This window comes from Flammeovirga pacifica, assembly GCF_000807855.2.
Classification (GTDB): domain Bacteria; phylum Bacteroidota; class Bacteroidia; order Cytophagales; family Flammeovirgaceae; genus Flammeovirga; species Flammeovirga pacifica.
The window spans coordinates 4,350,730-4,528,301 of record NZ_JRYR02000001.1; the positions used below are offsets into that span (position 1 = coordinate 4,350,730).

134 protein-coding genes, 1 tRNA gene, 2 pseudogenes and 1 riboswitch (1 of these 138 running past the window's edge) are annotated in these 177,572 nt (G+C 32.8%); of the genes and pseudogenes, 72 read left to right on the forward strand and 65 right to left on the reverse strand.

Annotation, left to right across the window (positions count from 1 at the left end):
- The 5 genes from NH26_RS17260 to NH26_RS17280 all read right to left on the reverse strand — a co-directional run.
- Positions 1-927, reverse strand: partial view of a PSP1 domain-containing protein gene (locus tag NH26_RS17260; RefSeq protein ID WP_084812218.1) — the 5' portion only. Its footprint begins 444 nt before the window's first position; only the first 927 of its 1,371 coding nucleotides appear in the window; it begins with the start codon at positions 925-927; its stop codon lies beyond the left edge, outside the window.
- Positions 928-1,130: 203 nt separating this feature from the next.
- Positions 1,131-1,592: a pantetheine-phosphate adenylyltransferase gene (gene coaD, locus NH26_RS17265; RefSeq protein WP_044219981.1), complete on the reverse strand. Its 462-nt coding sequence runs from the start codon at positions 1,590-1,592 to the stop codon at positions 1,131-1,133.
- Complete coding sequence (locus NH26_RS17270; protein WP_158021956.1) at positions 1,592-2,464, reverse strand: DUF3822 family protein; 873 nt, start codon at positions 2,462-2,464, stop codon at positions 1,592-1,594. The genes coaD and NH26_RS17270 overlap by 1 nt, the downstream gene beginning before the upstream one ends.
- 2 nt (positions 2,465-2,466) lie before the next feature.
- Positions 2,467-3,069, reverse strand: a complete 603-nt coding sequence (locus tag NH26_RS17275) for a hypothetical protein (RefSeq protein ID WP_044219987.1) — start codon at positions 3,067-3,069, stop codon at positions 2,467-2,469.
- A 205-nt stretch (positions 3,070-3,274) separates the two neighbouring features.
- Positions 3,275-3,913, reverse strand: coding sequence for a peptidylprolyl isomerase (locus tag NH26_RS17280; protein WP_052431847.1), 639 nt, complete (start codon positions 3,911-3,913; stop codon positions 3,275-3,277).
- 28 nt (positions 3,914-3,941) lie between these two features.
- On the opposite strand from NH26_RS17280, the gene NH26_RS17285 reads away from it, so the two are divergent.
- Entirely contained in the window at positions 3,942-4,406 is a 465-nt protein-coding gene (locus tag NH26_RS17285) for a VanZ family protein (RefSeq protein WP_044219990.1), read from the forward strand.
- 40 nt (positions 4,407-4,446) lie between these two features.
- Here NH26_RS17285 and NH26_RS17290 read toward each other — a convergent pair whose 3' ends face one another.
- Complete coding sequence (locus NH26_RS17290; protein ID WP_052431848.1) at positions 4,447-6,450, reverse strand: glycyl radical enzyme family protein; 2,004 nt, start codon at positions 6,448-6,450, stop codon at positions 4,447-4,449.
- A 444-nt stretch (positions 6,451-6,894) separates the two neighbouring features.
- On the opposite strand from NH26_RS17290, the gene NH26_RS17295 reads away from it, so the two are divergent.
- Complete coding sequence (locus tag NH26_RS17295) at positions 6,895-10,098, forward strand: SpoIIE family protein phosphatase (RefSeq protein WP_158021957.1); 3,204 nt, start codon at positions 6,895-6,897, stop codon at positions 10,096-10,098.
- A gap of 19 nt (positions 10,099-10,117) precedes the next feature.
- Here NH26_RS17295 and NH26_RS17300 read toward each other — a convergent pair whose 3' ends face one another.
- From NH26_RS17300 to NH26_RS17315, 4 genes are all read right to left on the reverse strand, one after another.
- Complete coding sequence (locus NH26_RS17300; RefSeq protein ID WP_044219994.1) at positions 10,118-10,408, reverse strand: KTSC domain-containing protein; 291 nt, start codon at positions 10,406-10,408, stop codon at positions 10,118-10,120.
- Between the two features lie 90 nt (positions 10,409-10,498).
- Positions 10,499-11,482, reverse strand: a complete 984-nt coding sequence (gene rsgA, locus NH26_RS17305; protein ID WP_044219995.1) for a ribosome small subunit-dependent GTPase A — start codon at positions 11,480-11,482, stop codon at positions 10,499-10,501.
- A 75-nt stretch (positions 11,483-11,557) separates the two neighbouring features.
- Positions 11,558-12,814 carry a 3-deoxy-D-manno-octulosonic acid transferase gene (locus tag NH26_RS17310; protein WP_044219997.1) on the reverse strand — a complete coding sequence of 419 codons (1,257 nt, stop codon included), beginning with the start codon at positions 12,812-12,814 and terminating at the stop codon, positions 11,558-11,560.
- A 47-nt stretch (positions 12,815-12,861) separates the two neighbouring features.
- Positions 12,862-13,374, reverse strand: coding sequence for a sigma-70 family RNA polymerase sigma factor (locus NH26_RS17315; RefSeq protein WP_044219999.1), 513 nt, complete (start codon positions 13,372-13,374; stop codon positions 12,862-12,864).
- 478 nt (positions 13,375-13,852) lie between these two features.
- Between NH26_RS17315 and NH26_RS17320 the strand changes: the two genes are divergently transcribed.
- From NH26_RS17320 to NH26_RS17350, 7 genes are all read left to right on the forward strand, one after another.
- Positions 13,853-14,698 carry a zinc dependent phospholipase C family protein gene (locus NH26_RS17320; protein ID WP_044220001.1) on the forward strand — a complete coding sequence of 282 codons (846 nt, stop codon included), beginning with the start codon at positions 13,853-13,855 and terminating at the stop codon, positions 14,696-14,698.
- Between the two features lie 103 nt (positions 14,699-14,801).
- Entirely contained in the window at positions 14,802-16,805 is a 2,004-nt protein-coding gene (locus NH26_RS17325; protein ID WP_052431849.1) for an LruC domain-containing protein, read from the forward strand.
- Positions 16,806-16,937: 132 nt separating this feature from the next.
- Positions 16,938-18,530 carry an NFACT RNA binding domain-containing protein gene (locus NH26_RS17330; RefSeq protein WP_084812220.1) on the forward strand — a complete coding sequence of 531 codons (1,593 nt, stop codon included), beginning with the start codon at positions 16,938-16,940 and terminating at the stop codon, positions 18,528-18,530.
- Between the two features lie 72 nt (positions 18,531-18,602).
- A complete protein-coding gene (locus tag NH26_RS17335; protein WP_044220005.1) occupies positions 18,603-18,827 on the forward strand; it encodes a DUF3098 domain-containing protein in 225 nt (74 codons plus the stop codon).
- A gap of 34 nt (positions 18,828-18,861) precedes the next feature.
- The gene (locus NH26_RS17340; RefSeq protein WP_044220006.1) at positions 18,862-19,680 is read left to right on the forward strand and encodes an undecaprenyl-diphosphate phosphatase; all 819 of its coding nucleotides are present in this window, start codon (positions 18,862-18,864) and stop codon (positions 19,678-19,680) included.
- Positions 19,681-19,690: 10 nt separating this feature from the next.
- A complete protein-coding gene (gene truB, locus NH26_RS17345) occupies positions 19,691-20,395 on the forward strand; it encodes a tRNA pseudouridine(55) synthase TruB (RefSeq protein WP_044220008.1) in 705 nt (234 codons plus the stop codon).
- Positions 20,396-20,409: 14 nt separating this feature from the next.
- Positions 20,410-21,357 carry a bifunctional riboflavin kinase/FAD synthetase gene (locus tag NH26_RS17350; RefSeq protein WP_044220010.1) on the forward strand — a complete coding sequence of 316 codons (948 nt, stop codon included), beginning with the start codon at positions 20,410-20,412 and terminating at the stop codon, positions 21,355-21,357.
- Here the strand turns inward: NH26_RS17350 and NH26_RS17355 are convergent.
- The 3 genes from NH26_RS17355 to NH26_RS17365 all read right to left on the reverse strand — a co-directional run bounded on the left by NH26_RS17355 (position 21,354) and on the right by NH26_RS17365 (position 24,846).
- A complete protein-coding gene (locus tag NH26_RS17355; protein ID WP_044220011.1) occupies positions 21,354-22,733 on the reverse strand; it encodes an alpha/beta hydrolase family protein in 1,380 nt (459 codons plus the stop codon). The genes NH26_RS17350 and NH26_RS17355 overlap by 4 nt on opposite strands.
- A 466-nt stretch (positions 22,734-23,199) precedes the next feature.
- On the reverse strand, positions 23,200-24,294 hold the full coding sequence (dinB, locus tag NH26_RS17360; RefSeq protein ID WP_084812221.1) for a DNA polymerase IV: 1,095 nt from the start codon (positions 24,292-24,294) through the stop codon (positions 23,200-23,202).
- A gap of 24 nt (positions 24,295-24,318) precedes the next feature.
- Complete coding sequence (locus NH26_RS17365) at positions 24,319-24,846, reverse strand: hypothetical protein (RefSeq protein ID WP_044220014.1); 528 nt, start codon at positions 24,844-24,846, stop codon at positions 24,319-24,321.
- Between the two features lie 222 nt (positions 24,847-25,068).
- Here NH26_RS17365 and NH26_RS17370 point away from each other — a divergent pair, with 222 nt between their 5' ends.
- On the forward strand, positions 25,069-25,422 hold the full coding sequence (locus NH26_RS17370; protein WP_044220015.1) for a hypothetical protein: 354 nt from the start codon (positions 25,069-25,071) through the stop codon (positions 25,420-25,422).
- A 1-nt stretch (position 25,423) separates the two neighbouring features.
- Here NH26_RS17370 and porZ read toward each other — a convergent pair whose 3' ends face one another.
- A complete protein-coding gene (gene porZ / locus NH26_RS17375; protein ID WP_044220017.1) occupies positions 25,424-27,631 on the reverse strand; it encodes a type IX secretion system anionic LPS delivery protein PorZ in 2,208 nt (735 codons plus the stop codon).
- A gap of 177 nt (positions 27,632-27,808) precedes the next feature.
- Between porZ and NH26_RS17380 the strand changes: the two genes are divergently transcribed.
- Entirely contained in the window at positions 27,809-29,674 is a 1,866-nt protein-coding gene (locus NH26_RS17380) for a glycoside hydrolase family 13 protein (protein ID WP_052431851.1), read from the forward strand.
- A gap of 227 nt (positions 29,675-29,901) precedes the next feature.
- Here the strand turns inward: NH26_RS17380 and NH26_RS17385 are convergent, their stop codons facing one another.
- The 3 genes from NH26_RS17385 to NH26_RS17395 all read right to left on the reverse strand — a co-directional run bounded on the left by NH26_RS17385 (position 29,902) and on the right by NH26_RS17395 (position 33,985).
- Positions 29,902-31,299 carry a DUF1214 domain-containing protein gene (locus NH26_RS17385; RefSeq protein ID WP_044220018.1) on the reverse strand — a complete coding sequence of 466 codons (1,398 nt, stop codon included), beginning with the start codon at positions 31,297-31,299 and terminating at the stop codon, positions 29,902-29,904.
- Positions 31,300-31,348: 49 nt separating this feature from the next.
- Positions 31,349-32,926, reverse strand: a complete 1,578-nt coding sequence (locus NH26_RS17390; RefSeq protein ID WP_199880247.1) for a DUF1254 domain-containing protein — start codon at positions 32,924-32,926, stop codon at positions 31,349-31,351.
- Positions 32,927-33,028: 102 nt separating this feature from the next.
- Entirely contained in the window at positions 33,029-33,985 is a 957-nt protein-coding gene (locus NH26_RS17395) for a helix-turn-helix domain-containing protein (protein WP_044220019.1), read from the reverse strand.
- A gap of 207 nt (positions 33,986-34,192) precedes the next feature.
- On the opposite strand from NH26_RS17395, the gene NH26_RS17400 reads away from it, so the two are divergent.
- The 3 genes from NH26_RS17400 (at position 34,193) to NH26_RS17410 (ending at position 36,802) form a co-directional block, all read left to right on the forward strand.
- Positions 34,193-34,840, forward strand: a complete 648-nt coding sequence (locus NH26_RS17400; protein WP_044220021.1) for an NUDIX hydrolase — start codon at positions 34,193-34,195, stop codon at positions 34,838-34,840.
- Positions 34,841-35,001: 161 nt separating this feature from the next.
- Positions 35,002-35,988, forward strand: a complete 987-nt coding sequence (locus NH26_RS17405) for an SDR family NAD(P)-dependent oxidoreductase (RefSeq protein ID WP_044220023.1) — start codon at positions 35,002-35,004, stop codon at positions 35,986-35,988.
- 169 nt (positions 35,989-36,157) lie between these two features.
- Positions 36,158-36,802: a hypothetical protein gene (locus tag NH26_RS17410; RefSeq protein ID WP_044220025.1), complete on the forward strand. Its 645-nt coding sequence runs from the start codon at positions 36,158-36,160 to the stop codon at positions 36,800-36,802.
- Positions 36,803-36,900: 98 nt separating this feature from the next.
- Here the strand turns inward: NH26_RS17410 and hemN are convergent, their stop codons facing one another.
- Both hemN and NH26_RS17420 read right to left on the reverse strand, forming a co-directional pair.
- Positions 36,901-38,265 (reverse strand): oxygen-independent coproporphyrinogen III oxidase, encoded by a 1,365-nt coding sequence (gene hemN / locus NH26_RS17415; RefSeq protein WP_044220027.1) that lies wholly within the window; start codon positions 38,263-38,265, stop codon positions 36,901-36,903.
- Between the two features lie 78 nt (positions 38,266-38,343).
- Positions 38,344-39,135 carry a PhzF family phenazine biosynthesis protein gene (locus NH26_RS17420; RefSeq protein WP_044220030.1) on the reverse strand — a complete coding sequence of 264 codons (792 nt, stop codon included), beginning with the start codon at positions 39,133-39,135 and terminating at the stop codon, positions 38,344-38,346.
- 80 nt (positions 39,136-39,215) lie between these two features.
- Between NH26_RS17420 and NH26_RS17425 the strand changes: the two genes are divergently transcribed.
- Positions 39,216-39,659, forward strand: a complete 444-nt coding sequence (locus NH26_RS17425; protein ID WP_052431852.1) for a DM13 domain-containing protein — start codon at positions 39,216-39,218, stop codon at positions 39,657-39,659.
- Between the two features lie 86 nt (positions 39,660-39,745).
- Here the strand turns inward: NH26_RS17425 and NH26_RS17430 are convergent, their stop codons facing one another.
- From NH26_RS17430 to NH26_RS17450, 5 genes are all read right to left on the reverse strand, one after another.
- Positions 39,746-42,472, reverse strand: coding sequence for a two-component regulator propeller domain-containing protein (locus NH26_RS17430; protein ID WP_158021958.1), 2,727 nt, complete (start codon positions 42,470-42,472; stop codon positions 39,746-39,748).
- Positions 42,473-42,725: 253 nt separating this feature from the next.
- On the reverse strand, positions 42,726-44,342 hold the full coding sequence (locus NH26_RS17435; protein WP_044220035.1) for a RagB/SusD family nutrient uptake outer membrane protein: 1,617 nt from the start codon (positions 44,340-44,342) through the stop codon (positions 42,726-42,728).
- Between the two features lie 30 nt (positions 44,343-44,372).
- The gene (locus NH26_RS17440) at positions 44,373-47,417 is read right to left on the reverse strand and encodes a SusC/RagA family TonB-linked outer membrane protein (protein WP_044220038.1); all 3,045 of its coding nucleotides are present in this window, start codon (positions 47,415-47,417) and stop codon (positions 44,373-44,375) included.
- A 349-nt stretch (positions 47,418-47,766) separates the two neighbouring features.
- Positions 47,767-49,890 carry a ferrous iron transport protein B gene (gene feoB, locus NH26_RS17445; protein ID WP_044220041.1) on the reverse strand — a complete coding sequence of 708 codons (2,124 nt, stop codon included), beginning with the start codon at positions 49,888-49,890 and terminating at the stop codon, positions 47,767-47,769.
- Between the two features lie 5 nt (positions 49,891-49,895).
- Complete coding sequence (locus NH26_RS17450; RefSeq protein ID WP_071397202.1) at positions 49,896-50,120, reverse strand: FeoA family protein; 225 nt, start codon at positions 50,118-50,120, stop codon at positions 49,896-49,898.
- Positions 50,121-50,283: 163 nt separating this feature from the next.
- Here NH26_RS17450 and NH26_RS17455 point away from each other — a divergent pair, with 163 nt between their 5' ends.
- Complete coding sequence (locus tag NH26_RS17455) at positions 50,284-51,219, forward strand: alpha/beta fold hydrolase (RefSeq protein WP_044220046.1); 936 nt, start codon at positions 50,284-50,286, stop codon at positions 51,217-51,219.
- 66 nt (positions 51,220-51,285) lie between these two features.
- On the opposite strand, the gene NH26_RS17460 is transcribed toward NH26_RS17455, so the two are convergent.
- From NH26_RS17460 to NH26_RS17480, 5 genes are all read right to left on the reverse strand, one after another.
- Positions 51,286-51,359 (reverse strand) — tRNA-His (locus tag NH26_RS17460).
- 167 nt (positions 51,360-51,526) lie between these two features.
- A complete protein-coding gene (locus tag NH26_RS17465) occupies positions 51,527-53,677 on the reverse strand; it encodes a glutamine synthetase III family protein (RefSeq protein WP_044220050.1) in 2,151 nt (716 codons plus the stop codon).
- Between the two features lie 374 nt (positions 53,678-54,051).
- Positions 54,052-55,173, reverse strand: a complete 1,122-nt coding sequence (locus NH26_RS17470) for an outer membrane beta-barrel protein (protein ID WP_044220052.1) — start codon at positions 55,171-55,173, stop codon at positions 54,052-54,054.
- Positions 55,174-55,363: 190 nt separating this feature from the next.
- Positions 55,364-56,662, reverse strand: a complete 1,299-nt coding sequence (locus NH26_RS17475) for an ammonium transporter (RefSeq protein WP_044220054.1) — start codon at positions 56,660-56,662, stop codon at positions 55,364-55,366.
- Between the two features lie 326 nt (positions 56,663-56,988).
- Positions 56,989-59,379: a type IA DNA topoisomerase gene (locus NH26_RS17480; protein ID WP_044220056.1), complete on the reverse strand. Its 2,391-nt coding sequence runs from the start codon at positions 59,377-59,379 to the stop codon at positions 56,989-56,991.
- 312 nt (positions 59,380-59,691) lie between these two features.
- Between NH26_RS17480 and NH26_RS17485 the strand changes: the two genes are divergently transcribed.
- On the forward strand, positions 59,692-60,501 hold the full coding sequence (locus NH26_RS17485; RefSeq protein WP_044220059.1) for a hypothetical protein: 810 nt from the start codon (positions 59,692-59,694) through the stop codon (positions 60,499-60,501).
- A gap of 41 nt (positions 60,502-60,542) precedes the next feature.
- Here NH26_RS17485 and NH26_RS17490 read toward each other — a convergent pair whose 3' ends face one another.
- Positions 60,543-60,779, reverse strand: coding sequence for a hypothetical protein (locus NH26_RS17490; protein WP_044220062.1), 237 nt, complete (start codon positions 60,777-60,779; stop codon positions 60,543-60,545).
- A gap of 247 nt (positions 60,780-61,026) precedes the next feature.
- Between NH26_RS17490 and NH26_RS17495 the strand changes: the two genes are divergently transcribed.
- From NH26_RS17495 to NH26_RS17505, 3 genes are all read left to right on the forward strand, one after another.
- Positions 61,027-61,722 carry an ABC transporter ATP-binding protein gene (locus tag NH26_RS17495; RefSeq protein ID WP_044220064.1) on the forward strand — a complete coding sequence of 232 codons (696 nt, stop codon included), beginning with the start codon at positions 61,027-61,029 and terminating at the stop codon, positions 61,720-61,722.
- 52 nt (positions 61,723-61,774) lie between these two features.
- Complete coding sequence (locus tag NH26_RS17500) at positions 61,775-64,156, forward strand: ABC transporter permease (RefSeq protein WP_139263149.1); 2,382 nt, start codon at positions 61,775-61,777, stop codon at positions 64,154-64,156.
- Positions 64,157-64,278: 122 nt separating this feature from the next.
- Entirely contained in the window at positions 64,279-65,634 is a 1,356-nt protein-coding gene (locus NH26_RS17505; RefSeq protein WP_044220068.1) for a hypothetical protein, read from the forward strand.
- An 83-nt stretch (positions 65,635-65,717) separates the two neighbouring features.
- On the opposite strand, the gene NH26_RS17510 is transcribed toward NH26_RS17505, so the two are convergent.
- Both NH26_RS17510 and NH26_RS17515 read right to left on the reverse strand, forming a co-directional pair.
- Positions 65,718-67,019, reverse strand: a complete 1,302-nt coding sequence (locus NH26_RS17510) for a transglycosylase SLT domain-containing protein (RefSeq protein ID WP_044220071.1) — start codon at positions 67,017-67,019, stop codon at positions 65,718-65,720.
- A gap of 180 nt (positions 67,020-67,199) precedes the next feature.
- On the reverse strand, positions 67,200-70,151 hold the full coding sequence (locus NH26_RS17515; protein WP_052431853.1) for a M16 family metallopeptidase: 2,952 nt from the start codon (positions 70,149-70,151) through the stop codon (positions 67,200-67,202).
- A 309-nt stretch (positions 70,152-70,460) separates the two neighbouring features.
- Here NH26_RS17515 and NH26_RS17520 point away from each other — a divergent pair, with 309 nt between their 5' ends.
- The 3 genes from NH26_RS17520 to NH26_RS17530 all read left to right on the forward strand — a co-directional run bounded on the left by NH26_RS17520 (position 70,461) and on the right by NH26_RS17530 (position 72,389).
- Entirely contained in the window at positions 70,461-71,015 is a 555-nt protein-coding gene (locus NH26_RS17520; protein WP_044220073.1) for a chromate transporter, read from the forward strand.
- Positions 71,015-71,608, forward strand: coding sequence for a chromate transporter (locus tag NH26_RS17525; protein ID WP_044220076.1), 594 nt, complete (start codon positions 71,015-71,017; stop codon positions 71,606-71,608). The genes NH26_RS17520 and NH26_RS17525 overlap by 1 nt, the downstream gene beginning before the upstream one ends.
- Positions 71,609-71,681: 73 nt before the next feature.
- Positions 71,682-72,389 carry a class I SAM-dependent methyltransferase gene (locus NH26_RS17530; protein WP_044220327.1) on the forward strand — a complete coding sequence of 236 codons (708 nt, stop codon included), beginning with the start codon at positions 71,682-71,684 and terminating at the stop codon, positions 72,387-72,389.
- A gap of 448 nt (positions 72,390-72,837) precedes the next feature.
- On the opposite strand, the gene NH26_RS17535 is transcribed toward NH26_RS17530, so the two are convergent.
- The 12 genes from NH26_RS17535 to NH26_RS17590 form a co-directional block, all read right to left on the reverse strand.
- On the reverse strand, positions 72,838-73,410 hold the full coding sequence (locus NH26_RS17535; protein ID WP_158021959.1) for an outer membrane beta-barrel protein: 573 nt from the start codon (positions 73,408-73,410) through the stop codon (positions 72,838-72,840).
- A 103-nt stretch (positions 73,411-73,513) separates the two neighbouring features.
- On the reverse strand, positions 73,514-74,257 hold the full coding sequence (locus NH26_RS17540; RefSeq protein WP_044220078.1) for a LytR/AlgR family response regulator transcription factor: 744 nt from the start codon (positions 74,255-74,257) through the stop codon (positions 73,514-73,516).
- Complete coding sequence (locus tag NH26_RS17545) at positions 74,238-75,284, reverse strand: sensor histidine kinase (RefSeq protein WP_052431856.1); 1,047 nt, start codon at positions 75,282-75,284, stop codon at positions 74,238-74,240. The genes NH26_RS17540 and NH26_RS17545 overlap by 20 nt, the downstream gene beginning before the upstream one ends.
- Positions 75,285-75,462: 178 nt before the next feature.
- Positions 75,463-76,647 carry a hypothetical protein gene (locus NH26_RS17550; RefSeq protein ID WP_052431857.1) on the reverse strand — a complete coding sequence of 395 codons (1,185 nt, stop codon included), beginning with the start codon at positions 76,645-76,647 and terminating at the stop codon, positions 75,463-75,465.
- 2 nt (positions 76,648-76,649) lie between these two features.
- Positions 76,650-77,321 carry an ABC transporter ATP-binding protein gene (locus NH26_RS17555; RefSeq protein WP_044220081.1) on the reverse strand — a complete coding sequence of 224 codons (672 nt, stop codon included), beginning with the start codon at positions 77,319-77,321 and terminating at the stop codon, positions 76,650-76,652.
- Positions 77,322-77,365: 44 nt separating this feature from the next.
- Positions 77,366-78,577: an ABC transporter permease gene (locus NH26_RS17560; protein ID WP_206780203.1), complete on the reverse strand. Its 1,212-nt coding sequence runs from the start codon at positions 78,575-78,577 to the stop codon at positions 77,366-77,368.
- Positions 78,578-78,584: 7 nt separating this feature from the next.
- Entirely contained in the window at positions 78,585-79,799 is a 1,215-nt protein-coding gene (locus tag NH26_RS17565) for an ABC transporter permease (protein ID WP_044220083.1), read from the reverse strand.
- A gap of 10 nt (positions 79,800-79,809) precedes the next feature.
- Positions 79,810-80,562, reverse strand: coding sequence for an outer membrane lipoprotein-sorting protein (locus NH26_RS17570; RefSeq protein WP_044220085.1), 753 nt, complete (start codon positions 80,560-80,562; stop codon positions 79,810-79,812).
- A gap of 1 nt (position 80,563) precedes the next feature.
- Positions 80,564-81,154, reverse strand: a complete 591-nt coding sequence (locus tag NH26_RS17575; protein ID WP_044220087.1) for a TetR/AcrR family transcriptional regulator — start codon at positions 81,152-81,154, stop codon at positions 80,564-80,566.
- Between the two features lie 152 nt (positions 81,155-81,306).
- Positions 81,307-82,416, reverse strand: a complete 1,110-nt coding sequence (locus NH26_RS17580; protein ID WP_044220090.1) for a hypothetical protein — start codon at positions 82,414-82,416, stop codon at positions 81,307-81,309.
- Between the two features lie 136 nt (positions 82,417-82,552).
- On the reverse strand, positions 82,553-83,743 hold the full coding sequence (locus NH26_RS17585; RefSeq protein WP_044220092.1) for a hypothetical protein: 1,191 nt from the start codon (positions 83,741-83,743) through the stop codon (positions 82,553-82,555).
- Positions 83,744-83,962: 219 nt separating this feature from the next.
- The gene (locus NH26_RS17590) at positions 83,963-84,790 is read right to left on the reverse strand and encodes a lysophospholipid acyltransferase family protein (protein WP_084812223.1); all 828 of its coding nucleotides are present in this window, start codon (positions 84,788-84,790) and stop codon (positions 83,963-83,965) included.
- A gap of 408 nt (positions 84,791-85,198) precedes the next feature.
- Here NH26_RS17590 and rplU point away from each other — a divergent pair, with 408 nt between their 5' ends.
- From rplU to NH26_RS17650, 13 genes and pseudogenes are all read left to right on the forward strand, one after another.
- Entirely contained in the window at positions 85,199-85,510 is a 312-nt protein-coding gene (rplU, locus tag NH26_RS17595) for a 50S ribosomal protein L21 (protein WP_044220094.1), read from the forward strand.
- Positions 85,511-85,546: 36 nt separating this feature from the next.
- On the forward strand, positions 85,547-85,807 hold the full coding sequence (rpmA, locus tag NH26_RS17600) for a 50S ribosomal protein L27 (RefSeq protein WP_044220097.1): 261 nt from the start codon (positions 85,547-85,549) through the stop codon (positions 85,805-85,807).
- A gap of 233 nt (positions 85,808-86,040) precedes the next feature.
- Positions 86,041-86,184 (forward strand): annotated as a pseudogene (locus tag NH26_RS25765) (DnaA N-terminal domain-containing protein); the annotation flags it as partial.
- An 819-nt stretch (positions 86,185-87,003) separates the two neighbouring features.
- Positions 87,004-88,140 (forward strand): annotated as a pseudogene (dnaA, locus tag NH26_RS25140) (chromosomal replication initiator protein DnaA); the annotation flags it as partial.
- A 14-nt stretch (positions 88,141-88,154) separates the two neighbouring features.
- Positions 88,155-90,941 carry a hypothetical protein gene (locus tag NH26_RS17610; protein WP_044220100.1) on the forward strand — a complete coding sequence of 929 codons (2,787 nt, stop codon included), beginning with the start codon at positions 88,155-88,157 and terminating at the stop codon, positions 90,939-90,941.
- 97 nt (positions 90,942-91,038) lie between these two features.
- A complete protein-coding gene (gene lptC, locus NH26_RS17615) occupies positions 91,039-91,584 on the forward strand; it encodes an LPS export ABC transporter periplasmic protein LptC (RefSeq protein WP_044220104.1) in 546 nt (181 codons plus the stop codon).
- Between the two features lie 10 nt (positions 91,585-91,594).
- Positions 91,595-91,813, forward strand: a complete 219-nt coding sequence (locus NH26_RS17620) for a hypothetical protein (RefSeq protein WP_044220107.1) — start codon at positions 91,595-91,597, stop codon at positions 91,811-91,813.
- Positions 91,810-92,007 (forward strand): hypothetical protein, encoded by a 198-nt coding sequence (locus tag NH26_RS17625; RefSeq protein WP_044220110.1) that lies wholly within the window; start codon positions 91,810-91,812, stop codon positions 92,005-92,007. Before NH26_RS17620 ends, NH26_RS17625 begins: the two co-directional genes overlap by 4 nt.
- Positions 92,007-92,771, forward strand: a complete 765-nt coding sequence (locus NH26_RS17630) for a hypothetical protein (protein ID WP_044220113.1) — start codon at positions 92,007-92,009, stop codon at positions 92,769-92,771. Before NH26_RS17625 ends, NH26_RS17630 begins: the two co-directional genes overlap by 1 nt.
- Positions 92,772-92,902: 131 nt before the next feature.
- Entirely contained in the window at positions 92,903-94,999 is a 2,097-nt protein-coding gene (locus NH26_RS17635) for a hypothetical protein (RefSeq protein WP_044220115.1), read from the forward strand.
- Between the two features lie 336 nt (positions 95,000-95,335).
- Complete coding sequence (locus NH26_RS17640; protein WP_044220118.1) at positions 95,336-96,871, forward strand: hypothetical protein; 1,536 nt, start codon at positions 95,336-95,338, stop codon at positions 96,869-96,871.
- Between the two features lie 223 nt (positions 96,872-97,094).
- Complete coding sequence (locus NH26_RS17645; protein ID WP_084812225.1) at positions 97,095-97,673, forward strand: RNA polymerase sigma factor; 579 nt, start codon at positions 97,095-97,097, stop codon at positions 97,671-97,673.
- Between the two features lies 1 nt (position 97,674).
- Positions 97,675-98,526, forward strand: coding sequence for a hypothetical protein (locus tag NH26_RS17650; RefSeq protein ID WP_139263151.1), 852 nt, complete (start codon positions 97,675-97,677; stop codon positions 98,524-98,526).
- Here NH26_RS17650 and NH26_RS17655 read toward each other — a convergent pair whose 3' ends face one another.
- On the reverse strand, positions 98,527-100,056 hold the full coding sequence (locus NH26_RS17655; RefSeq protein WP_044220124.1) for a hypothetical protein: 1,530 nt from the start codon (positions 100,054-100,056) through the stop codon (positions 98,527-98,529). It abuts the gene before it with no gap.
- Between the two features lie 481 nt (positions 100,057-100,537).
- On the opposite strand from NH26_RS17655, the gene NH26_RS17660 reads away from it, so the two are divergent.
- Positions 100,538-101,152, forward strand: coding sequence for a DUF3244 domain-containing protein (locus NH26_RS17660; protein ID WP_044220126.1), 615 nt, complete (start codon positions 100,538-100,540; stop codon positions 101,150-101,152).
- 353 nt (positions 101,153-101,505) lie between these two features.
- On the opposite strand, the gene typA is transcribed toward NH26_RS17660, so the two are convergent.
- Entirely contained in the window at positions 101,506-103,275 is a 1,770-nt protein-coding gene (gene typA / locus NH26_RS17665; protein WP_044220129.1) for a translational GTPase TypA, read from the reverse strand.
- A gap of 307 nt (positions 103,276-103,582) precedes the next feature.
- Between typA and NH26_RS17670 the strand changes: the two genes are divergently transcribed.
- Both NH26_RS17670 and NH26_RS17675 read left to right on the forward strand, forming a co-directional pair.
- Positions 103,583-103,828: a hypothetical protein gene (locus tag NH26_RS17670; protein WP_044220131.1), complete on the forward strand. Its 246-nt coding sequence runs from the start codon at positions 103,583-103,585 to the stop codon at positions 103,826-103,828.
- Positions 103,829-103,908: 80 nt separating this feature from the next.
- A complete protein-coding gene (locus NH26_RS17675; RefSeq protein WP_044220134.1) occupies positions 103,909-104,154 on the forward strand; it encodes a hypothetical protein in 246 nt (81 codons plus the stop codon).
- Positions 104,155-104,196: 42 nt separating this feature from the next.
- Here the strand turns inward: NH26_RS17675 and NH26_RS17680 are convergent, their stop codons facing one another.
- The 3 genes from NH26_RS17680 to purD all read right to left on the reverse strand — a co-directional run bounded on the left by NH26_RS17680 (position 104,197) and on the right by purD (position 110,157).
- Positions 104,197-107,451, reverse strand: coding sequence for a WG repeat-containing protein (locus NH26_RS17680; RefSeq protein ID WP_044220135.1), 3,255 nt, complete (start codon positions 107,449-107,451; stop codon positions 104,197-104,199).
- 251 nt (positions 107,452-107,702) lie between these two features.
- Positions 107,703-108,821 carry a 5-(carboxyamino)imidazole ribonucleotide synthase gene (locus NH26_RS17685; RefSeq protein WP_044220342.1) on the reverse strand — a complete coding sequence of 373 codons (1,119 nt, stop codon included), beginning with the start codon at positions 108,819-108,821 and terminating at the stop codon, positions 107,703-107,705.
- Between the two features lie 64 nt (positions 108,822-108,885).
- Positions 108,886-110,157 (reverse strand): phosphoribosylamine--glycine ligase, encoded by a 1,272-nt coding sequence (gene purD / locus NH26_RS17690; RefSeq protein WP_044220139.1) that lies wholly within the window; start codon positions 110,155-110,157, stop codon positions 108,886-108,888.
- 148 nt (positions 110,158-110,305) lie between these two features.
- Between purD and NH26_RS17695 the strand changes: the two genes are divergently transcribed.
- The 6 genes from NH26_RS17695 to NH26_RS17720 all read left to right on the forward strand — a co-directional run bounded on the left by NH26_RS17695 (position 110,306) and on the right by NH26_RS17720 (position 115,161).
- A complete protein-coding gene (locus NH26_RS17695) occupies positions 110,306-111,196 on the forward strand; it encodes a DUF5675 family protein (protein WP_052431859.1) in 891 nt (296 codons plus the stop codon).
- 332 nt (positions 111,197-111,528) lie between these two features.
- Positions 111,529-111,789 carry a hypothetical protein gene (locus NH26_RS17700; RefSeq protein ID WP_044220141.1) on the forward strand — a complete coding sequence of 87 codons (261 nt, stop codon included), beginning with the start codon at positions 111,529-111,531 and terminating at the stop codon, positions 111,787-111,789.
- Positions 111,790-112,083: 294 nt separating this feature from the next.
- Positions 112,084-112,437 carry a hypothetical protein gene (locus NH26_RS17705; protein WP_044220144.1) on the forward strand — a complete coding sequence of 118 codons (354 nt, stop codon included), beginning with the start codon at positions 112,084-112,086 and terminating at the stop codon, positions 112,435-112,437.
- Between the two features lie 371 nt (positions 112,438-112,808).
- Complete coding sequence (locus NH26_RS17710) at positions 112,809-113,138, forward strand: hypothetical protein (RefSeq protein ID WP_044220147.1); 330 nt, start codon at positions 112,809-112,811, stop codon at positions 113,136-113,138.
- A gap of 283 nt (positions 113,139-113,421) precedes the next feature.
- Positions 113,422-114,363: an autotransporter outer membrane beta-barrel domain-containing protein gene (locus tag NH26_RS17715; RefSeq protein ID WP_044220149.1), complete on the forward strand. Its 942-nt coding sequence runs from the start codon at positions 113,422-113,424 to the stop codon at positions 114,361-114,363.
- Positions 114,364-114,504: 141 nt separating this feature from the next.
- On the forward strand, positions 114,505-115,161 hold the full coding sequence (locus tag NH26_RS17720; RefSeq protein ID WP_044220153.1) for a phosphatidylserine decarboxylase family protein: 657 nt from the start codon (positions 114,505-114,507) through the stop codon (positions 115,159-115,161).
- Between the two features lie 58 nt (positions 115,162-115,219).
- Here the strand turns inward: NH26_RS17720 and NH26_RS17725 are convergent, their stop codons facing one another.
- The 3 genes from NH26_RS17725 to NH26_RS17735 form a co-directional block, all read right to left on the reverse strand.
- The gene (locus tag NH26_RS17725) at positions 115,220-115,990 is read right to left on the reverse strand and encodes an MBL fold metallo-hydrolase (RefSeq protein WP_044220156.1); all 771 of its coding nucleotides are present in this window, start codon (positions 115,988-115,990) and stop codon (positions 115,220-115,222) included.
- A gap of 4 nt (positions 115,991-115,994) precedes the next feature.
- Positions 115,995-116,285 carry a hypothetical protein gene (locus NH26_RS17730; protein WP_044220159.1) on the reverse strand — a complete coding sequence of 97 codons (291 nt, stop codon included), beginning with the start codon at positions 116,283-116,285 and terminating at the stop codon, positions 115,995-115,997.
- Positions 116,286-116,353: 68 nt separating this feature from the next.
- Complete coding sequence (locus tag NH26_RS17735; protein WP_044220162.1) at positions 116,354-116,728, reverse strand: response regulator; 375 nt, start codon at positions 116,726-116,728, stop codon at positions 116,354-116,356.
- A 217-nt stretch (positions 116,729-116,945) separates the two neighbouring features.
- Here NH26_RS17735 and NH26_RS17740 point away from each other — a divergent pair, with 217 nt between their 5' ends.
- The 7 genes from NH26_RS17740 (at position 116,946) to ftsZ (ending at position 127,144) form a co-directional block, all read left to right on the forward strand.
- Positions 116,946-117,458 (forward strand): DUF6702 family protein, encoded by a 513-nt coding sequence (locus NH26_RS17740; protein ID WP_044220165.1) that lies wholly within the window; start codon positions 116,946-116,948, stop codon positions 117,456-117,458.
- An 85-nt stretch (positions 117,459-117,543) separates the two neighbouring features.
- On the forward strand, positions 117,544-120,483 hold the full coding sequence (locus NH26_RS17745; RefSeq protein ID WP_044220167.1) for a T9SS type B sorting domain-containing protein: 2,940 nt from the start codon (positions 117,544-117,546) through the stop codon (positions 120,481-120,483).
- Positions 120,484-120,778: 295 nt separating this feature from the next.
- Positions 120,779-121,897 carry an undecaprenyldiphospho-muramoylpentapeptide beta-N-acetylglucosaminyltransferase gene (murG, locus tag NH26_RS17750; protein ID WP_044220169.1) on the forward strand — a complete coding sequence of 373 codons (1,119 nt, stop codon included), beginning with the start codon at positions 120,779-120,781 and terminating at the stop codon, positions 121,895-121,897.
- 1 nt (position 121,898) lies between these two features.
- A complete protein-coding gene (gene murC / locus NH26_RS17755) occupies positions 121,899-123,272 on the forward strand; it encodes a UDP-N-acetylmuramate--L-alanine ligase (RefSeq protein ID WP_044220171.1) in 1,374 nt (457 codons plus the stop codon).
- Between the two features lie 3 nt (positions 123,273-123,275).
- Positions 123,276-124,052, forward strand: coding sequence for a cell division protein FtsQ/DivIB (locus NH26_RS17760; protein ID WP_044220174.1), 777 nt, complete (start codon positions 123,276-123,278; stop codon positions 124,050-124,052).
- A gap of 134 nt (positions 124,053-124,186) precedes the next feature.
- On the forward strand, positions 124,187-125,539 hold the full coding sequence (ftsA, locus tag NH26_RS17765; protein ID WP_044220177.1) for a cell division protein FtsA: 1,353 nt from the start codon (positions 124,187-124,189) through the stop codon (positions 125,537-125,539).
- A gap of 189 nt (positions 125,540-125,728) precedes the next feature.
- Complete coding sequence (ftsZ, locus tag NH26_RS17770; protein WP_071397204.1) at positions 125,729-127,144, forward strand: cell division protein FtsZ; 1,416 nt, start codon at positions 125,729-125,731, stop codon at positions 127,142-127,144.
- Between the two features lie 114 nt (positions 127,145-127,258).
- Here the strand turns inward: ftsZ and NH26_RS17775 are convergent, their stop codons facing one another.
- Positions 127,259-128,137 (reverse strand): DMT family transporter, encoded by an 879-nt coding sequence (locus NH26_RS17775; RefSeq protein WP_052431860.1) that lies wholly within the window; start codon positions 128,135-128,137, stop codon positions 127,259-127,261.
- A 139-nt stretch (positions 128,138-128,276) separates the two neighbouring features.
- Between NH26_RS17775 and NH26_RS17780 the strand changes: the two genes are divergently transcribed.
- From NH26_RS17780 to NH26_RS17790, 3 genes are all read left to right on the forward strand, one after another.
- A complete protein-coding gene (locus NH26_RS17780; RefSeq protein WP_044220181.1) occupies positions 128,277-130,709 on the forward strand; it encodes a heavy metal translocating P-type ATPase in 2,433 nt (810 codons plus the stop codon).
- 266 nt (positions 130,710-130,975) lie between these two features.
- Positions 130,976-135,745 (forward strand): glycosyl hydrolase family 18 protein, encoded by a 4,770-nt coding sequence (locus NH26_RS17785; protein WP_052431861.1) that lies wholly within the window; start codon positions 130,976-130,978, stop codon positions 135,743-135,745.
- A gap of 213 nt (positions 135,746-135,958) precedes the next feature.
- Positions 135,959-138,883 carry a ligand-binding sensor domain-containing protein gene (locus NH26_RS17790; RefSeq protein ID WP_044220182.1) on the forward strand — a complete coding sequence of 975 codons (2,925 nt, stop codon included), beginning with the start codon at positions 135,959-135,961 and terminating at the stop codon, positions 138,881-138,883.
- 80 nt (positions 138,884-138,963) lie between these two features.
- Here NH26_RS17790 and NH26_RS17795 read toward each other — a convergent pair whose 3' ends face one another.
- Positions 138,964-139,650 (reverse strand): head GIN domain-containing protein, encoded by a 687-nt coding sequence (locus tag NH26_RS17795; RefSeq protein ID WP_052431862.1) that lies wholly within the window; start codon positions 139,648-139,650, stop codon positions 138,964-138,966.
- A 241-nt stretch (positions 139,651-139,891) separates the two neighbouring features.
- On the opposite strand from NH26_RS17795, the gene NH26_RS17800 reads away from it, so the two are divergent.
- From NH26_RS17800 to NH26_RS17815, 4 genes are all read left to right on the forward strand, one after another.
- Entirely contained in the window at positions 139,892-141,226 is a 1,335-nt protein-coding gene (locus NH26_RS17800; RefSeq protein ID WP_044220185.1) for an ATP-dependent 6-phosphofructokinase, read from the forward strand.
- A gap of 129 nt (positions 141,227-141,355) precedes the next feature.
- A complete protein-coding gene (locus tag NH26_RS17805; RefSeq protein WP_139263153.1) occupies positions 141,356-142,528 on the forward strand; it encodes a BamA/TamA family outer membrane protein in 1,173 nt (390 codons plus the stop codon).
- Positions 142,529-142,811: 283 nt separating this feature from the next.
- On the forward strand, positions 142,812-150,041 hold the full coding sequence (locus tag NH26_RS17810) for a type I polyketide synthase (protein WP_044220190.1): 7,230 nt from the start codon (positions 142,812-142,814) through the stop codon (positions 150,039-150,041).
- A 39-nt stretch (positions 150,042-150,080) separates the two neighbouring features.
- On the forward strand, positions 150,081-150,788 hold the full coding sequence (locus tag NH26_RS17815) for a 4'-phosphopantetheinyl transferase family protein (RefSeq protein WP_044220193.1): 708 nt from the start codon (positions 150,081-150,083) through the stop codon (positions 150,786-150,788).
- Between the two features lie 17 nt (positions 150,789-150,805).
- Here the strand turns inward: NH26_RS17815 and NH26_RS17820 are convergent, their stop codons facing one another.
- Positions 150,806-151,876, reverse strand: a complete 1,071-nt coding sequence (locus tag NH26_RS17820) for a cytochrome-c peroxidase (protein WP_139263155.1) — start codon at positions 151,874-151,876, stop codon at positions 150,806-150,808.
- A 191-nt stretch (positions 151,877-152,067) separates the two neighbouring features.
- Between NH26_RS17820 and NH26_RS17825 the strand changes: the two genes are divergently transcribed.
- From NH26_RS17825 to NH26_RS17835, 3 genes are read left to right on the forward strand one after another with little or no spacing between them, the layout of a single operon-like run.
- Positions 152,068-153,078 (forward strand): sugar phosphate nucleotidyltransferase, encoded by a 1,011-nt coding sequence (locus NH26_RS17825; RefSeq protein WP_044220198.1) that lies wholly within the window; start codon positions 152,068-152,070, stop codon positions 153,076-153,078.
- Complete coding sequence (locus NH26_RS17830; protein WP_044220200.1) at positions 153,068-153,640, forward strand: class I SAM-dependent methyltransferase; 573 nt, start codon at positions 153,068-153,070, stop codon at positions 153,638-153,640. The genes NH26_RS17825 and NH26_RS17830 overlap by 11 nt, the downstream gene beginning before the upstream one ends.
- Before the next feature lie 5 nt (positions 153,641-153,645).
- Complete coding sequence (locus NH26_RS17835; RefSeq protein WP_044220203.1) at positions 153,646-154,401, forward strand: SDR family NAD(P)-dependent oxidoreductase; 756 nt, start codon at positions 153,646-153,648, stop codon at positions 154,399-154,401.
- Positions 154,402-154,478: 77 nt separating this feature from the next.
- On the opposite strand, the gene NH26_RS17840 is transcribed toward NH26_RS17835, so the two are convergent.
- From NH26_RS17840 to NH26_RS17850, 3 genes are all read right to left on the reverse strand, one after another.
- Positions 154,479-154,688, reverse strand: a complete 210-nt coding sequence (locus tag NH26_RS17840) for a hypothetical protein (protein WP_044220205.1) — start codon at positions 154,686-154,688, stop codon at positions 154,479-154,481.
- A 131-nt stretch (positions 154,689-154,819) separates the two neighbouring features.
- Positions 154,820-156,085, reverse strand: coding sequence for an adenylosuccinate synthase (locus tag NH26_RS17845; RefSeq protein WP_044220208.1), 1,266 nt, complete (start codon positions 156,083-156,085; stop codon positions 154,820-154,822).
- A 51-nt stretch (positions 156,086-156,136) separates the two neighbouring features.
- Positions 156,137-156,481, reverse strand: coding sequence for an STAS domain-containing protein (locus NH26_RS17850; protein ID WP_044220211.1), 345 nt, complete (start codon positions 156,479-156,481; stop codon positions 156,137-156,139).
- A 320-nt stretch (positions 156,482-156,801) separates the two neighbouring features.
- On the opposite strand from NH26_RS17850, the gene aroC reads away from it, so the two are divergent.
- Positions 156,802-157,893 carry a chorismate synthase gene (gene aroC, locus NH26_RS17855; RefSeq protein ID WP_044220214.1) on the forward strand — a complete coding sequence of 364 codons (1,092 nt, stop codon included), beginning with the start codon at positions 156,802-156,804 and terminating at the stop codon, positions 157,891-157,893.
- Between the two features lie 37 nt (positions 157,894-157,930).
- On the opposite strand, the gene NH26_RS17860 is transcribed toward aroC, so the two are convergent.
- A complete protein-coding gene (locus NH26_RS17860; protein WP_242427336.1) occupies positions 157,931-158,836 on the reverse strand; it encodes a glycosyltransferase family 2 protein in 906 nt (301 codons plus the stop codon).
- A gap of 167 nt (positions 158,837-159,003) precedes the next feature.
- Between NH26_RS17860 and NH26_RS17865 the strand changes: the two genes are divergently transcribed.
- Positions 159,004-159,576, forward strand: a complete 573-nt coding sequence (locus NH26_RS17865; protein WP_044220217.1) for a cytochrome b/b6 domain-containing protein — start codon at positions 159,004-159,006, stop codon at positions 159,574-159,576.
- Positions 159,577-159,639: 63 nt separating this feature from the next.
- Here the strand turns inward: NH26_RS17865 and fbaA are convergent, their stop codons facing one another.
- On the reverse strand, positions 159,640-160,725 hold the full coding sequence (gene fbaA, locus NH26_RS17870) for a class II fructose-bisphosphate aldolase (RefSeq protein WP_044220220.1): 1,086 nt from the start codon (positions 160,723-160,725) through the stop codon (positions 159,640-159,642).
- Between the two features lie 387 nt (positions 160,726-161,112).
- Between fbaA and accD the strand changes: the two genes are divergently transcribed.
- Positions 161,113-161,955, forward strand: coding sequence for an acetyl-CoA carboxylase, carboxyltransferase subunit beta (gene accD / locus NH26_RS17875; protein WP_044220223.1), 843 nt, complete (start codon positions 161,113-161,115; stop codon positions 161,953-161,955).
- Between the two features lie 135 nt (positions 161,956-162,090).
- Positions 162,091-163,368 (forward strand): rod shape-determining protein RodA, encoded by a 1,278-nt coding sequence (rodA, locus tag NH26_RS17880; protein ID WP_044220224.1) that lies wholly within the window; start codon positions 162,091-162,093, stop codon positions 163,366-163,368.
- A 141-nt stretch (positions 163,369-163,509) separates the two neighbouring features.
- On the opposite strand, the gene NH26_RS17885 is transcribed toward rodA, so the two are convergent.
- The 3 genes from NH26_RS17885 to NH26_RS17895 all read right to left on the reverse strand — a co-directional run bounded on the left by NH26_RS17885 (position 163,510) and on the right by NH26_RS17895 (position 168,014).
- Positions 163,510-165,906, reverse strand: a complete 2,397-nt coding sequence (locus tag NH26_RS17885) for a patatin-like phospholipase family protein (RefSeq protein ID WP_044220227.1) — start codon at positions 165,904-165,906, stop codon at positions 163,510-163,512.
- Positions 165,907-165,975: 69 nt separating this feature from the next.
- A complete protein-coding gene (gene metK / locus NH26_RS17890; protein WP_044220229.1) occupies positions 165,976-167,259 on the reverse strand; it encodes a methionine adenosyltransferase in 1,284 nt (427 codons plus the stop codon).
- A 23-nt stretch (positions 167,260-167,282) separates the two neighbouring features.
- Complete coding sequence (locus tag NH26_RS17895; RefSeq protein WP_139263157.1) at positions 167,283-168,014, reverse strand: hypothetical protein; 732 nt, start codon at positions 168,012-168,014, stop codon at positions 167,283-167,285.
- A gap of 25 nt (positions 168,015-168,039) precedes the next feature.
- A riboswitch (SAM riboswitch) is annotated at positions 168,040-168,149 on the reverse strand.
- A gap of 328 nt (positions 168,150-168,477) precedes the next feature.
- Here NH26_RS17895 and NH26_RS17900 point away from each other — a divergent pair.
- The 6 genes from NH26_RS17900 to NH26_RS17925 all read left to right on the forward strand — a co-directional run bounded on the left by NH26_RS17900 (position 168,478) and on the right by NH26_RS17925 (position 175,710).
- Positions 168,478-170,928, forward strand: coding sequence for an outer membrane beta-barrel protein (locus tag NH26_RS17900; protein WP_044220233.1), 2,451 nt, complete (start codon positions 168,478-168,480; stop codon positions 170,926-170,928).
- An 87-nt stretch (positions 170,929-171,015) separates the two neighbouring features.
- The gene (locus NH26_RS17905; RefSeq protein WP_044220235.1) at positions 171,016-171,693 is read left to right on the forward strand and encodes a response regulator transcription factor; all 678 of its coding nucleotides are present in this window, start codon (positions 171,016-171,018) and stop codon (positions 171,691-171,693) included.
- A 3-nt stretch (positions 171,694-171,696) separates the two neighbouring features.
- Positions 171,697-172,974 carry a sensor histidine kinase gene (locus NH26_RS17910; protein WP_044220238.1) on the forward strand — a complete coding sequence of 426 codons (1,278 nt, stop codon included), beginning with the start codon at positions 171,697-171,699 and terminating at the stop codon, positions 172,972-172,974.
- Positions 172,975-173,212: 238 nt separating this feature from the next.
- Entirely contained in the window at positions 173,213-174,163 is a 951-nt protein-coding gene (locus tag NH26_RS17915; protein WP_044220240.1) for an SDR family oxidoreductase, read from the forward strand.
- Between the two features lie 76 nt (positions 174,164-174,239).
- Entirely contained in the window at positions 174,240-174,749 is a 510-nt protein-coding gene (locus tag NH26_RS17920) for a hypothetical protein (protein ID WP_044220244.1), read from the forward strand.
- 37 nt (positions 174,750-174,786) lie between these two features.
- On the forward strand, positions 174,787-175,710 hold the full coding sequence (locus NH26_RS17925) for a helix-turn-helix domain-containing protein (RefSeq protein ID WP_044220246.1): 924 nt from the start codon (positions 174,787-174,789) through the stop codon (positions 175,708-175,710).
- A 67-nt stretch (positions 175,711-175,777) separates the two neighbouring features.
- Here NH26_RS17925 and NH26_RS17930 read toward each other — a convergent pair whose 3' ends face one another.
- On the reverse strand, positions 175,778-176,287 hold the full coding sequence (locus tag NH26_RS17930; protein ID WP_139263159.1) for a hypothetical protein: 510 nt from the start codon (positions 176,285-176,287) through the stop codon (positions 175,778-175,780).
- Positions 176,288-176,412: 125 nt separating this feature from the next.
- On the reverse strand, positions 176,413-177,572 hold a 1,160-nt coding region (tnpC, locus tag NH26_RS17935; RefSeq protein WP_084812133.1), incomplete at its 5' end, for an IS66 family transposase.

A 177,572-nucleotide genomic window follows, 5' to 3' on the forward strand; every position in this document is an offset into this window, starting at 1 on the left:
AGCATGCCATGTAGTTTCTCCTTGGAAACTAAACCACATACGTTTTCTAAAAATATCTACTTTTTGTAATTGAGCTTCTCCTTTTTGAGTACGAAGGTTCTTATCAATCATTGGAATATCTACCAATGCATCAATATAAGTTTCTAACTCATAGTTTAAGCAACATTTTAAACGCCCACATTGGCCAGAAAGCTTAGAAGGGTTTAACGATAAGTTTTGATATCTAGCAGCAGAAGTAGAAACACTTTTAAATTCTGTCAGCCATGTAGAACAACATAATTCTCTACCACAAGAGCCAATCCCGCCTAAACGACTTGCTTCTTGACGTAATGAAATTTGACGCATTTCTACACGAATTTTAAACTCACTTGCTAAAACCTTAATCAGTTGACGGAAATCGACTCTGTCATCTGCAGAATAATAGAAAGTAGCTTTAGAATTATCTGCTTGGAAATCTACATCAGAGAGCTTCATCTCCAAGCCTATATCTTGAATGATTTCTCTCGTTTTGTATAGGGTAGGAATCTCTCTATTTTTTACCATAGCTAACTTTTCCAAATCTTTTGGTGTAGCATGGCGCAGAATAGAAAGAATACTTTCGTCGTCTTCTATGTTCTTTTTGATCATTTGTAGGCGAACTAAATCACCCTGAAGACTAACGTGACCTATATGATGACCATTACCTGTATCAACTACAAGTGGGTCTCCTATATAAGTCTCTAGATGGTGAGTATTTTTGAAATACCCTTTACGTCCACCTTTAAATTTTATTTCAATTATATTGAAGCGTTGTGAGGATGGCAGATCCATGTCACCTAGCCAATCGAAAGCATTTAATTTATTGCAACCACCTGTTTGGCAATCACCATTACTTCCGCAACCTGTAGGAACACCACATGCCATCGTCGAACACGATTGACATCCCATGATATATATATTTAGACTATCTATTAAGATAGGTTCGGCAAACTGGCCGTTAGATAAAAAAATATTTATCCAAAAATTTAGATTTCCTTTTTGGAAAATCCTGTATAGTGCAATTTAGCATTAAAAACTTTAAGTTTATCTAAGTGAACTTAAAGTTTTTGATGCTAGTAATATTATTCGATAAAACTCCCAAATAGGAGGGGTTATTCTGGTACTTCTAGAGAAAAAGGAACAAATTCACCAACATCGTGACCAAATTTGTGTAATTCTCTGATAATAGAAGAGCTAAGGTGAGAGAATTCTGGTGATGTATAAATAAAAACAGTATCTAAACCATTAATATGTCTATTGGCTTGGGCTATACTATTCTCATATTCAAAATCGGTAGTATTTCTTAGTCCTCTCAGGAGAACACAAGCTCCTAACTCTTTAGCCACTTTTGCCGTAAGATCTTGATAAAGTAGCACCTTAATCTGTGGGTTATCTTTAAAGTGGTCATCAATGAGATCTCTCATTGCTTCAGCAGGAAAAAACCTTTTCTTTTTAGAGTTGTGTCCTATGCCGATGATGACTTCATCAAATAGATTCGTACCTCTCAAAGCGATATCTTCATGTCCTCTTGTGAAAGGATCAAAAGTGCCAGGGAAAAAAGCTATTCTTTTCATTACTTTAATTTCATATTTCCAATAACATCAATGGCCGTTTGTTCTTGCGGTTCTTGATCAAATTGGTAAGCAAAACGAATTTCAGATGGTCGTTTTCCTGCAGATACCTTTCTTATAAATTTCTTTAATGTTTTAATGCTTTCGCCATTAAAATCTACTTCTCCCCATATCACAACTTCTGCTTCTTGTTGGTCTATGTTAAGTTCTTCTAGAACGAATAAGACAAAATAAAGTAAGTCTTGAGAAGTTTTATACTTAAAGGTATTAGCGAAACGAATTGTATTGTTTTCTGATTTAGTGATCAGAATAGTATCAATATCTATGTAGCAATGTAATACATTACCGAACATAGCATTGGCTTCTTCTATAAAACTTTCTGTACAATGCGTAAAGCTTACTTCAGAATTACTATACATATCTGCAAGCCATTCTTCTAATTCATGAGGAATAGCAAAACATAATTCTGTTTCTTCTGCTTTAGGGTGAACATGAACATTATCTTTTTTCTTATGGAATTTAGAAATTAAAGATAAAATATTCTGTTTACTCTCTTCATCGTGGATTCCTTGTGGAATATACGCATAAGATGGAAGAGCAGAAATGATATGCACATTCTTCCAGAAAGCGGCATTTAAGAAAGAGTGTTTTTGCACAATATTATGCAAATTCACTATAAGAGCAGTAGTGTTTTGTGCTGTGTCGTAATTGTAAGATTCAAGAACGAGGCACTCGTTGTTTTCGGTATCATATACTCCTATAGTCAAACAGCTTTGATGTATCCTCAAATGCAAACTGTAATTAGCAAGTTGAGCAACATCAAAGCTGTCTGAATGTACGGAGTATCTGACTGATTCAAATAGCAGATCTTCCAATATTATTCCCAGTTACCTGCAGTTGTAGCTTCACTTAAAGAACCAAATTTAAGTAATCTCTTTGTAGGAGATACGTTAGATTCTTTACGATGTGGATCACGAGGATATTGGTCAATAACTTCAACCACTGCTACAGTAGCATTACCCTTTTTGATCTTATCTGCAGAAAGTTTAAATTCTTTTCCTTTCTTTCCAGGTATTCTTTTCAATTTGTTAGCATCGAATTCGATACCATTGAAAACCTGATCTCTTACTTGTACAGCATTGATTGTATCGTATTCGATACGAACTGAGTCAGTACGAGTAAAGTAAAGAGGATCATTTTTCTTACGAGGTTGAATAATCTCTCTTTTTTGTACGTTGTACATAGAATCGTTGTCGATGAACATAGCTAATGTATCCCACGATCCAGTATATTCTTTATAACGTTGGAAGTAAGCTGTTTCAGCTTCACGAATCAATTTTAATCTAAGGATCACATTTTTTTCAGAAATACGGATCTCTTCTGATTCCTTAATGGTGTCAAAAACACTATGGTATAATGAATATCCCAATATTGCTACAACGGGAATCATTAAAATTGTAAGTATTGTTGTTTTTGTCATTTCTCTAAGAGTTTCTTATAATCTTGCTGCGAACTAAATACTGTAAAAACAAAATGTTTGATCTGAGAACCTAAAGGTAATCAGTGATTAATATCCTACATTTTGAACAAGGCAAATTTAATTAGAAAACTGATAAAAAATAATTTCGATTCCCTAAAACTTGTTACTGAATGTTGATAATCACCTTTTTTTTCTCCATTTCGAACTAAAAATTATCTAATTCAAAGGTTTTAACAATATTCTTGCGCTTAAGTTTAACAACTTTTATATTTATTTCATGTCTTTTGATGGGAATTGCATCAGAATCTATCTCTAAAAGTGATATTTTTTCTACAATATCCATCCCTTTAATTACTCTACCAAAGACCGTATATTCACCATCCAAATGATGTGCTCCTTCTTTATTTAGAACAATATAAAATTGAGATCCACTTGAGGATTTACTCGGATTGATCTCATCATCTTGACGAGCCATACCAACCGTTCCATAATCGTGTTTTAATTCATCTGTAAACTCGCTGTTAAGTGTGTAACCAGGGTTGCCTATACCCAAACGAGTTGAATCCCCACCAGCTCTTGTATTAGGGTCTCCACCTTGAATTATAAAATCTTTTAATACTCTATGAAATGTAGTTCCATCATAAAAGCCGTCTTTAGCTAATTTGATGAAATTCTTTTTATGTTCGGGTGTCTTATCAGACAATAATAAAACAATATCACCTAAGTCTGTTGTGATAAAAATAACTTCATCTTTACCTTTTAGTTTTTTCGAATTTTGGGCTGTTGATGCCGTAAAAATAAGAAATGTAAGGAGGAAGGTTATATAAAATGAGGTAGAACGCATACTTTTGTATCTTAATTAAATCAATGATATGACGAAAATAGAAAACAAGAATGGAATTGGAAAAGATATTTTATGGTTACTACCTTCTTTTTTGTGGTTTTTGATTACCATCAAACTATTATTAACAGTACAGCCCGTAGAACCTGATAATTTTTTCTCTAAAATTCCACATTTTGATAAAGTAGCTCACTTTGGCATATTTGGTATTTTTACCGCTTGCCTTATGTTTTCTTTTTGTGGTGCTCAATTCTTTAAAAATAATAAGCAAAAGATCATCAGTGGAGTTCTCTTTCTTGTTTTATCTTGGGGAGGCATTACTGAAATTTTACAAGGCCTACTTCTAGATGCTAGAGAAGGTGATTTTTTAGATTTCATAGCTGATGCCACCGGAGGTTTTTTAGGTGTATACTGTTACGGTGTACTCTACCGAATTTTACCAATTATTCCTATTTATGATATAAAAAAGAAAGAGCTGGAAATAAATGAAGTATAAACTTCTATTTCCAACTCTTTATTATTGATGTAACTATAGATTATAGTTGGCAGTGATCGCCATCACAGAATTTTTCTGCTTCTACATCTTGACCTTGTCCCAATTCATCAAAGTTCAAAGGCTTAATATGTTTTGCCAATTCATCGTATTTGTCTTTCGAAATTTCTTCGTAAGGCATTTGAGGATAAACGGTGTTACCTAATTCTAATTTTGGTAAGAAACTGATCGACTTCAAATGGTATTGGAAGTAATTCAAGATAGGCTCAATTTGATTGGCTTCATCTTTCTTGAATGTAACCGTAACAGAAACTTGGTTATCTGCCCAATAGCGTTGTAAGAATGCTGCCAAGTGAACTTGTTCCCAAATACCAACTTGATTTACAGTTCTTACTCCTGGAATTTCTACAGGAATAGAAACTACCATTGTGTCTGATTCAGATACAGAAGGTTCTACATGATAATTAGCAGCAATACATTTTTCGATTAATGGAGATTTTTTCGATAAACGAATACGTCTAATGTAATTATTACTTTCTGGGTAGTGCATACCAGGTGTAACACCAGGAAGTAAAGATACAGTACCAGAAGGCTTAACTGAAGTAGTTTTTACTGATGGAGTAACACATAACCATTCTGCATAAATTGTATCCCAATTTTGAATAGTTTTGTAACCATCATCACACCAATCTCTGAATGTATCGAGACCATGTTTCTCAACAAATTGAGCAATACCAGACATTGAAGTACCAATACGTCTGTTTCTTAACAACACACGGTTAGTTTCAGGCCAGTGCGTATTTGTTAAAGTAACAGTTTTAGCATATAAGTAAGCAAACTTCAATGTTCTTAAGTAATCATCTTTAGAAGTAGCACGAGTAGGGAAAGTTTCCACTAAACAGCACAATTCGTAAGATTCAAGAGTTTGTTCAGCACAAGGGTTTGTACCCATTGCACGGTTATCTTTATTGTCTGGAGCGTCACCCATACGTCCAAACTTTTTCATGTTATCTAACCAAATGTAACCTGGCTCACCATTTACAGCAGTTTGACCAGCAACTTTGTTGTAGTCCATGCCTACATGAGAGAATACTGAATTGTTCGAAGACCATCCATACTCAGAACGATGCGCTGAAGATCCCTCCATCTGCTGCGTTTCTGAATTCCAACGGTAGTCTTTTAATTTTAAGTATTCATCATCATTTGGATCACCAAAAACAATTTCAGCAGAACGTCTAACGTTACCTGCAACCACACAACAGCCGATCATGTTCATGATATCAACAATGTCGGTTACTGTAATAGTAGCACTATCAGGTCTCCCTGTAAACATTGTTCTTATTTGGTCGTGTAATTTCATTAATGGACCAGGGCCAGATGACATACCGCCGAATCCTTTAATAGGTAAACCTGCTTCTCTAATTTTTGAATAATCAAATTCAACATTCACTCTTCCTGCATGGAAAAATGAATCTAATAACATACCAGTACTATTTACCCACCCTTCACGTGAGTCAGGAATAACATAGGTAACTTTATCCACTGTAGATGGTTGGTAAATAGTTACAGTATCTGCACCTTTTGTGTCAAAACCAACACCTACACCTAACATCGACATATCCATAAGGAATTCGAAAGGTTTTGTAGGGTCGCTAGCCATTGTTTCTGTACTTACAAAAGAACAGTTATTAAGTGCAGCGAATAAGTTTCTTTTAGTTGTTAGTTCAGATCCCATTGCCCAAAGTCCTCTACCTGGAGGTAAGAACTTCATATTGAACATTCGGTCGAACATTTCTTGTGCAGATAATTGCGCTTTATTATCGTCCCATCCTAATTGGTATTTAAGGATATGATTTTTTTGAATGGTATAAGTTCCTTCAACAACTCTTTGTACAGTCTCCCACCAAACTTCGTTAGTGCCGTCATCTTTTAAACGAGAATAAGTACGCATGTATACTAACTCTCCAAGTCCATTAAAACCAAAAGGAGGTTTAACAGCCTTGTATTTGTCAAGAAAACTGTTTTCGAGGGTGAATTTATATGTCATCATTATTTTAGAAAAGTTTGAACCGTTTACCTAAAGATAAACAGATGTATGGTATGTCTTCTTTTTTCTTTTATTACTACTTGTATGTCGCCTTAAAAGTTAGTAGAAAAAAACAACTTATGAAAGCGTATCCGTTTGAAAATGAATAAAATATGTTGAATTAACTGCAATATTATTCGATTTTTGTTAATGAGTTTTTCATTAACAATTGAAGTATAGGTTATTAAAATATAGAGGCCATTTCCGCACGAATCTTTTACAAATTAAAGTAGGTATTTCTTTAAAATCAATATTGCTTTTTAGCTAATTTTTTCATCTAAATTATATGTATTAGAATTAAACTGATAATGTTCGTTTTTAATTATGAAAAGAGGGTTTCATTCACTAAATTTTTTATTGACTTTTTTTCTGTTATTTGAAAACGTGACCCAAAGTTTTATTGATTTGAATATTTTTACTAAAAAAAAATATATAATTCTGATATTTATCCTTCATTGTTTTGTTAACACAGAGCATGCTGTTTATGCACAATGGAACATTTCAACTTACAATGAATTAAAGGGGTTACAAAATCCTTTAGTAAAATCTATTGCCAAAGATAGTTTAGGTTTTGTATGGGCAGCCACGGATGAAGGACTCATTCGTTTTGATGGAAAAAGTTTTTTTCAAATAAAGGAAGGATTACCTAGTCCTTATGTGAAAAATATTTTTACTACTTCGAAAGGTGTTACATTAGCCTCAACTGATATGGGGTTAGTAAAATTAAATGCTTCTGCTTCCAATCCAACTATAGATTTATTAATTGAAGGTGATGCTTATGCATCAGATACTTTATTATGGTTTCCTAAGCAAATATTTGAATCCAACGATCATCAAATATGGATTGCAGACAATCATTCCATCACATTGCTTGATGATGAGTTTCAGATTAAAAAAAGATTTCAATTTTCTGAAAAAGATATTCCTACCAATTTTCAGAGGTCATTTTCTCTTATTGAAGACAGGAGGTTAGGGATTTATGCTTTTTCTGAGGCAGGTTATTTTTATCAGTACCATCCATCAGACAGTTCATTTAAAGAAATTCCTTTATTAACTCAATTAGATAGAGTAAATCATGCTTTTTTTAAGGATGGAGTTATTTATGTCAGCACAGATTCTGGATTATCTTCTCTTTGGTTAAATAAATCGGGAACAGAGGTATTATCACAGCCTTTATTGCTAAATGACTTTTCTCCTTCTTGGGTAGAAGCCGTAACTGAAGACCTTTGGTTGGCATCTTCTTGGAATAATGGTTTTTTTATTTTGGATACATCAGAAAAACAATTCAAAGTAAAGAAATTAAATGGAGTAAATTCAAAAGTGATTTCCTCTATATATGTAGAAGATATAAGCGAAATTTGGCTGTCTACAGATGATGGTATAACTCTTTTAAAAGAGCAGTATTTTGATAAGCCTTTCGAGGAGGTAATGAATGGTTATATCCAGGATATTATAGATGATGGTAATACGATTATTTTTACTGATGGTAGGAATATCTACTTCTCAAATCAGTCACATCAAATAATTAAAAATGTATGGAAAATACCTTCTGAGTTTGGGATTGCTCTACGATTATTGAAACGAGGGCGAGAATTTTGGGTGTCTACGAATATTGGTTTTTTATTGGTGTACGATGAGAATGGTAATTTCATAAAAAAAGTAGACTGTTCGGAGGGAGGAGGTGCTATATATAACATTGTAGAAAGAAAAGGAGAGTTATGGTTTACGCAAGACCATGGTGGAGTTTATAGATTGAAAAATGATAAAGTAGCAATTAGTTATGGTAGAGAAAAAGGGCTTGGAAGTAAAATAAATGTATTAAAAGTAGATAAAGGAGTACTGTATGCCGGAGGGAACGGGAATGATACTTATTTATTTAGCTACCGTAAAAGGTTAGATAGGTTTGTCAACTTATCCATGCCGTTAAACTTTAAAAATACCATTCATCTTAATGTAAATGACTTAACCTTAGATAATGGAAACTGTATTTTAGCTACTAATCTTGGTTTGTCAATCTTAACTAAAGATTCTCTATTATTGAAAAATATAGATGATATTGATTTAGGCGAGGTAAAGACCATCAAGAATGACCCTAGATACGAAGAGGTGTATTGGATATCCAACAACAGAGGGGTCATGCGGATTCAAAATTGGAAGAAGTTTTTAATTTTTGATGAACTATCAGGATTACCAAGTAAGACTTTGGGATTTAGATCTATGCTAATAAGTAATGATGATGAGGTGTGGGCAGGAACAACTACGGGTATCGGTGTTTCTAGTGGTGAAATGCATCTCAAGAAAACACCAAAACCTATTTTTACTAAAATAAATAATGCCACATTCGATTTTATCACTTCTCCAGAAACGGAAATTTCATCATCATCTTATATAAATTTTGGTTTCAGTAGTTTATCCTATCCTGGAGCGATGGTAGAATTTAAATACAGGTATAATGATGGGGAATGGAAATCTTTAGGTTGGAAAAATAACTTTATTGCTTCAGGACTAGAAACAGGACACTATACTTTTCAAGTAAAAGCAAAACAAATTGGTGAATATGATTGGAGTGCCCCAGCAGAGTTTGAATTTAATGTAGTCGAAAAATGGTATAAATCATTGTATGGAGTTGTTGGGATAATTCTATTTTTAGGGGGGCTAGGGTATGTATCATTTAAATTATATGATGAAAAAGTACAGTATGATAAAGAAGTTTTAGAAAGATTGATCAAAGAAAGAACCAATCAGGTCGAAAGTCAAAATAAAGTACTATCCAATAGAGAAGAAGTTTTACATAAACAGATTAATAGGTTCAAGGCCGTAAATGATAAATTAAATTATCAACAGAAAGAAATGACACAAAGGTTATACTATGCTCGATCATTACAGGAAATAGTATTGCCATCAGATGAAAAGATGAAGTCTTTTTTTGAGGACTATTTTGTATTATTTAAAGCAAAAGAAAAGGTATCAGGTGACTTTTATTGGATGAAAACCTTTAAAGACCAAGGAAAAGAAATTTGTTATATCATCCTTTCAGATTGTATAGGTCATGGTACCGCTGGAGGAATTCAATCGTTATTCGGTATGCAACTTTTAGAGCAAATTGTGATCGATGAATCTATTTCTACATCCAATATTTTAGAGAAAATGGATGAGCTGTTAAGAGAAAAATCGGCAAAAGACCCAACATTAGTAGGAATGGATATGTTGGCATTGAGATTAGAAAAGTCAACAAAAGCATTCAATGTTACTTTTTCAGGAGCTAAAAGACCCCTTTTCTATTTTGAGAAAAATGAATTCCATGAAATAAAAGGTACAAGAAGAGCTATAGGTAATGAGCCAGAACATGTACGTCAAAAAGGTTTTATAGAACACCAGATTAATTTAGAAAAGGGGGCATTGATATATCTTACTTCTAATGGCTTTTATGATCAGTTTAATACTGAAAAGAAAAGACTTGGTATAGCCAAGTTTAGAAAAATTTTACACGAAATTGCTCAAGACCAATCTTTATCAGAACAAAAAGTGTGGCTTGAAAATTACCTGTATATGTGGAAAGCCTCTGCAGAACAGATAGATGATGTTACAATAGTAGGCTTGCAAGTTTAAAAAGTACTAAATGTAGTATTTAGTAGGGTATTTTATTATTCTTAGTAAATAGATTAATGAAAAACTTAAAGAAAGAGTCTTTTTCTTTCTTATATCTCTTTAATTCTCTTAATAATGTTCTTCCTTGTGACTCTGAAGTAATTATCATATCAAATGAGTCTGCAGGGAAATTATTGTAAGTGATTACTTTTCCTGTATGTTTTCCTCTTTTATACGATACTTGAAGAATATTATCTTGCTTATTGTAGATCAAAAACTCAATTAAAGAGGATTTTTTAGGTATTACTTTCTCTACAAGAACTTCTCTCATATTATTGAATATTTGTAATCAATGTGATAAAAATGATAGATTATTTGGTTTCTAAACTGATTATAAAATAATAACGAAAAAAAATAAAATTTATTTTCTATTGTCGTCACCTTCTATCATACTTAAATAACTTAAATAACGGGATGTTGCAATAATTCCACTATCAACCAATTCTCTAACGGCACACTGTGGTTCATGAACATGGGTACAATTATTATATTTGCAGTCATTCATTACTTCACGGATTTCAGGGAAAAAGTGTCCAATTTCATTTTCTTCGATACCCATTATTCCAAGTTCTTTAATACCAGGAGTGTCAATCAAATGTCCGTTGTGTTCGTTTAAAGTAAACATTTCGGCAAAGGTTGTGGTATGTTTACCCTTCATGGCATATAAAGAGACTTCATCAGTACGTTGATACATTTTTGATGCCAATTTATTCAATAGAGTAGATTTTCCCACACCAGAATGACCAACAAGTAAAGAAGTTTTATCAGATATGATACTTTTTAGTGGGTTTAAGTTCTGATTTTCGATAGCAGAAACGCGTAGACACTTATAACCTAATGGCTCATAAATACTTTTTAAATGATCTAAGTATTCACGGTCTTCATCCTCCAATAAATCATCTTTATTAAAAATAATATAGGTAGGGACACCGTAAGATTCTGCTGCAACTAAAAAACGATCTATAAAACCTAAAGATGTTTTAGGAAGAGCTAGTGTAGCAATCAAAATAGCTTGGTCAATATTAGAGGCTATAATATGTCCGTGCCACTTTTTACGGGTAGATTGTCTTAAAATGATATTTTTTCTCTCAAGAATGTCGTGGATGATGACTGTGTTTTCCACTTCATCTTCTAAGGAATAGTTGACAAAGTCGCCAACCGCAATTGGGTTAGTTACTTTCATGCCTTTTAATTTCAACTTACCTCTAAGTCTTCCTTTAAAAAACTGTCGTGTTTCTTTGTCTTCAACTTCATACCAAAGCCCAGTAGATTTAGTAATAATACCTACTTTAAGGTCTCCAATAACCTCTTTAACTAGCTTTTTCTTCTTCCCTTTTTTTGCCATTCTTGTGAAATATAAAACATCATATTAGTATAAAATGATGTTCTGATAGAGTGATTTTTGTAAACTTAAATCGAATTATTCGTTTTCTGAAATTATTGTTTTACAATAACTGATAATTTTTTCTGTACTACCAAGGTTTTCTGCAACGTAATTTTTAGTAACATTACCTGTAGTACTTCTAAAGTTATCATTTTCAATTAATCTAATGATAATTGATAGACATTCATCACCATTTTTTATACTAAAAACACCTTTTCTTTCAACTAAAGAAATTGCTTCATTAAATTTAGAATATTCTGCACCTATTACTATAGGGATACCGAATGTTGCTGGCTCTAAAATATTATGTAAACCTTCTTTGAAAGCACCTCCAACATAGGCTATTGTTGCAAACTGATATAGTGATGATAACATTCCAACATTATCAATGATAAGAATATCAAAATCTTGAATATTATCTAAAGATGCAGTAGAAAACGTTATCGCTTTCTTGTCTGAAAATGTATTTTTTATGAGGTTGATTTTGGATTCTGAAATTTCATGAGGTGCAATAATCCATTTTATATTGTTAGTGGTATTGACACATTTTTTTAATGCATCGATATCTAAAGGCCATGAACTACCCACAACAATTACTTTTTGTTGTTCACTAAACTTTGCTGCTAATGGAATATCCTTTGGTTTGGCACAAATTTCAGCTACTCGATCAAAACGGGTATCCCCTGCAATTTCTTTGCAATTGATATTGATGCTACTTAGTAAATCAAATGATCTTTGATCTTGAGTGAAAAAGTAATCAAATTGTTTCAACATATTCTGTTGAAACCCTCCATTTTCTTTAAAGAAGGCTTGATTTGGTCGGAATATGGTGGAGAAAGAAACTATCTTTGCAGATGTTTTCTTTAATGCATTTAGATAATTGTGCCAAAACTCATATTTAACAAAGAAGGCTATTTTAGGTTGAATAGCTTCTACAAACTTTGATGCATTTTTTTTTGTGTCTATTGGTAAATAATACACAAAATCAGCTTTATCGTAATTTTTTTGTACTTCAAATCCGCTGGGCGAATAGAAAGTAACAACAATTTTATAATGGTTAAAAATCTCTTTGAAAGCCTCTATTACGGGACGTCCTTGTTCGAATTCACCAAGAGAAGCACAGTGAAACCATGCCACTGGACTTGTGTTATTTTTAAAATCGGTAGTAATATTAGAGAGTAACCCTCTTCTGCCCTCAACAAACTGTTTTGCTTTTGGGTGTAAAAAGGAGGCTAGTTTCATTGCCCCACTAAAAGCATAATTGCCTAAATCATAAAGCTGTTCTTGTATCATTTTACAAATTTAACAGCATTATTGGTTAGTAGAACCTAATTGTGTTATTAATATCTATCAGCATAAGGAGCTAACGATTGTTTTAACTCTTTTCTAGCTAAAAATATTCTGTTTTTTACAGTACCGATTGGAATAGATAATCTATCAGAAATTTCATGATACTTGAATCCTCTGAAATACATCATGAAAGGCTCTGAGTACGTGTCATCAAGATTTTGAATAGCTTCTTGAATGTCTTCCATTGCAAATTGGCTAAAAGCGTTATTTTCTTGCTTAGTAGAAGTGCTGTTGATAAAGTGTAAGTTATCAGAAGTATCAATGAAAGTCTTTTGACGTGCTGATTTTTGGTAGTTCGTCAAGAAAGTGTTTCTCATGATAGTAAATACCCAAGCTTTCATGTTAGTACCTGCCATAAACTTATCCTTATTAGAAAAAGCTTTCAACATTGTTTCTTGAATTAGGTCTTTCGCATTTGCATTGTCTTTAGTCAATTTGAAAGCGAAAGGCTCTAATGCTGGGATTAAATACTGCAATTTGTGATTGAAATCTATAGCTGTCATAATGGTAAGTGTTATAAGTGTTTTGTTTAACTTTTCTCATTGTTGTTGAAACAAATGTATAGGTTATTTTTTATCAATCCAAATTTTGTTTAATAAATTTTAATTATAGTTAAACAGAAAAAATTTATAATGTTGGACTGATATTTCTGTTTTATTCCATTGAATAGTATAAGCTATATGCCTAAAAATCAATAAATAACTACTTTTATGCATCTGTGGGGCTATTTTGACCCAAATGGCTTTCTATATTATTGGTCGATAGTTTTTTGCAATTATGACAATTTCCCTAGTTTTATTTTGTTTATTATTTTTTTTCATTGATTAAACAAAATGCGAATATTGAATTCTTTCGATTTTAGCCTTTATCTAATTTTAAATAGGAGGGTCTCGACATGGAGGCATTATTCCTTATTGTTCTATCATTTTTGATTAATTGAAAATAGTTTTATACTTGTGAGGTATTAACTATTAACGATTCATGTACAATCTATTTCTAACTATTACTTTTTGGGGATTCTTCGCTCATCAAGAAATCAACCTACAAGCATCTTTACTTTTACCAGATGAGATGTTCTATTTTTTTAAGTCCAATATTACTGATATTAAAAAAGGGGCCATTCGGCCAGATCAGCGAAAAGGGTTATTGGACCAAGAGGGAAGTAAACATTATATCGATTTAGAATATTATGATTCTCTACTTATTACACCATTACGTTTTGATGATGCTTTACTTAAATATTCTGAAGATTCTTTAATGTCTAATGGAGTTGTTCCTTGGGAAGTAATCAAACACTATTATTTATTAAGGAAGGCTTTTGAAGAAAGGAATGCCAAATTGATTATTAAATATGCTGGAGAGGTGGGGCATTATTTATCTGATTTACATGTGCCTTTACATACCACTAAAAATTATAATGGACAGTTAACTAATCAAGTGGGAATTCATGCTTTTTGGGAATCTACTTTGCCCGAAACATACTATGATCAATATGTTATTGATTTGCATCGAGCAGAATATATAGATGATATACCACTTACAGTATGGTCGACTTTGGAAGAATCTCATTCATTAGTTAAACAAGTATTAGATGATGAGATAAAAATCAGTAAACAACTAGGAGATAAAGGTAAATACGTTGTGAAAAGGAGAGGAGCTACTTTACAGTTACAACCCACAAAACTATATACAAAATTATATAATGATGCTGTTGGAGATATGGTTAGTGAAAGAATGAAAATGTCAATACAAAGAATCGCTGACTTTTGGTTTACTTGTTGGGTGGATGCAGGACAACCTGATTTAAAGGAATTACAATTTGAATAGTACAATGTGAAGGAAATGATAGGAAGAAAAGAATAATCAAACAAATTCTCGAACTCATGAACTTACATTAGGGTTGAAATGTTATCACCTAATATTTATTTACATGAGATATTTTTCAACTCTACTACTCTTTTTAATCTTTATTATTTCATCTTGTAATAAGGATAAAAATGAAGATAATATAGAAAGTAACAACAGCTTCGAAACATTAAATGTTGATGCTTCTTTTGATTATTCAACTACTCAAACTTATAGTTTAAGTATAAAGCAAGAATATTCTTTGTCTAATGTTCCCATAGAAATATATTCTACCAATACATTTAACGAAGAATCTTTGCTTGGAAATGCTGTTTTGAAAGGTAGTACTACTTTTACTTCAACGTTTAGTTTAGAAAGAGGTACATCAAAAGTATATATAAAAGCTTTAAAAGTAGGAGTACCACAGTATTTTGAATATAATGTTTCAACAGGGCAAAATTATTTGTCACTTAGAGATAATTTTATTTATGACGATATCGAAGAAGTAAACAACTCTTCTTCTAGGGTAGCTTATTCAGGATCTTTGCATAACGTTTATGGTAGTTGGAATAACCAAGGAACACCTGACTACTTGATTAACCCAGATACAGTTTCGCAAGATCTAATGGAGGATATCGATGCTTCATTACCAGAACGTAGACCTGTTCCAACTTACAATCCTGATTATTTAAAGGATATAAATTACGATACCAAAATTACTCAAAATGCAGATATTTGGATCACTTTTGTTCATGAAGGGGCAGGTTATAGAAATACCTTAGCCTATTATACATACACTACAGGCAATCCTCCACAAACAACAAATGATATAGACAGTATTAAAGTGGTATTTCCAAATGTTTCTTATAAATACGCAGGAGGAGAGTTAGAAACTGGGGACAAAGTGTATTTAGGTAGATTTGATGCTAATACTTCTATTGGTTGGGTTTTAATTCCTAATGGTTGGAACACTAGTATAGAGGCTCCACAATATAGAAATCAGGTGAAGTATAGTAACTACCTATTAAATAACAATTCCCCTGATGGATACAAACAGCACATTGTAGCTTTAAAGGATGATGTAAGGAATTTAGTGGTTCTAGGTTTTGAAGATATTAGTAGACCTGGTGGAGACAATGATTTCAACGATTGTATGTTTTATTTAACTGGTAACCCTTTCGCATTTGATACTGATGATTTTGAAGATATATCTGACGCTGTAGATTCTGATGGTGATGGTTTATATGATCATGAAGAGGATTATCCTAACGATAGTGAAAGAGCGTTCAATATTTATATCAATAATAAATCTAATTTTTCTACCTACGGCTTTGAAGATTTATGGCCAGCGAAAGGAGATTATGATTTTAACGATCTCGTGATAGGTGTCAAATATAAAAAGGTGGTAGATGCTAATTATTACATTAGAGATATCGTAATGGATACAAAAATCTTTGCAATAGGAGGTTACTATCATAATGGATTTGGAATAGAATTTCCTTTTAATGCTTCTGTGGTCAATACCACATCTGGACAAGTTTTAGATCAGGGTGTAGTGACCACTGCTTCTAATGGCACAGAGAATGGGAGTACGAAAGCATCCATTATTTTCTTTGAAGACGCTTATTCTTTGATGTCATCAAGTGATATTCTTGTTAATGTGAAACCATCAAGTAATTATGTGACTCCACATGAATTCACAGTAACATTAGGTATCAATCCAAATCAGTTATCGAATTCGTCTTTTACAGCCTATCCAAATCCGTTTATATTCATTGATCAAGAAAGAGGAAGAGAAGTACATTTACCAAATTATGAACCTACCGCTCTGGCTGATGACTCTTATTTTAAATCAAGTGACGATAATACAGACATGGATCAAAATATATTCTATAAAACAAGTTTAAATCATCCATGGGCTATTAATGTAGTGGCAAATGAGTTTAACTACCCTTATGAGAATGTAGAAATCACTAATGCTTATAATCATTTTAAAACTTGGGCAGAAGCTAGTGGTGATAATTATACGGATTGGTATAAAACTAAATCAGGTTATAAAAATGATGATAATATTTATCGACGACCATAATCGTTAAAAATGATATATAAGCCTCAAGCCTTGCTCTTGGGGCTTTTTTTATACCATATATATGTGTTTTTTTGTATTCTATTAAAGATTGATTTTACATTATTAAAAATATATACTCTTTATCGGAAATAAATGATTCTTATAAAGAGTGCTAAGAAGATGTTCAATAATTATTATTTCCTCAGACAATTAAGTCAGGCCTTAAAAGAGAGGTTGATAGGAATGACTTTAGGCGCATGCTTTAGTCAAAGTAAAGACGAGTTGATGATCGGGTTCTATAAAGGAGCAAGAGAGCAATGGATTCGTGCTTCACTTATTCCTAATTTTAATCTTTTGACTTTTCCTCTGGATTACCAAAGAAAGAAGGTCAATAGTATCGATTTATTTAAAGAGGCTATCGATCAAGAGGTGGAAGATGTGATACAGTACCACAACGAAAGGGCTTTTTTAATAAAAATGACAAATGATTGGGGTTTACTGTTTAAAATGTACGGTAATCGATCAAATATACTTTTGATCCACGAGGGTGAAGTAAATACTGTTTTTCAAAAAAGACATATTGAGGATCAAAATATGGATGTCAGCACATTGGACAGAGAAATTGATCAATCTCAAGAAGCTTTTTTAGAAGGAGGTATTAAGGCAACCTATCCCACTTTAGGAAGAGAAGCCAATGCTTATCTCGAATCGAATGGTTTAAATGATGTCTCACCTGTTGAGCAATGGACCAGAGTATCTGATTTAGTCAAAAAGCTAGAATCACCGAGATATTATGTTGAAGAATTAGAGGGGCAAGTTCAATTTCTATTATTCCAGCTTGATGGAGCAACCACTTTATTAGAATCTGATGATCCTATTGAAGCAGCCAATGAATTTTATTATCGTTTCTCAAAAAGATACTTTGTCGAGAGAGAAAAAGGTCCTTTAATTAAAGAAATCGATAAGCGTTTAAAGCAATCGAAGAGCTATTTGAAAAAGCATTATGCTCGTTATGAAGAATTGACAGAAAATGCTCGTTTTGAGGAAATAGCGAATATTATTATGGCCAACCTTCATAATATTCCTCCTAGAACGAAGAAGATTACACTATTTGATTTTTATAATGAGGAAGATATAAAGATCAATCTCAATGAGGTATTGACACCGCAGAAAAATGCTGAGACGTATTATCGAAAGGCTAAAAATCAGAAGTTAGAGGTCAAAAACTTAGAGGTTAATATTCAGCAAAAAGAGGATGAGATGGAAGAATTGAAAAAACACCGTGAGGCGTTGGATCAATTTGAAATGGTAAGAGAAATTCGGAAATACATTAAGACTAATGGATTGCAGAAACTTCAAAAAAATGAACCTATTTTTCCGTTTAGAAAATTTGAATACAAAGGTTTTGAAATTTGGGTTGGTAAAAATGCTGTCAATAATGATTTACTAACTCAACGTTTTGCACATAAAAGAGATTTATGGTTACATGCAAGAGATGTGGCAGGGTCTCATGTAGTTGTAAAATGGAAGTCAAAACAACCTAATTTCCCTGTAGATGTTATTGAGAAGGCAGCATCAATTGCCGCTTATTATTCTCAGAGAAAAACAGATACGCTTTGTCCTGTAATTTACACACCAAAGAAATTTGTTAGAAAAAGAAAAGGAGATCCTGCAGGATTAGTAGTCGTAGATAAAGAAAAAGTGGTTTTAATAGAACCTGCACCTTTTTCAGAGACTTTAACGTAATATCTTCTCATATTTTTTCTTATACTACATAACCTTTTAACTTTGTATTTCTAAAATTATAAATTTTGAATAATGAGCAATAAAAAAGATCATTTGGCTTTCGGTAAGAAAAACTTTGTTTGGATGTTAATAGGCATCTTTACGATTGCATTAGGTTTTATCATTATGTCTATGGAATCAGCTCCAATGGGATTTGGTGCTTTAGGCCTTACTGTAGGCCCAATTATAGTTGTAGCAGGCTTTGGTATTAACTTTTATGCTATACTGTTAAAATCAGAAAGCACTCCACAAGAATAAAAACGACCAATTATATATAATATCAATTAATTAAATGAGTATTTTCGAGGCAATTGTCTTGGGTATTATCCAAGGATTGACAGAGTTTCTGCCAGTAAGTAGTAGTGGACATTTAGAGTTAGCGAAAGCGATTTTTAATAATCCGGAGTTGGATGCCGAAGGCAGTATGATGATGACGGTATTACTACATTTTGCTACAGCATTATCTACTGTTGTGATTTTTAGAAAAGATATTCTAGAAATATTAAAAGGGTTATTCCAATTTAAATGGAATGAAGAAACTCAGTTCTCTCTAAAAATTATTATTTCTATGATACCAGCTGCTTTGGTAGGGGTATTTTTAAATAAACAAATTGAGCAGTTTTTCGGAGGTGCAATTTTACTAGTTGGTTGTATGTTATTAGTAACTGCGGGTTTATTATTATTAGCCGATAGAGCTAAAAATACTACTAAACCTGTTGGCTACAAGGAAGCCGCTATTATTGGTATCGCTCAAGCGATTGCTATTTTACCAGGTATCTCTAGATCTGGGGCAACCATTTCTACTTCTGTACTTTTAGGTATTGATAGAGAAAGATCTGCACGATTCTCATTTTTAATGGTTGTACCATTAATTTTTGGGAAGATCGCTAAAGATATTTTAGATGCTAAAGGTGAAATAATGGATGGTTCTTTTGCTGATGGCATTGGAGTTTTACCATTAACTTTAGGCTTTATTGCAGCTTTTGTAACAGGTATGTTAGCATGTCAGTGGATGATTGCTTTGGTGAAAAAAGCCAAATTACAGTGGTTTTCAATTTGGTGTGCTTGTGTAGGAACAATAGCTATTATTTATTCATTATTTATTGCATAGATCGTAGAGAATGAAAGATTTTGATTTTGCAGCTGGTGAAACAGTATTGGTAGATAAACCTCTAGAATGGACCTCATTTGGAGTAGTCAAAAAGTTGAGATGGGAGATGAAAGTGAAGAAGGTAGGACATGCCGGTACTTTGGACCCATTAGCTACTGGTCTTTTAATCTTATGTACAGGAAAAAGTACAAAAACGATTGATCAAATTCAGGGACAAATTAAAGAATATGAAGGAGAAATGGTGATTGGCCAAACTACTCCTTCTCATGATTTAGAAACTGAAGTTGATAGTGAATCTGATATTTCTCATATCACTGAAGAAAATATACATGCTTTACTTCCTCAATTTACTGGTAAAATTATGCAGGTTCCTCCAATGCATTCTGCTATAAAAGTAGATGGAGTGAGAGTGTATAAACATGCTAGAAAAGGGAAAGAAGTTAAAATAGATCCTAGAGAAATTGAAATAATGGAATTGGAAGTGACAAAAATTGACCTTCCTAAAATTCAATTTCGTATGGTATGTTCAAAAGGAACTTATGTCCGTAGTTTTGTAAGAGACTTTGGTAAAGAATTAGGTGTAGGAGCCTATATGAGTGCTTTAAGAAGAACCAAAATTGGGGATTATTCTGTAGAAGAAGCCAAATCTGTTGAAGAGTGGATTGAAGTCATTCGTGAGTGGAGGGCATCAAAAGAGGAAGAAGAAAATAAATAACCTTAATCATAAGGATGAAAGTACATTACGGTATAGAAGAATTTAAGCCTCTTAAGAAAGCTACAGTAACTAGTGGTACATTTGATGGTGTTCATTTTGGGCATCAACAGATATTGTCGCATTTGAGAAAAACTGCAGAGCAGGATGGTTCTGAGACCGTATTGATTACATTTTGGCCTCACCCTAGATTCACACTTCAGCCAGAAATAGCGAAAAAAGAACTTAAGCTAATCACCAATCTTGAGGAGAAAATTGAAAGATTAATGCTTGAAAGTATTGATCATTTGATCGTATTAAAATTCGATAAAAAATTTTCTCAGATGACTTCTCTTGAATTTGTACAAGAAATCTTGATTAATAAAATCAACACTACAAAACTGGTTATAGGTTATGATCACCGTTTTGGAAGAAATAGAGAAGGAGGATTTGATTACCTAAAAAAGCATCAAAAAGACTTTGGTTTTGAAGTCGAGGAAATTACTAAGCAAGAAATTGAAGATGCAGCGGTAAGCTCTACAGCAATTAGGAACGCCCTCTTAGAGGAAGGTGACGTAGAAACTGCTGAAAAATATCTTGGTTACCACTATTCATTTGAAGGTAAAGTAGTGAGTGGTAATAGAATCGGACGTAAAATAGGTTTTCCAACAGCCAACATAGAACTACTAGATTCTTTTAAATTACTCCCTAAAATTGGGGTGTATGCCGTTACTATTGAAGTAGAAGATAAGTTGTTGAATGGGATGATGAACATCGGACATCGTCCAACAGTAACAGATGGAATTCAACAAACAGTTGAGGTAAATATTTTTGATTTCGAAGGAGATATTTACCATCAAAAAGTTAAAGTTAGTCTTGTACATCGCCTTCGTTCTGAGATGAAATTTGATGGTGTAGACGCTTTAATCTCACAACTACAGAAAGACAAAATAGAAGCGATAAAAGTGTTGTCTTCTTCTAATTAATGTTTCATTTTAGTAATATCTTCTATCCAATCGCTTACTTTTTCTAAAAATACAGGAGAAAGCGTTTGATTCAACACACCGTATTCTGCAGGTAATCCGGATTCACATTCTTGAAATAGATGATTCAGTCCTTCAAGCTTTTCAACTTTAAAATTAGGATTACCATTCTTTGTCAATTCATCATTTATCATTTTTAAATTTTCGTCAGCCAAAACTTGAACATCTTTACTACCGTTAAGGGCATATAAAGGTGTTTTTATTGATTGGAGATAAATAGCTGGATTTAGTTTAACAAACCCAACAAACCAAGGATTACTCATACCTGTGACTATAGCATTAAGCTGCTGATTACTTATGTTATTATGATATTGATGTTTGAAATATTCTCTTAATCGTTCATCCAAAGGTTGCTCATTATTAATAATCATATCATAAGCTTCTTCAAAAATAAGTTGATTTCTAGCAACAGCTTCATCGGGTACACCACTTATAATCTCCATTTGTTGTTTTTGATGTAATAATATATCCTTTCCTAACAATGCAGGGGATGCCATTAATATTGAAAAAGCAATATCTTTATTTTCGGCTGCAATCATTTGAGCGATAACACCTCCCTCACTATGTCCAATAAGCCCAATTTTTGTAGGATCGACATCAGTTCTTAATTTTAAAAAGGAGATAGCTGCTTCAACATCATTTTTAAAGTCTAAAGTAGTAGCAGATTTAAAATCACCTTGAGAACTGCCTACACCTCGTTCATCAAACCTTAAAACTGCAATTCCATTTCTAGTTAAATGATCTGCCAATACTAAAAATGGTTTGTGGCCTAAAATATTTTGATCTCTATCACTTGGTCCACTTCCAGAAATTAAAATAACGGTAGGATACCTTTTCAGATCAGTAGGTCTAGAAAAAGTACCTGAAAGTAGAATTCCTGCATCTTTATTATAAAATTCGATAGCTTTATTTACATAAGGAAATGGAGGTTTAGGTTCTTGAGGTTTAGACATAGGTGTTTCTTCATCTAAATTCTTTTCTAAATTCATAGTAAAAGATTGACCACCTTGTTTAAAAGTACCTTCAATATGATCATCATCAATAACGTTTCCGACATATTCAATACCAAGATTAGGCAATTTTATATGAAGAAAAGGGGAGTGATATTTTATTTCATGAATAGGTAAACCTTTTACACCTTGAGCAGGGATATCCATAATCCCTTTTAAATCATTATCCTTTGCAGATATTTTAAAGATGATATCTAATTTCCCATTAGGTAGATTAAGCGTGCCTTTCCATGGACCTGCTAAATTTTGACCCAAAGAAAAAGAATAAGTAATAAAAAACAGCGCAATAAATGATAGTTTGATTTTCATAAAAGAGGACACTTAAAAATGATATAGTTTACTGACAATAGAAATTACAACAAATTCAAGTAAATAGATAATTGATCTTCTTTTTTATTTAATTGTTGATGAAATTTCCTTTTTAATAATTATTTGAAAGGTACTCATGTAAGTAAAATAGAGTAAATTATTTTTAATGAAAAATGATGAATTTGCATTGTATTTTACTGATAGTCAGTTGATTTATTGCACTTTTAGTTTAAAAGTGAATTTTTATTCAATTTAAATGAATGTAAATTTTTGAAAGATGAGATTTATACTTACTTTTATGTAAACATTTGTAAACGTTAATATTTTACGACATTTATCATCGCTCATGGTTCATCAAATTAAAAAATTTATCAACGCGAATAGTTCATTTGGATTAGGCCTTTTAGTAGGGGTTTTATTTGGATACTTTTTAGCATTTTTGATAGTTAGTTATTTCTTGGTTTAATTACCACAATTCGAGTTGTTGGTTTAAATCATCAGACTCATCACTATCATCATTGTTATTATTTTCCTGAAGATTACTAAGACTTATTCCTAATAACCTAACATTAAAAGTCTGAGGCTGTAATTCATCTAACAACTTTACAGCTTCATCAACTAATTTGCTTTTACTCTTAACTGCCTGCTCAAAGGTTTTACTTTTAGTATGACTAACAAAGTCATGCAGTTTAATTTTTACTGTAACAGTTTTCCCTCTTTTATCGCTTTTAATTATTCTTTCCCATAGAATATCAGCAATTTTAAGAAGGTGAGTTTTCATCAATTCTACATTGGCAATGTCTTTTGAGAAGGTTCTTTCTGCACCTATAGATTTACGTTCTCTATGGGGTTTTATTATCCTGTGATCAACACCACGGACGATATAATAATAGAATTTTCCTGTTTTTCCGAAATTGTCGTTTAGGTGAGTAAGTGGCCAAGACTTTAGGTCTTTTCCTTTGTAAATACCTAATTTCTTCATTTTTTCTGCTGTCACACTACCAATCCCATAGAACTTTTCAATAGGTAATTGTTCTAAAAAAGCTTCAGCTTCATCTGGTAATATGATAGAAAGGCCATCAGGTTTATCTAAATCAGAAGCAGTTTTTGCTAAAAATTTATTATAAGATATTCCCGCACTTGCAGTAAGGTTAAGAGTATCATTAATCTTCTCACGTATCTCTTTTGCTATTTGAATTGCAGATGAGATGTTTTTTTTGTTCTCAGTAACATCAAGGTAAGCTTCATCTAAAGAAAGAGGCTCAACAAGGTCAGTATATTCAAAAAATATTTTTCTAATCTGAAAGGAAACATCCTTATAAACATGAAACCTCGATTTTGTAAAGATAATTTGAGGACACTTTCTATACGCTAAAGCTGAAGGCATAGCAGACCTAACACCAAATTTTCTTGCTTCATAACTTGCTGCTGCTACCACACCACGTTCTTTACTACCACCAACTGCAACTGGTTTTCCTCTTAGGTGTGGAAAATCTCTTTGTTCAATGGATGCAAAGAATGCATCCATATCAATATGTATTATTTTTCTTAGCTGACTCAAGAATTAAACTAAAGTTGAACTGAATTAATCAAAAAAGCGAACCTCATAGCTTTTAGAAACAAATTCTATTGTTTCAATATTTTCCATTTTATTGGCATAAACAGACATTACAAAGAATATATCTGCCATAGTATTTAATAGGTCAGTCACTAATTTATCGACTTTTACATCTTCGAACTTTGCAATTTTATAGGCCCACCTTGTAGAGTTCTTACTTTTGGAACGACATAAGTTAAGAATACCAGCCAGTTCACAACCTATAGGTAGGCTAAACATTTTAGTTTCTTCTTTTACTAATGCTTGGTATTTATCATGAATGTCAATGGCTTTGGATATATCATCTTCTGTTACCGCCACTTTTCCTCTTATAGAACCATTTACATGATATGCCATCTCGCATAACCAAGTCAGTTCTAATTGCATCTCTTTGTGTTTATCCGCTTTTGAATAAGCATAACCGATATGGCTTGCTAATGAATCAGTTTCAACTTCATAATCACATTTAAAACTTGTTTCCTTTAGGTAAGGATAACACATTCTTACTTTTCTCATAATTTGATGATAATGTTTATATCAAATGTAACGACTAGAAAGGGAAGATAAAATGAAATATGTTGGCTAAAAGATGATTTTAATATCAATTCTGTGAAATTTTAGCTCTATTAAATAAATAGGTAACACTGAAACTTTTTTGTTAATATGTTTGATATGAAAATCGTAATGTTTGGATTCTAACTAAAAAGTTGATTTTCTTTGTAGAAACTAATTTAAACCATGAAAAAAATAATCTTATTGTTATCCTTCCTATCATTTTTGATTGCTTGTAATGATAAAAATGATATTTCTCTAGGAGAAAATTTTGATAAAGTAATCGAGTCTGAAACAGCAGATACATTAATAATATATCATTCTGGAGGCTTATTCGAAGCTTATATCGTATCTTCTAATTCTTATTTAAAATCAAGATGGCATTTATCTGAAGAAACAGATAAAATTGTTCCTATTGTTGAGACAGGATTAATTTGGAAAGATTGCTCTCGTATTTACACCGGTTTTAATAACTTTCCAGCACTTTTGGTTGAAGAGTTAAACCCTTCAGATAGAGACATCTTTAGATGTGACTTTTAATTTATCGAATCACAGTAAATTTCCCTACATACTTTTCAACTCCTTCTTGATCTGTGCTAAACACAAAATAAACTCCAGTAGCTGGTTTTTGACCATTATTTAACCTTAGATTCCAAGAAGTACTACCTCCGAAAGAAGACCCACTCCATACTAATTGCCCAGCGGTATCTGTAATTCTTACATCAGCATTTGTGGCTAAACCAGAAATGGTAAGTACACCTTGGTATTCAGGGCGAACGGGGCTTGGGAATATTTTTACATTTTCAAACTTAGAAGTTCCAGCAGTCGCATCACTTCTGTACGAAACAATTCCATCCACAGTGGCAATAAATACTTCCCCGCTTGTAGGTTGTATGGCCATTGCTCTAATATCATCAGATAATAAGGAAGAGTTAGTTGTAGTGAAATGTTTATACAGTCGACCACCATCACTACTAAATAACCATAGACCTCTAACAGTACCTAACCATTTTCTATTTCCGCCATCGATGGCGATACATTGTACACTTTCACCGTTTAAAAGGGGGAAACCATCATACCTTGGTAACGAAACACTAAATTCACCGGCTTCTGTAGGAGAAACACCCAAATACTCTGCAGTACCATCGTCAGTTCCCATCCACATACTTCCTATATTATCTGTTGCAAGACTGAACACAGTATTACTCGGAAGACCACCATTTGTTTGATCGGAAGTTAAAAATCTAGAGTTCCCATCCTTAAATGTGAGTAATCTATCATTACCAATTAAAAGCCATACATCACCTTGGTAAGAATTTTTAGTTTCGTGAGCCGCATTGGTGATTTTTGTATCATTAAAATGTTGCCATTCTCCAGAAGGACTTCTAAAATGAAGATACTGATTAGTGGTTGTCCATAAATTTCCAAATTGATCAAAACTTAAACTTTCAATATGTACCTCTGTTCTTCCATTTATCAAGAATGGATTTTTTATTATTTCGAAAGTTTTATCATAAATATGGAATGCAAAAAGGCCATCTCCTTCTGTAGCAAAATATACTTTTTGCTCTTGTGTAGCGTAAGCCATTCCTTTAAATCTAGGTAAAGCAGGAATTTCTATAGCATCTGTTCGATCTAATGAACTGTAATTTTCCCATTTACCCTGATTAAAAATAGAGAAAGTACCCACTGTAATACCAGTTGCATCATCTGGGGTCATGAATATAAAATCTTCTGCATTAATTATATCATGAGCAGTAGAAAACATAGGGCCTGAAGGAACAAATGTTTCTATTTGATCGCTCACTTTTATCATACCATTTGTAGCATCTGCAATCCAAGCATTTCCGTCTTCGTCATCAATTACTTGTCTTGGCGATGGAACGTTATCATTCTGATATATAGAAATTTGATCATTTTCATTGATAAGATAGATCTGAGTTGTTGCAGGTAAGCTTACATTATTCCCCCAGAAATCTAATAAAAACACCTCATCGTCACTATAATTTCCTAAAGTAGTTGATGTAGATCCATTGTAGGTATTAATTGATTTATCTGAAGTATTAGTGTAATAAACTTTATTATCACTATATAATATCGTTTTTATATTTTCATTAGCAGCTACTACGACATTGTTCCAATTATTAAAATCTTGTTTATTGGTCAATTCATTATCTGCCACACTTTTCACTCCTTCGTCACAAGCAATGTATATAGAATCGTCAGAAAAGGTGATATCATACACATTCATCTCTGCACCATTTTGTCCTATAAAGTCGTATGTTTCTTCAATAATGTAATTGGTAGTGTTGATCTTAACAATGCCAAAACTGGCACATACATACATAAATTGTTGGTCCATTCTAAAACCAAAAAACGATTTATTGGGATAGTCACTATTGAGAAGTGTTCTCATATTGACAATATCAGAATCGCTGATAAAATCGATATTACCATTTGCATACAACACAATTAATTGATCTGTAACTGAAGTGTATCCAATTTTTAAAATATTGGCATCACTTAAGCCATCTTCTTTAGATATTGTTGTGATAATACCATCATTAAGATCATATGAAAATAGTGCATTTTGAGAAGAACAAACCGCTTCATTATCAGTGAGAGTAATGGAATTAGTTTGAGTAAAATTCAGGTGAGATCGCCAAGTATTCACAGGTATATCTTGTGCAATTGATACTGAAAATAACTGAAAAAAAAGAAGTAAGTGAATGATAAAGTGAAGTCTCATAAAAAGTGTCATGTTTAAAGTGACAAGATACTCATGAAGTACCTTATTTCTTTAAAAGTGAGAAAAAAAGAAAAAAAATATACCGCAAACGGTTGAAATTAACCATTATTTTTTAATGCTGATTAATAACACTATGTTTGTTATGAATGAAAAAAGTATACTGAATATAAATTATTTATGAAATCTTTTAGAAACTATATCGTCATTTTTGTGACACTTATTTTTGCATCAAATTCTATTCTTGCCTCTGATGCAATAACAACTAACTCATTAAAAAAAGGTAAAGCTCCAGTTGTAGACTTAGTAGAACCTGCTTTTTGGTGGGCCGATATGACTACTCCAACTGTAATGCTAATGGTACACGGTGTAGATTTAGCTTCAACTGATATTTCTATTGATACAGAAGGGGTTAAAATCAACGAAATAAAATCGTTGGATAATGCCAACTATGTCTTTATTGATCTTGATATTTCTAAAGCTAAACCAGGAACTTTTCCTATTACGTTTGCTAGAGGGAAAAAGAAAACGGTAATCAATTATGAATTGAAAGCTAGAAATAAAGAAACAAAAGCTCAAGGGTTAGATCAATCAGATGTAATGTATTTGATTATGCCCGACCGTTTTGTGAATGGTAACTCTGAAAATGACTCTAATGATCAACTTGCTCAGAAAGCAGATCGTTCTGATAGAGGAGGCCGTCATGGCGGAGATATCGCCGGTGTTACTTCAAAATTAGATTACATCAACGATTTAGGAGCAACAACTGTATGGTTAACTCCATTCTTAGAAAACAATCAGCCGGGTTGGTCTTATCATGGTTACGCTATCACAGATTTTTATAAGGCAGATGCTCGTCATGGATCAAATGAGGAATACCATAATATGGTCTCAGAAGCTCATAAAAGAGACATGAAAGTAGTGATGGACCTTGTTTTTAATCACATTGGTAATGGTCACTTATGGATGAAAGACCTTCCTTCTCAAGATTGGATCCACCAATGGAAAGAATTTACTAGATCAAACTTTAAAGGAGAAACTATCTCTGATCCTAATGCCTCTGATTATGATAGAAAAATTATGCAAGAAGGTTGGTTCGATGGCCATATGCCTGATTTAAATCAAGGTAATCCTTATTTAGCAAAGTACTTAATGCAAGCATCAATTTGGTGGATTGAATATGCTGGTATTGATGGTATCAGAATGGATACTTATCCATATAATAAAAAAGAAATGATGTCGGAATGGGTGTCTTACGTTTTAAACGAGTACCCTGATTTTTATATTGTTGGTGAAACATGGTTACCGGGTGCTACTTGGGAATCTTACTGGAAAACTGGCGGTAATAATAGAGATGGTTTCAAAACTACTTTAAAATCAGTATCTGATTTTCCTGTTTGGGATGCATTAAATAGAACATGGAGAGATCACTGGAGTGTAATGGAAGTATACAAAACACTTACTGAAGATTTCTTATATGATAATGCCGGACAGAATAAAATCTTTATGGATAACCATGATGTGGATAGAGCATTTGGTTCATTCAAAAAAGATCTTCCGAATATGAAATTAGCAACTACTTTCTTGTTAACAACAAGAGGTATTCCACAGATCTTCTACGGTACAGAAATTTTGATGTCGAAAGGCGGAGATCATGGTGATTTAAGAGAAGATTTCCCTGGAGGATGGGAAGGTGATAAAAGAGATGCATTCACAGCAGAAGGTAGAACGGATGATGAGAATGATTATTTCAATTACATCAGAACAATTTTACAATGGAGAAAGACTTCTGATGCCATTACAGGTAAGTTAAAACACTGGGTTCCTTTTAATGAAGTATACGCATATGTTCGTTACTCTGACAAAGAATCTGTTTTAGTGGTGATCAATAATAACTTAGAAGATCAAACATTTAAAATGGATCGTTTTGCAGAAGCATTAGAAGGTAAAACATCAGGTAAAGATATTTTAACAGGAAAAGCAGTTTCATTTGATGGTGAAATGAGTATTCCTGCTAAAACAGCATATATCATTGAACTGAAATAGTGAGAACAATTGAAGTTTAGGCTTCTTGATATTCTCTAAACCAACTATTAATAATAAAAAAAGGCTACTCTTTTGAGTAGTCTTTTTTTGTTTTAGTAGATGTGCAATATTGATGTTTAGTATATCTCTTCTTTTATAGATTATATTTTTATTCTTCTACAAAAAATACCTTTTGATCATGATTTATACATCTTAGATCAAAAGGTATTATGAATAATACGTACAGATTATTTTATTTTTTCAATATCATTTAATTCAAAACTACCATCAAATACTTCTTTTTGAGGACCGTAGAATCTGAATAATAAGAAGAATCTTCTTCCCTCTACAGTTGGTAGCCAATTACTTTCTTTTCCTTTAGGAGGTTTTGGTCCGAAATAGATAGTAGTAGTACCATCTTTGTTTTTCTTGACCTTGTCCATATTTGAGTCAATACTAGATTTATCAATATTTCTTTGGTAAGAAGCTGTTTCTAAATCGTAAGTTGTTACTGCCCAAAAGTTTTTGACAGGGACATTTGCCGGTACCACTAGTTTATAATTGTCACTTCCGTTTAACCATTGTCCATCAGGTGTTTCTGCTAGATCTACATAAAAAGTAGCAGATCCATAATTTTTTATACTTGTTATAATGGCGTAATACAATGCTCCTTTTGCATTATAGTCAAAATGAGAAGGAAATTCATAAGTCCAATCGGTTTCAAAAGAACCTGTAGGAACTAAAACACTCCACTTTTTGCCTTCGTACATCCATGGATTAAGTTTTCTATGGTATTGATTGATCAAATACTCTAAAGCTAAAGGAGCTGCTTCATCATATATTTTGTTAGCTCTCTCATCTGGAGTGAAAGCTTCATTTTTCTCAATTCCAATTTGTTTCAACATTCCCATAAATGCCAAGTTCATGTCTTCCACTTTTTCCTCTTGAATGAATTCATGAATTTCTTTGTAAATGGTTTTGTCCATTACAGGAGTACATTCTAAATTTTTATCATATATATCCACGTAATTCATTTTTTCAGGATTAGCCGCTTGGCTTAATGGATAGATCTTGATTTTTTTTGTGAGTGCTGTTGCTTTATCAACGTTCTCTTGATTAGCATTAGGAATAATAGGTCTTAATACACAAAAACCATTGTTAGTTCTTTGTACATAGGTGTATGCACCTTGTAAAAGTGGTCCATCATAATTTTCAGGAACAATTACATATTTACCACCTTGGCCTGCATCTCTACCTTTTGCTCCAACATCGTCAATCGGTCTTTGCCATGCATCCATGAATGTTCCAAATAGTCCAACACCTTCTTCTGAAGCAGGTAATTCTATTACTATTGGCTCATCTTTTACATTCCAATAAAAATGAATGTAAGGAGTGGTATTATTGGGGGTTGCTGTCTGAAATTTCCAGTTTTGTATTTTTGAGTTATAAGCAACATCATTGTAACCTACACCATTATCACTTAGTGCATCTCTGTAGGTTTTAAAGTTCATCATAGGCATTGCCCATACAGCAGTTTCTATAGCTCTGAACTTAAACATTTCGTCTTCAAACTCTTGATTTTGTGCCACAGCATAACTTGACCCAAAAAGGACGAAAAGAAGTAGAAAGTAGTTGATTTGTTTCATAACTAAATATTTTTGAACCAACTCATAAAAGAGTTGGTTCGTTATTAAATTATTTTATTTCTTGAATGTTACCAGGTACCCATTTTCTATCGTGCCATACTTTTGTTGGTCCATATAGTCTAAGGATAACAAACATACTTTTACCCGGAACGGTCTGTAACCAGTTATTTTCATAACCTTTTGGTGCTTTTGGTCCAAAGTAGATATCATAAGATCCATCTTCGTTTTTCTTTAAACCTTTGGTTTGGCTACCTACTGTTGGGTAAGCCTGATCTGTTTGTAACATTGATCTTGTTTGTGGATCATAAACAGTTACCGCCCAGAAGTTTTTGGCAGGTGGATTAGCAGGTATAGTTACCTTATAAGTTTTTCTACCATCAAAAGGTACTTTCTTATCGTCTACAAAGGCCATAGCATAATCAGAACCAATACCGATTCTAGGAACAGCCATTGCAGGAGTAACCGCTGTGTAAGGATAGTGGAACATAACTCTTGCATCAGAGTTCATAGTGTGTCCATCTTTACCATTAAAATATACGTTACGATCTACCCAAGCCATAATCCAATGGTTGTTATGTAGTTCAGGGAATACTTTAATACCTTTCATATTGTCTACACTCCCTTCAGTTCTAGGGTACCAGACAATAGATCTAGCAGTTGCATTACCAATAGCTACAGCATCAGTAAGGATTTTTTTCATTCTAGCATCCGGTTGAAATACTTTTCCTTTTTCGATACCAATAGAAGCAATTAAACCTCTAATTTCAGGATCAATCATTTCGATTGGTTCTTCTTGGATCACTTCATTTAAGTGCTCATAGAAATGGAAATCATTAGTGTGTATTGTATTAAATTCTTTCCCTGTACCACTAATAAACTCCATAGGTTTAGGATTATTTTTTTTTGATAGTGGATAGATTTTTAAGTTATCCTTAATATTAGCAACAGCAGCATCGATTCCATTTTCGATAAATGCTCTCATAAAGATCCATACTCTAAAAGTTTTAGAATGTACCACATGGTAACCACTTGGGATTTTACCATCATAATTTGGTGGAATTACAATGTATTTCCCTCCTTGGCCTTTATCGGGGCCAAAAGGACCAATGTCTTGCATATATCTAAACCATGCATCGTTAAATGCTCCTAACATTCCTTTGGGTACTTCTATTACAATTGGTCCCGTGTTTTTCATGTTTAAACTAGGAATACTGTAAAGAGTAGAAGTATTGGCTGTTAAGAATAATGGTTTTGAGTCCATCAACTTATCAAATAGTAATACTTTATTGTAATTATCGACACCAATTTCTTCAGGCCCTACCATCAATTGTCTTACAGATACTGCAGGCATGCATTTAAGAAAAACATCTACACCACGCATACGATCTAAATTATCGTAAACTTTTTCAGCAGTTTCTGGTAATGGTGCACCATCAACAAATTGTAGATCTCCAATAGAGGTCTGAACTGTATTAGGTGTTTTTATCCCCTCAGGAATTTTAGTTGTCTGAGAGTAAGTTTCTACTTTAATTTCTTGATTAGAATTAGTTGATTTTTCTTGTTGACATGAAACAGTCATACTAGCACAAGCTAAACCAAGAAGAAGGAGTTTTATATTATTTTTCATAGTAATATTATTCGTTTTACTCTTAGAACTTTTGAGGTTCATATATAAAAACGAGTAGAGTTAAGGGAGTTTTAATATATTTTGATTGAAGAATAGTAAATTCTATTCGCTTTGGTTTTTTTTGAATTCTTTAGGTGTAATACCGTAACTTTTTTTGAATACTGAGGTGAAGTGACTTGCGTTAGAAAAACCCAGATCCATGGCAATCATCGACATGGATTTTTTATTGTCTTTGAGAAGTCTCTTAGCCTCTTCGAGTCTTACTTGTTGTTGAAATTTATATATAGGCTGTTTAAAAAAGGTTTTAAATAATAGTCTTAGTCGGCTAACACTCATCCCACATTCCATTGCTAAAGTATTGATATCGATATTTGCTCCATGATAATCAATAATCATTTGACGTGCGACAAACAAGTTTTTCATACTGATGTTCATGTCTTCTTTCTCTTCTGCTTTTTTAGAAAATCTAGAAAGAGAAAGTGTGATCAAGTAATCTAAACAGTTTTTGATAAGTTCTTCTCTGTAAGGTTCCTCTTTTGATATCTCAAAGGCTCTAACAAGAGTACCTAACATCATATTGTTTAAACGATCATATAAGAAGAATTTACCTAAGTTCTCAATTTTATCTTTTAAAGCAGGGGAGAGGTTAATTAACCTTTCAAATTCATGATCACTAATTTTAATAATTACAGCTTTAATTGGAACTTTAGCAGGCTGAAAAAAACTAAGATGTTCTTTAGTATCATTAGAAAAAATAACCCCTTCTAATTCAACATTTTTATCAGTGCTTAAAGCAATAAATTTGTCTTGATGTGAATGAGGTAAACCAAATAAAAAATTGACAAAACCAATGTCATCAATCAGGTCGTCTCCTTCTATTGAAGCATGTAGAGTATAATCAAACTGTAAAGAGAAAGATTGATCATTAAATAAATAACCAGTCATTTCACCTACACCAATATGATTATCGAAAGTTAATTGATTATTGACCCGTTTAGCTTGAAATTTATTCTGCCAATACGTTAATAGAGTATCAAGTTGTTCCTTAGCTTTGGTCATGAATATTGGGGATGTTTGTATTTTATGATTTGAAATTAAGTATTTTATTGAAATGTTACAATTTTATTTGATAAAGTATTGAGTACATCAAAAAATAACAAATTGCCCTCAAATTATACTTTTTTAATCATTTTATCGTAATTTATGTACAAGTGCGATTAACGAAGCAACCCTTATTACATTTATTGATTATCAAGAAATTATTATATGAAGTATACACAAGGAATTGTATCTGATTGGAAAAATAAACTAAGCAACTTACTTCGTTCAGATTTACCAGGAAGAGTGGCTCATGATCTGATGTCTTCTCATCATCGTCAGGATATTACGCCTATCAATATTCCTACTGGAGCTAGAAAAGCAGCAGTATTAATTTTATTAAAAGAAGATGGAGATTCATGGATGTTTCCTTTAATAAAACGTCCTTCTTATGATGGTGTTCACAGTGGTCAAATGGCTTTTCCTGGAGGTAAGTATGATGATACTGATGAAGATATGATTCATACGGCATTAAGAGAGTGCGAGGAAGAAATTGGCATAAAAGTAAGTAGAGATCAAGTAATTGGTAAACTTTCTGATTTATATATTCCACCATCAAATATGCATGTAGTACCAGTTGTTGCCACTTATGATGAAGAATTTCAATATAAATTGGATGAATATGAAGTGGATCAGGTGGTAGAAGCCCATGTATCTCAATTACAAGATCCTGCTAATCATAAAGAGTATCATTTTAAAACTCCTAAAGGATCTATCTATAAAACGCCTTCTTTTGATGTACATGGACATACTGTTTGGGGAGCAACAGCAATGATGTTAAGTGAGTTATTGATTTTGATAGAAAAACTCAAGTAATATTGGCTCAATTGTATTCATTTTCTTCTAAAAGTAGTGCGATTTAGCGTTTTGACCTTTTTTTCCAACTCTTTGATCTTTTTCACCAAATTAACCTAATTCGGATCTGCCACCTTTGTAATGTTCATTAAGTAAATCAAAAACAAAACTCTTACACTACTATGAAAACATTACAATCTCAATCGGTATTCATCACAGGAGCAAATGGTGGAATGGGAAAAGAAACGACAAAACTACTTGCTGAGAGTGGTTATGACCGTATTGCTATGGCTTGTCGTACTATTGAAAAAGCCGATATAGCTAAAATCGAAATATCAAATGAACTTCCCAATCTAAAGTTCAACTCTTTAGAAACTTATGGCGGATTTGATATGAACGATCCCAAAGCGATTGAAGAAGCTGTTAATCACCTACCAGAAAATAAGCCTTTTGATATTGTTTTTTTACAATCTGGCGGGGTAGTCTTTACTAAAGATTTTCAATTTGTAGAGTATCAAGGTAAAAAGTTTGAGAAAACTATATTTCAAAATGTAATAGGGGGGTATATCACTTTATTTCATTTAAAAAGAAGAGGTTTATTAAAACCCAATGCTAGAGTAGTTTATGCCGGTGGGGAAGGAGCTAGAGGTATTCCTGGTATGATAGAGAAACCTTCATTTTCTAACTCAAAAGAGTGGTCTGATTATATTTTTGGTAAATCTCATTTAAAATATAAAGACATGAATGCGATGGGAGTATCAAAATTTGCAAGCGCATTACTTACGCAGAAATTAGCAGAATTATATAAAGGGGAATTGGATGTAGTGTGGTTCACTCCTGGCTTAACATATGGTACAAATGGGTTAGCAGCTAAACCTGCTATAGAACGTTTTTTCTTAGAAAAGATAGGATTTGGAATGATGGCATTATTTGGTATTGCCCAAAGTCCAAAAGCGGCAGCACAGAAATATGTGGATGCTATTGAAGGGAAATACGGAGAAAATGGTGATGTATTAGGAGCACCTGATAAAAAAATGTTAGGGAAAATTTCTGATCAAAAGCCCATGAACGATGCACTTACAAATAAAGATTTAATTGATGAGTTTTGGTCTATTATTAAGGAGAACTTTGGTGAATTACCAAAATCTACTTTAGCTAAAGTAGGTTAGAACCTTCAAAAGATTAAGTAACGATTAGATAGTTAAGAGTGGAGAGTGATGAAGTTTATTGCTTCTCACTCTTTTTTTTATCATTTAATTAAATAGTACAAAATAAAATTTGTTTGTCATTTTTTTATAAAATAGTTTTGTTGCACAAAGACAAACTAATATTTTTATCATGCAAACTCTAATTAAAAGGCTGTGTTTATTAATAGCAGCTAATTTTTTACTCTTCAGCTGTGCCTCTTCTTATCATCCTATTGCTCCTCAAAGTGTACATTATCAATCTTCTAATAAATTGGATGATTATAAACTGAAGTATAGGTATAACGTACTTAAAAATAATAGGTACAAGAAAAAAGAAGATAGAAAAAACATTCATTTAGCAGCTATCGAATTTACCAATAACTCTGACCATGAGGTGGTATTTGGTAACGATGTTTATCTTGTTTCAAGTAATGGGGATCACATATTTCCGGTTAGTACCCAAGAAGCTTTTGTTGGGTTAAAACAGTCAGTAGCATCTTATTTATTATACTTTTTATTATGTTTTGTGAACATTACTGTTACTAAAACTGATAATTATGGGAATGTTGATCAAAGTCAATATCCTGTTGGGTTAATTTTAGGGCCTTCAATATCTATTGGTAATATGATTGCTGCTGGTTCTGCTAACACTAAGTTTAAAGATGAATTGGAGAAGTACGATATTATGAACAAGACTATCCAACCTGGAGAAACTAGACATGGAATAGTGGCACTTTTAACGCCTGATTACCCTGCTTTAAGTTTGAAAATTGCTGAAACAAAAGAATTAAAATAATTCTATTTAATTCTCAGATAATAAAAGAGGTGATTTTAAAAACCACCTCTTTTATATTTATACAGACATTTAGTTAATGTCTTTTTTATTTTTTCAAATTATATAGTCGATGAGAAAATTCTAGCCTGTGGCTTTGCAACCAACATTCTAGCATCTAACGTCATACAAATGTTACGAACAAATGGACGTCCTTTCTCCGTGACTTCTAATGATCTATCGTGAACAATCACTAAACCATCTTTTTGCATTTCATCTAATTTTTCGTCTAGATTAGCAAATAAAGGAAGTTGAGCAGTTTCATCATCCCATTTTGTTTCAAAGTGACACATCACATTTAGAATGTGTTTACGAACTAAAAGATCTTCTTCTGATAAAACATGTCCTCTAAAAACAGGAAGTTTACCTTCTGCAACAGCAGCTTTGTAGTCTTCCACTTTTTTCAAGTTTTGAGCAAAAGAAGTCCAAGAATCAGAAATAGAAGAACAACCTAAACCTACCATCAATTGAGTGTAAGTTGGCGCATAGCCCATGAAATTTCTGTGCAATGATTTATTGTCCGCAGCAATGGCTAAAGCATCCGTTGGTAAGGCAAAGTGATCCATACCAATTTCTACATATCCTGCTTCCTCAAACATTTCTTTACCTACTTCATACAAAGCTCTTTTTTCTTCATTAGATGGAAGATCTTCATCAGAAAAACCTCTTTGCCCAGGAGCAGTCCAAGGTACATGAGCATAAGAATAATAAGCAATTCTATCAGGTCTTAAAGCATTTGATTTAGCAATCGTATCTTTCACACACTCTAATTTTTGGAAAGGAAGACCAAAGACTAAGTCAAAGTTAACAGAAGTATATCCTATTTCTCTTGCTTTATTAGTTACTAACTCTACTTGTTCATAAGACTGAACTCTGTTAATTGCTTTTTGAACAGCAGGATCAAAATCTTGAATACCTAAGCTCAATCTTCTAAAGCCAACAGCATATAAAGCTTCAAGGTGTTCAACTGTAGTGTTTACAGGGTTTGCCTCAAAACCTAATTCCATTTCTTCATGTGCCACAGCATCTTCAAAAATACCGTTAATTAACTTTTGGAGATTCTCTGGAGAGAAGAAAGTAGGTGTACCGCCACCAAGATGTATTTCTTTGATTTTTGCTTTTTCAGTACCAAAAATCTGAACGTACATTTTCCACTCTTTTAATAAAGTTTCGATGTACGATTCTTCTACACTATGGTTAATAGTTATACGTTTGTTACACCCACAGAAAGTACACAACTTTTCACAGTAAGGCAGGTGAATATACACACTGATACCATCTTTATCGTTACTCGCTTGAAAAGCATCAGCAACATGGTCAGCCCATTGTTGTAAAGTAGGATCATTGTCCCAAAAAGGAACCGTTGGATAACTTGTATATCTTGGTCCAGGAACGTTATATTTTCTTATGAGTGTCTTATTTTCCATGGCACAAATATAATCATAAGGAAGAAGTAAACCCTTAGTTCTTTCTTTTTATTGAGCTTTGTTTAAAACTCATTAAGACTAAATGTATATTTCTCCTTTTAGATAAGTTTTAGCAGTTCCAGAAATGTGTACTCTATCTCCTTTATCTTCACAAAATAAGATACCTCCTCTTTTCGATAACTGATGAGCTGTCAATACTTTTTTCTCTAATATTTCTGCCCAATGAGGAATCAAGACAGTATGTGCAGAACCTGTTACAGGGTCTTCATTGATGCCAATGCCAGGATGGAAAAATCTAGAAACAAAATCAGCGTCCTGCTCTCCTTTTGCGGTAACAATAATACCTAAATCAGGACTTTGTTCATTAATCATATTAAAGTTAGGCGATAATTTAGCTACCGTCTCTTCGTTTTCAAGATGTGCTACTAAAAACATCCCATTTTCAAAGCAGTCATATACTTTACATCCTAAAGCTTCTTCTAAATAAGTGGGAGTAGAGACTTTGTTAGGTTTTTGACTTGGAAAATTAAGTCTTAAACCTTTCTCCACTTTTTCAACAGATAATTCACCACTTAAATGTGAGATGAAAGTGATTTTTTCAGAAACTATTTTTGCATGATAAAATAAATAATGTGCTGCAGCTAAGGTAGCATGTCCACATAATCTGATTTCAGTTTCAGGGGTAAACCATCGAATTTGATATCCTTTTTCTGAAGAAACAAAGAAGACAGTTTCCGCTAAATTATTTTCCATTGCAATACTTTGCATAAGGTCATCGGCTATCCATTCTTTTAAAGGAACCACCGCAGCAGGATTCCCTTCAAAAATATTTTCACAAAAAGCATCGATTTGATATATTGGAAGTGTCATGATTTATTCTTTTGTACGACTAACAAAAAACGTTCGAAATAGTTATTATAACCAAACTTACAATTTTTATATTTTTTACTATGAAAAACTTACTCTATTTTATTTTTCTAGCCTTCTTTGTAACAGCAGTTTCGTGTTCACAAAATGAAGAACCTGAGCCATTAGATTTAAACTCACTGGATGTAGATAGTGATTCTACACAAATAGAAGCAGATGAAGATATGGATGGCATGCTATCGGGTACTTTTATCGATGCAGCACACCCCACTTCTGGAACTGTTGTTTTAGACGGGAATACCATCAAAATAGAATCTGATTTTAGATCAGACAATGGTCCAGATTTATATATTTATTTAGCTCAAGGAACTGATGGAAACGGTTTTGTTGATTTAGGTAGACTTAAAAACGTTGCTGGAGAACAAGAATACACAGTGCCAGACGGTGTTGATTACACTAAAAATAAATATGTACTTGTTTGGTGTAAACAGTTTTCTGTTTTATTTGGTAGTGCAGAATTAAAGTAAAATGATATAAATATAAAAAAGGAGTGAGTCGTTTATTTATAACCACTCACTCCTTTTTTATTATCAATAAATGAAGTAAAATCCACCTATTGTTTGTATTGGCTAGGGAGTTCTCCGTAATGTTTTTTGAAACATTTTGTAAAATACTTTGGGTCATTAAAACCAACCATGTAGGCTACTTCAGAAACTCTATATTCTTTACTTTTTAGTAGTATACAAGCTTCGTTCATACGCTGATCTTGAATAATATTTTTTGCAGTAGACCCCGTTAATATTTTGAGTTTTCTATAAAAATTGGCATGACTCATACCCATTTTCTTTTCTAACGATTCTACAGAAAAATCCGAATTATGCATCTCTGTACGAATTGTTTCATATAGATTATCTAGAAATAATTGATCGTCTGAGGAAACTGTTTCATCTATTTTCTCTTTTTGTAATGAAGGAGTTGAAGACGGAATAAATTCTTTTTTTCTTTTTATTAGAACAAAACCAATCAAAAGCATAGAAACAACTGTAATTAGATATTGAGGTGTTTTTGATTTATTATGTTTGATTGTAATTGGAATAGTTTCCCATTGTTGATCTGCAAATTGACCATTTAAATTGGAGGCCCTAAATCTAAAAGTATAATCACCATCTGATAAATCAGCATAGTTAATTTGATTTTTTTTACTAGGGTAATTCCGAATAGTAGTATCTACTCCCATAAGTTGGTATTGTAGGTTACACATCTTCGATATTGATGCACTTTTTGTCTTTAACCTTAGTTTTAAATGATTGGATTCATTGATAAAATGATTCTGTATAGTTTGTTCTTTATCATCATCACTTAATTGTACCACTAAAGCCTTTTGAGTGGATTTGTCATGAATGATTTTTTGAGGATCAAAATGAATGATACCGTTAACGGTGCCAAAAAAGAGTTCTCCATTACTCTTTTTGTAAACAGTATGTTCAGAAAATTCATTAGTAGCCAATCCTCTGTTACTATTGTATTTTATTGATTTATTTTCAGTTGTAGAATAACATAAGAGTCCTCTATTGATACCAATCCATAAGTTTTTTTGATGATCTTCTGTAATACTTTGTATAACATGCTGTTCAAATCTATGATCATCTTTTGACAAGTTTAAAACATTGTCCTTTCTTTTGATAAGATTGAGTCCTCTGTATGTACCAATATAATAGGTAGAATCGCTTTGCTTATAAATAGATCTTACAAAATCACTTGATAATGGATGAGGACTTTTAGTGGTGAATGAACTAGATGAAGCTACTTGTTGATCGTTATCTAATTTTAAGATGTTTATTCCTCCTCCTTGCATTCCTACCCATAGTTCATTAAAAATAGAGTCATAATACACGGCTCTACAATTGTCATGGTTAATCTTAGGACTTGATGCATTGTTTATATTTTCTTGTGTCCATTGATCCCCTTGTCTTTCTAAACGTATTAACCCTTTTCTTGATGTTATCCAGAAAACATGCTCTCCACTTTTGGTTACGGAAGTGAGGTAAGAAGACATCCGAATACTATGTTTCTTTTTCCAATGTTTATTCGTTTTCTGAAATATACTAAAGGTTTCCGAACCACAGATATACATTTCATCCTCATATATTTTAATATCATAAACAAGTTGATGATCTAAGCCGAAATCGTTTACTTTTTTTGTTTTCAAATCGATAGACCATAGACCACCATTGTGAAGTCCGATAAACATCATATTGCTTACCTCATCAATTGAAAGTGCACGAACAAAACTCTGATTAATTTTATGTTGATCTACCAGTTCATTTAAATCTAAGTGATGAAAATTTTTATAAAAAGTAGCGATATAATTTACACCGGTACCTGAAGTCGCGATCCAGACTCCGCCACTTTTATCCTTATAAATTCTTTGTATAATTGATGACGAAAGGTGATCAATTTTATGATGAATAGCTTCTGTTGAAGGAGAGGAGATTTCATAAACACCATCAATACTAGATCCAATAAATAGTTTTTTTTGATCAGTAACACAGATGCTTTGTATACTCTGGAAATCATTGATTTTTTTATAGGTTCTTTCTCCTTTTTTAAAACAGTAAACACCCTGATTAAAGCCATAAACACTACAGTAAATAGTATCCTTATCTTGAGCAATAGCTTGAATTTTACTTTGAGCTATGAAGAGGGGAATCACATCATCGACTATATGAATAGTAGTATCAAAAGTCAGTTTGATCAACCCTTGATTTGTTGCAGCCCATACTTGTTTATTGTTCTTGTAATCAAATATCAATTCATGTACATTCTTAATTGGGTAAAAATGATAAGAATTGACTTCTTGTTGGATCTCTTTGGATATTATTAAATGATAGATACCCTTACTTGATCCTATCCAAAGGTTATTTTCTGAAATAATGAAGGAATTTATTCTCTCATTTAAATCTTTATTTTGGAGTGTTAATGTCAAAAATATTTCTTGATTTGGGTCATAAATATGAATGCCTTTATCGGTGCCTAGCCAAAGACGTTCATATTGATCCTCAATCATAGTTCTAATGGTATTGTTGGGGAGACCATCTTCAATATTAAGGACTTTGATCGTTTGACCATCGTATTTATTTAATCCATCAATGGTACCAATCCACATATTCCCTTTTCGATCTTCTAAAAAGGAATAGACTTCTCCATGCGATAATCCTTGTTTAGAGTTGATCTCATGTATCGGATATTCCACAGAATAAACCTGATGGGCTATCAAAATAAAGAATAAGGATAAAATGCCATTTTCAAGTTTTAGAGTTAGGTAGTTGTTGAGTTTCATATTCATTTCATTTACTGTTTAGGAATATGCAATGCTTATTTTATAGTCGATCATACATTATTGTTACCAAATAAAGATGAAGGAAGTTTGAGATCAAAAAAAACAAAGTATAATGAATTTGAATATGAACTGAGGTGAATCAAATTATGTATTGATAGATACAAAAATTAGATTTCCATATAAAAAAACACCTTCTATAAAATATAGAAGGTGTATAATATTACTTTACTAATTTATTTGAGAATTATTACTTTTAATATCCTGGATTTTGTGATAGCCCATATGAAATTACTTCACCGGCAGGGATAGGAAGTACAGGAATTTGACCATTAATACTGTGTGATTTCATTCTAGATGAAACAGTACTTGGATCTATATTTGGTCTGTATCCGATATTGTTTTTTTGAAGGGCAGTTTCATATTGATTGGTTCTGATTAAATCCCAAAGGCGAGTACATTCTCCTGCTAGTTCTACTCTTCTCTCATGTAGAATAGCAGTGAGTAAATCATCTCCCACCACTTTAATTTCTGGAATTGCTCCAGTATTATCTCTATGAGCGTATCCGTTTGGAGCATCAGCAGTCCAACCCATAGGGTAAGTCATTTTTCTTGCTCTATTTCTAATTTCATTTAATTTATTTTGTGCATCCGAAATATTACCTGTGTGGTAGCTTGCTTCCGCATACATCAAAAGAACATCAGCATATCTCATTTTTCTTTGATTCTGAGGTTGATCAGTAATATTTTGAGCTCTTAGTGCTGGGTCCATTATCAATTTTCTGATATAATAACCAGATTGAGCTTCAAAACTTGGAATTCCTTGTGTCTTACCATAGGCTAGGTCATTTTCTTTACCAATAGTCCATTCCAATCTTGGATCCCCTATTTCAAAAGAATCAAATAGATCTTGAGAAGGACATTGTTGCCCCCATCCCCAGCCTTTATTTGTGGCATTTCCTCTTGGATTAACGGCTCTTGGGCTACCTGTACCTGTGTTTCTTCTAGTAGGGCCGGTATTAGATGTTTCATGTTGCAATTCAAAAATAGAACCTGGTCCATTTTCACCTTCTTCTTCCCAAATTGTTGCTAAGTTATCAGCTAACCAATAATCACCAGAATCCATAACCTTCTTGGTGTAAGAAACTACATCATTCCAATCTCCAGTGTTGGTTTTATAAATACCAATATCATACATAATTAACCTTGCAAGGTAGGCATTTGCAGCACCTGATGTTGCTAGACCTAATTCCATTTCATTTTTAGATCCTAGTAATCTAGCGGCCTCATCAAAATCAGTTTTTATTTGAACAACCATTTCTTGTAAAGTGGCTCTTTTTACTTTACCAATTTGATCTACAGTTACCGGTGATGTGAATAGTGGTACTCCGCCATATAATCTTAAAAGATAGAAGTAAGAATAGGCACGAATAAAATAACCTTCACCTAAAAGTCTATCTTTTAATTCTCCATCGTAAGATGATGATTGACTAATACCATTTAGAGCTGTGTTAGTTCTATGAATTGTTTGAAACATTGCATTGTAAGGATTTAAAGACATTTGGCTAGTATTAATAGCATTCCATTCTTTCAACTCTTGTTGATCCATACCATCAGAGAAAAACTTATCTCCCTTCCATGCATTATCAGTTAATACATCTCCATAAAACCATTCTTGATACACTCCGTCTGAACCAGGTTTTTCAGCAACTAATGCGTTATAGCAAGCGTTTATGGCCATTCTTGCGTTCTCATATTCATCGTAATAGGCAGGTGAATCAACAGCTTTACCCAACGGCTCTTGAGAAAGGAAATTACAGCTTACTGTAATGACAGACCACAATAAAATAAATATATATCTAGTTAATTTCATCTCAGTATTTTTTGTTTTTGAAGATTAGGTTTAGAAAGTGACATTTACACCAGCAGAATAAATTCTAGAAGTTGGGTAAGTTCCCATATCAACACCTTGTCCAAGTGGGTCACCTTTAAGATCACCGATATTGGAAGGATCATAACCTTTATATCCAGTAATAGTAAATGCATTATCTATTGAAGCATAGATTCTAAATTTTTTGACAAACATTTTGCTTTTAATGTTATCATTAAATGTGTACCCTAATTGAATATTCTGAAGTCTTAAATAGCTCCCGTCTTCAATATATTGATCGGAGAATCTCATATTGTTATTAGGATCGTCTGCACTAACTCTATGCATATTTCCATTAGGATTATCAACAGGGTGGAAACGATTATTATAGTAGTTCTCAGTTTGATTTAATACTACTTTAGATGATTCAATGTAGAATTTTTGTGCATTTACAATTTGTGCACCATAAGATCCTGTAAAGAATAAGTTCAAATCAAATCCTTTGTATTCGCCTCCTAAATTGATAGAACCCGTAAACTTAGGGATGAAGCTACCAAGGTTTGATCGATCATCATCATCAATTTTTCCATCATTATTTAAATCCAAGAATTTAAGATCTCCCACTTGAGCATTAGGTTGAAGCAATTCTCCATTAGGCCCAACATGTGCTTGAATATCTTCATCTGATCTAAAAATACCTCCAGTAGTATATCCATAATAATAAGCCATAGGATGATCAACTTCTGTACGAGTTGTAAATCCTAAACCACCAATTGATCCGGCATCAATAAAGCCTACACCGCCTAATTCAACAACTGTATTTTTTATGGCAGTAATATTGAATCCAATATTCCATTTGAACTCATGATCAATATTTCTATAATTAGCCGTGAATTCAAAACCATTGTTACGCATAGAACCTACATTTGCTGCAGGAGGTTGTGCACCAACATAAATAGGCACAGGCATCGGGACAATCATATCAATAGTATTTTTGATAAAATACTCTGCAGATAATGTAATGGCATCATCAAATAAACCAATATCCAAACCGAAGTTGGTCATTTCAGCTGTTTCCCATTTTAAATCTTGATTACTCATTGCCGTAGGAATTCTACCTTCTACCACTTTGCCATCAATAACATATCTTTGATTGTTTGTAACAGCCGATAGATAGTCGTTTTCACCAGCAGAAGATTGGTTACCTACTTGTCCCCAGCCTGCTCTAAACTTTAATTCTGTTAGATGTTCTGCACTTTTCAGGAAAGCTTCTTCTTTTAGATTCCATCCAGCAGAGAATGAAGGGAAAATACCCCAACGATTTCCTTCAGCAAATCTTGAAGACCCATCAGCACGTACCGTAGCAGTTAACATATATCTAGAATCATAGTTGTAATTAATTCTAGCAAATCCTGAAGCTATTGTACTGATATTTTGACTTGATCCGGCAATGTATGACGTGCCTTGAGCAGCAGACATATATCTTAATTTTTCATTATGGGGTATATCAAATCCTGTAGCATTAATGTTATTGTATTGCCAGTATTGCATTTCACCACCAACCATAGCACCAAAACTACTTTTACCAATTTTTTTAGTGTAATTGATATAATTAGACCAAACCCAGTTTGTTCTTTGGTTTCTTATTTCATCTAATTCAGAAACGGGTCTATTTTCGTTGGGACTAACAAAAAATTCAGGAGCATATTTCTTTTGAGAATTGATTTGATAATCTACACCGAAATTAGAAGTAAAGACAATGTCTTTTGATAGTTGTGCATCCATTTTTAATGACCCAACAAAACGATTGATGATTGCTCGTTTATATTGTTCTTCATCAACAATTCTTCTTGGGTTATTTTTATTAGACCATTCAGTTCTTGCGTAATTACCGTCTTCATCATAAACAGGAGATATTGGGTCTGCCCATAATGCAACAATAAAAGGAGAACCATTATCAAAGTTTTTATTAAGTAATGAACGATCAGTTCTTGTGTAAGCAATACCTTGACTGAAGTTTAACCATTTTGTGAGCTTACTGTTATTATTAAACTTCACAAAAAACCGTTCCATATCGTTATGATCAATGATACCATCATTTTTTACATAAGAGGTAGAGAAGTTGTATTGATTGTTATCAGAGCCGCCCGCAATACCAAAATTGTAATTTTGAAATGATCCATTTTTAAGAATTTCATCTTGCCAATCAGTACCTACTGTACCCGATTCATACGTTTCTTTTAGGTAATTATATTCATCAGAACCTTCCCCAAACCCGTTACTTTCTAATCTTAATTTAGAATATTGGGAAGCATTAGCCATTTTAATGGTTTTTGTAGGTTGGGATACACCCGCTTGAGCATTAAAAGTAAATACTGGTTTCGTTAAAGATTTACCTTTTTTTGTAGTGATTAAAATAACACCATTTGCACCTCTCGATCCGTATATTGCTGTAGCAGAAGCATCTTTAAGAACTTCCATAGACTCAACATCTGTAGGTGCAATATGCGTGATGTCATTCATAGGAAAACCATCTACAACATATAGTGGGTCTGAGTTATTGATCGTACCAACACCTCTAATTCTCACTTTTGCAGTTCCTCCAGGATCTGAAGCTGAGGTTACTTGAACACCAGCGACTCTACCTTGTAAAGCCTTTTCAACATTTTCTGTTGCAATTACTGTTAAGTCTTCTGCGTCCACTGAAGCTACTGCACCTGTAATATCGCTTTTCTTTGCGACGCCATAGCCTACAACAACTACCTCTTCTAGTTGCTCAATATCTTCTACTAAATAGATAGAAAATTCATTTTGAGAGCCGATTTCGACCACTTTATTTTCATAACCTATAAATGAGACTAAGAGATTTGAAGATCCTTCAGGAATAGGGATTTTAAAATTACCTTCAAAGTCTGTGATACTACCTAAAGTAGTGCCTTGAATAGAAACGTTTACTCCTGGCAATGGAGTAGAATTATTACTATCAAAAATTCTACCTGTGATTATTCTTTCTTGTGCGACAAGTTGAAGCGCACTAAAGAGTAATAAGATTAAAAAATGTAATTTATTTCCTTTCATACTTGCACGATTATTTAAAAAAATTGAAGAAGGGATTTCTTCTAAGAGTTGTGCAAATGTATATAAGACACGTATTTTACATGTGTTAGAATTTGTCCATAAATGAGGGAGTTTTGTTCTTTTTAATCCTAAGGAATTCTTTTTAATTTATTATTTATTTGCTCTAATACATTGAAGTAAATGCTTGTTTTTTAGGTGTGTGACAAAAAATACTCCTTGTTATTACACCTTATTTAAAGGAAGGTTTTAGCATCTTACGTTTAGAACGATCACATCGTATTGTAGTATGCACAAACAAAAAAGGGAGAAAGTAAATACTACTTTCTCCCTTTTTTGTGATCATCATAATTTAGAAAATATGATAAGTAAACAATGCACCAAAATAGGCCAATAAACTCATATATGTAAATTGGATAATAGGCCATTTCCAACTTTTTGTTTCTCGTTTTACTACTGCTAAAGTCGACATACATTGCATGGCAAATACATAAAATACCATCAATGAGAAAGCCGTTGCAGGAGTAAACTCATGTACTCCAGTGGCAGGGTTAACAGCCCCTGTAAGTTTATCTTTTAGTGGAGCAATATCGTCTCCGGCAGAACCGATACTATAAATTGTAGCCATTGTACCAACAAAAACTTCTCTAGCAGCAAATGAGGTAACAAGAGCAATAGAAATTTTCCAATCGTATCCTAAAGGAGTAAAAACAGGTTCTATTGTTTTACCCATAATACCAACATAAGATGCTTCTATTTGTTTGGAAGCTATATAATCTTCTGTTTGGATATCATTTAAACCTTTCTGTAATGCTTCGGTCTTTGCTAATTCTTCTGCTTTTTCGATACTATCTCCTGGTCCATAAGAAGCCAAAGCCCAAAGTACAATAGATACCATCATGATAACTTTACCCGCTTCGAATACAAAAGTTTTGACTTTCTCTGTTACCGTTAATACAACATTTTTCCAATGCGGCATTTTATAAGAAGGAAGTTCCATGGCTAAAAAAGTTGGTGCATCAGCTTTTAAAATGATTTTAAAAATGATACCAGCAACTAGAGTAGCTATAATACCCAAAAGGTATAACCCCATAAATGCAACACCTTGAAGATTGAGAAGTCCACCTAAAACAGGAGTATCAGGAACAGCAAATGCAACTAATATGGCATAAACAGGAATTCTTGCAGAGCAAGAAATGAGAGGGGTAACCATAATAGTAATCATACGTTCTTTCCAATTACCTATGGTTCTTGCTGCCATTACCGCAGGAATAGCACATGCTCCACCAGAAATAAGAGAAACAATACTTCTACCACTCATACCAAATTTAGCCATAATTTTATCGAACATATATACGGCTCTGGCCATGTAACCAGACTCTTCCATTAAAGAAATCAGGAAGAATAAAATAGCAATTTGAGGTATGAAGATGACAACACCACCTAATCCCGATAGTATACCGTCAGTTATAAGATCGGTGTACCAAGCACTAGGTAACGTATTCTTGACAAATTCATTTAGAGTACTCATACTTTCATCAATAAAATCCATGGGTACAGAAGCCCAAGAAAAAATTGATTGAAAGACTAGCATAAGTAGAGTTATAAATATGATAGGTCCCCAAAATTGATTTGTTACGATTCTATCAATTTTATCAGAAAGAGAATCTCCTTCTTGAGTTTGAATTTTAATAGAGCTATTAACAATAGGACTAATAGAATTATATCTTGATAAAGTCTCATCAATTTGATTCTTCATATAATTAAACTCATTCTCACTTGTAATCCTTTTGATGGATGACTTTTGAGATTCATTTAAAAATGGAAGTTCATTGTAATGATGTGCCCAAAGTAAAGCTTGATAATTCGATAACTTTTGATCCGTAATTTCTTTTACTTGATCAATTGTTTTCTTCTCTTTAGAAGTAGCTATATATATATGCGATGTATTATCTCCTTTACCATTAATAAGCTCAATAATACTTTGATGTAGTTTATCAATTCCTTCACCATTTCTACCATTTACAGCAACAACGTCTACTTTAAGTTGTTGAGCAATGGAAGCTAAATCTATAGTAATACCCTGTTTGTCGGCTAAATCTGTCATGTTGATAGCCAAGACTACAGGAATATGTAAATCTTTTACTTGTGATAAAAGAAGTAAGTGTCGTTCTAGATTGGTCGCATCAGCTACATAAATCACATAATCAGGATAATCTTCAGATGAGGGATTAGAGAAGCTATTTAATACAACTCTCTCATCTGATGAAGTTGGATAAAGGCTATAAGTCCCCGGAAAGTCAATTATGTTCGCAGAGATCTCATCGTTTATCTGACAAAACCCCATTTTTTTATCTACCGTTACCCCTGGGAAGTTTCCAACTTTCTGTCTTAATCCTGTAAGCTGATTGAAAATGGAAGATTTACCTACGTTAGGGTTACCTAGTAAGGCAATTTTTATTTGTTTGGAAGTCATTGAATTTAGTCAGTTGTCGTGAAAACACTTTTAGCCTCTGTTAAACCAATAGCAAATGCATTTTTATCAGATTTGATATAAAGTCCACCATTAAAAGGTGCTTTTCGTACGACTTGGATGCGCTTGCCAGGATATAATCCTAGTTCGATTAATCTACTTCCCACCACTTTATCAGAAAATTCCGAAATGATTCCTACTACACCAATTGGCAAGGTATCTAAACTTATCATATTTGAAGTATTATACACAAATTTAATTTAGACTGATTATAATTAGCAAATGTACAATTATCAGGGAATTTTTTATAATTTAATGGGATCATTTGATTTATTATTGAATAATTTAAGAGAAAACTAGCATCAAAATCTTTTTAGATTTTAAAATAAACAGCACATGTCTATCCATGTTAAAACTTCAGAGACTTTAGTTTCAGTAGGTTCTGATCAATTATTTGTGAAACGTTATAATCCCCAAGATACACCAACGTCAAAGGCAATATTATTTATTCATGGTAGTATAGAAGGAGGGAGAATCTTTTATTCCTTAAAAGATACAGGTTTAGGCCCTTGGTTGGCTTCAAAAGGTTATCAAGTATTTATTCCTGATTTTAGAGGTAGAGGGAAGAGTGTTCCCAAAATATCGTCTAAAAGTAGTCATAATCAATATGATGCTATTGAAGAAGAAATTCCTGCAATCATTCATCATATACAATCGGAAATAGAAGATGTCGAACTAAATTTTGTCACTCATTCTTGGGGAGGAGTGTGGTTGATGTCACATATTGCTAGGCATCCAGAATTGAAAGTAAATAGAATTGTAAACATTGCAGTAAAGAGAAGTATAAGTATTAAGTCATTTAAGAAATGGTTTGAGGTAGATTTGATTTGGAGAAGGATAGGTGGATTAATGACAACCATATTTGGGTATTTTCCTGCAGTAGAAATGAAAATAGGGCAAGAGAATGAATCAAGGGGTGTATATGCGGATTGTAAGCATTGGGTATATGCAAAAGAGGAGTGGAAAGATGTGACGGATGGATTTGATTATATCGAAGAATTTAATCATCGACTTGATGTTCCACCAACTTTATATATCACAGGTATCAATGAGTATTATTTAGGCCATCAAATTGATGTTAAACGCTTCATGAAAGAAGTGAATGGTAAACAGGATAAATTCATTTTATTATCAAAAGATAATGGTTTTGCGCATGATTATGATCACATCAATATATGTACTTCAAAAAGCGGGCAAAGAGATCATTTTCCTTTAATATTATCATGGTTAAAGGATAAAGATTGTTCGCAATGGGAAAATAGTCATGTGTAGTTTTAAAAAATAATCTTCATAAAAAAAGGCTTATCATTTCTGATAAGCCTTTGTGCTTTATAGTAGGGCGAATGATGGGATTCGAACCCACGGCCCCCGGAACCACAAACCGGTGCTCTAACCAACTGAGCTACAATCGCCGTCTTTTGCGATGCAAATATAATAGTATAAAATTAAAAAATGCAACAGTTATCTAAGATAAAAGTTGCATTTTTTGTAAATGACTTGAAGTCAGTGGGAAAAATGCCCTCATGATTCAAAAGAACCATGAGGTGTATAAACATCCCACATTATATTATATCCTTAATTACTTAAGGAATAACATTTCTGAGTATTTAGGTAGAGGCCATTCAGAATCATCTACGAATAACTCAAGACGGTCAACTGCTTCACGAATTGTGTCGAAGTATTTAGCCTTGATGCTATCACAGAACTCAACAGCTTGAGCATTTGTGTCCTCGATTTCAAGAACTCTATCACGCTCTGTTACCATTGCAGCAACACCATCTTTAGCTTGCGCCATGAATCCAGTTACTTCTTTAATAGTTGTAGTGATGGCAGATGAATCTAAACCAAGATCTTTCAACTTAGAAGCTGAATCAGCTAATTTAGCTACATAGCTAGCAGAAGCAGGAATTACTTTGTTCAATACGATCTCTTCCATTGTTTTCGATTCGATATCGATTTTTGTAGAGTAGATCTCAGACCAAACATCGTGACGAGCTTCAATTTCTCTTTCGCTAAATACATTATGCTTAGCAAAGATTTCTTTAGCTTGTTCAGTGATGAAGAAGTCTAAAGCACGTGGAGTATCTTTAACGTTAGATAAACCTCTTGATTCAGCTTCGTCAACCCACTCTTGAGAGTAACCGTCGCCTTCGAAACGAATTGCTTCAGATTCTTTGATATATTGAACTAGAGTTTCTCTAATTGCAGCCTCTTTGTCTTTACCACCAGCGATAGCAGCATCAACAGAAGCTTTGAATTGTGATAATTGCTCAGCAACGATCAAGTTCAATACTGTCATTGGAGTAGCCGTGTTTTGTGTAGAACCTACAGCACGGAACTCAAATTTGTTACCAGTAAATGCAAATGGAGAAGTACGGTTACGGTCTGTGTTGTCTAATTTAAGACCAGGAATCTTATCGATACCTAATTCCATAAATTTGTCACCACCTTCAGCGTAAACTAATTTACCTGATTCAGTAACTTCGTTTAAGAAGTTAGAAAGTGTTGAACCTAAGAATACAGACATAATTGCAGGAGGAGCTTCGTTAGCACCTAGACGGTGGTCGTTACCTGCAGAAGCGATAGATGCTCTTAATAAATCACCATACTCATGAACAGCTTTGATAGTGTTCACTAAGAAAGTAAGGAAATATAAAGAACCTTCTGGTTGGAATAAGTTACGTCCTTTGTTAGTGATCAATGACCAGTTGTTATGCTTACCAGAACCGTTCAAGTTAGCGAATGGTTTCTCGTGAAGTAAAACAGCCATGTTGTGCTCACCAGCAACTTGTTCCATAACATCCATCATCAACAAGTTGTGATCTACAGCTGTGTTGATTTCTTCATATAATGGAGCTGCTTCGAATTGACCTGGAGCTACCTCATTGTGACGAGTAGTTACAGGAATACCTAATTTATGGCATTGTAATTCGAAATCTTTCATGAATGACGCTACACGTGGTGCAATAGAACCGAAGTAGTGATCGTCTAATTGCTGACCGTGTGGAGGCTTAGCACCAAATAAAGTACGACCTGCAATGTATAAGTCAGGACGTGCAGCATAAAATGCTTTATCTACTAAGAAGTACTCTTGCTCACAACCTAATGAAGCAGAAATACTAGTTACACCTTCTTCGAAATATTGACACACGTCAATAGTCGCTTTGTTAATTGCTTCTTGAGCTTTCAACAATGGTGTTTTGTAATCTAACGTATCTCCTGTGTATGAAACGAAGATAGTAGGGATACAAAGTGTTTTGTTTGTAATGAAAATTGGAGACGATGGATCCCAACCAGTATAACCACGTGCTTGGTTTGTTGCACGAATACCGCCGTTAGGGAATGAAGATGCATCTGGCTCTTGTTGAGTTAGTGTTGAACCTTTAAAAGTTTCAATACCTTTTGTATAATCATAGAAAGAGTCATGCTTTTCTGCAGAAGAACCAGTTAGTGGTTGGAACCAGTGTGTGTGGTGTGTAACTCCTTTAGAAATTGCCCAAGTCATTACCGCAGAAGCAACAGCGTCAGCAGTAGCTTCGTCGATTTTAGTACCATATTTAACAGCTGATTCTACTTTCTTGTAGATAGCAGGTGCTAAAGCGGCTTTCATTTGATTAAGACCGAAACAGTCTTCACCAAAGTATTCTGAAATTTTGTTAGACGGGGCTTCAACTGTTTTTGCAACTCTTGCTGAAGCTGTTTCAAGGGCGTTAAAACGAAGATTTGTCATTGTAATGTGAGATTAAAAAAACTTTAGCCTTTATACTTAAAATATCAATAATAAAAATATCTATTTGTTAGTACTTAGGCGAAGTTGAAATTTTGTTTATGTTTCAAATATGACTTAGATTTTTAAAAAAATCAAGAAAAAATAGCACTTATGGGTATAAATTTATCTTAATAGGTTTAAAATGATGAAAATTTCATAATTGCAGGTGTTTTTTAGAACTGAATGGTGTTTCTAATCCTTTTTAAGTGTTTAATTGACGTAAAATAAGGTGCTTGATGATAGTTTTTGTATTTAGTTTTTCTGATGCTAAAACAAAAAAAAGAGACCATCTACTTTAGATGGTCTCCTTCTGTGTATATATATACAATTTAGTTCTAGAATGCGTATACAACCGCTAGTGTAGCTTGTGTAGCAGACTTAGAATCAAAAGTATCAGCAGCTTCTTTTTCTTTAGAACCGAAGAATACTTCAGTATCAGCTGCGTCATATCTAAATTCAGGAATTACAGTTAATGGTCCTAATGCAATGTTACCAGATAAAGTGAATGCATTTACATTAACAGTAGATTCTTCTAAAGTGTTGTCGCCAGTTGGTTTGTAAGTATCTGCAAAGTTCTCGTAACGTAAACCTAGAGCAAATGACTCAGATAATGCATATTGTCCGTAAAGAGCAACACCTGTGTAAGCTTGATCAGCAGTAGCTAAACCATCTGTATATTGATCTTTTTTGTCAGCCCATGCAGCGTTTAACCCTAAGTAGAATGCATCTGTTACTTGGTAACCTGCAGTAATATCTGCAACAGTTCTTGTAGAAGAAGAGAAACCATTTAAGTAAATATCTAAACCATCAACTGGTGCTAAGTATAACTGAGCTCCAATACCACTCATACCTAATTCTGGAGAAGCATTGTAAGAATCCCATTCGTTTGTGAATACACCTACCATTAAAGCAACTCTATCTGAGAATGAGTAATCAAACTTCAGACCTGCATTTTGGAAAGGTCCGTTAGAGAAAAGGTAAGATGTAGAATAGTTGAAGTTACCTGTTGGAGAAATAACTTCATAACCAACAAATGTACCCATGAAACCAGCTGTTGCTGATAACTTTTCAGTTAATTGGTATGAAGCATATAAGTTTTGAATGTGGAAATTACCACTACCAATAGAAGAGTTAGATCTTGGTCCAAAAGATAAGTCAGCTACAAAAGATGCTTTACCTAAAGTTTGAGATAAGATAACGTTAGCCATACCTAAGTTAATAGAGTTTTGACCTTCATTGAAACTTACTGGAATGTTCATGTTGTTTGTTCCTGCAAAATCATAGTTGTAGAATAAATCTACTGAACCTGAAATTGATAGTTTGTTAGCTTCTGTTTCCTCTGTAGCTTCTACAGATTCTTCCGCAACTACTTCTTCAGTTTCTGCAGAATCTTGTGCCATAACAATTGAACCCGTAAATAATAGGGAAGCGATTAAAGAGAATACTTTAGTTTTCATCTTAAATAGTAATTTTTAAATAGAGGTGAATAATAATTTGTTGTAAATAATTAGCTCGCACACAATGAGATAACTATTTTTGTAAGTTCTTTTTTGAGAACATTAGAACTTAGAATGAGATGTTTATATTTATACCTAACGTGAGGTGTATATGAAGGAAAGAGGGTTGCTCTTTCCTTCATGATTTATCTTAGTTATCGAATGTGATAGTATAACCACGGATACCGTGCTCATGAGAATCAAGTCCTTCAGATTCGTGCTCTTCAGAAACTCTAACACCGATAGTAAACTTCAATGCGTAAAATAATGCAAGAGATGATAAGAATGCTACTGCACCATAAGCTGCTACACCAGTTAATTGTGTAACGAATTGCTCCATACCTGCTTTTTGACCTAAAACGCCAATTGCTAATGTACCAATGATACCACATGTTAAGTGAACTGATACAGCACCAACACAATCATCTAATTTGAATTTATCCATGGCAACAGCAGAGAATACTACAACTACACCACATACTAAACCAATAAGAATTGCTTCGTTTGGAGACATTTGGTCAGCACCTGCTGTGATACCTACTAAACCTGCAAGGATTCCGTTTAATACCATACCTAAGTCAAAACGCTTAAACATGATGTAACCACCTAACCATCCACCGATAGCACCTGCAGCTGCAGCTAAAGTTGTTGTAACTAATACTAGAGAGATTGTTTCAGGATCTGCAGAAAGTACTGATCCACCGTTAAAACCAAACCATCCGAACCATAATAAGAATACACCAATTACAGCTAATGGAACTGAAGAACCTGGCTTGTCAACAACTTTACCGTTAACATATTTTCCTTTACGAGCACCAATTGCAATGATACCAGCTAAAGCGGCCCATCCACCAACTGAGTGAACTACAGTTGAACCAGCGAAATCATAGAATCCCATTTGAGATAACCATCCGCCACCCCAGTGCCATGAACCTAATACAGGGTAAATGAAACCTACAAGGAAGAAAGTAAAGATAAAGTAAGCTGAAATTTTAATACGTTCTGCTACAGCACCTGATACGATAGTTGCACAAGTTGCAGCAAACATTGCTTGGAATAAGAAGTCTGTCCAGTAAGTGTAAGCACCACCAGCATAACTTAAAGAAGTATAACCTTCAGGTAAGCTTAAGCCCCATCCAGCAAAACCAAAAATACCATTGAATTCGCCTGGGTACATTAAGTTGAAACCAAACCAAGCGTATGAAATAATACCAACACTTAAATCAACAGTGTTTTTAAATAATATGTTTACAGTGTTTTTAGCTTGGGTAAAACCAGCTTCAACACATGCAAAACCTAATGCCATAATGAATACTAGCATAGTCGAAACTAACATCCAGACGTTGCTTGTAGTTAATCCTACAGTTTGTAGTTGCTCAGCTGTTACAGCCTGAGCTACTGTTTCTGTTGCTAACGTAGCGTCAGCAAGGAGGTGAATAGATGAGAACATTGTAGTGAAAATTTTAATTTTATTAGATAGTGTCTTATTCAATTTGATGTGATACTCCGTTTAGTGAGATTCGAATGAATCTCATTAAACGGATCACTCACATCTATTCGAGAAAAAGGATTAAATCAAGTTGATTTTGTATTCTTTGTCTCTGATTTCATTACAATTGTAGACTAAGGCGTTAAGAAAACCAAACATGAGGTTAAAAAAAGACCCTGTTTTGGTAAATATTTTTAATATTTTCAAAAAACAGGGTCTTTTTTTATGGAAGTTTTAACGAAAAACACACTAATTAAAACTTATTAGATTAAAAATTTAACCTACTATTAGTTATTTATTATCGAAATTGAGAAGTCAGGGTTCAATTTTAACCTACCTTCGGAATTTTTGTCATTTTCGAGCTGAAATCCCTTGATTTTTGAGGTAATTCCTTTAGAAGTGAGTTGTTTTAGCTGACTTTTAGTGATTTTTTTACCGAAATTGATGAAAGGGACCTTAAAATCGCACCCATTCTTCCAATTTTCACACCCAAAAGCTGTTTTGCCCTCAATAATTTGACCTTTGCTACACTTTGGACAGATTAAAGGTGCTTCTTGAACCTCATTGAACTGTAATTTATACTGATCGTTAAGGGTAAGGACTCCATTTTTTGATGTCTTGTTAATTTTAAAGCCTTTAATTTCCGGAGTTCTACCTTTTATGATGAGAGACTCAATTTGCTTTTCGGTTAGTTTTTTACCCTCAAATTCAAATTTTATAACAAAATCACAAGATTTGTCCTTATATCCTGTGCATCCGTAGGCGCTTTTACCTTTTATTACTTCTTTTCTTTTACACTTAGGGCAAGTTAATTCCTTTTTACTTGTTGCAGTATTTTTATTTGTAACGGCCTTTTTGATTTTAAGACTTTCAGTTGGTGTCTGAATCTTAAAATTGGTTCTCAATTGTTTTACATTTAAAACTACCTCTCCAACCATTGTTTTAATTTCATGCATGAAATTTTCAACTTGGTAGGTGCCGTCTTCAATTTGCCTTAATTTTTTCTCCCAGATACCAGTTAATTCAGCAGATTTTAATAGATCATTTTGAATAGTGCCAATTAAATCTAGACCTGCTTGGGTAGGAATTAGGTTCTTTCTTTGACGTTCAATATACTTTCTTCTAAATAACGTTTCAATAATATTGGCCCTTGTAGAAGGACGCCCAATACCATTTTCTTTCATGGCTTTGCGAAGTTCATCATCATCAACACTTTTACCTGCTGTTTCCATTGCTCTTAAAAGTGTGGCTTCGGTATAGAGTTTAGGAGGTTTAGTTTCCTTCATTTGGATTTCAGGTTGATGTTCTCCTGATTCGCCTTCCGTGAAGTTTGGAAGGCTTTGTTCTTCTTCTTCTCCTTTTTTCTTTTTCTTCTTTTTTTCTTCCTCTTCTTCTTTTTTATAAATGATTCGCCAACCTAAATCAAGAATTTCTTTACCACTTGCTTTAAATTCTACTTTTTCAACATTTCCTCTCACTTCCGTTTTGGCTACCTTACAATCTGGATAGAATGCAGCAATAAACCTTAAAGCCACTAAGTCATAAACAGCAGCTTCATTCTGATTCATATTACCAGCTCTTATTTTTGTAGGAATAATAGCATGGTGATCTGTTACTTTTTGATCATTAAATACTTTTTTAGTTTTTCTAAAAGGTTTAGATAATAAAGGAGTGGTTTCATTTTGGAACTTAACTAAAGCCCTCATTGTAGGTCCTATTTCACCATACATATTATTAGGTAGGTAAGAAGTATCTACTCTTGGGTAAGTCAATAATTTTTTTTCATATAAGCTTTGAGCAATTTTTAATGTTTGCTCAGCAGAAAAATTGAATTTTTTATTGCATTCTACTTGTAGTGAAGTTAAATCAAATAAATAGGGGGGAGCTTCTGTACCTTCTTTTCTTTGGGTAGATGTTATTACAAATGGTTTACCTTTTACATAAGCTAAAGCCTTATCTACTCTTTCTTGTTCTGTAAAACGTCCTTTTGTATACGAAAAGATTACGTTTCGATATTTAGTTTTTAACTCCCAGTATTTTTCTTTCTTAAAATTCTGAATTTCTAAAAAACGATCAGTAATTAAAGCAAGTGTTGGAGTTTGTACTCTACCTATAGATAGTAATTGTTTGTATCCTCCAAATTTGATGGTGTATAATCTTGTAGCATTAATTCCTAAAAGCCAATCACCGATAGCTCTAGCACTACCTGCCTTATATAATAGGTCAAAGTCTTTTTCTTCCTGAAGTTTATTGAATCCTTTTTTAATAGCTTCTTCTGTAAGTGAAGAAATCCATAAACGTTTAACTGGTACTTTACATTTTGCTTGATGTAGTACCCAACGCTGAATGAGTTCACCTTCTTGTCCCGCATCACCACAGTTGATAACTTCAGTAGCTTTTTGAACTAAAGTTTCTATTACTTTAAACTGTTTTTTTGATCCATCATTTTCGATGAGTTTAATAGCAAATTTTTGAGGAACTATAGGTAAGGTGATTAGGTCCCATCTTTTTAATGTGGAATCATAATCATGAGGCTCTTTTAATGTACATAAATGACCAAAGGTCCATGTAATTTGATACCCATTTCCTTCGAAGTAACCATTCTTTTTCTGATTTGCTCCCAATACTTTTGCCAAGTCTCTTGCTACACTTGGTTTCTCTGCTATACAAACTTTCATACAATTTCTTTTAGGATGGTTAAATTTCTAAAAAAAATGAATTAAACATAAACCTATCTGCAATTATTATAGTAGGTATTACAATATCTTTTGAATAACTTTTTTGTATTAACATTTATAAATATAATAATCAATCGATCGAATAAACTTTATATTGTTTACATCGTTATAAAAATTGTAATAGATATTAAAAGATTATCGAATTAATATAAAATGATAAATATATTTATTTGGTATCTCTACTTATTCAAGTAATTTTAATATCATTATAGAACTTAATCATTTGCTATATTAAAAATCAATCTATACAAAATGAAAAATTTTAAAATTCTATTGACGAGTGTTTTGGTAATGCTTTCTACTTTATTATTTGCTCAAAATGAAGAAAAGGAAATAGAGAAAACTATTCGAAATGTAATTGAAAATACTCAGGTGAAGCAGGGAAGTATGGATAAAGTGAATTTAATCTTTGATACTTTCAGAACAGATGCGATTATTAATGTTACTCAAATTTATGTTGATGGTAGCAGAAAACATAAGGTATTAAGAACAAGTGAGTATAAAGCAACCTATGTTAGTCAATTCCAAGAAAGTTTGGAGAGAACTTCTAAATTGAAAATACATGAGATTAGAGTCCAAGGTAATGTTGGTGTCGCTATTTTCTCATTAAACTATAATTTGTTGTCAAAAACTAATGATAAAGTAGTTTCTAGAGGTTACGAATCTATGGTGGCTACCTTCGTTAAGAATAATAACTCATGGAAGGTATTAGAGTTAAATATCACAGATATTGAAGAAGAGCAGTTTCAAGGAAAATGTTCTTGTGAATTGTATAAAAACCCAAATACAGGGCAAGTGATTGCTAAAGTAGCTGCCCCTAAGGGAGATCGTTTCGAGAATGATTTAAATAATATCTATAAGCGTAAAAAAGGTGGAATCACTTACTTTATGGTACAAGGTGTTGTATTTGAGTGGGCTGATATGACTACTATCTGGACAGTAGATTCTGCTATGAAAAGGATTGACTCTTTAGGTAAAGCAAAGTCTGACGACGATGCAGTAATGCTTATCTTAAAGCATATTTATAAGAATGAATGTTCTGAAATTATGCTAAATAGATAAACCTCCTTAAGGAGGTTTGATAAAAAGGAGTATAGTTAAATCTATGCTCCTTTTTTGTTTGGATTTGGAACAAAAAGGTGATCAGATAAAATATAACTAATCTCTAGTTTTTGTAATTGATTGGTGATGTCAAAATATGTTTTATTAAAATCTTGATAGCTTTTAGCAAAGAACTCAATTTCATAGTGTGGTCTATAATCAATCACTCGAAAGTTATATCTTTCAATGATGTGATAGACTTGTTTTTTATTTTCAATAAGTAGCTTAAAGGTTAACATAATAATGGGTAGAATGAGTTAATAATTGCGATCGTTTATAAGGATAAGAAAGTTTTTTCAATATTCGTTCATTTATCTAAGAAGAATAAAATAGAATAATAGTATTGTACAGAAATTTTTCTGGACATTCAGTTCGTTAATGAACACTCTTTATGTCATTGAAAAACATGTAACTAACTGTTTTTGATGGAGTGTTCATATTTTGAATGATTGTTGTTAGTACAACTGGTAACTTTTAATTTTTTTTATGAACGCACCTCTAATTCAGTTACTCAATATTAATAAAGCCTATAAAAATGTAGACGATGATACACAGGCTCTTCATCATGTAACAATGAATATACATGAAGGAGAATTTGTATGTATTATGGGACCTTCAGGCTGTGGTAAATCTACTTTACTAAATATTGCAGGATTATTAGATCTTCCTACTGAAGGGGAGGTACTTTTTAAAGGAGAAAATGTTGTTAAAATTTCATCAAGAAAAAGAGCTCAACTAAGAAGAGATTATGTAGGTTTTGTTTTTCAGAGTTTTAATTTGATCGACGACCTTACTGTGTATGAAAATATCGAGCTTCCTTTAATCTATCAACAAATTCCTCCTAACGAAAGAAAATTAAGAGTTGAGAAAATAATGGATCAACTTCAGATTTCTCATAAAAAAAGAGTTTTTCCAAATCAAATATCAGGAGGATTACAACAAAGGGTAGCCGTTGCAAGGGCTTTAGTGTCCAATCCTCAATTAATTCTAGCCGATGAACCTACGGGTAATTTGGACTCAGAAAGAGGAAGAGAAGTGATGGAATTGCTACAAATGTTAAACGAGATGGGAACTACTATATTAATGGTTACCCATTCGACTGCAGCGTCAGACTATGCAAGTAGAGTAGTGCATTTATTTGATGGGCAAATTGTAACTGAAAACTTACACAAAGGGCGTTAATTTGTTAAGAAACTATATACTCATAGGCATAAGAAACCTCCAAAAACATGGAGTGTATTCAGGAATCAACATTGTCGGAATGTCAATGGGTATTGCTTTTTTTACCCTATTGGTATTGGTGGTCCAATACGAATTGTCTTATGATGCGTTTCATCAATCAGCAGATAGAACGTATAGAGTAGTTGAAATTATCGATACACAAGATATTGGAGAACGTTCTGCAAGTGTTCCTATTGGATTAGGACCTACACTCAAAACCCTTTATCCCAATTATATAGATCAATCTGTACGTTTTTTTAATCACCAAGCATATTCTCATGTAATATCTATTTCGGATAAAAAGTATAACGAAAACCATTTATACTTTACCGATGATGACTTCTTTAAGGTATTTAATTTCCCATTAATGGAAGGGGACAAAGAAACGGCTTTGTCAGAGCCAGGTGCTGTAGTCATCACAAAAGAATTAGCAAAAAAGTATTTTGGAGAAAAGTCTGCTTTAGGAAAAAAAATTCTGTATGAGAAAAAACATTACCTTAAAGTTACCGGTGTAATTGATAAAGATAATTGCCCATCTCATTTAGATTTTGAGATATTGGTTTCTTTTTCAACATTATTAATAACCAATAGAGAATTATTTTATAAAGAGGATTGGGTATGGAACCCTTGTTGGACCTATATTACTTTAAAAGAAGATGTACAACCGGAGGAATTAGAAGCAGATTTTGAAATCTTACTTCAAGACCCAACTAAGTTTCCTGAATACCTTAGAGATTATGTAGAGCTATATCTTCAGCCAATTCAAGAAATTCATTTGTATTCTGATCTTGATTTTGAGATGTCTCCTAATGGAGATTATATGTATATCTACATCTTTAGTGCAATTGCAATAATGGTTCTGCTTATTGCCGCCATTAACTTTATGAATTTATCTTCGGTGAGGTACTCAACAAGGGTGAGAGAAGTTGGAATACGTAAAGCAATAGGGGCAAATCAAACTGAATTGATTAATCAATTTATTGTAGAGGCTTCAATTCTGAGTATTTTATCAATGTTTGGGGCCATCGTTTTTTTAGAACTACTTTTTACATTTGTCCAAGATTTTCTAAGTAATTCAGGTTTTGTTTTAAGAGATGCCGATCCTCAAAATTTATTTCTTTTGGTGGGATTAAGCGGGTTATTCGTGGGGGCATTATCTAGTTTTTATCCATTATTTTATTTATCAGGCTTTAAACCATTAGAAGGTTTACACGATACCTCTCCAAAAGGTTATCAACAAAAAAGATTCAGAAAATGGAGTGTTATCACTCAGTTTATTATCTCTATGTTTTTGCTTTTTAGCACTTATGTGGCAAAAAGGCAATTGGACTTCATGAAAGACTCTGACATAGGTTTTAAACCCGAAAATATTGTGATGATCCCTATGGGAGAAGTTCGTTTCCAAAGTAATAATTTCGAAAGATTAAAAGATAAATTTGCTTCATTACCTAATGTTGAGTCTGTAACAGGTATGGATGAAGTACTTGGAGTTTGGGTGCAAAATTATCCTTACACTTTCATTAAGAATGATAAAAAGCTCCCTTCAGCATTTTTTGCAAGTATTGTTACCTATCCCGAAGTTTTTAATGTTTTTGACTTTCAAGTATTAGCTCAAAATCAAAGAAATGCCAATGATATACCCTCTCGAGAAATATGGGTAAATGAAAAATTTATTCATTTCATGGGATTTGAAACACCTGAAGAAGCTTTAGACCTAAAAGTATATACGTATTATGGTTATCAAAAAATCTCTGGTGTACTAAAAGATTTTCATTATGAACCCATCCATAAACCAATTGAGCCTTTTATTATTGATGTAAATAATAAATATCGATTACTAAATTCATTTTCTAATAAGTTTTTAGCTTTAAAAATTAAGAAAGGAAGTAACTGGAACATACTCGAAAAGCAATTAGAATTAAAATGGACTCAGGTGGTGGAATACCGAATTATGGACACATTCTTCTTAAAAGATAAAATTGAAGATACTTTTAAGAAGGAGGAACAACTAGCTAAGGTTTCCCTCATTTTTTCAATCATTGGGGTGATCATCGCTAATATGGGGTTATTTGGACTCTCTTCTTTTATTACTGTTAGAAAAAATAAAGAGATAGCGATTAGAAAGGCATTAGGTATGGAGAATTTTCAAGCTATGATATTTGTCTCCAAAGAGTTTTTTGTATTGGTTGGTTCAGCATGTTTAGTTGCTTGGCCTACTGCTTACTTAGCCATGAAACTTTGGTTAGATAATTTCCCTAAAGCTGTAAATATTGATATTGGAGCCTATATATTTTCTGGTGGATTAACTTTGCTAATGACTATGCTAACAGTTAGTTATCATGTAGTTAAAACAGGTATTAAAAATCCAGTAGAAGATTTAAAAGCAGGAGTCTAGTGATTTAAATGTTTTATTATCAGTTTATAAAGGTGATATAGTATTATAGTGATTTTTGGATAAGACTGATTGAATTTATTTATTACATTTGTAGTAATACTGAGACTCATTCCCCCTTATAAGTGAAAGATATTAATTTACCTACTTTTCTAAGCGATCATCAATTTGTTAGCAAAAACCAATTTAATGCTATTAAATCCGATCTTATAGCGACGATAGATTCTACCGAAAGTTTGAATGATCAATCTAATGGAGTTATGTTTTATTTGACACATCTAGACCGCTATGAGGAAGAGAATAATTTGATAGACCTCATCTATAAATATGTGTCAATTACAGGCTATGAAATGCCAGATAAAGGTATTCATATGCATAGAGACCTATCCATTCAACATCTGAGGTTATTAGAAAATGTGGGAGAAGATAGTATAAACAATGCTTTTACTTCTAGGCAAATAGAGCCTTTAGACGAGACATCTTACTATCTACGAGTTCTCGCACCACTAATGCTTTGTGAGGAAATAAAAGATTGGGAGGTATATAAATGGGTTGCCCTAGAAATTGTGAACTTTTCATTAGAAAATGGAATTAATGAAATCACTCCCTATGGATGCTTGGGTTTAGCAAGGTACATGATGACCAAATATGAAGACATGCACCTAGCTAATGATTATGCAAAATACGCTTTAACTGAAATAGAGAAAAGTAACAATAAATTACTAATCAATGCTTTTTATTCTGACTATGCCTTCATCATATTACCATGGTTGAAAGAGATTTCAGAGTGTACTCAATTGATAGAAGATAAATATCAATTAATTCGTGAGAGTGAAGATGCTTATTTAAAAGGGAAAAACATCAAAAGGTATTATCAGATGATGTTGTTTTCTGGAATGAATAAGGAAGAAGCCTTAGCTGTTTCACAAGGTCGATTATCTGTAGAAAGCTTTGATCAAAAGCCGGAAATTTCCGCTATTCTAGAGATGTATCAGTTATCAAAAATGACGCAAAGAGTAAATCTTGAAAAAGTCATTATGCTAATTGATAAAAGCCCTGAATTGTACGAAGGCAATTTATTACACCCATCCTTGCTTGTAATGAAAGCTGTCCATATCAATAATCAGAAGATAAATGACGAGGGCGGATTAAGAAAAGTATTTGATCGATTTAAATATTGGGCAGGTTATTCTCCCAATCTCTTTGATGTCTTAAAACATTTTGTAGAAGCAGAATGGAGATTACAGAGAAATGAAATAGAGAAGTCAAAATCACTTTACAAGCAGGCATTAGATTTATCTTCATCAAATAAAAGTGATTTAAACTGCTTAATTGCATTAAGAAGATTAGCTGTATTTTCAGATTTGCATATAGATAAAAATGATCTTAAAGTTTTCTACAACGAAGCTTTAAGTATTTATCAAGAATTTGGTGATCAAAAGGCGATAGAGTCCTTTTTAAAACGCTTTCCTTCTATTTGATAAATAATGTATCATATAAAATAATAAAAGGTTGTCTTATTACTAAATAAGACAACCTTTTACTTTTAAAGAGAATTTATCTATTAATTAAAGTAGATTTTATCACCTACTTTTAACTCACCCTCTTTTTTGATATTATTCAATTTTTTCAATGATTTTAAAGAGATGCCATATTTAATGGCAATATAGGTAAGTGTTTCCTTTTCTCTCATTATATGATAAGATTCAGGAATTGTCTCTGGAAGTGAAGCGATATAGTAATGAGAATCTTTGATGAAAACATCTTTCTTACCCTCATAATTGTATTTTCTCAATTTTCCTTTAGAAATACCTATAGCTTTTGATAATTCTTCCTGAGTCATGTCCTCATGAAGTATAACAGCTTTTACTCCATTAACTAAAGCTAATTCAAACTTCTCTCCTTCAAGACCTTCTTCGATAGGTAACACAAACGGATACTCGTCTTGAATTGAGTCGCTATAGAATTTAAATATTTCTTTTCTAGCTCTCGTTTTTCTTGGTTTTGCATACGGAGTTAAACTTGCTACAATTTGGTTGATTTCATCGGGTTTAGTTTCAATCATCACAGAGTAAACTTTATCCTCTGGAATATAATTACTGTATAACCAAGTATTATTTTTAGCTAAGATATCCATTGATTGCCCAGTGAATTTAGCCACTTCTTTCAAAGTATAGCCATTTGTTGGGAATTCTATCATTACAATATGTCCATCATCTTGACCAACTTTATCTTTAAAAGCAAAGTAATGTGCTAAATAATGTAGCAAATAAGGATGTGTGTTCTCGTTAATTGTAACGTGATTGTAATAGTTTAAGCGATTTTTTTTGATATAACTTTTAGAACCTCCCAAACCATCGTGATAGGAAATCATTGCATAAAACCAATTTCCCAAATAATAGTAATTTTTTGATAGGTAATCTGCCGCACCAATACTTGCTGAAACCACATTTTTACGTTCATCAATAGATCTATTGATTCTCATACCTCTTTCCTCGGCAGTAAAATCTTTGAACTGCCAAAAGCCAACTGCAGGAGGAGTGGCATTAGATACAGCATTACCGTCTAATAAAGATTCTTGTAATGCTAAATATTTGAAGTCGCCAGGTACACCTCTAGCTAATAACTCTCTTTCTATGTAAGGGAAATATGAGTTACATCTTTCTAACAATTCGTTATAGTGCTTTTCTGATCTTGTAAGACTGTTGTACTTAACCATTATCTTCTGCATTCCACCTTTGGTAATCACTACTTTTGATCCTAGTAATTCAAATTGAGTAGGTAGGTTAGCTTCGGTTTTTTCAGGTGAAGCAAAGGAAAACAGAGGAAGAATAATGAGTAGTAAAGAAATAAATCTTGTGTTCATATATCTTTTGAAAGATTAATTTATGATCGTAAAAAAAAATAATATTCCCTCTTCAATTCAAAAAATGTAAGGAAATGAATAGGGATTCATACTAATATAAACAATATTCCGTATTAAATAGCAAAAAGCCAAGCCCTTGTAAGAGCTTGGCTTCTATTTAGTAAAAAAAGGGAGAAATGTCTATTTATTCAATTGTCTTGGTTCATTATCAAAACCAAATAGATCATTTAAAGATAGCTCCTTTAATTCACCGTAAGTTTTTAAAGTTTCCATATCTAATTTGTCTTTATCACCTACAACACAAATGTTGTAATTTTTTCCTTTGATAAAGTCTTGATGGAATTTCATTATATCATCAATAGTCATATTTTTTACAGCATCATAAACATCTTTTCTAATGTCATGATCGTTTCCTTTTTTCAAGGCAGCTTCATAATTAAATAGCACACTACCTTTCGTGATTCTTTCACTTTCCAGCTTACTCAATACTGCTTTTTTAGCGGCATCAAACGATTGCTCATTTTTTGGAGGATTGTCTAAAAGTTTCATCATTCCTGCCATAGCTTCTTTCAGCTTATCCGATTGTGTGCCAATGTAAGCTAAAGTATAATCATGTTTCTTTTGTTCAGAAGCAACACCATATTTACTAAATACAGAATAAGCAAGACCTTGTGCTTCTCTCATTTCTTGGAAGACAATGGCATTCATGCTTCCACCGAAATATTCATTGAATAATGTAGCTGCAGCAATTTTTTGAGGATTATAGACATCACCTTTTGCTAAAAAGATTACCTCAGCTTGTACCATGTCATAATGAGCCCAATAAACTTGAGGTTTTTCTATATCATTAATAAAGAAATCTTTTTGAGTAGGTACTGCTTGTAATTTTTTAGGAACAACATGTTCTTTATTTAAAGTAGCAACAACTGATTTTAAAGTTTCAGGACCATAATATAAGATATGATGTTTCATTTTAGTTAACTGATGAATTTTGTTGACTAATTCTTCAGATGTCATCTGATCTAACTCTTTGTTCGAAAGACCATTTGTAACAGGGTTGTCAGAACCATAAAGGCCATAATTCATTAAACCAGTAAATAGAATAGCTCCTTTGTTTTTCATCATATCCTCTCTACTTTTCTTTTCGTTGGCTATCATATTTTTTAAAGCATTTTCATCTGCTTTAGCATTATTGATAAGATCTTCGAAAAGACGGATAGAAGGCACCATATTTTCAGATAAACCACTTAAAGAAACATATACCTGATCTGATGATGAACTAACACTATAGCTTGCTCCTAACTTATAAAACTCTTGCTTTATTTGAGCTGAAGACATTTTATCTGTTCCAAGGAATTCAAGATATTGTACAGCCTCACTCAAAGTAGGGTCAGTATCTTTACCTACTGGAATAATATAATACAAGTTGAATAAATCATTTTCTTCATTTTGCTTGTATCTAACTAATACTTTACGTTTTAATTTTCCTTCTTGGATATCTTTTTCATAATCTAAGAATAGAGGCGTTAATTTCGAAGGTTTTTGAGCAGCGATGTTATCAAAGAATTTTGAACTTTTTCCTCTATTTAACTCCACTTTTGTAATCGATGGCTTTTCAACTTTTATCTTATTAGGGTCTTCACCAACACGTTTGTAGACTACCACATAGTTATCGTTATAGTGCTCATTCGCAAACTTCACAATTTCTTCTTTTGTGATTGATTTCATCACATCTATATCATCAATGTAGTTTTCCCATTTGATATCTCTTGTGAAAGCTTGTACATAAGCATCAGCTCTTGCACTGTTACTTTCTAGCTTCTTGATCTCAGACTTTTTAAAATCATTGACAATAGCTTCTAATAACCAATCTTCGAACTCTCCTTTTTTCAGCTTCTCCATTTCAGCCAATAACAAGTCTTTTGCTTCTTCAAGCGATTGATCTTGTCTTGGGATAGCATATAATGTGTGAACAGTATAATCATTGAATGGATAAACAAAACTAGAAGCATTGACTACTTTCTGTGTTTGATTTAAATCTAAGTCAATAAGACCTGCAGCACTATTGGCTAAGATCATATCACATAGTTGTTCTTTAAGTAGATCTCTAGAGTCTGATGCTAAACCAGGCATTCTGTAGCCTAAGAATACCATACCTGTAGAAGGGCCAAATACTTCTTTTTCGATAGGTGAAGTAATGGCTTTTTCTTCTTGATAAGTGAATTCTGGAATATCACCAGGTTTCCAATCACCAAAATACTTTTTAATTAAAGCTATAGTTTTATCGGGATCAAGATCACCACTTAAACAAATAGCAACGTTATTTGGTCTGTAGTAAGTATTAAAGTACTTCTTAATCTCTGTGATAGAAGGATTCTTTAAATGATCGATTGTTCCGATTACTGTTTGTGTTCCATAAGGATGATTTGGAAACATCGAAGCAAACATTGCATTAAAGACCTTTCTTTGATCATTATCTAAAGCTCTATTTTTTTCCTCGTAAACGGCTTCAAGTTCTGTATGGAAAAGACGAGGAGTGATTTCTCTAAAACGATCTCCTTCGATTTCTAACCATCTTTCTAATTCATTGGCTGGGATATCATTCACATATACCGTTCTATCATTAGAAGTATAAGCGTTTGTACCTTTAGCTCCAATCATGCCGATCATTCTATCGTACTCGTTGGCAATAGAATAATGAGATGCTTCATTAGAAACAGAATCAATTTTCTTGTAATAAGCCGTTCTTTCTTCGGGATCTGTTAAAGTTCTATTGTGTTCGAACATTTGTTCGATACTATCAAGATATACTTTTTCCTTCTCCCAATCTAAAGTACCAAAGTGAGAAGTACCTTTAAACATAATATGTTCTAGGTAATGGGCAAGACCCGTAGCATCAGCTGGATCATTTTTACCACCAGCCTTAACAGCAATGTATGTTTGAATTCTTGGAGCATCTTTGTATTCAGAAAGATATACTTTCAGCCCATTTTCAAGCGTATAAATTCTAGTTTTGAGAGGGTCATTGGGAACCGTTTTATACTCTTGTGTTTTTTCTTGTGCTAAAGTAGAATTACCTAGCAACAAAGCACCTGACATCAGTACAGATGCTAGAATTGATTTGTAAGTCATAATGAAAGATTAGTATAATTTTATTTCAATAAATGAGTGATTTGTTCACTATGTAATTTGACACTTTATATTTTTGGTTATTAGTGAACATTTTATGTATTCTATTAGCAAATTAGTAAATTATATTTTTGAAAAAAGGATATTATAGGGAATGATTTAATTAATATCCTTACAATTCCTGTTTTTAAGGAAATTAACATTCTGTAAGTGTTTTTCACTTATTGTTTCTAAAGCGATTCACTTTCTAATGAATAGAAGTTGTAATATTGTTTATAATGAGGATTAATTAAATGTCTGATTACAAAACCAATGATATATTTTGAATTGTTTTTCAGCTTCTTTAAAGTTGGAATGTTCACTTTTGGAGGAGGTTACGCTATGGTACCACTTCTAGAAAAAGAGCTAATTGATAAAAAGAAATGGCTTACTAACGATGAATTGTTAGAGATCATGTCAATTGCTCAAATGACACCAGGAACCATAGCTATTAATGCGGCTACATTTGTTGGCTACAGAGAAAAAGGTTTTTTAGGAGGAATAATGACTACAATTGGCGTTATGGCTCCGTCTTATTTAGTCATTACGTTAATATACCACTTGTTCAATACATCTTTTGAACATCCAATTGCCCAAAAAGCATTTTTAGGTGCTAGGGCATGTATAGTAGCATTAATTGGACATTCTGTGTGGAAAATGTTTCAAGGTAGTGTAAAAGATAAATTCAGTTTTGGGATATTTTTAGGAGCATGTATATTGTTATTTGTCTTCCATATACATCCAATTTTATTAATTGTTTTAGGTGCAGTTACAGGTATTTTATTACTCGTTACAATGCCTTCTAAAATCAAAAAACTATTAAAATAATGGAAGCATTTTCAATAGAAGCTATCAAGGTATATTTCGATCTTTATTTCACTTTTCTCAAAATTGGATTTTTCAGTTTTGGAGGAGGGTTAGCCATGGTGCCCTTATTTGTGGTAGAATTCCAGAAGAATGGATGGATGGAGCCGGAACAATTTTATAATGTATTGTCATTAGCACAAATGACTCCGGGAGCTATTGCTGTCAACTCAGCAACTTTTGTAGGCAATGAAGCAGGAATGGCTGTAGGAGGTAGATTAGGAGCACTCATTGGAGGGTTGTTTGCAACAGCAGGCTTAGCTACTCCTTCAGTAATATGTATTGTAGCTTTGTCTGAGTTATTAAGAAAGATGAAACAAAATCAATGGAAGCAAGCTTTTTTCTTTGGAATCAAACCTGTAACCATTGCTTTAATATTTTTTGCAGGATGGAAAATAGCTGAAAGTACCTTCTTTGAGGAATCATATACAGAGGTTCACTACGGAAGTATTATCCTATTTTTGATTGTTGCAGCTCTGTTAAAAGTCTTTGATAAGAAAATTCATCCTATTGCTTTAATCGCTTGTAGTGCGATCATAGGAATCGTAATTTTTTAGAAAAATGAGTGATGTAATTTTTTACATCACTTTTTTTATATCCAATTTGTTGATAGATCAAAAACTAAAAGTGATGAATAAATCAACAACAGAAGAAATTAAAACAAGGTTTGATAATGATGTCGAACGTTTTTCTAATTTAGACACAGGACAAGTATCTACAATTGATGCTAAGATTTCATTGGAATTAATTACTGAGTCCGCAAAGCGATGGACTCCAAATGCAACCCATGTATTAGATATAGGTTGTGGTGCTGGTAACTATACTTTGATGATGCTTTCCAAAATACCTCATTTAAATTGCACTTTAGTCGATTTAAGTCAGCCGATGTTAGATAAAGCATTTGAAAGAGTTTCTAACGAGACCAACGGTGAAGTTGAAATCAAACAAGGAGACATCAGAGAGGTAGGTTTAGAAGAAGGAAAATTTGATATCATTTTAGCGGGAGCAGTATTGCATCACTTAAGAGAGGATAAAGATTGGGAAACTATGTTTTCTAAAATCTATCGTCTATTAAAGAAAGGTGGAGTTTTTATGATTTCAGATTTGATTACTCAGGAAGATCCAACATTGGACGATTATACTTGGGAGAAATATAGAGAATACTTAAGTGGAGTAGGTGGTAAAGAATATGCACAGAATGTCTTGGATTATATCGAAAAAGAAGATTCTCCAAGGTCCATCAATTACCAATTGGATTTAATGAAAAAAGTAGGATTTTCTCAAGTAGAGATTTTACACAAGAACTTATGTTTTGGAGCATTCGGCGGAAGAAAGTAAAGAATTAATATGAATAACGATTTTAAGGTGAAAAACATAAGATTATCAGCTTAATTACTAGGTATTTAATGAGAGATCTATCATTTTTGTAAATGAAATTTAATTACAACCCCAAACAGTAGATACCTAATGCAATCTAATAAGTTACTTATGTTACTCTTCGGAGTATTTTTTACTACTATGGGCGTTTCACTACATCATGTTGGGATGTCGGTTGTCACATCAATTGGACTTTGTGCGGTCGGTGTTGCAATTAAAGCCTATTGTTTTTTCCCAATGTTCGGGAAAAACTAGAATTTACAATTCACCTTAAGATTTTCGCTCTTTAGCTAGAGCACAAAAAGCATTGCCTGATTAGGGTAATGCTTTTTTTTACATAAAAAAAGGATAAAATGAGGTGGAATACCTCAAATTACCCTTTAGACTATATGTAGATTGTATTTTTTTGTTACCAGATAAAGTAGCCAACACTTAACATGTATTGATTGCTTTCAATACTACCTCCATTACTAACTATGTTAGCACCTTTTTGGTACTTTAAGTCTACCGTGAATTTTTTGTAGTCAACACCAACACCTGCTTGCCAACCCCATCCGAATTTTTCTAATTCTATATCATTACCAAAATCAGATAAATTGTCTTTAACAGTTTGTTGTGCCACAATACCACCGAAGGCTCTTGCACTAATTTCACCCAATCCTATCTTAGCACCTAGAATAATAGGAACTTCGACTCTGTTAATAATTAACTCTTGTGAAGCTTGGCTAGGATAAGATAAAGTACTTCCAGCGTTTGTATATAATCCTTCGATTTGAGCATAAATTGGTAAAACAGGAAGGTTTGCTCTCAACATAATACCACCTTCCCAAGATTGTCGAGATTGTGTACTTATGTCAGAATTACTGAGTGAGAAATCAGACATACCCATACTACCTTTTACACCAAAGTTGATGATTTTATCCTGGGCTTGAGCAGTAAATTGTAAAGTAAGGATGGTAACGATTAATAAAAGCTTTTTCATTTTGTTTGTAATTTTGATTGAAAATAAATGCATAAGAAGTCCTAGGCCTTTAGTTAAAGGCAAAAATTTTATGCAGGAAATTGAATTTAATTAAGGAGTATTTTTATTGATCAAGCCACTCCTTAAAGGCTTTCACTCGGTCTCTACTCACAATCACTTCATCGTCAGCAGTAATTTCAACTTGAAGTCTAGAGTTGAACCAAGTATTTATATTAAAAATACTCTTGATGTTTAAGATGTATTTTCTATTTACTCTAAAGAATTTTTGAGGATCTAGTTCTTCCTCTAATTGACTAATACTTTTGTCGATAGGAAACTTCGAAGATTCATTAAATAAATGAATAAATGATAGTCCCTCATCGTATTTAATGTATGAAACATCTTCACTTTGGATACTTTTATATTTATCTCCTACAGAGATTAAAAAACGGTTTTTATACGTTTTTTTAGGAGTATTGACAATATGAGTATAATCTGTAGTAAAAAAGATATTCTTATATTTTAGAAACTTTTCCATGACCCTCTTGATATCTTTCATATCATAAGGTTTAAGAATATAATCTATACTATTAAGGTGAAAAGATTTTAAAGCATACTCACTATAAGCTGTTGTGAAAATGATTGGCACATCCACATTTACTTGTTCATATATCTCAAAACAATTGCCATCTGATAGTTCAATATCTTGAAATATTAAGTCTGGTGCTTTGTTTTCTTCAAACCATTCGATACTACTTTCTACAGAATCTAAAATACCAACTACCGTAATATTAGGATCGAATTGTTGAATTAGCTCTTCCAATCTCTGAGCGGTTAAATGCTCGTCTTCAATGATTAAAATGTTCATGCCCTAATCGATTAATTATTGGTAAATAGATTTTAAAATGTCCTTCAGTATCATCAACAATTACTTCTTTTTTCGCAATCAATGAGTAACGCTGTTTGATGTTTTCTAATCCTAGTCCTGTTGAGTTTTCTATAGACTCTTTTTTATTCAATGAATTACTGACAATAATAAAACCATCCAATTCATATATACTAATCACTAAAGGCACCTTTTTAGAAAGTTTATTGTGTTTTACAGCGTTTTCTACCAGAGATTGAATACTTGTTGGTGGAATAACTGAATTTTTTAGTACTTCTTTGTCTAATATAATATCAAGCTGTATTGCATCATTAAATCGTGTTTTTAAGAGGAAGAAATAATCTTGAACAATATCTAACTCTGTACTTAACTCAATTAATGTTTGTTGATTTTGAGAAATAATGTATCTCAAAGTATTCGATAACTTTATAATAAACTCAGAAGCTAAATCAGCATCTTTATGTACCAAATTGGATAATACACTTAAGCTATTGAATAGAAAATGAGGTTCAATTTGAGCTTTCAATGCCATTAATTGTGCTACAGCATTCTCTTTCTCTAATTCTTTATTGATAATCTCTTGTTCTTTCAATTCTAAGTTCCTGTTCAAATATAAATTTGTGATATAAATGATCATATAAAAACAGGTGATTCCTATAGATAACTCGGGATTAATAAAAGAGATGTCATCCCATAGATGTGCATTATCATAGATCGCAGTATCACCAAATTCATATAAATTATTGGTAGCTACTCCAATCATGAATGCCATCAAAAGATTAATCAATATTTGATAGATAATATTGATATGTCTTATTCTATTATCAACAATATCTGTGAGGTACCAACAGACTAACCAAAAGGAAGTAAAAGTAGCTGTAAATAACGCAGCCCTCTCAGTAAAAGGAAAAAAGCCATCAAAGCTTTGATCAAACCCCTTTATGATTAATTGTATTATAAATACAATGATTAATCTTGTTCCAAACTTTTGTAGTTGAGTGTTTTTCATATCATTAAATTAAATCAACAATGCAAAAGTAGTAGAGTAATGTTTGAATAAGAATAACTTTCCTGTGAATTGTAGTAATTTCTCCTGAACTGTAAAATAAAGATGTTGAACAGTTTATAAAAGAAAACCTGATAAAGGAGAAGATTGTCTCTTTATCAGGTTTTCTATCTGTCTCTAACTAAAAACTATATTTTAATCTCCAATTGATTTGTGATCCACCCTGACCATATAAAGAGTCATCGTCTCCAAAGAAGAACATGCCAAAGACAAGTAGTTCAAAGTTGTCACTAAAGGATGTAGTTAAGTTACCACCCACATAATAGGAGAGGTCATTACTATTGATAATGCTGTTAACTCCAATTCTTGTCAAAGGGGTTAATTGATATTGAGCTTCATTAAAAAAGGCAAACCTCGATAAACTTAATGTTTTAGGAGTTAACTCTAAGGAAGGATCAAAAGCACCAATTTTACTTGTAGCCCCATTACTATTGTAAATAGTTTCTGTATGTAGATATAATGAGTTTTTGAAAGTGTAATCTAAAGAGATATCAGCCACGACAGAAGCATCTTCTCCTGCATAATCAGGAATGAAATAGGTTGCTTCCCCTTTAAATCCTGCTCCTCCAATTTGACCTTCCCAGCCTGCACCGGCATGATAGTTCTCTCTAACGTAACCGCCAAGAACTTGAAAATCATATTGCCATACATTGAATTTGTATAAACCCGCAATATTGTAGTAATCAAATTGATTGGAAGGTGAGAAAACCACTTCAATAGAACTTGTCGCTCCAATATAATTTCTAATTAGGATGGCATCTGCTCCTGGTCTTTCTTCATAATCAAAATCAAAAAAGGAGTAGGTATTAAATAAATCATTGGGGTTCCAAATCATAGAAACGCCCCAATTGATCCTTTGTCTACCAATTCTAAATTGCCAATCTCCTGTAGAGTAATCAGCGTAAGCTCTATCAATTTCTGAATTCAAAACAAAGGATTCTCCGGTAAGCCAGTTATAAGACATATTCACAGCATATTGATCTTGATTACCAAATTGGTTTTGATAATCAGGAACAAGCTTTGGAGAGGCTCCGTAAATCATCCTGTTTCTACCACTTAATCCAAAAGTCCATTTGTCTCCAGCATAATACTTAAAATTTAATCTATTATGAAAGAGGTTATCTATAAACCATTCATCAGAATAATCTTTTTGTACAGCAATGGTTTGCATGTATTTGATGTATCCATCTGCTACAAAGTTCTCTTTAAATTTGGAGACTTTTTCTTCTTCTTGAGCAGTAGTTGATAGAGAATAGAACAGTAGAAGAGAGAACAGAACAGAGAAAAGGGTTGTATTCTTTATCATGCTTATTTCATGTCGATAATTTTACCATCTTCAAAAGTGATAACTCTTTTAGCTCTATCCATTACTCTTTGATCATGTGTAGCGATAACAAAAGTAATGTTCTCTTTTTCGTTTAGAGATCTCATAATATCTAATAAATCGGCAGTAGACTTAGAGTCTAAATTGGCAGTCGGTTCATCAGCTAAAATCAATTTAGGTTTGGACGCTAGGGCTCTTGCTACTGCAACTCTTTGTTGTTGTCCACCAGATAATTTTGTCGGAAATTGATCCCCTTTGTTGCCAATACCCACTGCATCTAAAAGTTCTTTTGATCTAGCTGCTCTTTCTTCTTTAGATTTGCCTTGTAGTTCCATTATGAATTCTACATTTTCTTTGGCAGTCAATACAGGCATCAAAGAATAATCTTGGAATACAAAACCAATGTTGTCTCTTCTATAGGCAATCATTTCTGCAGAAGAACGTTGATGAAGATTTGTCCCATCAATCAAAATGTCTCCCGATGTAGGATTGTCTAACCCTCCTAAAATATTTAAGAAGGTGGTTTTTCCACACCCAGAAGGACCTACTACAGCAGTAAATTCTCCCTCTTCAATTTTTAAATTGACATGATTTAATGCATGAACAGGTACAGTATTTTCGTTATATGTTTTTATTATTTCTTTGATTTCAATCATTTTAGTAAAATTTTAGAGGATGATACAATTCGATTTCTTGAGGCTTAACCTTTGTATCGAACTGCTTCGGCAGGGTTTAACTTAATTGCTCTAAAAGCAGGAGGTAGGGCAGAGACAATTGCAGTGATGAGTACCATGAAAAATAACGGAATAAATGATTCTGCAGGAAGACTAGGGTATAAAATGTTACTGAAACCACCCATGTTTGTTTCTGCGTATTTTAATCCATGTTCGCCATAGTATTGGATAATACCAATCACTAAAATACCTCCGACAGCAGCACCTATCATAGATAGATAGATGGTTTCAAGAACAATCATCAAGAAAACTTTACCTCTATTTAAACCGACGGCCATAAGTACACCTAATTCTCTTGAACGTTCAAATATTGCCATGGTCATGGAGTTGAGTATTCCAAAACCAAGTGCGAATAAGATAATCCCTAAGATGATATAGCTGTTCGCATTTCCAGATTCAGCTAATGTGGCTAATTCAGGAGTTATCTCTTTCCATGTTTGAATATTTAAATCGGGATCCTTTATTTTCTGATTGATTTGCTGGGTGATTTTTTCAGGAGCACTACCACCATTTTCACTAGAGAAAGCAATTTCATGAATGAATTGCTCACCAGTATTTCTCCAAATGTCTTTACGTTGAACAAACGCAACAGATTTATCAAAATCAGGTGAGCTTGTAGAAAATATTCCTACAACTCTATAAGCGGTATTGATCATATCATTATTAGGCCCCATATAGGCAATAACAATTTTAGATCTAATTTTAATTTTGAGTTTTTTGGCTAGAGATGCTCCAATTACAATTTGATTCTTTCTCTTTCCTTCAAAATAATCTCCTTCAACAAAGAACTTTTCAATATTTGTGACCTTTTTTTCTTGTTGAGGATCAATACCAATAATTTTTAATCCTTGACTTTCGTTCGCAGAACTTCCCATACCATTAATCACCACTCTGGCAGAATGATTTTTCAGTATGCTATCACTTTCTAATATTGGTAGTAGGGTTTTATAGTGAGGAATGGAATCTTTAAAGCTATTATTAATTTCAAATCCTTTTTTATGAATTTGAGCATTACCAAGTTCAGTAATTAAAGTTTCTTCCACTTTTGATTCCATCATACCATTGATCATTGCCATAGTAAATATGCCACCTAAAAGACCAATCGCAATGGAGGTAATAAGAATGCCACTTCTAAGTTTATTCCTCCAAACGTTTCTCCAAGATATTTTTGTAATCATCATAATGTTAAGAGTGAATAGCTTCAACAGTTTTTAATCTTGATACATGATAAATAGGATAGAGGGTACAGACTATCATGATAACAAACATATTAATGGCTTGCGGATAGATAATATCAATATTAGAAGTGAATTGAAGTACAGCTTCCATACCCATTTCTTCCATTGCTTTTGCTTTAGCACCTGTGAGGTAGATAGGATGACTTTCCATGTAAAGTAAAATTGGATAGCCAATTAAGTAGGAAACAAATACACCAATACTACCTATCATTAATGCTTCTTGAACTAGCATTTTGTAGATTTTTATCCTTTCCATTCCTACTGCTGTAAGAATACCAAATTCTCTAACTCTTTCTATGGTCATCATTAAAATGGTAGAGAAAATACCAAAAGCAATAACTATATAAAGTATCATGATCATTAGTTTGCCACCTGCTCTATCAGTTTCTATCAGATTAACCATTTCTGGAGAAAGTTCAGACCAACTCATCACTTCATAATTCTCTTGAGGTAAAATAGATTGAAGATCTAAAACGGTCTGATCAATTTCATCATCAATATTTAAAATGTAGCTATTGATAAGGTTGGGTGCAGAAACAAAATGCTGGGCAGCAGATAAATCCATATACACAATTTGATTATTCATTTGTGGATTAGGATGTTTTAAAATTCCACTGATATGAAATAATTCTGCAGCAGTAGCTCCATGATACCCTTGACCTAATAAAGCAATCGTATCGTTCACGTTTAGCATTAGATAATTGGCTAAACCTTGACCAATAATTATTGATTTGCTTCCTTTTTTAAGGTATTCTCCTTTGGTCACTTTTGATGATAAATCACAAAGCTGATTTTCTCCATCAGGCTCCGTACCCACTACCATAACTCCTTTGGTCATTGAATCGGTAGCGGCCATGGCATAAGTTTCTAAACGCCCAAAGAGATTGGAGACATGCTTATGGTCCATCACCTTAGTTCTTATCTCTTCCTTATCTTCTATGAGGTTATTGATGGTTTTATCTTCCCAATAACCTTTCATATGAATTTGAGCATAGCCCATATAAAAACGAGCAGCAGTGTCAATCATTTGTTGATAAGAACCTTCTTGAAGTGATCTCATCAGAATAGCTAGAATAACAGCAAAGAATATGGAAGAAATACTAGTTATTGTTCTTCTTCTATTTCGCCATAAATTCCGCCATGCAATTTTAGTAATAAGCATAATGGGTAGATTAGCGTACTTTCTTCATGTTTTGTTGAGTGAAGAAACTCTCAGAGATTTTTTGATTGAATTTGGCATCATGGTAAATCATGACTGTTTTCTTTCCTTCTTCTTCGGCAGGGATCATTTCCATCCTTGTAGGAATAGTTCGGCCACCCAATTCTTTCAGTTCAGAGTTATTCAAAGTGTTGACTAGATACATGTCTTCGTCATAGTTTTCAACCTTCATTTGATTATATAATCCGTCAGTTGATACCCAAGTAATAACTTTACCCCAAACAACAGCAGCATCTTCATGAGGGATCAATTCTATTTTATAACATTCAACTTCATTGACCGTTTCTTTTCCTAGTAATTTGTGGCTATAATCTTCTACTACTGATGAGCCTCTCATAAGGTCATCGTTAGTAAAATCCGAACCCATCCAAGCTTGTGACATCATCGAAGGAGATATTTTGATAGTCCTTTCAATACTTGGGGTCCAGCTCCACATTTCTTTTTGTCGCTTTAGCGATGCAGATCCTTTGTCTTTAGCAGGAGAGGTAATCAACACTAAGAAATATTTATCAGTACCTTTAGACCAAGACTTCATTTCCATAGTTCTTGTCCAAGTCGGACGAACAACTTTCATTGTCATTTTGGTGTAGCTACTTTGTCCCCTTTGTTGATCCATCATTTTTTCAATTATTTCTTTAGCATCTTGAGCTAGCAAAGAGGAAATACTAAATAATGTAATTAAGATAGTAGTGATACTTTTTTTCATTTTATATTTTAATTGAGTTATAAACTTGTTGATATATATCTTCTATCACTTCCATAGGTTGATCATAGATCTTTGAGAAAGCCATGAGAGCAAATCCTTCAGAAGTGGTAATGAGGTGTCTACTTAACTTCACTGCATCAATCTCTTTTTTTATGAGACCTTTATTTTGATCTTTTTGAATACAATGGCTGAAAATATCGGTGTATTGTTGGAAGTAGGTCTTGCTCATTATTAATAATTCCTCATCATTTTTTATATAAAAGAGAATGTTCATATAAAATTCGAAGGTGTTGTTATTCTCCTCTTCAAAAGATTGAAGAAGGTATTTGTATTGTTCTAATAACATATCCATTACTTCCTTTAAGCTCATTTCCTGAAAGGGAATATCGAGGAATTGCTTAGCCATATCACTCCAAAAAGCCTTTACGCAAGCAATTATTAATTCGTCTTTATTTTTAAAATGATGATAAAAAGCTCCTTTAGATAAATTAGATGCTTTTACTACTTCATTTAAAGAGACTTTATTCATCCCTTTGTCTTGGAATAGTTTTACCCCAATGTCTATAATATGTGATTTAGTATCTTTTTCCATTATAATATTTTACATACCAACTGGTCGGTATGTCAATGTAGTGATAAATTTTAAAATAAAAAAAAACAACAATGAATTTGTTGTTTTCTTAGAAATGAAATGATGAGGCATAAAAAAATCCACTTTGTTAAAAGTGGATTTTTTTTAAGTTCTTAATTATCAAAAACTGGAACAGGTTCTTCTTTTAGAGACTCTGTATTGAAATGTTCAATAATTTCACCGTCTTTTCTAATAGTGACATGATCTTTTGAGCAGTTTACTTTGTACTCATGTTTCATGATGTTCACTGTGAAATTGTTATTATCTGTTTTCTTGAAAGTATAACCGTCTTCAGATTTGAACTCAGAAAGTAAGAAATCTTTATAATAAATTCCCACCCACTTTTTGTTGTGAGGTTTAACTCTGATATCGTGCTCATCTCTAAATACTTTCAATTCATATTTTTCAGTATCCTTAAGAACAAAGTATTTAGGAATGATTTTGAAAAGATATTCTCCATCGAATGCCCATTCATCACCTTTTTCTTTGTCTTTTAAATGTAGCCATGAATAATAATCGTTTAAGATTTCAAATTCACCATCTAAATATTTAGCTTCTTCTTTAATTTCTTCAGATAAATCGTCACGAGACTTAATCTCATCAACGTTTTTCATGCTATGCTTATAATGATTATAAACTAGAAATTCTTCATAAACCGACATCTCGAAAGTATTTGAAGTAGCTTCTATTTCTTCTTTTGTTGTTGTAGAGTCTGTGGCTGCATCAACTGTAACTACTTCGATAGAATCTTTTTCTTCTACTTCTACAGGAGGAGTAATAGTTTGTTCATCTTTTGCCATTTCTTCCTCAGGGCTGTTAGTAGTACTTTGAGTAGCTGCCGCTGCCATGTAAGAATCATCACCTCCAGCATTTTTGACTCTTTCATCAAAGTATTCTGGATCAGAATATTTTATCTGTCCGATAAGAACGGATGATACAATATGGTTGCCTCTTTTAACAGCAACATATCCTTTGCTGTTTTTTGTCATATCAACTAAGGCAACTTCTCCTTTACTATTAATAGGAGTCGAAGAACGTTTGTTGTCGATGTATGTCACAATGGACAATTCATCTGTTGAACTAACCTGATCAACAAATGCATAAAACTTATTGTCTTTTTCGGTGATTAATAAAACACCGTTCCAGTCATTGCTTGATTTAAAGCCAAATAACAATGCGAAAATAGATAGACATAAAAAGTAAGTAGAATTTTTGGTATTCATTAGGTAATGAAATTATAAAAATAGAATTATTGTGTAATAACTAGAGAACATCAATATTAGAATAAAAACAAATGTAAATAAAAAAAAACTTTTTTTAGACAAAATCATTAAATCCCACGAAATAAGTCAATAAAATTTAATTATTGTAATAAAATTGACTGTCGATTTTTAGGATATCCTTACTAAGCTTATGAAGTATTTTACCATTTTGCTTCACAACTAAATATTTTTTGTCTGAATAAAAAGTGTAAGATTCACCTCCAGTTTTTACTTTTAATAAGTTCTGGTTTGTTAATTGTATATGATATGGTTGGTTAGATTTGAAAGCTATGATTTCATGATTTCTATAATAAAAACCAAGAAGTTTCTTATTATGAGGTTTAACCGATATGTAATGTTTGCTTAAAAATGATTTAACTGCTTCTTCATCTTTATAGTTAATATCAAAGTACCTTTTATCAATAGAGAATAGATATTCACCATCAAAAGCCATTTCTGTATCTTTTCTTCTGTGTTCTAGGTAGAGCCAACTATCGTGATCTTTCACGACATTATAATCCGAGTCAAAGTGTCTTGCATCTTTTTTAACGGAAACGCCAGATCTTGTGGCTTCTTTCTTTTGACCTTTTATATATTTTGGAAATAAGGAATTATGAATTACTTTTTCGAAAAGGAGTAAATTATTGGTTTTACTTACCTTTACAGCACTTCTAGTAGCTACAACTTCTATTTTTTCTTCTTCAATGACTTCTTGTGTTGGAAGTTCTTCTAGTACTGCTTCACCTCTTGATTTTCTATTTTTTCTATCTTCTTTTAAAACAAAGCCTGCACCTACTTGACTAGAGGTAAGAACATCTCCATTTTTTTGTTTATTCTTTGTTATAGCTGTTCTAGATGGAGCAGAAGTGTAAGTTTTAGAAGTAAATTGATAACCAATTTGTTTGTCCATATTTTTCATCACTGCACTTCTAGCTAAAAGATAATGCTGATTTGATGAAATAATATCATGAACTTTTACTGAAGCGACCACAAAACCCAATTTTTTTACTATAATAAAGCCAGTTACTCTTTGGTCTCTTTGGAAATTAACCTTGAGCATTCTGCCGTATTTTTTAACAGGGTGTTCAATTTTTTTACCATTGATATTAGCAATGATCACTAATTCATTGATTTGCTCTGTTTTATCAACAAAAGCAGAGATCTGTCCTTCCGATCTATTAGCTAAAAGTACTCCATCCCAGAATGGAGGAGAAAAGGAGGCAAAAGAATCAGATAAAGAAGTAAGTACAAAAAATATACTTATGAAGAATATTATATTTTTTTTCATAATAATAAAAGGTAATGCTGTGGGCAGCTGTAGAAGTAACGATAGAAAGTTGTTGTTATTTCACTAAAATAGTTTGAGTGCAAAAAAAAATTAGAAAATGGCAAAGACTGTAATTATTTTACACACAAAGAATTGAACACAAAAAAAACGGATTACTTGAATAATTCCAAAATAATCCGTCTTACTTTATATTTTATTTTTTAAATTCAAATAATATAATTAGTCAAATTTAGGTTTGTCATCTGGGTTTTGACCAATTTCATTAGTGATTTTCTTAACTATGTCATCAACAGATACATCACTAGAAAATTGTATAGGATCTTTTATTTTGACCTTTAGTTTTGTACCTCTTTTCTTAAATAATAACCCTTTTTTGTCAAAAGCTCTTCTAAAGCCATCAATTACAATAGGTACAACAATAGGGTTGTAACTTTTAATAATATTACCTGTACCTTTTCTTACAGGAGCGTAAGGACTTGTAGTGCCTTGTGGGAATGTTACTAACCAACCTTGATCTAATGCTTTTTTAATTTTTAAAGGAGCATTAATATCTGCACCCCTTTTTACATCCTTACCTTGTGCTCTCCAAGATCTTTTTACTGTTACAGCTCCGGCTAAAGAAAATATCTTTGGTATTATACCACTTTGCTTCATGGTTTCTTCAGCAGCGACATAATAAGTATTTACTCTTGGATTCAACATATATATAGGTAAAGGAGCAACACCTTTTTTAAATCCCCATTTAGCACTAGCAAAAATGTGATAAAAAGAAATCACATCAGTGTAGTAAGTTTGGTGGTTGGATACAAATAATACATTGTTTTTGGGAAGGTCTTTGAGTTTTTCCATTCCTTCCACTTGTAAATTATTATGTAGCTTGAGTCTTGGGTAAGTAAGTGCTGCAAGAGTACCAATTAGCATTCGCTTTAAAAAAAGAACATTGCCAAAATTATCTCTTTTAATTAACTGAAATTTCTTTTTTTTATTCGTTTCAGTTGCACTCGTGTCTTTGAAAACGTCTTTTATATCTTTATTATTCTCCTTCATATGATACCAATAATGTTGTTCTACCTAATCCGTAATTTACCATAACTCCTTTATATATATACCTCTATTTCATTAGTGGAGTTGTGTTTTGATTCAATAAATATTAGGAATGATACAAAAATACAAAATTAAATAAGGAAGAAATACCCTTTTTAAGAATACTTTTAATGGTATTTTTCTAAGATGCATATAGTCGCTGAATTAGAGAAGGATTCATTCATTATAATATCAGTTTTTAACGGATTTAGATTTATTTAATTTCAATAACCCCCTTTTTTTGATCTAAAAACGGGTATTTAAATTCTTTAAGGATTAATCTTCAATGTTTTAATAGTAAAATGTTTGTCTATTCTAAAAAATAAAGTTACATTTGCAGGCATTTCGAGGGAAATTATAATCGAAGACATAATGTACGCAATTGTAGAAATAGCAGGTCAGCAATTCAAAGTTGAAGAAAATAAATACATCTACACGCACAAACTTGATTCTGAAGAGGGTGCTGCGGTAGAATTTGAGAAGGTTCTTCTTGTAGATAACGCTGACAACGTATCAGTAGGAGCACCAACTGTAGAAGGTGCAAAAGTGACAGGTAAAGTACTTGGTCACGTTAAAGGCGAAAAAGTTATCGTCTTTAAGAAAAAGAGAAGAAAAGGATACAGAGTGAAAAACGGTCATAGACAACATTTCACAAAAGTCCTTATCGAAGGTATCTCTAACTAATTTATTTGGAACCGAAATTCCTAACGATAAAAAAACATGGCACACAAGAAAGGAGCGGGTAGCTCAAGAAACGGTAGAGAGTCGGAAAGTAAACGACTTGGTGTGAAAATTTTCGGAGGTCAGTTTGCAAAAGCTGGTAACATCCTAGTAAGACAACGTGGTACTAAACACCATGCTGGTTCTAACGTAGGGATGGGTAAAGATCACACATTATTTTCACTTGTTGACGGAACTGTAGAGTTCAAAAAGTCAAGATTGGGGAGATCTTTCATCTCAGTTGTTCCTTCAGCGGAATAATTATCTAGATGATAAAAATTAAGCCCAAATCTTTTTAAAAGATTTGGGCTTTTTGTTTGCCAAATTTTTGAAATTTGGTTCAAACGAGAAATAATTGTGTTAATGTATTGAGAAGGCGAAATAATTTTTAACTAATTATTGTTTATAACTTATGAACAATTAGGACAAAAACGTTATTTTAGCATATTATTTCATTAATATTTTCGAGCACAGATAGAAGAGGAGGAATTTAAATGGGAAATGATTGTGTAACAGTATGGCGTAATTGCCTTGACATTATAAAAGATGAGATCTCTGCACAGAGTTTTCATACGTGGTTTATTCCTATTAAACCCGTTAAACTGGAGAATAATGTCTTGACAATTGCAGTTCCAAGTCCCTTCTTTTATGAATGGCTAGAGGAATATTATGTGCATGTCCTGAAAAAAGCTATTAGTGCCGTTTTAGGACCTCAAGGAAAGTTAGAGTATTCTATGATGATGACTCGACGTCCTAAAAATGCACCTTTTACCGTTCAAAGAGGACCACAATCACCTCAACAAGAAGATCAAAATTATGGTCAAAATGGATATGGTAATGGAAATCAAGTAGGTGGTTATGGTGCTCAGCAGCAATATAACACCCCTCAGCAAGATAATTCAGCCAATCCTAATAGACCAAATTCTAATCAAGGGGATTATAATCCTTCTTATCAAGAAAACTCTTCTCAAAACCAAGGAGGGCAACAAAGAGGGAATTCTTTCGATCAACATCAAAGACCTTCTCATCCGAACCCATATGCTAAGGAAAACTTAGAAAAAAATAGACAAAACTATATGCAGAATGATGGGTTTCCTAACCCTAACCCTAATCAAAATCATTCTACAAATAATGAGCACCAGAACTATAATGATGGGAATTCTTATTACTCTGATCAGAATAGCTCAATGCCTAATCCTTATGGAAGCCCACAACCTCCAAACAACATAGGAAGAAATTTATGGGGAGATCCTCCAAATAATAATAATAATCAGGGGCAAATGCCTCAGTCTTCCAACAATAATCCTCATCAAAATAGGGACAATGTTGTAGGAAATCAAAATAATAATAGTTATCAAAATCCTCCTCAGTATAGAAAGAGTGGGAATGATAATATGCCGCAATACCGTAATTCTCAGCAAAATAGAATGATGGAACAGCAGCAACAACAACAACACCAACAACAACAAAGACGAGTTCCAACACAACCTCAAGGAGGGGATATGGATGGCTTTGTTGATCATTTTCGAGTGCCAAATGCTCAGGAAAGCTCATATAGAGAGTCTTACTTGAATCCAACTTATACATTTGAAACGTTTATCGAAGGTGATTGTAATCGATTGGCTAGATCTGCAGGTATCGCAATTGCTAGAAAACCTGGAGCAACAGCTTTCAATCCTTTAGTAGTATATGGTGGCGTTGGACTTGGCAAAACTCACTTAGCACAGGCTGTTGGTAATGAAGTAAAGTACAGTGATCCTTCAAAATTTGTATTGTATGTTTCTTCCGAGCAATTTACAACTCAATTTATTGAAGCACTTAAAAACAATAATGTTCAACAATTTACCAACTACTATTTACAGGTAGATGTACTAATTGTTGATGATATTCAATTCTTGGCTAAGAAAGAGAAAACGCAGGAGAATTTCTTCCATATTTTTAACCGTTTACATCAAAATGGTAAACAAATAATCATGACTACAGATCGACCTCCAAGAAGTTTGGAAGGTTTAACAGATCGTTTATTGTCAAGGTTTAAATGGGGATTAACTGCTGATATTCAAAAGCCAGACTTTGAAACTCGTGTGGCTATTGTTAAGCAAAAATTGATGTCTGAAGGAGTGATGGTGCCTGATGATGTTGTTGAATATTTAGCCTATAATATTGATTCGAATATAAGGGAGTTAGAAGGTACTCTTGTTTCTTTAGTGGCAAATGCATCATTAATGCAGAAACAAGTAGATCTTGACATGGCTAAAAATGCCCTTCTTAATATTGTTAGAAATACAGAGAAGGAAATTACTATTGAGTTTATACAACAAATAGTCTCTGAGTATTTTAGTATTTCTGTCGATGAACTGAAGTCCAAAACTAGAAAGAAAGATATTGCTCAGGCGAGACAAATTGCCATGTATTTCTCAAAAGAATATACTAAAGAACCATTGAAATCTATTGGTAATCAATTTGGAGGAAGAGATCATAGTACGGTAGTTCATGCTAGTAAAGCTGTAACTAAAAGAACTGCTTCTGATGCTTTATACAATCGCATTTTAGAAGAACTTCTTGACCAAATGAATATTAAAAGTAAAGGATAATAAATCATTTTCCCTTGCCTAAATTAATCAACAAACAAAAGCTTTTTATCACTCAATTAATAGCCCTGGTATTTATATTTATCGGGTTCTATTTTATTGATTTTGCCAGAAAATCTGCTTACGAAACCGATATATGGCATGTAGTTGCTAGTGAAGCAATTGCATTAATAGAAGTAGAGCATCCTGAACAGCTTATTGCTGTAAAAGATTCGTCCACGTTTTTAAATGCATTAAATGATTTAGAAGGTGGTAAGAAGTCGTCTCAAATTTTAAATCAATTTTTAACTTTATTAGACTCTGCTGTAAACAACCCTAGACTAGGGGTGAAAGGTAATGTCTATTTTTCTTTAAACTCAACGGGAAGTAAATATTCTTCTTGGTCGTTTTATATTCCAACAGAGGAACGTTTTTACTTAGATTATTTTAAGCAACTAAAAAGTTTACCCAATAAAAGGTTTCACAGACAGTATAAAGGAGTCGAAGTTCAAGAGTTTGACTTGAGTGGTGAAATTTTATCAGTCGCAAAAATTAGAAATTTTATTGTCGCATCAACAGATGCATTATGGATTGAAGAAGCCATTAGAAATGATGGTGAACGTTTTTATGATGAATATTATTTCGAAACTCTAAATCAACAATTTCATCAATACAATTCTTCTAATAAGTTAATTGACGGAGTAAATATTTGGCTTCGACCAAATGCTATTGTGGAATGGTTTGCTGGGATGAAAGATTTAGGAAAGGAGCATCCGTTTCCTGATTTATTGAGCTATACCTTTGGGTTAAGGCTATACGATTGTGAGGAGAAAGAGAACGAAGTTACTGTAAAAGCACATAATCAATTATCAAAGGATAGTTTTTTAGCTTATGTTGATGACTATTTAGGATCTTCTGAAGATCATACTTTTAAGATGATGACAGATGATATAGCCTTTTATGAAAGATGGAATGTCCGTGATGTAGAAGGGTTTATCCAACAATCAAAAGTATTTAGTAACACCCGAAGTTCTAATTTTATTTCATCCAGACAGCAATCATTTGATAAAAAAGGGATTCAACCAAAATTACTGACAAATCATTTAAAAGGAGATTTTGTAAAAGCCACAGTTGCTAACGTGACCGGTAATACATGGAATAGTCTTTTTTTCTTTGAAATTGAAGATAATATTGCCCTAGATAAAGATCTTATAGATTTTAAACGATCATACGAAAAAGCAACAAAAACCAAAGCTGAAGTTATTGGTAGGAGTGGGTTTTCAATATTAAGAATTAAAGAAGGTGACCTCACTGGAGGTATGTTTGGAATAAATTTTCAAGCAAAAAGTTCAGTTACTTACCTTGTTAAGGTAGATAATTTTCTTGTGATCTGTGGGGATCTACCTACATTATCAAAATGGCTTAACGATTGGTTGGTAAAAAGAAGGTGGGTCAATCAAAAACAGTTTAATGTTTTAATCAAAAAGTTGAAATCAACAAAGTTTAAAGCTTCGATGGTTTTTAACTCTGAAACTTCTTGGTCTTCGATAATCAATGCATTATCGCCATCTTATCAACGTTATTTTAATCGACATCGTCAATTATTATTAAGCCTAAATTATCAGGTTTGGGGATATCAATCCAATAAATTTGAATGGTCAGGTTTATTTAGTGGTGAATTAAGAGAAGATAAGGAAAGAGTGGCAGAACTTCTCTTTTCTAAAGAGACCGGAGTGACTTTAAAATATCCTCCCTTTGTTTATAAAGATGCTTTCGGAGGGATAGAAGGGTTTGCTTTGATTGATAAGGAAAATATTTTAGAGGCTTATAATTTTACTGGAGATACTGTTTTTTATCAAGAATTTGATGCTGAACTATCATCAAAACCTGAATTAATTTGGGATGAAAATCAAAAATCGTCTTTATTCGTAAGTCAAAATAATAGAGTACTTCATCTTTCAAGAGAAGCTCAATATTATAGTGATTACCCTGTTAATTTACCTGATATCTCTAAAGTAGCCTATTTAAAGTGGTTGCCATGGCATGCCGATGGAAGTAAAGATTTTTATCAGAATACAGAAGGAATTCTTTTAGCTGTAGATACCCTTGGGAATATTTATGGCATGGACCCGAATGGAAATTTAAGAGGGAAGTGGAAACCTGTGAATACATTGCAGAAATTATGTATGCCACCTTATGTATTTGAGTCTAATGCTAAAAATTATGTGATTACTCTATCAGATGAAGGAAAGTTGATTCTATTTGATGCTGAAGGGAGATATATGAATGGTTTTCCTAAACTATTTAGAAAGAAGGTTTCACCAAAGATTTTTGTCGTAGAAGATGCTACTTTAGAGGGGACTTCTATTACTTTCATATCTAAGATTGGGGAACTTGTAGAAGTTAACGCAAAAGGTGGAGTAGAACGCCTTGAGATGTTGGGAGATAGAGCTTCAAATAGAAGGTTTCAATTATTGATTGATGAAGCAAGAAATCGGAATTATTTAATAATGGATCAAAGATATGGCCATATCAAGATCAAAAATTCTGGAGGGCAGTTAATGTTCTCCAAGAAATTTAAAGAGAAATCTTTAGCTATCGGTCAATGCTTTGATTTTGGTATAGATGCAGAAATAGTCTCTATCACTTTTCCGAAAGAGAAGAAAACATATTTGTATTACTCCAACGGTAAACCATTTATCTCATCAAGTTTAGAGAATGAATCAGAAATAAAAATGATTTATAAATCAGAGCTTCAACAGTTTTTATTAATCACTTCAGTAGGTAATAAAACAGAAATTCATACGGTTGACAGAAGAAATTAGTCTATAAAAACTAAAATACTGTTAATCTAGCTACAAAGATCAATCTTATGTATATTTTTGTAGTGTCAAGTGTTTACACATAACAACAAGACAAACAATGGTTAAGAAGATATTCATATTATTAATTGCTTCAGTAGCATTATTCTCTTGTGGAAAAAAAACAAGAACTAAAAAAGAAGCAAGACAAATAGCACTAGGAGTTGATACTCCAGATTATACTGCTTTTAATATTGAGACAATGCATACAGAAGATGCAATGCCTAAAAATAAATTAAAAGCAAAGGTACAAATGCGTTATAAAAACGGTAATGAAAGATATCCTGATGGAATCGATATCATTACTTATGATCAGGAAACAAAAGAGGAGTCTTCTCATTTGATTGCTGATAGTGCTATTTATACTGCAGACAGTACTATGTATACAGTGTATTCTAATGTTGTATTAGAAGACTTTAAGAAAGGGCAAAAATTAGAAACAGATACTTTGCACTTTAATAAAGAAACTGGTGATATTTTTACAGATGATAATGTAAAGATTACAACAGAAAATGAAATTGTTACAGGTAAAGGTATGCGTGCAAACCAAAACAATCCTGAAGAATACGAAATTCTTTATATTACTGGTTCAGTGTACGTAGACTAACCAAAAAGATATGAAACAAACGATATTGGTGGCACTTGGTGCCGCCTTTTTCATTATTGGGGTACACCAAACTTTTCATTATGGTATACCTAGTAGCTATTGGCTTTTTATGTTGTCAGGGGCTTGTTTTTTATTGATACAATTATCTAAAAAAGCACCTCAAAAGCAAGATCAGCAAGAAGCTCCTCAAAAAAAATCATCTAACAAAAAACACAAGAAAAAGAAATGAATTGGTCAATTATATTTAGAGAGCTGAAGTTCTTTACTTTTTTTGTTATTGGCTATATCCCTGTATTTTTAGGGGTCATGTATATAATACAAGAAGAACCTCAATGGTCTTACTTTTATCAAGGAATGTTAGTCGCTTTTATTGTAACTTACGTGGTAAGAACCATATTATTTATAATGAGAAGTATAGACTAATGATCAAAAAAATACCTTTTTTATTTGCCTTATTAATCCCTTTTTTTACTCAAGCCCAATACAGTTTAAATGAGGAAAATGAATCTAATTATACATTAAAATCTAAGGATTTGATGAATAATAAGATTCAGATTTACAATATCTGTTATGATATTTCTTTTAAATCTATTAGTCCAAAAGGAGTTGAATTTCAGAAAGATAAATGGATGTATGATATTCTTCGTAGCTCAGAAGATCAGAAGGAAGACTTTTATCTTTTGATGTCTAGAGGTACTGCTATTCTTCCTAGAAAAGTATTTACTAAAGAAGAAATATTATCTGAAAAGTTTCAAAACAGCAATGTAGAAGGGTATGAAGTAACCAAAAAAGATAAATTGTATGAGGCTAAAGGAAGTAAATTTAATCCATCATACGAATTTATTATTAATGTATTCGACCCCAATGAAAAGGTGATGCAAGAGCATGTTGAATCTATGATTCAATCATTGGGAGAATTAAAATGGGAAGATAAAACTCTACAGCCAACACGTACAGTAGTTAAAGAGGGGTCCAATTTTGATAGAGTGATGATGCAGAAAACCAATTACCTTACTCGTCAAATTTCCTTCTATTATGCATTAGATGAAAACACAACATTAGTACAATATTATGTTTTAAGTTATGTCTATTCACTACCTCCTGCATTTGTAGGTGGGGCTAAAATGATGATAGATAAGGTGAATGAAGGAGTTTTATATGGAATTAATGCTTCAGCCAATCTTTAATTCGAAATAGTTACGGTTTTTATTGCATACTCTAAGAATTGATTTTAACTTTTAGTATCAGTTTATTTGATAGTTGAATAATTATCTATCAATCGACACTTTAATAAAGCAGAAGTTGGAAATCTAAATCCATGAATGGACTATATATTGAATACTCTTGGTGGTGGATGTTCTTAGGAATTACCCTATGTGCTATCGCTACTTATTTTTTCTACACTCAAAAACAGGTTTGGACACTGAACATCAATAGAATTTTGATTGTCTTAAGGTTTACAGCTTTACTGATGATTTTTTTCTTATTGTTGGATCCTATGATTAAAAGTCTTCAGAGGTATTTTGAGCAACCTATCATTTCTTATATTATTGATGATTCAGAATCAATGATAGCCACACTCCCTATTGAAGATGTAAAAGCTTATATCAATAAGGTTAAAACCTCTGCTGAAGAATTAGAGAACAATGGTTACACAACTAAGTTTTATAATTTAAGTGGAGAAATGCTGACAAAAGCTAGTTTAGATCAACTGTCTTTTAATTATAAAGTGACCAACTTAAGTAATTCTATTCAAAAGTTAGAGGAGCTGAATGAACACGAAAACCTTGCTGGTATTACCTTAGTTACTGACGGTATTTTTAATCAGGGCTTTTCTCCACTTTATGTTCCATCTTTAGTGCCTATTTATACAGTAGGTATAGGAGATACCATTCCACAAATAGATCTTCAGGTAAAAGATATTTATGCTAATAAAATAGCTTATATGGGAAATAAATTCCCTGTATTGGCTGAAATTGTAAACGAAGGGTTTGTAGGGAAAGAAGTAGAAGTGTCTTTAAGCAATAACGGAAAAATATTAGAGCGTAAACGTTATAAAATCGCAAGTGAGAAAGGTTTTGAACAAATAGAGTTTTTAGTTGAAGCTAAAAAGAAAGGCTATCAAAAATTTACTGTTTCTGTAAGAGGTCTTGATGGTGAATTCTCAAAAGAAAATAATTTAAAATCTACTTACGTAGAAGTAATTGAAGGTAAAGAAAAGATTTTACTTATAGCCAATGCACCACACCCTGATATTAAAGCTATTCGTGCAGGAGTTGAGAAAAATAAAAATTATGAATTGCACGTCTATATCCCTGGTTTAAAATTTAAAAATGGATTAGGGTATGATAAAAAAGCAAAATATGATTTAGTGATTCTTCATGAATTTCCCAATATCAAACAAAAAGCAGGGTTGCTGATCAAAAAGTTTTTAAAGGAAGGATTGCCTATTTGGTATATTGTAGGTGATAAAACAGACATTAATTTGTTTAATGCCCAAAACTCTCTTTTAATGATTAAAGGTTACAGAGGACAAAAAGATAAAGTAACCGTTGCTTTTGATGACAACTTTAAGACTTTTACCTTCCAGAAAGAGAAAAAAGATCTGATAGAAAAAATGCCTCCAATAGAAGTTCCTTTTGGAGAATATGAATTAAAATCCGGTCATACACTGATGTATCATAAAATTGGAAGTGTGACAACCTCCAAACCATTTATGATCATAGGAGAAACTAATGAGATAAAGTCTGCAGTAACTGTGGGTACAGGATTATGGCAGTGGAGGCTACAAGAAGGGTTACTCAACTTAGAAGAAGGAGCAGTTGATGAACTAATTAGTAAGGTGATTCAATATCTATCTACTAAAACAGATAAAAGAAGATTTAGAGTAAACACAACCCAATCTGAATATTCAGATATTGAAGATGTTGTGATCGAAACAGATGTATATAATGATATCTATGAATCTATTTATGGACAAACAATAGATCTAGTTATTAGAAATGATAAAGGAGAGAAATCTACTTATACTTATTTAAATTCTTCCCCATATTTTAAATACCATTTGTCAGATCTATCTGAAGGTGTTTACACGTATAAAGCATCAACTAAAATTGATGATAAAACAGAATATGCTACGGGAAGTTTTACAGTAAAAACAATGGAATTAGAAGCTTTAAATCCAACGGCTAATTTCGAATTATTGAGAAATATTTCAGATAAAACAGGTGGAGGATTCTTTGATGCATCTAGTATTGATAGCTTCACCGATTTGATGAAAAGTAATAAATCGCCTCAAAAAATTCATGCAGAAGAGACCTATAAAGAACTAGGTTCAACTTATTGGATGTTGGCATTTATTTTTATTTTACTGTTTTCAGAATGGGTAATTCGTAAGATCTACGGATCTTTTTAGACTTTTTAAGTTTATTTTGAAAATATCGATTTCAAATGATTTAATAGAAAATCATTTTCATTAAAAGTCACGAGTGTTATTAGACTATTTATTGACAATTTTTTAGTCATATTTTGTTTTCGTGATAATTAGTGTAATAATTACATTATTTTGATGGTAAGGCACTTAATAGTGGAACGAATCCATAAATAAATTTTACATTTGTGGAGTGAACATTAAGGTATTGTATTTGTAAGACTACTATAACATTGAAGGTGTTGTGGGGTTAAACTATATAATGTCTTTCATCCAACACAAATTATATATTCACACAGCATAAACAGAGTACCAAATATTATGGGATTCAACAAATTGACCACAAAGGAAAAGGCTTTAAAAATTAACCTTGATCCAAATATTTATGGTTCAATTGCAGAAATTGGTGCAGGTCAAGATGTGGCTGCTAATTTCTTTAAAGCAGGTGCCGCTTCAGGTACTATTGCAAAAACAATGTCCGCTTACGATATGGCTTTTTCAGACGCTATCTATGGTCCAGAACCAGGAGGTAGATATGTTTGTCAAAGTAGGGTAGAGCGCATGCTTCATAAAGAGTTTAGCTTACTTGGAGAGCGTTTACCTAAAAGATCAGATAGTACTTGTTTTTTTGCTTTTGCAGATACTGTAGAACAGCTTAACTTTAATCGAACAAACCAAGGACATGGTTGGTTAGGTTTACGTTTTCAGACAAAACCTAATGGAGGAGCCAATGAGGTCGTACTTCACGTAGAACTAAAAGATAATGATCCACTTTTACAACAAGAGACTATTGGTATTCTTGGTGTCAATTTAATCTATGCATGTTTTTACATGACAGACAATGTGGACGACTTTTTAAGTTCTTTGATGGACGAATTAAGTATTCATAAAATTATTGTCAACTTCGTAAGGGTATCAGGACCTGATTTCTTAGACGTAGATAACCGTTTGTTAAGTCTATTATTAGTAAAAAATGGATTAGCAAAAACAACTATGTTTGGCCCTGACGGTCAAGTGGCTTTACCACAAGAATTCCTTTACAAGAAAAACATCTTGGTACTTAGAGGTCGATTTAGACCAATTACCAAAGTAAACATCGATATGATGGAGCGTTCTTATGAACATTTTAAGAACGACCCTGAAGTAGACGAAAATAATATAGTAACAGTTGCCGAGCTTACCTTAGCGAACCTAAGAATATCTGAGGATCGTAAAAAAGATGAAAGCGATTTCTTAGATAGAATAGATATGCTTTGCTCGTTAGGGTACACTGTAATGATCTCTAAATACCAAGAGTATTATAGATTAACCAATTACCTTTCTCGATTTACTAGAGGTAGAAAAATTGGCGTTGCAGTAGGTATGTATAACTTGGAATACATTTTTACTCCTAAATATTATGAACACCTTAAAGGCGGTATTTTAGAAGCCTTTGGATTCTTATTTGGTAGAAATATTAAGCTTTATGTTTATCCTTCTCTTTCGAGAGATCATGATCATAATAAGCAAACTGTTCTGACAAGTAAAAACATGATTATGGATAAAGAGATTCGTTCTCTTTTCAATGCTATGGTTGATGCCAATAAAGTAGAGGACTTATCTAATTGTGATACAGAAAATCTAAATATTATTTCAGATAAAGTATTACAAATGATTAAAGAAAATAATTCTGCTTGGGAAAGTATGGTACCACAAGTAGTTGTTGATCAAATTAAACAATATTGTTTGTTTGATTATCCTTGTACAGTGGAGCAAAAAATTGAAATTGAAAAATCTCGAAAAGAATCGACAAGACAACGTCAGAGAGAAGTAATGAAAAGAGATTATGATGAGCAAAAAACATCATCTTCTGAATAATTACATTTATTTTTAATTAAAAAAGTCATCTCCCTAATAAGGAGGTGACTTTTTCATTTTATTGATATAACATAGTGTAAAGTATTCATTGAATGAAATGAATACCCTTATCCTTTCTAATATTTGATATTAATGGGTGTTTTAAATAAAAAAGTGCTTGCGAATATTCTCTTTTAAAGAATTGAGCTTAATTTAGTAGTATTGAATTTTATAGATCAAACTAATGATGGTACATCAACAATATAAAACATCCTTAAACACTTTATTAGAGGACCTAAAAGTACATAAAGAATCCGCATGGACTTACTTATACACCAATTATCAGTCAATGGTAATAAGTCTTGTTAAAAAGAACGGAGGTGATGAAGAAGCAGGTAAAGAGGTTTTTCAGAATGTGATTATTGATCTTCATAAAAATGTCGAAAGAGATAAAGTAAGAGAAGATTCTAATCTTAAAAATTACATTTACACATTGGCTTATAATCAATGGAGAGTGTATTTGAGAAACAATAAAGGAAAGAATGATGAATTAGATCATGATAATTCTTTATTGGATGAATCTGTCAACTTTGATGAAGAACAATACGAATTGTTTGATGATTTATCAGAAATAATAAATCATTTAGGTGATAAATGCCAAGATCTCATTTTATCTAAATATTCAAAGATAAAGATGTCTATGGCTCAAATAGCAGAGCAAATGGGTTTTGCTAACGCTAGATCTGCAACATCTCAATTGAATAAGTGTATGGAAAAGGCAAGAAAGGAAGCGGTTGGAATACTTAAATCAAAAGGATGGTAAAATGGAAAATCAAGAAATAACTACATTATTTGATGCTTATTTAGATAAAACATTAAATAAAGATGAGGTATTGGCTTTTGAAGAGAAGTTAAATGATGATGCAAACTTTAAAATTGAGTTTGAAGCTCATCAATATTTAATAGATTTTGTAGAAAGGAAAACATTAATAGATAAACTTAAACAGTTTGAGTCTACATTTCTTCCAGATAAAACGACTTTAATAGACGATTATTTAAATAACTCTTTGTCGGAAGAACTAGAGGAATATGTTCAAAATAAAATTGAGGAAGACAAAGATTTTAAATTAGAAATTGATGCTCAAAAGTTATTAATAGAACAAGTAAAAAGGAATCTATTAAAAGATAGATTAAACTCTTTTGAGCAAAAAGCAAATACAGCTGACATTGAGGAAACTAAAAAAGTAGTTTTTAAAGTTGAACACCCTCAAGAAGACCAAAAAAGAAAGATAGAGTTTACAAGGATTGTAGGAATTGCAGCGTCAGTTTTAATAGTTGCTTTCACAGGCTTATTTTACCTTAATTCAGATAGTACTCCTCAAAACTCTATGAAGATGATCTCTGAATATTCAATACAGGTAGAAGAGAAAAATGAAGGGTTAGGTTTTGCTAAAGAAGAACAACAAAATATTCAGGTGAAATTATTCATGAATAAAAAACTCAAAAACCATTATAAATTTAATAATGGAGTTTTGTCTCTATATTTTGAAAACGATGTTAAAGAACATAACGTTAACCTATTGTTTGATGCTACAGCAACTCCATCTTTTCAATTGAAGTTAGATAATAAAAACTACTTTATTGAGTTTACGGAAACACCACTTTTGCTAAAATAATTAATTTTGGATGGACCATCGGAACCAATTGACTACTTTCTTATTTTCAAACGTGAATCCTAGTTGGGTATCATAATAGGTAAGAATGGTATAAGGTCTATTATTCCATCTAAAGGTTGGAAACCCATAATGCTCCATATTGGTCACTTTACTCATGTCATCTCCAATAGAAATATCTTTTGAGCTACTGCTTTGATGATTATCGAATGTTTGTATGATACAGACTTCAGTGGTTTTATTTCTGTATATATATTTTCCAACACTTCCTTCATCATGGTAGTACAATACTGCCCAATTACCTAAGTCTACTTCATGAAATTGATCCGTTATTTTAAGGTCATCAGGAAGTAGATTATTTATTTTTTCAGTTTCTGGGGAGGTATGAATTCTTTGATTTACAATTTCGTTTTCATTCTCAAAAAAAGTATTGACCCACTCCATGAAATTATCATAGTAAGAAGCTTCTTTATTCATTTCAGCTTTCAAAACCTTTTTGTTATAGTTGTTGATATCACTATCCGAATGAAGATGCTTAAAGATACTTTCTGCAGAGGTATAATCTTCATTTAATGCCTTACTTATCCCTTGAATGAGATAAGCATTTTCTGAAAGAGTATTTTTCTTTTGTTTTAAATCAATGATTACACCACTTGCTGCATCTTGATTTCCACGAATAGAATAAGCACATGCCAAGTTGATATAGGCTATTTCGTAGTTTGGGTCTAATTCTATCGCTATTTTAAAATCTTGAATAGCTTCATCAATTAAATCAAAGGTCATGTTTCTACTAATTAATTCAGTAGTTACTTTCTTTTTAACTCTAACATCGAATTCAAACGGATAAATATAGGGATACAAAGATTGGTCTTTGACACTGTTTAAGTGCATATTTAATTTACATACACCAATATTGTTATGGATTAATTTACTTGGGAAATGATTGATAATAAATTGTAGACAACTTTTAGACGCTTCATATTGATGTATAGCGTAAAGATTTTGTCCCATTTGATAGATGTTGATGAGTGCTTCTACTTCAGATATAGCTTTTTGAACTATCTTTTTTCTTTCGTTTAGAGGAGGGTACCCTTTTATATTATCACTTAGTTTGTAGCTGTCGTAAATTTTATCCAGAATTTTAGGGAAAATTATATGAGTTTTATAACCTGCAACTGCCCCATAAAATAATCCAAATTTATCTGCTTCGTCTTCTAAAGTGGTTTGACTATGAATTTCGGATACCGTAGAAAATCCAAAGTTATTTGCATGATTTTCATAATAATGCCCTAATTCATGTCCAATAATACAAGCAAGGGCATTTAAAGAGTCACTACCTGTTGAACTACATAAATCGTATACTTTCTCATCTAGGTAGATATAATGATTACTATTTCCAGGGAAATATTTAGCAATGTATAGAGGTTCTTTGGATATCTTAAGAATGGGAACACTTCTGTTATCGCCTTTAGTTCTTGATATAGTTTCTAGAACTTCCTGGGCCGTTTGATATTTATAACTATCATTTGTCAAGAACTGTGCATTTGTTTTTGAAAAATGAAATATAAAAAACAGGATATATATGAAGTGTTGTTTCAAATTTTTTGAATTAAATATAGAATAATGGATGTACAAATATAACAACCTTAAACTAAATAAGGATAATTATATAAAAGGTTATGTGGCTGATTTTTTCTTCAATTATAGTATTTAATTAGTATTGTATATTAACTTTTTATTAAATATTTAATAATTACAAAAAAAGGGAACTAATTAGAAAACTATTAATCAGAAGGTTACGTAGTTTTAAATATTGTTGTACTAAAATACATATTCTTACCCACGTAAATAAGTTTTTAAATTGTATTATGGTTTTTATTTTTGTGCAACAAACAACTTGTTTTATGTTGACTAAAGGTATCTATCTATTAGTTGATTATGATTTATAATGCATTTGATTAATGCATTCAATTACAATAATAAATTCTTACCCAACTTTTCCACTTGAAGTATCATGGAAACAACTAAATTTTTAAAATACTTTCTACTACTGTTACCATTACTATTCATAGGTAACATCTCATTGGCAAAAAAAGGCTTGTCATATCAATTTAAGGCTTCTAAAGATGGTAAATCCGTTGAGATTAGCATCAATAATATGGAAGGAGCTGAAGTGCAACTTATGATCAAAGATGCGAATGAAAACATTGTTGTAAAACGTGACATTAACAATGAGAGTAAGTATAAGGCCACTCTTGATTTTTCAACGCTATCTGTAGGTAAATATACCTTCATAATGAATTTTGAAGGGAATCATCTTATTAGAAACTTTTTTATCACACCTGATAAAAATGCTATTTTGATGAGTTATACACTTACTTCGCATCAATCCAATTTATCATTATCAGTTGAATTTGATAAATTATTGTTAACAATTGGAAATGAAGTCAACGGACCTGTGAAATTAGCGTTATACAATAATAAGAATGTAACGATCTTTGATCAGAAGTTTATAGCAGGAGCGAAAAACTTGAAAAAAATAGATTTATCAAGTTTTCCAGAGGGGACTTACAGAGCAGTATTAACTGTAGAAGGAAATAAATATTCTGATTCGTTTACAATTCTTTAGAATAGATAAAGAAATATAAAATATAAAAGTAATAATTCATTTCATTTCATACTAAGTTGGAAAGGTAGTTTAGGATTCTAAGCTACCTTTTTTTGTACTTTAAATTTTGGTGATATTTTCTTTGGAATGATATAATAAATAGAACCAAAAAGAGTAAAATATGTCATTTTCTACAAAAAGAATATTAGTTAAAATATCATCAAGAGAAATATATAAAGTAGGAGTAGATATTTGTTTAGTGGCTACCGTTTTATTGTGTGCTTCTATAATGATAGATGATGAACTCTAGAATTTAAGATAAAAAAAACCTCATTAGATAAACTAATGAGGTTTTGTATTTTATAAACTGATCATTATCTCAGTTTGATTTTTCTCATACGGATGTTTTCAGGAGTTACCTCTACTAACTCATCCTCTCTGATGTATTCCATACATTCTTCAAGTGAGAATAAACGCTTAGGTGCAATTTTACTGTTATCATCAGATCCAGATGCACGCATGTTCGTTAATTTCTTACCCTTGATAATGTTTACTCTTAAGTCCATTGGTCTGTTGAATTCACCAATAACTTGACCTTCATATATTTCTTCAGTTGGATCAACGAAGAATACACCACGATCTTGTAACTTGTCTAAAGAGTAAGCAGTAGGAGTACCAGTTTGATCAGAGATGATCGCACCATTTGATTTAGTAGTCATTTCACCTTTGAAAGGAGCATATTCCTTAAAACGGTGTGTCATGATAGCCTCACCTGCAGTTGCAGTAAGGATATTGTTTCTTAAACCAATAATACCTCTTGATGGGATTTGGAATTCAAGGTGTTGCATATCACCTTTTGGTTCCATAATTAATAACTCACCTTTTCTCTGAGTTGCTAATTCAATAGCCTTACCAGATACTGCTTCAGGAACATCAATTACTAATGTTTCAATAGGTTCGTTTTTAACACCATCGATCTCTTTGAATAATACTTGAGGCTGACCTACTTGTAATTCATAACCTTCACGACGCATTGTTTCAATCAATACAGCCAAGTGAAGAATACCACGACCGTAAACAATAAATCTATCTTCAGAGTCTGTTGCTTCTACTCTTAGAGCAAGGTTCTTTTCAGTTTCTTTATATAAACGATCACGAAGGTGACGAGATGTTACAAATTTACCCTCTTTACCAAAGAAAGGAGAGTTGTTAATCATGAACAACATACTCATTGTTGGCTCTTCGATAGCCATACGAGGTAGTGGATCAGGATTTTCAAACAATGTTACAGTATCACCAATTTCAAAATCATCAATACCAACAATGGCACAAAGATCACCGGCTTTAACTTCTGATACCTTTTCTCTACCTAAACCTCTGAAAGTTTGAAGTTCTTTAATATGAACTTTTTTAGTAGTGCCATCAGCTTTAGCTAAACCTACAAAAGATCTTTCTTTAAGTGTACCTCTAGTTAAACGACCGATCGCGATACGTCCAACAAAGCTTGAGAAATCTAATGAAGTAATTTGTAGTTGAGGATCTCCTTCTGGTGATGGAGCTTCAGGAACTAAATCAACGATTCCGTCCAATAGAGGAACAATAGAATCTGTAGGATTTTCCCAGCTAGTACCCATCCATCCTTGCTTAGATGAACCATAGAATGTAGGGAATTCTAATTGTTCTTCAGTAGCATCAAGGTTAAAGAACAAGTCAAATACTTGATCATGAACTTCGTCTGGTCTACAGTTTGGCTTATCTACCTTGTTGATAACAACAATTGGTTTAAGACCTAAAGAAAGTGCTTTACTAAGTACAAATCTTGTTTGAGGCATTGGGCCTTCAAAAGCGTCTACTAAAAGCAATACACTATCCGCCATTTTCAATACACGTTCAACCTCGCCACCGAAGTCGGCGTGACCGGGAGTATCAATAATATTGACTTTAACTCCTTTATATTCAATAGCAACGTTTTTTGAAAGGATAGTTATACCTCTCTCACGTTCAAGATCGTTGTTGTCAAGAATTAACTCTCCAGTTTCTTGATTTTCGCGGAACAATTGTGCCGCGTGCAACATTTTATCTACCAATGTTGTTTTGCCATGATCGACGTGAGCGATTATAGCAATATTTCTGATACTACTCATGTTTTTTATTAAGTGAACGGACAAAGATAGTATAATGATTTTAGTTTAATAACTTTCATCATGTTATATTAATATCTATTGTATATAAACTCTAATTAATTGTTATTCATACAATTAAAATTTACAAACAATTAACAGAGAAAACTTGCGAAATCGGTTGCGGAAAAAGATATTTGTATTGTTACGAATTATTAAATCAATTGACGATCAAAGAAATAACCATAACCCCGGATTCAATAAAATAAAAAAGAATAACCCCGGATTAGATTAAATAAGTTAATAACCTTCTATAAATAACTAAAATAAGATGTCGAACGAAGTAAAATTTTCGAAATTCCTTATAGGAATGTGTCTCAACACAGGGCAATCATTACAATCAATTGCAAAAAATCTTGGTATCAATGTTAATTCCAATGAATTAAATGATTTAGCATCTCAATTAGAAGCTAGAGGATTTATTTCTAAGGTAAAAAGGACGAGAAATGAAACAAGTGGAGTCCTAACTGCTAAAGGTTCAAAGCAAGCGATGAAATTAATGAACTCGGCTGTTTAGTAGTATTCAATATTATATTTTAACTGCCGAACGAATTATTAAGCCAAATAACTAATACAAGAACTATAACATTCACTATCATGTCCAAAGAAAAAAAAATATCTAAAATTTTAGTAGGATTATGCCTACAGTCAGGTCAAACATTCCAAGATGTAGCCAAAAACCTTGGAATTTGCGTTACAACGGATGAGATTAACGGACTAGTCAATAAAATGCATCACAGTGGTTTAATCAAAGATATTAAAACCAACGGATACAAAACACAAGCATCGTTAACTAATAAAGGTATTGAGCAGGCACAATCATTAATGGAGTGGGCTGTTTAAGTAAAAGTTAAACATTATCATTTATGTAAGAGCAAGTATGATTTATTTATACTTGCTCTTATTTTTTAGAAGTGAGTTGTTTCCTTTTTGATCGATTATAATAATTTGATTATTAGGTGTTACTCTACTACCTAAAACATTTTCTTTTGTTAGCGTTTCACCATCAAAGTTGACAATTTCTTCTGTTGTTGTTGTTTCTACTATAAACTCATCATCTTCTTCTAGGTAGGTCACATTATTAAATAAGATACTATTTAAAGGTTGTCCATCAATACCAATCATTCTCCATTTTCCTGATTTGATTTTTTCAAAACCCATATCTTGAGCAACATCGCCAGTAGAAGAAACTACTCTTCTTTTATTTCCAAATTTTGATAGATAGAGCTCCATATCAAATTTGGTGAATTTCTTCTTTGTTGTAGTTTTATTTATTTTTCTAGTTAACTCCCAAACATCACCAGTTTTGACAAAAGCAATTCCTGATGCATTGAATAAGGTAACTTCATCAAACTTTCTTGCAGATAAAGCTAAGCCATTGTAGAAAATATGCTGTTGATAGCCAATCCCTTTTACAATTCCTTTACCATGTTTACTTTTTAGAAGTTGTTCTTCATCGTTAATGCTTCCCACTTGTTTTCCATTGAGATCAATTAAATAATGATGATCGACTTCTGCAATAGTACCTTTAAAGTCTTCTGCTTGATTGTATTTTATGGGAATGATTACTTCTCCATTTGGATTTACGTAACCCCATTTATTTTTCATATTTACTGCTGCTCTACCATTAGAAAAGCTCTTTGCTTTATTGTATTTAGCAGAAATAATCCATTTACCTTTTTTGTTGATAAAACCATACTTTCGATCTTTTGCAGTTTTACCATCTTTCTGGGCAAATGCTAAACCTTCTCTAAATGGACCAATTTTTTTGAACTCAAATTTGGTTAATGATTTCCCTGAGGCATCAATAACTCCCATTAATTTTGATTTTCCTTTTTTTGAAACAATAGCATAATCACTATCAATATGATAGTATTTATATTCATGACTTTTATCGAGTAGTACTTTTGAAGGAGTATCAAATTTTCCTGACTCCCATTTTCCTTCTGAGGTAATCTTAAATTGAGCACTAGAATCAGTTAAGTACTTGATAGCATAAGTTCCATATAAAGGGGCAGATTTTGTGTGTTCAAATGCAGAAAGAGTATCACCATTAGCTGCTATAATACCCCATTTATTATCTTTTTGTGCAATAAAATGAGAGTTATCCAATTCAAATAACTGTTGATAAATGAAAGGAGATTGACGTTTTCCTTCAAAATCAATTAAGCCTTTTTTACTATTGACACCAGCGATACAAACCCCTGAACTGTCATGGTGAATTTGGATGAATTTTTCTGCTAGAAAATCAAACTCTTCCGTTAGTAATTCATGACCATTATAATCGACAGCATTGTAAGTGTTATCCTTAGTTTTAACTACAATAGCTCCATCATGCAAGGACCAAATGTTTACAAAACCTTCTGCTGATAGGTATTTTGCTTCTAATACTACTTCTCCTAAGTAATTTACATATCCGACTTTATTGCCTTTTTTAAGTATACCAATTCCTTCTTTCTTTTCCCATGCTTTCTCAAAACCAATAATTTCATTATAGATAGGAGGGATGATGATGTTTCCTTTTTCATCGATATACCCTTCTAATTGATAACCAATTAATGTCTTCCTATCAATTGGATCGTATTTTGGTTTTCTTTGGATTCTTGAAATAGAGGAAGTAAATGGGTGCATTTCATCAACAGGTATTTTAGGTTGAAAAGCCCACTTATTTGATTTCAAATAGCGGCCCCATTTCCCATTTAACTTGGTATTTGCTCCTTTATCATCGAGGTATATTTTATCATATTTACAAGGTAAAATAGATTGTCCTTTTTCATTGATTATTCCCCATTTCCCTAAACTACCATTTCCTTTTTTAACGGTATACCAACCGTTGTGGAGTTTGGAAAACCCATTATAGGTGATTGGAACAATAATTTCACCATCAGTATTTATTAATCCAAATGCATGATTTTTCTGAACAACAGCTTGTTGATTATTAAAATCAGAGATTACGTTATAAATAGGAGGGATTACCACTTTGGCATTGCTGTCTATCACTCCATATTTTCCATTGTGAGTTTTAAACCAAGCACGTTGATCATAAAAGTTTCCTATGTTGTGTATTTTATAATCATTACCGTTGTTATTGATTTGTCGTTTTACCGTTCCTTCTTTATTAATTAAGGCATCCCAAAGTGTGTCAATTGTAATTCTAGCCCATTCAGAATAGTTATAGTCATCTAATACGATGTCTTTAAAACTATCTTTAAAAAGCGGTCGTCCTTTTTTCTGATCGATAAGATAATAGGCATATTCTCCTTCAGCTTCTTCTCTTCGGGCTATGGTTAACCCAGATTTAGGGTCTTCATGAACATAGAAAAAAGCAGCATTATTTAATATCACTTTCCCAGTAGGAGCAACTAAATATTTATCGCCCATTATATCTACCCATTGAGGATATTGAACTCTAGCATTTTTTACTTTTTGTGCTTCAGATTTTAAGTACAAACTTTCTTGATACAGCGTAAGATCGCGAGGTTTGCTAAATGATTTTTTATCTAAAATAGTTCCTTCTTTATCTAAAACGAAAACCTCTTTAAGAGGTCCACCCGATATACTTCCCACAAGATGATTTTGATCTAAAAAATCTAAATTGTTGTATTTAGGTGCAATTTGTTCTTTCCCTTTTGAATTTAAGAAGCCAAAATGAAGTCCACTTTTAGTAATAAAAACATGTTGCTGTTTTTCAATATGTTCGTATTGTATAGGTGTGATTAACTGTCCACGTTTAGATAAGATACCTTCTTTATTGTTATTATGAATCTTTAAATAGGGATCAAAAGGAGAGATATACTGATAAGGTGTTGTATTTAATTTTTGTTGTTGATGGTTGATTAAATAGGCCCCATCATCTTCCCATACAATAAATATATTGTCATCAATGTATTCTATTCTTTGATATTGAATTGGAAGTATGGTGTTTCCTTTTGGATCAATTAATCCTAATTTATTATTTTTTCCTATTCTAAAATAAGAAGCATTTTTAATTGGCGTAGCACATTGATATTCAGCTTCTACTAAAATAGTATTGTTTTGATCTATGATTCCCCACTTACCCTCTTGTGAGAAAGGTAAATACTTTTGTCCAAAACAAAAGATGGGTGAAATAAGAAGAAAAAATAATAGTTTATAAGACATGACTTAGGATTTAATTTCACTATGAAAATGTTGAAAATCATGCCAAAAAAAGGGAATTAAGATAATTAATACCTTGATTCCCTTTTATTGTTTATTTATCAAAAATAAGTACTAAGCCAAAAATAATTCATGATTGACTTTTTGTGGTTACAGTGCTAAAAAACATATAAATAGAGGTTTTATTTAAAGGCACTGTTCAGAAAAAACAACATGAATTAATGTGATGTAATTTTGACTTAAAACGTTAAAATTTAAGCAATCACTTTAAAGTGTTTTTTTACAGCATCTACTTTATCAAAAAGCTCATCTTTAGACGGGGCAATAATCGTAATATGTCCCATTTTTCTTTCAGGCTTTGTCATGAACTTCTCATAAAGGTGGATATATACTCCAGGAAGCTTTAAAACTTCATCTAAACCTTCATAAATAGCTTCCCCTGTGTAACCTTTTTCTCCTAAAACATTCACCATAGCAGAGGCAGAACGTCTAGAAGTATTACCTAGGGGTAGATTTAAAATAGATCTAATGTGTTGATCAAACTGAGAAGTGATATTACCTTCAATAGTTTGATGTCCACTATTATGTGTTCTTGGAGCTATTTCATTGACGATAACCTGTCCTTCTTTGTCGACAAAGAATTCAATGGCTAACAACCCTACAAATTCCATTTTTGCCACTAAAGACGTGGCAATTTCCTTCGCTTTTTCTTCTACTTCAGTAGTAATAGTAGCAGGAGATAGTAAGTAGTCAACAAGGTTACTTTCATGATAAACAACTTCCACAGCAGGAAAAATGCTTATTTCTCCATTAGCATTTCTAGCAGCGATAATGGCAATTTCTTTATCGATATCAACCATTTTCTCTAAAAGAGAAGGAGCTTCAAACCCTTTTGAAAAATCATCAGTAGATTTCATTACTTGAACTCCTCTACCATCGTATCCACCTTTTCCTACTTTCATTACAGCAGGAAGCATGTCAGTATGATTATTTAATTGATCAATGCTATCAATTAATACAAAAGGAGAAGTAGGAATGTTGTTATCAATATAAAATTGTTTTTGCACCCTTTTATCCTGAATCATTTGAATATGTTCTGGTTTAGGGTAAACTGTAACACCTTTATTTTGTAGATCAATAAGTGCTTCAGTATTCACATTTTCAATTTCGATGGTAAGAACATCTACATCTTTAGCGAAATCAATTACTGTATCGTAGTCATTTAAAGAGCCCACAATAAATTCATGAGCAGTAGCTTTACATGGTGCATTTGGATCTGGATCCAAAGTTTTCACTTGAATATTTAGGTTCATAGCCGATTGGATCATCATTCGTCCCAATTGACCGCCACCTAAAACGCCCACCTTTTTCATAGAGTTTGTGTAAATTAATTGAGCCACCTAGTTAGACTAAGTGGCTCTATTATAAATCAAATGATTAAAGATCGAATCCTATATCCGATCGGAAGTATTTTTTATCGAACTTAACGGTTTCTGCAGCTTTAAACGATTTAGCAAGAGCAGATTTCATATCAGGACCTTTTCCTGTTAAGGCAATCACTCTACCACCGTTTGTTACCACTTCACCTAGTTCACTAAAAGTAGTACCTGCATGGAACGCAGTAACATCTTTTAATTTATCTAATTCAGTAATTTCTTTTCCATTCTGATACGCCTCAGGGTATCCACCTGAAACACACATTACGGTAGTTGCATATCCTTCTTCAAATTCTATTGATGCTTGATCAAGTTTTCTTTGACCTGCTAAATCAAGAATTTCTAAAAGATCTGATTTTACTCTAGGAATCACAACTTCTGTTTCAGGATCACCCATTCTTGCATTGTATTCAATAACATAAGGTTTGCCATCCACTTTAATTAGGCCAAAGAAAATGAATCCGACATAATCGATACCATCTTTTGCTAAACCATCAATAGTAGGTTTAACAATAGTCTTATCAATTTCTTCCATGAAAGCCTTGTCAGCAAAAGGAACAGGAGAAATCGCTCCCATACCACCAGTATTTAAACCAGTATCACCTTCGCCAATTCTTTTATAATCTTTAGCTTCAGGTAAAGTGATGTAGTTTTTACCGTCTGTGATTACAAAAACTGATAATTCAATGCCGTCAAGGAACTGTTCTACAAGAACAGATTTACTTGCTTCACCGAATTGACCACTAAGCATTTCTTTTAAACTCTTTTTAGCTTCTTCTAAAGAGTCAATAATAAGAACTCCTTTCCCAGCTGCCAAACCATCTGCTTTAAGAACGTAAGGAGGTTTTTGCATTTCTAGGAATACATAACCGCTCTCGATAGTCTCTAAAGTAAATGTTTTAGAAGCACCAGCAGGAATATTATGGCGAACCATAAATTTCTTAGAGTAATCTTTACTGCCTTCTAGTAAAGCACCAGCTTTTTTAGGGCCAATAACTTTTACATGTGAAAGGCTTTTGTCGTTCGCAAAATAATCTGCGACACCTTCAACTAAAGGAGCTTCAGGTCCAACAATTAGCATTTCAATACCTTCATTGAGGATGAATTGTGCTAATTTAGGGAAATCTGTTACGGAGATATTAATGTTCTGAGCAATATCAGCTGTACCAGCATTACCTGGAGCTGCATATAATTTTGTCAGTTTATTACTTTGGGCTATTTTCCACGCTAAAGTGTGCTCTCTGCCCCCAGAGCCAAGAATGAGTACTTTCATCTCTTGAGTAATGTTGAAGTATTGTCGGAATAATTTCTGCAAATATGCAAAAAAAATCCGGATTGAATGTAGGTAAGGGGTGTCAATTATTGACTTATCACCTAAGAATCTTTAAGTTGTGATTATACCGAAAACAAATCTGATAGAAATGAAAGCAATTTTAACAAGAAATAATTATCATCCTTTGCAAACAACTGGATCATTTCAACTCTTGGATGATGACCAAAATGAGATATTTTGTTGTGATACTTTAGAGCTTCCTTGGAAGGAAAATAAAAATAGAATTTCATGTATTCCAACGGGAAATTATAAGGCAACATTTAGAACTGTGGGAGCCTATGCCAACAGAGCATTTCATATACAAGAACAAGACGGTAAAGAGGTGAACGGGAGATCACATATTCTAATTCATTCAGGGAATTTTTTTACAGATACTAAAGGGTGTGTACTCTTAGGCCGTGGTTATGCAGACTTAGAGTTAAAAACGAAAAGTAAAAATATTAGCAAAGATGGCATTTTAGATCTGCTTAATTCTGGAAAAACAATTTCAGAGTTAATAGGGTTGGTATGCGATTTTGACTTGGAAATTATAACGAGCCAAAAAGAGTCTACTTCTGAAGAAGAGGAGGAAATATATATAAAGGAAGGAGACTTGGTAATTGTAGATGTTTCTTCATCACTAAACCTTAGAACTTCTACATCTGCTAAAAGTAGAATTATTGAAAGGTTAAAAAAAGGAACAAAATTAAAGGTAATTGCAATAAAAGAGGAATGGTCTAAGGTAGAAACACAAGGTATTGAAGGTTGGGTGGCGAAGAAATATATCTCTTTGGAAGGTGAATATCCTGCTGTTAAAATTAAAAGCGGTTATTTAAATATTAGGGAAGAAGGGCAGGCAAGTGCGGTTAAGGTACTTGACCAAGGATTGAATAATTTAGAAAAAGTAGAGATTTTAGAAGAGAAAAACGATTGGCTTAGAGTACGTTGTAGAGTATTGAGTGGTTTTGTACATAACGAGTACCTAAGAAAAGGAATTTAGTATTTGAAGCTGTAATTGTTGTATTTTTCCACGAAATGTAAATAAGTATTAACGAAGATTTGTTTAAGTGTAAAAAAAATACTTATTTGATTTCACAGCATTAATAACAATGCAAAAACAAAGAAAAAACGTACTCATTGAAGTACTTTAAAAATATTCGATTAGTTGGAAGTTTGTTTGTTAGTTTAGTTTTAGTGAAAAGAACTTGTGAAATTCATAGGTTCTTTTTTTTGTGATACATTTTATGTAAATATTTGATAATCAGATAAAAATTTATAAATTGTAATACCTTGACTAGAAAATTAACACTTACCCTTATTAAATAACCAACTATGCTTTCAATAATCACTACACCTTTATCTTTGAATGAAGATACAAGAACGAAGTATTTTAAATCTTTTAGAACTGAATCACTTTCTGATGACCAATCAGATCTTTCAGCGTCCAAACTAAGAGTATTACTTTATGAGCTTTTTATTCAGTTAAGAGCTAGAAATAATAAAGTAACCCTATATCAATGTATTCAACTTTTATCTCGAAAAGTCTCTATTTCTCCTGAAATGATTCGTATTCGGATAAATACGAAAGATTAAATTGCATTATTCTAATTAATTGTTTTCATATTTCCATTTTGTTACGTAAGGAAAATATCTACATGGAACTTTTTCACTGTAACAATTTTAGTTCAATCATGTTTATTTAATTAGCTTTTTTTCAGTTTTTGGTTGGAGTATATAAAGTTTATTATATAACTATTCTAATATATATATCTTGTTTCGGCTTTATTACTTGTACATAAAAAATATTAAGTACTAATTGTAAACAGATTCAAAATTGAAAAAAATAAAGAATCAACACATTTTATCATATTTAAATCATTTGCTGCCATGATTACATACCATAAAATTACTTTAGAAGGAGAATTGAAATATTCTGATATTACATCACCGATTTTCATGGTGGTGACTAATAAGAATAATCAATTGCAATACGGATTAGATCCCAATGGTGAAATTCTTTCTCCAGAGGAATATGATGCTATTCTTTCTATGGGTATGAATCAGTTTGCCGAAACTAGAATTTATGAAACTTTTCTACAATTTAGAGAAGAAGGCAGAGTGGCAATGATTCAAGATTATTTAGATGTACTAGAAGGCGAGTTAAAAGCAGATGTTGTCTATGACAAATTAATCGGACTAGAAATATTTGAAGAAGACCATATGCTAAGAAATGCCTCATAAAAATATTTACCTTTAATAACCCCAAAAACACCCTACTCATAATAAAAATTAGTTGAAAGTTTGTTTGTTAGTTTAGTTGTAAAAGAGCCCGTAATATTACGGGCTCTTTTATTATTTATATAAATTGAAATTATCTGATTTTATTAATTTATTGTATTAAAACACTTAATTGTCTTTTTTTTATTGAAAAGACAATGTTTTATTGCATTAAATGAAGAAGCTTTAAATGTAATTATATTAATATTTTGTTGTGCTATTTCAATTTGAAGTTAAATTTTTTAAGTAATTGCTTGTGTAAACCTATGTTAATTTATTCTTTTGTAAATGTAATATTTACAAGTATTTAATAACCTAGCACTTCACAACCTACAATGATAATTAAATTCAACTTCGAATTAAGTAAGGGCAACAACTTTACAAATGGTGTATTAACTATAAATAATACATCTGGATCTAACCCAATTTATGATATAACATCAACAACTAATAACACATCTGTGATATTAGAAGATGTGATAAAGCTTTACATTGAGTCTCGTGTTTTTGAAATTTTCAGTAACGCCAGACAAAATGAGCAAATTCTGTCTAGCGACGAATATCAAGAAATTTTAAAAAGTGAAGTTCCTAAACATTTATTAGAAAGTGTTTTAGGAGACATGAAATATTGTATACAACAAGATGCTTATTTACAGGCATCATAAAAATATTATTTAGTTGAAAGTTTGTTTGTTAGTTTAGTTTAAGAAGGAAAGAGTGTTCGAGTTTCGACCACTCTTTTTTATTTCAATAAAAGGGAGTTTTTTTAAAGATTTATTTTTATAATGAAATCTTTTAAATTTTCTCTCTGTATATTTGAAAGTTTGAAAGAATTGCACAGTAGTTGCATAATAATAATCGGACTAATCTATAGTATTTCACCCTTTTTGGTTTTAGATGTTCAGTAACTTAAAATATTTTAGGATTATCTTACTTTTAACTTTCTTGATGAGTGCTCAACAAGGGTGGGCGCAATATGCAAAATGGAAAGTGGGCTTTAGTATGCAATCTGAACAGACTTTTTATAATTCTACAATAAGTCAATTCAACCCTTCAACTTTGGTACCTAGTAATGAAGTTAAATTGCCAAATGCTGGATGGGGTTGGGGATTTGGGCTAAGCACAGATTTCCAGGTAATTGATGGTTTAATGGTAGGGGGTAGCTTTGGATTGTCTCGTTTTAGTAATGGCCAAAACTCTTATTTAAGTTCATATACAGATTCAGAAATTAAATCCTTTGCAATTTATGGCGATTTTTATCCTTTAAAGTATATTGGGAATTACTTTTTACCTTATGTAAAAGAAAGTTTATTTGTACGCTTTTCACCAATCTTACATAAAGGAACTACATCATATAATTATTATAACATTGATAATTCAAGTGGTGTAACTACAGATACTGTTGGAATGCAAAGTAATGGTGACTTTACTACTTTTGGGGTAAAACTTGGTGTAGGATACACAAAATATGTCTCCGATAAGTTAAGTTTAACAGGTATGATGAATATGGATTATTCTTTTGGATCTAATTCATATAGTGATGTATCTACGGTTAATAATTTAGCTTCCGAAAGTGCTAAGTCTAATATGTTTATGAGTCGCTTTAACGTTGAAGTAAAGTTAGCTTATGACATAAAACAAAAACTACCTCTTTGTCCTATAAAAACTTGTGGTATCCAACAAGAACACCGTCATGCAGTATTGGGTGGTGCATCAGTTAGGGGTAATAAATATAAGCATAGACAAAATCAAAAGTACGGTGATAAACATAGAGGTCAAGTACAGAGTACTAAAAGAAAGAAAACAAAAACAGAGAGAGAACAGAAGAGAATTCAGCGAAAAGAAAAGAGGAATAGAAAGAGAATAAGGATCTATGGAGCCGGACATTAAATATTTTTTAGAATATTTAAACGCAATATAAACAGCAAAATAAGTATTTTTGACAAAAAAACAGGTTCTGAAAATTCAATCATTATTAAATTATTAAGATGATGACTATATTTCGGAAAATTTGGTTTATCGTATTAAAACATGACTATACATAAAGAAGGACATTCATTATTGATCACATTGATGGTCGTTTTTTTTGTTCTAAATTCAGCATTATTTTATTTTATCCCTGAGGCTAAATTAATTCAGGGAATATCGATTACAGTAAGTGTAATTTTCTTTTTATTGATACTTCAGTTTTTTAGAAATCCTAAAAGAAGTATTCCTCAAGGAGAAAATTTAGTAATAGCACCAGCCGATGGGAAAGTAGTTGTTATTGAGCAGACAAATGAAGGTGAATTCTTTAAAGATGAAAGAATTCAAATTTCTATTTTCATGTCTCCATTAAATGTACATTTGAGTAGGAATCCGATATCAGGAATTATAAAATATTTCAAATATCACCCAGGAAAGTTTTTAGTAGCTTGGCACCCTAAGTCTAGTACAGACAATGAAAGAACAACACTTGTTACTGAGAATAAAAATGGAGTACAAGTTTTATACAGACAAATTGCAGGTGCTTTAGCAAGACGTATTAGATGGTACGTTAATGAAGGAGATACTGTAGGGCAAGGCGAAGAATATGGTTTTATTAAATTTGGTTCTAGAATTGATGTTTACTTGCCTTTAGATGCAAAAATAAACGTTGAATTGGATCAAAAAACAAGAGGAGGCGAGACAATCATCGCAACTCTTTAGTAAAATAAAAATTATTATAGCAAAAGGTTTCATTGGTTTCGATGAAACCTTTTTGTGTTTATATATCTAAAATAAGTCCATCTTCTGATAAGAATACATTTTCTGGTAAATCCTTTTGTACATCAGCATGTAATCCCATTTTATGTCCAATATGAGTGATGTATGCTTTTTTAGGATTTAGTTTTTTGATTACCTCTTTTGCTTCATCCAAAGTGAAATGAGAAATATGAGGTTCTTTTTGTAAAGCATTAATGACCAATACATCTAAATTTTTGAGAAACTCCATTTGGTCGTCCTCTATTTTATTAGCATCAGTTATATATGCAAAGTTCTTGATTTTAAACCCTAAAACTGGCAGCTTATAATGATATACCTCAATAGGTAAAATCTCTGTATTTCCAACGTTAAAAGTAACTCCCTTTTGTATACTATTTAGATGAACTGAAGGAACACCAGGATATTTATGTTCCGCAAACATATAGCTAAATTCTTGCTTTAATTGTTCGAAAACAGTGTCCGTAGCATATAATTCAATAGGTTTTTGTCCATTTAGGAAATAAAAACCTCTGATGTCATCCATTCCAGCTGTGTGGTCTTTATGTTGATGTGTAAACAATAAACCATCTAATTGTGTAATTCTCTCCCTAAGTACTTGTTGTCTAAAGTCAGCTCCAGAGTCTATGATAATACTTTCGTTATTATCTGTCTGAATATGAATACTACTTCTTAATCGTTTATTTCTGTAATCTAGAGAACTGCAAACTTCACATTTACAGCCAATTATTGGTATGCCTTGGGATGTGCCTGTTCCTAAAAATGTTACTTTCATTAAATTAGATAGAAAATTCGTTATCTACTACTTGTTGGTATAAATCTACATTTTTTTCACTAAGAAGGGATGTGTCAATATTGATTTCTTTTAATATATCCATCATGGATTGAATTTTCCCTTCTTGACTATAATACTTATTTATAATCGCAATTTTAGCATTTTTAATGACACAATATCCAGACTTAAAACTCCCTTTTTCATATCGTAAATGATAATCGGTTTCTGTAAATAAGTCCTCTAATTTGTTTTGTAAATGCTTAGTAGGCTTTAATGTGCTTTTTGATTTAGACATAAAAAAACTGAATAAGTTACCTTGCAATGTAATTTATTCAGTTTTATAATTATATCAAATAATTAAAATTAATTATTAGTGACTTTATTTACCACGTTGACTAAATTGTCAAAGTTTAATGGTTTAGGAAGGTATTCATTAATACCAACCTCTTTAAAATCGTCCATTGAATAATTTTTGGCATTACCTGTTATAGCAACAATAGGAATATTCTTTTTGTTACTATCATCCAAATTTCTAATTTTTTGAGCACATTCCATCCCATCCATTACTGGCATGTTAATGTCAAGAAGTATAGCATCGTAATCGCTTTTGGCTAATTTATCTAAAACTTGTTGACCGTTTTTTACAGATATGATTTCGTAATTTTGAAATTGTAAAACTTTTCTAGTAATGTTTTGGATAACAGAACTATCTTCTGCGACTAATATTTTTTTTCCCATTTGTGTAAAATAGTTTCAGATTGATTACAGAATAATTTGATATTTGTGGATCTGTAGATTTTTGTAGTGGTTTTTGTAATATAATTCTACAAACATTAACTGAAAAATAAAAATATTATTAGGTATAAATCTGTCATTTTTTAAGAATAAAAATACTTTTACGGAATAAGCCAAATAATAGTTGTTTTTGTAATAGACTAAAAATACACATTTGTCAATGAAAAATATATTTGTTTTAATATCCCTAATTGGATGCTCAATTGGATTATTTTCATTTTTCCATCCAATTCATTTATCAGTCTCTGAAGTAAATTTTAATCAAGAAACGAAATCAATTGAGATTTCAAGTAAGGTATTTATTGATGACCTTGAAGAGGGAGTTCAATTAATTGGTGGACCTGAACTACATTTATTTACCGAAAAAGAAGTAACAAATAGTGAAGAATGGATAAATAAATATTTTGAAGAAAACTTCAAGATCAAAATTAATGATAAAGAAAAGGCATTCTTATGGGTGGGAAAAGAAACCGATCAGAATAGAGATATACAAGCAGTTTGGGTCTATTTAGAAATTACAGGAGTAAAGAAAGTTAAAGAATTAACTATTGAAAATAGTTTATTATACGATGTTCATGCCGATCAAAGAAATATGCTCCATTTAAAATGTAATGGTACAAAAAAAAGTTGGTTGTTTGATTTGAAGAAATCTATTGAAACAATTCATTGGTAAAAGTTGACAAATCATTAAAATGCTTTGTATATTAAATAAATAAACTTAAACGTTTAGCTCAATTATACTCTCAAATGAAACATACATGAGATCGCAAACATATAAACTATACCGGACTCTTTTATTAATTACTCTTATCCTTATTGTAGGTGTAACAGATGTTCTAGCAACTCACATACGTGCAGGTGACCTTACCATGAGAAGAAAGCCGAATGGTGGAGAAAGAGAATATATTGTAACAGTTGTGTTATATCGAGATATATCAGGTGTTCCTCCTGGAGAAGGTCTTATTGATTTTGGTGATGGAACCGAACCTGTTTATGTTAAACATATCAATGATAATGAATTTACAGAAGATGGACAGACTCAGATATTGATTTATCAAGCTGAACATAATTTCCCTTCAGTGGGTAATTATAAAGTAAGTTATTTCGAACGAAACAGAAACCCTGATGTTCGAAATATGGATATATCATCTGAAACACCCTTTTATATTCAATCTGAATTTTTCATTAACCCAGTATTAGGTCTAAATAGTTCTCCAGTTCTATTGATACCGCCTGTTATCAAAGGTGCTATAGGTCAAAAATTTGTGCATAATGCAGGAGCTTTTGATGTAGATGGAGATAGCTTATCTTATAGGCTGACGGTTTGTTTACAAGGTAGAGATACTCCAGTGCAAAATTATAGATACCCAGATGACCCGAATGAAGAGTGGTCTAAGGTGACAGAAAAATGTGAGACACCAGCAGATTTTAGAATTGATGAGATTACTGGTGATTTAATTTGGGATGCTCCTTTTGTGGCAGGTCAGTATAATGTAGCCTTTTTTGTGGAAGAATGGAGAAATGGTATTCTCATTGGTTCTGTAAATAGGGATATGCAAGTTATTATTGATGATGTACTTAATTTACGCCCTATTATAGAAGCACCTAATGATACTTGTGTTGTTGCAGGAGATCCTTTGTTGAAAGATGTTTTTGCTTATGACCAATCCAATGCACCGTGTTATAATACTGATTCTACATTAGATTGGGGGCCACATAGTATTAAGTTAGAAATAGCACAGAAAGCGAATGGTTTAAATTTTTCTCCATATAACGAAATGCAATTCAATGTAACTTATGGAGGAATTAATAATTCAGAAGGTAACGGAAAATTTTCTTGGACACCACAATGCAGTGATGTAAGACAAGAACCTTATAAAATTACATTCAAAGCTTTAGATGAACCTAATCAAAAAAATCAAGTTTTAGGTACCTTAGAAAATTGGCATGTCACTGTGTTAGGACCTGCTCCAACTGGTTTGGTAGCAACTCCTCCTAATTCAACAGAAATAGCCAATAGAGATATCAAAGTGAATTTAAATTGGGATGCTTATAATTGTGATGGTGCTGATAAAATAAAAATTTATAGAAGAAAAGGATCTATAGATTTTAATCCAACTTGTGAAACAGGATTGCCTTCTTGGACAGGTTACGAATTTGTAGATGAAGTTGATGCCACGGCAACAAGTTTTACAGATAGAACTGTGGAACAAGGAGCAAACTATTGTTATCGTATTTATGCTTCTTTTGGAAGACCACAAGGGGGGGAAAGTATAGCTTCTCAAGAAGATTGTGCTTTTGTACCTGATGGAGCCTATATGGTTCAAGTGGATGTGGAAGAAACAAGCAACGACAATGGTAAAATAAATTTACGTTGGACGGTTCCTGAAGATGTTACCACTGGTAAGGTTCCTTTTTATAACTTATATAGAGGCGAAGGTGATCAACGTTTGGATGATAGTGAATATGTCAAAATCAATAGTAGTGTAATAGCTGCACAAGACACAACATATCAAGATATCTTATTAAATTCTGAAGAAACACAATTCCATTATTTGGTAGAATTGTTAGAAGGAACTACTGCAAGTGATGCAGCTCCTATTGATACTACTTTGCTAGCTTCTAGTGTTCGATTAACGAGTAACCCTTCTTTAGATTATATAGATCTTACTTGGGATGCTAATGTAGGTTGGAACCTAACTCCTGATTCTGTTCTAGAAGGAGCTAGCCAAAAAGCAGTATACCATAAGGTTTATCGAAAAATTGAAGTCGACGAAACAGCCTTCAGTTTATATGATAGTGTGTTTGTTCATACGCAAGGAACAAGATATAGAGATACAGGTAAAGGAACTCCTCTAAGTGATGATAAGTTATATTCTTATTATATCGAAACAATTGGATCTTTTGAACACCCTTCTTTAGCAGAGCCACTAATCAATAGATCACAAGAGTTGACTACTGAGTTACTTGACACAATACCTCCATGTCCTCCAATCCTAACATTGAGAAATTTAGAAAGTGGAAGTACAATGGACAGTTGTATTATAGCTCCTATAAAAGATGGTGAAATAGAATGTGAAAAAGATCGTTTCGCCGTTGAATTAACATGGCAAAATCAGTTAGGACCAGGGTGTGATGATGACATTGTAATGTACAATATATATTACAGTAGAAGAATAGCTTTAAGTAAGAATGAATTCGGAGCACCTATTGTAACTTTAGATCATCCAGATGGAACTCCTTTAACATCAAAAATCAAGTATACTTTTGAAGATAGAGAGTTTGTTGAGGGGTCTTATGCTGTGGCAGCAGTAGATGATTCTGGTAATGAAAGTATTTTAAGTAACGTCATTATTCAAGATAATTGTATCTATTACGAGATGCCGAATGCTTTTACTCCAAATGGTGATAATATCAATGATACTTTAATACCGATGAGGTGTCCTAGGTTTATACAAGGGGTAGAGTTTACCGTCATCAACAGATACGGAGATAATATCTATGATTATAGATCAATTGATAATAATGACGATATAAACATCCATTGGGATGGTAAAGATAATAATGGTAATGATGTAGAGCCAGGTAATTATTATTATAAAGGTACTTTGAAAACGTACAGATTAAGAGCAGATGATGAAAAGGTTGAAATAAAAGGAGCCTTCTTAATCATCAGAGGGAATTCTTCTCAGAAATAAAATCGGCCTTTCGTAAAAAACAAAGTAGCTCTATGAAAGTCGCTTTAAAAGGTGTACTTTTGCATGCTTAAATTGATGCTTCAAAAAACAGTTGTAATCTCGTTTTTGAAGCATCAATTTAAGCATGCTTTTTTATATTGAAATCCTTATTTTTTGATTCAAGATTGTTTTTGCCACTCCTACCCATTAAAAGAGTTGACATATACTTAAGTAATAAAGAATTAAATGCTTAAGATGAAGTATAAAATCATCATTTTTTTTAATTTTGATATTCTTTGAATAATAAATTAATAACATGAAACTAAAGGTAATTATTAGTGGAGGTGGTACAGGCGGACATATTTATCCAGCTATTGCCATAGCTAATGCTTTAAAAGCTTCTGATAAAAATATTGATATTCTTTTTGTCGGTGCAGAAGGAAGGATGGAAATGGATAAAGTTCCAGAAGCTGGATATGAAATTGTTGGTTTACCTATAAGTGGTATTCAAAGAAGATTAACCCTAGAAAATTTAAAGTTTCCCATTAAGTTAATTAAAAGCTTATGGAAAGCGGGTGATATTATATCAGAGTTTAAACCTAATGTTGTCATCGGTGTAGGAGGATATGCAAGTGGGCCTATTATGTGGCGTGCTCAGAATAGAAGAATACCAACAGTTATTCAAGAACAAAATGGATATGCAGGATTAACTAATAAAATTCTTGGTGGAAAAGCTGAGAAAATATGTGTTGCTTATCCAAATATGGAATATTATTTCCCTAAAAATAGTATTGAATTTACAGGGAATCCTGTTCGACAAGATATAATTGATCTTTCAAGTAAAAAAGACGAAGGCTATCAACAATGGGGTTTTAATCCTGATAAGCCCGTTTTATTTGTTTTTGGAGGTTCTTTAGGTGCTTTGACATTGAATGAATCAATGGCTAATGGCATAGATAAATTATTAGAATCTGGAATTCAAATAATATGGCAAACAGGTAAATATTATTTTGATAAATACCATAGTCAATTTGGAGGACGAGAAAAAGAAGGATTACATGTGGTTGCTTTTATCAAAGAAATGGAAAAAGTATACGCTATTTCTAACGTTGTTGTTGGGCGTTCTGGAGCGCTATCCATATCAGAATTATGTTTAGCGGGATTACCGACAATACTAGTTCCTTCTCCTAATGTGGCAGAAGATCATCAAACTAAAAATGCAATGGCTTTAGTAAATGAAAAGGCAGCTGTATTAGTAAAAGATGTTGACGCACGAACAATTTTGATAGATGAAATACTTTCACTTATCAACAATAAAGAAAAACAAACTTCACTTAGTGAATCGATATTAAATTTAGGGAAACCAAATGCCGCTAATGATATTGCTCAGAAGGTAATTGAAGTAGCAGAAAAGCACTACAAAAAAAATAATTAGAATGTTACCACCGTATATATATTTTTTAGGAATTGGAGGGATAGGCATGAGTGCCTTGGCAAGATGGTTTCATGCCAATAAGGTAAATGTTAAAGGCTACGATAAAACAGCAACCGACTTAACAAGAAAACTGGTAGAAGAAAGTATTGAGGTACATTATGATGATAGTGTAGAAAATTTACCTAAAGATTTTTTTACACAGAAAAAAGAAGATGTATTGGTGGTGTACACACCTGCAATACCATCATCTCATAGAGCGAAAACATATTTAGAAGAACAAGGATATTCTTTAAAGAAAAGAGCTGAAGTTTTAGGTATAATAACGCAGTCTAGTTTTACTGTTGGTATTGCCGGAACACATGGTAAAACCACAACCTCTTCTATGCTCGCTCATTTATTGAGGTTTTCAGGTAAAAACTGTTCTGCTTTCTTGGGAGGTATTTCTACAAATTATAATACCAATATGCTTTTAGGTGATAGCTTAAAAGAGGATCATATTGTGGTGGTAGAAGCAGATGAATTTGACCGATCTTTTTTACATTTATCGCCTAATATTATTGGTGTAACAAGTTGTGAAGCAGATCATTTAGATATATATGGAGATGAAGATGCAGTTTTTGATTCTTTTCAAGAGTTTATTAATAAATTACCTTCAGATGGTACGCTTTTCTTAGAAAATAAGATAGAAAGGTTACAGAACACAAATTCTTCTTCTACTTATACCTACGGTATTAACGGTGGTGTTATTAAAGTAGAGCATTTAGAAATTAAGAAAGGGAAGTTTTATTTTGATGCAGCTTTTCAGAATGGAAAGAAAATTCATAATATAGGTTTACCATTACCAGGGTTTCATAATGTAGAAAATGCATTATTAGCCATGTCTATAGCCTTAGAACTTGGATTGACAGAGACTGAAGTCAAAGAAGGTATAAGTAGCTATAAAGGAGTAAAAAGAAGGTTTGAAAAATGGGTGGAGAACGAGAGTAAGGTGTATGTAGACGATTATGCACATCATCCTACAGAAATCACTACTTTTATCAAGTCGTTGAAAGCTTTATACCCAAAAGAAAAAGTGACGGTCATTTTTCAACCTCACTTATATTCAAGGACTTCAGATTTTGCAGATGGTTTTGGAGAAAGCTTATCTTTAGCTGATGAAGTTTGGTTGTTACCACTATATCCAGCAAGGGAAGAGTTTGTAGAAGGTGTTAATTCTGAAATGTTACTAGGTAAAATAGTACATGATCAAAAAAAGATTGTAGAAGATGATCAATTAATCGATGAAATTCGCCAATTTAAGGGTAGAGTTATTGCGACAGTAGGAGCAGGTAATATTGATCGTTACACAAAACAAATTGCAGACATTCTTTCATAATAAATGAATAGCTCAAAAAATATACAAGAAATTTTTAACCAGAAAGGCGTAATCGGCCTTTTGATAATCATTCTTTTAATTATTGTTTCTATTATTTTTGCTTATACGCATCAATCAGAACAACAAGAAGGAGAATTATTGATTAATGTGTCAAACTTTAATGCACCTCGTTTTGTCGAGGATACCGAAGTGAAAGATGCAATAGCTAAAATGAATCTTGATCAAGCAGGAGTTAAAGAAGCTTCGATCACTGAGATTGAAAATAAGCTAAAAGAAATTCAATTTGTTAGAGATGCTCAAGTATCAAAAGATATCAAAAACAATTTGGTTATTGATATTGAGCAAGACCGTCCAATTGCAAGAGTAATTACACCTTCAGGAAATTCTACTTATATTAATCAGGAAGGCAAAATGATAGGTTTATCAAAAAAATATTCTGCAAGAGTAGTTTTAATTACTGGTAAAGGAGCGGATAAATTATTGAATCAAAAATTTTTAAAAGAATCTGTGTACGGAAAGAATTTACTAGAATTTGTCAACACATTAAGTAATGATAGATTTTGGAATGCTCAACTTACACAGTTAGATATACAAACAAATATGGATATCATTGCATATCCTCAAGTAGGTAAAGAAAGAATAGAATTTGGACTTCCTACTGGCTATTCTAAAAAGTTAGGTAAACTAAAATTATATTATAATTCAATTGTTGCTAACAAAGGATGGAATGTATATAAAAACATTAAATTACAATATGAAGGACAAATTGTTTGTGATTAACGCATTTACAATTTGAAATATTTGCTTTTTAAGTAACATATTTAGAAATTTTACTTTTTAAAGAGAATTGTACAAAAGTAACTCCTCCAAAATAACAAAAACCCAGATGTTACTTGTCAAAATACACTTTGAATATGGAAGAAAAGATTATAGTAGGGCTTGATATAGGAACCACAAAGGTGTGTGCCGTGGTTGGTAGAATGAATGAGCATAATCAGTTAGAAATCCTAGGTTTGGGGCATGCCGCATCTGAGGGTGTTCGTGACGGTACTGTGAGTAATATAGCGAAAACAACTGAAGCTATTGATCAAGCAATTACTGATGCTGAGAATGATTCTAATATCGAGATCAATGTTGTCAATGTTGGTGTCGCTGGTAAGCACATCAAAAGCTTTAGACAACATGGTAGTATCACATTGCCCCATCAGGAGGATGAAATTTCTGTTACGGATGTTGAGCGTCTTACTAATGACATGTACCGTGTAATCACGGAACCTGGTACAGAAATTATCCATGTTCTTCCATTACATTATACTGTTGATAGCGAAGAGAAAATTAAGGACCCTGTAGGAATGGCAGGTGTGAAATTGGAGGCTGATTTTCATATTGTAACTGCAAACAGTAACTCGATACGAAATATCACAAAGTGTATTGAAAGAAGTAATTTAGAAAGTGATCAGATGATGTTAGAACCATTAGCATCAAGTATGGCAGTACTTTCTGAAGAAGAAAAGGAAGCAGGCGTAGCGATTATTGATATTGGTGGAGGAACCACTGATATTGCTATCTTTTATGATGGTATTATTCGCCATACTGCAGTTATTCCTTTTGGAGGTGATATCATTACATCTGATATTAAACAAGGTTGTGCAGTAATGCAAAACCAAGCTGAATTATTGAAAGTCAAATTTGGACAATCAATGGCAGCAAATACCAAAGATTCTGATGTAGTTGAAATACCAGGTATTAATAATAGAACACCAAAAGAGGTTTCCATCAAAAACTTAGCTTACATAATTGAGGCTAGAATGGAAGAAATTATTGACCTAATTAAAGCTGAATTAAAAGATTCAGGTTATCTAGATAAATTAGCTGGAGGATTAGTTCTTACAGGTGGAGGTGCTAAGTTGAGAAACTTACAACACTTGTTTGAATATAAAATTGGATTGGATACTCGTATTGGTTATCCTACAGTTTTCTTGGGTAAATCGCACGGCTCTGAAAAAGTGAAAGATCCTAAATTTGCAACAGCTTTAGGCTTAGCATTAGCAGGGTTCAAATCAATTGATGAAAGAGATAAAGATCGTCCTAGAAGTATTTATCAACAGCCAATTCACCAAGAGGAGAAAAAGCGTTTTTCTACTGAAAAAGAGAAAGTGGTAGACACGACAGCTCCTCGAGGAAAGAACATTTTTTCTGACTTTTTACAAAAAGCTAAAGATTTGTTGATAGATGACTATGAAGACGATGAAGATTATAAAGATTAAATTGGATTTTTTTAATACTCCTAGGAGGTAGTATTAAAATTATGTAATTTCAGTCTTAAGAATAATAATTTTCTTGAGATACTTCTCAGATTAGTATTATCTTTTAAAATTTGCAATTAATTTTGCAATTGAGTATAAACAGAAATAAAGACCTAATTTTAGGTTTAGAAAAATAAATTTTTTAAGTCTATGACTGAAACGAGCTACGAGTTTGATATGTCTAGCAATCCTGCTGCTAACAAAATTATCAAAGTGGTTGGCGTTGGTGGAGGCGGTGGTAATGCTGTCAGACACATGTATGAACTAGGAATCCATGATGTGGATTTCTTCATCGCTAATACTGATAAACAGGCTTTAGAATCTAGTCCTGTTCCTAATAAAGTACAACTTGGTCTTGAGTTGACAAGTGGCCTTGGTGCTGGTGCAAAGCCAGAGATAGGTAGAGAGTCTGCTTTAGAGACAAAGGACGATATAAAGCAATTTTTGTCTAATGGTACCAAAATGGTATTTATTACGGCTGGAATGGGTGGTGGTACCGGTACTGGTGCAGCACCTGTAATAGCAGAGATTGCACGTAGCTTAGGTATCCTTACTGTAGGTATTGTTACAATGCCTTTCCGTTTTGAAGGTAAACCAAAAGAAAGACGTGCCTTAACAGGTATCGAAGAATTAAAAGAACACTGTGATACAGTATTGGTAATATTGAACGAAAAACTTAAAGAAGTTTACGGTCGTTCATCTATGCGTGAAGCCTTCTCTCAAGCTGATAATGTTTTGGCAAGAGCAGCAAAGTCGATTGCAGAGATCATTACTGTTGATGCATATATTAACGTTGACTTTGAGGATGTCAACACTGTAATGAGAGAAGCTGGTACGGCTGTAATGGGCTCATCTATTGAATCGGGTGAAGACCGTGCAATTAGAGCCACGGAACAAGCTATTGCCTCTCCATTATTAAACAATACTGATATTACTAATGCTAAATATATCTTATTATCATTAGTAGTAAGTGATTATGATGATCTTGATATGGCTGAATTGGAGCAAGTAACTACTTACATCCAAGATAGAGCTGGAGAAGAAGCAGAAGTAATCTTCGGTGTTGCTAAAGATGAATCTCTTGGTGATGCTATTAGCGTAACTGTTATTGCAACTGGTTTTGAAGCTGATAACGATACACCGTCATCTGATTTTTTTAGCAAAGGGGAGTCTGGCTTAGGTGGTAAAATAAACCGCCCTGTGACTAACGTTGCTAAGCCTGAACCTGTAAAAGTGGAGGTTGAAACACCTCAAGTTGTTGAAGAAGCTCCAAAGGAAGAAACACCTGTGGATGAAGTTTCAGCGGCTCCCCAAACCAACGAATCTGAAGAAAAAGCAAAAACAGTTTATTCTTTAGAAGATGATTATGATGCTCCAGTACCATCAGCACAAAAATCTGAAAGTACAGAAGCAGTTGAAACACCCTTTGAAGGTAGACTTAGCAGTTATAAAAAGATCGACTCAATGAAAGATATTTCTAGCGATGAGTTAAAAGATCTTAGAGATGTACCTGCTTACTTAAGAAGAGGAGTGAAGCTTAATTCATCAAAATCTGAAGAAGAATAAAAACATTTTTTGTTCACTAATAACACAAAAGGGTCGATAAATTTTAGAATTTATCGACCCTTTTACTATCTGTAGATATTAATTTGAGAATAGTTTTTATTCAAATTAATTTCATTAATTATTTTTTGCTTCAGAAATAGCGGCTTTTCTATTGGTGTAAATCAAATTTAGTATTGATCCAGCGACCACTAATAGCATTCCCATTAATACCTGCCATGAAAAGAATTCTCCAAATAGTAGAATACCATACACAACTCCATAAATGACACTACTATAATTCATACTAGCAACAGTGGCTGTATCATCATCAGATTGATATGCCTTGGTAAGTAGTATCTGACTCACTTGTGATAGAATACCAATGGTCAATAATGCGACCCAATCCCACCCCATAGGAGTAATCCATTCTGTATAATAACACCAAACTCCAGTTAATGGAACAGCCACAAATGGGAAATAGAAGATGATAACAACAGGGTGTTCTTTTCCTTTTAATTTACCAATAGCAGTATAAGCACCCGCAGCAGCTAAAGCTCCAAGAACAGCAACTATTAAGTAAAACATATCAACATCTGGATCAAAACCTTTAATTACTATTACGCCTATAATAGAGAGGACGAAGAAAAGATATTGAATAGGTTTTAATGTTTTATTTAAGAAAAGCACTGCAAGTACAGCTGTAAATAAAGGTGCTAAATTCTGTAATACAACTGCAGTTGCCAAAGGTAAATTTTGATAACTAGCAAAAAGTAAAACCATTCCTAGAGTACCTACGAAACCTCTTGTGAGAAGCCATCCTTTATTATTTCCCCATACATTTACATTTTGTCGTTTAAGAGTAACATAACTGATAACAAAAGCAATTAAAGCTCTAAAAAATACGATTTCTTGAGGAGGAATGTGATTAATTACTTTGACAATTACCTGCATACTCGTAATGATAAACGCAGCTAAAAGCATTTGTTGAGAACCTTTGCCTAGTTGAAGTTTCATGTATATTTTTTATCCTTATAAAAATTGGTTAACCAAAAGTAGTGTAAAAAATGTGAATTATTCTACTTCATTGACAATTATCAATAAAGAAATATGATTTCAGGGTGTAAATTGCCGTTCTTAATTGAAAATGAACTGAATGCACTCAAATAATAATAAAGAAAGTTGTTTTCACTGTGGGGAAGACTGTGTCGATGAAATCATCACTAATGATGAGGGTAAGAAGTTTTGTTGTAATGGTTGTCATATGGTGTATGACTTGTTACAAGAAAATAACCTGTCAGATTATTATCGATTAAACAATCAACCAGGTGTAAGACAAAAAGGACGCTCTCAAAAAGAAAAATTAGCTTATTTAGATGATGAGGTTATCCAGAGTAAACTGATTGATTTTACAGATGGTACTATCGCTAAACTATCTTTTTACCTTCCTCAAATACATTGTTCTTCTTGTATATGGTTGTTAGAGAAATTACCAGAATTACAAGGAGGTATTTTGGAGGCTAAAGTTAATTTCTTGAAACGTGAAATTTATATCACTTTTGAAGAAGAAAAAATAAACCTTAGGTCCTTAGTAGAAATGTTGATTAATCTTGGTTATGAACCTTTAATCAATTTGGATGATCTAGAAAAAAATAAGAAAGAGAAACAGAGAAGAAGTCAAGAAAAATCATTTTATATCAAATTAGGAGTGGTAGGCTTCTGTTTTGGTAATATCATGATGCTCAGTTTTCCTGAATATTTAGGGATAACAGTTGAGGATAAAAACTTCATTGATTTATTCGGCTACCTTAATTTAATTCTGAGTCTTCCCGTATTTTTCTATGGAGCAAAAGACTATTTAACTTCTGCTTGGCAAGCGATCAAACACAAAGGAGTGAATATTGATGTGCCTATTTCCTTAGGTATTTTTGCTCTCTTTTTAAGAAGTGCTTTTGAAATTTTATTAGAAACAGGTGCAGGTTATTTGGATTCTTTAGGTGCTTTAATTTTCCTTTTATTGATTGGGAAATGGTTTCAACAAAAGACCTTTGATAATATATCATTTGAACGTGATTATAAATCTTACTTCCCTATTGCTGTTACTAGAATAGTAAGTGGTGAAAAGGAAAATATACCTTTAAGTAAATTAGAGGTGAATGATACCTTAGAAATTAGAAATGGTGAATTGATACCTGCAGACGCCATCTTAAAAAGAGGTGATGCACAAATTGATTACAGTTTTGTAACAGGAGAATCCAAGCCTGTTGGTAAACAATCTGGGGATCTTTTGTATGCAGGAGGGAAACAAACCGCCGGAGTAATTCAAATAGAGGTTACAAAAGAAGTTTCTCAATCATATCTTACAAGGTTATGGAATGAGCAAACCTTTACAGATGAAAACTCAGCGGACTTTCTACATACAAAAACCAATGTGATTAGTAAGTGGTTTACATTGATCATTCTGTTAGTAGCATCAATTGCTGGTGTTTATTGGTGGAATGTGGATGGTCCTACACACGCTGTAAATACTTTTACTGCAGTGTTAATTATTGCTTGTCCATGTGCATTAGCTTTAAATGCTCCTTTTGCCTTAGGTAATGCAATGAGAATAATGGCCCGTTTTGGGTTATATGTTCGTGACGTAAGAGCAGTTGAAAAAATGGCAAGTGTAGATCATTTGGTCTTTGATAAAACAGGAACAATTACCTCTGCTAAAGAACAAGGAATTAATTATGAAGGTGAAACTCTTTCTGAGACTCAAAAAGCAATGGTGTATGCTTTAACTTCCCAATCGACACATCCTGTATCAAGTAGAATTGCCGATGCAATGAAACCGTTTGACAAAAAGTTATCCGTCTCAGAATTTAAAGAAGTAGAGGGTAATGGTATTGAAGGCATTGTAGATGGGGTTGAAATGAAAATGGGCAAGGCTAGTTTTGTTACTTCTGATCATTTTACAAAGAAAACATTCCAAACAGTATCTTATGTCCAAATAGGTGATGCTACCGTTGGGCGATTTACATTAGCTCAATCTTTAAGAAAGGGAATCGATAAGTTATTACATCAATTAGTTGAAAAAAGCTACGGTATTTCCCTTTTGTCTGGTGATAACTCATCAGAAAAAGAACGTTTATCGAAAATATTTCCTGAAGGAACTGAGATGAAATTTGATCAATCTCCTAAGGATAAAATGAATGATATCCAGTTGCATCAATCAAATAATAAAAAAGTCTTGATGATTGGTGATGGTTTAAATGATGCAGGAGCATTAAAACAATCTGATGTTGGTATTGCTGTAGCAGAAGATGCACATCAATTCTCTCCAGCATGTGATGGGATATTGGCAGCGAATAAAGTGAAGGATTTACATAAATATCTTCGTTTTTCTAAAATAGCTGTTCGAATGGTTTATGTAGGTTTCGTAATTTCTTTTTTCTATAACATTATAGGATTAAGTTTTGCCGTGCAAGGAAACTTATCTCCATTAATTGCAGCCATATTAATGCCTTTAAGTTCTATATCTGTAGTTTTAGTTGGTATGATGGGGACGACTTGGGCAGGAAGAAAATTTGTGATAAAAAGCTCTTAAAATTGATTACTTAAAAAGGGTTGTATCCTTAAAAAAGGGTCAATTGGTAAAGGTATAAAAGGTATGTACCCCTAGGGTAGATACTTTTTGTACCCTTTTTTGTCTATAAATATGGCATAGATGTATCACTAATTGTATATATCACACTTTTTAATGTGGGTTAGATAATAAATAGGTTTGTACTTGAGTAGCAACAAGTTTACTTCAGTAATATCCAAACTTAAATCAAGTACTACTCTTATTTTTAATCTAACTATCACAAAAGGATGAACAACATCTACAAAAAGTTCCTCATTGGACTTACAACTTGGCTCATGATTATGATGCCAATGTGTACCATGGGGCAAATCGACTCAGGAGCTCCTTACGCAACAAAGGACCACACTAAACAAGTAATTGGCTATGTTCCAAATTGGGACGCATGGAAAGGCCAAGATTTCAACATTCCCAAAGGTTCCCTAAATCACTACAACATCGACTATTCTCAGTACACTATTCTGAACTTTTCTTTTTTCGGAGTAGCTGTTGATGGTTCATTGCATAGTGGTGATCTTAGAAACAAACAGATCTACAAAGAAGGGACTATTCAACAGCCAGGAGAGATGCTTCACCCTGATAAGTATTCATCTCATGATCAGGCTTTGGTTCTTGGTTTCCCTCAAGAATTTTGGGGATGGGACGATGTGTTGTATGAACTAGGTTATGAGCCAAAACCAAGTGGTGCTTATAATGGCTGGATCAGAACAGCAACAGGTGAACAAGGCAAATGGCCTTTAACTGAATACCCTTCACCAGGTATGATCAAAATTGCACACAAGTACGGTGTGAAAGTAATGGCTTCTATTGGTGGATGGTCTATGTGTAAACATTTTCCAGAAATGGCTGCAGACCCTGTGAAAAAAGCAAGATTCATTCAAGACTGTGTTACTTTGGTAGAAGAATATGGTTTTGATGGGATTGATATCGATTGGGAATATCCAGGTCCATTTGCAGGAATGAATTTTACAGGTACAGAAGATGATTATCATAATTTCACTCTTCTAATGCAAGATATCAGAACTGCTATAGGCCCAGACCGATTGATTACAGCAGCTTTCTCTGCTGCACCAACTAAATTGAAAAATTTAGAGTGGGCAGAACTAGATAAAGTGATGGATTATTATAACATGATGTCGTATGACTTTCATGGAGGGTGGTCAGATATTGCAGGTCATAATTCACCTTTGTATCCTTACCCAGGTGAAGATTGGGGCGATTTTTCATGGCATACCACGTTCTCTTATTTGAAAGATTCTTTAGGAATCGATTCTAAAAAAGTATGTATGGGTATGGCGTTTTATGGTCGTGGTGTTGTTACTGATGGCCCTGCCGGTGTAAATGCACCGACAATAAAAAAAGATGTAACTTTTTCTGTTGATGGACCTGTATCTTCAGCGGCAGATCTAAATAACTGGGGAGCAACAGAAGGTTCTCCATATTATTTTCAGATTAAAGATGCGATGGCTTCAGGAGGTTGGACAAAGCATTGGGATGACATTGCTAAAGTACCTTATCTAACTAAATCTGCTGGAGGAAATAACTATTTTACATCTTATGATGATGAACAATCTATTACTCTAAAATCAGAATATATAAATGATAATGAAATTGGAGGGGTTATTATATGGCAAGTATTTACAGATTGGAATGTAGGTCCGGAAAGCGGTAAAGTTGGTACTTACCCTTTATGCCCGACTACAGTACCTGAATTGGCACATGTAGTGAATAAAGTTTTTGCGGAAGGTTCAGGTCCAATAAATCCAGCTCCTGAGGTAACAATTTCAATTCCAGCACCAATAGAAACAACCGTATTAGAAGATGTTTCTTTCACTTTTACAGCAAGTGATGATGTGGCTTTAGCCTCTGTAGAAGTAACAGTTAATGGCACTGTTATTCCACCTGTTTTAAATGGAAGTATATATGAGGTTACTTTTACTCCTTCTTCATTCGGTGAGCAAACTGTTGTAGTGAAAGCAACAGATGATCAAGGAAAAGTGACCACTAAAATAGCTGCTATCTTGATAAAAGATACTTCTATTCCTAATCAAGCACCAACTGTATTGATTACTGCTCCTTTAGATGCTACAACTTTGACAGTGGCTACTTTAGAAGCTATTGAAATAATAGTAGATGCACAAGATGTGGATGGTATTGTAGATTCAATCATGATTTCTGTCGATGGTCAGACATTTACAACTTCGCCAGCGTCATGGACTCCTTCCGCATTTGGTCAATATACAATTAACGTCACAGCAACTGATAATGAAGGAGAGATCGCTTCCACTTCATCAACAATTCTTATCGAAGAAGAAACAAATACAGGAGGAGGAACGGGTAACTGTGATGCTCCAGAATATCAAGCTTATCCAGCTATTTACAATACAGGTGATGTGGTGAGTTATCAAGGGGGACTTTATGAAGCACAAGTAGGTAACCTTTATAATGTTGTTCCGGGATCAGCAGAACATTGGTGGAAAACTTTAGGTCCATGTGAAGTGGGACCAATTTCACCAGCAGTTTCTTTTGTAACATTGTCATCAGGTACAATTATGCAAAATACCTTACCTTATATAATTGATTTGTCTACAAATTCTTCAGATGAAGATGGTATTGTAACATCAGTTGAAGTAACTGTAAACGGAACATTGGCTTCAGGAGATACCTATACTGCTGAAACCTATGGAGATTATGAAATTATTGCTACGGTAACGGATGATTCTGGTTTGTCTACGTCAAAAACTGTCAATATCACTTTGGCAGAAGTACAGCCTCTTGCTCCGACGGTACAATTGACTTCGCCAGGAAGTGAGACTGTTCAAACCAATTTACCTTATTCCTTCACTTTGTCTTCAACATCAAATGATGAAGATGGCACGATAGCTTCTACTATTTATACAATTAATGGAACTGAGGTAGCAGAAGGTGCTCATGAGGTAACAACCTACGGATCTTATCTTGTAGAAGTAACAGTGATTGATAATGATGGCTTAACTGCAAAGCAATCAGCTACAGTTATTGTATCAGAAGTACAAGATGTGGTGGATTGTCCTCATCCTAGCTGGGATACTGAATCAATCTATTCAGGAGGTAATCAGGTAGTTTATAATGGAAAAATCTACAAAGCGAAATGGTGGACACAAGGGAATGAGCCAGGAAATGGCGATCCTTGGGAAGATACAGGCGAGGTTTGTGGAAACGGTGGCTTAGGTGATGTTGTTCCTGAGGTAACTTTCTTACATCCAGCAGGAGATACCTATACTTCTTTGACAACAATTGATATTGAAGTAGATGCACAGGATGAAAATGGTGTTGTATCTGACGTTGTAATAAATGTTGATGGTATTTCGATTAATGGAAATAAGACAACATTCACACCTTCTACTTTTGGGAATTATTCAATCGTTGCTACTGCTACTGATGCACAAGGAAATGTAACGACAGCGACAAAAGTAATACAGTTTACTCAATCTTCGGTAAGTGATGTAAATCCTGATGGTACGATCAATCTAACTGGGCCTTTTGCTCCAGCACCAAATGGAACACAGAGAATTATTGGTTATGTTCCAACATGGAAAGGTAGTCCAGGTGATTTGGACTATTCTAAAGTAACTCATGTTAATGTAGCCTTCCTTACTTTTTATCAGAATAATGCCGCAGGTTACAATTCAGCCTCTTTTACTAATGGAGAGTTTAGTGATGAATCGTTACATGTATTGGATTCTTTATTACCGATAATTGTACCTAAGGCACATGCTCAAGGAGTAAAAGTTTCTATAGCATTGGGTGGAGCAGAAGACTTCGGTTTCTTACATGTCATGGAACAGTATAAAGATAACCCAGCGGTTATTAACGCTACTGCAGATAAGCTAATTGCATTTGTTGATAAATACAATTTAGATGGAATTGATTTAGATCTTGAATGTTGGTGGGCAGATCCTGCTATATCAGGAACAGCAGAGCAAGGTGGTCGAACTAGAGGTACAGATAAGTGGGGGGGAGAAGTAGAACAAGGTGCTCACCCTGCATCTTATGGTCTTACATTATTAGCTAAAATGTTAAGAGCAAAACGTCCATCCATGATGTTATCAAGTGCTGTTTTTGCTACTCCATGGTATGGAAATAATTATGATGCAGATTTAGTGGCCTATTTGGATTGGTTAGGATTGATGACATATGACTTTACAGGATCTTGGAATGATTCACCAATTGGACCACACTCATCGTTATATGACGTAGATAATAGTAAATACACTAAAGCATCTGATGCTAATCCAATCTACTCAGTAGAAACATCATTACGTTATTGGTCAGGAAACTGGTCTACATGGCAGGGATCTGGACATGGTATTGATAAATCTAAGTTAGCAATAGGAGTACCTTTCTATGGATATGATTTATCACAAACAAAAGCGGAAACAGGTCAGGGAGCCAATGGATTCTATTTTATTGGGTATGATGAAATTATAGACCTTTATCCTGAAGCGTCAACTTCTTATGATCCTAATGATGCAAATGGTTTAAATGGATATGTGGGGTTAGATGGAAGAGAAATCTATTTTGAAACTCCAAAAGGTGCAGCTGCCAAAGTAGCATATTCTAGAGATAATGGATTACAAGGAACAATTATTTGGGAGTTAACTTTTGATTCTCCAGATCCATCAAATAGCTTACTTGTAGCAATGAATGATGTTTTATATCCTAGTAATACTAGAGAATTGTTATCTGGTCAATCATTAGAGAAGGAATTGTTAGAAGTAAATTCTTACCCTAATCCTTTTAATGATTTAACCACTTTACAATTCCATGTTGAAAATTCTAGTCAATTAAATATTCAATTATATAACCTTCAAGGTAGATTAATTCATGAAATACAAGAAGTAATTGATGTTGGAAATAATCAATTACAATTGAATGGAGCAGGACTACCATCAGGGGTGTATATCGTAAAAGGACAAGTGGATAACAAGCAATTTATAAAGAGAATTATAAAAAAATAATTCGATGATTTACACATGTGGTAATGAATAAATTCATTACAGTAGATAGAGGCAAAGCGTTTGTTTTGTCTCTATCTTTTTTTAACTGTATCGTATATCAGCTATCTACAAACAGTTATTAAAAATATTTGATATTAATTGTATTTAGTAAAAAAAAACTATATTAGTGTTAATAATACAATTATCGACGATTTCTCAATACAACTAGCAATAATGAAGACCTTCAGTCTAACTTACAGAATTATATTGTATTATTTTTTTACAATATATTCTACTACTCTCGGTTTTGATATAACAAATAATTCTACTGTACCAACAAAGCTAACTGCACTAAAAGCCAAACAAGGATTATCTCATAATAATGTAACAGCATTAGTTCAAGATAAGTACGGTATATTATGGATTGGTACTGACGATGGATTAAATATCTACGACGGTAATAGCATCACCACCTTTCAAGACAACTCTGAAATAAAGTTGACTTTTAATTCTATACGCACTTTATCAATGGATTCTTTGGAGAATAAAGTGTGGATAGGAACAAATGGATCATTGGAATATTATGATTATGGGGAAAATAAGTTTTATAGAGAAACGATTATTCCTCAGGATAATATTATAGAAGATGTATGTAAAATATTATGGGATGATGATCATAAAAAAATAGTTGGAGTGAGTAATCAAGGAGTGTATAGAGAAAGAGAATATGGTTATACACTCATTTCCGAAGAGACATCACATATTTATTCTATAGAAAGGATAAATTCTACGCTCTACATTGCAAGTAATAAAGGTATATCAGTTTATGATTTAGCTACCGACACTTATTTAGATCAGCCACAGCTTTCATTTCTCCATCAAAAACAAATCAGATTATTAGAAGCCTTTGGCGATACACTTTATATAGGTACAGCACAAGGCGATATTTTCATCTTTAATAAAGGGGTATTAGAACACGTAGTAAATACAAATCATTCAATTAAATCTATTACAAAAGACAAGCAAGGTATTATATGGGTTGGTACGGAGAGTCATGGGGCTTATACTTTGATCAAAGAAAAAAAGAAGTATAGGTTACAGAAAGTGCTAAATAAAAAGATTTCTGCTAAAACAATCAATTTCATATATGCCGGTAATGATAATATTATTTGGTTAGGGAGTTTTGGTAATGGTTTGCTGCAATGTAATTTAAATGATCCTTTTTTTACAATAGGTGAAGGGCCTATAAAAGAATTGGGATTGAATAATGGTAGTGTGACTAGCATAGAAAACGACGCAGGAAAAATATGGATAGGAACTGATGGTGGAGGTATTCATCAGGTTGATTTATCGTCTATGAAAATCACTTCCTTTCTTAAAAATAAAAGTATTCTATCCGTTCAAAAAGTAAAGAATACTGTTTGGGTAGGTACATATAAAGATGGATTATTTTACTCTTCAGATAGAAAAAGGTTTAAAAAACTAATAAGGAACGATCAACTTAATTACTCTATTGAAAAAGAAGTGATTTGGGATATTTTAAATGACAATGATACTTTATTATGGATGGCAACCTCTAGAGGTGTAATAAAATATAATCTTGATAATGGATTATTGAAAAGGTATGAATATGATGAATCAAATACTCATTCTTTGTCTAATAATGATTGTAGAAAAGTGTATAAAGATATCAAAGGAGATATTTGGATTGGTTCATTTCATGGCCTAAATCGTTACTGTCCTCGAACAGATGAATTTAAACGACTTTATTTTAATAATAAGGCAAGCGATAATATGAATGTCAATAATGCCATTTTATCTATTTATGAAGATGAACATTTAAACTTTTGGGTAGGTACTTTTGGTAAAGGATTATGGAGGCTAAATAGACAAGATGATTTATTTGAAGAGGAAGAAGAGATTAACAAAAATCTACCAAGTTTATTTATTTATGGTATAGAAAGTAGTGCAGATAATTTTTTATGGTTATCAAGTAATAAAGGTATATCAGCATATAATGTAAAAACTGGGCAGATCTTAAATTATAATGAGGCAGACGGATTACAAGGTCCGCAATTTAATGTAGGAGCATCTGCTCAATTTTCGAATGAATTATTGGCATTTGGAGGAACCAATGGAGTGAATTTTTTTTACCCTCAAAAAGTATTGAATACCTCTGTGAAAACTTTACAACCCATTATCAAAAAACTGATTATTCATGCATCTGATCATCCATCAGTATCTAAAAAGATATATCACAAGAAAAGTATAACATTACAACCCGATGAAAGAAACTTCTCTTTTGAATACGCTGTTGTTGATTTCAAGCAAAATCATAAATTAGAATTTCAAACCAGGTTATTAGGGTTTGATAAGCATTGGCAAACTTCTAAAAATACATTTTCAAGTTTGTATTCTAATTTCGAAGTGGGGACATACACTTTTCAGGTAAGGGCAAGATATCCTCATCAAGAATGGGGAAAGATTCAATCTTTTCAAATTAATTTATCACCATTTTTTTATGAGAGGATTGAATTCAAAATTGTATGTATTGTACTTTTACTGATTACATTATATGGTGTTTATAGGTGGACATTGAAACGTACTCATCTTAGAAACGATAGGGTAGAAGAAATAATTAATCAACGTTTGAAGACACTCATTTCTGAAGAACAGGTACTTTCTGATTTAGAAAACCAACAATCAATATTAATAAGAGAAACACTAGAAAAGAGAGAAAAAGAATTAACTACACATGCTTTAAGGTTGCTTCATTTAACTTCTTTGATAGAACAATTGGATGAAAAGTTATTGCATTTGCAAACGCACCCTGAAGAGTTTTCGACAAATAAGATTAAAAGTATTCGAAGAGATATCAAAAATGCAGAAAATCTAGAGAAAGAATGGGAAATATTAAATCAGTTATTTGCAGAGGTTCATCAACCATTTATTAAAGAATTACAAGAACTAAATAAAGGACTCACCGAAGGTAATCTTAGACTATGTTATTTGATACGATTAAAAATGAATACAAAAGATATTGCCTCTATTATGGGGATTTCAATTAACAGTGTGAAAGTTGCAAGGAAAAGATTAAGGAAGAGACTTGAACTACCCACAGATATATCTTTAAATGATTATATTTTTGAGTTAGGCTAGAAGAATGATAAAAAGTAAATAGAAAGAGGCACCACATATAGATGTGAGTGCCTCTTTAGTGTTAAATAAAAAGTGTGTTCTTATTGAACATTTTCAATATCACCAGATCCTGAAACTTTGATTTTCGTTTTTGTAGGAGTACCCTTGTAACGAATATCACCAGATCCTGAAACTTTGGCATTAATTTCTTCTGTGGCAAAACAATCAACATCGCCTGATCCACTTACAGAGATTTGCACAATTTTAGATTTAAGATCAAAAGCATTGACATCTGCTGAACCACTAACATTTACAGTGAATGTATCAGCAACACCTTCCACATCAATATTTCCAGACCCACTTAAAGAAGTAGTTAAAGTAGTTGCATTTACTTCTCCTTTAAAACTTCCTGATCCACTTCCTGAGAATACTAAGTTGTCTCCTTTAATGGGATTTTTACCAGAAATATCACTTGACCCTGAAAAGGCGATTCTATTTAGTTTCGAAGAATAAGATAATGTTACTTTTGCGTTAACATTTCTAACTCCTTTTTTCGGTTTAATGACTAATTTTCCATTAGAAACTTCTGTGACAACGTCTTCTACTTTTGTTCCTCTAAAGACTTCAATTTCTGCTTTATCTTGATTACTAGCTACTAAGACTACATCAATAGACCCAGATATACCTATAGATTCAAAACTTTTAAGATCTCTTGTAGTTTGTGCTGATAGTACATTAAATACTAATAAAAAAGTAGCGATCGACGGAAGAATAAATTTTAATTTCATTTTATTATTGTAGATTTGTGACCGAGTTAATACTAATACCCGACTTTAATTTTACTTCAGTTATATTGAATAGTGTGTTTCATCAATAACCATTCAAACAAAAGACCAACGAATATTGTAAAGGTTGCATAAGGTGTAAAAAGTATATGAAATTGGGTTACTTTTGTCATCCTTTTTTAGAGGAAAATTAGTGTTATTCGCATTTTAGAAATTGATATCAGAAAATAAATAGATTCATCTCATGAACGACTTGACAAAACAAGACTTTGAGGTTAATAGATTAGGTAAAGCTACACTAACTTCACCACTTTATAGAGAGTACAAAGAAGATGCTCCTCATAAAGAATTTATAGAAGACTCAAGAAGAATTATTTACGATGCGTCATTAGCTTCATTTGAAGAACATAAAAATAATGACATAGAGCCTATTTCATTCTTGAAAGCAGGTCCTAGAAAAGAAATATACTTTGATCCATCAAAGACAAAAGCTGCAATTGTAACATGTGGAGGTCTTTGTCCAGGAATCAACAATGTAATTCGTGGCTTAGTAAACGGGTTATACTATAGATATAATGTAAAAAATATTTGGGGTGTTCAGTATGGCTATCAAGGCTTCATTTCTGACTATGGTCATGAAATGGTGAAATTATCTCCAAATGTGGTAAAAGATATTCACTTATTTGGTGGTACTATTTTGGGGTCTTCAAGAGGACGTCAAGAAATTTCTGCTATTGTGGATACTTTAGAAAGAGAAAATATCAACATCTTATTTACTATTGGAGGTGATGGTACTTTATCTGGAAACCATGTCATCCATGAAGAAATTGAAAGAAGAGGTTTGAAAATTGCTACTGCGGGTATTCCAAAGACAATTGATAACGATGTCAACTTTATGACAAAAACTTTCGGTTTTGATACAGCATTTACTACTGCTGCTTCTATTGTAAGAGATGCTCATAATGAAGCAACAGGTGCTTACAATGGTGTTGCAATTGTAAAACTAATGGGTCGTGACTCAGGTTTTATTGCTGCAAATGCTGCATTGGCAATGCCAGATGTAAACTTTGTATTGATTCCTGAATCTAAATTTGACTTATATGGTGATAAAGGTTTCTTGAAAACTCTTGCAAAAAGAGTAGAAGAAAGACACCATGCACTTGTTGTAGTTGCAGAAGGTGCAGGTCAGCATTTATTTGAGGAGGCTGAAGTAGTGAAAGATAAATCAGGTAACATTAAGCATCAAGATATTGGTGTGTTCTTGAAAGATCAAATCACTGATTACCTTAAAGAACAGAATATGGAAGCTACGGTAAAATATATCGATCCTTCTTATATTATCCGTTCTGAAGTGGCTATTCCTGCAGATTCAGTATTCTGTAATGACTTAGCACTAAATGCAGTTCATGGTGCAATGGCAGGTATTACTGATTTCGTAGTAGGTCGTTGGCATAACCAATTTACTTACCTACCAATTCCGGTAGCAACAGCGTCAAGAAAGAAAATTGATGTTGATGGTGCTCTTTGGTGGTCAGTATTAGAAACAACAGGTCAGCCTATCGATATGACAAATGATTAGTAGATAATTATTATAATCTATTTCAAAATAATAAGAAAGGTATCAGCAATGATACCTTTTTTTTATTCCTTAACCTCTAACTGTTATTTTGATAAGGCTCTTATTATCCAATTAAAAAGCAATTTGAAAATGGCCTCACTCAGAATATATATAACACTCCTATTTTTTATTGGTAGTATCGGAATCATGTATGGTCAATCATCTAAAAAGAAAAAAGAGATGACTCAATTTGACACAGAGAAAGAAAGGGAGGGAGTGAAATTAAGAGTTGTACCGGGACCAATGTATGATCCCTCCATAAAATTTGGTGTTTTTGTGGCTCCGATATTAACTTATTATCCTTCAAAAGGAGACACTATATCGCCAAATTCTATGAGTTCATTTTATGGAATGTATACCACGAATAAATCGTATATCTTGGGATTCAATACTGAACTTTATTTAAAACAGGATACTTGGAGAATAAGAGTAAGAGGCGGAGGTGGAGGTTTAAATAAAGAACTAAATCTATATGATTATCAAAAAGGTACTGATGGCAATGTATACCCCGATACGACTCAATTAACAGATGCAGATGCGAAACAAGAAGTATTTCAGTTTGATTCTTATATTTTAAGAAAGGTATTTCCTCATCTATATGTTGGTTTAGGTTTTAATTACAAAAGCAATGATTTTGTAGGGAATGATGCTAGATCAGATACCCTCGTTTATGCCAATGGATTAACAGGGAGCTCAGGGAATAGTGGAATAGCTTACAAATTAGATTTTGACACTAGAGATAATATCAATTATCCTTATAAAGGGTATTATGTTGGATATACAGGGTATCAGTATTTCGCTTCTGAAGGAAAGGAGAATAAGTATTTAGCGAATATGATAGAATTAATGGGATTTTGGTCGTTAAATCCTTCTAATAGATACATTATAGCGGCAAAAGTCTACGGCAATATCTTAGCAGGTAGCCCTGAAAGAGCCAACTACTCCTATTATGGCCGAGTAAATGGAGATGTACAAAGAGGTTATCAATCAGGAAGAAGAGTAGATAAAAATGCCTTAAATATTGAAGTGGAATTTCGTTGGACTACACCTTACTTTGATAATAAATTAAGATTTATGGGATTATTAGGTAACGGCAAAGTTTATGGAGAGTACAATGATTTTACAGAGGCAGAATGGTTACCTGTTGTTGGTGCTGGAGTTAGATATACTATTTTACCTTATGCTAGAATTAATATAAGGTTTGATTCTACCTACAGTAAAGATGGATTTATTTGGTACTTTGGATTGAGAGAAGCGTTTTAGAGTCATTTTAAATTGAAAGTAATTCACAAACATTATTAGTGAATATTCATTCATTAGTTGTATTATTAGAAGAAAGTATTTAATATATTTTAGGTATTACGATATATTTTGTGTTATTTCAAGGTGAATTAAATAACACTGAATTTAATTTGTAGAACAAAATATAATATTTATATATTTTTTACACTGAAATAATTTTTTAAAAATATTGAAGTAGTAAACTATTATTTTTTAAAGTAAACTTCAATAAACCAATTTTTTAAAACTTCTAATAAATTAACTCATGTCCTTTCAAGCGAAACAGAAAGAACCTATTGCCATTGTTGGTATAGGTTGTCGTTTTCCTGGTGATGTAAATTCTCCAAATCAATTTTGGAACGCATTAAAATCGGGTTTTAATGGTATTACCGATGTTCCTGAAGATCGATGGAGTATTGATGAATACTATGACCCTAATCCGGATAAAGCAGGGAAAATTAAACAAAAAAAAGGTGGATTTATTAAAGATATTGATAAGTTTGACGCCGAATTTTTTAAAATTTTCCCTAAGACAGCAGAAAGAATTGATCCTCAACAAAGATTACTTTTAGAAACAACATACAACGCATTGGAAGATGCAGGTATGAAGTTGGAAGATTTTAAAGGATCGAAAACAGCTGTATATATGGGTGTTTTCATGAATGACTATTGGGATATTCAAGCATCACAAGCACAAAGAAATCATGTGAGTCCACATGTTCCTATGGGTGTTTCTTTAACTTCAATAGCGAATAGACTTTCATGGCAATATGATTTAAAAGGGCCATCTGTTACTTTAGATACAGCTTGTTCATCCTCTTTAGTTGGTGTGCATTTAGCTTGTAATTCAATTTGGAATAACGAGTCTGAATTTGCGTTAGCTGGTGGTGTAAATTTAATGATTCGTCCAGAATCTTCATTAATGATGTCAAAAGGTAATTTCTTATGTCCTGATGGATATTGTAAATCTTTTGATGCTAGTGGCAATGGTTATGTGAGAAGTGAAGGGGTTGGAGTAATATTATTGAAGCCTTTATCAAAAGCGATTAAAGATGGTGATGATATCTACGCTACTATTAAGGGTACAGCTGTAAATTCAGATGGTTATACTGAAGACGGATTTACCGTACCTAACCCAACTGCTCAAACAGATATGTTACGTCAGGCTTATAAAAATGCAAAAGTAGAACCTTCTCAGGTTGCATTTGTAGAAGCACATGGTACGGGAACTAAGGTAGGAGACCCTATTGAAACAAGTGCATTTGGTAATGTATTCTCAGAAGGTAGAGATCAAGAAAAACCACTTATCATTGGTTCCGTTAAGTCTAATATGGGGCACTTGGAAGCTGCAGCTGGTATAGCAGGTATTATCAAGTTAGCTTTATCAATAAAGAACAAACAAATACCTAAAAACCTTCATTTTGAAACACCTAATCCAGGAATCAAATTTGATGAATGGAAGCTTAAAGTACCAACTCAGTTAATGGATTGGCCTTCAGAGCAAATTATTGGAGGTATAAATTCATTTGGTGCTGGAGGTACAAATGCTCATGCTGTACTTGAAGGGTATACTAAAGAAAATAACGAGGTAGAGAATAAAGAAAAGGCATTATTAGAAGATGATATTTCATTGTATTGTATTTCTGCTCAATCAGAAACTGCTTTACAAAAAATGGTTGAAAAACATATCATTTTCTTAAATGAAACAACAGATACCTTACAAGATATTTGCTATAATTTAGGTCAGTATAGATCAAATTTAAAAAACCGTTTAACTATTGCGGTATCAAGTAAAGAAGAATTACTAGATGCTTTAGAAGCTTACCTAAATAATGAAAGTAGGGTAGGTATGGCATCTACAGAAGATACAGGTTTTAATCCAAAAGTTGGATTTATATTTTCAGGACAAGGCCCTCAGTGGTTTGGAATGGGAAGACAGTTATTGACTACTGAACCTGTATTTAAATCAGTAATTGAGAAAATTGATAAAATTCTTCAGAAAATTGCTGGTTGGTCATTATTAGAAGAACTAGTAAAGTCAGAAGAAGAATCTCGTATTTCTGAAACACGAATTGCTCAGCCTGCAATTATGGCTGTACAAATTGGTCTTATGGAAATGTGGAAAGCGGCAGGAATTTCTCCTGAAGGTGTCGTAGGGCACTCAATAGGTGAGGTTGCAGCAGCTTATACATCTGGTGCACTTTCTTTAGAACAAGCAGTTGATGTAATATATAATCGTTCAAGAGGTCAAGATAAAGCAACAGGTAAAGGTAAAATGCTGGCTGCAGCATTAACAGTAGAAGAAGCAGAAAAAGAAATAGTAGGTGTAGAGGATGTAGTTTCTATTGCTGCTATTAATGGACCTAAAATGCTGACTTTTTCTGGTGACGAAGCTCCTCTTGAAAAAATTGCTGAGAGATTAGATAAAAAAGATATTTTCCATCGATTCTTACGAGTAAATGTTCCATTCCATTCTCATCATATGGAACCATTGAAGGATGAATTGATTTCGGATTTAAGACATATCCAACCCCAAGAAGCAACTATTGCTCTTTATTCTACAGTTTCAGGAAAACAAGAATCGGGTTCTCATCTAGTGTCAGAATACTGGTATGCGAACGTTAGAGAATCAGTATACTTTACAGATGCTGTAAGGGAGATGATCAAAGATGGTTTTAATACTTTCGTAGAGATTGCTCCTCACCCGGTATTGGCAACTGGAGCTGTAGATCTTTTAAAAGAAGCTGGAGTTGAAGGTCATTTAATTACATCTATTCGTCGTAAAGAAGCTGAAAAGCAAGTCTTTATGAAGAATGTGGGTGTTATGTATTCTTTAAACCATGCTTTGCCTTGGGAGAATATTTGTTCAGGAGCTCAGAAGAAAGTATCAGTACCAAAATATCAATGGCAGAAAGAATCTTTCTGGTTTGAGACAGAAGAACATAAAGCTAAAAGAATAGGTACAAAGGTGCATCCAATGCTAAATAGTAATGTTGCATCTAATGTAAATAAAGGAAACTTTATTTGGGACATCCAATTGGATAAAAATGAAGAGCCTTATATTCTTGATCACCAAGTAGATGATGTGATTATTTTCCCTGGAACAGGACACTTGGAGATTGCAACTGCTGTTGGTCAAGCTTCTTTTGGAGAAAAATTTGGCTTTTTGGAAGATATTAAATTTGAGAACGCTTTATTCTTACCGGATGATGGTGAAATGCCACATGTAAGATTAGAAATTAGCTCAAATGAAGGAGATTATACTATTTCAACCAAGCCGAGAAATCAGGATGACGCTGAATGGACAAAGCATTCATACGGTAAAATCAATGCTCTGGGTGATCAATTTATTTCTTCTCCATCAGATATCAATTCTATAAAAGAAAGGGTTAATAGAAGAATGCCAATTGTACCAATGTACAATGAGCTGAAAAGTGCAGGTCTTCTTTACGGTGATACTTTTAGAGCAATAACTGGGTTATGGACAGCAAAAGATGAAGTTTTATCTGAAGTTACTCTTCACGATTCAATTGAATATGGTGTTGAAAAATATAATGTACACCCTGCTGTATTGGACGCTTGTTTGCATACCATTTTCGCTGCAAAGAAAAACGAAGCAGAAGCCAAAAGAGGAATTTACCTTCCTGTCGGAATTGAACGTTTTAAAGTTTTTGCTCAGCCGGATAAGAAGGTTTATACGCATGTAACCGTATCAGAATGTACTGAAGCTTATTTATGTGGCGACTTCCAAGTTTATAACCAAGATGGTACTCTTGTAGCAGAAATTCAAGGCTTCAAAGGGAAATACATCGAAGGATCTAGAGGAGAAAGTAAAAATGAAATTTATAAGCCTTGCTATGAATATCAGTGGGTTCTTCCTGAAGAAGAAAGTTTAAATGAAAAAAATACAGGTGGTAAATATCTGATATTTGCTGATGCCCAAAGTATCTACAAAGAAATTGAACAAAGAATCGTAGAGAAAGGCGGAGAAGTCATTATTGTAAAACAAGGTGTGAATTATATAAATGATGATAATTCAAATTTTGTTATTAATCCAATCGACGTGTCTCATTATGATAACATGATTGATTCGATAGGTAATGATATTCAGCATGTCATCTATTTATGGTCATTTGATATACAAACTTCAGACAAAGAATCTTTAGAAGTTTTTACTCAATTACAAGAGCATTTCAGTATATCAACTTTAAACCTAGTGAGAACATTAGGTGGAAAAGATTTAACTGTTCAAACTTGGTTGGTAACATCAGGTTCTGAAAAAGTAATAGAGGAAGATGAATCTATTCAATTGGCTCAGTCTCCAATTTATGGTATTGGGCGTGTTGCTAAGAATGAATTCCCATTATTACCTGTTAGAATAGTTGACATGAATCAAACAATGTCTGCTGATGATCTTAATAAACTTATTAATGTAATTTCTAGTGAACAAGAAGGAAAAGAAGAAGAATCTGAATTCGCAATTAGAAATAATGAAGTATATGTAAGAAGACTAGTTGCCGTAGATGGTGATATCGCAGACGAAAGGGCACCTCATTTAATGAATGCTTTCGGTTCTAATTATAGAGCAGAAGTAAGAGAAAATGGAATATTAAATAGCTTATCATTAAGAGCATTTTATCCAGAAAAATTACAGAAAGAAGAAGTACGTATAGCCGTAAAAGCAACGGGTCTTAACTTTAAAGATGTTGTTAATGGTATGGGTATTCTTTCTCAAGAAGCTGTGGCAGGAGGTGTAGCAGAAGATACACTTGGGTTAGAATGTTCAGGTATAGTTACAGAAGTAGGAGATGGCGTTTCTCATGTGAAAGTTGGGGACGAAGTTATAGCCTGGGCGGCGTATAGTTTAGCAGGTGTAACAACAGCTTCTTCACATTGTGTTGTTGCAAAACCTTCTAATTTAAATTGGGAAAAAGCGGCATCATTATCTGTAGTTTACCTAACAGCACATTATGGATTAAATCATTTAGCTCACATTGAAAAAGGAGATAAAGTTTTAATTCATGCAGCAACAGGTGGATTAGGATTGGCAGCAATTCAATTAGCTCAAAATGTTGGAGCTGAGATTTATGCCACTGCTGGATCAGATGAAAAACGTGACTATTTACGTTCTATAGGTATTAAAAATATTTATGATTCGAGATCATTAGATTTTGCGGGTCAAATAAAAGTGGATACTAATGGTTATGGTGTAGACGTGGTCTTGAACAGTTTAACTGGAAAAGCCATTACACAATCATTCAAGTGTTTGGCACCGTTTGGTACATTTGTAGAAGTAGGAAAAGCTGATATCTACAATAACTCCAAACTTCCATTAAAACGTTTTGGAGAAAATATCTCTTTCCATGTGGTTGACTTGGATCGTTTGATGGCTCAAAAACCTAGATTAGCATCAAAACTTTATCAAGAAGTAGCGGATCTTTTTAAAGAAGAAAAAGTAGAAGGACATCCTTTAAAGGTCTTTCCTGTTTCTGAAGCAGGAAAAGCTTTAAAATATTTATCACAAGTAGGACATATCGGTAAGGTCATCGTTGCTATGGATGATACTATGGTTGAAGTTCTACCTGCGCATGATTTAAGATTTGATAATAATGCAGCTTATGTAGTTTCAGGAGGAGCATCAGGATTTGGTCTTGAGGTAGCTAAATGGATTGCAGAAAATGGAGCAGGTGAATTGATTCTATTATCTAGATCAGGTGCTAAGTCAGATTACGACAAAGATGTGATAGCTTACATGGAATCATTGGGCGTGAAAGTTCAACTTCCAAAAGTAAACATTACACATGAGGAAACTCTGAAGAAAATTTTTGACGAAGTTTCATCTCCAATTAAAGGGATTATTCATTCTGCAGCTGTATTAGACGATTGTACAATGCCGAATTTAGATGCTGATCGTTTCATGAGAGTTTATTCTCCGAAAGCTATGGGAGCGTGGGCTTTACATAAAGCATCTTTAGGGCATGATTTAGATTTCTTTTTATCATTTTCGTCTATATCAGCAGTATTTGGTCTTCCAGGACAGGCAAACTATTCGTCGGCAAATAACTTTTTAGATAGATTAGCTACCTATCGTCAATCTTTAGGTTTAGTTGGTAATTCTGTAAACTTAGGTGTCTTAGGTGATTATGCTGGTATGTCTAAAGATGGAGGACAAGTAATTGATGTTTTAGAAGCACAAGGTTGGACAATGTTGACTTTGAAGCAGATAAGAGAAACATTCTCAAAAATTATTCTGCAAAGAAGTACACAAAGAATGGTAGCTAACTTAGATTTTAAACGTTTCAGAGATTTCTTCCCTCAGTTAGCAACTGATATGAGATTTGCAGAATTAATGAATACTGACAGTGTGGACGGATCAGGTTCAGGAGGTTCTTTAAAAGACCAAGTGATTGCAAAAGACGGAGAAGAAAAACATACTTTCTTACAGGAACAATTACAGCAGGCATTAGCTAAGATTTTGGGGACATCACCTGAAAAGGTAGACATTCCAACCCCTATATCTAAAATGGGTCTTGATTCTTTGATGCAAAATCAAATAAGAAACTGGATCTCTCAGAAGCTGGAAGTGAATTATCCGTTGATGAAAATTGCTAAAGGGCCTTCTCTAGTTGAATTAGCAGAAGATCTGATTAAAGGGTTTGAAGCAGAATCAACAGAAGAGAAAGTACCTGAAATTACAACAGATATTTCTGGTATTGAAGATGCAGATGATTTAGAAACAATAGGTGATAAGTGGTTTGTACATCGTAAAAGAGAAGATGATGCACGCATTCGTTTATTCTGTTTCCATCCTGTAGGAGCAGGGGCATCAATGTTTAATCATTTTCTTTATGAAGCTCATCAGGATATTGACGTATATGCGGTACAGCTTCCTGGTAGAGAAAATAGGAAAGATGAAAATCACCTTACTCAATTCTTTGATGTAATTGATGAGTTAGAAAAACAAATTCTTCCTCTTTTAGATAAGCCATTTGCTTTTTATGGACATAGTTTTGGAGGTATTTTAGCTTACGAATTACAACATAGACTTCGTGAGAAACATCAATTGTGTCCAGAACATTCATTTGTATCAGGTACTATCTCTGCACATTTAACTCCGACTTGGAGAAATGATAGAGATACAATTCATAAAACTGCGGATGATACTAATTCTGAAGCTAAGTTGATGGGATTAATGTCTTATATAGATGATGAAGCCTTCGTTAGACAGATACTTCCTATTATGAGAAAAGATATGGAGTTAATTATGGGGTATGACTATCAGGATAAGGAAAACTTTACTTGGCCTATAACAGCATTTGCTGCAGAGGAAGATGAAGTTGTTTTACCTGAAGAAATGAAACCATGGAAGCAACATACTGATGGTCCATTTGAAATTCATGTATTACATGGAGACCATTGGTTCTTATCTAGGAATAAAGAATTTATCTTAAATAAGGTCGCTGATAATTTATTATCAGAAGAATTGATAGACTAACTTAATAGATAGGGAGCTGTTTTTTCAGCTCCCTTTTTTATGAACAACCTAATTTTTATTCATAAGGAAACAGGTGAAATATATACTTGTTTTTTTGATTATCAATTTCATTCACATCAGAATGATGTTGATATCCTACACCCTAGAGAACTTTTGTTCTATGAAAATTTGCATGAAAAAAGAAAGAAAACATTTTTATCTGGAAGGTATTTAATAAAAGACCTTCTTCAAGGTGTAGTACCGACCAAACCAAATCTTATAGAAATTAGAAAAGGTATTTTTGATCAACCTGTGATTTACCATCCCAAATATTATGATTGGGAATGTTCTTTATCTCATACATCAAGTAACATTACAGCTATAATTTTTCCGAAAGAGCTTGTAATTGGAATTGATTTAGAAGGAAATCAAGAAGAAATGGCTTTAAAAACTAAAGGTCAGATTACTTTTCAAGAGAAAATGTTATGCATAAGTAATGGAATAGAATTATTTGAGTTAAGGTTATGGTCTGCAAAAGAAGCGTTATCGAAATGTATAAAAACAGGTTTGACAGTCCCATTTCAATTGCTGGAAATTAATGAAATATCCAAACGAAATGGGTATTTAGAGATTTTATTTAAAAACTTTCCTCAGTATAAAGTACTGTCATTTCTAATACAAGATGAATGTTTAAGCTTTTGTATTCCTGTACAATTATCAATTGACAAAAAAATAGCACTGCTATTAAACAGTGCTATTCTTAAATAATATATTTATTCTATTCTTTACGGAAGTACCGGAGCCTTTGTAATAGCTTCATCAATTTTAGAATCCAATGACTTTAGGAAAGCAGCAATATTTGATACTTGCTCATCATTTAAATCTTTATTGGATTGTAACTTTGCCATGATCTTAATAGCATCTTCTAATTTAGCTACCGATCCATCATGGAAGTAAGGAGCTGTTTTAGTAATGTTTCTAAGACTAGGAACTTTGAAGAAATATTTATCCGAATCTTTACCTGTAGCGTCTTTTCGACCTTCGTCATAATGTCCTGAAGCTAATTTTTTAGAGCCAGTCATTGTCCAATAATCGCCATACAGACCAAACTTCTGATACATTTGTGCACCTAATTGATTTCCTGAATGACATGTTGTACAGCCAGCTTCTTGGAAATCTCTAAGTCCTTGTGCTTCTTTAGCAGTTAATAGGAAAGAAGAAGTTTCTTTTTCCATAAATCTATCAAAGCGAGAAGGGTAAATTAATGTTCTTTCAAATGCTCCAATTGCATTACCAACATTGGCGAATGTAAGAGGTTTTTTCTCATTAGGGAAAGCTTCTTTGAATAGTTTTACGTACTCTGCTACTTCAGATAATCTTGATACAACTTGCTTTTCACTCGTCATACCATGCTCTACTGGATTAAGAATAGGTCCTAAGGCTTGCTCTTCAACATCAGCAGCACGACCATCCCAGAATTGAACAAAGTCAAAAGCAGCGTTATAAACAGTTGGCGAATTTCTTTCTCCATTTACACCAGTGTCTCCAGGAGAAGTGGGTAAATTATCCACACCAAAAGTGGCAAGGTTATGACAAGAGTTACAGCTAATATTACCATCATTAGATAAACGAGTATCATGATATAACATTTGGCCTAATTTAACTTTAGCTTCATTGTAAGGATTGTCTTTTTTAAAATCAGCTTTTACGGGTTGTTGACCAAACATTCTTTTAGCCATTTGCCATTCTTCTTTTGTTACCTTTTGGTACTCTTTTTTGTTTGATTTTTCAGAGCCACCAGAAGAACATCCGAAAGAAATGACTGTACAAATAATTAGGGTAGAAATTAATCTCATTTTCATTAGATTTGGATTAAGTTTGAGAATATTTTAGGTTTTAATTTTTAAATTGAAAATTCATCTCGATAAATATCAGATGCACTTTTAACTTAAATACAAAATAACTAAATTTTGTTTATTATTGACCATTATTTTCTTTGTTAGGGTTATAAAATTTATTAATTATTTATACCCTCTGAAATATATATATGAAAGTATTAATACCAGTTGCAGGCCGAGGTTCTAATTTAAGACCACTAACCAATACGCAACCCAAAGCACTTCTTCCAGTGGCAGGGAAACCTGTAATAGCACACATTATTGATAAGTTTATCGAAACAGGGTTTGATGAGTTTATTATTATTATTGGCTATATGGGAGCTAGAATAGAATCTTTTATTCAAGAGAACTATAAAGAAACTAATATTAAGTTTGAGTTTGTAGTACAAATACCTAGAGAAGGTTCTGCCCATGCAGTTTTAGTTGCAGAGAAATATATCAAAGAAGAAGAAGCAGTAATGATCTGTTTAGGGGATTCTATTGTAAATATTGATATACCAAAGATGTTGGAAGTTCCTAATTCTGTGGTAGGAGTGCAAAAAGTGGAAACACCAGGAAATTATGGTGTCACAGAGTTAAAAGAAGGAACTAAAGTGAGGAAGTTTATAGAACGTCCTAATATACCAAAGTCGAATTTTGGCTTAGTCGGTATTTATAAAATTACAGATGTTCCTAAATTATTGGATGCTTTAAGATATGTACTGTCTAGTAACAAAACCGTTAACAATGAATTTGTTATTACAGATGGTTTACAAAAAATGCTTCAAGATGGTGTTACATTTGATGTTCAATTAGTAGAAAATTGGTACGATTGCGGTGCTAAGATTTCATTATTGGAAGCCAATGCTACATTACTAAATCGACCTGATTTCGATGTTACTAAAATGGAAGATATTGATTGTAAGCAAACAGTGTTGATTCCTCCAGTGAAAATTGGTAAAAATACAGTTATTAGAAATTCAATTATTGGCCCTAATGTAGTCATTGGTGAGGAAGCTAAAATAGAAAATTGTAATATCAGTAACTCAATAATAGGTGCTTATACAAATTTGAAAGACCTATTGTTGAAGAACTCATTAGTAGGACATGATTCTACATTAAAAGGCGTAGCACAAAGTTTAAATTTAGGAGATCATACCGAGATTAATTTTGGAAATTGATAAAATTAGAGATTGGGATCAATTCTATGAGAATAAGAATACTTTTGGCGACAGTTATAAAGAGCTAAAGGTATTTTTAGAACGTATAGTAGATAAAAAAAACTTACTAGATTTAGGCAGCGGACAAGGCAGAAATGCATTAATGGCAGAGACATTAGGATTTGATGTCACAGCTGTCGATGTATCTAAAGTAGGTATTCATCAAACGGTTTCATCATCAAAAGGTAAGGTAAAAGGGGTAGTTGCTGATATTTATAAATATACAATTGATCAACCTTATCAAGTAGTAATATTAGATGCTGTAATTCATTGTCAGTTTGAAGATTTAGATAATGAAAGTTTATTGTTTAATCAAATTGAAGCATCACTCGTGAAAAATGGATATATCTTATTGATAACACATCAATGGAATATGAGAGAACAACATCTTAAATCTTTATTTAATAAGGATTACCCTAATTTAAAACTTCAATTCAATCAACATATTACACATCACTATCTTCCACCTAATGAGACAGAAGAACATACAATGGAAATGTCGATGATGTGTTTTCAAAAGTAATAATAATGAAAAAGACCGCATTAATTACAGGAGCAACTTCAGGTATAGGAAAAGCTACAGCAGAGCTTTTTGCAGATAATGGTATTCGATTAATCATTTGCGGACGTAGACAAGAACGTCTTGATGAGCTTCAAAAAAAACTGAGTGAAAAAACAGATGTGCATACATTGTCTTTTGATGTAAGAGACAAAAAAGATGTTTTTGCAAAAATTGAAAGTTTACCACAAGGCTTTTCACAAGTAGATATTTTAGTAAACAATGCAGGTAATGCACACGGTTTAGCTCCAATTCAAGATGGAGATGTTGACGATTGGGATGCTATGATTGATATTAATGTAAAAGGATTACTTTATGTGTCTAAAGCTATTATTGGGCAAATGACAGAAAGGAAATCGGGTCAGATTATTAATATTGGTTCAATAGCAGGGAAAGATGTTTATCCCAATGGTAACGTATATAATGCATCAAAATTTGCTGTGAATGCTTTGAATGAAGCTATGCGTTACGATTTAAACGAATATGGTATTCGAGTTGGTGCTGTTCATCCGGGTTTAGTTCAAACAGAATTTTCTGAGGTGAGATTTAAAGGAGATACTGCAAAAGCGGCAGGAGTTTATGAAGGGTATACTCCACTTTATGCTGAAGATATTGCCGATGTAATTTACTTTATGGTTTCGAGAAGAGGATCTGTAAATATTGCAGATTTGGTTATCTACCCAACAGCACAAGCATCTGCAACAATATTAAATAAGAATTTATAAGACATAATTAAGCCCTAGTCATTTGATTAGGGCAGTCATAATAGAAGTATGTTGTGCAATTATTTTAGAATAGGCTATTAATAAAATAAACCTAGGCCATCAGCGCCTAATTCTTTTTTAAGGTCTTTTCTAAAATAAGCAGTATATCCTGCTTCAACCAATTCTATTGCTTCTTTTTCAGTTTGAGGGACAATTAATTCACCCTCTTCAGAGGCACATATTACTTTTGAAGTTTTGAAAGTTTTAAAACAATCGATCAATTGTTCCTTGAAGGTTTTTATTTGCATGGGTTTTGTTTTTAAAGGCTTGAATATATGGATTATGTATTACGTAAAATGATTATTTATCATAGAAATGCGTAAAAAAAATCCCTTTCATTAAATTTATGAAAGGGATTTTTTATATGCAATCTATCTGATTATTTCATGATTGTTTCTTCACGATCTGGTCCCATAGAAACCATAGTGATAGGAACTCCGATATAATCTTCAATATATTTTACGTAATCTAAAAGTGCTTGAGGAAGCTCATTAAATGGAAGTTTTACATCCACTTCTTGATTCCATCCTTTTAGAGATGTATAGACTGGCTCTTTAATGTCTTCAAGATCGTAAGGAACCTCAGTTGTTTTTGTACCGTCTTTTAAAACGTACTCTGTACAAACTTTGATTTCTTCGAAAGTATTCATTACGTCTGCCTTCATCATGAACAACTCAGTTGCACCGTTAAGCATAACAGCGTATTTTAAGATTGGAAGGTCTAACCAACCACATCTTCTTCTACGACCTGTTGTAGCACCAAACTCATGACCTAGGTTTTGAAGATCCTCTCCTGTTTTATCAAATAACTCAGTAGGGAATGGGCCAGAACCAACACGAGTACAGTACGCTTTGAAGATACCATAAATGTTCTTCTGTGCATTAGGAGCAACACCTAAACCAGTAGAAGCACCTGCAGCAAATGTATTAGACGAAGTTACAAATGGATAAGATCCAAAATCAACATCTAATAAAGAACCTTGAGCACCCTCAGCTAGTACTTTTTTACCCGCCTTTAGAGCATCGTTTACAAAGTATTCAGAGTTGACAAACTTTAAAGTCTTTGTATAAGTAACTGCTTGGAAGAATTCCTCTTCCATTTCAGGAAGTAGTTCTGAATAATCGAAATCATAAAATCTTAAAATTTCGATGTGTTTAGCTTTTAGAGCATCGTATTTTTCTTGGAAGTTATCCGCGAATAAATCACCAGTTCTAAGACCTACACGAGCAGATTTATCTTGGTAAGTTGGACCAATACCTTTTAAAGTAGAACCAATTTTTTGATCCCCTTTACTTTTCTCGTAGGCAGCATCTAAAAGACGGTGTGTCGGGATAATTAAGTGAGTTTTTTTAGACAACAAGATTTTGTCTTTTACTCCGTATCCTGCTGATTCTAGTTTTTCGATCTCCTCACGGAAGATACGAATATCAAGAACTACACCATTACCAATAATATTTGATGTTCCCTCTTGGAAAACACCTGAAGGGATTTGATGCAGTACGAACTTTTTATCATCAAATTCCAAAGTATGTCCTGCATTTGGACCACCTTGGAAACGTGCTACAACGTCATATTTTGGAGCAAGGACATCGACAACTTTGCCTTTTCCTTCATCTCCCCACTGCATGCCTAAAAGAATATCCATCTTGTGAATGAATTATTTTTATTAAGATATATAAATTTTACTAAGTCAAAATTAATTTAACCTCAAGGTTTGAAGAGCTTTACTTCTAGAATTTGAGGTTTGAAATACTTTATCAAGTTTTGTTATCTTCAACAATTTTGTCAATTGTGAAGGCGATGAGATTAATAACATTTTCCCATTATTCTGAGAGATATCAGTATATAACCTCACTAACATACTTAAGCCTCCACTGTTCATGTGATTTATTTCAGATGCATCAATAATAAAGTTAGTGATTCCTGATCTTGTGAAAAGTTTAGAGTCTCTAATAAAACTCTTCTCTTCAGGATGGCCAAGGAAGTCACCAATTAACTTTACAGTGATTACACCGTCATAAATTAAGAAGCTATATTTCATAATTTTCTAGTTTTTAGTGAAAAACCTCACAAATATAACTTGAACTATCTTAGAAATAGTAATCAAAAGCGATTTTATTTTCACATCATGCATTAAAGTGTATTTCTTTGGATTTAATAACGATTGATTGCTTATTAATAATTCACAGTTTGATAAGGAAATTACTACTCAATGTTAATTATTCATAATATAAGGGTGGTATTATTATGAATTTGATAAAATAAAGAGAAACATAAGCTGTTCAAGGTATTATTTTTATGTGAGTTCAGTTTATAAAGAAAAAAGATCATATTTTTGTGTTCGAACTAACAGATTAGGTAATGAATACGTTTGGAAAAGCATTTAGAATCACAACATTTGGAGAATCTCACGGTCGTGCGATTGGTGTAACCATTGATGGATGCCCAGCAGGCGTACCGTTTGACCTTGAATATATTCAGAAGGAATTAGATAGAAGAAAACCAGGACAGTCTAAAATCACAACTCAAAGAAAAGAGGCTGATAGTGTAGAAGTACTATCAGGAGTGTTTGAAGAGGTAACTACTGGTACTCCTATCGCTTTATTAATTTGGAATCAAGACCAAAGAAGTAAAGATTACTCTCATATTAAAGATGTCTTTAGACCATCTCATGCAGATTATACATATCATGCAAAATATGGAGTACGTGATTATAGAGGTGGAGGAAGAAGTTCTGCAAGAGAAACCGCAGCAAGAGTAGCAGCAGGTGCAGTTGCAAAATTATTTTTAAATAGTTTAGGAATCGATTTTCATGCTTATGTATCTGAAGTAGGAGACATCAAAGTAACGGATGATTATTCTTCTTTTGATTTTGCTGAAATCGAAAATAATATAGTACGTTGTCCTGATCCTGTAAAGGCAGAACAAATGATCGAACTAATTGATGGAGTACGTAAAGATAGAGATACTATTGGTGGTATTGTTTCTTGCGTGATTTCTGGCGTACCTGCTGGGTTAGGTGAGCCTGTATTTGATCGTTTAAATGCTGAGCTAGGTAAAGCAATGTTGAGCATTAATGCTTGTAAAGGGTTTGAATACGGTTCTGGTTTTGCAGGAACAAAATTAAGAGGTTCAACGCATAATGATAAGTTCTATTCAGATGAAGAAGGTAAAGTAAGAACAAAAACTAATTTGTCTGGAGGTATTCAAGGAGGTATTTCTAATGGTGAAGATATTTACTTTAGAACTGCTTTTAAACCTGTAGCAACAATCATGATTGATCAAGATTCTGTAGATAAAGAAGGTAATTCAGCTACAGTAGCAGGTAAAGGGCGTCACGATCCATGTGTCGTTCCAAGAGCTGTACCAATTGTTGAAGCAATGTCTGCATTAACTATTGCTGATATGCTAGTGAGAGCAAATGGAAATCGATTAGATCAATTTAAAAAATAGATCAATAAAAAAGGTGAGATTTAGATCTCACCTTTTTTTATTTTAAAGCAACTCTCAGTTTCTTAATTTTATTTCTAATCTTATTGCTTAATGAAATTTCTTTAGAAGGAAGATCTTCCTGATATTCTTTACCTCTTTTAATCACTTCATTAGTAAAGATTCGCGAGCTAATTCCCCATTTCATTAAGAACGTATCAGTTCCTTTATTGCTTTTTACTCTACCTGTAGATTTACAACCAAAGTGGTAAACAAAACTATTTCCTAATCCTTTAAATTCTCTCACACCCATTTGGTAGAATTTCATAGATAAGTCAGGATCAGAACTAAAGCCAGGTGTATATTCAATACTCATACCTCCTGCTAAATCCCAAACATCAATATGCATTACATTAGGTGGCCATGTACTACCCCACCAATCTGATCTAGAGAAAGTAGAAGAATCTTTTTCTATTTCTTCTTTTTTGAATGTTTCAATATCTCTACCATAATCTTTGACCAATACGCAAGGATTTCCTGTGTTAAAAGGCTCAATCATTGTACTAGAAAACATGAAATCTTTTTTTCCATACTTTATAATTTCATCATTTAACTTCCCGTCCCAATTATGAAGTGGGTACATATCATCATTCATGTAGACAACATAGTCAGATAAAATTAAGCTTCTACAAGCATTTAAAGCATAGCAAATTCCTATATTTTTGGGAGAATAAACATAGTTTAATTCCTCTTGTTCCATCACCCATTTTAATGTACCATCTTCACCTTCATTAATAATAATAATTAACTGAAGATTTGTAGTACTATTTTTTTTTAACCCTTCAATACATAGTTTAAGGTAGTTGATATTATTCCAAGTAGGAATAAGAACAGAAAAATTATATTGTTTCTCAGTTGATGACTTTAAAACTTTATCTATAGAATTGATCATAAAATTTGATTTCATGTTTGATATGATAAAAGTAATATATTACTAGCATATTATTGAAATAGAATGAAAGCTTTAGAAATAATAGGATTTTAATATAAATTGATGATTGAATGGAAAATGCCAAATTATAAGATTTGATCATTGCCTTATTCTCTTTTTTATCTAATCAATTTTTTTACGCTATGACAAACGACACCTTTTCAAAACCACATCGTATTCTTCACTGGCTTATTGCCTTTACGATGTTATTCATCACATTAACAGTATTTTTAAGAATGAACTGGATGAATAAATATTTAATGAGTGATATTATTACAGAACAATTATCGTCATTAGATATTGATATTACCAAGAAACAATCTATTAAAATTGCTAAAGTTATTCGTGGACAAATGTGGACTTGGCACATTTATGCAGGTTATTTAATGATTGCTCTATTATCCTTAAGAGTAGTATTGAATATCAAGGAAAGAGGATTTAAATTGACTACAATTACTTCTTCTGAAGCATCGAGTAAAGATAAATTTCAGTGGGTTTTATACGCCTCTTTTTATGTACTTGTAGCTGCTTCATTAATGACTGGAATGTTTGTTATTAATGATATAGGCGATCATAAATTAATGGAAGACCTACATAAATTATCACTTTATTATTTAGTAGGATTCTTAGTGATGCATCTTGTTGGAGTTGTAATCGCAGAGTTAACAGATCAGAAAAATATTATTTCTGAAATGATTAGTGGTAAGAATAAATAAGAAACAAAAAAACACCCTTCTCCATGGAAAAGGGTGTTTTTTTATATCTAAAACCTCTAAGACTTAGTCTTGGAAGATGTTTACGTCATTCAAGTCAGCAAATGCTTGCTCTAAACGAGTAATCATAGACTCTTCAGAAACTCTTAACCACTTACGTGGGTCATAGAATTTCTTGTTAGGCTCATCAGCACCTTCTGGGTTACCGATTTGACCTTGAAGGTAGTCATGGTTTTTCGCTTCGTAGCTACGGATACCATCCCAAGTAGCCCACTGAGTATCAGTATCGATGTTCATTTTGATTACACCGTAAGAGATACCTTCACGAATTTCTTCTAAAGAAGATCCAGATCCACCGTGGAATACGAATTTAACTGGCTTTTTAGATTCAGTACCATGCTTCTCAATGATAAACTTTTGAGAATCGTCCAAGATAGTTGGAGTCAACTTCACGTTACCTGGCTTATATACACCGTGAACGTTACCAAAAGATGCAGCTACTAAGAATTTGTGGTCGATTTTACCTAATTGCTCGTAAGCGTAATCAACTTCTGAAGGTTGAGTGTAAAGACGTGAAGGATCAACATCAGAGTTGTCAACACCATCTTCCTCACCACCAGTGATACCTAATTCGATTTCAAGAGTTTGACCCATTTTAGCCATACGCTCGAAGTATTTACCAGAGATCTCCATGTTCTCTTCGATTGGCTCCTCAGAAAGGTCAATCATATGAGAAGAGAATAATGGCTTACCAGTTTCTTTCATAAACTTCTCAGAAGCGTCTAAAAGACCGTCGATCCAAGGAAGTAATTTTTTTGCACAGTGGTCAGTGTTTAAGATTACACGAGCACCATATGCTTCAGCCAATTCGTGAACATGCTTAGCACCGGCGATTGCACCAGCGATTGCAGCTGCTTGACCTTCACCTTTAATGCCTTTACCAGCGTAAAAAGAAGCACCACCGTTTGAGAACTGAATAATAACTGGAGCTTTCAGTTTTGCAGCAGTTTCCATAACAGCATTTACTGAGTTAGTACCAACACAGTTTACTGCTGGAAGAGCAAAACCTTTTTCTAGTGCGTATTGATATACTTTTTCTACGTCCTCACCAGTGATTACACCTGGCTTGATATCATTAATGTTGAAAGACATAATTATAATTTGAATAATTTATGATAGCGTCACACACACGTGTGAACAATAGCAGCCACAAATATACAACTCTTCAACCTATATTGGTAGTAGAATTTTGATGACTTTAGTAATATTAATACGCACACATTCGTCAATAGTTTTAGAAAATATTAAACAGTAAAGATTTATTTTAATTTATTTAATGTTGTTAATTATGGGGGTGCATATTTTGTGAAACAGGTTTTTTGGAGTGTTTTTATAAAAAAATGTATTAAATCTTTACAATTTTGTTATGCAAACATACAATAAGTTTTTTATGTGAAGACTTAATGAATATCTTTACGCCTCATATGTATTTTCGAATACATTAAAGTATTATTCTTAAACAAGTTTATATATATTCTTATGGCTTGGTTCAAAAGAAAAGAACAGGGGATTCAAACTCCAACATCTGAAAAGAAAGATTCACCAGACGGCCTTTGGTACAAAACTAACCAAGGCAAAATCATACATATGCAGGAACTTCGTGAGAACGCTTACGTTTGTCCTGATGATGAATTTCATGTACGCATTGGCTCGAAAGAATATTTTGAGATTATTTTTGATGAAAATGTATTTACAGAGTTAGATGAAAACATGACTTCTGGAAATCCATTAAAATTCAAAGACAGCAAATCTTATGAAGATAGAATTGCTGCTTCTCAAAAGAAATCAGAGCTGAAAGATGCATGTAGAACAGTTTATGGTAAAATAAACGGTTTGGACTTAGTAGTAAGCTGCATGGACTTTAGTTTCATTGGCGGTTCTATGGGTTCTGTTGTAGGTGAAAAAATTGCAAGAGGTATTGACTACGCTCTTCAGAACAATATGCCATTTATGATGATCTCTAAATCTGGAGGTGCTCGTATGATGGAAGCAGGGTTCTCGTTGATGCAAATGGCTAAAACTTCTGCAAAATTAGCTTTATTAGAAGAAGCTGGTTTACCATATATTAGTTTATTAACTGATCCAACTACAGGTGGTGTTACTGCATCATATGCTATGTTAGGTGATATTAATATTGCTGAACCGGGTGCTTTAATTGGTTTCGCTGGTCCTCGTGTTATTAGAGAGACTATAGGTAAAGACTTACCTAAAGGTTTCCAATCTGCAGAATTCTTGCAAGAGCATGGTTTTGTTGATATGATCGTGAATCGTAGAGAATTAAAGAGAAAATTAACGGCTATATTGAAGATGCTTCAGAAATAATCGTTAAATCTAATTATATTAAGTCCTTAGAATTGCATTATACAATCTAAGGACTTTTTTTTGTACTAATATTTTTTGATTATATCGAGGCGTTCATAATCACAACGCTTCTTATTTTATATATCCCCTAAAGAAATGCGTGAAAGCACCGGTAAAACAAATGTAGATTGGCTTACTGTATTTATTTATATCACTTTAGTGATTGTAGGTTGGCTAAATATTTATGCTGCGGTTTATCAACCTGATGCTCCTACAAGTATATTTTCATTATCACTCAATTCAGGTAAACAATTGATGTGGATAGGAGGTGCATTATTAATTGCATTTGTAATTATGGTGGTAGATTTTAAGCTCTTTAGTACTATCGCTTATCCCGCTTTTATTATCACCTTATTAATGTTGGCTTTTGTATTAATATTTGGTCACTCTGCCGGTGGTAATACCTCTTGGATTAAAATTGGGTTTATAAGGATTCAGCCTTCAGAATTTGCCAAATTTACATTAGCCTTAGCATTAGCTAGATATATTGATAATCCGGCTGTTAGGGTAGAAAAATGGAGTGGTTTTCTTAGTTCTGTAGCTATAATTCTAATTCCATTTGCTTTCGTGATGTTACAAAAAGATACAGGATCTGCTCTTGTTTTTGCAGCCTTCTTTTTAATGTTATATCGTGAAGGGATGCCTTGGTGGATTATGGCCGTAGGATTATGGGTGGTCTTCCTTTTTGTTACAGCATTGGTAACAGATACTGTTAGTGCTGCTGCTTTACTTGGCGGAATGTCAGTCTTAGCCATTATTTATTTGATATATACCAAAAAGAGCAAGTTGTTTTTATTCCTTGTTTTGGGCTTTGGTACGTTATCATTCCTCTTTACAGAAGGGATTGATTTTATCATGTATGATGTAATGAGACCTCACCAAAGAAAAAGAATTGAGGTACTTGTTAACCCTAAAATTGATCCTTTAGGAGTAGGATATCAAGTAAATCAATCTAAGATTGCTATTGGTTCAGGAGGCTTGTTAGGAAAAGGATTTTTAGAAGGAACACAAACTAAGTTCGATTTTGTACCGGAACAGTCTACAGACTTTATTTTCTGTACAATCGGTGAAGAACACGGATGGATAGGAAGTGTGATAACTATCGGGCTATTTGCAGCATTAATTATTAGATTAATATTATTGGCAGAACGACAGAAATCTACTTTTGCTCGAGTCTATGGTTATTCTGTCTCCTGTGTATTCTTTATACACTTTATGATTAACATGGGAATGACTATTGGTATTTTTCCTGTGATTGGTATTCCGTTACCATTTTTTAGCTATGGAGGTTCCTCCTTGTGGGCATTTACAATGATGTTATTTACTTTCATCAAATTAGATAGTCATCGCTCGCAGATGTTGGCAAGAAAATAATTATCTATTTGAAGGTATTTATGCAACGAAAAAGGATGATGTTTGAATTTTAAGTCAAGCATCATCCTTTTTTATTACCTTATTTTTTATCCAATTAATAAATGATAGATTGGATATATTTTTATGTCAATATAAGTTTTATTACTCTTCAAGTATTCGTTTATTATGCATGATAATACCAATATTAAAGAGGAAGAGTAAATTAAAATCATCCTCACTATAATGACTTGCAGATATGCTTAATGGTCCTATAGGTGAATGATATATCAATGCAGCAGAAGAGGCGTAATCCATTGTTTCTTTTGAGAAAAATGTATATTTCTTCACATTGGGAATAATTTCATTTTTATCAGAACTGTATCTAGTATCAGTAGTGAAGGCATGTCCTTCTAATGATAATTTAAAATTAGGTGTAAAAAGACTTTTTATAAGTTTAATACCACCAGCAAAAAATCTTGGTCCACGGAAACTACTATTAAATATAGTTTTCGAATCTACTAATGGATAATAAATAGGAGAATTAGCTAAAGTGGATGGCGTACTAAATGAGGCTTCATAATTAGACCAAGTAGCATGCCCTCTAACCCCTAGAGTTAGGAATTTTAAATTAAAATACTCTTCGTATTGAGCTTGTAAGGTATACCAATTTCTATCTTCATTTGCAGAAGTTTTTTGAGTGAAAAAGATATCATATATATTTTCTGACCAAATATATTTACCAGAGACTTTTACATGTCGCCCTTCATCTGCAAATTGTTTGCGGTTTAATGTGTTCGATTCCCATAATAGGCCTGTTGTTAAACCATTGTGTTTGTCATGACCTATTAAGTTCGCAGATACTTGTGTTCCAGAACTATCGACATCTACCAAGTAAACTTGATCATAATTATCATTATTCCAGAAATAACCTCCAAAGCCAGTAAATTTAAATTTTCTACCCATTGCAGTACTGATCTTACCGCCAAAGTAATTGTCTTTTCTGAGGACATTAAGACTATTTCTTTTTTCAAAAATCAATTCAGAAGCATTGGCATAATTCCAACGGTTGTGTATAAATTCTGCCCCCAATGAAAAGGGAAGTTGTTTTGCATACAATGATTCTACTTCAAATTTGACCGAATTATAGAAAGATCCCCCCATAGCGTTCAATGAAACTGTGTTCAAGGATCTGGTGAAGACATTAAATTGAGTATTAATATAAAACTGCCCAATATTTCTAGACGCTATATTACCACCAACACCCAATCTTACTTTCTTATTAGGAAATACATCAATATGTAATTTGGGATCTTCATCAAGGCTATCATAATAGAAATAAGCATCTAAATTATTGAAATAATTATTTGATAAAAGCATACTATACCCATTGTAAAGATCATCCATAGAAGCTTTTTTTCTTCTATTTGGTTTGACGATGTTTCTTACAAAAAGGCGTTGACCAAAACTAAGGTTATCTCCTAAATCAACATGACTGATCACTTTTTCATCTGGGTCGAATAATGAATTAAATCTACTTGGTCTTGGTTTTACTTTTGGTTGATCTTCTCCATAAACTTTAACTACAGAATCTATCATGGTTCTTGCAAAGCGATCTCCAATGGCCAGTAGCGAGTCTACAGGTGTAAAATCAGCAGCAGAATATTCGTCTACGGGTACTCCTAAATAGATGTCTTTTTTATCATCAAGGTCTTTGGGGTAAACATTGTTCATGACAATAAACTTCAGAACATTCCCTTTTACAAGTTCTTCGTCTCTGTCATAAGGATATTCTTCAAACATATCATGGGCACCTAAATTAACAGCAATGACCATATCAGGATTAAATTCCTCTTTCATGATATCTACAGGGATATTATTATAAATACCACCATCGTAGACATATTTATCATCAATTTTTACAGGAGAGAAAATTAAAGGAACGGCCATAGAGCCTCTTATCGCATTCATTAATTCACCTTTACCTACAGCTATCGCTTTTCTTTCAAAAATATCGGATACAACAGCTCGAAATGGAATGTCCAAGCTATCAAAATCATAATTTATTTCTTTTGACCTTTTGTAAAGGCGAGCAGATAAATTATAATTTAAAAGACCTGTAGGGATCATTGTCGGATCCCAAGATAAACCATAAATAGAATCATATTCAATATTAAAGTTTACCCATTCAGCACCTCTTTCCTGTCTGCCAAAGTAAAACTGATCTTCAATATTTACTTTTCCAGAGATCCAGTCTTGAAATAATGGATCTCTAATAAATAATTCTAGTTCATCTGATGTATAGCCAGCAGCATAGAAACCACCAACAATAGCCCCCATAGATGTACCGGTTATGTAATCAATCGGAATACCATATTCTTCTAATACTTTAATTACCGTAATATGAGCAATACCTTTTGCACCACCACCACTAAGTACTAAACCAACCGTTTTTCGTTTTTTGGGAGGGGTACTTTGGGAATTGTCTGAAGAGGATTGACTAAAAGTTACAAGCGAAGTAAATAGAAATAAATAACAGAGTATAATTTGTAGAGTGCGCATAATAAAAAAATCCTTGTTGGTTGAAATTACCAACAAGGATTAAGAAATAATATTATTTAAAGAGAAATCTTACAATCCAAAGGCAGATTTAATCTTATCGACATAATCTAGTTTCTCCCATGTAAAGAATTCTACTTCTTTTTTCTCAATTGAAGTAGTTGTTATCTTTTTACCATCTTTCTCTTCGATGTTTCTAATTTCCAATTCTACTTCTTTAGTATAAGGCTCTTGTCCCATATGACCATAAGCGGCTGTTGGAGTGAAGATAGGATTAGTTAAACCTAAACGATCCACAATTGCTTTAGGACGCATATCAAAAATCTCATTCACAATGTTAGAGATTTCAGCATCTGTTTTATCCACTTTTGCAGTTCCATAAGTCTGAACGTTCAACGATACAGGAGTAGATACACCAATAGCATAAGCTACTTGAACTAAACATTCATCTGCAATACCAGCAGCTACTAAGTTCTTTGCAATATGTCTAGAGGCATAAGCAGCAGAACGGTCTACTTTTGATGGATCTTTACCAGAGAATGCACCACCACCGTGAGCACCTTTTCCACCATAAGTATCCACAATAATTTTACGACCTGTTAAGCCCGCATCACCGTGAGGTCCTCCAATAACGAATTTTCCTGTAGGGTTAATGTGGAAGATTGTATTTTCATCGATTAAAGCATTAGGAATAACTGCAGGAATAACGTGTTTTTTTACATCTTCTGCAATTTGAGCTAAAGCGTCATCATTTGATTTATTTGGGAACTCATCGTGTTGAGTTGAAACTACTATAGTATGCACTCTTTTAGGAGTGTTGTCTTCATTATACTCAATAGTTACTTGAGCCTTCGCGTCAGGTCTTAAGTAACCAATTAATTCTGGTTGAGTTTTACGAATTTCAGCTAATCTTTTCACTAGACCGTGTGAGAAAGCCAAAGCCATAGGCATATAGCTAGGAGTTTCTTTTGTAGCGTAACCAAACATCATTCCTTGGTCACCAGCTCCTTGATCTTTATCTACGCCTTCTCCTACATTTACACCTTGAGCAATATCTGGAGATTGACTATGTAAAGCTACTTGTACACCACAAGAGTGAGCAGCGAAATAATAATCTTCTTTATTGTATCCAATTTTATCAATTGTTTCACGAACAATATCTGGAATTTCAACATAAGCTTTTGTAGTGATCTCGCCAGCAATAACTGCTAAACCTGTTGTTACCATAGTTTCACAAGCAACTCGTGAACTAGGATCTTGAGCTAGCATAGCATCTAAAATCGAATCTGAAATTTGATCTGCAATTTTATCTGGATGTCCTTCAGAAACTGATTCGGATGTGAATAAATAGGTCATATTATTGTTATTTATGATATATCTTATTTAAATTTTACGTTCCATTGAGTGATATATTCTGCTTTATCTATACTTGGAATTTTTCCCTTAAAAACCAGTTCTGAAGATCCCATGCGTTCTATTTCATAAGATTTGACAGTTTTAATGGCTCTATTTAGGTTCCAATGATATACATAGGAAGCAGAGTCTATCTGTTCTAACATTACCGATTTGGATTTTTCCGAACTAGGTAAGTTAGATGTGATGATATTCATCCAATTGATGTTTTGGATCCAATCTGCTTTTTTACGTTTTAATTTAATAAAAACGTCCTCTTCTTTAGAGAGATTAATTTTAGACAGAGCTGAATTCAAAGCGTTAATATCAACAAATGCAAAACGAATACCTAACCTCCATCGGGTAGAGTCTAATAAAGTCTTACAATTGTACACACCTGGTAAACTATTTAATTCTTTACTAAGGAGGTGTAATGGTTTTTCAAACTTTTTAGGTTCAAAAACACGTCTATTTTTCTTGTCCTTATAGGTAGATATGATATTGAATAAATCTTGACTTTGTGAAAAATCAAAAGTAAACGAATAATCACCTTTACCACTTTCTGTAATTTCTAATTTTTCTTGTAGCTCAAAGCAACCTGTTAGAAATAACAGAAGACTAATAGATATGATATGCTGTAAATAACTTTTTAAAAACACTAAACCCAATATTAATGGTTCATTCGTGAACTTATCAGTTTTGACAGTATTGCAATGCAATGATTATGAAATTTTTATGGAGTTAAACTCATCTTTTCACGAACACCTTCGTGTTGGGAGTTGGCACCTTGCTTTGTGGAGCGCAGGTTGCCAAGACTTCATAGGGCCCAGTCCCTCTGCCTTTCTTGATAAGATTGCGAGTACAAATATAGAAATGTAATAAAGTAGTACAAAAGTCTTTGAAGTTTTTTTTGACAATACTACATAAATCAACTAGAGTTTTATCAAAGTTGATTTGGTTCATATAGAACTTTAGTGAATTAAAATAACCCATTCAGTATTATAATAGCTATTTATTCAATTGATCTGCATTGAAATTTATCCATTAGAATAAAATTGAAAATGAGTAGATCTTGTAATCTTTATCCGAAGTTTTCATTCTTTTTATGTCGAATTAATATCTCTTCAGATTTAAAACAGATTTGATATATACTTTTGAATAAATTTAATTTTAGAACAGCTCATGTTTAGAAAAACTTCTCAATTATTTACATTTCTGACTTTCATTTTTCTTTCGACAACATTATTTGCAAATAATCCAATTAAGAAAGGAGTCATCACAGGACAAGTAACCGAAGAGGGAACTAATGTACCTGTTGAATACGCTACTGTAAGTGTTTTTACAAAAGAAACGCATACACTAATAGGTGGTACTGTAACTTCAACAGGAGGTAAATTTGTCATTAAAAACCTTCCTGAAGGATCATTTTTAGTCGAGGTGACTTTTATTGGATTCCAAAAAAGTATTCTTGATGATGTCACAATTGATAAATCTAATTATTCCAAAGATTTAGGAGTGGTTGTTTTAACTACAGATGCAGAAGTATTGGAAGCTGTAGAAGTGGTGGGTACTCAAAATACAGTGACGTATGATATTGATAAAAAGGTGGTGAATGTAGGTTCTCAATTCTCTGCAATGTCTGGAACAGCCGTTGATGTATTACAAAATGTACCTTCTATTAATGTAGATGGTGATGGTAATGTTAGTTTAAGAGGAAGTTCTGGTTTCACAGTTCTAATTGATGGACGTCCATCAGTATTAGATGCATCAGAAGCTTTACAACAAATACCAGCTTCGACTATCGAAAATATAGAATTGATCACTAACCCTTCTGCTAAATATGACCCTGATGGTACTGCAGGTATTATCAATATCATAACAAAGAAAAATAAATTAGAAGGAGTAAGTGGTGTAGCCAATGTAAATGTGGGACGCTATGGTCGTTTAGGCGGTGATTTCCTATTGAACTTCAGAAAGAAAAAATGGAGCTACTATATTGGTGCTAATTACAATAAAAGACCGGGACCAGGAACATTAAAATCAGAACGTATTACACAATCAGGTGATACTACTTCTTATATTATTTCTGATGGAGAAAGAGAAAGAACTTTCGAAGTAGCAGGTCTACAAGGTGGAGTTGAATATGCTATCTCTGATAATGATTTTTTAAAATTCTCTGGTAGAGTAGGTGATTTTAAAATGTATGGAGGTATGGATGCCGATTTTTATGAATACAAAAATATCGGAGGTTCTAATAACCCAATTGATGAAAACAGATACATTTCTAGAGAAAAATGGGAAAGAGGTGGTTTATACTATTCTTTAAACCTTGCTTATCAACATAAATTTAAAAAGAAAGGTCATACACTAGATGCCATGGTAGATTATGGAGGAAGAGATATGACGGAATCTTCATTGAATGAATTATATCCTAAGAATGGAGACGGTTCTATTGTAGAAAAAGCATCTTCAGGACAACGTTCTTCAGAAGTAGGGCCAGGAGGTAGATTGAGAGCTAAATTAGATTATACTTTACCAATCGGAGCAACGGATAAAATTGAAGCAGGTTGGCAAACTCGATGGAGTACATCTCAAGATCAGAATGAAGTGTATGAATTAGACCCACTTTCAGGAGACTATATTTTCCAACAGGATTTTAGTTATACTACAAATTATACTCAAACGATTCATTCATTATATGGAATTTATTCTGGTAAGCTAGGAAAACTAGGATACCAAGGTGGTTTGAGAGCTGAATATACCGGTAGAAACGTATCAGTAGTAGGTCAAGAGCAAGATTATCCTGTAGATCAATGGAATATTTTTCCTACTATCCACTTATCGTATAGTTTACCAAAGGATCATCAGTTAATGTTAAGTTACTCTAGAAGAATTGAACGTCCTAGAGGATGGTACTTAGAACCTTTTGTGACTTGGCAAGATGCTTTTAACGTACGTCAGGGTAATCCCAATTTATTACCTGAAAATATTGATTCTTTTGATTTTGGCTATTTGATGAACCTAGGTGAAAAGGCAACGATCAATATTGAATCATTTTATAGAATGACGCATGATAAAATCGAAAGAGTACAAAAGGTATGGTCTGAAGGTGTGATCTTACATACTTATGAAAACGTAGGAACTGATTATGCTTTAGGTTTGGAAACATCGGTGAATCTTCAGCCTTTCAAATGGTGGACTTTAGACATCATGGGTAGTTTGTTTGATTATAAAGTAGAAGGGCAATTAGAAGGTCAAGATTTTAGCAGACAAAGTATTAACTGGAATAGCCGTTTTAATAATACATTTAGATTATCTAAAAATACACAGCTTCAATTAAACAATAGATATACAGGTCCTACGGTTACAGCTCAGGGTAATAACGAAGGGTACTTTGTAATGCAAGCAGCTGTAAAACATTCTATGTTAAAGAAGAAGTTAACTTTAACCGCTTCTATGAATGATGTGTTCGGAACTGCAGTTAGAACAAGTTATTCTGAAGGTATAGGTTTTAGAAACATGCAAGAAGATTTTAGATACGCTCAGTATTTAACAGTAACAGCCACTTACCGTTTGAATAACTTTAAGCCTGCTCGCCGTGGTCAAGGAGGGGGCGGAATGGAAGAATTCTAGGATTTAACCTTTCTTTTTAGGAGTGTATCGCTAGAAATAGTTGTATCTTCACTCACTTTATAGACAATTCATAAAATCTGATTTCGAATGAAATTATTGTTGATAGAGGATAACCCTCATTTAACAGAAGATATACTAAAAGGATTAAGCGACCAAGCCATGACTGTTGAAACAGTAGGTTTGATTGCTGATGCGAAAGACAAGATATCGGTATATGAATACGATATTATTGTGGTCGATCTCGGTTTACCAGATGGCAATGGTTTAGAGATTGTAAAACTTATAAAAGAAATTAACCCAAATACTGGTATACTTATCGTTACCGCTAGAAATAGCATCGACGATAAGGTTACCGGGTTGGATTTAGGGGCTGATGATTATATCACGAAGCCCTTTCATATGGCAGAATTAATTGCAAGAGTTCGTTCTCTTTTCAGAAGAAAGAAATTAAAAGGAAGTACCATCTTAGAACATGGTACTATTAAAATTGATAGCACTTCTTCTACAGTAAAAGTCAACGACCTTATTTTAGAACTGACCAAAAAGGAATACGATTTACTGCTTTATTTTTTCTACAACAAAAATAAGATGTTGACCAAAGAAAATATTGCAGAGCACTTATGGGGAGATCATATTGATCAAGCAGATAATTTTGATTTTATCTATACCCATATTAAAAACCTTAGGAAGAAACTTCAGAAAGAAGGAGCTGGAGAGTACATTAAATCGGTGTATGGTATGGGGTATAAATTTGTGGAGGCTTAATTTATGAACAAGAGACAGACTTTCAATTTATTATCAAAAATTACTTTATTCTATTTGATTTTCACTTTTGTGGTCTTCTATTTTAATGCAAAATTTTTGACTAGAGAAGCGGATGAATTCATCGATTCAGATCTGAATAGAAGATTTGGTTGGTTGGAGCATCGTGTACAATATCATTTAGATAAAGGTACACCAGCAGATTCTCTTTTAGGAAATAGTATTAAGAAAATTGAAAAGGTTTCTAAGCGATGTAAAAAGACTGAATATCCTATCATCGAAGATGTTACAATTTATCATTCTGATATTGAAAGAAATCTCATTCACCGTAAGAAAATTGTTCTTATAGAGTCTAATAAACAACTTTATAGAGTGGAAATGGACAAGGAAGTCCAAAATTATTATTATTTCCGTGATGATATTTTCGATTATCTTATCCCTTCTTTTGTGGTTTTAATCGTGATTACGGTTGCATTTAATCTACTCTTACAAGGCTACTTTTTACGACCATTTAGACGCATTTTAGAGCAGATGCAGTTGTTTAAAGTAGGGAAGTCGGAAGATATTCAAGAAGTGAAAACCATGACAAAAGAGTTTGTAGAAATGCAAAACCTTTTCCTCACTATGGTAAAACAAATTGATGCAGATTACAATCACTTAAAAGAATATACAGAAGATGTAGCTCACGAACTACAAACGCCATTAGCTATTATTCGAAATAAAGCAGAGGGATTGTTATTTTCTGAGAAGCTAGAAGAACAAGATGCTAAAGTTGTAAAGACTATTTATGATGAGGCCAACCATCTTTCAAGACTTGGTACAACACTCAATCTGATTACAAAAATTGATAATGGTGAATTTACTGCAGTTACAGAATTAAATACATCTGAAGAAATAAATAATCAGATAGAGGCTATTGAGGAACTGGCTCAGTTGAAATCATTAGTAATTGAAAAAGAGTTATCAGAAGAGCACTCTTTAACTATAGATCCTTATTTATTTGATATCGTCCTTAAAAACTTATTGAAAAATGCTATTCGATACGGTACATCAGAAGGACCAATCAAAATAAAAACAACTCAAAATACTTTGGTAATAAGTAATTATGGTAAACCATTGTCTTTTGCTAAGGATCAATTATTTCAGCGTTTTGTAAAAGGATCTGACAGCGATCAATCCTTAGGTTTAGGTTTAGCTCTTGTAGCAAAGATCTGTGCTGTTTCAATATTAGAAATTGATTATAAATACGAGAGACATCAACATATTTTCACCTTAAAAGGGTGAATTTTACAATTATTTTATTAGGTTTACGCTCGGAGAAATTTTCTCCTAAAACTGAACAAACAATTAAGAATTTATTTACCAATTCAGATTATCCAACTTTCATTATTAACGCCACTATTTTTAGTGGCGTTTTGCTTTTGTCAAAATGTATACAACTTCTGCCAAAAAGTGTTAGTTACTGCTTTACTAATTTTTTGATATTTGTATCATAATCATTTTACAATCAGATAAAAACATTATGAATACTAAAAATAATTTCGGAAAAAAGGGTTGGACACCAGAACTAATTAATTCTCTTGAAGGTAAAACTTTTGTGATCACAGGAGCTAATGCAGGAGCGGGTTTTCAAGCAGCAACAATATTACTTAGTAAAGGAGCAGAGGTGGTGATGTTAAACCGTAATCCTCAGAAATCTCAAAAAGCTATTGACGATTTAAAAAATCAATTTGGAGAAAATGCTAAAGTATCTTTTATAAAAATGGACTTGTCTTCTCAACAATCAGTTCGAGAAGCAGCCAATGAAGTGAATGCTAAAGTTCCTAAAATCGATGCTTTAATGTGTAATGCAGCTATTGCTCAAGTGGCATCTCAAGAGTTTACAGTAGATGGTTTCGAAAGTCAATTAGGAACGAATCATTACGGTCATTTTCTTTTGATCAATATGTTATTTGATAAGATTGAAGCCTCTGAAGGAAGAATTGTAATAGTATCAAGTTTAGGATATAAAATGGGATTGAAAACTATTCAATTCGATGATATGAATTTTGATCACAATTATGATGCAAATACAACGTACTGTCATAGTAAATTAGCTCAGATGATGATTGGTTATGAACTTCAAGACAGAATTAAAGCAGCTAATAAAAATGTCAAAGTATATGTTTGTCACCCAGGGTCATCAAAAACTTCTTTGATTAACGATAAAGCTTCATTTATTACAAGGTTCGCTTTTAAGTTAATGTCGATGTCACCAATGGTACAATCTGCAGAAAAAGGTTCTTATCCAGAAGTGATGTGTGCTACACAAGACGGTTTAAAAGATAAAGCTCTATATGGTCCTACAGGTAGAATGGAATGGGTAGGTCCAGTGGGTGAAGGTACTTTGGAAGGCTTTGCTTTGGATAAAGAAGTGGCTAAAAAACTATGGAACATTTCAGAAAAAGAAACACATTGTAAGTGGAATTTTTAATATAATTCAAGACATCATTTACTATTTGAAATAAGTTATATTTAGTGAACTTTAAATTGCTAAAAAATTACTCAACATGGATATCATTAAAACATCAACAGATTGGGCGAAAGCCGAAGTTTTCTCATCATCATTTTTTATGCTTTCTGGAGGGTTATTCCTTTTAGCAAGCGTAGCATTCTGGTATTTAGGGAAAACGGAAATGGCGAAGGCTTATGTTACTCCAACAATAGTAGTAGGAGTATTACTTTTCATTATAGGAGCAGGTATTTTTTATGCGAATAAAACAAGAGTAAATAGTTTTGTAGAAGACTATAATAAAGATGCTTCCGCTTTTGTGGAATCAGAGATTGTACGTGTGGATAAATCTTTAGGTGAATACAATACAGCGGTCTTTAAAGTAATTCCTTTGATTGTGATTATAGCTTGTGGTCTGATCATTTTTATGGATAGTCCTATTTGGAGAGCAAGTTGTGTGACTGTGGTAGGAATGATGTTCGTGATTATGTTGATAGATACTAATGCGAATCAGCGTTTGGTGATGTATAAAGATAAATTACTGATGGTTTCAGGCCAGAACCAATAACTATTGGAAAGTATCTCTAACATCGAATTATACCAAAATGAAAGAAATAAAATTTAATACGATTTCAGAGTTTACAGAAGCTCAACAATTGCCTGAGCCAGAAAATCCTCTGTTTACGATTGGTCAAAAAAAACTCAACGACCAAGAAATTGAAGATTGTATTTCATCCAATCAAGAGTTTAGTTATAGCAATAAGTTTTATTTGATTAGCCTGAAAAGAATTGTATCAGGAGAAATCATTTATGGGAGAACAAAGTACGATAGTAGCAAGGGTACATTATTGTTCTCTGCACCTAATCAAACATATAAAGTAAAGGACATTGTTGTAAGTTCTGAATCATGGTTTTTAGCTTTTCATGAGGACTTTATTCGAGGAGAAGAGATTCAAAAATTGATCAAAAATTATAATTATTTCAATTATAATGTCAACGAGGCATTGCACCTTTCTCCTAAAGAAGAGACTACAATTAAATCAATTTTCAAGAACATTGAAGTAGAATATCAAAATAATCAAGACGAGTTTAGTAAGGATATTATATTAACTCATCTCGAAGCTTTATTAAAGTATGCTGATCGTTTTTATAAGCGTCAGTTCTTGAATCGAAAAGATATAAATAAGGCCCTTTTTACTAGGTTTACTGAAATTCTGAATGAGTATTTTGAGAATGATCAGTTTGAACAACAAGGAATGCCATCCATGGAATGGTTAGCGGCTCAATTAGAAGTAAGCCACCGATACATGCGAGATACTATTAAAGCTGAAACTGGTAAAACAGCTATTGATCAAATCAATATGTTTGTGATAGAGGAAGCTAAGAATTTATTATTAGCCCCTAAGGCATCAATTTCCGGAACAGCTTATAAATTAGGGTTTGAATATCCACAGTATTTTTCAAGAATGTTTAAGAAGAAGACTGGTGTAACCCCCAAAGAGTATATTGATACAGCTAGTTTGAATTAAAAAGAACGTATAAAAAAGCTAACCTAATTAATTAGGTTAGCTTTATATTCATTCACTTCAACTAATATTATTTTTCGTAGAAATAACGATAACCGTCTATATAGAATGAGATATAAGATGGAGTTTCTACGTGATCAATATTAACGATTTCTGTCATTCTATCAGGCTCTCCATTATAAGCGGTGTAATCAAGATAAACATCCATATGGTTTTCTACAGTAAATACTAATTTGTAGTTAACTTGACGACCATTAGGTTGTGTTATTATTCCGGTTAGATCAGAATTACTTACAGTTTGTGGCTCGTAAGAAAGTCCTTCGCCCACACCTTCTTTTTCTTTTAAATAGATTTCTTGGTGTAATCCTTCACCCACACCTTCTTCTAAACTTACTAAAGTAGCATCAGGTTTAGTTTGAGTAACACTATCTTCATGAGCTGAAACTGCTGCATTAGGATTTGTTTCTGTTTGTGTAATTATACTTTGTTCTTGAACTGGAGTAGGTTCGTTATCATGACTACAAGAAACTAATGATAACATTGAAATAGCAACAATAGATGAGATGATTAGATTTTTCATAATAGTATATTATTAGTAATTTTTTTATTTTATTTTAACAAATGTCACAATTAGTAATACGATTTTAATATTTTTTTAGGTTTTGAATTGTAAGCAGTCGGCAAACCCGCACTTGTCTACACCAACTATTTAACAGGCAGTAGTTCCTCTAGTTTATTGATAGGGTAATCATCAATAATCTCAAGTGTATTTTTCAGCCATTGATAGGGTTCTACGTCATGCATTTTTGCTGTAGCGAAAAAGGAATAAAACATTGCAATTTGTGCAGCACCTTGTTCATTACCTGCAAACATATAGTTTTTTCGACCTATTGCAAGTGGTCGGATTTTATTTTCGATAGGGTTATTATCAATGAGAAGTTCACCGTTCTTGAGATATTCACGTAATCCTTTTTCATGATTGAGAAAGTAAGTAATAGCTACACCAATATCAGTTTTAGGTAATACCTTTTGCTCCTTTGCCCATTGGAAGAGCTTATTAATAATTGGAGTAGCATATTTTTCTCTCTCTAATTGAATTTCTTCTGCTTTTGTATCTGGTTGAAACGTTTTTTCTAATTCATAGAGCTTTGAGATAAGGTTAACTACTTCGGAAGCGGGTTTATAGCCCCCTTTATAGGCCTTAAAAAAGTATCGACGTGCGTGTGCCCAACAATTTAAATGTGTAATTGCTGTAGTGTTTTCAAAATAATCATACCCTTTATAACCATCGGTTTGGGCATAACCTTTAAAATCTCCAAGGTGTTCTTTCAGATATTTCCGATCTCTTCCATTGGCATAATGAATGGAAAGAATTTTTTCTTTTGGATCCAAATAATACCACATATAGCCTTGGTGTGCTTTCCCTTTTTTACCTGTTCCCATTACTTTAATGGTAGATTCATCCATTTGAAGGTAGTTGCTCTTCTTTATTTTCTGTGATAATAGTTCAAATAAAGGCGTTAGTTTGTCTGCAACCTTCTTTTGTAAATCGATCAGCGTTGTATTTTTCAGATAGACATCTTGTCTTTCAAACTGCTTGATGAAGCGATGGATCGGAATGTGATCTACAAATTTACTGATGATCATCTGAGCGGCTAAACTTGCTGATGCAATAGATTTAGGGAAAGGCAGATGAGAAGGTAAAGCCGACTGACTAAATACACTATCTCCATTTTCCTGTTCTTTGACGTAGCGAGGTCTAATGATTCTTCGAACATACAAACGTGCGGGTTCACACTCAAGCACTTCCGTAATATCTTCACCTACTTTACGCCACCCTTTTAAATCATGCTCAGGTTCAATAA

What these genes read in the sequence shown, in the direction of transcription:
- coaD (WP_044219981.1), bottom strand. Translation starts at nt 1,592, where the DNA reads ATGAAAAGAATAGCTTTTTTCCCTGGCACTTTTGATCCTTTCACAAGA.
- NH26_RS17275 (WP_044219987.1), bottom strand. Translation starts at nt 3,069, where the DNA reads ATGACAAAAACAACAATACTTACAATTTTAATGATTCCCGTTGTAGCA.
- NH26_RS17280 (WP_052431847.1), bottom strand. Translation starts at nt 3,913, where the DNA reads ATGCGTTCTACCTCATTTTATATAACCTTCCTCCTTACATTTCTTATT.
- NH26_RS17285 (WP_044219990.1), top strand. Translation starts at nt 3,942, where the DNA reads ATGACGAAAATAGAAAACAAGAATGGAATTGGAAAAGATATTTTATGG.
- NH26_RS17290 (WP_052431848.1), bottom strand. Translation starts at nt 6,450, where the DNA reads ATGACATATAAATTCACCCTCGAAAACAGTTTTCTTGACAAATACAAG.
- NH26_RS17300 (WP_044219994.1), bottom strand. Translation starts at nt 10,408, where the DNA reads ATGAGAGAAGTTCTTGTAGAGAAAGTAATACCTAAAAAATCCTCTTTA.
- rsgA (WP_044219995.1), bottom strand. Translation starts at nt 11,482, where the DNA reads ATGGCAAAAAAAGGGAAGAAGAAAAAGCTAGTTAAAGAGGTTATTGGA.
- NH26_RS17310 (WP_044219997.1), bottom strand. Translation starts at nt 12,814, where the DNA reads ATGATACAAGAACAGCTTTATGATTTAGGCAATTATGCTTTTAGTGGG.
- NH26_RS17315 (WP_044219999.1), bottom strand. Translation starts at nt 13,374, where the DNA reads ATGACAGCTATAGATTTCAATCACAAATTGCAGTATTTAATCCCAGCA.
- NH26_RS17320 (WP_044220001.1), top strand. Translation starts at nt 13,853, where the DNA reads ATGTACAATCTATTTCTAACTATTACTTTTTGGGGATTCTTCGCTCAT.
- NH26_RS17325 (WP_052431849.1), top strand. Translation starts at nt 14,802, where the DNA reads ATGAGATATTTTTCAACTCTACTACTCTTTTTAATCTTTATTATTTCA.
- NH26_RS17330 (WP_084812220.1), top strand. Translation starts at nt 16,938, where the DNA reads ATGATTCTTATAAAGAGTGCTAAGAAGATGTTCAATAATTATTATTTC.
- NH26_RS17335 (WP_044220005.1), top strand. Translation starts at nt 18,603, where the DNA reads ATGAGCAATAAAAAAGATCATTTGGCTTTCGGTAAGAAAAACTTTGTT.
- NH26_RS17340 (WP_044220006.1), top strand. Translation starts at nt 18,862, where the DNA reads ATGAGTATTTTCGAGGCAATTGTCTTGGGTATTATCCAAGGATTGACA.
- truB (WP_044220008.1), top strand. Translation starts at nt 19,691, where the DNA reads ATGAAAGATTTTGATTTTGCAGCTGGTGAAACAGTATTGGTAGATAAA.
- NH26_RS17350 (WP_044220010.1), top strand. Translation starts at nt 20,410, where the DNA reads ATGAAAGTACATTACGGTATAGAAGAATTTAAGCCTCTTAAGAAAGCT.
- NH26_RS17355 (WP_044220011.1), bottom strand. Translation starts at nt 22,733, where the DNA reads ATGAAAATCAAACTATCATTTATTGCGCTGTTTTTTATTACTTATTCT.
- NH26_RS17365 (WP_044220014.1), bottom strand. Translation starts at nt 24,846, where the DNA reads ATGAGAAAAGTAAGAATGTGTTATCCTTACCTAAAGGAAACAAGTTTT.
- NH26_RS17370 (WP_044220015.1), top strand. Translation starts at nt 25,069, where the DNA reads ATGAAAAAAATAATCTTATTGTTATCCTTCCTATCATTTTTGATTGCT.
- porZ (WP_044220017.1), bottom strand. Translation starts at nt 27,631, where the DNA reads ATGAGACTTCACTTTATCATTCACTTACTTCTTTTTTTTCAGTTATTT.
- NH26_RS17380 (WP_052431851.1), top strand. Translation starts at nt 27,809, where the DNA reads ATGAAATCTTTTAGAAACTATATCGTCATTTTTGTGACACTTATTTTT.
- NH26_RS17385 (WP_044220018.1), bottom strand. Translation starts at nt 31,299, where the DNA reads ATGAAACAAATCAACTACTTTCTACTTCTTTTCGTCCTTTTTGGGTCA.
- NH26_RS17390 (WP_199880247.1), bottom strand. Translation starts at nt 32,926, where the DNA reads ATGAAAAATAATATAAAACTCCTTCTTCTTGGTTTAGCTTGTGCTAGT.
- NH26_RS17395 (WP_044220019.1), bottom strand. Translation starts at nt 33,985, where the DNA reads ATGACCAAAGCTAAGGAACAACTTGATACTCTATTAACGTATTGGCAG.
- NH26_RS17400 (WP_044220021.1), top strand. Translation starts at nt 34,193, where the DNA reads ATGAAGTATACACAAGGAATTGTATCTGATTGGAAAAATAAACTAAGC.
- NH26_RS17405 (WP_044220023.1), top strand. Translation starts at nt 35,002, where the DNA reads ATGAAAACATTACAATCTCAATCGGTATTCATCACAGGAGCAAATGGT.
- NH26_RS17410 (WP_044220025.1), top strand. Translation starts at nt 36,158, where the DNA reads ATGCAAACTCTAATTAAAAGGCTGTGTTTATTAATAGCAGCTAATTTT.
- hemN (WP_044220027.1), bottom strand. Translation starts at nt 38,265, where the DNA reads ATGGAAAATAAGACACTCATAAGAAAATATAACGTTCCTGGACCAAGA.
- NH26_RS17420 (WP_044220030.1), bottom strand. Translation starts at nt 39,135, where the DNA reads ATGACACTTCCAATATATCAAATCGATGCTTTTTGTGAAAATATTTTT.
- NH26_RS17425 (WP_052431852.1), top strand. Translation starts at nt 39,216, where the DNA reads ATGAAAAACTTACTCTATTTTATTTTTCTAGCCTTCTTTGTAACAGCA.
- NH26_RS17430 (WP_158021958.1), bottom strand. Translation starts at nt 42,472, where the DNA reads ATGAAACTCAACAACTACCTAACTCTAAAACTTGAAAATGGCATTTTA.
- NH26_RS17435 (WP_044220035.1), bottom strand. Translation starts at nt 44,342, where the DNA reads ATGAAATTAACTAGATATATATTTATTTTATTGTGGTCTGTCATTACA.
- NH26_RS17440 (WP_044220038.1), bottom strand. Translation starts at nt 47,417, where the DNA reads ATGAAAGGAAATAAATTACATTTTTTAATCTTATTACTCTTTAGTGCG.
- feoB (WP_044220041.1), bottom strand. Translation starts at nt 49,890, where the DNA reads ATGACTTCCAAACAAATAAAAATTGCCTTACTAGGTAACCCTAACGTA.
- NH26_RS17450 (WP_071397202.1), bottom strand. Translation starts at nt 50,120, where the DNA reads ATGATAAGTTTAGATACCTTGCCAATTGGTGTAGTAGGAATCATTTCG.
- NH26_RS17455 (WP_044220046.1), top strand. Translation starts at nt 50,284, where the DNA reads ATGTCTATCCATGTTAAAACTTCAGAGACTTTAGTTTCAGTAGGTTCT.
- NH26_RS17465 (WP_044220050.1), bottom strand. Translation starts at nt 53,677, where the DNA reads ATGACAAATCTTCGTTTTAACGCCCTTGAAACAGCTTCAGCAAGAGTT.
- NH26_RS17470 (WP_044220052.1), bottom strand. Translation starts at nt 55,173, where the DNA reads ATGAAAACTAAAGTATTCTCTTTAATCGCTTCCCTATTATTTACGGGT.
- NH26_RS17475 (WP_044220054.1), bottom strand. Translation starts at nt 56,662, where the DNA reads ATGTTCTCATCTATTCACCTCCTTGCTGACGCTACGTTAGCAACAGAA.
- NH26_RS17480 (WP_044220056.1), bottom strand. Translation starts at nt 59,379, where the DNA reads ATGAAAGTTTGTATAGCAGAGAAACCAAGTGTAGCAAGAGACTTGGCA.
- NH26_RS17485 (WP_044220059.1), top strand. Translation starts at nt 59,692, where the DNA reads ATGAAAAATTTTAAAATTCTATTGACGAGTGTTTTGGTAATGCTTTCT.
- NH26_RS17490 (WP_044220062.1), bottom strand. Translation starts at nt 60,779, where the DNA reads ATGTTAACCTTTAAGCTACTTATTGAAAATAAAAAACAAGTCTATCAC.
- NH26_RS17495 (WP_044220064.1), top strand. Translation starts at nt 61,027, where the DNA reads ATGAACGCACCTCTAATTCAGTTACTCAATATTAATAAAGCCTATAAA.
- NH26_RS17510 (WP_044220071.1), bottom strand. Translation starts at nt 67,019, where the DNA reads ATGAACACAAGATTTATTTCTTTACTACTCATTATTCTTCCTCTGTTT.
- NH26_RS17515 (WP_052431853.1), bottom strand. Translation starts at nt 70,151, where the DNA reads ATGACTTACAAATCAATTCTAGCATCTGTACTGATGTCAGGTGCTTTG.
- NH26_RS17520 (WP_044220073.1), top strand. Translation starts at nt 70,461, where the DNA reads ATGATATATTTTGAATTGTTTTTCAGCTTCTTTAAAGTTGGAATGTTC.
- NH26_RS17525 (WP_044220076.1), top strand. Translation starts at nt 71,015, where the DNA reads ATGGAAGCATTTTCAATAGAAGCTATCAAGGTATATTTCGATCTTTAT.
- NH26_RS17530 (WP_044220327.1), top strand. Translation starts at nt 71,682, where the DNA reads ATGAATAAATCAACAACAGAAGAAATTAAAACAAGGTTTGATAATGAT.
- NH26_RS17535 (WP_158021959.1), bottom strand. Translation starts at nt 73,410, where the DNA reads ATGAAAAAGCTTTTATTAATCGTTACCATCCTTACTTTACAATTTACT.
- NH26_RS17540 (WP_044220078.1), bottom strand. Translation starts at nt 74,257, where the DNA reads ATGAACATTTTAATCATTGAAGACGAGCATTTAACCGCTCAGAGATTG.
- NH26_RS17545 (WP_052431856.1), bottom strand. Translation starts at nt 75,284, where the DNA reads ATGAAAAACACTCAACTACAAAAGTTTGGAACAAGATTAATCATTGTA.
- NH26_RS17550 (WP_052431857.1), bottom strand. Translation starts at nt 76,647, where the DNA reads ATGATAAAGAATACAACCCTTTTCTCTGTTCTGTTCTCTCTTCTACTG.
- NH26_RS17555 (WP_044220081.1), bottom strand. Translation starts at nt 77,321, where the DNA reads ATGATTGAAATCAAAGAAATAATAAAAACATATAACGAAAATACTGTA.
- NH26_RS17560 (WP_206780203.1), bottom strand. Translation starts at nt 78,577, where the DNA reads ATGATTACAAAAATATCTTGGAGAAACGTTTGGAGGAATAAACTTAGA.
- NH26_RS17565 (WP_044220083.1), bottom strand. Translation starts at nt 79,799, where the DNA reads ATGCTTATTACTAAAATTGCATGGCGGAATTTATGGCGAAATAGAAGA.
- NH26_RS17570 (WP_044220085.1), bottom strand. Translation starts at nt 80,562, where the DNA reads ATGAAAAAAAGTATCACTACTATCTTAATTACATTATTTAGTATTTCC.
- NH26_RS17575 (WP_044220087.1), bottom strand. Translation starts at nt 81,154, where the DNA reads ATGGAAAAAGATACTAAATCACATATTATAGACATTGGGGTAAAACTA.
- NH26_RS17580 (WP_044220090.1), bottom strand. Translation starts at nt 82,416, where the DNA reads ATGAATACCAAAAATTCTACTTACTTTTTATGTCTATCTATTTTCGCA.
- NH26_RS17585 (WP_044220092.1), bottom strand. Translation starts at nt 83,743, where the DNA reads ATGAAAAAAAATATAATATTCTTCATAAGTATATTTTTTGTACTTACT.
- NH26_RS17590 (WP_084812223.1), bottom strand. Translation starts at nt 84,790, where the DNA reads ATGAAGGAGAATAATAAAGATATAAAAGACGTTTTCAAAGACACGAGT.
- rplU (WP_044220094.1), top strand. Translation starts at nt 85,199, where the DNA reads ATGTACGCAATTGTAGAAATAGCAGGTCAGCAATTCAAAGTTGAAGAA.
- rpmA (WP_044220097.1), top strand. Translation starts at nt 85,547, where the DNA reads ATGGCACACAAGAAAGGAGCGGGTAGCTCAAGAAACGGTAGAGAGTCG.
- lptC (WP_044220104.1), top strand. Translation starts at nt 91,039, where the DNA reads ATGGTTAAGAAGATATTCATATTATTAATTGCTTCAGTAGCATTATTC.
- NH26_RS17620 (WP_044220107.1), top strand. Translation starts at nt 91,595, where the DNA reads ATGAAACAAACGATATTGGTGGCACTTGGTGCCGCCTTTTTCATTATT.
- NH26_RS17625 (WP_044220110.1), top strand. Translation starts at nt 91,810, where the DNA reads ATGAATTGGTCAATTATATTTAGAGAGCTGAAGTTCTTTACTTTTTTT.
- NH26_RS17630 (WP_044220113.1), top strand. Translation starts at nt 92,007, where the DNA reads ATGATCAAAAAAATACCTTTTTTATTTGCCTTATTAATCCCTTTTTTT.
- NH26_RS17635 (WP_044220115.1), top strand. Translation starts at nt 92,903, where the DNA reads ATGAATGGACTATATATTGAATACTCTTGGTGGTGGATGTTCTTAGGA.
- NH26_RS17640 (WP_044220118.1), top strand. Translation starts at nt 95,336, where the DNA reads ATGGGATTCAACAAATTGACCACAAAGGAAAAGGCTTTAAAAATTAAC.
- NH26_RS17645 (WP_084812225.1), top strand. Translation starts at nt 97,095, where the DNA reads ATGATGGTACATCAACAATATAAAACATCCTTAAACACTTTATTAGAG.
- NH26_RS17650 (WP_139263151.1), top strand. Translation starts at nt 97,675, where the DNA reads ATGGAAAATCAAGAAATAACTACATTATTTGATGCTTATTTAGATAAA.
- NH26_RS17660 (WP_044220126.1), top strand. Translation starts at nt 100,538, where the DNA reads ATGGAAACAACTAAATTTTTAAAATACTTTCTACTACTGTTACCATTA.
- typA (WP_044220129.1), bottom strand. Translation starts at nt 103,275, where the DNA reads ATGAGTAGTATCAGAAATATTGCTATAATCGCTCACGTCGATCATGGC.
- NH26_RS17670 (WP_044220131.1), top strand. Translation starts at nt 103,583, where the DNA reads ATGTCGAACGAAGTAAAATTTTCGAAATTCCTTATAGGAATGTGTCTC.
- NH26_RS17675 (WP_044220134.1), top strand. Translation starts at nt 103,909, where the DNA reads ATGTCCAAAGAAAAAAAAATATCTAAAATTTTAGTAGGATTATGCCTA.
- NH26_RS17680 (WP_044220135.1), bottom strand. Translation starts at nt 107,451, where the DNA reads ATGTCTTATAAACTATTATTTTTTCTTCTTATTTCACCCATCTTTTGT.
- NH26_RS17685 (WP_044220342.1), bottom strand. Translation starts at nt 108,821, where the DNA reads ATGAAAAAGGTGGGCGTTTTAGGTGGCGGTCAATTGGGACGAATGATG.
- purD (WP_044220139.1), bottom strand. Translation starts at nt 110,157, where the DNA reads ATGAAAGTACTCATTCTTGGCTCTGGGGGCAGAGAGCACACTTTAGCG.
- NH26_RS17695 (WP_052431859.1), top strand. Translation starts at nt 110,306, where the DNA reads ATGAAAGCAATTTTAACAAGAAATAATTATCATCCTTTGCAAACAACT.
- NH26_RS17700 (WP_044220141.1), top strand. Translation starts at nt 111,529, where the DNA reads ATGCTTTCAATAATCACTACACCTTTATCTTTGAATGAAGATACAAGA.
- NH26_RS17705 (WP_044220144.1), top strand. Translation starts at nt 112,084, where the DNA reads ATGATTACATACCATAAAATTACTTTAGAAGGAGAATTGAAATATTCT.
- NH26_RS17710 (WP_044220147.1), top strand. Translation starts at nt 112,809, where the DNA reads ATGATAATTAAATTCAACTTCGAATTAAGTAAGGGCAACAACTTTACA.
- NH26_RS17715 (WP_044220149.1), top strand. Translation starts at nt 113,422, where the DNA reads ATGAGTGCTCAACAAGGGTGGGCGCAATATGCAAAATGGAAAGTGGGC.
- NH26_RS17720 (WP_044220153.1), top strand. Translation starts at nt 114,505, where the DNA reads ATGACTATACATAAAGAAGGACATTCATTATTGATCACATTGATGGTC.
- NH26_RS17725 (WP_044220156.1), bottom strand. Translation starts at nt 115,990, where the DNA reads ATGAAAGTAACATTTTTAGGAACAGGCACATCCCAAGGCATACCAATA.
- NH26_RS17730 (WP_044220159.1), bottom strand. Translation starts at nt 116,285, where the DNA reads ATGTCTAAATCAAAAAGCACATTAAAGCCTACTAAGCATTTACAAAAC.
- NH26_RS17735 (WP_044220162.1), bottom strand. Translation starts at nt 116,728, where the DNA reads ATGGGAAAAAAAATATTAGTCGCAGAAGATAGTTCTGTTATCCAAAAC.
- NH26_RS17740 (WP_044220165.1), top strand. Translation starts at nt 116,946, where the DNA reads ATGAAAAATATATTTGTTTTAATATCCCTAATTGGATGCTCAATTGGA.
- NH26_RS17745 (WP_044220167.1), top strand. Translation starts at nt 117,544, where the DNA reads ATGAGATCGCAAACATATAAACTATACCGGACTCTTTTATTAATTACT.
- murG (WP_044220169.1), top strand. Translation starts at nt 120,779, where the DNA reads ATGAAACTAAAGGTAATTATTAGTGGAGGTGGTACAGGCGGACATATT.
- murC (WP_044220171.1), top strand. Translation starts at nt 121,899, where the DNA reads ATGTTACCACCGTATATATATTTTTTAGGAATTGGAGGGATAGGCATG.
- NH26_RS17760 (WP_044220174.1), top strand. Translation starts at nt 123,276, where the DNA reads ATGAATAGCTCAAAAAATATACAAGAAATTTTTAACCAGAAAGGCGTA.
- ftsA (WP_044220177.1), top strand. Translation starts at nt 124,187, where the DNA reads ATGGAAGAAAAGATTATAGTAGGGCTTGATATAGGAACCACAAAGGTG.
- ftsZ (WP_071397204.1), top strand. Translation starts at nt 125,729, where the DNA reads ATGACTGAAACGAGCTACGAGTTTGATATGTCTAGCAATCCTGCTGCT.
- NH26_RS17775 (WP_052431860.1), bottom strand. Translation starts at nt 128,137, where the DNA reads ATGAAACTTCAACTAGGCAAAGGTTCTCAACAAATGCTTTTAGCTGCG.
- NH26_RS17780 (WP_044220181.1), top strand. Translation starts at nt 128,277, where the DNA reads ATGCACTCAAATAATAATAAAGAAAGTTGTTTTCACTGTGGGGAAGAC.
- NH26_RS17785 (WP_052431861.1), top strand. Translation starts at nt 130,976, where the DNA reads ATGAACAACATCTACAAAAAGTTCCTCATTGGACTTACAACTTGGCTC.
- NH26_RS17790 (WP_044220182.1), top strand. Translation starts at nt 135,959, where the DNA reads ATGAAGACCTTCAGTCTAACTTACAGAATTATATTGTATTATTTTTTT.
- NH26_RS17795 (WP_052431862.1), bottom strand. Translation starts at nt 139,650, where the DNA reads ATGAAATTAAAATTTATTCTTCCGTCGATCGCTACTTTTTTATTAGTA.
- NH26_RS17800 (WP_044220185.1), top strand. Translation starts at nt 139,892, where the DNA reads ATGAACGACTTGACAAAACAAGACTTTGAGGTTAATAGATTAGGTAAA.
- NH26_RS17805 (WP_139263153.1), top strand. Translation starts at nt 141,356, where the DNA reads ATGGCCTCACTCAGAATATATATAACACTCCTATTTTTTATTGGTAGT.
- NH26_RS17810 (WP_044220190.1), top strand. Translation starts at nt 142,812, where the DNA reads ATGTCCTTTCAAGCGAAACAGAAAGAACCTATTGCCATTGTTGGTATA.
- NH26_RS17815 (WP_044220193.1), top strand. Translation starts at nt 150,081, where the DNA reads ATGAACAACCTAATTTTTATTCATAAGGAAACAGGTGAAATATATACT.
- NH26_RS17820 (WP_139263155.1), bottom strand. Translation starts at nt 151,876, where the DNA reads ATGAGATTAATTTCTACCCTAATTATTTGTACAGTCATTTCTTTCGGA.
- NH26_RS17825 (WP_044220198.1), top strand. Translation starts at nt 152,068, where the DNA reads ATGAAAGTATTAATACCAGTTGCAGGCCGAGGTTCTAATTTAAGACCA.
- NH26_RS17835 (WP_044220203.1), top strand. Translation starts at nt 153,646, where the DNA reads ATGAAAAAGACCGCATTAATTACAGGAGCAACTTCAGGTATAGGAAAA.
- NH26_RS17840 (WP_044220205.1), bottom strand. Translation starts at nt 154,688, where the DNA reads ATGCAAATAAAAACCTTCAAGGAACAATTGATCGATTGTTTTAAAACT.
- NH26_RS17845 (WP_044220208.1), bottom strand. Translation starts at nt 156,085, where the DNA reads ATGGATATTCTTTTAGGCATGCAGTGGGGAGATGAAGGAAAAGGCAAA.
- NH26_RS17850 (WP_044220211.1), bottom strand. Translation starts at nt 156,481, where the DNA reads ATGAAATATAGCTTCTTAATTTATGACGGTGTAATCACTGTAAAGTTA.
- aroC (WP_044220214.1), top strand. Translation starts at nt 156,802, where the DNA reads ATGAATACGTTTGGAAAAGCATTTAGAATCACAACATTTGGAGAATCT.
- NH26_RS17860 (WP_242427336.1), bottom strand. Translation starts at nt 158,836, where the DNA reads ATGAAATCAAATTTTATGATCAATTCTATAGATAAAGTTTTAAAGTCA.
- NH26_RS17865 (WP_044220217.1), top strand. Translation starts at nt 159,004, where the DNA reads ATGACAAACGACACCTTTTCAAAACCACATCGTATTCTTCACTGGCTT.
- fbaA (WP_044220220.1), bottom strand. Translation starts at nt 160,725, where the DNA reads ATGTCTTTCAACATTAATGATATCAAGCCAGGTGTAATCACTGGTGAG.
- accD (WP_044220223.1), top strand. Translation starts at nt 161,113, where the DNA reads ATGGCTTGGTTCAAAAGAAAAGAACAGGGGATTCAAACTCCAACATCT.
- rodA (WP_044220224.1), top strand. Translation starts at nt 162,091, where the DNA reads ATGCGTGAAAGCACCGGTAAAACAAATGTAGATTGGCTTACTGTATTT.
- NH26_RS17885 (WP_044220227.1), bottom strand. Translation starts at nt 165,906, where the DNA reads ATGCGCACTCTACAAATTATACTCTGTTATTTATTTCTATTTACTTCG.
- metK (WP_044220229.1), bottom strand. Translation starts at nt 167,259, where the DNA reads ATGACCTATTTATTCACATCCGAATCAGTTTCTGAAGGACATCCAGAT.
- NH26_RS17900 (WP_044220233.1), top strand. Translation starts at nt 168,478, where the DNA reads ATGTTTAGAAAAACTTCTCAATTATTTACATTTCTGACTTTCATTTTT.
- NH26_RS17905 (WP_044220235.1), top strand. Translation starts at nt 171,016, where the DNA reads ATGAAATTATTGTTGATAGAGGATAACCCTCATTTAACAGAAGATATA.
- NH26_RS17910 (WP_044220238.1), top strand. Translation starts at nt 171,697, where the DNA reads ATGAACAAGAGACAGACTTTCAATTTATTATCAAAAATTACTTTATTC.
- NH26_RS17915 (WP_044220240.1), top strand. Translation starts at nt 173,213, where the DNA reads ATGAATACTAAAAATAATTTCGGAAAAAAGGGTTGGACACCAGAACTA.
- NH26_RS17920 (WP_044220244.1), top strand. Translation starts at nt 174,240, where the DNA reads ATGGATATCATTAAAACATCAACAGATTGGGCGAAAGCCGAAGTTTTC.
- NH26_RS17925 (WP_044220246.1), top strand. Translation starts at nt 174,787, where the DNA reads ATGAAAGAAATAAAATTTAATACGATTTCAGAGTTTACAGAAGCTCAA.
- NH26_RS17930 (WP_139263159.1), bottom strand. Translation starts at nt 176,287, where the DNA reads ATGAAAAATCTAATCATCTCATCTATTGTTGCTATTTCAATGTTATCA.